Origin of the sequence: Pseudomonas sp. MWU16-30316 (genome assembly GCF_020515645.1) — a bacterium.
Classification (GTDB): Bacteria; Pseudomonadota; Gammaproteobacteria; order Pseudomonadales; family Pseudomonadaceae; genus Aquipseudomonas; species Aquipseudomonas cerasi.
Map to the genome: position 1 here is coordinate 1 of NZ_JAIZAZ010000001.1, position 226,066 is coordinate 226,066.

The following is a 226,066-nucleotide window of genomic DNA, read 5'->3' on the forward strand; positions in this document are numbered from 1 at the left end:
TGCCTGCAAAAACCAGCGTGAAAACACGTTTTCGTTTCTATGCATCATGCCTCAGCGTGGCTATGATGCGTGCCTTATTGCCAGGCGATTCCAAATGCTGACCTTGTTAAAGCTTCTTGCCGATGGTGCGTTTCATTCCGGACAGGTATTGGGCGATGCCCTCGGCATAAGTCGCAGTGCTGTCTGGAAGCAGCTCCAGCAGCTTGAAGCGGATCTGGGCATAGATGTCCACAAGGTGCGTGGTCGTGGTTATAGACTCGCGACGCCTATTTCTCTTCTAAGTCCTGGCGGTATCGAACAGTCAGGCTTTCCTGCCAACTGGTCTGTTCGCACTTACGATTCCATCGACTCGACCAACGCTGAGGCCGCACGCCTGATCGCTCAAGGCGTTCCTCTGCCTGTACTGGTGGTGGCCGAGCAGCAGACTTCCGGAAGAGGGCGACGTGGTCGAAAGTGGGTAAGTCCCTTTGCTGAAAACCTGTATTACAGCCTGGTCCTGCGCATCGATGGCGGGATGCGTCAGCTGGAAGGCCTCAGCTTGTTGGTGGGGCTCGCGGTGATGAATGTCCTGCGTGATATGGGCGTCCAGGGCGCAGGCCTCAAGTGGCCAAACGACGTGCTTGTTGGCAGGCAGAAGATCGCCGGTATTTTGCTCGAGCTGATTGGCGATCCGGCGGACGTTTGTCATGTGATCATCGGGATAGGGGTGAACGTAAACATGCGTTCCTCCAGCGAGGTGGATCAGCTATGGACGTCGATGAGGCTTGAGACAGGCGGCCTGGTTGATCGCAATCAGGTCGCCGCTCGTATAAGCACCCAGCTTGAGGCTCTTATGGCGGTTCATCGCACGGAGGGCTTTGCAGCATTTCATAAGGAGTGGGAGCGTGGGCACTTGTGGCAGGGGGCTGCGGTCAAGCTGCTCTCGGGGGTGGAGGTCGTGGAGGGAGTAGTGTTGGGGGTCGACTCACTTGGAGCGCTGCGGTTGGAGGTCAATGGTGTGGAAAAAAGCTTTAGTGGTGGTGAGCTGAGCCTGAGGTTGCGAGATGATTCTTGAGCTCGATTGCGGCAACAGCTTCATCAAGTGGCGCATTACCGCTAAAAGCGATGCAGCAGTGGTCAGCGGCGGTGTTGTGGACTCTGACGCAGCCTTGTTGGAGCACCTGCGTAATCTACCTGACACAACGTTCAGCGACTGCCGTCTGGTAAGTGTCCGCAGCGCCGAAGAAACGGCGCGTCTGGTTGCTGTCCTGGCTGATGCGTTCTCGGTTGCCCCCGTCTGCGCAGTGCCTGCCCGCGAGCTGGGAGGGGTGATCAATGGCTATGACGATTTCGAACGTCTCGGCCTGGATCGCTGGCTGGCTTTTGTAGGTGCGTACCATCTTGTCAAACGTGCATGCCTGGTGATTGATCTGGGCACTGCCGTGACATCTGATTTCGTCGACGCCGGCGGCGCGCATCTTGGTGGCTTCATCTGTCCTGGGATGCCCTTGATGCGCAATCAGTTGCGCACCCATACTCGTCGCATCAGGTATGACGACACAGAGGCGGAAAGGGCGTTGGTTCGTCTAGTTCCCGGGCGGGCGACCGCAGAAGCGGTAGAGCGCGGCTGCTCGCTGATGCTTCGGGGGTTTGCAGTGACTCAGGTCGAGATAGCTCGTGGGTATTGGGGGGACGACTTTGCTATTTTTGTGACGGGCGGTGACGCTGCTCTGGTTGCGGATGTGCTGCCAGGAGCCCGAATTGTTCCTGATCTGGTCTTCGTGGGGCTGGCTCTCGCCTGCCCTTTGCGTTGAGGTCTTTATGCGTTGGTTATTTCTTCTGCTGTTGATGCTTAATGCCTTTTATTACATCTGGCATCAGCAGGAGGCTCCGCTCAGGGCCAAGGAGGTCATGCCCTTGTCGTTGCACCGTGCTTCTCAGCAGGATATCCGTCTGCTCAGCGAATCGGATGCTGGCCGGGCGTCCCACGATCCTGACACTAAATGCCTGTACGTTGGTGGCTTTGCCAGGCAAGAGGACGCGCGCCTGGTAGAGCAGCGATTGAACAGCCTGGATATCCAGTCTCAATATCAGTCAGTGCAAACGAGCGGGTCGACCGCCTACTGGCTGAAAATTGCGCCGGAAAGTCGACGCCTTGTCGAAGCAGGCTTGATCAGCCAGCTGAGTCAGGATTTCCCGCAATTAAAAAATCAAATAATGTCGTGCGAGGGCATTGCAACTGCTGATTAGTTTACATAGAATGGCGCCCGCTTCGCAGTGAGGTGAAAGTCTCACGAACGAAGTGGTAGTAGTCAACGCATGTAACCTCAGGTTTTTACTGAGAAAAAGGTTGACAGAAGGGTAGCATGAGTTGAGAATGCTGCCTCGCTTAGGAGGGGTTCCCGAGCGGCCAAAGGGATCAGACTGTAAATCTGACGTCTACGACTTCGAAGGTTCGAATCCTTCCCCCTCCACCAGATTTAGCGCGAGCTGCAAGTTGTGCGGGTATAGTTTAGTGGTAGAACCTCAGCCTTCCAAGCTGATGATGCGGGTTCGATTCCCGCTACCCGCTCCAGGCTTGTGGTTCATGCATAGTGTTTTGCTCTTGTAGCTCAGTTGGTAGAGCACACCCTTGGTAAGGGTGAGGTCAGCGGTTCAAATCCGCTCAAGAGCTCCATTGATAAAGGCAGATATGAAAATATCTGCCTTTGTTTTAGGCGGTTCCGCGCTGCGTGCGCCGTCTAAAGCTTATTCGGAGGGCGTCGCCTGTTTGGTGCTCTCCGAATAAGGTGTTGAAAAACTCTTGTCAGGTCCGCATAATGGTCGGCCTGATTTTGCTTTTAGGTCAGTAGCTCAATTGGCAGAGCGACGGTCTCCAAAACCGTAGGTTGGGGGTTCGATTCCCTCCTGACCTGCCAGATTCCCTAGATGTAATCTGGCTTTCTTTTCACAGGATCTCCGTAGATGAATCCCAAGGCTGAAGCATCAGACTCTCGCTTTGATATGCTGAAGTGGCTCCTGGTAGTCGTTTTGGTTGTCGTGGGTGTTGTCGGTAATCAGTATTATTCTGCTGAGCCGATCCTGTATCGCGTTCTCGCTCTCCTTGTGATTGCCGCAGCCGCTGCATTTGTAGCGCTGCAGACAGGCAAGGGTAAGGCTTTCTTCGTTTTGGCGAAAGAGGCCCGTGCCGAGATCCGTAAAGTCGTATGGCCTACTCGCCAAGAAACCACTCAAACCACGTTGATCGTTGTGGCTGTTGTGCTGGTTATGGCGTTGCTGTTGTGGGGGCTCGATTCCCTGCTCGGCTGGCTTGTTTCCTTGATAGTTGGCTAAGGGTGTCCCGTGGCTAAGCGTTGGTACGTAGTGCATGCTTACTCGGGTTACGAGAAGCATGTCATGCGCTCGTTGATCGAGCGTGTGAAGCTGGCAGGCATGGAAGATGGCTTCGGCGAAATTCTGGTTCCCACTGAAGAAGTGGTCGAAATGCGTAATGGCCAGAAGCGCAAAAGCGAACGCAAGTTCTTCCCAGGTTATGTGCTTGTTCAGATGGACATGAATGAGGGTACTTGGCACTTGGTCAAGGACACCCCGCGTGTCATGGGCTTCATCGGCGGTACCGCTGACAAGCCTGCTCCCATCACTGATAAAGAGGCAGAAGCGATTCTGCGTCGTGTCGCTGATGGTAGCGACAAGCCGAAGCCGAAGACGCTGTTCGAGCCAGGTGAAGTCGTTCGTGTCACCGACGGTCCGTTCGCTGATTTCAATGGCACGGTCGAAGAAGTTAACTACGAAAAGAGCCGGATTCAAGTGGCGGTGCTCATTTTCGGACGCTCTACTCCGGTAGAGCTGGAGTTCAGTCAGGTCGAAAAGGCATAACTGAGCTGGAATCCCATACCCCGCAGCCCAAGGCTGTGGGGTTTTTTCGTCACTGGGATATACGCGTAAGTAACCGGGGAGCCTTTGTTGGCGCTTGAACCCGTAATTGGAGTGCCTCATGGCCAAGAAGATAACCGCATACATCAAGCTGCAAGTGAAAGCCGCTCAGGCTAACCCAAGCCCGCCAGTTGGTCCTGCTCTGGGTCAGCACGGTGTGAACATCATGGAATTCTGCAAAGCGTTCAACGCCCGTACTCAGGGTATTGAGCCAGGCTTGCCGACACCAGTGATCATCACTGTATACAGCGACCGTAGCTTCACTTTCGAAACAAAAAGTACCCCTGCATCGGTTCTGCTGAAGAAAGCTGCAGGCTTGACCAGCGGCTCGGCTCGCCCGAACACCGTTAAAGTTGGCACCGTGACTCGTGCTCAGCTGGAAGATATCGCTAAAGCAAAAAATGCGGATCTGACTGCAGCTGACATGGAAGCGGCCGTGCGTACCATCGCCGGTTCCGCTCGTAGCATGGGCCTTAACGTGGAGGGTGTGTAATGGCTAAGCTGACCAAGCGTCAAAAGGCAATCGCCAGCAAGATCGAAGCTGGTAAATCCTACAACTTCGTAGACGCTGCTGCTCTGCTGACCGAGCTGTCGACTGTCAAGTTCAGTGAGTCTGTAGACGTTGCTGTTAACCTGGGTGTTGATCCTCGTAAATCCGACCAGGTTGTACGTAGCGCTACTGTACTGCCACACGGTACCGGTAAGACTGTACGCGTTGCAGTTTTCACCCAGGGTCCTGCTGCTGAAGCTGCTCTGGCTGCCGGTGCTGACCGCGTTGGTATGGACGATCTGGCCGCTGAAATGAAAGCTGGCGATCTGAACTATGACGTCGTTATCGCTTCCCCTGACGCAATGCGCGTTGTGGGTCAGCTGGGTCAGGTTCTCGGTCCTCGCGGTCTGATGCCAAACCCGAAAGTCGGCACTGTTACTCCTGACGTTGCTAACGCCGTCAAGAACGCCAAGGCTGGTCAGGTTCGTTATCGTACCGACAAAAACGGCATCATCCACACTTCCGTTGGCAAGGTCGGTTTCGACGCTGTCAAGCTGAAGGAAAACGTTGAAGCCCTGATCGCTGATCTGAAGCGTATCAAGCCTGCTTCTTCGAAAGGTATTTACGTCAAGCGCATCACCCTGAGCACCACTATGGGCCCAGGCCTGGTCATCGACCAGGGTTCGTTGGAAGCGTAAGACAAAATGGTACGGTGATTGATGCCGTACCATTTGAAAGATTGGGGTCCCTGCCTGGCGGGGGCTATCCAAGACCGTAGGCGACGCAAGTCTTAAACCACAAGCCTACGCAGATGGTGCTCCCGGTTCCTTACCGAATCAGACACCAAAACGACATCTGGCTTCGGTCGGATGAAACGGTAACAAGCAGGAGTTAAACCCGTGGCAATTAAACTCGAAGACAAGAAGGCCATCGTCGCTGAAGTCAACGAGGCTGCCAAAGCTGGTCTGTCCGCTGTCGTGGCTGATGCCCGTGGCGTGACGGTTGGCGCAATGACCGGACTCCGTAAAGAGGCTCGTGAAGCTGGCGTTTACGTACGTGTTGTACGTAACACCCTGCTCAAGCGCGCTGTTGCTGACACTGAATTCAGTGTCCTCAACGACGTGTTCACTGGCCCGACCTTGATCGCGTTCTCCAATGAACATCCTGGCGCTGCTGCCCGTTTGTTCAAGGAATTCGCTAAAGGTCAGGACAAGTTCGAGATCAAGGCAGCTGCGTTCGAGGGCAAGTTCCTCGCAGCTAATCAGATCGATGTACTGGCAAGCCTGCCGACCCGTGACGAAGCAATTTCTCAGCTGATGAGCGTGATTCAAGGCGCTACCAGCAAGTTGGCTCGTACTCTGGCGGCTGTTCGCGACCAAAAAGAAGCAGCTGCAGCCTAAGGCTGAGTCAGATCTTTTCGCGTATTTTTGTTTATTTTGATGGTCGCGTAGGCCGTCCCCCAATTCAGGAAATTGAGTCATGTCCATCTCTCAAGACGATATCCTTAACGCCGTAGCTGAAATGTCCGTTCTGCAGGTTGTAGAGCTGATCAAGGCTTTCGAAGAGAAGTTCGGCGTTACTGCTGCTGCTGGCTCTGCTGGTCCTGCTGCTGCAGCTGCTGTTGTTGAAGAACAAACTGAATTCAACGTCATGCTGCTGGAAGCTGGCGAGAAGAAAGTAAACGTGATCAAGGCAGTTCGTGAACTGACCGGTCTGGGCCTGAAAGAAGCCAAGGCTGTAGTTGACGGCGCTCCTGCCCAGGTTCTGGAAGCAGTGTCGAAAGACGCAGCTGACAAAGCAAAAGCTACCCTGGAAGAAGCAGGCGCTAAAGTCGAGCTGAAATAAGCATCGATTTTGAGTGTCCAGCCCACGCGTTTAGCGAAAGGCTGATGGCTGGTGGCTTTTGCCACCGGCCTTTTTCCGTTATAGACGATTGGCGCTGTCAACGTCTGTAACGAGTGGCATCCACCGATGGCGGTGGCGCAAACCAAGGGGTTTGCAAGATTTTCTGGCTGCTTCCGTCGGGAGGGAGCCAAACAAGCAGGTGACCAAGCTGGGGAACGCTGATGGCTTACTCATATACTGAGAAAAAACGTATCCGCAAGGACTTTAGCAAGTTGCCGGACGTAATGGATGTGCCGTATCTCTTGGCCATCCAGCTGGATTCGTATCGCGAATTCCTGCAGGCGGGAGCGACCAAAGATCAGTTCCGCGACGTCGGTCTGCATGCAGCCTTCAAATCCGTTTTCCCGATCATCAGCTACTCCGGCAATGCTGCGCTGGAGTATGTAGGTTATCGCTTGGGCGAACCGGCATTTGATGTCAAGGAATGCGTGCTGCGCGGTGTGACTTACGCAGTACCTCTGCGAGTCAAGGTCCGTCTGATCATTTTCGACAAAGAATCGTCGAACAAAGCGATCAAGGACATCAAAGAGCAAGAAGTCTACATGGGTGAAATCCCCCTGATGACTGAGAACGGTACCTTTGTAATCAATGGCACCGAGCGCGTTATCGTGTCTCAGCTTCACCGTTCGCCTGGCGTATTCTTCGACCACGACCGTGGCAAGACGCACAGCTCCGGCAAGCTGCTGTACTCCGCTCGTATCATTCCTTACCGCGGTTCGTGGCTGGACTTCGAGTTCGATCCGAAAGACTGCGTATTCGTCCGTATCGACCGTCGTCGCAAGCTGCCTGCGTCCGTACTTCTGCGCGCTCTGGGTTACACCACCGAGCAAGTGCTTGATGCTTTCTACACCACCAACGTATTCCATGTGCGCGGCGAAAACCTGAGCCTGGAACTGGTGCCTCAGCGCCTGCGTGGTGAAATTGCCGTTCTGGATATCCTGGACGACAAGGGCAAGGTCATTGTCGAGCAGGGTCGTCGTATCACTGCCCGTCACATCAACCAGCTGGAAAAGGCCGGGATCAAAGAGCTGGAAGTGCCTCTGGACTACGTCCTGGGTCGCACTACAGCCAAGGTCATCGTGCATCCGGCAACCGGTGAGATCATTGCCGAGTGCAACACCGAACTGAACACTGAAATCCTGGCCAAGATCGCCAAGGCTCAGGTTGTTCGCATCGAAACGTTGTACACCAACGACATCGACTGCGGTCCGTTCGTCTCCGACACACTGAAGATCGACTCCACCAGCAACCAACTGGAAGCGCTGGTCGAGATCTATCGAATGATGCGTCCTGGCGAGCCGCCAACCAAGGATGCCGCTGAGACACTGTTCAACAACCTGTTCTTCAGTCCTGAGCGTTACGACCTGTCTGCTGTAGGCCGGATGAAGTTCAACCGTCGTATCGGTCGTACTGAAATCGAAGGCTCGGGCGTGCTGTGCAAGGAAGACATCGTAGCGGTCCTCAAGACCCTCGTTGATATCCGTAACGGCAAAGGCATCGTCGATGACATCGACCACCTCGGTAACCGTCGCGTTCGTTGCGTTGGCGAGATGGCCGAGAACCAGTTCCGTGTAGGTCTGGTCCGTGTCGAGCGCGCTGTCAAAGAACGTCTGTCCATGGCAGAAAGCGAAGGCCTGATGCCTCAGGACCTGATCAACGCCAAACCTGTTGCGGCGGCGGTCAAAGAGTTCTTCGGTTCCAGCCAGCTGTCCCAGTTCATGGACCAGAACAACCCGCTGTCCGAGATCACGCACAAGCGTCGTGTTTCCGCGCTCGGCCCTGGCGGTCTGACGCGTGAGCGCGCCGGCTTTGAAGTTCGAGACGTTCACCCGACTCACTACGGCCGTGTGTGCCCGATCGAGACGCCTGAAGGTCCGAACATCGGTCTGATCAACTCCCTGGCGGCCTATGCCCGCACCAACCAGTACGGCTTCCTCGAGAGTCCGTACCGTGTGGTCAAGGAAGGTCTGGTCACCGAAGAGATCGTCTTCCTTTCGGCGATCGAAGAAGCGGACCACGTCATTGCTCAGGCTTCGGCCGCAATGAACGACAAGCAAGAGCTGATCGACGAGCTGGTTGCTGTGCGTCACTTGAACGAATTCACCGTCAAGGCGCCAGCCGATGTCACCCTCATGGACGTTTCGCCCAAGCAGGTTGTCTCGGTAGCTGCATCGCTGATTCCGTTCCTCGAGCACGATGACGCCAACCGTGCGTTGATGGGTTCGAACATGCAGCGTCAGGCTGTTCCTACTCTGCGTGCCGACAAGCCGCTGGTAGGTACTGGCATGGAGCGCAACGTTGCTCGCGACTCCGGCGTTTGCGTCGTGGCTCGTCGTGGTGGTGTGATCGACTCGGTTGACGCCAGCCGTATCGTTGTCCGCGTTGCTGATGATGAAGTTGAAACAGGTGAGGCGGGTGTAGACATCTACAACCTGACCAAATACACCCGTTCGAACCAGAACACCTGCATCAACCAGCGTCCGCTGGTCAGCAAGGGTGACCGTGTTCAGCGTAGCGACATCATGGCCGACGGCCCGTCCACCGATATGGGTGAACTGGCGCTGGGTCAGAACATGCGCATCGCGTTCATGGCCTGGAACGGTTTCAACTTCGAAGACTCCATCTGTCTTTCTGAGCGTGTTGTTCAGGAAGACCGCTTCACCACGATCCACATTCAGGAACTGACCTGTGTGGCACGTGACACCAAGCTTGGGCCAGAGGAAATCACAGCTGACATCCCTAACGTGGGTGAAGCTGCTCTGAACAAGCTGGACGAAGCGGGTATCGTTTATGTAGGTGCCGAAGTCGGCGCCGGCGACATCCTGGTCGGTAAGGTCACTCCGAAAGGCGAGACTCAGCTGACTCCGGAAGAAAAACTGTTGCGCGCGATCTTCGGTGAGAAAGCCAGCGACGTTAAAGACACCTCCCTGCGTGTACCAACCGGTACCAAAGGTACTGTCATTGACGTTCAGGTCTTCACCCGTGATGGTGTCGAGCGTGATGCGCGTGCCCTGTCCATCGAGAAGTCGCAACTCGACGAGATCCGCAAGGATCTTAACGAAGAGTTCCGTATTGTCGAAGGCGCTACTTTCGAACGTCTGCGCTCTGCGCTGGTGGGTCGTGTAGCAGAAGGCGGCGCTGGCCTCAAAAAGGGCCAGGAGATCACTAACGAAGTGCTCGACGGTCTTGAGCATGGTCAGTGGTTCAAGCTGCGCATGGCTGAAGATGCTCTCAACGAGCAGCTCGAAAAGGCTCAGGCTTACATCGTTGATCGTCGTCGTCTTCTGGATGACAAGTTCGAAGACAAGAAACGCAAACTGCAGCAGGGCGATGACCTGGCTCCAGGCGTTCTGAAAATCGTCAAGGTCTACCTGGCAATCCGTCGCCGCATCCAGCCGGGCGACAAGATGGCCGGTCGTCACGGTAACAAGGGTGTGGTCTCTGTGATCATGCCGGTTGAAGACATGCCGCACGATGCCAATGGCACGCCGGTCGATATCGTCCTCAACCCGCTGGGCGTACCTTCGCGTATGAACGTTGGTCAGATTCTCGAAACCCACCTGGGCCTCGCGGCCAAAGGTCTGGGCGAGAAGATCAACCGCATGCTCGAAGAGCAGCGTAAGGTTGCTGAGCTGCGCAAGTTCCTCAACGAGATCTATAACGAAATCGGCGGTCGTCAGGAGTCTCTGGAAGACCTCTCCGACAACGAGATTCTGGACCTCGCGAAGAACCTGCGTAACGGCGTACCGATGGCTACCCCGGTTTTCGACGGTGCCAAGGAAAGCGAAATCAAGGCAATGCTCAAGCTGGCAGATATGCCGGAAAGCGGCCAGATGCAGCTGTTCGACGGTCGTACCGGCAACAAGTTTGAACGTGCTGTAACGGTTGGCTACATGTACATGCTGAAGCTGAACCACTTGGTGGACGACAAGATGCACGCGCGTTCCACTGGTTCGTACAGCCTGGTTACCCAGCAGCCGCTGGGTGGTAAGGCACAGTTCGGTGGTCAGCGTTTCGGGGAGATGGAAGTGTGGGCGCTGGAAGCATACGGCGCGGCGTACACTCTGCAGGAAATGCTCACAGTGAAGTCGGACGATGTGAACGGTCGTACCAAGATGTACAAAAACATCGTGGACGGCGATCACCGTATGGAGCCGGGCATGCCCGAGTCTTTCAACGTGTTGATCAAAGAAATCCGTTCGCTCGGTATCGATATCGATCTGGAAACCGAATAACACGTGACGCGAATCGGGGGCAGGGCGGTATTGCCTGCTCCCTGCTCCGCCAGGAGGAAAAGCCTTGAAAGACCTACTGAATTTGCTGAAAAACCAGGGTCAAGTCGAAGAGTTCGACGCAATCCGTATCGGACTTGCATCGCCTGAGATGATCCGCTCTTGGTCGTTCGGTGAAGTTAAAAAGCCGGAAACCATCAACTACCGTACGTTCAAGCCTGAGCGTGACGGTCTGTTCTGCGCCAAGATCTTTGGCCCGGTAAAAGATTACGAGTGCCTGTGCGGTAAGTACAAGCGCCTGAAGCACCGTGGTGTCATCTGCGAAAAATGCGGTGTTGAAGTAGCACTGGCCAAGGTTCGTCGCGAGCGCATGGCTCACATCGAGCTGGCTTCGCCGGTTGCTCACATCTGGTTCCTGAAATCGCTGCCGTCCCGTATCGGTTTGCTGATGGACATGACCCTGCGTGATATCGAACGTGTTCTCTACTTCGAGAGCTATGTCGTTATCGATCCAGGCATGACTACCCTTGAAAAAGGTCAGCTGCTGAACGACGAGCAGTACTTCGAAGCGCTTGAAGAGTTCGGTGACGACTTCGATGCCCGCATGGGTGCCGAGGCTGTCCGCGAGCTGCTGCACGCTATTGACCTGGAGCACGAAATTGGCCGCCTGCGCGAAGAAATTCCGCAAACCAATTCCGAAACCAAAATCAAGAAGCTGTCCAAGCGTCTGAAATTGATGGAAGCCTTCCAGGGTTCCGGCAACCTCCCTGAGTGGATGGTGCTGACCGTTCTGCCGGTTCTGCCGCCAGATCTGCGTCCTCTGGTTCCGCTTGACGGTGGCCGTTTCGCGACGTCCGACCTCAACGACCTGTATCGTCGAGTGATCAACCGTAACAACCGTCTGAAGCGCCTGCTGGATCTGTCCGCTCCCGATATCATCGTGCGCAACGAAAAGCGCATGCTGCAGGAAGCGGTCGATGCACTGCTCGACAACGGCCGTCGCGGTCGTGCGATCACAGGTTCCAACAAGCGTCCTCTGAAATCCCTGGCTGACATGATCAAGGGTAAACAGGGTCGTTTCCGTCAGAACTTGCTCGGTAAGCGTGTTGACTACTCGGGTCGTTCGGTAATTACCGTAGGTCCGACCCTGCGTCTGCATCAGTGCGGTCTGCCGAAGAAGATGGCTCTCGAGCTGTTCAAGCCGTTCATTTTCGGCAAGCTGGAAATGCGTGGCCTGGCCACGACCATCAAAGCTGCCAAGAAGATGGTCGAGCGCGAGCTGCCAGAGGTCTGGGACGTTCTCGCTGAAGTGATTCGCGAACACCCGGTGCTTCTGAACCGTGCGCCAACGCTTCACCGTCTGGGCATCCAGGCGTTTGAACCGGTACTGATCGAAGGTAAGGCTATTCAGCTGCACCCGCTGGTCTGTGCTGCGTACAACGCCGACTTCGACGGTGACCAGATGGCCGTTCACGTGCCTCTGACGCTGGAAGCTCAGCTCGAAGCCCGTGCACTGATGATGTCGACCAACAACATTCTGTCGCCAGCCAACGGTGAGCCAATCATCGTTCCTTCGCAGGACGTTGTACTGGGTCTGTACTACATGACCCGCGAAGCGATTAACGCCAAGGGCGAAGGTCGTGTATTTGCGGATCTGCAGGAAGTCGACCGCGTATTCCGCGCCGGCGAAGCGGCTCTGCACGCCAAGGTCAAGGTTCGTATCCACGAAACGGTCAACGACCGTGATGGTGGCAGCGTCAAGAACACCCGTATCGTCGACACCACTGTCGGCCGTGCGCTGCTGTTCCAGGTGGTTCCGGCCGGCCTGTCCTACGACGTTGTCAACCAGCCGATGAAGAAGAAGGCGATCTCCAAGCTGATCAACCAGTGCTATCGCGTGGTTGGCCTGAAAGAGACCGTTATCTTCGCTGACCAGTTGATGTACACCGGTTTTGCCTACTCGACCATTTCGGGTGTTTCCATCGGCGTTAACGACTTCGTTATCCCTGATGAAAAAGCTCGCATCATCGACGCGGCTACCGAAGAAGTTAAAGAGATCGAAAGTCAGTACGCCTCCGGCCTGGTAACCCAGGGCGAGAAGTACAACAAGGTAATCGACCTTTGGTCCAAGGCGAACGACGAAGTCTCGAAAGCGATGATGTCGAACCTGTCCAAAGAGCGTGTTATCGACCGTCACGGCGTCGAAGTTGATCAGGAATCCTTCAACTCGATGTACATGATGGCTGACTCCGGGGCGCGTGGTTCTGCTGCCCAGATCCGTCAGCTGGCCGGTATGCGTGGTCTGATGGCCAAGCCTGACGGCTCCATCATTGAAACGCCGATCACTGCGAACTTCCGTGAAGGTTTGAGCGTACTTCAGTACTTCATCTCTACTCACGGTGCTCGTAAGGGTCTTGCGGATACCGCACTGAAAACCGCTAACTCCGGTTATCTGACACGCCGTCTGGTAGACGTCGCTCAGGATCTGGTGGTTACCGAGGTTGACTGCGGTACCGAGCACGGTCTGCTGATGACACCGCACATTGAAGGCGGTGACGTTGTGGAGCCGCTGGGTGAGCGCGTACTGGGTCGAGTCATCGCCCGTGACGTATTCAAGCCGGGCACAGAAGATGTCATCGTGCCTGCTGGCACGCTGGTAGACGAGAAGTGGGTCGAGTTCATCGAGCTGAACAGCATCGACGAAGTCATCGTTCGTTCGCCAATCAGCTGCGAAACCCGCTACGGCATCTGCGCCAAGTGCTACGGTCGCGACCTGGCACGCGGTCATCAGGTCAACATCGGTGAAGCTGTCGGCGTAATCGCTGCACAGTCGATCGGTGAGCCGGGTACCCAGCTGACAATGCGTACGTTCCACATCGGTGGTGCGGCAAGCCGGACCTCGGCAGCCGACAGCGTTCAGGTGAAGAATGGCGGTACTGTCCGTCTGCACAACCTGAAGCACGTCGAGCGTGTTGACGGTCACCTGGTTGCGGTATCCCGCTCCGGTGAGCTGGCAATCGCAGATGACTTCGGTCGCGAGCGTGAGCGTTACAAGCTGCCATACGGTGCAGTGATTTCGGTGAAGGAAGGCGACAAGGTCGACGCTGGCTCTATCGTGGCCAAGTGGGATCCGCACACTCACCCAATCGTCACCGAGATGAAAGGTACTGTTACCTACGTAGGCATGGAAGAAGGCATCACGATCAAGCGTCAGACAGACGAATTGACCGGTATGACCAACATTGAAGTGCTCGACGCCAAAGACCGCCCGGCTGCCGGCAAGGACATCCGTCCTGCTGTGAAGATGGTCGGTCTGGATGGCAAGGATCTGTTGCTGCCTGGTACTGACGTACCGGCCCAGTACTTCCTGCCGGCCAACGCCCTTGTTGGTGTTGCTGACGGTGCGCAGATCGCGATCGGTGATGTTATCGCTCGTATTCCGCAGGAAACTTCGAAGACTCGTGACATCACCGGTGGTCTGCCGCGTGTTGCCGACCTGTTCGAAGCGCGTCGTCCGAAAGAGGCGTCGATCCTTGCAGAAGTCAGCGGTACCATCGCATTCGGTAAAGAGACCAAGGGCAAGCGCCGTCTGGTCATTACCCCGAACGACGGTAGCGATCCGTACGAGGAACTGATTCCGAAGTGGCGTCACCTGAACGTCTTCGAAGGCGAGCAAGTGAACCGCGGCGAAGTTATCTCCGACGGCCCGAGCGATCCACACGACATCCTGCGTCTGCTGGGTGTGAGTGCGCTGGCCAAGTACATCGTCAACGAGATTCAGGACGTATACCGTCTGCAAGGCGTGAAGATCAACGACAAGCACATCGAGACGATTCTGCGTCAGATGCTGCGCAAGGTTGAAATTGCCGAGTCTGGCGATTCCAGTTTCATCAAGGGCGACCAGATGGAATTGACTCACGTACTGGTAGAAAACGAGCGTTTGAGCACGGAAGACAAGTTTGTTTCCAAGTTCACTCGCGTGTTGCTGGGTATCACCAAGGCATCGCTGTCCACCGAGTCGTTCATCTCCGCGGCCTCCTTCCAGGAGACAACCCGCGTACTGACCGAAGCGGCTGTGACCGGCAAGCGCGATTACCTGCGCGGCCTGAAGGAAAACGTGGTCGTGGGTCGTCTGATCCCGGCCGGTACTGGTCTGGCTTATCACAGCGAGCGCAAGCGTCGTCGTGAAATGGACAAACCGACCCGTGTCAGCGCGAGCGAAGTAGAAGCAGCTCTGACGGAAGCGTTGAACTCCAGCGGTAATTGAGACCAGAGCCTCGGCATTTTTCACCTGGCAGACAGCACCTTTCGTGCTGCCTCGCCCGGTGAGGACGTCGGGGCTTTGTCTTGACTGGGGGCGGGATCCTCTTTAGACTCTTGTACCCCTAAATTTGGCGGGGCCTGTGCCCTGTCATTTGCTTTTCTTGTAAGACAATAGCGTCGCAAGACAACAGTGGAGCTAGTAGATGGCAACTATCAACCAGCTGGTACGTCAGCCGCGTAAGCGTATCGTCGAGAAATCCGACGTACCTGCGCTGCAGAACTGCCCGCAACGTCGCGGTGTGTGCACTCGTGTGTATACCACCACGCCGAAAAAACCTAACTCGGCATTGCGTAAAGTCTGCCGTGTGCGCCTGACCAACGGTTTCGAGGTTTCCTCGTACATCGGTGGTGAAGGTCACAACCTGCAAGAGCACAGCGTGGTACTGATCCGTGGCGGTCGTGTAAAAGACTTGCCAGGTGTTCGTTATCACACCGTTCGTGGTTCTTTGGATACTTCCGGCGTTAAAGGTCGTAACCAGGGTCGCTCGAAATACGGTACCAAGAAGCCTAAGTAGTTTTTGGCTTCTGTTTGAAATTGCAGATTTCTATTTTTCTGAGTCGATAAGAGTAAGGTCGGGCGCATCCCTCGCAGGATGGTGGTCCCGAGCTAACCTGAAGACCGTTTGAGGGCTTATCCATGCCAAGAAGACGCGTAGCAGCCAAGCGCGAAGTGCTTGACGATCCAAAATACGGCAGCCAGATTCTGGCCAAGTTCATGAACCACGTAATGGAAAGCGGCAAGAAAGCCGTTGCCGAGCGTATCGTTTATGGCGCGCTGGAAAAGGTTAAAGAACGTAAGAACAGCGACCCCCTGGAAATCTTCGAGAAAGCTCTCGACGCCATCGCTCCGCTGGTCGAAGTAAAGTCGCGCCGTGTAGGCGGTGCTACTTACCAGGTTCCTGTCGAAGTTCGTCCGTCCCGTCGTAATGCTCTGGCAATGCGTTGGCTGGTAGACTTCGCGCGCAAGCGCGGTGAGAAGTCAATGGCGCTGCGTTTGGCTGGCGAACTGCTGGACGCCGCCGAAGGTAAAGGTGCTGCGGTCAAGAAGCGTGAAGACGTGCACCGTATGGCTGAGGCCAACAAGGCTTTCTCGCACTACCGCTTCTAATTTCAGCGTCACTAATTTTGCGAGGGCTTTATGGCTCGTACTACTCCGATTGGCCGCTACCGTAACATTGGTATCGTTGCTCACGTGGATGCTGGTAAAACCACCACCACCGAGCGCGTCCTTTTTTACACCGGCAAAAGCCACAAAATGGGCGAGGTGCATGACGGCGCCGCGACCACGGACTGGATGGTTCAGGAGCAGGAGCGTGGTATTACCATTACTTCTGCTGCTATTACTGCCTTCTGGCAGGGTTCCGAGAAGCAACACAAAGATCAATACCGTTTCAACGTCATTGACACCCCGGGCCACGTTGACTTCACCATTGAAGTTGAGCGTTCCCTGCGTGTACTCGACGGCGCGGTCGTTGTGTTCTGTGGTACTTCCGGCGTAGAGCCGCAGTCCGAAACCGTATGGCGTCAAGCCAACAAGTACGGTGTTCCACGTATCGTTTACGTGAACAAGATGGACCGTGCAGGTGCGAACTTTCTGCGCGTAATCGCTCAGATCAAGCAGCGCCTGGGTCACACCCCGGTGCCGATCCAGCTGGCCATTGGCGCCGAAGACAACTTCCAGGGTCAGATCGATCTGATGTCCATGGAAGCTGTTTACTGGAACGATGCCGACAAGGGTATGGTTCCGCGTCGTGAGCCTATCCCTGCTGAACTGCAGGAACTGGCTGACGAATGGCGCAGCAACATGGTCGAGGCTGCGGCCGAAGCCAGCGAAGAGCTGATGAACAAGTACCTCGAAGGTGAAGAACTCTCCAACGAGGAAATCAAGGCCGCTCTGCGTCAGCGTACTATCGCTGGCGAGATCGTTCTTGCTGTTTGCGGTTCTTCCTTCAAGAACAAGGGCGTTCCCCTGGTTCTCGACGCCGTGATCGACTACCTGCCGGCTCCGACCGACATTCCAGCTATCAAGGGTTCCGATCCTGATAACGAAGAAGTCCTGATGGAGCGTCATGCAGACGACAACGAGCCGTTCTCGGCTCTGGCGTTCAAGATCGCTACCGACCCATTCGTGGGTACCTTGACTTTCGTCCGCGTTTACTCGGGCGTGTTGGCATCCGGCGACGGCGTGATCAACTCGGTCAAGGGCAAGAAAGAGCGTGTGGGTCGTATGGTGCAGATGCACGCAAACGCCCGCGAAGAGATCAAGGAAGTACGCGCTGGTGACATCGCGGCCTTGATCGGCATGAAGGACGTCACCACTGGTGAGACCTTGTGCAACGCTGACAAGCCAATCATCCTGGTTCGCATGGACTTCCCGGAGCCGGTTATTTCGGTTGCCGTTGAGCCTAAAACCAAGGATGACCAGGAAAAAATGGGTATCGCACTGGGCAAACTTGCTCAGGAAGACCCGTCTTTCCGCGTCAAGACTGATGAAGAGACTGGTCAAACGATCATCTCTGGCATGGGCGAGCTGCACCTGGACATCCTGGTTGACCGGATGCGCCGTGAGTTCAACGTCGAAGCCAACATCGGCAAGCCTCAGGTTTCCTATCGTGAGCGCATCACGAAGAATTGTGAAATCGAAGGCAAGTTCGTTCGTCAATCCGGCGGTCGTGGCCAGTTCGGTCACTGCTGGATCCGTTTTGCACCTGCTGACGAAGGTCAGGAAGGTCTGCAATTCGTAAACGAAGTGGTAGGTGGTGTTGTTCCCAAGGAATACATCCCGGCTATCCAGAAGGGTATCGAAGAGCAGATGAAGAACGGCGTTGTTGCCGGCTATCCGCTGATCGGCCTGAAGGCTACCGTGTTTGATGGTTCCTACCATGACGTCGACTCGAACGAGATGGCGTTTAAGGTGGCTGCCTCCATGGCGACCAAGCAACTGGCCCAGAAGGGCGGTGGTGAGTTGCTTGAGCCGATCATGGCGGTAGAGGTTGTTACGCCTGAAGACTATATGGGTGACGTGATGGGCGACCTTAACCGCCGTCGCGGCATGATTCTGGGTATGGAAGATACGGTTTCCGGCAAGGTAATTCGTGCCGAGGTTCCGTTGGGTGAGATGTTCGGTTATGCGACCGACGTTCGCTCCATGTCTCAGGGTCGCGCAAGCTACTCTATGGAATTCAAAAAATACAATACAGCTCCGTCGCACATCGTCGAAACTGTAACCAAAAAACAAGGCTGATTCAGCGCCTTTAGGCTAGGAGTTATTTGTCGTGGCTAAAGAAAAATTTGATCGTTCCCTCCCGCACGTCAACGTTGGCACCATTGGTCACGTTGACCACGGTAAAACCACGCTGACCGCTGCTCTGACTCGCGTCTGCTCCGAAGTTTTCGGTTCGGCTGCTGTTGAATTCGACAAGATCGACAGCGCACCGGAAGAGAAAGCTCGTGGTATTACCATTAATACCGCGCACGTTGAATACAAATCGTTGATCCGTCACTACGCTCACGTTGACTGCCCAGGTCACGCTGACTACGTGAAGAACATGATCACCGGTGCTGCCCAGATGGACGGCGCGATTCTGGTTTGTTCGGCCGCTGATGGTCCGATGCCACAAACCCGTGAGCACATCCTGCTGTCCCGTCAGGTTGGCGTTCCGTACATCGTGGTTTTCCTGAACAAGGCTGACCTGGTAGACGACGCTGAGCTGCTGGAACTGGTTGAGATGGAAGTGCGCGATCTGCTGAGCACTTACGACTTCCCAGGCGACGACACTCCGATCATCATCGGTTCTGCTCGTATGGCTCTGGAAGGTAAAGACGACAACGAAATGGGCACCACTGCCGTTCGTAAACTGGTTGAAACACTGGACTCCTACATTCCAGAACCAGTTCGTCTGACCGACAAGCCGTTCCTGATGCCAATCGAAGACGTGTTCTCGATCTCCGGTCGCGGTACTGTTGTGACTGGTCGTATTGAGCGCGGTATCGTCAAGGTTCAGGATCCACTGGAAATCGTTGGTCTGCGTGACACTACCGTCACCACCTGCACCGGTGTTGAAATGTTCCGTAAGCTGCTCGACGAAGGTCGTGCTGGCGAGAACTGCGGCGTTCTGCTGCGTGGTACCAAGCGTGACGACGTTGAGCGTGGCCAGGTTCTGGTCAAGCCAGGCACCGTCAAGCCGCACACTCAGTTCGAAGCTGAAATCTACGTTCTGAGCAAAGAAGAAGGCGGTCGTCACACTCCGTTCTTCAAAGGCTACCGTCCACAGTTCTACTTCCGTACTACCGACGTAACTGGTAGCTGCGAACTGCCGGAAGGCGTAGAAATGGTTATGCCAGGTGATAACGTTAAAGTTTCCGTTACTCTGATCAAGCCAATCGCAATGGAAGATGGTCTGCGTTTCGCAATCCGTGAAGGCGGTCGTACCGTCGGCGCTGGCGTCGTGGCCAAAATCATCGCGTAAGCGTTGATTCCCAAAAAGAGCCCCCGCAACGCGGGGGCTTTTTTATTGGGTTGACACCTAGTGAGGTCGTCTATAGAATTGCGCCTCCTTTTAACGGGCGTATTGCGCTCGGTGGGAACAGCAATCTGGAGTCTGAATCCAATGCAAAACCAGCAAATCCGTATCAGGTTGAAGGCTTTTGACCATCGCCTGATCGACCAATCAACCCAGGAAATCGTGGAAACCGCGAAACGTACTGGTGCACAGGTGCGTGGTCCGATTCCACTGCCGACTCGTAAAGAGCGGTTCACCGTTCTGGTTTCTCCGCACGTCAACAAAGACGCGCGCGACCAGTATGAGATCCGTACTCACAAGCGTGTTCTGGACATTGTTCAGCCAACGGAAAAAACCGTTGATGCGCTTATGAAGCTTGATCTTGCGGCCGGTGTGGAAGTTCAGATCAGCCTCGGCTAAGACTTGGGTCTTAGTCGTGTAACGCTCTGAAATGGGCGGCCATAGCGGGTGAAAGCCCCGTACACTCATGAGGTTTACAACATGACTATTGGTGTAGTCGGTCGTAAATGCGGTATGACCCGTATTTTCACCGAAGAAGGTGTCTCCATTCCGGTCACGGTCATTGAGATCGAGCCGAATCGCGTCACTCAGTTCAAAACCGAAGAAACCGATGGCTATCGTGCAGTGCAAGTCACTGTCGGCGAGCGTCGCGCTTCGCGTGTTACAGCCGCTCAGGCTGGCCACTTCGCTAAGGCGAACGTTGCCGCCGGTCGTACCGTCATGGAATTCCGTCTTGAAGAAGGCGACTACCAGGCTGGCGATCAGATCAACGCTGAAATCTTCGCCGCTGGTCAACTGGTTGATGTAACCGGTCAGTCCAAGGGTAAAGGCTTCCAGGGTACGATCAAGCGTTGGAATTTCCGTGGTCAAGACAATACCCACGGTAACTCCGTCTCCCACCGCGTCCCAGGCTCTATCGGCCAGTGCCAGACTCCTGGTCGTGTATTCAAGGGCAAAAAAATGTCCGGTCATATGGGCGCTGAGCGCGTGACCGTGCAGTCCCTGGAAGTAGTGCGCGTGGACGCTGAACGCAATCTGTTGTTGGTCAAGGGTGCTGTTCCTGGCGCTACTGGCGGCAACCTGGTTGTACGTCCGGCAGCCAAGGCTCGCGGTTAAGGGGAAGCTGACATGCAATTAAATGTAAATGACGCTCAGGCAATCGAAGTTTCCGAACTGACATTTGGCGGCGAATTCAACGAGACGCTGGTTCACCAGGCAGTCGTGGCCTACATGGCTGGCGGTCGTCAGGGTAGCAAGCAGCAAAAGACCCGTTCCGACGTTCGTGGTGGCGGTAAGCGCCCTTGGCGTCAGAAAGGTACTGGCCGTGCTCGTGCCGGTACTATCCGTAGCCCAATCTGGCGTGGCGGCGGTACCACTTTCGCGGCTCGTCCTCAGGATCACACTCAGAAGCTCAACAAGAAGATGTATCGCGCTGCTCTGCGCTCCATCCTTGCTGAACTGGTTCGTACTGATCGTTTGGTCGTGGTTCAGGACTTCGCTGTTGAAGCACCGAAAACCAAAGATTTGCTGAACAAGCTGACTGGCATGGGCCTGACTGACGTCCTGATCGTGTCTGACGCTGTTGACCAGAATCTGTACCTGGCTGCTCGTAACCTGCCGCACGTTGATGTACGTGACGTTCAAGGTTCCGATCCAGTTAGTCTGATCGCATACGACAAAGTGTTGATCACTGTGTCGGCCGTGAAGAAATTCGAGGAGCTGCTGGGATGAACCAGGAACGCGTATTTAAAGTTCTGCTTGGCCCGCACGTTTCCGAGAAGGCTACGGTTCTTGCAGACAAAAAAGGTCAGTTCGTTTTCAAGGTTGCTACTGACGCAACCAAGCTGGAAATCAAGAAGGCCGTCGAAAGCCTGTTCAGCGTGAAAGTAGAGCGTGTTACTACCCTGAATGTTCTGGGTAAGAGCAAGCGCACTGCTCGCGGTCTGGGCAAGCGTAATGACTGGAAGAAGGCAGTTATCTCCCTTCAGCCAGGCCAAGATCTCGATTTCAGCAGCAGTGCTGAGTAAGGAAGGGGTGCATCATGGCAATCGTTAAATGCAAACCGACTTCCCCTGGCCGCCGTTTTGTGGTCAAGGTGGTCAACCAGGAGCTGCATAAAGGCGCTCCTCACGCACCGCTGCTCGAGAAAAAATCGAAGTCTGGTGGTCGTAACAACAATGGTCGTATTACTACCCGTCATATCGGTGGTGGCCATAAGCAGCATTATCGTCTGGTCGACTTCCGTCGCAACGACAAGGATGGCATCGCTGCCACCGTCGAGCGTATCGAATACGATCCAAACCGTACTGCTCACATTGCTCTGCTGCTTTACGCAGACGGCGAGCGCCGCTACATCATCGCCCCTAAAGGCGTAAGTGCTGGCGACCAGCTGATTGCAGGTGCTCTGGCACCAATCAAGCCGGGCAACGCTCTTCAACTGCGCAACATTCCAGTTGGTAGCACCGTACACGGCATCGAACTGAAGCCAGGTAAAGGCGCACAGATCGCTCGTTCCGCTGGTGCCTCGGCACAGCTGATCGCTCGTGAAGGTGTGTACGTTACCCTGCGTCTTCGCTCCGGTGAAATGCGTAAAGTACTGTCTGAGTGCCGTGCAACGCTGGGTGAAGTCTCGAACTCCGAGCACAGCCTTCGTTCGCTGGGTAAAGCGGGTGCCAAACGCTGGCGTGGCGTTCGCCCAACCGTTCGTGGTGTTGCCATGAACCCGGTTGACCACCCACATGGTGGTGGTGAAGGTCGTACCTCTGGTGGTCGTCATCCGGTATCGCCGTGGGGCTTCCCGACTAAGGGCGCGAAGACTCGTGGTAATAAGCGTACCGACAAAATGATCGTCCGTCGTCGCAAGTAAATAGAGGGATACGACAGTGCCACGTTCTCTGAAAAAAGGTCCTTTTATTGATCTTCACCTACTGAAGAAGATCGAAGTGGCGGCGGAAAAGAACGATCGCAAACCAGTTAAGACCTGGTCGCGTCGTTCGATGATCCTGCCACAAATGGTCGGTTTGACCATTGCAGTGCATAACGGTCGCCAGCATGTTCCAGTTCTCGTGAACGAAGACATGGTCGGCCATAAACTAGGCGAGTTTGCCGGTACCCGCACATATCGTGGGCACGTGGCAGACAAGAAAGCCAAGCGTTAAGGGGTAAGGAACGATGGAAGTAGCCGCTAAGTTGTCGGGCGCTCGAATCTCCGCCCAGAAAGCCCGCTTGGTCGCCGACCAGATCCGCGGGAAGAAGGTGGGCGAAGCGCTCAACCTGTTGGCTTTCAGCAGTAAGAAAGCCGCCGAGATCCTGAAGAAAGTGCTGGAGTCGGCTGTAGCCAACGCCGAGCATAACGAAGGCGCAGACGTTGATGACCTCAAGGTCTCCACCGTTTTCGTCAACGAAGGGCGTTCGCTGAAGCGCATCATGCCACGTGCTAAAGGCCGTGCTGATCGCATCGTCAAGCGGTCTTGCCATATCACTGTCAAGGTTGCTGACAAGTAACGGAGTCGAAGAGATGGGTCAGAAAGTACATCCCATTGGCATTCGCCTGGGAATCGTCAAGGAGCACACCTCCGTCTGGTACGCAGACGGTCGGACTTATGCGGACTATTTGTTCGCTGATCTGAAAGTGCGTGAGTACCTCCAAGACAAATTAAAAAGCGCGTCCGTCAGCCGTATCGATATCCATCGTCCGGCTCAGACAGCACGTATCACCATCCACACCGCTCGTCCAGGTATCGTTATCGGGAAGAAAGGTGAAGATGTTGAGAAACTGCGTCAGGACCTGACCAAGCAAATGGGTGTGCCTGTGCACATCAATATCGAAGAGATCCGTAAGCCGGAGCTCGACGGTATGCTGGTTGCGCAGAGCGTAGCTCAGCAGCTGGAGCGTCGCGTAATGTTCCGTCGCGCTATGAAGCGCGCTGTTCAGAACGCCATGCGCATTGGTGCCAAAGGCATCAAAATCCAAGTGAGCGGTCGTCTCGGCGGTGCTGAAATCGCACGTACTGAATGGTATCGCGAAGGTCGTGTGCCACTGCACACCCTGCGTGCCGACATCGACTATGCCAACTACGAAGCTCACACCACTTACGGTGTGATCGGTGTAAAGGTTTGGATCTTCAAAGGCGAAGTAATTGGTGGTCGCCAAGAAGAACTGAAACCACAAGCACCAGCGCCTCGTAAAAAAGCTGCTAAGTAAGGGGTACGCCAAATGTTGCAACCAAAGCGTACGAAGTTCCGCAAGCAGATGACCGGCCACAACCGTGGTCTGGCACTGCGCGGTAGCAAAGTCAGCTTCGGCGAGTTCGCGCTGAAGTCTGTTGCTCGTGGTCGTCTCACCGCTCGTCAGATCGAGTCAGCGCGTCGTGCTCTGACCCGTCACGTTAAACGTGGCGGCAAGATCTGGATCCGTGTGTTCCCGGACAAGCCTGTAACCAAAAAGCCACTCGAAGTTCGGATGGGTAAAGGTAAGGGTAACGTGGAGTACTGGGTTGCCCAGATTCAGCCAGGCAAAGTCCTGTATGAAATCGAGGGTGTTACTGAAGAGCTGGCGCGTGAGGCTTTCGCCCTGGCTGCTGCAAAGCTGCCGCTCGCCACCTCCTTTGTTAAGCGGACGGTGATGTGATGAAAGCGAATGAACTTCGTGAAAAATCAGCACAGCAGCTGAACGAGCAACTGCTCGGCCTGCTGCGCGACCAGTTCAATCTGCGTATGCAGAAAGCAACTGGCCAGTTGGGGCAGTCTCATCTGCTCTCGCAAGTTAAGCGTGACATCGCTCGCGTGAAAACTGTGCTCAACCAGCAGGCAGGTAAGTAATCATGGCTGAAGCCGAAAAAACTGTCCGTACGCTGACTGGCCGTGTTGTCAGCGACAAGATGGACAAGACCATCACCGTTCTGATCGAGCGTCGCGTAAAGCACCCGATCTACGGTAAATACGTTAAGCGTTCGACTAAGCTGCACGCGCACGACGAAACCAATCAATGCCATATCGGCGACAAGGTCACTATTCGTGAAACTCGTCCGGTAGCCAAGACCAAGTCTTGGGCATTGGTTGATATCCTCGAACGCGCTGTGGAAGTCTAAGGGCTAGGGGTCGGAGAAATTATATGATTCAGACTCAATCCATGCTCGATGTGGCCGATAACAGCGGCGCACGCCGCGTTATGTGCATCAAGGTGCTGGGTGGCTCCCATCGTCGTTACGCTGGTATCGGTGACATCATCAAAGTAACCGTCAAGGAAGCAATTCCTCGCGGCAAGGTGAAAAAAGGCCAAGTGATGACTGCAGTTGTAGTCCGCACTCGCCACGGTGTTCGTCGTGCAGACGGCTCCATCATCCGCTTCGATGGCAACGCTGCTGTTCTGTTGAACAACAAGCAAGAGCCGATCGGTACCCGTATCTTTGGGCCAGTGACCCGTGAACTTCGTACTGAGAAGTTCATGAAGATCGTCTCGCTCGCCCCAGAAGTGCTCTAAGGAGATCCGACATGCAAAAGATTCGTCGTGACGACGAGATCATCGTGATCGCCGGCAAAGACAAAGGTAAGCGCGGTAAGGTGCTCAAGGTTCTCGCTGACGACCGTTTGGTCGTTGGTGGGATCAACCTGGTGAAGCGTCATACCAAGCCAAACCCGATGTCGGGCGTACAGGGCGGTATCGTCGAGAAAGAAGCGCCAATGCACGCTTCCAACGTCGCCATTTTCAACGGCGCAACCAACAAGGCTGACCGCGTTGGTTTCAAAGTTGAAGACGGCAAGAAAATTCGTGTCTTCAAGTCGACCCAAAAAGCGGTTGATGCTTGAACACTGCTAGGTAGAAGACCATGGCACGACTAAAAGAGATTTACCGGAAGGAAATCGCTCCGAAACTTAAGGAAGAACTTAAGCTTTCGAACGTGATGGAAGTTCCGCGCGTTACCAAAATCACCCTGAACATGGGTCTGGGCGAAGCGATCGGCGACAAAAAAGTCATCGAGCACGCTGTTGCTGACCTGGAAAAGATCACCGGTCAAAAAGTCGTTGTGACTTACGCTCGGAAATCCATCGCTGGCTTTAAAGTCCGTGAAGGTTGGCCGATCGGTGTCAAAGTGACTCTGCGCCGCGATCGTATGTACGAATTCCTGGATCGTCTGCTGTCGATCTCCCTGCCTCGGGTTCGCGACTTCCGCGGCCTGAATGCCAAGTCCTTCGATGGTCGTGGTAACTACAGCATGGGCGTAAAAGAGCAGATCATCTTCCCGGAAATCGACTACGACAAGATCGATGCTCTCCGCGGTCTGGACATTACCCTGACCACCACTGCCAAGAACGATGATGAAGGTCGCGCATTGCTGCGTGCTTTCAAATTCCCGTTCCGCAACTGATTGGAGTAGGAAAATGGCCAAGAAGAGCATGAAAAACCGTGAGCTGAAGCGTCAGCTCACCGTTGCAAAGTACGCCAAGAAGCGTGCAGAGCTGAAAGCAATCATCGTTGATCTGAACGCAAGTCCAGAAGCGCGTTGGGAAGCTACCGTAGCCCTGCAGAAGCAACCACGTGACGCAAGCGCTGCGCGCATGCGTAACCGTTGCCGCATCACTGGTCGTCCACACGGCGTTTACCGCAAGTTCGGCCTCGGCCGTAACAAACTGCGTGAAGCAGCCATGCGTGGCGACGTACCAGGTCTGGTCAAAGCCAGCTGGTAAGGCGCACCTCTCGCTTCGTGCCAGCCGGTTGCGCAAGTCACCGGTCGGCATGAAGCCTGAATTTGAATCAAGCCCCTATTGGGGCTTGATTCATTTCCGGCGTAGGACTAGAATTGCCGGCTCGCCTGAGCCCGTGTTTTTACTTGCCCGGAAGTTCTCGGCGATCAAGCTGTAGCCGCAAGGCTAATTATTTTGTTTTAGGAGCGTCTAGCCCATGAGTATGCAGGACCCGTTAGCGGACATGCTAACTCGTATCCGTAATGCCCAGATGGCTGAAAAGCCCGTCGTAAGCATGCCATCTTCCACGTTGAAGGTTGCTGTAGCAAAAGTCCTGAAGGACGAAGGCTACATTGCGGGTTATCAGATCAGCAGCGAAGTTAAATCCTCGCTGTCCATCGAGCTTAAGTACTTCGAAGGCCGTCCGGTCATTGAAGAGGTTAAGCGCGTCAGCCGCCCAGGCTTGCGTCAGTACAAGTCCTCCGATGATCTGCCGAAAGTTCGTGGCGGTCTTGGTGTGTCTATCGTCTCCACCAGTAAAGGTGTGATGACGGATCGTGCTGCGCGCGCTGCCGGTGTCGGTGGCGAAGTGCTTTGCACTGTGTTCTAAGGGGGGATAAGCATGTCACGCGTAGCTAAGAACCCCGTTAAGTTGCCATCCGGCGTCGAAGTCAAACTCGTCGGCCAGCAGCTTTCGGTGAAGGGTGCCAAGGGCACTCTGGAACTGAACATCCATTCGTCCGTTGAGATTGTTGAAGAAGCTGGTGAGCTGCGTTTCGCTGCTCGCAATGGCGATCAACAAACCCGCGCAATGGCAGGCACCACTCGTGCACTGGTTAACAACATGGTCCAGGGCGTAAGCCAAGGCTTCGAGCGTAAGCTCCAGCTGGTCGGTGTTGGTTACAAGGCGCAAGCAAAAGGCACGGTCCTGAACCTTGCACTTGGCTTCTCGCACCCGGTGGACTATGAATTGCCGAATGGCATCACCGCTGAGACCCCCAGCCAGACCGATATCCTGATTCGTGGTATCGATAAGCAGTTGGTTGGTCAAGTGGCCGCTGAGATCCGCGACTTCCGCCGTCCTGAGCCTTACAAAGGCAAAGGTGTGCGTTACGCGGACGAAGTCGTCCGCCGTAAAGAAGCCAAGAAGAAGTAGGGCATAGCAAATGACCGTCAAAAAAGTTACCCGACTGCGTCGCGCTCGCAAAGCACGCCTGAAAATGCACGAGCTGGAAGTCGTGCGTCTCTGCGTGCACCGCTCTTCGCAGCACATTTATGCCCAGGTCATCTCGGCCGACGGCAGCAAAGTCCTGGCAAGCGCCTCGACTTTGGACAAAGAACTGCGTGATGGCGCCACTGGCAACATCGACGCGGCCACTAAGGTTGGCAAGCTGGTCGCCGAGCGCGCGAAAGCCGCGGGTGTATCGCAAGTCGCTTTCGACCGTTCTGGCTTCAAGTACCACGGCCGTGTCAAAGCGCTGGCTGATGCTGCTCGTGAAGGCGGGCTGGAGTTCTAAGTTATGTCAAATCACGACCAAAAACGCGACGAAGGCTACATCGAGAAGCTGGTTCAAGTTAACCGCGTGGCCAAAACCGTAAAAGGCGGCCGTATCTTCACTTTCACTGCGTTGACCGTAGTGGGTGATGGTAAAGGGCGCGTTGGCTTCGGCCGTGGCAAGTCACGTGAAGTGCCTGCTGCAATCCAGAAAGCGATGGAAGCTGCTCGTCGCAACATGATTCAGGTTGATCTGAACGGCACTACCCTGCAGTACGCGATGAAGTCTGCTCATGGCGCCTCCAAGGTGTACATGCAGCCTGCTTCTGAAGGTACCGGTATCATCGCTGGCGGCGCAATGCGCGCAGTGCTGGAAGTTGCTGGTGTCCAGAACGTATTGGCCAAGTGCTACGGTTCGACTAACCCGGTAAACGTGGTTCACGCTACGTTCAAGGGTTTGAAGGGCATGCAGTCTCCTGAGTCGATCGCTGCCAAGCGTGGCAAGCGTGTTGAGGAGATCATCTGATCATGGCTACCGTTAAAGTAACGCTGATCAAAAGCATGACCGGCCGCATCCCTAATCACAGATTGTGCATTAAGGGTTTGGGTCTGCGTCGCATCGGTCACACTGTAGAAGTCCTGGATACTCCCGAAAATCGCGGGATGATCAACAAGGCTTACTACATGCTGCGAGTCGAGGGTTAATCGATGAAACTCAATGATCTGAGTCCAGCGCCGGGTTCCCGTCGCGAAAAGCATCGTCCGGGCCGTGGTATCGGTAGTGGTTTGGGCAAGACCGGTGGCCGTGGCCACAAAGGTCAAAGCTCCCGCTCCGGTGGCACTATTGCTCCGGGCTTTGAGGGCGGCCAACAGCCGCTGCATCGTCGCCTGCCAAAATTCGGTTTCGTTTCCCTGAAGGCCATGGACCGCGCAGAAGTGCGTCTGTCCGAGCTGGCTAAAGTGGAAGGCGACATCGTAACTGTGCAGTCCCTGAAAGATGCCAACGTGATTAACCAGAACGTTCAGCGTGTGAAAATCATGCTGTCGGGCGAAGTTACTCGCGCTGTCACTATCAAGGGTATCGCCGCCACCAAAGGTGCGCGTGCGGCTATCGAAGCAGCTGGCGGCAAGTTCGAGGAATAAATGGCTAAGCAAGGTGCTCTCTCAGCGCTCGGCAAAGGCGGTATGTCTGAACTCTGGGCTCGTCTGCGTTTTCTGTTCCTGGCGATTATCGTCTACCGAATAGGCGCACACATCCCGGTTCCAGGTATCAACCCGGACCGACTCGCAGAACTGTTTCGACAGAATGAGGGGACCATTCTTAGCTTGTTCAACATGTTTTCCGGCGGCGCGCTGGAACGGATGAGCATCTTTGCACTGGGGATCATGCCGTACATTTCGGCATCGATCATCATGCAGTTGATGACCGCCGTCAGCCCGCAGCTGGAGCAGTTGAAGAAGGAAGGTGAAGCTGGCCGTCGCAAGATAAGCCAGTACACCCGCTATGGCACCGTTGTCCTGGCTCTGGTCCAAGCTATCGGCATGTCCGTTGGTCTGGCGAGTCAGGGGGTCGCGTTTTCTGGGGACCTGGGTTTCCACTTTGTGGCCGTAACTACCTTCGTGGCAGGTGCGATGTTCATGATGTGGCTGGGCGAGCAGATCACCGAGCGCGGTGTCGGCAACGGTATCTCGATGTTGATTTTCGCAGGTATCGTCGCCGGTCTTCCGAGAGCAATAGGGCAGTCTTTCGAGTCTGCACGTCAGGGTGATATCAATATCTTCGCTCTGGTTGCAATCGGTTTGCTGGCGGTAGCGATCATCGGTTTTGTGGTGTTCATTGAGCGTGGTCAGCGTCGTATCGCTGTTCACTACGCCAAGCGTCAGCAGGGCCGCAAGGTCTTCGCTGCGCAGACCAGCCACTTGCCGCTGAAAGTGAACATGGCTGGTGTAATACCGGCCATTTTCGCGAGCAGCATTTTGCTGTTCCCGGCTTCGTTGGGGTCCTGGTTCGGTCAGTCTGAAGGTCTGGGCTGGTTGCAGGACATCTCGCAGTCGATCGCTCCTGGTCAGCCGTTGAATATTCTGCTGTTTAGTGCAGGGATTATTTTCTTCTGCTTCTTCTATACGGCGTTGATGTTCAATCCGAAAGATGTAGCGGAAAACCTGAAGAAGTCCGGTGCCTTTATTCCGGGTATTCGTCCAGGTGAGCAGTCGGCACGCTATATTGATGGCGTTTTGACTCGCTTGACCATGTTCGGTGCTCTATATATGACGGCCGTGTGTCTGCTTCCCCAGTTCCTGGTGGTCGCGGCAAACGTACCGTTCTACCTTGGCGGGACCTCGTTGCTGATCGTGGTCGTGGTTGTGATGGACTTTATGTCGCAAGTGCAATCTCACCTCGTTTCGCACCAGTATGAATCCCTGATGAAGAAAGCCAACCTGAAGGGCTACGGTGGCAGCGGCGGTATGCTGCGCTGAAGCACCCCTAAGGTTCGAGGAGTTGGTGATGAAAGTTCGTGCATCGGTGAAAAAGCTGTGCCGTAACTGCAAGATTATCCGCCGCGAAGGTGTGGTTCGAGTAATTTGCAGCGCGGAACCACGTCATAAGCAGCGCCAAGGCTGATTGTGATTTGTGCTTAAGCCCAGCAGCTAGTGCGCTGCTGGGTTGATTATTTGTTACTACAGCGATATTATCTCGCGCCCTATTTCTTGGCTTCCGGGGCGTAGGTAGCTGTCAATTGGAGTCCCACTGAATGGCCCGTATTGCAGGCGTTAACATTCCAGATAACAAGCATACTGTTATCTCGTTGACCTACATCTATGGTGTTGGTCGCACCACCGCACAGAAAATTTGTGCAACCACCGGCGTAAATCCGGCGGTGAAAATCAAAGATCTGAGCGACGAGCAGATTGAACAGCTGCGTGGCGAAGTGGCGAAGTTCACCACTGAAGGTGACCTGCGTCGCGAAATCAACATGAAAATCAAGCGCTTGATGGACCTGGGCTGCTACCGCGGTCTGCGTCATCGTCGTGGTCTTCCAGTGCGCGGTCAGCGTACCAAGACCAACGCGCGTACTCGCAAAGGTCCGCGTAAGCCGATCCGCAAGTAATCGCACCAGCGCAACGACAGGAATTTAGTCATGGCAAAACCTGCTGCTCGTCCTCGTAAAAAAGTTAAAAAGACAGTGGTTGATGGCATCGCCCACATCCACGCGTCGTTTAACAACACAATCGTCACCATTACCGATCGTCAAGGTAACGCTCTTTCGTGGGCTACCTCCGGCGGTTCGGGTTTCCGTGGTTCGCGCAAGTCCACCCCGTTCGCTGCTCAAGTAGCTGCTGAACGTGCTGGTCAAGCTGCGCTGGAGTACGGTCTGAAGAACCTCGACGTCAATGTCAAGGGTCCAGGCCCAGGTCGTGAATCCGCTGTCCGTGCATTGAACGGCTGTGGCTATAAGATCGCCAGCATCACCGACGTGACGCCAATCCCGCACAACGGGTGCCGTCCGCCGAAGAAGCGCCGCGTGTAATCCAGGAGACTGTAAGAAATGGCTCGTTACATTGGTCCAAAATGCAAACTTGCTCGTCGTGAAGGCACCGATCTCTTTCTGAAGAGCGGCGTTCGCGCTATCGAATCCAAGTGCAACATCGAAGCAGCTCCAGGTATCCACGGCCAACGTCGTGGTCGCCAGTCCGATTACGGTACTCAGCTGCGTGAAAAGCAAAAAGTCCGTCGTATCTACGGCGTTCTCGAGCGTCAGTTCAGCGGCTACTACAAAGAAGCCGCCGGCAAGAAAGGTGCAACAGGCGAGAACCTGCTGCAACTGCTCGAATGCCGTCTGGACAACGTTGTATACCGCATGGGCTTCGGCTCGACGCGTGCCGAATCCCGTCAATTGGTTTCGCACAAGTCGGTCAGCGTAAACGGCAAAACCGTTAACGTTCCTTCTTATCAGGTTCGTGCTGGCGACGTTGTTGCTATCCGCGAAAAAGCTAAGAATCAGCTGCGTATTGTCCAGGCTCTCGATCTGTGTGCCCAACGTGGCCGCGTAGAATGGGTAGAAGTAGACACTGAGAAGAAATCGGGCGTTTTCAAGAACGTTCCAGCTCGCAGTGATCTATCCGCCGACATCAACGAAAGCCTGATTGTCGAGCTCTACTCCAAGTAAGGGCTAGAAAATAGGTGCATCCATGCAGATTTCGGTAAATGAGTTCCTGACACCCCGCCACATTGATGTGCAGGTTGTCAGTCCAACCCGCGCCAAAATCACTCTCGAGCCTCTCGAGCGTGGTTTCGGCCATACCCTGGGCAACGCGCTTCGCCGCATTTTGTTGTCCTCCATGCCCGGCTGTGCAGTAGTCGAGGCCGAGATTGACGGTGTACTCCATGAGTACAGCGCCATCGAAGGTGTACAGGAAGACGTCATTGAAATCCTGTTGAACCTTAAAGGTCTGGCTATCAAGCTGCACGGTCGAGACGAAGTTACGCTGACCTTGTCGAAGAAGGGTTCGGGGGTGGTTACCGCTGCCGATATTCAGCTGGATCATGATGTCGAGATCGTTAACCCCGATCACGTAATCGCTAACCTGGCGTCTAACGGCGTCTTGAACATGAAGCTCACCGTAGCTCGTGGTCGTGGTTATGAGCCGGCAGACTCGCGTCAAAGCGATGAAGACGAAAGCCGCAGCATTGGTCGCTTGCAGCTTGACTCTTCGTTCAGCCCGGTTCGCCGTATCGCATACGTGGTGGAAAACGCCCGTGTCGAGCAGCGTACTAACCTGGACAAGCTGGTTATTGATCTGGAAACCAACGGTACTCTGGACCCTGAAGAGGCTATCCGTCGCGCTGCAACCATCCTGCAACAGCAGTTGGCTGCGTTCGTGGACCTCAAAGGCGACAGCGAACCAGTGGTAATCGAACAGGAAGACGAGATCGATCCGATCCTGCTTCGTCCGGTTGACGATTTGGAACTGACCGTGCGTTCGGCCAACTGCCTTAAGGCGGAGAACATCTACTACATCGGTGATCTGATTCAGCGCACCGAAGTAGAGCTGTTGAAGACTCCGAACCTGGGCAAGAAATCCTTGACCGAGATCAAGGACGTTCTGGCTTCTCGTGGTCTCTCCCTCGGCATGCGCCTCGACAACTGGCCGCCGGCAAGTCTTAAGAAGGACGACAAGGCTACGGCCTGATCGTCGTAATCACCGAACGCGAGTTTGGTAAGGAATGAACCATGCGTCATCGTAAAAGTGGACGTCACCTGAGCCGTACCAGCTCTCACCGCAAAGCCATGTTCCAAAACATGGCGGTGTCGCTGTTCGAGCACGAGCTGATCAAAACTACCCTGCCGAAAGCCAAGGAACTGCGCCGCGTTGCCGAGCCGCTGATCACCCTGGCCAAGGAAGACAGCGTTGCCAACCGTCGTCTGGCTTTCGACCGTACTCGTTCGAAAGAAATCGTCGGCAAACTGTTCAACGATCTGGGCAAGCGCTATGCAACCCGTCAGGGCGGCTACCTGCGCATCCTCAAGTGCGGTTTCCGCGCTGGCGACAACGCGCCAATGGCGTACGTCGAGCTGGTTGATCGTCCTGTCGGTGGCTCTGTAGAAGCTGCTGAATAAGACATCAGTTTGAACATGAAACCGGGCCTAGTGTCCGGTTTTTTGTTTTCCGGAATTAAGAATTGCTATCGATAGTCATGATTTAATGAATTCGACGCTTCAATAGCTTTCGGCAATACTTCCTCCCAAGCCGATCAGCCGGCTATACACACCAGAGGAAGATGTAGATGAGCCAGAAGACCCTTACGACCGCCAGCGGTGCCCCAGTCGCAGACAATCAGAACTCCCGTTCGGCAGGCCCACGTGGTCCTCTACTGCTTGATGATTTCCATCTGATCGAAAAGCTTGCCCACTTCAACCGTGAGAACATCCCGGAGCGTCGCGTGCATGCCAAGGGATCGGGTGCTCATGGCACGTTCACCGTGACCCGCGACATCAGCCAGTACACCAGCGCCAGGCTGTTCGACACGGTGGGCAAGCAGACACCGATTTTCCTGCGCTTCTCCACCGTAGGCGGAGAGCGTGGTTCGGCTGACACCGAGCGTGACCCGCGCGGCTTTGCGATCAAGTTTTACACCGAGGAAGGTAACTGGGACATCGTGGGCAACAACACGCCGGTGTTCTTTATCCGTGACCCTCTGAAATTCCCTGACTTCATTCACACTCAGAAGCGCCTGCCGCAGACCAATCTGAAAAGTCCTCAGATGATGTGGGATTTCTGGTCGCACTCGCCTGAGGCGCTGCACCAAGTCACCATTCTGTTCTCTGATCGTGGCATTCCGGACGGCTACCGTCACATGCACGGCTTCGGCAGCCACACCTATAGCCTCATTAGTGCTGCAGGCGAGCGTCATTGGGTGAAGTGGCATTACAAGACCCGCCAAGGGATCAAGAACCTGGCGCCCGCAGACGCTGCGCGGATTGCCGGTACTGATCCCGATTACGCTCAGCGCGATCTGTTCACTGCCATCGAGAAGGGCGACTTCCCCAAGTGGCAGGTGTGCATTCAGTTGATGACCGAGGCTCAGGCTGCGAATCATCATGAGAACCCGTTCGACGTGACCAAGACCTGGTCGCAGAAAGAATACCCGCTGATCGAGGTCGGCGAGCTGGAGTTGAACCGTAACCCTTTCAACTACTTTGCCGAAGTCGAGCAGGCCGCGTTCGGCCCGAGCAACATGGTGCCAGGCGTTGGCCTTTCGCCAGACCGTATGCTGCAAGGGCGCGTATTTGCCTACGCCGATGCGCATCGCTACCGCGTGGGTACCAATCACCAGCAGTTGCCGATCAATGCCCCCAAGAGTCCTGTACACAGCTATCAACGTGACGGGGCGATGGCCTTCGGCACCAATGGTGGTGCGGCGCCAAACTATGAACCGAACAGCTATTCGGATGCGCCGAAAGAAGATCCGCGCTACGCAGAGCCTGCGCTGTCTCTGAGCGGTGCCGCAGATCGTCATGATCATCGGGTAGACGGTGATTACTACAGTCAGGCAGGCAAGTTGTTCAACCTGATGAGCGCTGATCAGAAAGCGCTGTTGATCGGCAACATTGCCGGGGCAATGGCAGGCGTTTCCAGTGACGTGGTTCAGCGTCAGTTGCAGCATTTCCACAAAGCCGACCCTGCTTACGGAGAAGGCATCGCAAACGCATTGAGCATAAAACTGGGCTGAGTCGAAGTGAGAAACAGAACCGCCCTCATTTGGGCGGTTTTTCGCTTCTTAACGGCGTAATTTCGCCACTTTTCGTCGGTTTATTGCGTTTTTCTAAGTGACCTCGCGCGACGCTTGGTTCAAACTAGCGCCTTTGAAGCAGGAGTCTGGTGCGATGCAAGGCCACCCGGAAGTAATCGATTATCTCAACACGTTGCTCACGGGCGAACTGGCAGCTCGTGACCAATATTTCGTTCACTCACGTATGTACGAAGACTGGGGCTTTTCGAAGCTCTACGAGCGTATCAATCATGAGATGGAAGAAGAGGCGCAACACGCTGATGCGCTGATGCGTCGTATCCTCATGCTCGAAGGCACGCCGCGCATGCGCCCTGACGACCTCGACGTCGGCACCACAGTGCCTGAGATGCTCGCCAGCGATCTGCGTCTCGAATACAAGGTACGTGCTGCCCTGTGCAAGGGTATCGAGCTCTGTGAGCTGCACAGCGACTACGTGACCCGCGAAATCCTGCGCGTACAGTTGGCTGATACGGAAGAAGACCATACCTACTGGCTCGAACAGCAGATGGGGCTGATCAAGTCCATCGGCCTGCAGAACTACCTGCAATCGCAGTTCTGATTCAGCCGCTCATGAAAAAGCTCCTGCACTTGCGTGACAGGAGCTTTTTTGTATCCGGGTTCGACTGACGCCGACCCCGTTTTTCATCACTAGCGTCAGGCCTTGTCTCTGATCAACAGAGGTTTCAGGTAGTGACCAGTGTAGGACTGTTCCATCTCGGCGACCTGTTCAGGTGTGCCCGTTGCAATGATCTGCCCACCTCTCGAACCGCCTTCCGGACCCAGATCCACCAGCCAGTCGGCCGTCTTGATCACGTCCAGGTTGTGTTCGATCACCACCACGGTATTGCCGTGGTCGCGCAAGCGATGCAATACATCCAGCAACTGCTGAATATCCGCGAAGTGCAGGCCTGTGGTCGGCTCGTCGAGGATGTACAGCGTCTTGCCGGTGTCGCGCTTGGACAGCTCACGTGACAGCTTGACCCGTTGCGCCTCACCGCCTGACAAGGTCGTCGCCGATTGCCCCAGCTTGATATAGGAAAGTCCGACATCCATCAGGGTTTGCAGCTTGCGCGCCAGTGCAGGAACGGCATCGAAGAACTCACGCGCTTCCTCGATGGTCATCTCCAGCACTTCATGGACGTTCTTGCCCTTGTACTTGATCTCAAGCGTTTCACGGTTGTAACGCTTGCTCTTGCACACATCGCAGGGCACGTAGATGTCCGGCAAAAAGTGCATCTCGACCTTGATCAGTCCGTCGCCCTGGCACGCCTCGCAGCGGCCGCCCTTGACGTTGAACGAGAACCGCCCCGGACCGTAGCCCCGCGAGCGTGATTCCGGAACCCCGGCGAACAGTTCGCGAATCGGCGTGAACAGCCCGGTGTAGGTCGCCGGGTTGGAACGCGGCGTACGACCGATAGGGCTCTGGTCGATGTCCACCACTTTGTCCAGATGCTGCAGACCATTGATGCTGTCGTGCGTAGCCGCTTCCAGCGTGGTGGCGCCGTTCAGTGCTGTAGCACTAAGCGGGAATAGCGTGTTGTTGATCAGCGTCGACTTGCCCGATCCGGAAACCCCCGTCACGCAGGTCAACAGACCGATAGGGATTTCGAGATTGACGTTTTGCAGGTTGTTGCCACGCGCGCCCTTGAGGGTTAGCGAGAGCTTTTTGTTACGCGGGGTGCGCTTGGCAGGAACGGCAATCTTCACGCGGCCCGAGAGGTATTTGCCGGTCAGCGAGTCGGGATGCGACATCACTTCGTCCGGCGTACCTTCGGCAACGATATGACCACCATGCACGCCGGCCCCCGGGCCGATGTCGACCACGTAGTCGGCCAGGCGAATCGCATCTTCATCGTGCTCGACCACAATCACCGTATTACCGATGTCGCGCAGATGCTTGAGCGTGCCCAGCAAACGATCGTTGTCGCGCTGGTGCAGACCGATGGACGGCTCATCGAGGATGTACATCACCCCGACCAGGCCCGCGCCGATCTGGCTGGCCAAACGAATACGCTGTGCTTCGCCGCCGGACAGGGTGTCCGCGCTACGATCCAGGGTCAGATAGTCCAGGCCCACGTTGACCAGAAACTGCAGACGCTCACGAATTTCCTTGAGAATCTTGTCGGCGATCTCGCCACGCCGTCCGGTCAGCTTGAGGGTTTCGAAGTAATGCGTCGCGTCGCCAATCGGCAGATTGGTGACTGCAGGCAGAGTCTTTTCACCCACCCACACGTGGCGCGCTTCACGACGCAGACGAGTGCCTCGGCAGTCAGGGCAGGGCTGCGTGCCCAAGAACTTGGCGAGCTCTTCGCGGACTGTGGCCGATTCGGTTTCCCGATAGCGACGTTCCAGATTCGGCACGATGCCTTCGAACGGGTGCGCACGCTTGACGATATCGCCACGGTCATTCAGGTAGCGGAAATCGACACTCTGCGAGCCGCTGCCGTTGAGCAGAATCTTCTGCATGTCGGCCGGGATCTGCTTGAAGGGCATTTCCAGGCTGAAGCCATAGTGTTTGGAGAGCGAGCCGAGCATCTGGAAGTAATAGACGTTACGCCTGTCCCAGCCTCGTATCGCGCCTTCGGCAAGTGTCAGTTCGGCATTCACCAGCCGCTTGATATCGAAGAACTGCTTCACGCCCAGGCCGTCACAGGTCGGGCAGGCGCCAGCCGGGTTGTTGAAAGAGAACAGCTTCGGTTCCAGTTCGCTGATCGCATGGCCACAGATAGGGCAGGCGAAGCGGGCGGAGAAGATCACTTCCTCGCCCGGCTCGTCGTCCATTGGCGCAACCAGGGCGATACCGTCGGCCAGCTTCAGGGCTGTTTCAAAGGACTCGGCCAGACGCTGCTGCAGGTCGGCGCGGACCTTGAAACGGTCAACGACCACGTCGATCGAGTGCTTCTTTTGCTTGTCCAGCTTCGGCAGCTCATCCAGCTCGCACAGCTTGCCGTTGACTCGCGCCCGGACAAAGCCCTGCGCGCGCAGCTCTTCAAAAACCGAAAGATGCTCACCCTTGCGTTCGCGGATAACCGGCGCAAGCAGCATCAATTTGCTGCCTTCCGGCTGGGTCAGCACCAGGTCGACCATCTGGCTGACCGTCTGGGCTTCGAGCGGGATATCGTGGTCGGGGCAGCGAGGCTGGCCGACGCGCGCATACAAAAGACGCAGGTAGTCGTAGATTTCGGTGATCGTACCCACGGTCGAGCGCGGGTTGTGCGATGTAGACTTCTGCTCGATGGAAATCGCCGGCGACAGACCTTCGATCGTGTCGACGTCCGGTTTTTCCATCATCGACAGAAACTGGCGGGCATAGGCCGACAGCGATTCGACATAGCGGCGTTGCCCTTCGGCGTACAGCGTATCGAAAGCCAGCGAAGACTTGCCTGAGCCGGAGAGCCCGGTGATAACGATCAGTTTGTCGCGGGGAAGTGTCAGGTCAATATTTTTCAGGTTGTGGGTTCGTGCCCCACGTATCAGGATCTTGTCCACTGCGGCCTCGCTTGGCGGGCATAAACGACGGAGTATAAGGCTCCGAGCCATTACGCGGCAAAGCGTCGCGTATGTGCTGTACAACGATGGGACTGGTAGAATCGCCGCCGGTTCACACGAGGTTATTCCATGCACGATACCCACAGCGAGCGTATGAGTAGCGGCGAGACCCGCGCAGCAGGCGGTCTGGCCCTGGTGTTCGCGTTCCGCATGCTTGGCATGTTCATGGTTTTGCCGGTTCTGGCAACCTACGGCATGGACCTGGCAGGCGCGAGCCCTGCACTGATCGGTCTGGCGATTGGCGCCTACGGCCTGACCCAGGCGGTGTTGCAGATACCGTTCGGGATCATTTCCGACCGTATCGGCCGGCGACCGGTCATTTATTTCGGCCTGATCATCTTTGCGATCGGCAGCGTGGTGGCGGCGAACGCGGATTCGATCTGGGGAATCATTGCCGGACGTATCCTGCAGGGGGCGGGCGCTATTTCCGCGGCGGTCATGGCGCTGCTCTCCGACCTGACCCGCGAACAGCACCGCACCAAGGCCATGGCCATGATCGGCATGACCATCGGCCTGTCGTTCGCCATCGCCATGGTCGTCGGCCCGGTCATCACCGGCATGTTCGGTCTTTCCGGGTTGTTCCTGGCCACTGGCGGCATGGCCTTGATAGGTGTTCTCATCGTCGCCTACGTGGTGCCCAAGGCCAGCGGGCCATTAATGCACCGCGAGTCCGGCGTCGCCAAACAGGCGCTGGGGGCGACGTTGCGTCATCCGGACCTGCTGCGCCTGGATTTGGGTATCTTCGTGTTGCATGCGATGCTCATGTCCAGCTTCGTGGCCTTGCCGCTGGCGCTGGTCGAAAAAGCCGGTTTGCCCAAGGAACAACACTGGTGGGTCTACCTGACCGCTTTGTTGGTTTCCTTCTTCGCGATGATCCCGTTCATCATCTATGGCGAGAAGAAACGTCAAATGAAGCGCGTTCTGCTGGGCGCCGTCACAGTTTTGATGCTGGCTGAGCTATTCTTCTGGGCCTACGGGGACACGTTGCGGGCACTGGTCATCGGGACAGTGGTATTCTTCACTGCGTTCAACCTGCTGGAAGCGTCATTGCCGTCGTTGATCAGCAAGGTTTCACCGGCCGGCGGAAAAGGCACGGCAATGGGAGTTTATTCCACCAGCCAGTTTCTTGGATCGGCCGCAGGTGGGATACTGGGCGGCTGGTTGTTCCAGCACGGTGGTCTCGATGCGGTGTTCCTGGGTGGTGCAGCCATGGCCGCCGTCTGGCTCGCCTTCGCAGTGACCATGCGAGAACCGCCTTACGTGACCAGCCTACGTCTGCCGTTGTCGCCGCAGGCGCAGCGTGAAGCAGGCCTGGCAGAGCGCTTGATGTCCGTAGCAGGCGTGACAGATGCAGTGGTGGTTGCGGAAGAGGCAGCCATCTACATAAAACTCGACACAAAATTATTGGATCGTACCTCTCTCGAAAAGCTGGTCAATCCAGCGTCAGAAGCGTGCGAAGCCTAGGAGAACGTTATGGCCCGTGGGGTTAACAAAGTCATATTGGTCGGTACATGCGGCCAGGATCCCGAAGTTCGCTACTTGCCTAACGGTAACGCCGTGACCAACCTGAGTCTGGCAACCAGCGAACAGTGGACTGACAAGCAGTCCGGTCAGAAAGTCGAAAAGACCGAATGGCACCGTGTATCGATGTTCGGCAAAGTCGCCGAAATCGCTGGCGAATACCTGCGCAAGGGTTCGCAGGTGTACATCGAAGGCAAGCTGCAGACCCGCGAGTGGGAAAAAGACGGCATCAAGCGCTACACCACTGAAATCGTCGTCGACATGCAGGGCACCATGCAACTGCTGGGCGGCCGTCCTCAGGGCGACTCCCAACAAGGTCAGGGCGGCGGCAACTACAACCAGTCCGCACCTCGTCCACAGCAGTCGCGCCCACAACAATCGGCGCCGCAGCAGTCCGCACCTCAGCAGAACTACAACCAGCAGCCGCCACAACGCGACTCGCGCCCAGCGCCGCAACAACAAGCGCCGCAGCCAGCTGCTGACTTCGACAGCTTCGATGATGATATTCCGTTCTAGCCCGGATAAAAGCCATTTATGTAAAGAGCTTTTGCATAACTGACTGAACTATCTAGTATTTTTGTGATGGGAAGACCTCCAAGATTTGTAAAGATCTTGGAGGTTTTTTTTGGCATGTGTAAAGCAAAGCGAGATAAACCGGACAAACGGTTTTGACAAGAAAAGGAAACGCGCTAAACCGAAATGTAAACATGGGGGGACGGTCATGCGAGTGGAACAGGTAATTTTTCCGTCCGGCGAGCGTTTGCCTATGTTGCTGGATGACGATGAACTTCCCGTTCCGGAAGCATGTGAGTGGTTCCTTCGTCGTCGTCACCTTGCGCTACAAACTCTAATGCGCAATAGCGGCGAAGTGCTGATCATTCACCGGTGGGCGCGCAAGCGTCGTATGAATATTTACGACCGTATTCGCTCTGGAAAACAATTTACTGAGGCTGATTTGACCACTTTGATTGAAGAACTGAGTCGGCCACAGCCCACCAGCAATAAAGTCGCCAAACTTGCCGTTAGTCCTGATACCCGTAATAAACGTCTTAGTACCACATCACAACATCTTCTTTGGTACATCGACGAGCTGATCGCTACTCCTTCTTCAGGTGAAGCGTTGCGGATTGAGTTGACCGCGATGCGGGAGAAGATGGCCAAAGCATTCTTAGATGCCTACCAGTCCCCCGAGGGAGATCGGAAGTTCCATAAGCATTTGACTCTTGCCCAAGCTCGATTAATTCAGGACGCGTTGGATCCTGAAGGCGAGATTTTGCACGGTAGGGACGCTCGTGGACGGGTTCGAAATTTCATCATTGTTTGCCTCTTGTTGTTCTTAGGTTTGCGCATAGGAGAGCTTTTGAGCCTCAGAACGCATGACGTCAAGTTTGGAGCAATTACCTACGTTCTCGTCCGGAAGCGGAACATGAGTCCCTTAGATACGAGGAGAAGGCCGCCCCGTGTAAAGAGACTGGGCCGATTGCTGCCGATTGATAACTCGCGGCTGGCAATTCTGCTGGATGATTACATTACGGAAGACCGGGAGTGGTCTCTTAAGCATGGTGGCGTCAATGACAGTGGTTTTCTCTTCCTTAGTGACGACGGGACGCCGTTGTCCGCTGACCGAGTGCGGCAACTGTTCAAAGAACTTCGTAATCGTTTTCCGAAGGAGCTACCCGAGGATCTTACGCCGCATTCGATGCGTTATACGTTCACTGATTCAGTGACCAAAGAGATGCGTAGCCACGGTGCTGATGAGGATCACATCGTCAAGTGTCTGATGTGGCTACGGGGGGATAGCTCACCAAAGTCCCAAGATGTTTACATCGACTATGCGGCTCTGACGAAAGAGCCCGTAACTCGCTTCCAGGCACAGTTTGCCAGCGGGAGGAATTCTCACGATGTCCCTTTTTAGTGAAAACCTCTCATTAGAGCAGCTGGTTTCGGATAACGGCTGGGCAGAGATTCCCAAAGAGTTTGTCACTAGGGAAGGGAGGTTGGCTGTTCTGAGGGATGGACGGTGGTTCTTACCATGCGAGACAAGGGCGGGCTGGGTGAATATCCAACGCTTTGGATCGCCTATTCTGCAGTGGCTGATGGCCAAATATATGATCCATACCGCACAAGTGACGTCGTCGATTCACGCAGTGGGCTGCGTGGATGCTGTCCACTTGCAACTCAAAGAGCGGGATTTTTTCAACAAGGCGGTCGTCTGTGCCGACCCACTTCTTCTCAAGCCTGCCCTGATTGAGCAGATGGAGCGCATGCTTACCCGACTGAAGCTCAAACGCCAGTTGTGGAATGCCTACCGTCCGATACGGTGGTATCTCTGGTGTGCTGAACACTATCCCGAGCTTGGCTTCTGTGAAATCTACGCTTCCGAACTAGACTCGCTCAGAATTCCAGGCGGGCCAAAAGGGGAGGCAGTGCGTTCGCTCGATCCAGAGCAGGGGCCATTGCATCCGCACCTGGAAGTTTCTTTGATCATTAACGCCCTCCGCACGGATACAGGCACTGAGTACGAGCATTACCAGCAGCGTGCTGCGGTGGCGCTGGCTAACACATATGGGCGGAATGCTGGCAACTTCATTGCGCTAAGGGAAGAGGATGTCTATGACGAGTTGGATAGTCCGGAGGATCCTGTTTGGGTTATCAAACTTCCGCGTATCAAAAAAGGTTTCAGGTCAGCTCGGGCAGACTTCATTGTTGAGGCCTTGGACAGGGAGACTCTCCAGTATGTCCAAGAGCTGATCCAGGCCAACCAAGCATATGAAAGCCTGGTAGAGGTCAATGATGTCGATGTCCCCTGTGCTCGCCCCTTGTTTCGGCTACACACGGCGAACCATATGCGGCTTCAAACGGGTGACTACGAGTCAGCGTTCCATATGTACTCTGCAGGTTTCGGGAAATTACTGCGAGATTTCGTAGAGCGGATGGACTTGATTTCGCCCTTAACAAAACAGCCAATGATCCTCTCAGCCCGGAGATTTCGCTATACGGTAGGAACAACCTACGCAGCAATGGGAGTTTCTCGGCGAGAGCTGGCATACAGGCTCGACCATTCGGATGAGCAGCATGTACAAGTCTATTACGACATCATGGATGTGCTGACCTATGCCTTGGACAAAGCTGCCGTTTTGGAATATTCGCGCTTCGTCCATTTGTACTGTGGCAGCGCAACCATCCCTTCAGATTCGATCATCGCCACTGACGCGCTTATCATTACAGATGAGCACTCGCAGCCTGGGGATGTAGACGCAATAGGTGCATGTGGTCTGAATGATCTTTGCCATAAGTTTCCGCCATTTTCCTGTTATCTCTGTCCCAAATTCCGGCCTTACAAATCGACGATTCATGAGTACCTGCTCGAGTCTTTGGTGCGGATGCACAACGAACGCCCCGAATCTCAAACGCTTGGCGTGCACCGGGTAGATGTCATTCTCGCTATCGGGCAAGTGGTGAAAATGTGCCAGGGAGCTGCAGCATGAGGCGGCGTCAGCGTTATAGGCTCCGTCGCCGTGGCTCCTTGCCGACCGTGGATCGGTCAAATCCTACCGCCAATCTGCGTGGGCTTGTTGCGCGAGCCGCTGAGTGCTTGGTGAGCCTGGGCGTGACCCATGATTGGAGTGAAAGGTGCTGGACTCTATGCCCTGAAATTTTCAGTTTAACGGGCAAACATACCCAATCCGTCTCGCTGAATTTTTCTACCCGCCCTTCGCTGGGTTCGATACCGTTGGCTAACTCATGGGGTGACGCTGCGCGGGCTCTTTTTATCGAACGAGAACGCGAACAGCACAAATCAATCTCCTCGCATCGTACCTTCGTCAAGGTGTTTGGCTACATCATGGCCGCAGCACAAGGGCGCGATTTGGAACAGGTGACCCCGGCGATTTTGGACGAGGCATGCCGCGCTATCGCGCGCGATTGCACTGAAAAAGAAGCTTACAAGCAGCAGAACCTTGCCAGCGAAATCGCTCGACGGTGCAGCCAGCATGGCTTATGCAGGGCCGATCTTTCTGGCTATTTTTTTCATGGGCGGTCTAGGCCAGAGACGTGGGGAGGGCTGTCCGGGCGGATGCTCGATGACCCCAAAATTGTTGAAGAGCGGTCATCTAGACTCTTGGCAGAGTCCACCTTCAAGGTGTTAGGGGAGTTGTTTGCAAATGTTCCTCATAATCATAACTATCGTGTGTATCTCTTAATCATCACAGTTCTAGTCTGCCTGGGGCGCAGGTTGAGCGAAGTCATGCTGCTGCCGAAGCAAAAGCTCATAAAAAAGCCTTCTGGTTATTATTTCAAGTACCTGAAGCTCAAGGGGGCGCTTGGCAGTCAGCAGTATGTCCTTGAAGTGATGCCTGTCATGGCTGAGGTTGTCCCACTTCTAAACGCCGCATTGCTTGAGCTTGAAGAGACGAGTGCGGATCAGTATGCGTGTGCCGAGGAAATGTGCCTGACCAATGGACCTGATCTGAGGTTTCTTTCTGAGATCGAGCAGGATCGTCTTTTGTTTTTTCCTGAGCTGCTCGCGATGGGGATGCCGGAATCTATGTTTGGTACCAGCTGGTTTACTAAGCATAACCGGATCAAACGAGGAAGTGTATTTGGCCCGGACAACAGAATCGCCTACTTGCTTCGAAGTGATGTAGAGGCTTATTGCAGAACTCATTATAAGGCGCGGATGACTCGACCTTTGTACATCGCAGATGGTCGACCTTATTACATCAAAGATATGCTCATCCTCAAATGGCTGGGAACATCCTCGGGGCACTACGTGCGCTGGATTGTTGATACCTGCAGTGCGGCATCGTTTGATAAGTTCTTGCAGCAACTAGAAAGGCTTTGCCTAAAATTTGCGTCTTCGCAGCTCGACCAGTCGTTCACTTCGCATGATTTTCGGCACACCATGAACGATGCTTTGGATCGTGGTGGGCTACCTGAAATCATGCAGAGCGCGTTTTTCGGTCGGAAAAATCCTGTAGATACCAAGGCCTACCAGCACACATCTCCTGAGAAAAGGGCCTTGGAGATCCGTGAACAGATCTTACTCGGCCAGGTAGGGGGTAAGCTGGCGGAACGCACCATGCGTCTCCCGCAAGACCGGCGCGAGAGTTTTGTAGCCTCCCAGGTCAGAGCTGTTCATGATTTGGGCCCAACTGGTATGTGTTTTCACAATTGGGGGGCGGGCCCTTGTGACCGCCATCAAGAGTGTCATGGGGGCGAGGGGTGTGACCAGTTGGGCTGGCTTGTTCAGCCTGCTGAACCGACTGAAATTTTTGAGGAGTTGATTCAGCAAGCTGCTCATAACCTAATTCAACTCGAAGTTGGTTTTAGTATTTATCCTACGCTTGAAACAATCCCTAATTGGGAGAAGCACCTTTGTTTGAAGATATCGAATCTGTTGGATCGAGCTAACAAACTCGTACCCGGCACTGGTCTTACACAGCTTTACGAGTTTGTAAATACTGGTGGGTTTGATGAGCACGTTCTTCCTAGATTGAGGAATGGTATCGGTAAAGGTTATGAGTTATATAAACAGTGTCGCGAAAGATTTTATGAGCAATGTGTGACGGTTGAGCGGGAGCAATGGCAGGATCCCGAGCGGACACCGCTGTATATCCCAGTAGAAAATCTTTGAGCTAGTTGGAGTGCTAATGTGAAATCCTACCGAAGAGTAACAGAGGGTGACATAAAGCGAATTGTTGACTACCTCGCTTCATATAGCTCTCCGGAACAGGTTCTCAGTTGGAAGCATGTTGAGCAATACTCTAAATTTACCCGGCAGGCTCTTCAGGCGCACCCTGTGATCAAGGAGGAGTTTCAATCGGCCAAGTCAAGATTGGCTATTGAGCGGGAATCTAGAAAAAATCCCAAGTCGTCATTAGATACTCAAGCCTCTTCTGATTTGATAGAAAAACTTTATGAAAGAATAACGTTATTGGAGCATCAGCAGGAGTTGTGGAGAAGAAGATGGTTTTGTATAGCCTACAACATCCGCCGTGAAGGGGTTCAGATGTTCGATATTGATAAGCCAGTCCCGATTGGTGCTAAGCAGCTCACGGATAGAGAAATACGCGCTGAATTGGGTCGTTTTGATGGCGATATACCACCTGTTTCGGATCGAGGCGAGTGATACCTAAGGGGCTGTTTTTTTGGATATTTTTGGCGCTTCTCGTTACCGCAAAGCTTCTAGCGGGCGAATCCACAGGTAGCTCATTGATCCTCTGAGGATAGCGTGACCGCTGGCTTAAACGCGCTGGTATTCTGGTATTCGAAAAAGCCTCCCTTCAAGCAAACCAGCGATCTTGAGGTGTAGCGGATTGAGCTTAATGCGCGTTCCTTGCTCTGGAAATGATGAGAGAATAGCCATTAGCCAGCAAGAATAGCTAGCGCCCCCGGCCAAGTTTTCCCTGAAAAAAGGAACAAGATATGAGTCTGCGCACCAACGTGCTGGATGCTGTAATCGACGGTCACCTTGGCAAAGGTCTCATTGTCACGAGGCAAGCTGTTATCCAACTTTTCAACGAGGTTGCTGAAACCTACACGGGCGTCTTCCTATCCAATTCCGAGATGACCACAGGCGTTAGCAGCCCAACCTATGACCACTTCACGCAGCGGGTTGGTGTAGGCACTTACCGCATTCATCCTCAAGCGCTTCTGGATCGTATGGCTGAAAGAGAGTTGGCCTAGAATTCCTTGGCTTTTGGCCGACTCAGCTGCCACCAATCCAATGCCCATAGAGTCGGCACCTCAACAGTATCCAGCTCAAGGAATGCTCATGAGCACCAGTACCCTGACTCAGCAAGTGCGCGAGGCGAAGCATGTTGTTGTCTTCACAGGCGCTGGTGCATCAGCTGAGAGCGGCATCCCTACTTTCAGAGATTCCCTGACGGGACTCTGGAAGCGCTTCGATCCTGCGCAGTTGGCCACAAGCGAAGCATTCAGAGCCGACCCAGCACTTTGCTGGGGATGGTACGAATGGCGTCGTCTGAAGGTTCTACAGGCGCAGCCAAATGCTGCTCATCTCGCTATCGCTGAGCTTGCCAAGCATGTGCCCAGGCTCACCGTAGTGACCCAAAATGTGGATGACCTGCATGAGCGCGCCGGCAGCCGGGACGTGATCCATCTGCATGGCAGCCTGCACTCACCCCGCTGCATTGATTGTGGCCTAGCGTATCCCTTGCCTCTTACGTCTGACGCCCTCCCTGAAGATGGATGTCGGATTGAGCCGCCGCGATGCACCGCATGTAACGGGTATGTTCGGCCTGGTGTGGTCTGGTTCGGGGAAATGCTTCCCGAGGATGCATGGAGCGCTGGTCTCGCAGCGGCTGAAGAGTGCGATGTGTTTCTGTCGATTGGTACGTCAGGGATTGTCTATCCGGCAGCCGAGCTTCCTTTGCGTGCTCTGGGTCAGGGGGCAGTTGTTGTTCACGTCAATCCAGTCCTGTTCGATGTCAGCAACCAGGAGCACTTTCTGCAAGGCTCCGCTTCGGTGATGATGGAAAGTCTGCTCAGGGAGTCCTTCGGCGATCTTCCTGCATCTTAAGACGAGGTCGATTAATCGAGCATTCGGTTTGTGGTTGACCCCTGTCGGGGCACGGCTGTCGTGAACCAAACCCTGGCTGCGCCACGTTTTGGCCCTATGGGCGTCCATCCTCAAACCTCTGGCCCGTCGCGGGCCGACGCGCTCCGCTTGCGCTTTTGACCACAAGTTGCAGGGCGGGGTCGGAAGCAAACTCGCCTACGCCCACTACGCCAGATGACAGCCTTTTATGTCCTTGATGAACGGATATCCCTTCACCTACAGCGCATCGCCATCTATGCGTTTACATTGGGGTGTGCGATAAATATGGTATGGCGCCTTGCCACTGCATCGATATCTACGGCAGCAGCGCATCTTGCCTTCCAATGATAAGCGGCTAGCGAAAACAAGCTTGCCAGTAGGGTAAATGGATGCAGGCATGCACGGTGTTCGCCACAGTAATTGGTGCACCTATGCCTATTTTTTATACCTGAGTAGACCTGTCTCGCATGAAAGCTACGTTGGAATATCAAATCACCCCACCGCAGGAGCTCAGAATCCTCCTCTGCTTGATCCGTTACGCAGACGCCAAAGGCAGCGTCGACTTCGACAATCCCGACGTCACGGCAAACCTTAGTAGCCTAGTATGGAACGAAAACGCACTGGACTACCTGCTTTACAAACTTGATGAGGCCGGGGTAATCGACTACTCCGAGATAGGCGAGGATGGCTTCAAGCCGATTATCCTGTGCATCATCAACGATGATACCCATCGATATGTAGCCGGGTTAGCTGAGAGGCTTGAGGCAGAGTACGTTGCTTTGGACAAGCGCATAACCGAAATCCTGACCTTCAATTCTGGGGCGTTGACCAACCGAATCGCAGACACGAAACGTCAGATTGATGAGGTAAAAAAACACGTCGAATCAAATGACGTGCTCAAGTCTTTGGCAGGCCCTTTACGAGAGATTTAGAGTCACTTCGACAGCATAAGAGTGGTATCGGAGGGATACGAGCATATATACAAAAATATTATTCGACCTGTTCAGGAAGAAGGCAGGTCAGGCGTGAAGGCTACAGTAAGGTGGGCAATTCTCAGTATCGTGATTTCAACTCTAATCTCGCTCGCCATCAGTAACTGGCCCTCCCTGAAAAGCTTGTTCCAAGCTATCGTTGCCAGCTGATGAATCGTCTGCTTTCACAACGCCTAGATTACATACGCGCTCTGGGAGACTCTAAGTTGCTTGGCTTGCTAGTCTTCTCGCATCCGCCCCCAATCTCGCCAGCTCCACACGACTGGATCCTTTGGAGGGCGCTCGTTATAGTATCCGAGCGTTCTAGTAATTTCCGAAGCAGAACCGCCTACCGCGAAGATGTTTTCCCAGAAGTGGTAGCGTCCCTCTCCTTCGAGTTCTAGGGAGATTACGGGGAACACTATTGAGAAACGCTCAATGAAAGTCCTTGTGACACTCGACAGTCCCTTATGGCCAATCACCAAATACATCGCATTTTTTGTCCGACTGGCCACGAGGTGATCTCCGTGTGTGTAATCCTTGATATCTAAGCAGATCGGGTTGGTGATACCGGCTTCACTCAATACCGACTGCCAGGCAACCCCTAGCTCCGGGTAAGCCCCCTCAGTGAGGATGAATAGCTGCTTCTGCTGCCATCCCTCAACAGAGCAGATCTGCTCTGCAATTCTGGCTGAAGCCTGCTCTGCCCTATCCCAAGCACTGCAGAGCTGCCTGAAGTCCACCTTCATCTCTTCGGGGTAATCCAAGGCGTCACACACGAGCCTATTGGAAATCCCTGCAAGGGTGAGAATCGACTTGAAGTTGACGAACCGCTTATCACGATCAGGTAGTTGCGCAGACGCAACACCGGTCATTACATATTTGCTTGTTTGTGGCCTGTTGAGCATGACATTCCCGGCAGGCCCAAAAGGTGTGCAGCTCATGATAATCGACCTTTCGACCTCACGGTCGACTATGGATTGCGCCACCTCAATCGCATCCGAATGCTCTCCACGAAGCGTGGTCAAGACCGGCAAGCATTTGATTCTCTGGTTCTGCACGTACTCAAGAGGCGAGATGAAACGACTGGGTGCCCCCGCGATCTTTTGCATCAAGGATGCGCCGTACACGGAAGATATTTTCGCCAACCCCGAAGCAACCCATACTGACGAAGAAGACTTTCGAAGGTACATACTGGCGCTGCCTGGCTGCTTTTCCAGCAATCGATTAACCACAAGCTCTAGATCTGACTCTTCCAGCATTTTCAATCCTTAACGAACTTCATGAGTTCTTTCCAGTTTGCCACCGCAAGGCCGAAATTCCGGTCTTGTGGCTCGCCCTTGTGTTCCCGCACAGCGTCCACCAGGTACATTGAGGAAAGCTGGTAATAAACAAGGCACTCTCTGGTGCGAATGACGTACTGGCCACCCTCCATCCGGTAGTCACGCTCAACCACCTGACGCTGCTCTTGGCTCAGGCTTTGGGAAGGAACGAGAACGATGTCGGCCATTGTATTCCAGGCGGTGTCAGTTTCTGCTCCAACCCATGGCGCATTGCTCGCATCGCTCACATCGAGAATCCGACCAGGAAGGAGGTCAGCAAACACACCCTTCTCAACCATGAAGGCCCGGATGTGCCAGCGAATTTCGGTCTCAACAATGGTGTGAGGGCAAATCACCCTCCACTCAGGCTTGTCCGACTTCATTGACTGATAGAGGACAGAGATTGGTAGCCGCAAGCGGAATGAGCGAGCTATTGCCTTCAGTGCTTGATCGGCCATCCCTCGCTTTACCGGCTTCACAGCCTCAAGCTGGATAGAGCGAAGGTCGGCATCCTCTTGCTGGTTTTCTGCAAGCCACTGCTCTAGGCTCTTTTGAAACCGCGCCTCAAAGCCCTCGCCCTCCACGTAAAGCTTACGCTTCGTGTCATACCGCAAATTCTTGGGTGCCAGTTCTTGGTAGAGCTTGATATCAGCAGATGCCTGCTGCGGGGAAATCTCGAACCGGGCTACTAGGTCTGAACGATTCAGCTCGCCCACCCAAAAGATGCGGTTTTCAAGCCATTCCAAGCGAGCTTGGATGGCCTGACCGTTGCGCAGGCTTTTGAAAAAATCGGGTGGACAGTTTGACATCATTCTAGTCACGCTTATAACATCCTCCTAGTGAGTAGATGGATCATACAGGATGGCTAGCACCATGGTCGATATCGCTGTTGTAGATTTTTGTGCCCAAACGCACACAAACCGTGGTCTTCAGGAAGATACTCCGCTGCAGGTTCTGCTGCCTATTGCGGCACTCGAAACCGAGGGTTCCATCGCAGATATTTCTGTTGAAGACCTGGGTATCCGGGTTGATCTTGCCAGGGAGCTTCGTAAGCTACCCGCAGATGCGCTGTCCAACATCCGTCACTTTCAGACTCAGGTTGGCTGCCTGAACCGTTGTGGTTTCTGCAGCCAGGGCGCCGGCAAAACGCTCTGGAACATGCCGCGCCAGGCGCTGGCCAACCTCATATCGGCTTTGAAAACCGTATGCCTGGAGCATGCCATTAACAGAGGTCTGGTCGCGGGAAACCCGCTTGACGGCAACCACGTTTTCTCCGCCGACTTCGTTATGCCGGCGCTCGGCCTACTGGGTGATCAACGCAAAGATCGACCTGGTGTGATCTATTGCTATCTAGACAATGACCCGGCTGCCTACCCACACCTGGACGACATGATCCAATGGCTGCACGAGGATCTAGGGGTCAAGGTTCGCATCGCGACGGTTGGTTACAGTCGCCGTAACGTCATGATCCAGCAGATGCACGAGCGCATCAGTGAGAGCCTGCTAGATGGGATCGCCGGCCTGCGCCTGTCGTTCTCTCCATACACCTATGGCTGGACTTTAACGGCTGAGGGTCGCGGTGAAGCCAGTCGAGATGAATTCGAACAGGACACTGCTGCACTTCTCACTACCTACAGAAGCCTGTTCATCAATCGAAAAGGCCGAAAGGGAGCATGTACAGAGCTCCGCTTCAGGCCTCTGATCGATACGACACCTGTACATGTTTACGAGGTTGATGGACGCCTGACTATCCACTGCAAGTCCTACCTCATCATCCAGGCTGAGCCAGGAGCATTGTCGGTGGCCAACATCACTGATGCCAAAAGCCATAGCAACGATCTGGATGTCATTGGCAGCCGGTGCTTCGTCATTCGGGCCGAGCCTGAATATCTCGAACGTCATGTTCGCGACCTGGCTAAGGCGGTCTCCAGTGGTTTGCCCTTGCCGATTCAGGTTCAGGATTTCTACCAAGGCCTTTTGCATCGCCTGCGCAATGATGACGGCGAATATTTCGCAGTTGATGCCGAGCGTACGCTGAAAGGAGTTTTCTCCAAGTTTTTCTACCCTCATGTCGGTACTCGTCCGAATGCAGGGATGATCGATGGCGAGCGCTATCATCTGAATGCCATGATGGAAGCCAAGCTAAATGGCAAATGCTCCTCTTGGGATGACGTTGAAGTTTTGCTCAATGGTTTGCTTGCAAAAGCCACAAACCTTGAGGGAATCGATGCCGGCGCAGCCAAGTACATCCGCACCGAAGTTGTCGATCTACTGAAGAGCTACGTCCGCGTCCTCATGATTGCCGACTATCCAAGCACGGCATATTTCGATAAAGAGCAGTCCGTCGACACAGGACATATCTGCAACCTTGGGCGCGCATACAGCGAATACAAGACGATTGCCTCTCGGCCTGACTTGCCCCTCACCCCGAAGCACGAACGCGCCTTTGGGCCCACAGGTGAGCTTGCAGAGGAAGGCATCGCATGGCGCCTGGCGGTCACGCCCCAAGAAATCGCCAAAAATGCTCGTGGCGAACGCAATGCCTACCAGGAACACCCTTCCATCTTGATTGAAAAGCTCGACTTGGCCATGACAGCTACCAGCTCTGGACAATCCCAAGCGCGCTATTTCATCCGGACTCAACCTTCTCAGAGGATCACCCTCAAGGACTCGATGCAGTTCCCGGTGATCCCTGGTCACCTACCAAGGAAGCAAGCATGACCGGCAAACTGATTGTTATCACAGGTCTCGACGGATCCGGCACCACTTCGCTGGCAGAAGCCCTGTCTGCTCGAGACCCAGGTTCATCAGTGTTCAAGACACCGAATTCGCCCTATGACGCGATGCGAAAGGTGATTGATGCGGAGGTTCGCGAGGTGTCTCAGGCAGCGCATTACCTCTTCTATCTAAGCAGCGTGGTGTTCGCCTCAACCCAAATCGAGAAGCTTCTCGAAAAGGGTAACGTCTACTGCGTGCGTTACCTCATCGACACGGTTGTCTCCCATCGCGCTGCTGGGCTGGATGTTGAACTGGAGTATTCGAACAAGCTGTATTCGATAAGGAAGCCAGACCTGACACTCATGCTCAAGGTTGATGAAAGCTTGCGCCAAGACCGTATCACCGAGCGTGGTAAAGGTCTCCTCGATAAGCTTCTGGATGACGATACACTGCGCGGCAAATTCAACGCAGAGTTTAGGCGCTTTGGTGACGATCTTCGGGTAGTCATGAATGAAGGCAATAACATCGACATGGCGGTTGAGGCCGCCATCCAGCACATGAACTGGGATCAGTGAGCCATGTCCACCCGTTTTTACCTTTCCCGTAAGGGGCTTGAGCGTCTGTCCGCCCAGCGTGATCAGTTGCGTGAAGATCTGCAACGGTCGACCAAAGAGATGGGCGAATCGGTCAAGCGCGACAACGACCTACGTGAAAACCCAGAGTACATGCAGCTCCAGACCAAGGTCAGCTACGAGCTGCCGAACAAGATCGCTGAGATCACCAAGATTCTGGATACACACCTTCTGATCGAGGATACCGAGGCAATCAAAAACGGTCTCCTCGATGAAGTCCAGGTCGGCATGCAGGTAACCCTGGTTGATGAGGAGGGTGCTGAGCGCCTTATCTCCATCCTTGGATACGAGGAAAGCAACCCAGAAGAGGGAGTTGTCTCCTACCTCACCCCGGTAGCAAAAATCCTGATCCACAAAGGAGTCGGCGACGAAGTTGAGCTTCCGGTAGCCGGCAAACCGGTGTCTTACGAGATCACAGCGATCAGCAGAAGCCCAAGTCTCATCTGAGGCTGATGGCTGGCCTAGGAGGCATAATGGAACTACCACCGCTACCGACGCTGACCAATGAGCAGCAGGAAGATCGCGTAATTGTGCATGACCTTGCTCAGCGCCTCATGGCAATGGAGCTGGGGTTTGGAACTGGGCAGATATCTGTGGGCATGAGCTTCGGGCTACCCTCAAGCCTTTCAAAAAACCGCTCAAAAGCTTCAGGAAAGCTCAATTCCGCTACCGACGTCGCTGCTCACCTTAGGAAACGGATCATGGTGCTAAGCGCGGGCGTAATCGGTGAAGTTCACTGGTTCCATAAATTACTTGGATTCGATATGGAGAATGGTCATGTCGAATCAATTTACCAGAATGGAGTCATTGATGGTGCCACGCTTACAGACAAGGACAAGATCCAAGAACTCCTGATCATTCTCTGCGGGATAGAACGAGAACCTAGCGGGAATTACCAGCTCCTTGAAGAGCAAAAACTAGAAATCTTTGGCGAGATCTATCAGCAGTCGACACGCATTTTCGACTCATTCTCGGAAAAGCTCTTCATCCTGGCTAATTTGACCATTAGTGAGCGCTGGAGCAATAGGGGGCTCTCCGTAAGCGGCGAGCGCCTCGCAGAGCTTGAGACTAAAGCAGAAACTTTGTTGATAAAAAGCCTATCTACTTGTGAATAGTTGGCGACCAAGTCATCAATCTGAGAAGAAATATCAGCCACCATCGTAGATGTAGCTGGAGATAGTTATGGCGTTGCCAGTGACAAAACACGCAGTAGACGATAGCCGGGTGATCCATCATGAACTTGGTCACTGGCTGATGGCCAGGGAAATGGGATTCAGCGTCGGACAGATCTTCATCCAGCGTATGAACGGCCAAGCGTCGGGGCATGCAACCGTCTACCCGAGAGCGTCGAGCCGGCTGTGCAAAGCTGAAGCGGTTGATGATTACATTTCAAGAAGGATCAGGGTGTTGCTCGCTGGGTCGATTGTGGAGATAGAGTGGTATAAAAAGACGTTTGGGGCGGCCCTTGGCAAACAACTCGACCGCTTCTACGAAAACCCTGTCATTGATCATTCGGGTATCGGCGATAAAGCTAAGGCAGAAGAACTGCTCGTTATCCTGGCAGGAATAAGGAAAGAGCTAAAAGCCAAACACAACTTTCTTCCTGATCAAATAAGGATACTTTTCGTAGAAATATACAGGGACACGAAGTTGATTGTCGAAACTTTTCTTGAAAAACTCTTTATCCTGGCTGATTTGGTTGAGAGCGAGCCATGGCAAAACTACAAGACGCTGACTGTTGAAAATGAACGCTTAACCGAGCTTTCTGACATTGCGGCGGGAATTGTCGCATCGACATCATAATCCGAAAGATTATCCTGCGCCGCGTATAGCTAGAGGTTTAGAAGGGGGAGTACAAGCAGGCTGACGATATTAAAAAAACAGCCAGCCCACTACACTTTTCCGCACGCAACGGATAGTGATTAGGCAAAACTATACCTCTTCCCAATCAAATTGGTGCGACATCTACATCGACTTGACCGAGACTACCTCCACATACCTGTACTTCTTCCGAGCAGACTTCACAGCTTCTTGCTCAGCAAGTAGTGAGCTCAGCGTGTCGGCCTCATGAATCAGCTCGTACATTTTTCCTCCAAACTCGTTTCCGACCCGAAGAGTGACCTTGAGCCTAGGCGTGAATGCTTTGGCCATTTTTTTCTTGGCTGCGGGAGCTGCTACCGGCTTCGTAAACACAACATCTGGCACCGGCTCCTGCACCGGAGCGGCGGACAACAGCTGTTCGGGCTGAGCCGTACCGAAAAGGGCACGACGCATTTCTTCTTCAGTCAAATCAGCACTCACAAATATCTCAATGGGGCAGTAAGCTAAATGGTTTGCCGGGACGGCTACCGCAAGTGGCCGCCTGGAGCGTAGGTGAAGTCAAATGCCCAAGTCGATCTCGAGACAGGAGCCTCTTCATTCTCGCGAAAGCAGCTTCTTCGGCAGCCGCGTAATGAGCCCGTCCGCGAAGTCACTGGCGTGACGAGCGTACAACGTCACGATGCCTGAAACAGGGGGGCGGCCTGGCACAAAAGCTCCGACTCGCTCTTGGGCAATTTTCAGTATATTCAGGACTTCTAGGCTTACCTTGTCGCCTGTCAGGTGCTCAATGACAGGCCTCGGCGGTGGCGCGGCATGGCTCCATATATCTACAACAACCCGGAGCAGTCCGTCTGAGCCGAAATGCTCAAGGGCCATCTCCCATAGTTGCCCCTCATGCGCCATAGTCAGGCGGGCCCTAGTCATCACGGAGTTTTCGTAACATGAGGCTCTATCTTGATTGCGAATTTACACGGCTTTCGGCGGCAGCGAAGCTGATATCGCTCGCATTGGTAGCCGAGGACGGGCGCGAATTCTACGTGGAATTGCAGGATACGTGGCAGGCCGAGGATTGCAGTGATTTCGTAAAGGAAATCGTGCTTCCGCAGCTGTGGGGTGGGAGTTACTCGCTACCCACCGTTGAAGCCAGGTTGTCACTCCTCAGGTTTCTGTCGTCGTTCAAAAATGAGGTCGAGATCGTCACTGATGCTCCTCAGTACGATTGGGAGCTTTTTTGCGATCTGGCCTATGAGGACGGACGATGGCCCAGAATCGTTCGTAATTTCCCTACCGACGCAAATACATTAGAAGCCATCCGGCTTGGGGCTCCACTTCCGCATCATGCGCTTATGGATGCACGAATCATCGCAAAGATGTTCACGTCGTTGCCATGAGATTTCATCAGTGCTAAGGCTTCAGCATGTCATTGCGCGCTACTCGGCCCTTTGATATCAATATCCCCCGTCCCTAGGATCCATCTTGCGTCGTGGGATTTCGATTTATCGTTGCGTGGAGAATCATATGGCATGCCCTCGCGGTGCAGCTGCCCCGAACGCTCATACCCAAAAGCGACTGTTCGCGGCGTCAGCGGGCTTCTGCCAAAATCCCGCTTGTCCAAACCTGTTGTTTTCAGATGAGGCCGGCAAATCCATACACATAGCAGAAATGGCCCATGTCTATGCCGCTAATGATGACGGCCCACGGGCTAATCCTGCTTTAACCAAGCATGCTAGGGGGCTTTTCGACAACCTGATTGTGCTCTGCTCAAATTGTCACACCAAGGTTGATAAAGCTCCGGACGCTTATCCTGATTCGATGATCTTGGGTTGGAAAAGGGAACATGCGCGCAAATTGGCCGCTCTTTTTGGGGCTGTTAAGCTTGATAGCCGCAGGGACGTTCATGACCTGATTGAGCCATTGTTGACTGAAAATCACGCGATATTTCGACACTACGGCCCTCACATTGAGGCGGCGCTGAACCCAGAAAGTGGCGCAGCGGAGCAATGGAAAAGGAAGATGCTTACTCGGATCATCCCGAACAGCTACCGAGTGCTTGCGATCCTGGATGCCAACCGACATTTAGCTACCGCGTCTGAGAGGGACGATCTCGAGCTTTTCCGGCAACACGTGGATGATCTACAGGCATTCCACATCGAAGGAGTTCTGGAAGATGGAGCCCGCTTTCCGGAAGGCTTTGCCAAAATAATGGAGGATTAACTTTTGGGAAATGCAGCAGATTGGGTAGCGAATAAAATTGTGGAAGGGGACGATCTGGAGCTCATCGGTCGACCTGCCGCTGATCGACTGTTAGTCCGAGCACCAGGCAAGGATGCGCTTCAGGTTGCAGTGATAGGCGTAAAAGATGTCATCACTTTTGATCATCTGGCGCCAATCCTTCAAGGTGCTGACCTTCCAGGTTTCGTTTTGAACATACCATCCAGCGCACTTTGGCGGGGGGATGCCATGACAGCAATCCACGACGCCCCAGCTGCTTTCGGCTCGCTAGGTGACCTAGGAAAAGCAGCACGACTAGAGTATCCCTACTTATACCGCGAAAAACAGTGGGTTTTTTTCCACGATGGAATAAGTCAGCACTCCAACGTCAAGGATGTGAAGTATCTGTACGATAGGGTGTTCGAAGCTCACAGGTATAACGGAGATCCACTGATTATCGCTATGGTAGATGCCTACAATATGAGCGCTGAAGATGTTCGCGGAGCGCTCACGCGCTATAAAAAATTTGACGTAGCGGTCAAGACGACAAGCTATGGCTCCATCACAAGTGCTGCATCTCAGGCAGCGGCGTCCTTCGGCGCCCAAGCACTTATGTACGGAGACCTTTTGCGTCGGCTCGGCAAATGAAGCCGGAGGCGGTCGTCACTGCTGTGTGTGAAATCGCTGAAACACTTGGCTCCATTTGCAACGGGAGTGAGTGGTATTTGTTCGGGTCTGTTGCTAGATGCTCCCCATCCCCCTCCGACATCGACCTCATGATCTTGTGCATCAGCGACCAACAGGCTGACACCCTTCGGAGGGCCATCGATCCAGATGTTCTAGCAGTCCCGATTCACCTTTGCCTTTTTACGTTTGACGAAGCCCAGGAGATCGATGCGGTTCAGGTACAGGGTGCTGAAAAGATCTTCCCACGATCTCGGTAGGCGAGTAGCAGGTAGAAACTCAGCGTGCTGACTCACAGTGTCAAGGTTCAGCCGGGTTTAAAGCCACTACCCAAGCTGAGCGGCTAAGATGGCAGGCGTAGCGCACAGCCGAAGGCTTGAGGATGAATGCCGCCAAAGCCAAAGCCTCGCGTTTCCTGAGCTTAGGACACGGCAGCCGTCCCTGAGAAGCGGGGCAGGCCCAGGACAACGATTGGCAACTACTGGAGGCGGTCAGGGGTTGGAAGATAGCCACCGCTTTGTAGATGCATGAACTCACGCAGGCTATGCCGCCCGACTTCCCGCCTGAACGTGGCAATGACGTACTTCGAATTGACGGTGGTGATCACCCAAAACCTACCTTCCTTCGTAACAGACTGAATATCCGATGTCCGAATCAGCCGGCCATCCGCAAGCCGCTGATCTGTCAATGCGAGGAGGTGGCCAAATACAACGCCAACGGCGCTGCACGCATGGATATGCACACTCACTAGGTAAGCAGTGATCAACCCTTCGTAATCCTGATTGACAGCCTTGGCGATACGAAGGAGGTCAAAGTCCGAATAGCGCTTCACGTGCAAGTCGACTGCAACAGTGTTGATCTCGGCCATGGCTACATAGCCTCCGCTGTTGAAGCCAAATCAGTGGTCGCAGCACTGCGCCGGTAGAACTCCTTCACCTCGGTCAGGGAGTTAACATCGAGGTCACGCTGATGCGTGTTGAAGTACACCTCACCGCTTTCAACTTCCAAGACGCAGATCGGCACGTCTACTCGGTTGAAGCCCATGGATAGGGTGCTCAACTTCTCCATCCTCCAGCTCGAGCTTTTGTTCATCCACCCAGGAGTTACGACCTGGACTTCCTGAACAACCAAGTTCTCATCCTGAGCAATGAGCAGCTCTACAAGACGAGGCTCATCGCTGATCATCTCCTCAAAGGCCACAAATCGCTCTTCATGCCGGCGCTTGAGACTGACGTGATACCAGTGCGTTGCGAGAGATCGTGACACAGCGTGAAAGTGAGCCAGGCCGTCGCCAAACATTCCGGCTGGCCCGGCCTGGTCTTGCATGCAAATCCTGAACATCTTGTTTCTCGTATGAAGCAGGCCCACCAGGCGCACCTGCGATTAACATAAGCCGAATATTGTCTTCAGCGAGGCGTTCATCTCGCGTCCCTGGCCCACCAGTACGTAAACGGTGTTCCGCGTCTCGAATAGGCAAACTCCATCAAAGGACTTGCACAGAGTCGACCGTACCCACCCACCAGGAGGAAACCGCCCTTGGCTGTCGTAGGTGACGCAATGGGAATAAAGGAACATTGTCTGCAGGCCCATGGCTCGCACCCTGGCAAGCGACTCAGGAGGCTCGTCCACGTGAAAAATGAGCCAATCCTCGACCAAGCAATAAGGCTTGCGACCGAAGCGCTCAGCCACCAATGCCTCTACCTCAGATTTAGACAGCGTCGTGCCTGCGGACGAAATCTGACCTTCCTGCAGCAGCTCGGGCTCAGGAGAATTAGTCATAAATTGATGATCCTCATGGCGATAGGAGGAATTCACTGCGAGTCACCGGGGCTTGAACACCCCAAGGCAAACCCATAATTCCCACGGGCATGACTATATACATTTGAGTGGGAACGATCAAACCCGGCATACCGTCTCCTTTTTGGAGAGGATCGCCTGGATGTCTTTGCGCAAGGCATACGCAGCAACGTTGCAGTGGCTGAGAGTTAGACGCGGCTTATCACAAGCGGAGCTACAGACCCAGACAGATCAAGCCCACATCAGCCGCTTAGAGGCGTCGACGACGTCAGCAAGCGTTGACCTCAGCGCCGACTTAGCTCAGGCATTGGGCTTAACACCCCTGTCGTTTCTCACGCTGGTGGCTGCCGCCCATGATGGCAAGACAGCACGTACAGCTTTGAATGAGTCGCTTACAGAATTGGAACAGCTCGGTGTTTTAGACGATGTGCTACCTGAGGAACCTCAAAAGCTCACCCCACCCAGGAAGCTTGCGGCGGAAGAAAAACTCAAGGCGATTCGCGAGCTAAGAGCAGCGGGACTGACCCAAATGGAGGTTTCCCGGAAGCTGGGACTGCCAACAAGCACGGTTGGGCGACTATGGCGTGCAGATGATTAACCACATGTTTACCGCCTGCGACACGGCTCCGGTTGAGGATATGTGCGCTCGGCTTGGTCACATTGGGAAAAGGTCAATAGCTGAGATGCTGGTCGAAGCTCGGTGTGGATGGTACTGATCTCTCCGGGCCAGCTTCTTTGGGGTATGAGCCTGAAGATGGGATTCAACGACACCGTAGACTGAAAGGAAAAACAACTCTAAGGCGCTGATCGCACTTCCTTGCTGATCCGAATAGAAATACGACAAGTACCCCATACCGTCACTGTCGCTGATGACAGAGCTCTTCCTCAACTGATACGAGGAGTCAAGACCAATGATTTCATCCGGCAATACTTGGTAAGTGTCATGGTCGAATTCTTTGTAAAGCCCAGGATGCGGATAGGAGTGGAACCACGCGTTGATCCTGCCCAATGTAGGCGCGTTGAACATGAAAAGGTAGGTGCGAATTTTCCAGCTGACAGCCTCGAATGATTGGAAATATCTGATCACATCGTTGAACCCTTTCTTGTTGATTGAGGTTTTCACCTCGATCACTGCAAGCACGGCCTCATTGGGGACGACGACCAACTGGCCCGCTCGGTAAAAAGGCGCGAATCGGTGCGAATCGTAAATGATGATGTCGCACTGCTTTGACAGCCAACCATCGGGGCTGATGATGAAGCCCTCCTCAACGCTTACGCCGCTAGGTAGGTGCTCCTGGAGGAACTCCCGCAGCACCGCTTCAGCCAAGGCGCCGGTCGTGGGGTTGTGTTTGGTGATGTAGACCTTTGCTTGCTGAATCTTGCTGTGAAGCTGCTGGGTTACATGATCAAAGTATGTGCTCATGCCGGAAAACATCCTGTGGTCGCGCTAAGGGCGTTTAAAGTTTCAATCATGAGCCCAACGACCAGCGCCGCCCATCGGTATACATTCAACGAGGCGGCCTCATATGAACGTAAGACTGTAAACGGAAAAGCCAGTGGATGCTGTCACGACGTACTCAGCTCCCAAATTCAAGAATGTCGGCAGCCTGCCTTGAGACCAGCACCACGTTTCGATCAATGAGATCTGATCCCTGGTCGGGGCGCTCCAAATAAGGCGACTCAGGAATTTCCTGTCGATAGTGCTTGAGGACATACATCGCCCGCTTTCGCTTGCCACGAAGGGAAATGAAACCTTGATCCTTGGAGACCGTCTCCGCGACCTTTTTCATCTCACTATTCAGGCTTGCCTGGTTTAGAGACGACGCCATTTCCTCAGCCTCATCCGCAACCTGCTCGAACCTGTCGAGTGCCTCTGTGAAGTCTTGGTAGGCACCTACCTCACAGGCCGTAGCGACTAACAACGCCCCACTGGTAAAGAAACACTGAAGGTGAGAGTAATCAGGACAGGATTTTCGAGCCCTAGCCATGACCTCCGCTTCCCTGAACAAGAACTCCTGTCGGAGCTTATCCGCTTCAGCCTGGACTTCGGTGATTTCGGAAACCAGATCGGCGAGTTGTTCCTCCAAAAGGCTATGCTCGCGATGAATGAACACCACAGCAGGTTTGAGGCTTTCACAGGCTTTGACGAAGGCTTCGCGATCCAGCATGGCGACGGCTGAAGCTCCTGTAGAAATGGACGCACACTCAATAATCTGCGCTGGTATAGCGGCCAGTGCAGTCGTAAGTACCTCAAGGCAAATGCCTACTGACTCTTCGATTCGCAAGTAACCCGTCACGTCCATTTGAGCGCCCATCTACAGCCCTGCCACCGGCACAGACTTACCCAAAGTTTTGATTTCCCTAAGATCGGAGTCGTCGAGCTCGAACCACTCACCCTCAAGACGCTTCGCTTGATAAGTGATGTGGAAGCTTCGCTCTGCATGACTGTAATCATCAAACCAGGCGTAATGTTCAAGGCTTATTGGAAAGGGGAGCTTGACCTCGAATAGCCGGGTACGAGCTTTCAGGTGAATTGTTTTGCCGATCTTGAAACCCAGCTTAGATCGAATGACATAGACGTACCCACCTGTCGGCGAATTGGAGGGGCGACTCACGCCTCTCACGGGCGGTGGTGGCGCTGGGATGTCGAATCCAGCGATGTCTGGAAAATATTCGGCGTGTAGATCAGGAAGACCGTATCGCTTAACCACGTCAGGAGCAAAAGCAAACCAGTGTTTGGCTTGCACCCAATAACGTCTTCCATTCGAGCTGGGCCGAAGCGTGACATCAGCCTCGCGCCACAGGATTTTTGCACGACCTGACTCTTGATCAACCGTCATGACGATTCCAAATGCGCTCACATTACCAACCTGGGCTCTCGCGTCCCAACCGGCCAGCACGATGCAGTCCTTGGGACGCACCTGGAGAATTAGGCCGGCCAAATCGGAATCGACTTGCACGTCGTGCTTCACGGGCATAACAAGCTTCTGGGGATCAAATCGATAAAATTTCATACAAGCTTCCTTGCAATGACGACTGGGCTACCGCGATGACGTACCCTCTGAGGCTCAATTTGACACCGAACCGTGCCCAGCATAGATCAGAGCCATTTTTCGATGTCAGTATCCCGCAAAAAGGGCACCGTGACCTCAACTTGGGATCACGCTTTCTCGCACCTTAGCCCAAAGCCAGAAACCCCCTTACTGGTTGCCGGTAGTCCACCCAGACTCGTAAAGTTCTACACCATGGACTGGCCAACGTGAGGAGACGATATGGATGAGGAATCGCTACCGATGCTCGACCCGGAGCTTGAGGCCATCCAGTGGCCGGCAGACTTCTCCGGCCAGCAGCTGTTTATCCAGGGTGAGGATTGGCAGTACAACGCGATGCTGAACCGGTCTCACTTTCGTGCCGACCTCTATGCTTTTGCATACAAAGATGCCGCCGACGGTCTTGTGGAGGCGATGGCGAATCGTCAGGTGCCATTGGACAGCGGCATTTATCCTTTGCTTTTTCTGTACCGCCATTCCTTGGAGCTGCAGTTCAAGCTGATGCTAAAGAGTGCTCGCGCTCTGACAGGCAAAGAGCCCAAGAACTACGATAAGCATCCGTTGATGCCTCTGTGGTCGGAGTTGCGGCATCTGCTCAAGGACTTGGGGCTAGAGCGCTCTGACGTCAACGCTACTGCTGTTCACGAATTCATTCGCCAGTTGGACAACGTCGACCCAGACTCGATGGCGTTTCGGTATGCGACGACCAACAATGGTAAAGACCATCTCCCAGACGTTACGCATATCAACATCCGCCACTTGCGCGAGGTGCTCAACAGCGTCTTCGTTTGGCTAAACGGCACATACAGCTGGATTGGGGAGATGGAGCAGGGCCAGTCTTTCGACTGATCACGCTAGGTGTCATGCCCAGCGGCTCCCCTTCATACTGAGAATACTTTCTGGACAAGGTCTTACGCCAGACATCACCACCCATGGCTACGACCTAGTCCGTTTTAAAGGGTTTGAAAAGTTTTTCGGGCGCTAGGTACAGCCTTCCGCGAGTCCGTGAGAACGCAACATAAAGCTTGTTTTTTGTCTGTGGGGGGAGCGCGGCGAGCGAGGACGTCTGATAGATCTTCCAGTGAGTAGTACCCAGCACAACGCACACATCGTTGTAGTGATCCAAACCCTTACTGGCGCCCCAGTTGTTAGACAGGCACCCGTACTTGTAATGCTCCTGATAGAACAGCTTCACCACGTTGCCATCGGCGTGTACGGCGTTAGCATCCACTTGATTGGCCAGAGGAATGATTTCGGTTTCGTAGGTATGCTGTGACTGCATATCAATCTGCAGATGTGTTCGAATAAAATCACATACCGTGACACCACACCTCCAGCTTCGGCTCAGTGTTTCCTTGTCGACAGTCACACCCGCCTTTTGAAAAATCTTTTCGTATTTCCCAATGTCGGCGTGTAGCGAGCTGTTCACGTTTCCATCACGACTGGTGTCGAACGTATGCTGGTAGAAGTCACCTACAAATAGCATTTCAACCTTGGCTTTCGCTAATGCCATTAGCAGGTTGAAATCATGACCTGCTAGGTCTTGAACTTCGTCGACATAAAACTCATCGTAAAAGCGCTCCATTCGCGCCATCACGTCAGGAATTGCATCAACGGTCTCTAGGAGCTTTGCGAGGCGGTTGTGGTAAACGCTGCCGTTTGTCGTGGCGTAATACGCCATATTGTCCCGCTTGAGCTTTAGCGTACGGGCGTGCGGGGCTCGAAAGCTGATTCCCCGCGTCTGCATATGCACCTGCAGCAGAGGGCGATAGCAGAAGCTATAAAGGAACGTGAAATAACTCAGCAGGTTGATGTTTTTTGGGACATGCCCAAACCGTTTGATGATGCTATCGCGCAAATGGCGATAGTTGTTTTCCGTGTAGGTGATTATCAGTGCGCGCTTTTCTAGGCTCAGACGCTTCACGAGTAAGGTGGTCTTCCCTGACCCTGCCACAGCGAACATCACTCGTTTATCCATTGGATTGCCTCCGCGATGTAGGCCGGAACGGTCAGCTCACCGGGCTTTCCCTTCAGCAGCTCAAACGCGGCTTCTGCCTTGTTTGCCAGCATGTATTCCAAGGGGGAGAGGGTTTTTCGTCCTGGGCCGAAGACAGTCTTGCAGGTTTCCTCGTTGTCGTTGTGCAACCCTATTTCGAAGGTTGAACGGGCATTGTCTTTGTCGGCAAAAACTTTGGCGTTATCCGAAGCGAAGTCGACGTAGTTTTCTACGCAGTTTTTCTGATAATCCTTGTCATTGTCTCGTATGGCTGCGACTCGAATTCCGAGCAGGTTGGCGAGCTCCATGTACCTTTTGAAGCTGGTGCCGCCAATAGAGATTATGTGAACGTCATCGACATGCGGTAGATGTCCATTTGTACATTGCTTATAGAACTCTTCCACCAGGATGAATTCAGCATCACCTTCAACCAATATCACCTTTTTCGAAAGCGCGAACTCCAGGACATTGTTGTCCGGGGCTTTCATGAAGAATTCTGCGGTGTCGGGTGATAGGGCTTTAAGTGAGCCAGCAGCTGCATTCGGGCCGATCAAAAGGGCATGCCGGAGATCAAGCCTTGAGCAGATATGGCTGCTGTGAGTTGCGATGAAAAGCTGTGTGCTCTTGTTCTCCGCTAGCTTGGCGACGAGTGCTTTCATGGAGGAATGGCTGAGGTGGTTTTCAGGCTCCTCCAAAAGCATTACATCCAAGCCGCCTTGCTTGTGCTTGCTCAGCGCAAATTCAGTCTTGATGAAGCACTGCCTTCCTTTGCCGTGGTTCTCAAGCGGAATATTGTCTTCCGTGATTATTAGGTCAGTTTCTAGGTTCGACCGGACGCTACTCCGCACGTCAAACTGATAAGCGGGTAGGTCAGCGTTGAGCGCGGCGAGATGTTTTCCTGTAAACGCCTGCTTGCCTTGGCGATACAGGTTTTCAAGCTTGTACCGGTCTTCTACGGGTGCGTTGAAAGCGTACACGGCTCGGGTGTATTCACGAGATGCGTGGTCGCCATCAATGCGTGAACCGTCTAGCATCATGTGCTTAATGGGGCGGTTGAATGCTGCGTACGGCCTGCCGGCGAACGTCTCAAACCGCACTGCGTAATATTCGAATGGGAAGTTCGGTTGATCATCAGCCAAGATGGCTTGCACCGCTTCGCCATACTCGGTCATCACCGCAAGGATCATGCGCACACCGTCAGTCTGGCGCTGGTGGGCGTTGTTGGTTCCATAGAGGCTTTCATCGTCACCTTCCTCTAGGAAAACGTCGACGATCAGCTCAGGTAGTTTCTCCAGGCTCTTCTCCCCCGCAAGGAAGGCGTTCACCGAATCCTTGTTAAGCAGTGCTTCCGCACCCAGAGCTTCGATACGATTGCGACTCCCGCCGAGCGCGAGGTCGAGAGCGAGCAAAATACTGCTTTTCCCTGCCTCATTGTTGCCAATCAACACATTCTTCCCAGCTTCGAAATCGAGCGTGAGAGATTTGAATTTTTTAAAATTCTGAATTACCACTTTCCTTATGGTGTGCATGTCTATCCCTAAGCTGAAAACGTCAAAAATGAGGGTGAACAACCTGAGTTATGGTGTCAGGGTGGTTACGGATTCATAGCCAACACTTGGCTATCTGCAGCCAAACCTAACGTCACGAGATGGACTCGTCTACCGGTTTTCACGTCTTCAAAGCGCCCGCGAAATTGCAATCCTCCGCAAGATGTCATCAGCTACTCGCTCAAACACCGTAGCGCTTGTTACCTCCTGATGTGATGCAGTACCGACCACCGCGAGGCCCGATGCACACGTTGCCCGATGAGCAAGGACAGGAAGAGCCGTACGCAGGAATCTGTTGACGAACAGGCTGTGCTGGCTGAGTGACTGGTTTGGGCTTCGAAACAACGTAGCAGCCAGACCCACTGCATAGACTTTTGGACGAAAGCCATTTCGAAGATTGACCATCAATGCTGATGCGCGCCCATTCATTCCGGGTCTCGAAGATCTGAACCTTTTCACCTCGCTTTAGCTTTGAGATGACCTTACCGCCTGGTTGATCCCGAACATTCAGATTATCAGCGCTCACGAACTGGTCAGTTGCGGAGGCAGGGGCCGGTGCTGACGATGAGGCCGGAGAAATCGAGGCTAACGTACTCGGCGTGATCAGAGCGGCCGGCTGTGCCGGGGCTGGAGACATGTCTTTCTTCCCCACTGCCCATAGGACGGCAAAAAGAATGAGGAGTGGGACAAGCCATGACTGGGATTTTTTGCGCATATCCATTGCTCTTATCAAGCCCGTATTGCAACGGCTGTCTTCCTGACCAACCGGACGTCACAACCTGTTTTGGGAGCTTAGCCAAGCTTTTACTTTTTGTAGCCCATGCAGCTCCGAAAGCTTCGGCTTGCCAAGACCCAGTACCCAAAAATGCCGCTGCTTGCCTCAGAGCAGCGAAACCATTCGGCGGCTTCTGTGTTGCAGTGTTTTGAATGGCTTACTCGCTGAACGTGGCAATGGATCATGCCGGGATTTCTCTGACAATGTCGCCCTTGATCACGTATTGGTTTTTCACGTACTCACCTTCATCACCAGGTGCTTTATCGACAACGATCATGCCGTGCGTAGCGAGGATCGATAAGCCGTCTCTTAGGGAAGTCCACTGCACAGCAGCCCTGTTTCTCAAGTTCTCGACATTGATGCTCGAGATCCTTGCTTGATTCGGTCGGACGATCAGTAGGACGGCGTAGATCTTAAGCGCCGCAAGCGCCTTTTCCCCTCGGCGAGAGATTTTCGGAAGGTTCTTAACAACCTCGTTGTTTGGGATTTTGTAGTAGTAGCCGTCCTTTTCTGCCTCGAAATGTGGGCATACCAGCGTGTACTCGGACTTGAGCTTGCCTCCGCCAGGCTTATGTCGAATCCATCCCCTCGCTTCAACGTCAACCAAGGCCTGGCGAACCATTGGGCGACTTAATCCTGTGCGCTCCATCAGCTCGCTGACAGAGGAGACGACCGTGTATGTCTTTGCCGTGGGGGTCATCGTCGCCAGCGCGAAGACGACACGAAGCATCGCCTGAGACCGACCTGCATGAGCCCCTCCTCGAAGGAGCGCAATCTCATCAGACCACCATGCCGGCACCTTCGACCAGGGTCTCATTCCTCGTCCTTCTTTTTCACTGATTCCAGCACTGATAAAGCTTTCCAAGCTACGCCGAATGCTGCAAATGCCAGCAACGCGATAACTCCCGAAGGCCCGCTACTCACAATCTCTTTAGCTAATTCCAACATGGTTGCTAACCCTGCTTCTCTACGTTGGCTCCTTTGTACTTTAAGGCGCAGGGTCGCTTCTAGAGAGGCCTATAGTTGAGATGAAAGAAAAACCCTTTTAATATCAATATGTAGACAGATTATTTGGAGGTTTTCAGGGGGCAATGAGAGGTATACGAATTCCCCCTAATTTACTCCTCATTACCCCCTCGAGCGACCCGTGAATGGCAAAACTGGTCTCACAGTGTCACTTCAAATCACCCTCGATCATCGCGCCGGCCTTGCTCAAAACTTTTAGCAACGGCGTTGAGTCCCTCCTGCAGCGTGACTGGAGTGGCTGTCTCGTACAGAGCCAAAAACGCTTCTTGGGCATCCAAGACTCGTTCGATTTTGCGCTGCTGTTCGGCCTCGCGTCTTTTTTTCAGAAAATCAAACATCCTCAGTACCTCGTCATGTGGGAGGTAAGCATATGCCCTAGAAAAATGGTCGTTTTGGGCGGGTTTCCCAAAAAAGCAGATCTTGGGTATCAAGGCATCAATGCGATAATTCGAGCCTCAAGCAGGCTTTGGGTCTGTGGGATCGCTTTCGCTGGCATCGAATTGATCGCGAATCCATGCGATCAATGCCTCTCGTCCGCTAGGGTAAGCGGAGCGCGCAGCGTGCGGGAGGGAAGCCCGGAGGGTCGAGACGCAGTCTCGGTGCACGACAGCCCATCCCCGAAGGGGCACGCCCCAACGTCCAGGCGGCGTAAGCCAGAAGCAGAGAGCACGCTACGAGGATCTTTCGATGGGAATGACGGACGACGACACTGTCTACTGTGACATTCAGATGCCACTGGCCCAAGGCCGAGAGCTGCTGCAGCTGCTGACCACACTGAGAGATTCCAAAGCACATCCAACGCTCGACAGGGTTTTCGAACGCATGCAGCGCGAGCTCAGCATCTCAATCGACATCGTTGAAAACCCACCGACTTGGGGCCCGTGGTGCCAGTAACACCGTTACTACCATCAGAGCTCTGCATCCCAGGCATCCATGGCCTCACTCACAGTCGCGAACCAATGAAGCTCACCACCCTGGAGGGCATACGCGACTCGCCTGGGTGTATCGCTTTCGATCAAGCGCGGAAGACTCTCCGCATCCTTGGAGAACAGGCTGACTGCCGCTACCGCGAATCGACCTGTACTCAAGCGCTGGAGGCACGTGTAGCGGACTGCAGCGCCGCTGGTAAGCCCGCGCCAAGCCACGACCTCGATACAGTCCAGGGATCTTTCTAAAGTCTCTACGATATGACTCGCTCCCTGATCTGCCACGGAAGTGAATTCCAGGCCAGGCGCTCTTGACTTGTGGACAAGATGCTTCAACTGCTCACGTGCGGTGATTATCTGGTCGCGGAGCTCTTCGGGTTCGATAGACACGCCACCCCGGTCAGTCACTGAGAGGGTCTTCAAGGAGTTCGCCGCCAGGATGAACTCGCGCTCACGCGCCTTTTCACGCTCGGAGCGGCGGTCGGGGAACAGCCAAGCTATGAGGCGCTGGATGGTGATCATGTTGTTCTCTGGTGGTGCTGGTTGAAGCCGAGGCGCTCCAACAGGCTATCACTGGCAACGCTCTCTAGCACGGACAGTAGGGGGGATTCCGACGCCTATGACCCAGACGCTAAGGAGTCGAGCCTTCATCACACACCTCTATCAGGCTCCCAACAATGAGCCTCATCGGCTAAAATCCTGCGTTTGCATCCGTTTGGAGCTCTGAGTGCTCAGAGATAAAGAAATTCGAAACGCTTTGGTTGACCACTTGATGAGGCGGACGCCTAAGCCTGCTCGGGTGCTTGAAGAACTTACCATCGACAATGGGAATGCCATTGCTGATGTGGTTGCGTGCTATCGAGAAATGCATTGCTACGAGATTAAAGGGCAGACTGACAACGTCAGGCGATTACTAGCCCAATCTGAATTCTATTCTCAGTCGTTTCCTAAACTTACTTTGGTTACAACTGAGAACCATTTGAAATGGGCTGCTGCACATGCTCCCGAGCACTGGGGCCTAGTGCTAGCTAAAGTGCAAAGGGATCGTGTCGTGCTCAGCTATATCCGGAAGGCAGGCACAAACCCTAGCTTTTGCAAGGAAAAGGCTTTGTTGATGCTTTGGAAGGCAGAGCTGACTGCGATTGCTAACGCACACCCTCAAGTCTTATTAAAAAAATCCTTCACACGGGCAGACATTGCCACGGCAATTAGTGCGCGGATTACTAAAGAGGACGCCCTAAGTGGGATTCAGAGCGCTGTTGTTAGCCGGCCATTAAATGGTATTAACAATGAACGTAATGTGAGCGGCAGTAAGTGATTTTATCCATGTGCTTGGGCTCCCACCCTTAGGCGGCCTACGTGCAGAAAGATAGCTTCGTTCATGAATATAGCTATCGCCGTATGAATATGCAGCTCCCCGATAAAAAGCCTGCCCAACAATGTCATCGGAAATGGCGAAATACTGCTGATAACCATGGGTTTTGAATCGTCTGCCACGCGATATATAGAACTGGTCGCTATGTGTGTAAAAGACTTTTGGCGTTGATATACCACTCATAAGTTCCGGGTTTAGATCAAGATCCGAATACTCAGGGCTTACCACGCCGTAATCTCCATATAGGACATGCTGGTAATCAGGCGAGTTCGTTAACGTACGCCACAGCCGGTATTCCTCTCGCACCACATGTTTTTGGACGTCCGTGCCTATCAAGGTTGCGATATTTCCTGGGATTACAGACCCCGATACCGATGTTGCATCAACGTGAAAATCCTGCTTGAACCTGGACAGAAAGCGTTCAACTTTTTTCTTAGATTCAGCATGATCATTCACGATTCGGAGATCTATAAGAAGAACAACACCTGCAGGCTGAGCAGCCCGAATCTCATTCCATAGCAGGTCAAGTCTTGGCTTGGTAATACCGTAGCTCTCGATATCCGTTTCTTGTAAGCGCACTCCAAGCGACCCCGGCTTCATTCTAATGAAATCCAAGGCTGCTGCGTTGTGATCAGCACTTCTATCTAGTGCAACTACCGGCATCAGCCTGTAGTCTCTAAGGGCATTAATAATGTACCGATACTGGAAAGTGCCTGAAAGATTGATGCTTTCGTCAATGTCAAGATTGTCTACGAAAAACCAATACTCAGAGTTAGCATCTTTGGATTTTTTTAGCTCGGTGGCAGCTAGTCTAATTCGCTTTAGTATCTCGATCTCGGTCATTACGTTTTGAGAGCGAGGCACATCATACAGAGGCGTTATCTGATTTCTAATGCCTGAATCGAGTTGAGCAACACCCTGAATTTCATTTTGCTTGAATTTTAAAAACGGAATGTACTTAATCATCTGCAAATCCGAAAGCCTCACGCAAATTTATGACTTGGACAAGTTCAGGATAGAGCTTGTAGTTTTTGGCTTGATGGCGAAGCATTCCGGCGGCAATAGCAGGGTGCACACTTGCTCGCTCACAGTACATAAGAAGCTGACGCTTGTCGGTTCGGGCATTCCAAATCAATCGCCAATTCTCTCGCGAGACCAGACTATCTTTAGCGATTATATTAGCTTCGATCTCTATTTCAGATTCATTATTTTCTTCAAAGTCATCTAAGATAGGCTGGTCAAGATGTTGGTAGTGCAAGGAAATATGTGCTAGTTCATGCATTAGCGTGAACCAAAAGCTATCGTACCGTTTGTACCGAAGTGCTATGCCTACGACGGGAGTGCCCTGTGAGAGTTTGAAGGTGCATCCGTCCATCTTCATGGACTTGAACCCTGGCTCCACCACCAAGAGCACACCATAGGTTCTAGCGAGAAACTCAATGAGTGACGTCGTGCGGCTTGGCTCTAAGCTTAGGAGTGCAATCTCCCTCAACTGCTCACGGCTCAACCCCTGGAATTTAGGAAACTCTTGGCTCAAGACAGCATATTTGGATTTCTCACTGACCAACGATAACCATGCTTGAATCTTGGTCTCTTCAGCCGAGTGATTCTTCCGATAGAGCACTGCGCTGTTGTTTGTTGCATTGAGCGCAAGCCTGATGAGGAAGTCGTTATAGGCTTCTCCTGGTCGGGCGTGCGTTTTTGCATCCGCTGGCTTCAACGCTTTTCTCAAGCTTACGAGAGCGGCTGTGAAGTCGACTGCGGCACCCCGCGAGGAAGGGAAGACCTCAAAATCCTCTGGGAAACTCTCTGGAGTGTCAGACATGATGAGCCTCCCCTGCAAGCTTCCCAGCTATGTCAGGAGGGGCTTCGAAATACCGAAGATTTTCTTTTTCAGCATCAGCCCCATACTCAATCATGCCAAGGTAACGATAATACCCCTCCGCAGTCGGCAGCGAATGCAGGCAGAAGCCTGGGCGGTAGCCCAAGGTGTTGATAGCGTAATGTGAGGCATGAGCAATCAGAATACGACTGACGCTTCCAAACTGTTTTTCATAGTTCGGTCGATCTCTATTCCAATACGCCGAGGCAACGTAATCAATGTAGAAAATGCGTTCGCCATCCAGACGGCTTTTCTTGGGGTGATAGATCACGCATGTCGCTTGAATCCGTCCCAGAGCACTCAGGAAAAACCAGTGGTAATCATCGCTCCGGAACGCGAAAGCCTTGTCCAGCCAACTCCAATGGAAATCAGAAAGTCCATAAGTGGGCAATTGATCGAAGAGTACGTTGGCGTCGGCGGCGGCATCAGGAAAGTCGGCCATAAGCTGGCCCATAATCCGATGCTTTTCGGTGTCCCATTGCTCACTCAGTTGAAACACGTACCGGGGCGCTAGGCCCTGGTGGATTTGGTAGGGGACTTGCTGCCCTGTATGACGGCACTCAAGTGTAGGCTCACTCATGAAGGCGCCCACCTTCCTTGGCTAGGTAGACGGCTAATCCGAACGGCGTCATGTGGAAATCCCTATCCCTATTGATGGCCAGATGATGACACCGTTTGGATTTGCCCTCAATGCCCGTTATTCGGCGCCAACCGGTTGCGATGCTAGCTTTACGAAAAGCTTTACAGATAAATTTGTCCGTCACTTTTTTGGTCGTTTTTTTGGCTTGGCGCCTCAAATTTCTATCTTTACGGAACCTGAGACCGCTAGCTTTACGCGGGCTTCAGCTTGCCTACAGCGCTGAATTTCAAGCGATTTGCTTTACAAAATTCAGTCTAAAACCCAGCTAATCCTAATAAAATTCATATTTTTCAATAAATTACAGTCTTTTATCAGCACCCCCTTTCTAGGATGTAGCCGGAACCTGCTGTTCAGGTCCAGAACCGGAGCCCCCTTTTATCGGGGGCTTCGTCGTTTTCAGGCGTCAGAAAGCGCTGAACCGCTCTGGCGATACTGCTGCCATGAAGGCTGCTATGCGCCTAAAACCGCGCATCCTTCTGTGTTTGCGCGTTTTCGAAACAATGCGCGATCACCCAGCTCGCCGGCTTCACCTCACCTCGTGGGCCAAACGCCAATGCCCGCTGTGCCACCGGCCCGTTGCTGGCCGTGGCACCGGCAATATGCGGGCTGTCCCAAACACCCCACGTAACAACGGTAGATACCGAGCGCGTGGCAAGCACCACGTCGAGATAACGCTTATAAGTCGCTGCAACTGATCCATCACGATCTGCGATGGACCCCGTCAAGTGGCTGTCGTCGACGTCGAGTTCCGTGATGTGGATCGACAACCCCATATCACGCACTGCCAGAATAAAGCGAGACAGGCCCGGACCAAATGTGTCGCCTGTACGCAGGTGGGACTGAATGCCAAGGCCGTGTATGGGAATGCCCCGCTGCTTGAGCTCGCGCAGCAGGGCGAGCACGGCAGTGCGTTTGCTTTCGCCGTAATGGGTATCCTTTTCCAGGCCGTAATCGTTGTAGCAGAGCAGGGCGTCCGGGTCAGCCTTGTGCGCAGCCTTGAAGGCTATGTCCAGATAGCGAGGCCCGAGCATCTGATACCAGAATGAATTGCGCAGCCCGTCAGGCTGGCCGTCCTCCAGCTGGATGGCTTCGTTGACGACGTCCCATGCGCTGATAAGGCCACGATAATGGCTGGCGACGGTACTGATGTGCGCCGTCAGCACTGCTTCGGCGTTCATCGGGGTGACGGTGTGGTGAACCCAGTCGGGTAAAGAGCGATGCCAGCAGAAAGTGTGGCCGCGCATACGCTGGTCATGCGCTTTCGCAAACGCCGCGATTGCGTCGGCGGGCGAGAAGTTGTAACGCTCTGGTTCGGGGTGGACGGTCTGCCACTTCAAAGCATTTTCTGGCACAACGATGCTGGCCTGACGGGCGACCAGCTGCCGATAGGCCGCATCGTCATTCAGCTTTGCCGGATCAACCGCAAAGCCGAACCGGATACCTTTCTCGGCTGCAGGCTGGCGCAATGCGGGAAAGGGTTCTGCCGCCAGCAGCCTGCTGTTGACGAAGGGCAGGCATGCCAGCAGGCGGACAAACGCAGTCAGAAAACTGCGTCGACTAGCCCGGCGCATTACGCACCAAAAATCTCCATCAACTCCTCACGGCCTACCATTACCGTCATCGAGCCTTGTTTCTGCTCGCCCTCAATCGTGCACAACAACCCGGCTTCCCGGCAGATCACTGCGCCTGCTGCGATGTCCCACAGGCTGGTGAATTTCTCCATGTAGCCGTCTGTCTGCCCCAAAGCGGCGAACGCCAGGCCGATGGTGGCGCAGCGATAACCGGCGAGGCCCCAGCCCTGTCGGCGCAGGCTCAGGTGCAGTTTGCCCATCTCTTCGGCGTCCCAGCGGGTGTTTTCACCGACGCCGGCGATGCGCAGGTGCTCGGGTGGTTGAGGGCGGACAAAAGGGACGCCGTTGCGCAGCAAGCCATCACCCGTGCGGGCTGCCAGGGTGTAGCCCAGTGCCGGGTAGGCGACGACGCCGATTTCGGGCTCGCCTGCCGACATGTACGCCACCGCGATTCCCCACAATGGGGTGCCGCGCAGGTAATTGCCGGTGCCGTCAATGGGGTCGATGACCCAGCCGTCGGTGATGAATTCGCCGCCCATTTCTTCGCCCAGGATTGTATCGTCGGGGAAGTGTTTGCTCAGTTCTGCACGCAGCAGTTGTTCCACTTCAAAGTCGGCGCGGGAGACGAGGTCTTGCGCACTTTTGGTGGTGATGTCGAGGGTGTGGCGGTCGTTAAAATACGCCATGGCCAGGCCAGTGGCCTTTTCTACAGCTTGCATGGCGACGCTGAGTCGGTTGTTCATTGCAGACAGCCTCCGTTCGGCAGGTTCAACAGGTCCGGGTAATCACTGAGAATCGACTGTGCGCCATGTTCCAGCAGGTAGTGCGCACGTTTCGGGCTGTTGATGGTAGCCACGGCGAATTCGACGCCGCTGCTTTTCAGGCGAACAAGGTGATGGTCATCGAGCATATCGTCAAGTACGTGAAGTATTCGGCAGTCATATTCGGCCAACAGCGCGACCGGGTCGGCAGGCGCCACCACGGAGGCGATAGCCAGCGGTACATCGTTCCACAAGCGTCGCGCGGCCGTTAGTGAGCGCACCGAAAAGCTGGAGACGAACAACCGATCGTTGTCGGCGGGCCACAGATTTTTGAGGATCGGCATCACCACTTCCGCCGTCTCGACATCGTCGCCAATGGTCGGCTTGAGTTCGACCTGCAAGCCCAGGTTGAGGCGCAGCGCACAGGCCACGATCTCTTCGAAGGTCGGCACCTGCAGGCCGGCGAATTCAGGCGCGAACCAACTGCCCGCGTCCAGCATGCGGATAGCTTGCAGCTCATGCAGCACGACGGCGCCACGGCCGTTGGTGGTGCGGTCCAGCAAGTCGTCATGAATCACGACCGGCTGGCCATCACGGGTCAGCTTCACGTCGATCTCGACCCACTCGGCGCCGCATTCGGCAGCTTTTTCCAGGGCCAGCAGAGTGTTTTCCGGCACGTAAGCCTTGGCACCGCGATGGGCAATCAGGGACGAGCGGACGAGGGGAGCAGGTTTGAGCATGGCGGGTCACTTGGTGGTGTGGGAGAAGGTCACGAGCTGGCGCTGGCCGGTCTCGATATCGAACAGCAAGGGCGTGGAATTGATCGCGAGTCGAACCTGGGTGCCGGGTATCTGATGTTGCCGTCCGGCGAGGCTGACAACGCAGCGCGTTCCAGCCAGTTGGCAATACAGCAGCGTGTGGCTACCCAGATTCTCCGATGACTCGACTGTGGCAGTGACGCCTTCCTGGTCGAGCATGAAGGTCTCGGGGCGCAGGCCCATCAGCCATTTGCCGGTCCGGTTGCTGGCAATACCGAGCCTGATGGGCAAACGCTGCCCATCGGCGAGGAGCAAAATCCTGTCGTCGAGGCAATGCACCGGCAGCAGGTTCATGGGCGGCGTGCCGATGAAGCTGGCAACGAATGTGCTGGCGGGTTGATCGTAGATCTCGGCGGGCGTGCCGATCTGCTCGACACGGCCCTTGTCGAGAATCACCACGCGCTCGGCGAGGGTCATGGCTTCGGTCTGATCGTGGGTGACATACAGGATCGTCGCGCCGGTCTGCCGGTGCAGGCTGCGAATCAACAGACGCATTTCATGACGCAGCGCGCTGTCCAGATTGCACAGCGGCTCATCGAACAGCAGCACCGGCGGTTTGCGGATCAACGCCCGACCGATGGCGACGCGCTGGCGCTGGCCGCCGGAAAGTTCTCCAGGCTTGCGTTGCAGCAGTTCCTCCAGGCCCAGTGAGGCGGCGCACTCGCGGATGCGCTGCTCGCGTTCCTTGCGTGTAACCCGCGCCAGCTTGAGCGCGTAGCCGATGTTGTCGGCCACGCTCATGTGCGGGTAGAGCGCGTAGTTCTGAAACACCATGGCGCAGCCGCGTTCCTTGGGCGGCAGGCGCGTAACATCGCGGCCGCCCATGAGAATCTGCCCTTGGCTGACCTCTTCCAGCCCTGCCACCATGCGCAGCAGCGTGGACTTGCCACACCCGGACGGGCCAAGGATCACGTTGAGCTCGCCCGCCTTGAAAACCAGGTCGAGCCCGTGAAGGATGTGGTCTGTGCCATAGGTTTTGTGCAGGCCTTTGAGGACAATATCCGGCGCGCAGGTAATAGGGGTGAGCGCGTTCATTTACCGACTCCAATCAGGCCTTTGACAAACCATCGCTGCATGAGCGCAATGACGAGGATGGGCGGCAGCATGCTGACCACAGCAGCGGCCATCAGCAGGTTCCACTCGGGGACCTGAGTTGCATCGGTCGGCAGGAAACTGGCGACGCCCAGCACCAGCGTGCGCATGTCCTCGCGATTGGTTGCGACCAGCGGCCACAGGTAATCCTTCCAGGCGCCGATGAACACCAGCGTGCCGAGCGCTGCAAAGTTGGTCTTCGACAATGGCAGCAGGATGTCGATGAAGAAGCGCCAGGGCCCGGCACCGTCCATCCGTGCGGCTTCGACCAGCTCAGCAGGCAGCGCCTGGTAGAACTGTCGGAACAGGAAGGTGCCGGTCGCCGAGGCAATCAGCGGCAGGGCGAGGCCGGGGTAGCTGTCGAGCAAATTGATGGTCGGCAGCGGCAGCCACTGAATGCCCAGCCAGTGCAACAGGCTGCGCACGGGGCCGAACAGATCGCTGGCCACTGCATACGTGGGGATGATCCGTACTTCCAGCGGCAGCAATAGCGCCCCCAGCACGGCGAAGAAAATCACCGAACTGTAGCGGCTGCGGAAGTACACCACGGCAAAGGCTGTCAGCGCCGAGAGCGTCAGCTTGCCGATCACCACCAGTGTGGCGACCAGCAGGCTGTTGCCCAGCAGGCGCAGCAGATTGAGACGCCGGGTGACCTGCTGGAGATTCTCCAGCAGTTGGTCGCCGGGAATCACCGCCAGACCGTGGGCGAACAGTTGTGGATTGCTGACGGTCGCCGAGCAGACCGCCATGTACAGCGGGCCCAGCGCGAACACCAGCCCCAGGGTCAGCAGCAGGTAAGCACCTGCGTTGAACAGCCGGTTATGCTCGATCATGCTTTCACCCCGCGACGCTGGAAGCGCGACAGGAGTTTGAATTGAGCGATGCTCAGCGCCACCACCGCGAGCAGCATGAGCACTGACAGGGTCGATGAGCCTGCCAGGTCCAACCCCATGAACCCGTCGGTGTAAATCTTGTAGGCCAGCACATTGGTGGTGTCGCCAGGTCCGCCTTGGGTGAGGGTGTCGACCAGGCCGAAACTGTTCGACAGGCTTTCCAGCAGGTCGATGACAAACACGAACAACAGATAGGGCGCGATCAGGGGCAGTTGTATGTCGAGCATGCGCCGCAATGGACCTGCGCCATCCAGTGCTGCAGCGGCGAGGTAGTCGTCGGGCACCGATTTCAGGCTGGCGACCAGCATCACGAAGTTGAACGGCACCAGGCACCAGGCATACGCCACGATCAGCAACAGCATGCTCTGTATCGGGCTGGAGTAGGGCGCCCAGGTGCCGGGTGCAATCGCGTTGAGCCAGGCGAAAATACCCATCACCGGATTGGCCAGCACATGAAAGACGATACCGATGGTTGCGCCCGATACCGCGTAGGGCCAGATCAGCAGGTTGCGAAACACGGCGTTGCCGCGCAGTTTCAGTTCCAGGCACAGGGCAAGCACCAGCGCGATGAGGATCGAAAGCACGACGCTCGATAAGCTGAACACCAGCGTCGAGCCCAGCGACGTCAGCACGCCGGGGTCTTTCAGCACACGCCAGTAGTTGCTCAGGCCAACGAAGATTTCATTACCGCCGAAAGGTGGCACCAGATGAAACGACCACCAGATGGCCTGGATCGCAGGCCAATAGAAGAACAGGCCGAGCGCCAGCAGTTGCGGCAGGGCGAACAGTAACGCCAGACGTGGCTGTGGGAAATGCGCACGCGGTTTCATGGCGTTGCCTCGTTTGAGTCGTTGCTGGCCTGGGCCTGATGCATCTGTTGAAACAGCCCCAGCAGCTGGTTGGCCCGCAGCGTCGTCTGGCGCAGGGCCAGATCGATGCTCTGGCGACCCGCGAGCGCGTTCTCCATTTCCTGCGACCAGATCAGGCGCATCAGCGTGATAAAACCGCAGCGCAAAGGCGCGGAGGGCTGACCGTCGATATCGGTCAGCGCTGCCAGTCCGACCGTCATTGCCGATGGCTCGCTGGCTGCGGATTGCAAGCGTGCGGCGGCAGCCTGAGTAACAGGCAGGTAGCCCGTCCGTGCGCTGAACATCAACTGATTGTCCGGTTGCAGCACGAATGCCAGAAATTCCGACACCAGTCGGTAATCCCTCACGGAATGCCTGCGCATCACCCACAGCGAGGAGCCTCCGGGGACATTGGCGCGTCGCTGGGTACCCGCGTAAATCGGCAGTGCCGTGACCTGAATATCGGATTCGGGCGTGCTGTGCACAACATTCCACGCCCCGGTGGAGTCGATCAGCATGGCGCAGTCGTCGGTGGCAAACGCCAGTGCCTGCTGTCCGCTGCGGGTTGCATCCTCATGGACCACCAGACCTTCACGGGCCCATTGCGCGAGGTCTTTCATGAGACGCAGATGGGAGCCTTCGTCGAATTGATAACGGTCACTGCCTGCGGAGCGAACGGCAACGGCGGTGCCTTGCGCTGCGCTGGTCTGCTCCAGCCAGATCCAGGGCGCAAACGCGCTGACGACCGGGCATTTCTGGCCGCTTTTCTTAAGGGCTCGCAAGGCATCCGCAAAAGCTTCCCATGTGGCGGGTGGCGCACTGATCCCGGCAGCGGCCAGCGCATTTCTATGCGTGTAGAGCACGGCTGTGGACGCCGCAAAAGGCTGCGCCGCGAGCGTGCCGTGATCGTCGGCGTAATAGCGCCGCAACGCTGGCAGAAAGGTGTCGTCGGGATAGGCCCTGTGATGATCGGCCATGATCGCCTCGACAGGTCGGGTGGCACCGCCCAAGAGCATGTCAGGCGTGGCGACGTCGTAAATCTCCACCAGTGCCGGGCCTATGCCCGCCCGGTAAGCGGCGACGGTTTTCTGCAGCGTCTGCTCATAGCTGCCCTGGCGAATGCAGTGCAGACGATCTTCTTCCTCGCGTTGCGCATTGAAGCTTCTGCACAAGTCCGCGATGGCACTCCCGGCCGCGCCACTGTGGCTGTACCAGAACTCGGCCGGTGCGGCGAAAGTGTGTGCAGCGAGCGACAGCAGGGCCAGCGTGGAAAATAGCTTACGGATGGAAGGCATGAGAACACTCACAAGAACTCAATGCCATTTAATACAGGTTGTGTGTAGTATTTGTGACCTGCGCGACTTTTATTAAATTTTCATGATTGAAGTGTGCAATGGATGGTGGGCGATACACTGCTTCACGCGCCGACTGTTTTAATCCTCCTATGATTTGAAGATTCCATGCCTCTCGACCTCGACACGCCACTTGATTCGCATCAACCGTTGAGCCTCAATGAACGCAAGCTGCTGGACATCCTTCGTCGTCGAGGCGCGATCACCCGTGCCACGGTTTCGACCGAGATGGACCTGGCTCAACAGTCGGTGCACCGGCTTATCGAAGAACTGATCAGCCGTGGTCTGCTGCGCAGCGGTGAGCGCGTCAAAAACGGTCGCGGCCAACCCAGCCCGCGGATCGAACTGATCAACGAAGCGGTGTATGCCATCGGTGTATCGATCAACACCGACTCGGCAGTGGTCTGCGTCGCCGATTTGGGCTGCAATGTGCTGGAACAGGTCACCCTACGCACGCCGCCGTTAAGCCGCAACAGCACCCTGGATTCGCTGGAAAAGACCATCGAACGCATGCTTCAGCGCAACGGCATCGAAGTGCAACGGGTCGTCGGCATGGGCTTCGCGATTGCCGGCTTTTTTCTCGAGAACCGCCAGATCAATGCGCCTGAACCGCTGCGCGACTGGTCATTGATGGACCTGCAACCGGTGCTGGAAGAACGATTCGGCATGCCGGTCTGGCTGGAAAACAACGCCACCACCGCAGCCATCGGCGAAAGCCTGGTCGGTGTGGGCGCCTGGGCCAGCAACTTCATCTACCTGTCATTCAACTTCGGCTTCGGCGCGGGCGTCGTGATTAACGGCAAGCCGTACTTCGGCAGCCACGGCAACGCAGGCGAGATCACCCTCTACAACGACGAAGAATCGATAAACCGTCCGGCTCTGCGTTACTTGCTCGAAGACCTGCATCAGAGCGGCGTGCAGGTCGACTCGATCGAAGACCTGCGCTCGCGCTTCGACCTCGACTGGCCCGGTGTGGATACCTGGCTGACACGCGTCAAGCCCACCCTGGATCGTCTGGTCAACGCACTGGCCGGGTTGTTCGATCCGCAGGCCGTGGTGTTTGGCGGGCAATTACCGCCCGAATTGGGAAAACGCCTGATCGCCGCGACGACTTTCTGGGGCACCCATCGCTACAACTCTCCACCGCCTCGGCCGCAGTTATTGCTGAGCGAGACGAATGGCGATGCGGCGGCTCTGGGGGCGGCGTTGGTGCCGTTGAAAGAGCGGTTTTTTGTTTGATCTGTCGTCAGTATCGAGTCGAAGCGGGCATTCAACGCATGATGACATCTACGCCAAAAGCATTTTGACGCCCTCAGCCCTTCTGTCTTAGAGCTTGCATCAGTTGCTCAACGACGATGGCTTCAACGGCACCTTCAGTGGCGTCCGCCTCAAAAGCAGCGCAGCAAGCCGATGCGTCGCCATCGCCGATGCGATAGACAGCAATGACGCTGCCTGGCCCGCAGCCTGTGTGCCCAGCTAGAGAATGCCCGCCGTCAATCGAACCTTGCATCAAGCCGAGGCCATAGCCCGGCGTGATCCATGGGCGCCCTGAAATCGGGCCGCCTAGTGTTCGTGCTGTCTGCATTTCCTGAAGCAAGCCTGCGCAGAGGAGCTCTGCACTGAGAAGTCGGTCCAGAAATAGCGCTGCTTGAGAAATCGGACCTATCAACAAGCCGTGGTAAACCCAGGCGGGGTCATCATTCGAGGTACTTCCCAGAGGGATCGTTTGTAGGTCGGCTCGCGCTTTAGCAAAGCGAACGTTCGAGATACCCAGAGGGGCAAGAGCACGTTGAATCACTGCATCATCAAGCGTCAGATCGGTCAGCCGTTCAATGAGCCTGCCGATGAATAAGTAGCCGACATTCGAGTAACGCCAGCCGTTTCCAGGGCTGTATCGAAGTCGAGTACCGTCAAGACGTCGCATCATTTCATCTGCCGGCCAAGCGGGCTCACCGTTAGCAACGGCGGTGTGATACTCCGCAAGTTCTCCGTAATCAGCCAGGCCTGCTTCATGCCGCAGTAGCTGGCGCAAAGTGAAAGGTTGATCAGGGATAGGGTCGTCCAACCCGGTCAGTCCATCCTGTACCAACGAGAGGGCTGTCGTAGCCAGGACCGTTTTCGTAAAGCTCCACCATGGGGCTATCAGTTCCAATCGGTCTGGCGTTTGTGGCCGACCATTGGACAAGAGTGAAATGAGCATTGGCTTCCCTGGAGTGGTGAGCGGATCGACAGCCCGACAAGATATCCCAATTACTCTTCTTTGCCGTGTGGGGGGACGTCAGCCGTTTGTGCTGTGATGCACGACTGCTTTTGGCCATTAGCCGCATTTGGCGGGGCAGGCAGGTGCGTTGGCTGGCCATTAACATTTATTCATGCAATCGGTGCTTAAGATTCAAGAAACTCGGCCGATTATACGATATTGCTGAAATTAAGTTGGCTCTAATCATCGTTGAATAAGCCGTATTGTACAGTCGGAGTTGACAAGTGAAGTTACGCCTGAGCTGCAAAGCTATAATGATCGCCCTGTCGTTTGCCTTGTCGAATGTGGCGATTTCTGAAGAGCTTAAAGTGTACAACTTTTCGCCCGTCAATCAGTACAATCTTAATCTTTCAGCCAGCTTTTGGAATCCAATCATAAAGTATGTGTCCGAAAAAAGCGGCGTGAATCTTACGCTGAAGTTAGGGAGAACGTCCTCTGATACAACGAGTTATGTGCTCGCCCAAGAAGTTGATTTCGCTTTTACCAATCATCTGTTTAGCCCGGAACGCGACAAGATGGGCTGGAAGGTGTTTGGTCGCCGTGACGCGCCTGCGCTTGAGGGGCAAATCGTGGTGCCTGACGACTCGCCAATTCATAGCCTTTCGGAGCTGGAGGGCAAGGAAGTCGTGTACCCGGGACCGGAAGCGTTCATTGCTTATAAAGTCACAAGCTCGGAATTGGTCAAGAAAGGGATCAACACGTCTACTGTGTTTGCAGGGAACATGGACGGTGCTTTCAGCCAACTCCTCAGTGGTAAGGCTCAAGCGATGGGAGCCAATTCACAGCTGGTAAGCGGCTACACGGAGAGAGAAGGGAAGTCGTTCCGCGTACTGTGGAGTTCAGCCTCGTTCAATGATTTGGCCCTCATGGCATCCCCTCGGGTTTCTAAAAAAGAACGTGATGCGGTCGCCAACGCATTTTTTAATATGCAAAACGATCCCGACGGTAGCAGGGTTCTTCGTGAGGCGACCGAGCTGGTCCATGCACCGGCACCGATTACCTTCATTCCTGCGACGGAAGCGGATTATGCGTCCTATCGTGATTTTTATAACAGTTTGCCAGCAAACCTTAAGTAAATAATTTCAACGTTAGCTGGAGAGGCTGTTAATGAATTTCTTTAAAAGCCTGCTGCCCAAATCACTGACGTCGCGAATACTGGCGATGTTATCCATTCTGATACTGACTTTTTTGACGACAGGGCTGGGACTGTTTTATAAAAACCAGCTGCTTCAGCATATTGAAGAGATACAAGACACCGCTAACATGCTCATTGAGGTTGCGGCGCAAGCGGTTGAGGAAAGTGTCGTCATCGGCGATTACGACACCATCAAAAGAACCCTCGAAAAAACCCTGGCTCGCTCGCCGTTCAAGTCGGCCATGTTTATTGACCTGTCGGGTGGCGTGATTCGCCTTGAGGCAGCCAGTGCGCCGGTTGGAAGAGCGCCTGCGTGGATAGAGTCTGAAGTCGCTGCAAGATTATTCGATGTCAATCGCCCGATCACTATTGGCGGAAAAGATTATGGCGTGATGCGTTTGTCTTTTAATGCCGAGAGAATTGCTGCCGAACTCTATAGTCTTGTGATCCAGGCTACATTGTTTGCGGTATTTTTTCTGCTGATAAGTTTGATGTTGATGGGGTTCATGATCAAGCGTTCGCTTGCTCACCTGGGCAAACTTCACTCTTATGAGGCGGAAATTGCTTCAGGTGCAGTGGCAGCAGAAGCGATGTTGGTCGCTGATGCTCCCATGGAAATACAGGAGGCTATAAAAGCGGTAAACCGCACTGCCGCAAGTATGCGCAATCACTTTGGTCTGCGTATCGAATCGTTGATGAATACCTTGGTGCAGCATAAAAATGCCCTGGATGAGGTGTCCATCGTTTGCGAAGTGTCGGCCTCCGGACGTATCACCTACGTTAACGAACGATTCGTAACAAGCTCACAGCACTCGCGAGCCGAGCTTTTAGAGTTGACGATCGATGAGGTCTGGACCGGCATGTCTTCAACCACTGAACCGTGGCAATGGGCACCGGAAAATGAGGTGTGGAACGGTGAGGTCAGGCTCTCAGGTCGCAGCGGCAAGGTTGCATGGCATCGACGCACTATCATACCTATTCTCGATGACCTGGGCGGCGTTGAAAAATATATCTGCATCGATATCGATATCACCGATCGAAAAGAGTTTGAGGTGGCGATTCTGGATAACTCCAGAAGGCAAAACCTTATCGCCTTGTTTGGCCAGCAGGCGTTGACCGAGGAAAACGTCAGTGTTCTGGGTGAACGGGCAACACTGACTGCGGCGCAAGGATTGAACTTGAGCAAGGCCGCTTTACGGGTCATTGATCGAGTGAATCATGAGGTCATCCTCAGCGCGGAGGTTGGCTTCACCGACGTTGAGATCCGCAGTGGTTATCACAATGATTTTTCGAGCGGGACTGCTGCTTCTGTCGGGTTTTTCATTAATGCTGATGCGCCAGATAGCAGGTACGCGCTGCTTCCTGGTGAAACAGTGGACGTTTGCAATATTAGAAGTGGCCTGGAGGTTGATATCTCTTGCAGGGAGGTCTTCAAGGGCGTTCTTGGTGTGTATGCCAGCAGGGATTACACCTTTACGCGTGAAGATGTCAGCTACCTTCAAACACTTGCCAACCTTTTGGCAGCCGCGCTTGAAAGGTATGACGCAAAGAGAAAGCTCACCTACCTGGCCGAAAATGATTCGCTTACCCATCTGCCTAATCGCTGGTTTCTCAGCAATTATCTGCGCGAGATAATTAGTCGGACAACGTCAGCGCCAGATGCAGTAAGCGTCATATTCATAGATTTGGACAGGTTCAAGGCCGTCAATGACACCATGGGGCATTCAGTAGGCGATCAATTGCTTATCCAGGCGGGTCGACGCTTGAAAGGCTGCATGGATGAGAACAGTGTGGTTGCGCGGCTGGGAGGCGATGAATTTTCGATTGTCGTCACACACAACGTCTATTCCGAGAGCCTCATAAAATCGCTGGCGACCCACGTTGTTGATGCGCTGGGCAAACCGTTCAACCTTGGCGGTCAGGATATATTCGTTTCAGCGAGTGTAGGCATCGCTAATTATCCGTTTGACGGGCGTGACACTGGCGTTATCTTGAAGAATGCGGACACCGCCATGTACCATGCGAAAAAAAGTGGCCGTAACAATTTCAAGTTTTACAACGCCAGAATGAACGAAAGTTTAACCAGACGCTTGCAAACGGAAACGCTATTGCGGGGTGCGCTTGATCGCGATGAGTTTATTCTGCATTTTCAGCCAAAGGTCAGCCTCGCCGATGGCAGGATAAGTGGTCTAGAGGCTTTATTGCGCTGGAATCACCCGGAGCAAGGTATGATTTCTCCGGCCGATTTTATCCCTATTCTTGAGGACACTGGCCTGATCATTCCTGTCGGCGTTTGGGTTATACGGAAAGTCTGTGAAACCCTAAAAAGCTGGGAAGAGAACAACATAAGGCTGGTACCGATCGCCATCAATCTGTCCGTCAGGCAGCTTCAAGTCAAAGGCCTGGCTGAGACCGTCAAGCACGTCGTTGAAGCATACGGTATCAACCCCGCTCTTTTAGAGTTCGAACTGACCGAGTCGATGCTGATGATCGATCCCGAGTCGGCGGTTGAGATACTTCGAGATATAAAATCGTATGGTATAAGCCTCTCCGTCGATGATTTCGGAACAGGCTATTCCAGTTTGGCCTACCTGAAGCGGTTTCCTCTTGATGCCCTCAAAATCGACAGGGCGTTCATAAAGGATATCACCAGCAATCATGAGGACGCCGCGATCACCAGGGCAGTAATCGTACTGGCGCACGAATTGGGTCTTAAGGTCATTGCAGAAGGCGTTGAAACAGTCGACCAGCTAGAGCTGCTCGTGGCGTATGGCTGCGATCAAATGCAGGGTTATCTTTTCAGTAAGCCTGTCATCAGTGATGAGTGTGCAGCGATGATCAAATCGTCACGCAGTCTGGATATAGGGTTTTCTGAAAGCGGTGTGGCGTAGCGTAGTAGTGATAGCCTCTGCGAGAGCGGTCATGGCGCGCCGCTGTACGCAGCGCCCACTTTTAGCTGTTAGCCGACAGCTTCAGGGGGGATTTGCACGATGTGGGTCGCGTGAGAATCCTCTATTCGAATGAAGCCTCCGTCGTAAAGCGTGTCCAACAGCATGCTGAGTGTTGGGTCAACCCGCTTCCAATTTCAATCATTGGCGAACGGTGGTAACGAAGTATCGTGAGACGACCCAGAGCATGAAATCCTTTGCGGCTGTGGCCAAGGGTTTCTCAGATCATTCGCCTGGAGGTCTGCGCCAGCCTTAAGATTATTGACGAAGTTTTAGTTGATGGCACAATAGTGGCCTCTATCGCTGTCGTATGAGGCAGTGGTAAGGCCGCAATTCTTGAATGGATTCGGACAGACGTTCTGTTATTGACTAAGGAAAATCGTAAATGAAACGCTTGAAGACACTGGGCCTTGCGGCAATGCTGGTATTGAGCGGCTGCGCCAGTTTTACCAAGGACGAAGTAGCGCCAGTCACCATGCCTTCCATGGCCAGCTACACGAATAAACCCAACGTGTTCGTTGCGTTCGATTTCTACCAGGGCACACCCGGAACCACCGGCGCAGTAGAAGTACCGCAAGCCCGGGATGCACTCAAGCCCCAACTGCAAAAAGCGCTGACTGACTCTGGGTTGTTTGGCCGAGTGACCCTTGATGAGTTCAAGAAACAGCCAGGCGACTACAGCCTGCACCTCAAGGTGTATAACCATCCGCCAAGCGGTGGCCAATTGGTGATGGCGTTTATCAGTGGTCTGACTCTGACTATTATTCCGTCGATGGCCACCGATCAGTACAGCATGAGCCTGGATGCGCAGGATTCCCAGGGCAAGGTGCTGAGAACAGTCGGTAACCATGATGCAATCAACACCTGGATAGGTATCTGGTTTGTGCCGATGATGGCCAATACACCGCAGAAGGCTGTTAACGATACGTTTACGCGCCAGGTCAATTCACTGCTCAAGCAGTTGGTGGAGAGCCAGAGTCTGAAGTACTCAATGCTGAAGGTTACTGTTCCGCAGGCGTAATGAACTGACCGCCCGAAAAAAAGAGCCCATTTGGGCTCTTTTTTTATTTGTGATTCAGCGCTTGGGTAAACAGTGGGTCGCTGTATAAAGCCTTGAGCAAATCACGCACCAACGGGTTGTAGGCGTTTGCCGCATTGGGGATAGCGACGGCCCCCAAAAAACTGCTGTTCCATTGGCTGCTGACCTGCTTGGTAGCGTCATATTCAACTTTCGCGCCGTTGATCAGGGTGAAGTGCGCGGCGATTGTGCCGGTGCCTGTACCCATTCCAGCGGTCAGTTCATTCTGCGTAACCAGCACATTTAGCTGGCGTGGCGATTGCGGGTCGATGAGACCTGCGCGGTCCAGTTCACCCGTCAGGGCATCCTGGATGTGTTGCGTGATGCTGCCGCTAGGGGATGTGACAGGATTGCCGCGCACTTGCAGTGAATCCTGACCTGCCGCAGCGCTGACCTGAGTCTGACGGATCGGTAAAAGGGGAGGCGTTTGCTTGAGCTTCTGGACGTTATCGAAGCTGGGCTCGTAACGCGTCATGGTCACGCCACAGCCTTGTATCAACAGTGCAAGCACCGCAACCAACAGTAGATTTCCTTTCACTGCATTTCCTTGTCTGAGTTATTTGGGGGCGTGATTATCAGGAACCTCAGATTCAAGGGCAATGCTTGATAGCCTGCTGGCCTACATCCTCAGCGCTATAGCCTCTGCCACAAGGCACTCCAGCGCAAACTGCTCGGTATAGGTCATCTGAATCGGCGTGGTCTCGCCCTTGACGGTCCGTTCCCCATCGAGGATGTAGCGAATGCGTTTGTCGGTCACCCCGATGCGCTTGGCAATCCACGAAGGGGTTTGACCGATGCGCGAGATCAGTTTGTCGGCATATTCGGTGGAGGGGTTATAGAGTTCTGCGTTGGGTGTCATGGTGTGTCCAGATGGAAGTCAGGCGCTATAGATGCGGGGGAGTATGCAGCACCGTGCGCTGTTCGTCGCCGTGGGGCTGGCAACCGACACGTATTATGCAGCGACTGGCAGATTGCCTTCGCTAGCAAGCTCGCTCCCACAGATGCCTGTCTTCAGGAGCAGGCCCGTTCCCGCAGGATCCTGTCTCCAGGAGCACACCGCGCAGCGTCACTCAATGCAAGTGGCGGATGGGGCGATCCTTCGCCCGTCCTCAGTCAGCAACGATCAGAGCTTCACGCCCAGTGTTACAAACGCGCTGCGCGGTGTGCCCACTTGAAGGATCTGCAGGTTGCCCGCCGGGTCGGTGGCTGCGCTGGCGTCGGTGTTGAGGGTGGAGATGTAGCGTTTGTCGAACAGGTTGACCATGTTCAGCGACAGCGTGGTGTCCTTGAGGGCGCCGAGTTTGCCGAAGTCATAGCCGAGGTTGGCGTTTGCCAGCCAGTAGCCGCTGACACTGGAGTCATTGGTGTAGGTGTAATAGCGCTTGCTGATGTAACTGCCTTGCAAGCCGGCGTTCCAGTGTTCCCAAGTCCAGTCCAGGTTGCTCGAATACATCAGTTTCGGTGTATCGACTACGGTTTTGCCTTTGACATGAACGGTGTTGCCGCCGCTGGCGTAGTCATCGTCGTAAGTGCTGTGGTTGTAGGACATGGAGTTGGACCAGCGCCAGTTTTCATTGGGCGTCAGGCCGAACGACAGTTCCAGTCCTCGACTGGTGACCGAGCCGACGTTGGCGACGCCGTTCTGGCAGATGACGATGCCGGTGCAGTTGGTGATGGCGACCAGGCGGTTATCGAATTTGGTGTTGTAGATCGCCGCCGAGGCCGAATACAGTTTGGTGCTGCGGCGCACGCCCAATTCGACGGTTTTCGAGGTTTCCGGCTTCAGGTCCTTGAAGCCGTTCTGCGCATCGACGGCGCTCTGCGTCGTGAAGAACGGGCTGTACCCGCCACTCGGGAACGCAGCCATGTTTTCCGAGTAAGAAGTGAAGACTTCGTCGTCCTCGTCGAGTTTGTAGGTTGCGCCTATTTGCGGCAGAAACCTGTCCCTCGCTTGCAGCGAGCCACTGGCGTAACCGCCGCCTTTGCCTTCGGCTGTTGAGGTCGTCACAGTATTTTTCGCGCCGAACTCAAGTTTGAGGCGGTCATCGAGCAGGGTGTAGGTGTCGCGCAGGTAGAACTGCCGGGTCAGGTCGTTGTAACTCTGATCCAGAACGGTGGCCGCCAGGGGCAGGCCATCGGTTTTGACGATGTGGTTCTGCGGCGTCGCATTGGTGGTATCGAACAGGTAGCGCGAAATGTCGTTCTTGTTGGACTGAATCCAGAACCCGCCCTGAATTTCATGCTGGCCTAGATAGTAGGTCAGCGAGCTCTGGAAGCCGGTTCGATCGATGCCGTATTTTGTGCTGCGAATCGAATTGCTCGGCACTGTCGTCGAGCCGCTGGTGTAGACGAACGGGTAATACGAGTTGCCCCGACCCGAGTCATGGTGGTGATAGACGGTCGCGTCCAGGACCAGATCATCGGTCAGCGAGAAATTGCCGTTGAGGATGTCCAGTTCGTCGTCGCGCAGGCTGCTGGCGTTGTAGGTCGCATCGTTTGCGCTGGTTACCCCGCCGGTATAAATGCCGTTGGCCGCATTGACCGCGCGGGTCCAGTCCGGCGTGTAGTAGCTCCAGTTGTAGCCCAGACGCTGGATGATGCTCTTCGACAGGTTCGGCAGGTTGGCTTCGTCATGTGACGAGGTGCTGTGGAAGAAACTGACCCGGTTGTCGCCGAAGTTGTAGTTGACCTTGGCGTTCACTGCGTCGGACTTTTGCGGGTTGCTGTGGCCTTTCCAGGCGTCGGCATCGTACTTTTCGCCTGACACGTACGCTGAAAGTCCGTTGTATTCGCCAGTATCGACCCGCATGAAAGTGCGCGAGGTGTCGTAGCTGCCCAGGGTTTGCGACAGGCGCGCGCCGAACTCTTTATCGGGATTGGAACTGGTGAACTGGATGGTGCCGCCCAGATCGCTGTTCGATGCCGTGCCCAGTGAGCCGATGCCGGGTGCCACTTCGCTGGAGGCGATGTTTTCAGCGATGATCGCCCGGGTGATGCTCAGGCCGTTGAAGTTGCCGAAGCTCATGTTGCCGAGGGTGACGCCGTCCAGCGTGTAGCCCAGGTGGTGCATATCGAAGCCACGCAGGCTGATGCGCTGGCTGCCTTCCTCACGGCCCAGCGGGTCACCAGACTGAAAGTTGACCCCAGGCAGGCGTTGCAGAACCTTCATCGGGCTGGTGCCTGCCGAGTAAGCCTTCACATCCTTTTGCGTCACGCGCTGCACCTGGCGAGTCTCGCCCTGACCGATCACTGACACCGTGCCCAGCGTCATGGCGGCGGTGTCGTCGCTGGCGGGCGCCGTTACCGAGGTGGGCACCTCGTCATCGGCCTGAATGAACGGGCTGATCAGGCACAGTGAGTTCAATGAAACCAGCAGCGCTAGGCGCGTTACCGGGAATCGAGGGGCACGCGGTATCGATCGATTGTTCATGGAAAGATTTTCCTGGGGGCGTCAGGGTGCCGCGCTTGCGGCGGGTCATATGGTTAACGACAGGTTTTTGTTTCAGGGGCTTTCGGTAATCACCGACAGGCGACTGATGCCGGCCTTCTGCACATCGGCCAGTACCTGCGCCACGCGGCCGTAACCCGTCGCCTGATCGGCGCGCAGGCTGACGGCGACGTCCGGGTTTTTGCTGTGCAGGGCTTGCAGCGCCTCCGGAAGTTGCTCCAGCGCTACAGCTTCGCTGTCGATGAACACGCCGCCAGTGGCGTCGACACTCAGCACCACCGGGTCGGCCTGATCCAGTGAGGTGGTGGTGACGGTCTGCGGCAGGTCCAGCGGTATTGCGTTATTGAGCAGCGGTGCGGTGACGATGAAGGTCACCAGCAGCACCAGCATCACATCCACCAACGGCGTGATGTTGATGTCGCTGATTGCATCGTCATCATTGGACGTGGAGAAGGACATGTCAGCTCACTCCTTTCAGGCTCGGGGCCGTCTTGTCGCGATGGTCGGGTTGCAGCCGGAAGGCGTTGCGTTGCGAGAGGTTGAGGAAATCCACGGCGAACTCCTCAAGGTCCGCGATCACCAGCTTCAGACGCCGCCCGAAGAAGTTGTAGGCCAGCACCGCAGGCACCGCGACGGCGATGCCGACGCCGGTCGCTACCAGCGCTTCGCCAATGGGCCCGGCGACCACCGCAATGCTCGCCGACCTGGCCTGGCTGATCGCAGTGAGTGCATGAATGATCCCGAACACCGTACCAAACAGGCCGATGAAGGGCGCGGTGCTGCCGATCGATGCCAGCAGGATCATGCCGCTCTCCAAGCGACGACGTTCCTTGTGGATCTGTTGGCGCAGGCTGCGCTCGAGCAAGTCCTGGCGGTTCCAGCTGTGGCCCAGGTCCGGCGAGTCGTGGGGCGCGGCGAGGGCCTGCGCGCCGGCATCGGTCAGGCGCGCCAGGCTGCCTTCACTGTTTGGCAGGTGCAGCGCATTTTTGAGGTCGCGGGCGGCCCAGAACTGCGTGGCGTAGCGTCGGTTCTGCCGGGTCAGTCGCCAGTGCTGAAAGGTCTTGCCGAGCAGCAGCGCCCAGGTCACCAGCGAGAAAATCACCAGCAGGGCCATTGAGGATTGGGTAATGAGTACGGAGTAAGCAGTGTTCATGACGTGAGCCTCAGGGTGCGAGTTTGAAAGCCATGGGGACGTTGACCCAGCCTTCTACCGGGGTGTCGCCGCGTTTGGCGGGAATAAAGGTCCATTGCCGGACCGCTGCCTGCGCGGCGTCGTCCAGCGCCGGGACGCCGCTGCTTTGCAGCACCTGCACCTGGTCGGTACGTCCGTTGGGCAGCACATGCACACGCAGCATCGTCGTGCCTTCCTGATGGCGGCGTGCGGCGGCGGGCGGGTAGACCGGTGGCGGATTGTTCAGGTAACCGGCGCGGCCTATGGGCGCGGTGGTGGTCTGTGGTGCCGCTGGCGCAGGTCTTGGCGCTGGCGCTGCAGCAGGCGTCGGTGTGGGTGCCGCGATGGAAGGCGCCGGCGCAGCAGGTTTGGCGACAGGTTTGCTTGGTGCGGTTCTGGGCTGCGCCTTGGGCTTGGGTAGCTCGGCAGGTTTGGGCTCAGGAGGCGCTGGCGTGGGGGCTGGCTCAGGCCTGGGAGCTGGCGCAGGCGCAGGCGGCTCCGGTGCTGGCTGAGGGGTGGGCTCAGGCGGCGTCGGCTGGGCTACCGGCAGCGCAACGGGCGGCGGTACCCACTGCACGGTGATCGGCATCGGCGGGGTCGGCTCGGGCGCTTGCGGGTGATCGGCCATCAGCCACGCTGCCAGCGCGGCATGCAACCCGATCGCCAGTGCAATCGCCAATGCGGCGTGCGGCCATGTACGTGGTGCGTTGTGGCTGTGCTGCTGGACGACAAGCGACGAAGGGGCAACGTTGCAGTTACCCACAGGCTGATGGGGCCAGTGGCGTAGCTGACGCGGCGGTAAGCGGCGGGACAGTATCAGCGTTGACATGAATTCAGCTCACCCGTGAAAGAATACAAGCCCGTCGTGTTGGCGAGAGGCTCGTTTCAACTGGAGCTGATATTAATACTCGTTGTGTGTATTAATTATGACCGCCGCCGTGTGATCGTGGTTTTCTGCTGTTGAAAGTGAACCCGGCCTGTCGCGCAATTGTTCGTAAATTTCATTAGGCAAGGCATTTGCTGCAATGCTATCTGTCCAGACTTGCCAGGTTCGTACTGACACGAAAACGTATTGCCGCGCAGGCTGGGCAACAGGGCGTCACCCTCTTGATCCGCGGTTCACACCTTGGACAGAAACGGGAGAACTCGATGAAATTGCTACGTTACGGTGAAAAAGGCTTGGAGAAACCCGGGCTGCTGGATGCCAACAACCAGATCCGCGACCTGTCTGCGCACATCAGGGATATCGCGGGCGAGGCACTGAGCCCGGCCAGTCTGGCGAGCCTGGCGGCAATCGATCCTGCCAGCCTGCCGCTGGTTTCGGGCCAACCACGCATCGGGGCGTGTGTCGGGCAGGTCGGCAAATTCATCTGCATAGGCTTGAACTACGCTGACCACGCGGCAGAGTCGCAGATGGACGTGCCGAAGGAACCGATAATCTTCAACAAGTGGACCAGTGCTATTTGCGGTCCCAACGATGATGTCCAGATCCCCCGTGGTTCGCTCAAGACCGACTGGGAGGTCGAGCTGGGCGTGATCATCGGCAAGGGCGGACGTTACATCGACGAAGCCGATGCCATGGAGCATGTAGCCGGGTATTGCGTGATCAATGATGTGTCCGAGCGCGAATGGCAGCTTGAGCGCGGCGGGACCTGGGACAAGGGCAAAGGCTTCGATACCTTCGGCCCTTTAGGTCCGTGGCTGGTGACTCGCGACGAGATTGCCGATCCTCACTCGCTCGACCTGTGGCTGGAAGTGGATGGCCATCGTTATCAGAATGGCAATACGCGCACGTTGATTTTCAGTGTGCCGCAGCTGATCGCCTACCTGAGCCGTTGCATGAGCCTGCAACCAGGTGATGTCATCTCGACGGGGACACCGCCGGGTGTGGGACTGGGCGTGAAGCCACAACCTGTCTTCCTGCGTGCAGGGCAACGCATGCGTCTGGGGATCACGGGGCTGGGCGAGCAGAATCAGTTGACCGTTCCGGCCGACTGACCCGCTGCCAGCAGGGAGCTGGCAATCGGCTCCCTGTCACGCAAACTGTCAGCCCTGCAAAAACGTCAGCAGGTCTTTGTTAAGCGTCTCTGCATGGGTCACTGCAAACCCGTGCGGTGCTCCTGAATACACCTTAAGTTCGGCACCCTTGATCATCGCAGCAGCCCGTTTGCCCGAGGCTTCGAACGGCACCACCTGATCATCGTCACCATGAATCACCAGGGTCGGCACATCGATTTTTGCCATGTCCGGGCGGAAGTCGGTTGCGGAGAACGCTGTCACGCAATCCAGCGTGCCCTTGAGGGAGGCGAGCAGGGCGATGTTCAGCGTTTGCGTCTGTACGCCTTCGGAGACTTTCTGGCCGTGGTTTATGCCATAGAACGTGCTGGCGAAGTCGCTGATGAACTGGGCGCGGTCCTTGAGCAGGCCTGCCATGATGCTATCGAATACGGACTGGTCGACGCCTTCCGGGTTGTCAGCGGTCTTGAGGAAGAACGGTGTGACCGAGCCCAGCAACGCCAGTTTGGCCACCCGCTTACTGCCATGTTTGGCGATATAGCGCGTGACGTCACCGCCGCCCATGGAGAAACCCACCAGTGTCACGTCGCGCAGATCGAGGTGTTCGATCAGCTCGGCGATGTCGTCAGCGAAGGTGTCATAGTCATAGCCGGTCCACGGCTGACTGGAACGACCGAACCCGCGGCGGTCGAAGGCGATGGTGCGATAGCCCCGGCTGCTCAGGTATTCCATCTGGTATTCCCACATGTCCGCATCCAGCGGCCAGCCGTGGCTGAACAGGACCGGTTTGCCCGTGCCCCAATCCTTGTAATAGATCTCGGTGCCATCTTTGGTCTTGAACGTGCTCATGCAGATTCCTCTCGATGTCAGGTTCTCGATGTCGGGGTTATCGGGCGAGCGCTTTGGTGCGCAGGCGGGTGCACGCTTTCGGCAGCTCCCGATAATTCCGGCAGTGAGGGTTTTGCATAGTTCAGTCGAGAAGACTGAGCGTACTGCCCAACCGCGGTTTTCTGAAACATTGCCTCATCGTATTTCCCTGCCGAAACCGAACTTGCCGCGCATACGGGAATCAGTTCATTGGGGTCGAGGCTTGCCTTGCCCTGTCCATGGTTTGACTTGCCCATTGAAGGAGAGAACTGCGTGGCGTCTCAGCTGAAAATCTTGATCCTTTCGGGTCTGCTGTTATTCGCAGGCAGTTTCAATCTCCAGGCGGCCGATGTACCTGCATTACCAATGGGCGCGGCGGTGCCGGCAGATGACAAGGCTGCTGAAAAGGCTGATCCCAAAGCCGACCCCAAGGCTGCTGACAAACCCGCCCCGAAAGCGGATGACAAGGCGGCGGACAAGGACAAGGCCGATGCGAAACCGGCCGATGGTGCAGAGCCTGCGGCCGAGGCCCCAGAGTTGTTGGTGCAGGGCGGGTTGCTCGGTGCCATCAGTACCAGCATCGATGACGTCCAGGAAAAGCTCAATCTGGATGACAATCTGTTCGACGCTTGGCAACTGCGTGCCGATCGTGCCGCCGACGAGCTGGAAAAGCTGGTCAACAAACGCACTACTCGTTCCCCATGGAGCGTCGCCGGGGACTTCCTCGCCCTGTCTTTTGTATGGATCGCATCGTTTGCGGTTCTGACCACGCTGGGTCGTTTTCTCGCCGTACGCTTGTGCCGCACACCGTTCATGCGGGTGCGCGCACGCAGTCAGGCGCTGCTCAAGTACGTGTTGCCATTTACCCTGCCAGCCATCGTCTGCCTGCCGTTAACCCTTTACGTCAGCCATTTCATGCCGTCTTCGGTAGGCCGTGCGCTGGCACTGTGTTTCGCGTATGCAACCAGCAGCGGCATCGTCTCGACTTCGGTGCTGCTCTGCGTGATCGTGATGTTCAATTTCGGCCACAAGCGTGCCGCCGTGCGCATGATTCGCCGCTACGCGCCAAGGCCACTGTTCGTGGTCGGCTTCCTTGCGGCGCTGAGTGACGCGCTGACCAGTCCGCAGATCGCCCGCCAGTTGGGCAGTAACGTCACCACCAGTGTTGCGGTGTTTACCGGGCTGTTCGCCTCGGTGGTGTTCTGCATGCTGATCATCAAGGTGCGTCGCCCGGTGGCCCACCTGATCCGTAACCGCTCATTGAGCAGTCGCCTGCAACGGCCCGCGCTGCAACAGTCGTTGAAGATATTCTCCAAGCTGTGGCACCTGCCGATCCTGCTGATGATTCTGGTCTCGGCGATCAACCTCATCGGTGCCGGTGAGGACAGTCAGCAAGCGCTGCGTTGTGCGTTGTTCACCACCATTCTGCTGATTGCCACGGTGTTCCTCAGCACCGTGTTCCAGCACCTGTTCAAACCGACCGAGACCCTGGGTCGCGGCGGGCATGTGTACAAGGCGCGTCTGTTGAGCCTGGTGTATGCGGTGCTGCGTATCGCGCTGGCCATCGGGTTCATCGAGATCCTGGGCCGTATCTGGGGCTTCTCGATGTTCGAGTTTGCCCAGCGCAACACCCTTGGCCGGGTGATCAGTGATTCACTGAGCAGCATCGGTCTGATCTTCGTCGTCACTTGGCTATTGTGGGTGGTGCTCGACACCGCCATTCAGGAAGCCCTGAAACCGCCGGTCAATCATCGCAGCGGTCGCCAGCCAAGCACTCGGGTCAAAACCATTCTGCCGCTGCTGCGTAATGCGGTAAAAATCATTCTGGTAGTGATCTGTGCGATCACCACCATGGCCAACCTGGGCATCAACGTGGCACCACTGCTGGCGGGTGCCGGGGTCGTCGGTCTGGCCATCGGTTTCGGTTCGCAGCAACTGGTGCAGGACGTGATCACCGGCCTGTTCATCATCATCGAGGACACCTTTTCGGTGGGCGACTGGGTGGTGCTGAGTACCGGCCATTCCGGGTCGGTGGAAAGCCTGACCATTCGCACCGTGCGCCTGCGTGACGGCAAGGGGTTCGTGCACTCGGTGCCGTTCGGGCAGATCAAGGCCGTTACCAACCAGTCGCGGCAATTCGCTTATGCGTTCTTCTCGGTGCAGTTCACCTATGACTCGGACATCGATGACGCACTGGCGCTGATCCGCGAGACCGGCCAGTCGATCAGCGAAGACATCCTGCTCAAGCACAACCTGCAGGGACCGCTGGAGGTCTTCGGCGTCGACCGCATGGACCTCAATGGCGTGGTGCTGACCGCGCAATTTCGTACCTCTTCGGGCGGTCAGTACGCGGTGGGACGTGCGTTCAACGAGCGTCTCAAGCGGCTTGTGGACAAGAATCCGAGCGTACGCTTTGCGCAGACTTATCCACAGATGGTCATGGGGCCGGGCTTCAATAATCCGCAGGCTGGTGTCGAAGCCGAAGGGCCACCCGCGCCCTCGGACCCTGCCATGGCGACACCTTCTGCGCCTGCGCCCGCGCCGCTCAGTCTGTCCAAGGGCAACAGCACGCCGGGGCCGGCAGCTCAGTAACTCAACCGACATGCGCGGACGCTGCAACGCTTTGTCGCGGCGTCATTAACCCGCCAGGCTGCGCAACTGTTGGGGGTTGGCAGGCAACGTGTTATGTTTGCAGGCGTTTTTCAATTGTTCGTTTGATTATCTGATACCGAGCCTGCTGACTCTATGCGAATGCGCCTTATGCTGTTGGGCGGCGGGAATGCCCTCGGGCAGGCGCTGATTCGTCTGGGTGCCGAGGAAGACATTGGTTTCCTCGCACCACGTCCACCGCAAGACGGCTGGGACGTGGCGAGCCTTACGCAACTGCTTGATGACACCCGTCCCGATGCCCTGATCAACCTTGCTTACTACTTCGACTGGTTTCAGGCGGAGACCGTCAGTGAAGCGCGCCTGACTCATCAGGAGCGCTCTGTCGAGCGTCTTGCCGAACTCTGTCAGCACCACAACATCACGCTGGTTCAGCCGTCCAGCTATCGTGTGTTCGATGGTTCCCGCGCGACGGCCTACAGCGAAAAAGACGAGCCTGTACCTCTGGGCCTGCGCGGTCAGGCCCTGTGGCGTATCGAGCAAAGTGTTCGTGCGACCTGCCCGCAACATGTGCTGGTGCGTTTCGGCTGGCTGCTGGATGACAGCACCGATGGGGTGCTGGGCCGCTTTCTCTCGCGTGCGAAAGAACCCGGAGAGCTGCTGCTCGCCGACGATCGTCGCGGCAACCCGACGCCGGTCGACGATGCGGCGCGGGTGATCATTTCGGTCATCAAGCAACTCGATTGCGAAGCGCCGCTGTGGGGCACCTACCACTACGCCGGACACGAGGCGACCACGCCGCTGGCGCTGGGGCAGGCAGTGCTCACCGAAGCGCGTCTGCTGCACGCGCTGGCTATCGAATCGCCCACTGCGCAGGCCCACGCCGCGCGCCCCGATGCAGGCGAAGAACCGCAGCACGCGGTCTTGGCCTGCAAGAAAATTCTCCACACTTTCGGCATCAAGCCCCGCGCCTGGCGGGCCGGTCTGCCAAGCCTGCTGGATCGGTATTATCGACATGTCTGACGCTCCTGTTCTGATCACTGGAGGTGCGGGTTTTATTGGCTCGCACCTGACCGACGCATTGCTTGCCAGTGGGCAGGCCGTGCGTATCCTCGACAACCTCTCGGCAGGCAAGCGCAGCAATTTGCCGCTCGATAACCCGCAGGTCGAACTGATCGAAGGGGACGTGGCCGATGCCGACCTGGTCAAGCGCGCGGCGCAGGGTTGCAAGGCCGTCGTGCACCTGGCGGCAGTGGCCTCGGTGCAGGCGTCGGTAGACGACCCGGTGCGCACCCACCAGAGCAACTTCATCGGCACGTTGAATGTCTGCGAAGCCATGCGCGAAGCGGGCATCAAACGGGTGATCTTTGCTTCCAGCGCGGCGGTGTACGGCAATAACGGTGAGGGCGAAGCGATCACCGAGGACACCACCAAGGCACCGCTGACCCCTTACGCCTCGGACAAGCTGGCCAGCGAGCACTACCTGGATTTCTACCGTCGCCAGCATGGCCTGGAACCGGTGATCTTCCGCTTCTTCAACATTTTCGGGCCACGCCAGGACCCATCGTCGCCGTACTCCGGCGTGATCAGCATCTTTGCCGAGCGTATCCGCAAAGGCCTGCCGATCAGTGTGTTTGGCGATGGTGAGCAGACGCGGGATTTCTACTACGTGGGCGATCTGCTCAAGCTGCTGCTGCAGGCTCTGTCACGAGACAGCGCCATCGAAGGCGCGATCAACGTCGGTCTGAACAAGACCACGTCGCTCAATGAGTTGCTGTCGGCACTCTCGCAAGTGGTCGGCAAACAGCCGGAAGTCAGCTATCAGGCACCGCGCTCGGGCGACATCAAGCATTCCCGCGCGAGCAACCAGCGCTTGCTGGAGCACTTCACCATCGACGAGCCAACGCCACTGGTGCGTGGGCTTGAGTTGTTGATGGGACAGTGAGTCCCGCGCTAAGTGCTTGTCGTTATCCGTGCCTCAATCAGCCCTGAAGAAGGTGCTTATGCACCAGAGCATGGAAGGCTATGACGACTGCGATGGACTGAGGCTTTGGAATATGCGGCCTCGGTTACACCGATGCACCGTCTGCACGGGTTTTACTGCCTGTTTCGGCAAATGGTGTCAGCTACCAATTGCCTGCGGCCCAACGCTGGTGTGAGATCTATTGGCTGGTTGCGCAGGATTTAGCTTCCGAATATGTAGGAGCATTCTGCATTTTTTGTAATTGATGATTTTAAGGTGTTCAGCAATTTCAATGGCTTCTAGTATCCATCGTCATTCTTATGAAGGACGCATGGCATGCAAGACGAAGATGAACTAGAGGTAGAAAATCTCGGCGAGGTCAACGTGCACCAAGTGCCGGGAGAGATCGCAGTACCGGGCTTTATTGAAGCATATTTGGCTTATCTTTCTACTGAAAAGGAAACCGATAGCGCACCGGTCATTTTGACGTCACTCCTCTTGAGTCTTATTGGGTTGCTGCTGTTTGTAGTTGGGGGCGCTTTTATCATATTTGGCCCTGACACTGTTCGTATCGACTATCTGACCGGGCTAACGTTTCTTCAGTTTCTTCAACTTTACCCAGGTCCTATCGCTTCCGTAGGTGTGCTGGTGTACGGCATCAGCACCTTTCTTCGTTCCTCGGGCATAGTTGAGCCGATGATTCCGGAGCAGTTCCTGACGGCTAATTACGACCTGAAATTGCCAGAGGGAATTGACGATGATAAGCCGCTGGCGATCACCTATGTCGGTGATGGCGTATTCAGAATTGAGGATGCTGTCGAGCAGGCATAATAAGCTTCGGCCCGAAAAGACGTTCAAGAGTCTGGCCATTTTACCTCCTCAAGGCAGTTTTTCGAGGTGCAAAGAGGCAACTTGAACAGGGCTTGAGTTTCTTTGATACAGCTTCACCACTTGGGGAAGAGCGGATCGAAAGATGCTCTGCTCATCCGCGAACTGTTGAGAACCGACAAGCGTGGTGCACTGGCACGAGCGTCAGCAGCTCCCGCAAAAAACAAAGGCACCCAATAAGGGTGCCTTTGTGCTTGTGGCGCTTAAGACGTTCAGGTCAGAACTTGTAACCCACACCCACCATATACACCCACGGGTCGATGTCCACATCGACCTTGGTCTTGCCGACGGCCAGGGCTGACGGGCCGTCCACGGTTGCTTTGGTATCGATGTCGACGTACCAGACCGAGGCGTTGAGCAGTACGTTGTCGGTGATCATGTAATCCATGCCCAGCTGTGCGGCCAGGCCGACCGAGTCCTTGAGCTTGAGGTTGCTGAAGCCCTGATCCTTGCGGTTGCCGGTCAGGTCGGTATCGAAGAACGTGGTGTAGTTGATGCCCACGCCAGCGTACGGCTGGAATTTCGACGACGGTTCCATCGGGTAGTACTGCAACGACAGCGTCGGCGGCAGTTGTTTGATATCGGCCAGCTTGCCATCCAGGCCAGGCCCGAGGCCTTTGACCGACACGGTGTGGCTGAACGGTGTGGCGGCCAGCAGCTCGATGCCGACGTGCTGGGTCAGCATGTAGGCGAAGGTCAGGCCCAGCTGGTTTTCGCCGTCGACAGTCGCTTTGGTGCCGGAAACCTTGGTGCCGTCGAGGCGCACTTCGCCGCTGTCTTCATTGGGCTGAACGTGCGCGACACCGGCGCGAACGATGAAGTCGCCAGGCTCGTAGGCGTGTGCCGCGACCGGGGCGGTGAGGGCAAGCGCGACAAGGGACGCGCGTAGCAGATGCTTGTGCATGGAGGCTCCAGAGATCAGTCAAAATTTATGGGCGTAATGTTAAAGCGCTGTCGAGCGGCGACTTTGACTCAGCTCAATGAAATCGCTGGGAACCTCGTGATCCTTATGAATCCGGCAACTCGTAGACAAGAATCTTGTCTGCCTGCATCTGATAACCCGCTTCTGCCAGTTCGCTGGAAGACGACTTGGCCTGCATCGGTCCTTCGATCCAGTACGGCTGATACAGCTCATCGACCTTCACACCCAGCTCGCTCGTGACATGCACGATCTGGTTCGCCGGTGGCGGCGGCACATGGATGCAGGCGCCGAAATACGGCACCAGCAAAAACTCCGTCACCCGGCCTTCCTCACTGACCTCGAGCGGCACGATGTAGCCCGGTAAACGCACCAGTTTGCCGTCCAGTGCCTTGACCACCGGCGCATGCGGCGCCAGTTGGTGAGCCGCAGGCGCTGCCTCCATGGCCAGTGCATCGGACAGCTTGGACATATCGTGAAGCGGAGTCGTTACCGGCTTCACCACAGGTGCATCGGGTGGAATCATGTCATTCCAGGTCAGCTCACGCGGCTCGGCGGCCCACACTTGAGTGGTAACCGAGAACAGCAGAGTGAGTAGCATGCGCCGCATCATGAAGGTCCTCATAAACGAATCGACAGTCCATCGGCCAGTGACTGCCTGTAGGCTCGCCAGGCTGGCACGGTTCCCATCAACAGCGCGCAGCCGAGAATGGCACCGAGCAATGTCCATTCATATTGGCCAGGTGGCATAGACGACAGGTACAGACCGTAGTTGTCGAGCACGTAGTCGCGGGCCACGAAGATGCCGATATAGAGCAGCGCAAGGCCGCTGATGACACCCGCCAGCGCCAGGGCGAAGGCTTCGAGTATAAGCAGACTTGCGATATGCCAGGGACGCGCGCCGACCGAGCGCAGGATGGCCATTTCCCGGCGCCGTTCATTGAGGCTGGTAAGAATTGCGGTCAGCATGCCGATCAGCCCGGTCAGTACCACGAACAGCGAAATCACGAACAGCGCCTTTTCCGCCGTGCCCATCAGGCTCCACAGCTCCTGCAGGGCCACGCCGGGCAGAATCGCCAGCATCGGCTCACCACGGTATTCGTTGATCTCGCGTTGCAGGCTGAAGGTGGAAATCTTGCTGTTCAAGCCCAGCATGAAGGCAGTGATCGCAGTCGGCGTCAGGTCCATATTGCGCGCCTGATCGGCTGAGATGCGCTCGTTGCCGCGTGCCGGGGCGCCGTTGTGCCAGTCGATATGAATGGCCTCCATGCCGCCCAGACTGATATGCAGCGTGCGGTCCACCGGCGTACCGGTCGGCTTGAGGATGCCGACCACGGTGAACGGTTTGTCGTCATGCTTGACCAGACTGATCGCGGCGACACCGTGCGCCAGGACCAGCTTGTCGCCCAGCTTGTAATGCAGCGCCTTGGCGACCTCCGAACCCAGCACCACTTCAAAGGGATCGGTCTTGAACTCGCGTCCTTCGGCCATCTCCAGGTGCTGTTGGCGACCGAACTGATAATGCTCGAAATACGCTTCACTGGTGCCCATCACCCGGTAGCCACGATGGGAGTCGCCCAGCGAAACCGGGATCGCCCACTTGACCTGCTTGCTGTTGGCGAAGTGCTCGAAGCTGTCCCAGCGAATGTTGTTGGTGGCATTACCGATGCGGAACACCGAGTACAGCAACAGGTTGATCGAGCCGGAGCGCGCACCGACGATCAGGTCGGTGCCGCTGATGGTGCTGGCGAAGCTGGAGCGCGCTTCGGTGCGTACCCGCTCGACGGCCAGTAACAGGCAAACCGACAGTGCAATGGCGAAGGCAGTGAGGAACGCGGTGAAACGGCGATTGGCCAGGCTGGCCATGGCCAGACGAAACAGATACATCTCAAATCTCCACGGCGACGGCGGCGCGATTCAGGTCGCTCAGCGACAGATTGCGATCAAACAGCGGTGCCAGGCTCTGGTCATGACTGACGAACAGCAGGCTGGCCCCGGCCTCGCGGCACTCGGCGAACAACAGGCGAATGAACGCCTCGCGCGAGTCTGCGTCCAGCGCAGACGTAGGTTCGTCGGCAATCACCAGCTCCGGTTGACCGATCAGCGCTCGGGCGGCAGCAACACGCTGCTGTTGGCCGATGGACAGCGAGTCGGCGCGGCGTGCCAGCATCGCAGGGTCTTTCAGGCCCAGGTGGGCGAGCAGGGTGGTGGTGGCTTTCTCGACGCTGCCGTGGCGTTGTCTGGCACGTTCGGCACGCACGCTGGAAAAGTGGCAGGGCAGTTCGATGTTTTCCCGCACCGATAAAAACGGCAGCAGATTGAACTGCTGGAAGATGTAGCCAGTGTGATCGACGCGAAAGCGATCACGCGCGGCCGAAGAGAGGGCCGACAGTTCCTGGTTCAACAGGCGAATGCTGCCGCTGACCGGTTTTTGCACACCGCCCAGCAGGCCCAACAATGTGGTTTTGCCGCTACCGCTGGGGCCTTTGAGGAACAGGGTTTCGCCGCTTTGCAGACGGAATTCGGGGATGTCCAGCAGTTGCGGATGGCCGGGCCAGTTGAAGCGCAGGTCCGACAGTTCGATCAGTGCTTGGGTCATGGGCTGACTCACGCTCGGTTGGAAATTAAAAGACCGGGCCAGGCCCGGTCGTTGTACCGCAGGGTGCGATCAGAATTTCAGCGTCGGGTTGGCTGCGATCACTTCTGCGCCTGACTGGCCACCTGGCGAAATCAGTTGTACCTGAAGCTTCTTGGTGTCGGGAAAGGTTATGAAGATTTGCGACAGGTCGAGCTTCTTCAGAATGGCCGGTGCGTCACAGACGAACTTGTAGTGACCGTGAATTTCGCTGTGCTCATGATGATCGGCTTCGCCGTCCTTGGCGTGTTCATCGTGATCGTCATCCTTGTCGCCAAACAGCGGGCTTTCCAGCTTCACCGAAGTGGCCGAGCAATTGGCGGCATCGGCAATGCTGAACAAGGCGTTGGGCTTGAGCAGCAACTCGCGGGCCTTGGCGACTTTGGCCTTGTCTTCATCCGAGGTCGCAACGTGCTCGAAACCGACGATGTTCATGGCCGGGCTGTCAAATTCGAACTCCAGCGTCTTGCCTTCCAGCACCACATCCAGGCGTCCTACGCCGTGCTCGTGCGCACCCAGGCTGCCATGTTCATCGCCATGATCGTGGTCGTGTTCTTCGGCAGCGTGCGCAGCAACGAGTGGTAACAGGGCGAAAGGCAGGGCGAGTAGCAGACGGCGCATAGCGGGCTCCAGAACAATAATCGGAAAAACTGTTATGTGATCTTATAACAAGTGGCGACCTGCGTGGACGTGTTTTTATCCAGGCGCCGGAAGACCGGGCTTCAGCAAAGCGCTATTGACGGTCTTATCGGGAATACCCGGTCAGGTGCTTATGCCTAAGTAGTCTCACACTTAGCGTCATCAAGTCCTACTCTGGAAGATGAAAATCGCTACACCTGCGCCGGATGCGCAGGAAGGTTTTCATCCCAGCCAGGGCCTGCGCTCGACCTGGGCCGAGTGCGACATCAGGGAAGATACTCATGAACAAGCTCCATTCGAACAGGGAAGTCCTGCGTGCTGTGTACAAGGATATGGAACGTATCACCGAATTCGCCGACGCTGACATCGTGCTGCACAAGGCGGATCAAGGCGCTGGCGGTGGGTTGTCCATAGCCATCGGCCGGGAGGCAGTACTTTCCCACCAGATCAATCTGATCAGACGGACGCATCAGACCCTGTACATGGATGTCCACGACATCGTCGCCAACGATCACTTCGGCTCGGTGCTGGGCGAGATGCGCGCCAGCTGCGGGGGCCGGAAAATCATCATGCCGTTTTGCGGCCTGTGGCGGTTTCGCGATGGCCGAATTATCGAGTACTGGGAAAACGTCTACGACGTGCGGGCGCTTGGCAATTTCATGAACGGCAAGGAACCGGTCCTCAACCCGTGGCGTTACGGTTGATCATGGGAATGCGCGTCAGCCTGTGGGAGCATGTACGCCTGACTGTCAGCAGGTGCACATCATGTTGCGTATTCGTGGAACCGTAGGCCAATGGCCGGTGGATTTGACCCTTGAACTGGACGACGGGGACTGGGCGCAACTGGGCGCGCAGCTCAAGACAACCGCCCCGGAGGTACCCGCCGCCGTGGCCGAAAACAAGCCGCTCAATCAGGACGACAGGCTCTGGCAAGTCGCTCAGGAATTGCTGTACAAGGCCGGGCAGATGAGTGGGCCGGATCTGTTGGGGCAACTGGAAGGGTTGGCGGGCAGCACCGCAGCGGGCAAGCATCTACTGGTGCGCTTGCGCCACTCGGCGAACGTGAAAGTCGAGAGCGGCGGAGATGCGCCGCTGTACAGTTGGGTCGAAGCGACATGACCTGACTGTGCTCGGCAACAACAGGCACCCGAGCGGTGCCTGTTGCTTTGTACATTAGTACAGCGCGGCAAACAGCTTGCGACGGTACGCCGTGACCAGCGGATGGTCGTTGCCCAGCAGGTCGAATACTTGCAGCAGCGTCTTGTGCGGCAGGCCCTCGGCGTAATTGCGATTGCGGATGAACAGCTTGAGCAGGCCCTCGAGCGCAGCTTCGTACTGTTGACGCGACAACTGCTGAATCGCCAGTTGCAGTGCCGCTTCATCGTCTTGAGGGTTTTGTGCAAGACGGCTTTTCAGTTCGGCGGCGTCCGGCAGGGTCGCGGCTTGCGCGAGGAACGTCAGCTGGGCCTTGGCACCTGCCAGTTCTGCCTTGTGTGCATCACCGGTGACCGCATCCAGCACGGCCTTGGCTTCGCTCAGTTCGCCCCGTTCGGCCAGGCAGCGCGCATACAGAATCAGCGCGGCGCCATTGGTGTTGTCTTCGCCCAACAGCACCTTGAGCTGTGCTTCGGCTTCGGCGAAACGACTTTCCGCAAACAGCGTCTGTGCCTGCTTGAGCGGGTCGGCGGCTGGCGGTGGCGGCATGACTACGTGTTGTTCGAGGATCTTGCGGATTTCCGACTCGGGCTGTGCACCGGCAAAGCCATCCACCGGCTGGCCGTCCTTGAACAGCACCACGGTAGGCAGGCTGCGAATACCGAAGCGCGCGACGATGTCCTGCTCGATGTCGCAATTGACCTTGGCCAGCAGCAACTCGCCCTGATAACTCTCGGTGATTTGCTGCAGCAGGGGCATCAAGACCTTGCAGGGCGCACACCACTCGGCCCAGAAATCGACGAGCACGGGCTGGTCGAAGGACTTGTCGATCACCAGTTGATCGAAGTTCGCGGCGGTTGCGTCGAAAATGTAAGCAGTTTCCTGGCTCATTGCACGTCTCGAAGAATCTGAATGCTGCCAACTATAAAGCCCGCAGGACAATGCTGAAAGCGGCGTCGTCTATTGGACATGATCGTTCCCGCACTCATTGCTCCTGATGCTGGCCGAAGGCCGCGGGAGCGAGCCGGGCGACGCCTCGCTTGTTCGTGAAAGGGGTGGAGAGCTCCAAGGGATTTATCGTTTGAACGACCGTCTTCGCGAACAAGTTCGCTCCTGCAGAGACCGTCTGGCTGAGCGCTCACCGCGCCGCGTGATAGAGGCTCACGTCGCGAAACTCGTGCGGTTCGGCCAGGTCCGGCAGGGTGTGCGCATGCAGCATTGTCAGACGCTGGTAGGCAGTGTGCCTGAAGTCGCGCACGCGGGAATCGGCCACCAGTGCCTCGCGGCCTCGGGAGAGGAAATGATCCAGCAGCGGCAGGTTGGCGCGGTCGTAGAGCACGTCGGCGACCAGAATCAGATCGAAGCGGTCCGCCTCGGCAAAGAAATCCGTCGAGTAGCTCAATGGCACCTGATTGAGTTCGGCATTGGCCCGGCAGGCAGCGAGCGCCAGTGGGTCGAGATCACAGGCCACTACCTCAAGCGCCCCTGCCTTGAGCGCGGCAATGCCCGCCACACCCGAGCCCGCACCGAAATCCAGTACCCGCTTGCCGGCCACCCAGTGCGGGTTTTCAGCCAGAAAGCGTGCCAGAGCCAGGCCGCTGGCCCAGCAAAAGCACCAGTACGGTGGATCTTCCAGAATGCGCCGCGTTTCATCCGGGCTGAAGGCGCGGTCCATGTTGGCATCGTCGATCAGCCACAGCTTCAGATCTGTGCCCGGCAGCGAAGTAATTGCCAGCCGGGCGTCGCCAAGCAGTTCGCTCAGCGCGTGTTGCAGATGTTGCGGAGCGATCATGGCGCCTTGACGAACTGCAACTGCCCCAGGGCCTGAGTCACCGGCTGATCAATGCGCATCGACGGCAGATGCAGAATCAACTGCCCGGACTGGCTGGCACGGCCACGCAACTCGACGCGTCCGCCGACCGGAAAGGCTTCCGGGTTGAAGCGCAGCTGGAACGGCAATGATTGACCGTTACCCTTGAGCAGGGTGTTGGTCAGCAGCTTCTGCGGACGTCCGCGTTCGTCGATGACCAGCATCGCCAGCTCGACCTCGGCGCCGGCCGGTACGCCCAGCAACTGCCCGCTGATTTCTCGCTGGTACGGCTGTAACGGCCCTGGACCGGCGGGCAGCTTGATCGACGGTGCGACCGGTGGCGGCGCAACGGGTTTCGGCGCGTCATTGCTGCTGCACGCGGCCAGCAAGCCGATGAAGCAGAGTAGAAAAGCGGGGCGTAACGTCATCAAGAGCTCCACAAGGCAAAATTCGAAAGGCTGGGTGACGCCAAGCGTGCAGTATTACCGAGCCCGGACAATTTCACACCGCTTTAATGCGCGTCTATATACCGTAAACCCTCAGCCTTGTCTTGCCGGCAGGATGCGCTAACATGGCGCTCCCCATTCTTTCGTTGCCAGCCACCATGCACTGTCCCTTCTGCGGTGCCAATGACACCAAAGTCATCGACTCCCGCCTCGTCGCCGAAGGCGAGCAAGTACGCCGCCGACGCGAGTGCCTGGCCTGCGGCGAGCGCTTCACTACGTTCGAAACTGCCGAACTGGTCTTGCCGCGTCTGATCAAGCAGGACGGCAGCCGCCAGCCTTTCGATGAAGAAAAACTGCGCGCCGGTATGCAGCGCGCGCTCGAAAAGCGTCCGGTGAGTGTCGAACGCCTTGAAGCGGCCCTGGTTCACATCAAACACAAGCTGCGCGCGACCGGCGAACGCGAAGTCAAATCGCTGGTGGTGGGTGAGCTGGTCATGACCGAGCTGCAGAAGCTCGACGAAGTGGCCTACATCCGCTTCGCTTCCGTGTACCGCCGCTTTCAGGACCTCAACGAATTCCGTGAAGAAATCGATCGTCTGGCCCGCGAGCCGGGCAAGGAATAAATGCATTGCTGACTGAACAGGCGGCTCTCGACGTTCATTACATGGCGCGAGCACTCGAGCTGGCGCGCAAGGGGCTGTACTCCACACATCCCAACCCGCGAGTCGGCTGCGTGATCGTGCGTGAAGGCCGGATCGTTGGCGAAGGCTGGCATGTACGGGCCGGTGAGCCGCATGCCGAAGTGCATGCCTTGCGCCAGGCTGGCGAGCTGGCCAGAGGCGCGACCGCTTACGTCACCCTCGAACCGTGCAGTCACCAGGGGCGCACACCGCCCTGTGCCGATGCACTGATCGAAGCCGGAGTGGCGCGGGTTGTCGCTGCGATGCAGGACCCCAATCCCGAAGTCTCCGGCCGTGGCCTGTTGCGCCTCATGAATGCCGGTATCGGCGTTCAATGTGGTGTGCTGGAAAGCGAAGCGCGAGCGCTGAACAAAGGCTTTCTCAAGCGCATGGAAACCGGCCTGCCGTACGTGCGGGTCAAGATGGCCATGAGCCTGGATGGCCGCACGGCGATGGCCAGCGGTGAAAGCCAGTGGATCACCGGTCCCGAGGCGCGCTCTGCCGTGCAGCGTCTGCGTGCGCAGTCGAGTGTGGTGCTGAGCGGCGCCGATACGGTGCTGGCCGACAAGGCTCGTCTCACCGTACGCCCTGATGAATTGGGGCTCGATGCCGAACTGACCTCACTGGCCGCTGCACGCCCGCCGTTGCGCGTGTTGATCGACGGCCGTTTGCGTGTGCCGCTCGATGCACCGTTCTTCCAGGCAGGCAGTGCGCTGGTCGTGACGTGTGCTGCTGCGTCGGCGCGAGGTCGCTATCAGGAAGAGGGCCACGAAATGCTCGCTCTGGCCGACAGCGCCGGTCATGTGGACCTGCGCAGGTTGATGGGCGAACTCGCCGCGCGTGGCGTCAATGAAGTATTGGTCGAGGCCGGTCCGCGACTGGCGGGGGCTTTTGCGCGTCTCGGGCTGGTCGACGAATTTCAGCTCTTCATCGCCGGCAAGTTTCTCGGCTCATCGGCCCGCCCGCTGCTCGATCTGCCCCTGGCGCAGATGAGCGAGGCACTTGAACTGAACATTGTGGAAATGCGTGCTGTCGGTAATGACTGGCGAGTCATCGCTCTCCCTGTGCGCACACCCGGCGTATAATTCCCGGCTTTCGCCTAGCGCGCAGCCCTTGTTCTCCCGGAGGACCCATGTTTACCGGCATTATCGAATCCATTGGCAGCATCCGCGCCCTGACTCCGAAAGGCGGCGACGTCCGCGTTTATGTGGAAACCGGCAAGCTTGACCTGACCGACGTCAAACTCGGCGACAGCATTGCCGTGAATGGCGTATGCCTGACCGCCGTCGAATTGCCCGGTGATGGCTTCTGGGCTGATGTCAGCCGGGAAACCCTGACCGTCACCGCCTTTGTCGACCTCAAGAGCGGCAGCCGGGTCAACCTGGAAAAGGCCCTGACCCCGACTACGCGTCTGGGCGGCCATCTGGTCAGCGGTCATGTCGACGGCGTGGGCGAAATCGTCGCCCGTGCGGACAACGCCCGCGCCATTCAGTTTACGGTGCGTGCGCCACGCGAACTGGCCAAATACATCGCCCACAAAGGCTCGATTACGGTCGACGGCACCAGCCTGACCGTCAATTCGGTCAACGGCGCCGAGTTCGAACTGACCATCGTGCCTCATACCTGGAGCGAAACGATCATGGCCGACTACCAGCCCGGCCGTAAGGTCAACCTGGAGGTCGACCTGCTGGCGCGTTATCTGGAGCGCCTGCTGCTGGGTGACAAGGCCGCCGAGCCGGGCCACGGCACGATCACCGAAAGCTTCCTGGCCGAGAACGGCTACCTCAAATCCTGAATTGATTGAAGGGGGTGCCGCGTGGCGCTCAACAGTATCGAAGAACTGGTCGAAGACATTCGCCAGGGCAAGATGGTCATCCTCATGGATGACGAAGACCGCGAAAACGAAGGCGACCTGATCATGGCCGCCGAATGCGTGAAGCCCGAGCACATCAACTTCATGGCGCGTTTCGCCCGTGGTCTGATCTGCATGCCGATGACTCGCGAGCGCTGCGAAACCCTCAAGCTGCCGCTGATGGCAGCGCGCAACGGTTCGGGTTTCGGCACCAAGTTCACCGTTTCCATCGAAGCTGCCGAAGGCGTGACCACCGGCATCTCGGCAGCCGACCGCGCACGTACTGTGCAGGCTGCCGCTGCCAAGGACGCGAAAGCTGAAGACATCGTCAGCCCTGGGCATATTTTCCCGCTCATGGCCCAGGCTGGCGGCACCCTGGCGCGTGCCGGTCATACCGAGGCGGCCTGCGACCTGGCGCGCATGGCCGGTTTCGAGCCGACGGGCCTGATCTGCGAAGTCATGAACGATGACGGCACCATGTCGCGACGTGCCGAACTCGAAGCATTTGCCCTGCAACATGACATCAAGATCGGCACCATCGCCGACCTTATTCACTACCGGATGATCCACGAACGTACCGTTCAGCGGATTGCTGAGCAGCCGATGGACAGCGAACTGGGCAGTTTCAACCTGGTGACCTACCGCGATTCGGTCGAGGGCGACGTGCATCTGGCGCTGACCCTGGGCACCATCTGCGCCGAAGAGCCCACGCTGGTTCGCGTGCACAACATGGACCCGCTGCGTGACCTGCTGATGGTCAGCCAGCCCGGCCGCTGGAGCCTGCGCGCCGCCATGCGCGCGGTTAACGAGGCGGGCAGCGGTGTGGTGCTGCTGCTCGGTCACCCGCTGGATGGCGATGTCTTGCTGGCTCATATTCGCGAAACCGCCGGTCAGCAACCCATCAAGACACCGACCACTTACAGCACGGTCGGCGCTGGTTCGCAGATCCTTCGTGACCTCGGCGTGCGCAAAATGCGCCTGATGAGTTCGCCGATGAAGTTCAATGCGATATCCGGTTTCGATCTGGAAGTTGTAGAATACGTGCCCTCCGAATAAATACCGGCAGGTCGGGGCGTGTGAAAGATGGTTTTTTCGCAGGTCTTGGCCTGACAGGCATGATTCGTGGCCTAATATCCCTCAAAGTCCGCCCCAAGGCGGGCTTGCTCTTTAATACGAGACTCACCGAATGACCTTGAAGACCATCGAAGGTACCTTCATCGCCCCCCAGGGCCGCTATGCCTTGGTAGTTGGCCGTTTCAACAGCTTCGTCGTGGAAAGCCTGGTTAGCGGTGCCGTTGATGCGCTGGTACGCCATGGCGTGAGCGAAAGCGACATCACCATCATCCGTGCGCCGGGTGCGTTCGAGATTCCACTGGTTGTGCAGAAAGTTGCCCAACGCAGCGAGTTCGCGGCCATCGTCGCACTGGGTGCAGTGATCCGTGGCGGTACTCCACACTTCGAATACGTGGCAGGCGAGTGCGTCAAGGGCTTGTCCCAGGTGTCCATGGAATTCGGCGTGCCGGTCGCTTTCGGCGTATTGACCGTCGACTCCATCGAACAGGCCATCGAGCGTTCCGGCACCAAGGCCGGCAACAAGGGCGCTGAAGCCGCTCTGTCCGCCATCGAAATGGTCAGTCTGCTGTCGCAGCTGGAGGCCAAGTGATTTCCGACGATACAGACCAGTTCAACCCGCGCGACGCCAAATCGCCGGAAGCCGCCAAGGGTAAAAGCGCCAAGCGTCGCGAAGCGCGTCAGATGGCGACTCAGGCCCTGTACCAACGGCACATGGCCGGCCACGCGCTGAACGAAATCGAAGCACAGTTTCGGGTCGATAACGACTTCAGCAACGTTGACGGCCCCTACTTCCGTGAGCTGCTGCACGGCGTAGCGACCAACCAGACCGAGATCGATGCTGCTCTTTCGCCTTGTCTTGATCTGACCATCGAAGAGCTGGACCCGATTGAACTGGCGGTATTGCGTCTGTCGACGTTCGAACTGCTCAAACGTATCGACGTGCCTTATCGCGTAGTGATCAACGAGGGCATCGAGCTGGCGAAAGTCTACGGCTCCACTGACGGCCACAAGTTCGTCAATGGCGTGCTGGACAAGCTGGCGCCGCGCCTGCGTGAAGTCGAAGTGAAGGCCCACAAGCGCTGATTCGCGCCTGACCTTCATGGGAGAGTTCGAGCTGATCCGCAATTACTTCGCCGCCGCGCCCTGTGCGCAGGCGGGCGAGGAAGTTGCCTTGGGGATCGGCGACGACTGCGCGCTGCTGGCGTTGGCGCCCGGCGAGCAGTTGGCGATCTCGACCGATACCCTGGTTGCCGGGGTACATTTTCCTGATGTCTGCGACCCCTTTGTGCTCGGTCAGCGTGCGCTGGCGGTGTCTGCCAGTGACTTGGCGGCCATGGGTGCCCGGCCTGTCGCGTTCACCCTTGCCCTGACCCTGCCGCAGGTCGATGCCGACTGGCTGCAGACCTTCGCTCGCGGCTTGAACCAGATGGCGCAAGGCTGTTCGCTGCGTCTGATCGGTGGTGATACCACGCGCGGTCCCTTGAGCCTGACGCTGACGGTGTTCGGTGCCGTGCCGGCCGGATCAGCCCTGACCCGCGCGGGTGCCCAGGCGGGTGACCTGCTGTGTGTCGGCGGCACGTTGGGTGATGGTGCAGGTGCATTGCCGCTGGTCTTGAAGCAGCGCAGCGCCGAGCCCTCGATCGCCGAAGCATTGCTGGCCCGCTACTGGTCGCCTCAACCGCAACTGGCGCTGGGGCAGGCCTTGCGGGGCAGGGCGACGTCCGCGCTGGACATCTCCGACGGGCTGCTGGCCGACTGCGGACACATCGCCCGCGCTTCGGCTGTGCGTCTGGTGATCGAGCGTGACCGGCTGCCGATGTCCGACCAGTTGCTGACCTTGTTCGATCTGCCCTCTGCCCGACAGGCCGCGCTCAGCGGTGGCGACGATTACATCCTGGCCTTCACGCTGCCTTCCGAACACCTGTCGGCGTTGCTGAAAGAAGGCTGGCCGGTGCATGTCATTGGCCGGGTAGAGCAGGGTCAAGGCGTCGTGCTTGTCGACGACACAGGGCAAGACGTCACGCCCGACACGCACGGCTACCAGCATTTTGGCGCTGAGCAGTGAGCGGATGAGCGCTTCTATCTATCGAACTTTATGATCTAAATGCCCGAGAATTCACCCTGAGCGTCCGCAGGAACCTGCTGTTACAATGCAAATCTTGCGAATTTCCAGTCTTCACACTGATCAGGAGCACACGGTGCCCGTCGTCTTTGTCGCCGCTTCCAAACTGCCCACTCCCTTTGCAGAGTTTGCCATGCACGGCTTTATCGAGTCGGCAACCGGCCGTGAACATGTCGTCCTGAGTCTGGGCGATGTGGCGGACGGTGAGCCGGTTCTGGGTCGCGTACATTCCGAATGCCTGACGGGCGATGCCCTGTTCAGTCAGCGTTGCGATTGCGGTTCTCAACTGGAGGCTGCCCTGCGCGCCATCGCCACCGAAGGGCGTGGTGTACTGCTGTACCTGCGTCAAGAAGGGCGCGGTATCGGTCTGATGAACAAGATCCGCGCCTACGAGCTGCAGGATGGCGGCGCCGATACGGTTGAGGCCAACGAGCGCCTGGGCTTTGCTGCCGATCAGCGTGACTACGCGATCTGCCTGCCGATGCTTCAGCATCTGGGCGTGCAATCGTTGCGGCTGATGACCAACAACCCGCGCAAGGTCAAAGCCTTGACCGACATGGGCATCAGGGTCGCCGAGCGCGTGCCTCTGCACACCGGACAAAACCCGCATAACCGTCTTTATCTGGCGACCAAGGCGGGCAAGCTGGGGCACATGATGGGCAACGAACATCAAAGCGAGGTCGGCCCCGCGTGACACGCAGCGAGGTTCGTCAAAAGCTGGAGATGCAATGGTGGCGTCAACTGGGTCTGACCCTGGCGCCATTGCTGGTGGTCTGTGTATTTTTTGGTGCCAGCGAACCGCTCATTCCGGTGTTGGCGATCCCGCTGTTCATCGCCGGGATAGGCTCGATGTTCGTCAGCCTGAAACCCTTCGGCGCCTACAAGCGCGCGTTGGCGGTCACCCAGGCTGCACTCGATACACCCGAGGAGCCGGCAGCATGGCTCAAACTCGCTGCCATCCGCCGCCTGGCGTTCCTGGCCGCCGGTTTGCCCGCCTGGATCGCGGCCATCGCGGTGCTGTTCGGTCTGCATCCCTTGCCGGTCTGCCTGCTGGCGTTTGCCAGCGCAGTGCTGCTTTACCTGTACCGAATTCCCGCGCTTTCGCGCTGATCGTCCCCCCCCCGGCTGAAGCGGACACGATCAGCGCGAAACGCCATCAGGCTGCGAGTAACCAGACACCCGCTGCCGCAGAGGCTGCACCGGCGATACGCACCAGGGGGGCCGCCGCCTGAGGCAACACGCGAACCACCGCATAACCCAGCGCATGCAAGGCCGCAGTTGCAGCAACGAAACCTGCTGCGTACGCCCATGGGCTGGACATTTCCGGCAGTTCAAGGCCATGCGCTACGCCGTGGAACAAGGCGAACAGGGCTGTTGCGGCTACCGCTAGCGCCAGCGGCGGACGCACTGCCAATGCCACGGCCAGGCCCAGAGCCAGTACCGAGGCGGCAATGCCGCTTTCCAGCGCCGGCAGGTTCAAACCTTCAAAGCCCAGCATGCCGCCAATCAGCATGGTGCCAACGAAGGTGCACGGCAGCGCCCAGCGTGCCGAACCTTGTTGCTGCGCAGCCCACAAGCCGACGGCCAGCATGGCCAGCAAATGATCCAGCCCGCCAATCGGGTGGCTGATACCTGCGATCAGGCCATTATCGCCATGACCGGGGTGAGCCAGCGCCAGAGTCGGGACCAGCAACAGCGCCAGGGCGCCAAGGGCTTTTTTGTAGTTCATCGACGGGTTCCTTTTGGTTGTGAATTCAGGCGGCGGCAGTCAGCAGGCCCTGGCGCTCAATGAAGGCAATGATCTGTTCCAGACCTTGGCCGGTTTTCTGATTGCTGAACACGAACGGCTTTTCGCCACGCATCCTGCGCGTGTCGCTGTCCATCATTTCAAGTGACGCGCCTACCAAAGGGGCGAGGTCGATCTTGTTGATCACCAGCAGGTCGGACTTGCAGATGCCCGGACCGCCCTTGCGCGGCAGCTTGTCGCCGGCCGACACGTCGATCACGTAGATGGTCAGGTCGGAAAGCTCCGGGCTGAAGGTCGCGGAAAGGTTATCGCCACCGGATTCGACGATGATCAGGTCCAGGCCTTCGAAGCGGCGATTGAGCTGGTCGACTGCTTCCAGGTTGATCGAAGCGTCCTCGCGAATCGCGGTGTGTGGGCAGCCGCCTGTTTCAACGCCGATGATGCGCTCAGGGGCCAGTGCCTCGTTGCGCACCAGAAAGTCAGCGTCTTCGCGGGTATAGATATCGTTGGTCACCACGGCCAGGTTATAGCGGTCGCGCAATGCCAGGCACAGCGCCAGGGTCAGCGCCGTCTTGCCGGATCCGACCGGGCCACCGATTCCGACGCGCAGAGGTTGGCTGTTCATTGAGTTCTCCATAAGGAATGATCAGGACCGGAATAACCGGCTGTATTGACGTTCGTGCGCCATGCTCGCCAGGGACAGGCCAAAGGCTGCGCTGCCGGCATGGCAGGGATCTTGTGTGCTGGCACTGACCTGCGCCTGCTGCAATAACGGCAACAGCTCGCTGGTCAGGCGCTGGGCGGCTTGCTGGCCCAGCGGCAGGGTTTTCATCAGCACGGCCAGCTGGTTTTCAAGCCAGCTCCATAGCCAGGCGGCCAGCGCATCCTGCGGGCTGATCTGCCAGGCGCGTGCGGCCAGCGCCCAGCCAAGGGCCAGGTGCGGCTCGGCAGTCTGCTGCAGAAACTGGCGTGCTTCACGATCCAGTTCAGGCAGGCCATTGAGCAACTGTTGCAGGGAGTAGCCCATCTGCCGGCTTTCCAGATGCAGCTCGCGGGTCTCGCGGCTGGCGCGATGCTGCTCGCTGACTTGCAGCAACTGGCCCCAGTCACCGGCTGCCGCCGCCTCGCAATGAGCCAGCAGCAGCGGGGCCTCGAAGCGCGCGAGATTGAGCAGCAGTTGATCGCCGATCCAGCGGCCCGCGGTCGGCGGGTCCACCACAATGGATTGCTCCACGGCCATTTCCAGCCCTTGCGAATAGCTGTAGCCACCGATAGGCAGCTGCGGACTGGCCAGGCGCAATAGCGCCCAGGCGCTGTTCACTTGCGCACGCCGAACTGGTGCATGCGCGGCGGATAGTTGAAATCCTCCTCGCCCGCGCGCGAATGATGATGCCCACCGCCGTAGGCGCCATGTTCCGGCTGGAACGGCGCTTCGATGGTTTCGACAGTGGCGCCCAGTTGGTCGAGCATCGCCTTGAGCACGTAATCGTCGAGCAGGCGCAGCCAGCCGTCGCCGACTTGCAGGGCCACGTGGCGATTGCCAAGGTGATAGGCCGCGCGGGTCAGTTCGAAAGTACTGCTGCACGTGACGTGCATGAGTTTTTCGGGACGTGCGCAGACACGCACCACGCGGCCGTCCTGGGCCTGAAGAAACTCGCCATCGCGCAGCGGCGACTGACCGCGTTGCAGAAAGAGGCCAACGTCTTCGTTTTCCGCACTGAAGCAGCGCAGTCGACTTTTGCTGCGTGCCTCGAAATTCAAATGCAGCTCGGCGGCCCATTCGGCCTGAGGTTCGATTCGGTCGTGAATCACCAGCATCAGATAGCTTCCAGCCAATTGCGATGCTTCAAATCAGAGCAAGGGGCTTGCCAACAGTGCAGCTTGCGGGGAAATGGCTGACAGAGGCAGGTGATCCAAGCATCGGCAAGATCACTAAAGATCTATTTTGGTGCGTAATCATGATAGCGCTTTAATTTGGTGCACCTTGGATTGCTGGAAGTGAAGTTAATAGTGAGACGGTTCACATCTCAGCCCCAGGCAGAGCGTGTCGCCGCTCAATCGTGACTGCCCAGACCACGCCAGTGCCGTGCGCCAATGAAGATGAAGCGCAGTTGCTGAGTGATCTTCGCCTGAGGTGTCAGGTGCGGGGCGAGCGAGGCGGGCGGCGGGTCGATCAGCTCCGGCAGCATCGCGAACACGCTTTTGACCACCAGGTCGGCGATAATCGACAGGGCATCGGCATTCAGGTGCTGCCATTTGGGCATCTTTGCCAGGTCGGCTGTGAGGTCGGCGCTGATGCCTTCGCGCAATGCGCCAAGCGCCTGACGCACCTTCAAGGAGCCGCCGTATTGTTCGCGCGCCAGAAACAGGAACTGCGACCGGTTGGCCGCCACACGTTCGAGGAATATCTTCACCGAGGCACGAATCAGCCCCCCCATGGCGAATTCGTTGTGGCGCACCAGCCTGATGGTCTCGCGAAAGGTCTGGCCGACCTCGCTGACCAGCGCCAGCCCCAACTGGTCCATGTCTTCAAAGTGCCGGTAGAACCCGGTTGGTACGATGCCTGCCGTGCGCGCCACTTCCCGCAGGCTCAGGCTGCCGAAGCCGCGCCCGCTCTCCATCAATTGGTGGGCAGCATCGAGCAGGGCTCTTCGGGTCTGTTGTTTCTGTTCGGCGCGGGGCAGCATGGCTCAAACGATTCTTGGATTAGGCTGGGTTGCACTTTAGCAAATGCGCTTTACCTGCGTCGAAAGGGTTTTCAGTCAGGCTCCTTGACCAATAATAGTGCATGAGTGCTGGCCTTCGATGCATTTTCGTATTCAAATCAAACCCTCGGCGCGTTTGTCAGTCGAACATTCATGTCGTATTCAGCGCGCCAGGGTCGGGGCGCTGTTTTCTGGAGAGTGACGCATGACGCGCAGCCGCAAGATTTTCGCCTGGACAGGTGCCACGTTGTTGGTGGTGCTGGCTATATTGGTCATTGTGATCGTCACTTTCGACTGGAATCGCATCAAACCCACCCTCAATGCGAAAGTCAGCGAAGCGCTGCATCGTCCGTTCGCCATCAATGGTGATCTGGATGTGCGCTGGACGCGTGAGCCCGAACTCGGTGGCTGGCGTGCCTGGGTGCCGTCGCCGCACTTTGTTGCTGACGACCTGAGTCTGGGTAACCCTGAGTGGTCGAAGACCCCGCAGATGGTGACCCTCAAGCACGTCGAATTTCGTCTCTCGCTGCTGCCGCTGCTGGCGCAGCAAGTGGTTATCCCGCGTATCGATCTGACCGGACCCGAGGCTAAACTCGAGCGTCTGGCCGATGGTCGTGCCAACTGGGTGTTCGATCTGCCCAAATCCGACCCGAACGCCGAGCCCTCCAAGTGGGTGATGGACATCGGCGCGATCAAGTTCGACAAGGGACTGGTGAGCTTCAACGACCAGAAGCTCAACGCCAACCTGGACGTGGTGATCGACCTGCTCGGCAAGCCGATCCCGTTCAGTGAAATCGTCGGCAGCAAGGAAGCGAAAAAGGCCCAGGACAAGGGCGCAGTACCGCAGGATTACGCATTCGGTCTGGCGGTCACCGGCCAGTACCACGGTCAGAAGCTGAGCGGCACCGGCAAGGTCGGCGGCCTGCTCGCGCTCAAGGATGCCAATCAACCGTTTCCGGTACAGGCTGACGTGAAGGTCGGTGACACCCATGCGGTGATCGCCGGGACCCTGACCGATCCACAGAACCTGGGCGCGCTGGACCTGCGCCTCAAGCTTTCCGGCGCGAGCCTGAGCAATCTGTACCCGCTGACGGGGGTGACCCTGCCGGATTCTCCGGCGTACTCCACCGATGGCCGCCTGATCGCCAAACTGCACGACCCGGCCGGCGCCAACTTCCGTTACGAAGGCTTCAACGGCAAGATCGGCAACAGCGATATCCACGGCGACCTGGGCTTCGTCGCCAGTCAGCCCCGGCCCAAGCTGAGTGGCGTGCTGGTCTCCAATCAATTGCTGTTCAGTGACCTCGCGCCACTGATCGGTGCGGACTCCAATGCCGCGCAGAAAAAGCGCGGTGGCGAGAGCAAGCAGCCTTCGGGCAAGGTACTGCCCGTCGAGGAGTTTCAGACTGATCGCTGGCGGGCAATGGATGCCGACGTGGAGTTCACCGGCAAGCGCATCGTGCAGAGCCCGGACCTGCCATTCACTGACCTCTATACCCATCTGGTTCTCAACGATGGTCAGTTGAGCCTCGAGCCGCTGCGTTTTGGGGTGGCAGGTGGCAAGCTGGACGCGGACATTCGCCTCAACGGGCAAAACAAACCGATGCAGGGCAGGGCCAGGCTGTCGGCGCGCAATTTCAAGCTCAAGCAACTGTTCCCGACCTTCGAACCGATGAAAACCAGCTTCGGTGAGCTGAACGGCGATGCCGATATCAGTGGCCGTGGCAACTCGGTTGCAGCCTTGCTGGGGACTGCCAACGGCGAAATGAAGATGCTGGTGAACGACGGTGCGATCAGTCGTGGCCTGATGGAAATTGCCGGGCTTAACGTGGGCAACTACGTCGTTGGCAAGCTGTTCGGCGACAAGGACGTAAAAATCAATTGCGCGGCCTCGGACTTCGGCATCAAGGACGGGCTGGCGACCAGTCGGCTGTTTGTTTTCGATACCGAGAACGCCATCATCTACATCAACGGCACTGCGAACCTGAAGACCGAGCAACTGGACCTGCAGATCAACCCTGAGTCCAAGGGCTTCCGCGTGTTCTCGCTGCGCTCGCCGTTGTATGTCAACGGCCCGTTCGCCAAGCCCAACGCAGGCGTGCAGTCCGGCCCGCTGTTGCTGCGCGGAGCCGGCATGGTCCTGCTCGGCGCAACCGTAGGCCCTGCTGCAGGTCTGCTGGCGCTGGTCGCCACTGGCGACAGCGAGCCCAATCAGTGTGGCCCGCTGCTGGAGCAGATGCGCACCGGCAAGGCGCCTAAGACGGTGAAGTAACGCTCCACCTCTCGTGCCAGCGCTCCGCGTTGGCGCGCACTTGGCCGGACCCAGAGCGTCCAGAAATGCATTCCCACGCTGGAGCGTAAGGAACGATGTTTACGTCGCTGGCCTGAGAAAATACTTCCCCACAAAAAAGCCAGGACACAGGTCCTGGCTTTTCATTTGCTGTCGCGAGTTACAGGTCTTCGAGAATATCCGCCATGTCATCAGCGTGCTCTTCTTCCTGAGCAAGGATCTCTTCGAAGATGCGGCGGGTAGTCGGATCGCTGTCGCCGAGGTATTGAATGATTTCGCGATAGCTGTCGACGGCGATGCGCTCGGCAACCAGATCTTCGTAAACCATTTCCTTCAATGTGTTACCCGCCACGTACTGCGCGTGGGAGTTCTTCGACAGGGTGTCCGGGTTGAACTCCGGCTCGCCGCCCAGTTGCACAATACGCTCGGCCAGTTTGTCGGCGTGCTGCGCTTCCTGCTCTGCGTGTTCCAGAAACTCGGCTGCCGCGACGCTCGCTTTCAGGCCTGACGCCATGTAGTAGTGGCGCTTGTAGCGCAGCACACAGACCAGCTCGGTAGCCAGCGATTCATTGAGCAGGCGCAGGACCGTTTCGCGGTCAGCGCTGTAGCCTTGAGTCACAGCACCATCCTCAACGTTCTGGCGTGCGCGCTGGCGCAGAGTATTTACATCGGAAAGCTGTGATTGCGGTGCAGAATTCATCATTTATCTCCAGGACTCATCAGGTTTTGCTGTCTCGCTCTGTGGGTGGCCCGGCAGGATCAGCAAAGATTGTGAGTAGCGAAGGGGGCAAAAAGTTTTATCGGATTTTCACTGATACGGACGGCGGTGTCTGAATGTAAAAATATAAGAAACGAGTGCCGAGCCCCGCGGTCCCAACCTTGAGACCCAAATAAATCGTGGAGATACACAATGCTCAAGTTCCTGGGAAGCACCGTTGGCATCATCTTTCTGATCGGCCTGGTCGTGGTTATCGCCCTGTTCAAGCTGGTTTTCTAAAAACGCATTCAACAAAAAGCCCGAGGCATCCATGCCTCGGGCTTTTTGTTTGTGCCTGCGTTTTGATTACATCGCTTTTTCGTTCTTCTCGCGTTGTTCGCACGTCATGAAACCTTTGTTGGTCACACGGCCGTCGCTGTTGAAGCTGACGTGGTAGACCTGTTTGTGGCCGTCCTTGTTCATGACGTAGTTGTTGCAAGTGCCTGGGTTGACCTTACGCTCGATAGTGCTCGACGGCTCACCGCCGATAGTCAGGACCTGCTGGCGCGTCATGCCGTTCTCGACCTGCTTGACCAGCGGCTCGTTGCGATAAGTGACGTAGTCCACCGGGTTCTGCACGGTTGTGTTGCTGCAGCCAGCCATCGTCGCCAATACAAAGGTCGCCGCGAAGAGTTTTTTGTACATCGTTATTGCTCCACATGTCAGAGCCGGTTTTGGCCCGGTATGCCTTGGAGCAGAAGAGGGGCTCAAGAGTTCGAAAAAAAGATGGCGATGAGGCAGTACCTCGCATCCACCCTGAGGCCGTTGCTGACCCCCCTGAACGCCATGACAATCGGGCATGAAAAGCGCTTTGAATATTCCTCGCACGTTCCCGAAAGGCCGAGGTCAATCTGATGGCATGGTTGAGCGTTTTGCTCGGCCTTGGGCTCGGTCATCGGTTGTCGGACCGTAGTTCGTTAATCAGCCGCTCCTCAGTGACGGCCAGGAAGATGCGATGAGCGATAAAGAACTGTATGAGATCGAGTACACCCTGCTCGGCGAGCACCACGTAGACATTATCGAGAATCTGGATGTGCCCATCATCGAAGTGGTGCACGAACTGGCGCTCAAGCATCACGTAGAACTGGACGAGCTGCCAATGGGTGAAGCCGGGCTGCCGCTTGCCGCCGGCATCACCGATGTGTCGATTCACAGCCTGGAGGGCAGCGAAGGCAGCGCGACTGCCTAGTCCGCCCTGGATCGCAGCGGCGTCGTCCAGCGTTCCGCGAGGATGACGCCGCAGAGGGTCAGCGCTCCGCCGAACAGGTGATAGAGCGCCAGCTGCTCGCCCAGTGTCGCCGCGGCAATCAAGGCCGTGGCGATGGGCATCAGGTTGAAGAACAGTGTTGTGCGGCTGGGGCCCAGGCGCATGATCGAGGTCATCCACAACCAGGGTGCGAGCATCGAGGTTGGAATCGCTGCGTACAGCACCATCGGTATGTTGTTCGCATTCAGACCGGTTTTCGCCGACAGCATGAACGGCGGCAGCAAAACGATAATCGCCAGCAGGATCTGTACGTAAAGCAACTGCAGGGGCGGCAAACGCAACTGCCACTTCTTCAGCAGCGTGCTGTAGACCGCATACGATGCGGCGGCCACCAGCACCATCGCATCGCCCCGATTGACCCCCTGCTCAATCAGACCGGCCGGATTGCCCGCCGAGACCACGACCACCACTCCCGCGAATGACAGCACCGCCCCCAGCAGCGCACCCGAGGTCAGACGAGTGCCGAGGCAGGCTATCGACAGCCCCAGCGCCATCATCGGCACCATCGACTGAATGATCCCCATGTTGGTGGCGGTTGTCAGGCTGGCCGCGAAATACGCCAGGCTTTGATACAGCGCTGTGCCGAGCACGGCCAGAATGAAAATCTTGCCGAGTACCGGTTTGATCGCCGCGCGGTTCGCCCACACAGGCCCGAGCATGAACGGTGTGAACAGCAAGCCAGCCAGCGCCCAGCGATAAAAGCCAATTTCAGCCGGAAAGATCACCCCGGCAGACGCCTTGGTGACGGCTGTGTTGATCGCCCAGATAAGGATGGTAATCAGCGGAAAAGCGTATTGCATGAGTGGATCATCGTTAGAGCGAGGCGTAATTATCCGCCTGTTTGTCGAGAATGCCAGCGGCGATGTTGGGTGCTCCGTCACAGAGCGCAGACGCTGACTACACTGAATCTCAGTCTGTGCCGCCCGGTGCAGTGGATCTGGAGAGTGGATCGATGAACAAGCTCGGTATTCCTGTATTGCTCGTTGGCTTGATGTTATCTGCCCAGGGTTTCGCTGCGACCGCGCAGCAGAACAAAATGACCACCTGCAATGCCGACGCCAGCGCGAAGTCGCTGAAGGGCGATGAGCGCAAGACGTTCATGAGCACTTGCCTTAAAGCGGCACCGCCGCCAGCGGCGACCCAGCAGGAGAAGATGAAAACCTGCAACGCGACTGCCAGCACTCAGGCGCTCAAGGGAGACGCGCGCAAGAGTTTCATGAGCGATTGTCTCAAGAAGAAATAATTTTTCAGTCGGCATCTTTGCGGCAGGCAAGAGGCGCGGGTGCAGTAAACACTGCACTTTCGCGCCGTTCTCGAGCCGATCATCGGGTAGATGATTGCGGCGTGTTTTTTCCGGCTTTCTGATCACTGGTTCTGGACTGAGAAGGCTGGCAGACTGCCCACCTTCCTTGTGTTGCCCGTTGAGGGTCTATGCCAACGTTTTCTGCGCGTCAGGTGTTAATAGCCAGCTGGATTCTTGTATTTGGCGGTCTGTTATTGGTGTTGCCATTCAAGTTGTTGCCCAGTCTGTTGGCCGGACTGTTGGTTTTCGAGCTGGTCAACATGTTGACCCCCAAACTGCAGCGGCTGATCTCCGGCGAACGTGCTCGCTGGCTGGCCGTAGCGTTGCTCGGCACGCTGGTGGTCAGCCTGCTGACGCTGATTTTTGCCGGCGCCATCAGTTTTGTGCTGCACGAAGCCGAAAATCCGGGCGCCTCGCTCGACAAGTTCATGACCCTGGTCGACCGCGCTCGTGGTCAGCTGCCTCCGTTCATCGACGCCTACCTGCCTGCCAGCGCAGCGGAGTTTCAGGTTTCGCTCGGGCAATGGCTGCAGAAGCACGTGGGCGAATTGCAGTTGATCGGCAAGGGGGCGGCGCACATGTTCGTCACCATGCTGATCGGCATGGTACTGGGCGCGATCATTGCCTTGCAGCGTATCTCCGACGTGCATGCGCGCAAGCCGCTGGCGGCTGCTCTGTTCGATCGCCTGTACCTGGTCAGCCGGGCGTTTCGCAACATTGTTTTTGCCCAGATCAAGATTTCCCTGCTCAACACGGCGTTCACGTCGGTGTTCCTGGCCATCGTATTGCCGCTGTGCGGAATTCACCTGCCGCTGACCAAGACCCTGATCATCATGACCTTCCTGCTCGGCCTGTTGCCGGTGGTGGGTAACCTGATGTCCAACACGTTGATCTTCATCGTCGGCATGTCCATCTCGATCTGGGTCGCGCTGGCTGCGCTGGGCTATCTGATCGTGATCCACAAGGTCGAGTATTTCCTCAATGCGCGCATCGTGGGCGGACAGATCAACGCCAAGTCGTGGGAGTTGCTGCTGGCGATGCTGCTGTTCGAAGCCGCATTCGGCCTGCCGGGCGTGGTTGCAGGGCCGATTTACTATGCGTATCTGAAGAGCGAGTTGCAGAAGGAAGGGTTGGTCTAGGGCGCTTGCGCATGTAGCCGTCCGAAACAACGCCTGTCACTTCACCGCGTTGGCATGCAGTTCTGGACGCTCTGCGTCTGCAGTGCCGCAGAACATCCACATGGCTCGAAACACGCCCGCCCGTGGGAGTGATTCACATGGCTTGAAAACACCCCGGCCCTACAGGAGTGAGCTTGCTCACGAAGAGGCCGGTGCAGCCGCTGGAAGCCCATTGGTCAGGTAATCCGCCTTCGCGAGCAAGTTCGCTCCCACAAGATCAGCGATCTGTGACGCGGAGCATCACGAAGGGCATTCCCACGATAGGCGCATGACTAGCCGTAACGCTTCTTCGCTTCGATGGCCAGGCCGCTACCGATGCTGCCGAAGATGTTGCCTTCAACGTGGCGCGCGTTGGGCAGCATGTCCGAGACGCTGTTGCGCAGGGCAGGGATGCCGCTTGAACCGCCGGTGAAGAACACCGTGCTGACCTGTTCGACACTCACGCCCGCATCGTTCAGCAAGTTCGTCACGCTGTTGCGCACCCGCTCGAGCTGGGCGTCGATCGCTGCTTCGAACATCACCCGGCTCAGGTCCACGCTCAGTCCGGCTTCCACGCGATCCATAGGCAGATGGCGGCTGTCGGCGTGGGTCAGCTGGATCTTGGTTTCTTCCACTTCCATGGCCAGCCAGTGCCCGGCGCGTTGTTCGATCAGCTTGAACAGGCGATCGATGCCACCGGTGTCTTCGATGTCGTAGCGCATGCTGCCCAGGGCCAGTTGCGATTTTTGCGAGTACACCGCGTTGATGGTGTGCCAGGTCGCCAGGTTCATGTGGTGGCTGGTGGGCATGTACGCACCGCTTTTCATGCGGCTGCCATAACCGAACAGCGGCATCACGCCTTGCAGGCTCAACTGCTTGTCGAAGTCGGTCCCGCCGATGTGTATGCCACCGGTGGCAAGGATGTCCTGCTGGCGATCATCGTGCCGGCGTCGCTCGGGCGACAGACGTACCAGCGAAAAGTCTGACGTACCGCCGCCGATGTCAACAATCAGCACCAGCTCTTCGTCCTGGATGGTGGACTCATAATCGAAGGCCGCAGCGATGGGCTCGAACTGGAAAGATACGTCCTTGAAGCCGATCTTGCGCGCCACTTCAGCCAGCGTGTCTTCGGCTTCCTGATCGGCCTGAGCGTCGTCATCGACAAAATGCACCGGACGGCCCAGCACGACCTGCTCGAATTCGCGGCCAGCTGTTTGCTCCGCGCGCTTTTTCAGCTCGCCGATAAACAGTGCCAGCAAATCCTTGAACGGCATCGCCGTGCCCAGCACGCTGGTGTCATGCTTGATCAGCTTCGAGCCCAGCAGGCTCTTGAGCGAGCGCATCAGGCGGCCTTCGTAGCCCTCCAGATACTCGTGAAGCGCCAGGCGGCCATACACCGGGCGGCGTTCTTCCATATTGAAGAACACCACCGAAGGCAGGGTAATCTTGTCGTCCTCCAGCGCGATCAACGATTCCATGCCGGGTCGTTGCCAGCCGACAGTGGAGTTGGACGTGCCGAAATCGATACCGCAGGCACGGGCCGGGGATTGGTCATTCATGTCTTTTACGTTCCAGTCAAAAAACGGCCGCGCAGTTTATGCCAGCGCGGGCAAATTGCGTAGCGCGACACGTCGCTTATATTTACCTGGCTGTATTTGCGACCAAGGCTTGAACTGAGGCCCGTTACCCCCAATCTTGAAGGGATTCTCGGTAGACCCTGTTGTCGGACATTATGTTGTCGAGCTATCGACCTGCCGACAAAGGCAGCTGGTCTATCTGTATATTTTTCGACGTTAGGTAATCCAGATGCCTCGTGACAGAGGGAGCTGGGCACGTGACGCCAGCGTATCTGGCTTTGCCGGATAATTCGGATGGGTGATCGTTACATGGATTTCAAAGACTACTACAAGATACTTGCCGTGGAGCCGACTGCGGACGACAAGGCGATCAAGACCGCCTATCGCAAACTCGCGCGCAAGTATCACCCGGACGTCAGCAAGGAGGCAGGCGCCGAAGACAAGTTCAAGGAAGCCTCCGAAGCGTATGAGGTACTCAGCAGCCCGGAAAAGCGCGCCGAGTATGACGAGCTGCGCAAATACGGTCGTCAGGGCCGCCCGTTCCAGACCCCGCCGGGCTGGCAAAGCCGTGCCGGCGCCGGGGCAGGCGGGTTCGAGGAAACGGCAGACTTCTCGGAGTTTTTCAGCTCCATTTTCGGTGGCCGGCCACAGCAGGGCGGGCGTACCCGCAACCCTGGGCGTACCGGGCAGGACGTGGAGATGGAACTGGCGGTATTCCTCGAAGAGACCCTGTCGGGGGAATCCAAGCAGGTCAGCTTCAAGGTGCCGCAGCACAGCCCCAACGGGCAGCGCATGAGCGATATCACCAAGACCCTGAACGTGAAGATTCCCGCGGGCGTGGTCGATGGCGAGCGTATTCGCCTGAAGGGGCAGGGCGCGCCGGGCGTGGGCGGTGGTGCCAATGGCGACCTGTACCTGATCATTCGCCTGGCCCCGCACCCGCTGTTCGAGGTCGAGGGGCATGATCTGGTCATCACCGTCCCACTGGCCCCCTGGGAAGCCGTGCTGGGTACCAAGGTCGCTGTGCCGACGCTGACCAGCAGGATCAACCTGACCATCCGCCCGGACAGTCAGAACGGTCAGCGTCTGCGGATCAAGGGTAATGGCTTGATGAACAAGAGTGGCGAACGCGGTGATCTTTACGCGCAGTTGAAAGTCGTCGTGCCCAAGCACACCGACGAGGCTACCCGGGCGCTCTGGCAGAAACTGGCAGACAGTTCGTCGTTCGATCCTCGCGCGCAGTGGAAGGGTTGAGCGTAGCGGTCTTGCGATTCTGTCTTTTCTGAATGGGCTGATGCGCCACCCGCATCAGCAGGCAATCAGCCTCGCTCAGTTTTTCGGCAGCACCACATTGAAGGTCGTGCCCTCACCAATGGTCGAGGTCACAGTGATGCTGCCACCGTGGGCGTTGACCACTTCCTTGACGATGAACAGGCCAAGACCCAGGCTGGTCGATGTACCGCGTGTTTCGCTGTTTTCCTCGGTGCTGCGCACCAGCGGATCGAAGATCGTCCCGATAGCGTCTTCGGCAATCGGCTTGCCTTCGTTGTGTACCACCAATACCACCGCTTTCTCGGCACCCGTAACACTGACCGTTATCTCGTGACTGGCCGCACCGTGCTGCAGGGCGTTGCCGATCAGATTCTGTAACATCTGGCTGATCCGTCCGGCGTCCCAGTGACCCTTGGTGTTGCCTTCGATGTTCAGTACCGGAACAGAGTCCGGTCGCCCGGCGCAGGCTTCCTCGATGGCTTCACGGCAAGCACTGGCCAAATCCATGTATTTGCGTTCAACCGGTAGCCCGGCGCCCAGGCGACTGCGCACGAATTCCAGCAGATCGCTGACCATCGAGCCCATATGGCGGGTGCTGGTCTGGATACGCGAAACATAGGATTGGGTCTTTTCGTCCAGCGCTATCTTGCGTGCCAGCAATTCCGTCGACATGCTGACGGCCTGCAGCGGCGCGCGCAGATCGTGACCCAGAATGGCAAGAAATATATCCCGTGAGCGGCCGACCCGTTCCGCATAGGCAGCGGTGGATTCGGCAAGCGCCTCGTCGATGGCTTCGTTGAAACGAATCACGTCCTGAAAATCGGCCAGTTGCGGCGCTGCCAGGCTTTCTACCCAAAGGCGGATGACGCTGGCGCGCAGATGGCGAAATTCCGACGTCATCTGCACCAGATCAAAGCCGACCTCATGACGCAACTCGCCATGGCTGCTGGCTGCTTCGTCCAGGCTTGGCGTCTTGTTCAACTCTTCGCCTCTGGCCTTGGCAATCTCCTCGCTTTTGCTCTGCGCGGTATTCATGTCCCGCGCAGCGGCGAGCAGGATCGACCTGGCATGATCCCGCAGCTCGGCTTTGCTCATCGTTTCTGCCGCCGGTTTCAGGGTTCTGGCGAAGTCTTCCCATTCATCGACGATGCGATCCACATGAATAACGATGAATTCGGAAAGGCGCATGGCCGGTTACCTTTGGAGATGCGTGACGAAAGAATGGGCGCATATTACCTCCTTTGCATGACACGACAAACAGGGCGTTTGCTGTCATTTCTGTCAGTAGACGTCCTATTCGCTTCGTCCTATGTTCCCTCCGGGGACTATACGAACGGAGGGCCATGACATGAGCGTCATTACGGTTACAGATGCGATCTTTCAACAGGAAGCTCTTGAAGCCAGCAAGGCGAAGCCGGTCCTGGTCGAAATTTCTACCCGAGGTAACCGAATACCAGGCCAAGTCGGTAACATCAAAGGGCCGTCCGAAGGGGAGGCCCTTTTTTGGGTTCAAAACAGAAAGTACCGCTGCGCCATCGGCAGCACATCCGCGGGCTCGCACCACAGCAACACCCCGTCGGCCTTGACCTGATAGGTCTGCGGGTCGACTTCGATGTCCGGCAGGTAATCGTTGTGGATCAGGTCTTTCTTCTGCACGGTGCGGCAGCCTTTGACGACACCGATCTGCTTCTTCAGGCCCAGTGACTCCGGTACACCGGCATCGAACGCTGCCTGGCTGATGAATGTCAGGCTGGTGGCGTGCAATGAGCTGCCGTAGCTGGCGAACATCGGGCGGTAATGAACCGGTTGCGGGGTCGGGATCGAAGCGTTGGCGTCGCCCATCAAGCTGGCGGCGATGGCACCACCCTTGAGGATCAGGGTCGGTTTGACGCCGAAGAATGCCGGACGCCACAGCACCAGGTCGGCCCACTTGCCAACTTCGATAGAGCCTACTTCATGACTGATGCCATGAGTGATCGCCGGGTTGATGGTGTATTTGGCGATGTAACGCTTGGCGCGGAAGTTGTCGTTGCCCGGACCATCCTGCGGCAGTGGGCCACGCTGTTTCTTCATCTTGTCGGCGGTTTGCCAGGTGCGCATGATCACTTCGCCAACCCGACCCATGGCTTGGCTGTCGGAACTGAGCATCGAAAAGGCGCCCAGGTCGTGAAGGATATCTTCGGCAGCGATGGTCTCGCGGCGGATGCGGCTTTCCGCGAAAGCCACGTCTTCGGCGATGCTCGGGTCCAGGTGATGGCAGACCATGAGCATGTCCAGGTGCTCGTCGATGGTGTTGCGGGTGAACGGACGCGTCGGGTTGGTCGAGCTCGGCAGCACGTTCGGCGAACCACAGGCCTTGATGATGTCCGGCGCGTGACCGCCACCGGCACCTTCGGTGTGATAGGTGTGAATCGTGCGGTTCTTGAACGCGGCCAGGGTGGTCTCGACAAAACCTGACTCGTTGAGGGTGTCGGTGTGGATCGCGACCTGCACGTCGTATTCGTCGGCCACGCTTAGGCAGTTGTCGATGGCCGCAGGTGTGGTGCCCCAGTCCTCGTGCAACTTCAGACCGATGGCCCCCGCCTTGACCTGCTCGATCAGCGGGCCGGGCAGGCTGACGTTGCCCTTGCCGGTGAAGCCGATGTTCATCGGGAACGAGTCCGAGGCCTGGAGCATGCGCGCCATGTGCCACGGGCCGGGCGTGACAGTGGTGGCATTGGTGCCCGTGGCCGGGCCGGTGCCGCCGCCGATCATGGTCGTCACGCCGCTCATCAGCGCCTCTTCGATCTGCTGCGGGCAGATGAAGTGGATGTGCGTGTCGACGCCACCCGCGGTAAGGATCATGCCTTCGCCGGCAATGACTTCGGTGGCGGCGCCGACCGCGATGGTCACGTCCGGCTGGATGTCCGGGTTGCCCGCCTTGCCAATGGCCGCGATACGCCCGTTCTTGATGCCGACGTCGGCCTTGACGATGCCCCAGTGATCGATGATCAGGGCATTGGTGATCAGTGTGTCGACTACGTCAGCGGCCAGCAACTGGCCTTGGCCCATGCCGTCACGAATGACCTTGCCACCGCCGAACTTCACTTCTTCGCCGTAGGTGGTGAAGTCCTTCTCGACCTCGATCCACAGCTCGGTGTCGGCCAGGCGAACCTTGTCGCCGACGGTGGGGCCGAACATGTCTGCGTAGGCTTGTCGGCTTATCTTCATCTTTCGTACCTCGGATTCAGAGCGGCAAGCTGCAGGCCGCAAACTGTAAGTTTTTCAAAGCGACCAGCGGCGAGCTGCAAGTCGTTAGTCGTCAAAGCTTTTGATCCTCGTGCCCAGTGCCCATCGTCATACACACGTCCCGATTGGATGCCTGTGTGACCGGTGCGGCGATCCGCATTGCTCACGAAGACGTTAGTCCGAACGCCCTGTTTCTGGAGGCTGTACCGGCCTCTTCGCGAACAAGTTCGCTCCTACGGCCTTCGGCCAGAATCAAAAGCAGACTTGTGTATAACGATGAACGCGGAGCGTAGGAAGGGTATTCCAAAAGCCTTCAATCCAGATCGCCCATCACCCGACCGGCAAACCCGTAAACCTTGCGCAAGCCGGCCAGGTCCACCAGCTCGACTTCGCGGGACTGGCCCGGCTCGAAGCGCACCGCGGTGCCGGCCGGAATGTTCAGGCGCATGCCCCGGCTGGCGGCGCGGTCGAAGGTCAGTGCGTCGTTGGTTTCGAAAAAGTGGAAATGCGAGCCCACCTGAATCGGCCGGTCGCCGCTGTTGGCGACGGTCAGGCTGAGGGTGCGGCGTCCGGCGTTGAGTTCGATATCGCCGGGCTGGATCTGGTATTGACCAGGGATCATGTCGGTTGCCCCAAGGTTTTGAAATAAATGGCGGTGGGATGCAGGCGCCCGTCCGGTGTGGCGCAATAATCCGGCAGCTCACCGACACGGTGGTAGGCCAGCGCGCTGTAGAAGGCTTCAGCCGCCGAGCCTGCTTCGGTGTCCAGGTGCAACAGCCCACGTTTGTGTTTCACGGCCGCCTGTTCAACGGCCTCCATCAATTGCCTGCCCAGGCCACGCCCGCGCGCCGCAGGCAGCACCATCAGTTTCTGTACTTCGGCGCGGTTCAGGCCGTTGGGCTTCTGGCACAGCGACAGTTGCGCACTGGCCAGGACGTTCTCGTTCTCGACCACCACCCACAGCAGCAGAGAGCCAGCGGCGACATCGGCTCTGAGCCCGTCGCACCAGCCGTAGGCCTGCGCCATGTCGAGGTCGGCCATGAAACCGACCGACGCGCCATCATGAACCGTATCGAACAACAATTGCGCCAGACCCTGGCGGTAATGCGCGAAGCTTTCGGCGGTGACGCGGCGCAGCTGTGCTGGATTCATGGCGTGCTCTCTAAAGGGCGGAGGGGGCTTGCGAAGCCGGTGGCTGAGCACCGGGCGACAGGTCGAGCTGCATGAAGGTCAGGTCCAGCCAGCGGCCGAATTTGGTGCCGACCTGCGGCATTTGTCCGGTGGTCTTGAAACCCAGGCGATCATGCAGGGCGATGGACGCAGCGTTACCACTTTCGATCGCCGCGACCATCATGTGCTTGTCACAGGCACGGGCGCGCTCGATCAAGGCGGCCATCAGACGCGGGCCCAAGCGTTTGCCACGCTGGTCAGCGCGCACGTAAACCGAATGCTCGACCGTATGGCGAAAGCCTTCGAACGGCCGCCAGTCGCCAAACGACGAATAGCCGAGCACTTCGCCTGCGGTGTCGGTGGTCACCAGAATCGGATAACCCTGACTCTGGCGAGCGGCGTACCAGGCCTGGCGGTTGGCCAGATCAACCGGCTGCTCGTTCCAGATAGCCGTGGTATTGAGCACTGCGTCGTTGTAGATCTCCAGAATGCCCGGCAGATCGTCCGGCAGGGCATCGCGAATCACGTCCTGCATGATCACTCCTTCAGGCAATCGGCTGATGCACGGTGACGAGTTTGGTGCCGTCCGGAAAGGTGGCTTCCACCTGAATCTCCGGGATCATTTCCGCGATACCTTCCATGACCTGATCGCGGCTCAGCAGGGTCGTGCCGTAGTGCATGAGCTCAGCGACGGTCTGTCCGTCACGCGCACCTTCGAGCAGTGCCGCAGAGATGTAGGCCATGGCTTCCGGGTAATTGAGCTTCACACCGCGTGCCAGGCGCCGTTCGGCGACCAGTCCGGCGGTGAAGATCAGCAGCTTGTCTTTTTCGCGTGGTGTCAGGTCCATGGGGCTTCCGTTTGTTCAAATTCGGTGGTTGATCGTTCCCAGGCTTGAGCCCTCATTGTTATGTATAAGTCTGTTTTGGGTTCTGGCCGAAGGCCGTGGGAGCGAACTTGTTCGCGAAGGGGCCGGTGTAGTCGCCGAAAATGCAGCGCCTAAAACATGGTCTTCGCGAACAAGTTCGCTTCTACGCCCTGCGGGCAGAAGCGCTAAAAGCCCCGATTTTCGGGCTTTTCAGGACTTATGTACCACGCTGAGTGCATCAGCGCCGAGGGTGTAGCCTGGAATGCAGAGCGTCCAGTCATCAATCAGGTGTTCCAGATTCTTGGCGTTACCGCCTCGCGTCCCAGCAGGGCAGGGCGCAGGTATTTCCAGATTTGTATCAGCCAGGCCCGCGCGTGCAATGCTTCGTCTGCCAGACAGCGAGCGACCAGCAGACCGGGCAATTGAGTCAGGTCGCCGCGTACCGGGTTGGGCATCGACAGCGAACGGCAGGCCTCGAGCAGCTCGCTGCTTACTTCGCCGGTCATCAGCAGGGTGGCGAACACCGTTCTGCCGTCCAGGCCGATGGGCGAGTCCAGCAGCCCGTCGCCACCGATAATGCGTTGTCGCTCATGCCAGAGCAATGTGCCGTCGCGACGTATATCCAGATGCGACTGAAAATGCCCGTGCTCGAACCGCTCGCCACTGGCCGGGCGGCCCAGCGCCACTACATCCCAGTAACACAGCTTCGCATCACCGTGCAGCTCTATCCGAGTGCTCAGCTCTGCCTGGGCATTGCTGAAGACGATGGTTTCCTGCGGCAGCCATTCCAGCGTCGCTCCAGGCTGGACGTGCAGTTCCAGTTGCTGAAAGGCCGGGCTGGCGGCGCGATACCATTTGGCCGCGCCGGGGCTGGTCAACTGTGCCCAGGCATTGGCCCCCACGGTGGCCGAGATATCCAGCCGGTCACCCCCGGCGATACCGCCTGGTGGATGAACGATGATGTGCTGGCACACCTCCGGGCCTTCGGCGTACAGATGCTTTTGCACCCGCAGCGGTCCTTTGTGGCGCCGCTGCGTCGGGCGTGTGCTGTCATCGAAACGGCCGTAACCCAATTCCAGCTCGGCGTGCCAGCTGGGGGTGAAGAGGGCGGTGTTGGCAGGCAGGTTCATGGTGTCTTCATTGGCTTGTCGAATGCTGCACGATAACGGATTGGCGCATCAAATAGTGACCAGACCACGAACGCCGTCGGTCTCCATGTTCTCGCCACGGCCCTGCTGGACGATCTCGCCCCGCGACATCACCAGGTACTGATCGGCCAGCTCCGCGGCGAAGTCGTAGAACTGCTCGACCAGCAGAATCGCCATGTCGCCACGCTCGGCGAGCTTTTTGATGACGGCACCGATTTCCTTGATCACCGAGGGCTGAATACCTTCGGTGGGCTCGTCGAGAATCAGCAGGCGTGGACGGCTCGCCAATGCCCGGCCTATGGCCAGTTGCTGCTGCTGACCACCGGACAGATCGCCGCCGCGGCGGTGCTTCATTTGCAGCAGCACCGGGAACAGCTCGTAGATGAAGGCCGGCACTTCCTTGGCCTCGGAGCCCGGAAAACGGGACAGGCCCATGAGCAGATTTTCCTCCACCGTCAGCCGACCGAATATTTCCCGGCCCTGCGGTACGTAAGCGATCCCGGCATGTACCCGTTGATGCGTCTTGAACTGGGTGATGGTCTTGCCTTCCCATTGCACCGAACCTTCCTTGGATGGCAGCAGGCCCATCAGCACGCGCAAGAGCGTGGTCTTGCCCACGCCGTTGCGGCCCAGCAGGCAGGTGACTTCACCGACCTTCACATCGAACGACAGACCGCGAAGAATGTGGCTGCCGCCGTAATACTGATGAAGCTTTTCGACCTGGAGCATGGTGGGTGTTCTCGTCTATTGCAGCGTAATCGCAGTGTTGCGACGCGGGGCGTCTGGACAGGTATTCCCGCGCAGCGCGCCGGAACGATCGGTTCGTTGCGTCAGCGTCCCAAATACACTTCGATCACGCGTTCATCGGCCTGTACGTCGTTCAGCGAGCCTTCAGCCAGTACGCTGCCCTGGTGCAGCACGGTGACATGGTCGGCAATCGAGCCGACGAAACCCATGTCGTGCTCAACCACCATCAGCGAGTGCTTGCCGGCGAGGCTCTTGAACAGCTCGGCGGTAAATTCGGTTTCGGCATCGGTCATGCCCGCCACCGGCTCGTCGAGCAGGAGTAATTGCGGGTCCTGCACCAGCAGCATGCCAATCTCCAGAAACTGCTTCTGGCCGTGGGACAGCAAGCCTGCAGGGCGCTGCATCGAGCTGGTCAGGCGGATCGTTTCCAGCACCTCACCGATCCGGTCCTGTTGTTCGCCGCTCAACCGCGCACGCAAACTGGCCCACACCGATTTGTCGGTCTTCTGCGCCAGCTCAAGGTTTTCGAACACGCTCAAGGCCTCGAATACTGTGGGTTTCTGGAACTTGCGGCCGATGCCGGCCTGGGCAATCTGCACTTCGGTCATCTGCGTCAGGTCCAGCGTTTCACCGAACCATGCCTTGCCGTGGCTGGGCCGGGTCTTGCCGGTGATGACGTCCATCAGCGTGGTCTTGCCCGCGCCGTTGGGGCCGATGATGCAGCGCAGTTCGCCTACGCCGATGTACAGATTCAGATCGTTCAGGGCCTTGAAGCCGTCGAAGCTGACGCTGATGTCTTCCAGCGTCAGGATCGTACCGTGGCGAGTGTTGAGGCCTTTGCCGGCGCTTTTGCCGAGCCCCACTGCGTCTCGGCTGGTGCCGGCATCGGAGTTTGGCGCGAGGATCGGTTCAAGCATGAAAGACGGGGTCGGAGTGGTTTTCATTGCTCGCTCCTTTTCTTCAGCATGCCGATCACGCCCTTGGGCAGATACAGCGTGACGATGATGAACAGCGCGCCAAGAAAGAACAGCCAGTATTCCGGGAAGGCCATGGTGAACCAGCTCTTCATGCCGTTCACCAGACCTGCGCCCAGCAGCGGGCCGATCAGCGTGCCGCGGCCACCCAGGGCAACCCAGACAGCGGCTTCAATGGAGTTGGTCGGCGACATTTCGCTGGGGTTGATAATGCCGACCTGCGGCACATACAAGGCGCCAGCCAGACCGCACAGCACAGCGCTCAGGACCCAGACGAACAGTTTGAATCCGCGCGGATCGTAACCGCAGAACATCAGGCGGTTTTCCGCATCGCGCAGTGCCGTCAGCACGCGGCCGAACTTGCTCTGCGCCAAGCGCCAGCCGATGTACAGACTGGCCACCAGCAATGCGACCGTGGCCAGAAACAGCGCGGCTCTGGTCCCTTGTGAACTGATGCTGAAGCCCAGAATGCTGCGGAAGTTGGTGAAGCCGTTGTTGCCGCCAAAGCCGGTCTCGTTGCGAAAGAACAGCAGCATGCCGGCGAAGGTCAGCGCCTGGGTCATGATCGAAAAGTACACGCCCTTGATCCGCGAGCGGAAGGCGAAGAAGCCGAATACCAGCGCCAGCAGTCCCGGTGCCAATACCACCAGGCACATCGCCCAGAGGAAATGGTCGGTGCCCGCCCAGTACCACGGCAGCTCGGTCCACGACAGGAAGGTCATGAACGCAGGCAAACCGTCGCCTGCGGCCTCGCGCATCAGATACATGCCCATGGCATAACCGCCCAGGGCGAAGAACAGGCCGTGACCCAGCGACAGTAGCCCGGCGTAGCCCCAGACCAGATCCAGCGCCAGCGCGACAATGGCGTAGCAGAGGATCTTGCCCACCAGGGTCAGGGTGTAGGCCGAGACCTGAAAGCCGTTATCGGCAGGCAGCAACGACAGCAGCGGCAGTGCCAGCAGCACCACCAGTATTACGCAGCCTGCAGTCAGCGTGCCTCTTGGCCCGACTTTTTGCGCGGCAGTTACTATCAATGGCTGGCTCATCAGTCGATCACCCGTCCTTTCAGTGCGAAAAGGCCTTGCGGACGTTTCTGGATAAACAGAATGATCAGCGCCAGAATCAGGATCTTGCCCAATACAGCGCCGATTTGCGGTTCTAGAATCTTGTTGGCGATGCCCAGCCCGAAGGCCGCCATCACGCTGCCGGCCAGTTGCCCGACGCCACCGAGCACGACCACCAGGAACGAATCGATGATGTAGCTTTGCCCAAGATCAGGGCCCACGTTGCCGATCTGGCTCAGGGCAACACCCCCCAGACCAGCGATACCTGAGCCCAGACCGAAGGCCATCATGTCGATGCGCCCGGTCGGTACGCCACAGCAGGCGGCCATGTTGCGGTTCTGGGTGACGGCGCGCACGTTCAGGCCCAGACGGGTCTTGTTCAGCAGCAGCCAGGTCAGTACCACCACGAACAGCGCGAAGGCGATGATCACGATGCGGTTGTAAGGCAGCACCAGATTAGGCAGCACCTGGATGCCACCCGACAGCCATTGCGGGTTGGCGACTTCAACGTTCTGCGCGCCGAAGGCAAGACGCACGGCCTGAATCAGCATCAGACTGATGCCCCAAGTTGCAAGCAGCGTTTCCAGCGGGCGGCCATACAGGTGACGAATGACCGTACGTTCCAGAGCCATGCCGATCGCGGCGGTGACAAAGAACGCCACTGGCAGCGCGATCAGCGGGTAGTACTCGATGGCCCCCGGTGCATAGCGCTGCAGCATCAGTTGCACAACGTAGGTGGAGTAGGCTCCCAGCATCAGCATCTCGCCATGGGCCATGTTGATCACACCCAGCAGGCCGAAGGTGATCGCCAGACCCAGCGCCGCCAGCAACAGGATCGAGCCCAGCGACATGCCGCTGAACGCCTGACCGAGGATTTCACCGATCATCAGCTTGCGCTTGACCTGCGCCAGGCTGGTTTCAGCCGCCACGCGTACCGAAGCGTCGGTTTCCACGCCGGGTGCCAGCAATGATTCAAGACGGGTACGCGCCAGCGGATCACCGGTTTCGCCCAGCAGCCGCACGGCAGCCAGACGTACTGTCGGGCTGGAATCGACCATTTGCAGGTTGGCCAGCGCCAGGGTCAGCGCGCTTTTGACGCTTGAGTCGGATTCGCTGGCCACGCGTTCGGTCAGCAACTCGAGTTGTGCAGGGCGCGCGCTTTTTTGCAATTGCAGGGCCGCGGCCATGCGCAGTTGTGTGTCGGCTGCCAGCAACTGATGGCTGGCCAGCGCCGTTTCAACCAGGCCACGCAGCCGGTTGTTCAAGCGCAATTTACGCGGTTCGTCAGGCGTTGGAGCATCGGCGGCGGCAGGAGCCTGTGCATCGACGGCCACGTATTGATCGTTGTTTTCGATCCAGGCGCGCTTGCTGCTGTCAGCACCTACACGGCCATCGCGCAAGGCTTCAAGCAGCTCGACGCGTTCCGGCACAGGCTTGGCGGCCCAGGCCTCCAGCAGCTCTGCCTGTTGCGAAGAACTGGCTGCGACAAAGTCACTGGCATCACCGGCCTGGGCAGCCAAAGGCAGCAGCAGGCTGATGGTGAGGATCAAACGGTAGAAATAAGAAGGCATATCAATATGGCCTTGGTCTGTTATGGCGTTCCACTAGACATTCGTGGCTGTTCGCCCTGACGCTGCTCGTTCCTCACGCTCTGCGTGGGAATGCCTTTCGTGACGCTCTGCGTCAACCATGCACCGAGCCGCGCGCTCAGGATCGGACGCGGAGCGTCCAGAACTGCGTTCCCACGCTGGAGCGTGGGAACGATCAGGCTGTGTTGATAGGGGGTCAGTTGCTCTTCGCCGGGGCGTCCGGCTTCTTGTCGTTGCCAGGGATGTACGGGCTCCAAGGCTGGGCGCGGATCGGCTCTTTGGTCTGCCATACAACGTTGAACTGACCGTCGTCCTGGATTTCGCCGATCATCACTGGCTTGTGCAAGTGATGGTTGGTCTTGTCCATGGTCAGAGTAAAGCCCGACGGCGCGGCGAACGTCTGTCCGGCCATGGCTTCACGGACCTTGTCCACGTCGGTGGATTTGGCTTTCTCGACCGCCTGCGCCCACATGTGAATGCCGACATACGTGGCTTCCATCGGGTCGTTGGTCACGGCCTTGTCAGCGCCTGGCAGGTTTTTCTTTTTGGCGTAGGCCTTCCAGTCAGCCACGAACTTCTTGTTGACCGGGTTTTCCACCGACTGGAAGTAGTTCCAGGCGGCCAGATGGCCTACCAGTGGCTTGGTGTCGATGCCGCGCAGTTCTTCTTCGCCCACCGAGAAGGCCACAACCGGCACGTCGGTAGCGCTCAGGCCCTGGTTGGCCAGTTCCTTGTAAAACGGCACGTTGGAGTCGCCGTTGACGGTGGAGATAACGGCCGTCTTGCCACCGGCGGAGAACTTCTTGATGTTGGCCACGATGGTTTGATAATCGGAGTGACCGAACGGGGTGTAGACCTCTTCGATATCGGTATCTTTCACGCCTTTGGAATGCAGGAAGGCGCGCAGAATCTTGTTGGTGGTGCGCGGGTAGACGTAGTCGGTGCCGAGCAGGAAGAAGCGCTTGGCCGAGCCGCCATCTTCACTCATGACATATTCGACGGCAGGGATGGCCTGCTGGTTAGGCGCAGCACCGGTGTAGAAAACATTGGGCGACATCTCTTCGCCTTCGTACTGCACCGGGTAGAACAGCAGCCCGTTGAGTTCTTCGAAGACCGGCAGCACCGATTTGCGCGACACCGATGTCCAGCAGCCGAATACCACGGCTACTTTATCCTGGGTCAGCAACTGACGGCCTTTTTCCGCGAACAGCGGCCAGTTGGACGCCGGGTCGACGACGACCGGCTCCAGCATCTTGCCGTTGACGCCGCCTTTGGCGTTGATCTCGTCGATGGTCATCAAGGCCATGTCCTTGAGCGATGTCTCGGAGATGGCCATGGTGCCGGACAACGAATGCAGAATGCCGACCTTGATGGTCTCGGCTGCCTGAACGGTCCAGGTCAGCCCCATGGCGGCGATGGATGCGGACAGGGTAAAGGCTTTGATCAGGCTGCGACGCTTCATTGACTGGCTCCCTTAGTACATTGTTTTGAGGTTTGGCGGCGGTGCATTTTTTGCTCTTTCAGGCTTTAGCAAGGTCTGGGCCAATGCAGAAACGTCGCAAAATGGAACGAATGTGTCGCGGTTCGGGGAAGATGTGCACCAAGGTGGAACCCGGCCTTGTCCCGCGTGCGCTCCGGGCTCTGCAATGGTGCAAGGCTGCTTGCAGGAGCGCCGGCCAGTAACGACCGGCTTCCCGGATCAGCCGCGTGCGGGTTTCAGACCCAGAGTTCCTGTTCTCCGGTATAGAGATCGTAGGTCTGATCAACCAGTTGTTCGGGCGCATCGAACCAGGCAAACAGCTGTCCGTTGACCCGCTTGGTCGCACCCAGTTGCACATATGTCCCCGGCGCAATGGCCACGTGATCACCAAGAAAGCCGGTGAACATGTTCTTCTTGGGCACAGCCGGTGCAAAGATGAAGAACACCGGGTGGTTTTCGGCATTGGCGTTGCGACTCACGAACCCGTCCTGGCTCCATCTGGAGGCGTTGGCTCGCGACATCGATGCAGACTGCACGCCATTGTCGGTAAACACTGCACCCACTTCGCGCTCAAGGCATGCCACCCCGTCGCTGGACACATAGGTGGCGCGAAATGCAGTGCCGTCCCACGCCTTGAGCTTATGGAACTGACGCAGAAACCTGCGCGTGGTGGCATTGCGTACGCCGCTTCGCAGCAGCGGGTTGATCTCCGTTGAACCGCCTTCCACGTAGGTGGTTATTTCGGAAAATTTTTCTGCGTTGGATGTATGGGCCAGCGTCAGGTAGTCGGTCTCGAACTTCAGGCGTTCGATGCTACTTGCTTCCTCCAGAGACGCCGGCCAGAGAGTTGTCAGGCTGGTCAGCCGCGCCTCGGCACTGCGGATTGCCGATTGACTCATGCGCGGGATCTGTTTGCCCACGATTTTCCAGACGCCGGTCGTGCTGCGAAGAGCAAACTCCTGCCCGTGCACCAGTTGTGTGGCATCCATCGGGTTTACCCGATAAAGGCGCGAGTGGCCGAACACGTTAGCCCGCCGGCTTATGAAGCAGGTCTGGCCCTCTACCTCAATGGCGACGAAGCTTTTGGGGTCCATGGCAGTGATCAATTTCGAGCCTGCGAAACGCGGCGCCTTTGAGTGCGAAAGGAGGTAGCCGATCTGCGCCTGACCATCACGACCGACTCTGCGTACGAGGTGCGGACGTCTCACCATTTTTGCGGCGCTTCCTGCCGGCTTCAAGGCCAGCGCCAAGTGGCCGACCAAGGCAATGGCAAGATAGCTGAGGGCGCTCAGAAACTCCTCGGCGGCGCCTTCCAGGTCGTTTTCATCGATTTTCGAAAAAGCGCTCCAGGTTTTGTAAAGGCCAGCGCCCAGCGCGACAGGCATCATGATCGCGCCAGGCAGAAACAGAATCGCAATGCTCGCGATCAGATCGAAGCCCAGACCCGATTGCCCTGTACCGGTGGTCAGACTCATCTGCCGTTTGGCTTCGTTGATCAGAAGGTTGATCTTGGTCTCGTGATTTTCCTCGTAAATGTCTTTGCTCTGGCTGACAAACACGACGGGGCGCAGCAGCCTTGACGGGATCGGTAGCAGCGTCAGTTGGGTAAATACTTCGGGTGGACGCCAATGCTTCGCTTCCTTTTCGTACTGCATGGCATGCAGCGTCTCAAGACGCCTGGAAACCGGTATTTGCTGAATCAGATACTGCTGGAAGGGTGCCTCTTCCAGAAAGCTGGTGGTCAGGTGATACATGCTGTTGAACCAGCGGAAAACGACACCGTCGGCAGCATCCAGCGTGCACAGCACCAGTGGCCCCTTCTCGAATTTTCCGGCTGGAGCAATCAGCATCACGTTGGTCATCTTGAGTTGGTTGACGCTGAAAAAACGGACTTCAATGGCTTGCTTGTTGATGGTTCGACGTCCTTGGAGTCCTGGCGAATCCAGCACAGCCTTGATCCACTCGCGGCCGGTGGGTGCAAAAGCCTGTTGTTCGATCTCCAGCAGCGCCATCTTCATCTGAGCTCGCAACATGGCTTTTTCTGACCGCTTGAGCTGCTGTGCATACGCCGAGGTTTTCAGGTGCAGGTCAAGGTAATTACTGAGGTATTGGGGATCTTCCAGCGTGGTAATCAGCTCTGTTACGGCCTGCTTGTCCAAGTGCGCAAGGTAGACGCCTTCGGCGTCGACAGCGCGTAGAAGCACGGCATCCTTGGCCTTGGTGTGCAGGGCTTGGGTATGTGCCAGTTGCCTGAGTGAAACGTTCTCGGTGTTGATTTCTGGCAATACAGGCGCGCCGGGAATATCGAGCACTTCGATGCCCGTCCTGTAGGTCAGTGAAATATTGATCTGTTGCGCTGTTGCCGTGATGGATAGCCGGTTCAGCAGTTGAGCCAGTTGCTTGTCGATATAGCGCGTCGGGTAGGTGCGGCTGTCATTTTCTGCCTGGCCGAAGTGCTCCTTGCTGGCTTTGCGCATGTTCACCACCAATTCGCCAAACCGCTTTGCCTGGCGATGCCATGCCTGACGCTGCGTCAGCGTCATGGTTTTCCACCAATCGGGCATTCGGCTTTGCACCAGATCGCTGTCGAATCCGTCGAGTCGCCAGTGGTTGTCGAAGTAAATCCTGGGTTTCAGCAAACTCGCTATCGTTTGCTCGAAACAGACCGCGTCCATCTTCTGAGCGCGGGCCAGCTGTACAGCCTGAGCGAAGACCGACTGCTGCGCGACAACCTGCCGGGCAAGCAGCAGGCTGAGAAAGTTGCCGTCCATCAGGGTGTATTGCCATTGCAGGACAGGGGTGGGTTTGGTGGGGCTTGCCTCCCCGGCGGTGACGCTGTCGCCCAAGCGTCCTCGGTACTCGGGTTCAGTCACTCGCTGAACAAGCGCGTGGTTCAACTGTTGCAATGAGGCAAATGCTTCCAGCCCGTCATGGGGCGTAAACAGAAGTACATCTTCCAGCTCTTCCTGCTCTTCCAGGTCTGGCTGGACCGGCGCATCACGAAGACGCCGGGCAATGGCAAACGCACCGTAAAGCGACAGCGAGGGGCCGTCGCCGTCTTGTGCCGACAGGCTGTAAACACTGTGCGGCTGCAAGTCTGCGAGACCCGCGGTCGCATCTGTGGCACAGGGCCCAAGGGTGGCCGAAAGCAGGCTGTAGTGCCCGGTCGTCATCTTTCCCAGGGCGATCAGCACCGCACATTCGGATGTCAGGCACTCGATCTGCTCTGCGACAAACTGGCTGCTCCGGGTTTCGCCATCAAGCGTCGCAGTGCTCCAGTAGTCTGCAAGATTTCGTGTGTAGCACTGCTCAAGTTGCTCGCTGACCTGGGTGAAGAACGTTACAGTCGCTGCCCGCCCCAGCGGCTGAATGGCAGGTGGCTTGACGTCAGGCTGCTGTGTGTCAGGCGTTGGAGAAGGCGTGTCGAGAGGCGGGTGGAGAGCGACTACATCATTGTCGATCCATTGCAAATAGCCGGTGAAGTATTCGATCAGGCCAGGGATCAGTGGAACCCTGTGTATGTTGCTCCCGTGGTCGAATCCGACCTCGTTGTCACGGTAAGTCAGCCAGGTCGTCTCGACATCCAGCTCGGGTTTGAGGGGATGCAGCAGGGTACGGGCCAGTTCTTGGGTCGTCTTGCTGAAGTCGGGTGGATAGGTATCGCTGGCAAGCGAGGCGTTTAGAGCCTGGGTTGATGCGGTGAGCGGTAAGGTCATGGTGCCGATTCGTCTGCGTGATGGATGATCCGCTCGAGGTGTTGGCCGGGCGGTTCATTTCATATAGTCAGGGTTAAAGGCACGCGGGTATCGGCCAGCGCAGTGAGAGGACTGCAGCATCGGCTCTCTGATAGGTAGGAAGTCTCGGAAACGCGCGAGATTGAGGTAAGGACGGGGCCTGAAACCGGGTATGAGGAGGAATTCATCACAACGCCACTCAATGGTTTCAGGCCCCGCAGAGAGCAATCTAAGCTGTTGTCGCTGTTTTGGCAAAGCGCGAAAGCACTATTCGATCAAGCGCCCGGACAACCAGCATCGGTCCTGGGTGTCAGGGATACCACCGCGATAGGATCGATGAAGGCATTCAGCTCCCGGCCCTGCTCGTTGGGAGTTACTCAGTGCTGGTGTTCCGAAGCCTGTTTTTGTACCACGACCTGCACCTCGACATCCCCCGCCTTTTCAAAATGCAGGGTCATCGGGAAGCGTTGGCCGACCACCAGCTTCGAGCGGTCCTTGATGTCCAGCAGCATCACGTGCCAGGCCATGGGGGCGAAAGCCACCTTCGCGCCAGCCGGTATGTCGACCGCCTGAACGTGCTGCATCTTCATCAGCCCGTCGACATGTACATGCTCATGCAACTGCGCCTGCCCGGCGATGGGTGTGTCGACGCTAATCAAACGGTCGGCGCTGTCACCCTTGTTCTCGATAGTGAAATACGCTGCCACCGTCGGTGCGTTGGGCGGTAGCTCCATTGACCACGGATGGCCAATCAGCAACGGCCCTGCCTTGTACTCATGGGCGTGGACGAGGCTGGCTGGCAGCAGCAGTGCGGCCAGCAGCAGTGCTTTTTTGAGCATGGGGGGCTCCGCAGGATTCGATGAAGGGGTGAAAGGTAGCTTAAATGGAAATCCGAAACACCTGGGTAAACCTTTGAGCGCCGCTGAGTGAGCCTGTTTCGTAAAGTCGTTCCCCGGCATGCAGTCATAAGGGGATCGGGATGTATGAAAGGGCACAGTCACATCGTTTGCGTTTGGGGCGATGCTCCAGTGCAGGCCAAATGTATTTGGTCACCGCAAAAACATTCCAGAGAAATCCTGTCTTTTCCGATTGGCGCATGGGCCGTCTGCTGGTTGATGAACTTCGACACGTTCAGGAGCAGCAACTGGCTGATTCATTAGCCTGGGTGGTAATGCCCGACCATATTCACTGGCTGCTGCAGTTGAATAGTCATTCATTATCCAGAGTTGTGCAGCGCGTGAAATCGAAAAGCGCGATCGCCATAAACAGAGCCAGAGGCTGCAGTGGACCTTTTTGGCAAAGCGGATTCCACGACGTCAGCATCCGCACTGAAGAAAGCCTTTTGGGTTTTGCCCGTTATATTGTGGCCAATCCGGTTCGAGCCAACCTGGTCAAAAGCGTGCGCGATTATCCCCTATGGGACGCAATCTGGTTGTGAAAAACCGGCCTCTTCGTGAGCAAGCTCACTCCCACAGGTCCGAGGTGTGTTCTGCAGCATCACTCATCCTGTGGGAGCGAGCTTGCTCGCGAAGGCGTAGTAACGGATCACAGATTTCCAGCGGCTGCCCCGACCTCTTCGTGAGCAAGCTCACTCCCACGGGGCCGAGGTGTGTTCTGCAGCATCGCTGATCCTGTGGGAGCAAGCTTGCTCGCGAAGGCGTAGTAACGGATCACAGATTTCCAGCGGCTCCCCCGACCTCTTCGTGAGCAAGCTCACTCCCACGGGTCCGAGGTGTGTTCTGCAGCATCACTGATCCTGTGGGAGCGAGCTTGCTCGCGAAGGCGTAGTAACGGATCACAGATTTCCAGCGGCTCCCCCGACCTCTTCGTGAGCAAGCTCACTCCCACGGGTCCGAGGTGTGTTCTGCAGCATCGCTGATCCTGTGGGGGCGAGCTTGCTCGCGAAGGCGTATTAACGGATCACAGATTTCCAGCGGCTCCCCCGACCTCTTCGTGAGCAAGCTCACTCCCACGGGTCCGAGGTGTGTTCTGCAGCATCGCTGATCCTGTGGGAGCGAGCTTGCTCGCGAAGGCGTGTTAACAGATCAACAGATTTTCAGCGGCTGCACCGGCCTCTTCGTGAGCAAGCTCACTCCCACGGGTCCGAGGTGTGTTCTGCAGCATCGCTGATCTAGTGGGAGCGAGCTTGCTCGCGAAGGCGTATTAACAGATCAACAGATTTTCAGCGGCTGCACCGGCCTCTTCGTGAGCAAGCTCACTCCCACGGGTCCGAGGTGTGTTCTGCAGCATCGCTGATCTAGTGGGAGCGAGCTTGCTCGCGAAGGCGTATTAACAGATCAACAGATTTCCAGCGGCTGCCCCGACCTCTTCGTGAGCAAGCTCACTCCCACGGGTCCGAGGTGTGTTCTGCAGCATCGCTGATCTAGTGGGAGCGAGCTTGCTCGCGAAGGCGTATTAACGGATCACAGATTTCCAGCGGCTGCCCCGACCTCTTCGTGAGCAAGCTCACTCCCACGGGACCGAGGTGTGTTCTGCAGCATCGCTGATCCTGTGGGAGCGAGCTTGCTCGCGAAGGCGTATTAACGGATCACAGATTTCCAGCGGCTCCCCCGACCTCTTCGTGAGCAAGCTCCCCACAGGTCCATTCAGTGAGGACTAAAGACGGCTGATCAATCCAGGCCCAACGCCTCCAGCACTGCATCCACACCCCAGAACAGCCTATCAGCGTCAGGCAACTGCGGGCGTTTGAGGATCAGGACGGGCAGGCCGCGTTCGCGGGCGATGTCGAGCTTGGGTTCGGTGGAGCTGCTGCCGCTGTTTTTGCTGATCAGTACGTCGATGCGGCGTTGTTCGAACAACTGGCGCTCGTCTTCCAGCATGAACGGGCCGCGTGCGCCGATCACTTCGCAGTGTTGGTTGCCGGGGTAGTCGTCCAGTGCCCGGAGTGTCCAGAACTGGTGCGGCGGGATTTCGTTCAGGTGCTGCAAGGGCTCGCGACCCAGCGTGAACAACGGGCGCTTGAACGGGAGCAGGGCATTGGCCAGTTCTGACCAGTCAGCCACTTCGCGCCAGTCGTCCTCTGGACCTGCCTGCCACGCGGTGCGGCGCAAGGCCCAGCAGGGAATGCCGGCCAGCCTGGCCGCTCGCGCTGCGTTGTGGCTGATCTGTGCGGCGTACGGGTGGGTGGCGTCCAGCAGCAAGTCGACGCCCTGTTCGCCCATGTACTGCGCCATCCCCTCGGCGCCGCCATAACCGCCGACCTTCAATTGGCAGGCCAGGTCAGACGGCACCCGGCCCACGCCCGCGAGGCTGTAGATGTGCTCAGGCCCGAGCTTCCGCGCAATCGCCAAGGCCTCGGTAATGCCGCCCAGCAGCAGGATGCGTTTCATGTCGCTTCTCTCTGTAAATCAACGCCAGCCTGACCCACCAGTCCGCCCTGACGGTCAATGGCGAAAACCTCCACCTGAACGCTCGCAGGCACGATGCTGCGCGCGAAACTCAGCGCGTGGCGACACACTTCGTCACCCAGTGGCACACCTGCCGCAGCGCTCATCGCCAGCGCTTGCTGACTGGTGTTGGCTTCAAGGATCCGTTGTTGCAGGCCTGCATCCGCGCCGACCTGCGCAGCCCAGTGCGCCAGTTGCGGCAGGTCGATGCTGGAATGGCGGCTGTGCAGGTCCATATGGCCGGCGGCCAGCTTGCTGATCTTGCCGAAGCCTCCGCACACGCTCAACTTATCCACAGGCACCTTGCGCAAGTGCTTGAGCACCGCACCGACAAAGTCGCCCATCTCGATCAGGGCGATATCGGGGATTTTATAGACGCGGCGCATGGTGTCTTCGCTGGCATTGCCGGTGCAGGCGGCGATATGCCGATAGCCGTTGGTGGTGGCGACGTCGATGCCCTGATGGATCGAGGCGATATAGGCCGCGCAGGAGAACGGCCGGACAATCCCGCTGGTGCCGAGAATCGACAGTCCGCCGAGAATGCCCAGGCGCGGGTTCATGGTCTTGAGCGCCAGCGCCTCGCCGCCCTCGACGCCGATCGTGACTTCGAATCCGCCGCTGTAGCCTTGTTCTTCGGCCAGCCGAAGCAGATGCTCGGTCATCATGCGCCGGGGCACCGGGTTGATGGCCGGCTCACCGACTGCCAGCACCAGCCCGGGGCGGGTCACGGTGCCGACGCCTGCACCCGCCATGAAGCGCACGCCTGCTGCCGCCTGTAACCTGACGCGGGCAAATACCAGGGCGCCGTGGGTGACATCCGGATCGTCGCCTGCATCCTTGAGCGTTGCAGCTTCCGCGAATTCATCCACAAGCCGGCAGAATTCCAGGCGCATCTGTACCTGTTTACCCTTGGGCAGAACGATGTCCACCGCATCGCTGATCTGCCCGCAGAGCAACAGCCGCGCCGCTGCGAGGCTGGTTGCGGTCGCACAGCTGCCAGTGGTCAGGCCACTGCGCAGTGGCGCAGGCTGTTCGGCGGTTTCTTCGCGCATCAGGGTTTGACTACGTCCAGCAGGGTGATCGGCAACGCCTGACGCCACGTGTCGAATTCGCCAAGGGGTTGTGCATGGGCGACGTGAATACGGGTCAGCTCGCCGCCATGCCTTTCGCGCCAGGCCATCAAGGCCGTTTCGCTTTGCAGGGTGACCGCATTGGCGACCAGTCGGCCGCCCGGACGCAGTTGTTCCCAGCAGGTTTCCAGCACGCCGACACGCGTCACGCCACCGCCGATGAAGATCGCATCCGGGCGTTCCAGACTGCTCAGGGCCTGAGGCGCGCTGCCCCGCACCAATTGCAGGCCGGGCACGCCGAGTGCGTCGCGGTTGAATTCGATCAGTTGCTGGCGGCCTTCATCGGCTTCGATAGCCATCGCCCTGCAGGTCGGGTGCGCGCGCATCCATTCGATGCCGATGGAGCCGCAACCCGCGCCGACATCCCACAACAGTTCGCCCGGCAGCGGTGCAAGGCGGGCGAGGGTGATGGCGCGCACGTCGCGCTTGGTAAGCTGGCCGTCATGTTCGAACGCGCTGTCCGGCAAACCTGAAATGGGGCTCAGACGGATGGCGCTGGCGTCGGCACGACAGTCGATGGCAACCAGGTTCAGCGCGGCGATCTCGGGGTTGCCCCACTCGCTGGCCAGTCCTTCGACGCGCCGCTCGGCTTCGCCACCCAGATGTTCCAGGACGGTCATGCGGCTTGGACCAAAGCCGCGTTCGCGCAACAAACCGGCAATCAGGGCGGGGCTGCTGCCGTCGTTACTCAACACCAGCAGACGCATGCCATGGTGGACGTGTGCGTTCAGCGCGGCCACCGGCCGGGCAACCACCGACAGGGTGACGACGTCCTGCAGCGGCCAGCCGAGGCGGGCGGCGGCCAGAGAGTAAGAGGAGGGCGCGGGCAGAATGCGCATTTCGTCAATGCTGACCACGCGTGCAAGACTGGCGCCGACGCCGAACATCATCGGGTCGCCACTGGCCAGCACGCAGATCTCGGCACCCCGCTGCTCGAGCACCGGGTTCAACGAGAAAGGACTCGGCCACGCACGTCGCTCGGCGCGAATGCACGGCGGCAGCAACGCCAGCTGACGCGGGCCGCCGAACACCTGATCAGCGTGCAGCAGAGCGTGTCTGGCGTTCTTGCCGAGCCCTTTGTAACCGTCTTCTCCGATTCCCACGACTGTCAGCCACGGTGACATGTACCTACCTCAATCCGAACTTCCGACAGAGCGCCTTTTCATGCCTGCGGACAAAGCAGGCATAATACCGCGCCCGACGGGGTACAAGTGCTCTAATCAACGTCCGTTTCCAGCCAGTTCACATCGGGTGACCCATTGAACGAGCAGCAGTCCGCTCGCACATCCTCTGCAACGCTACGCCCCTCGGCCTGCCCGGGGTTGCTGCGTATCGTCCCGGCACTGGACGGCGGGATCTGCCGGATCAAGCTGGCGGGCGGGGTGATCACCCGTGCGCAGGCCATGGCCGTTGCCGAGGCCGCGAGCACGTATGCACAGGGTGTTATCGAAGCCACCAACCGCGCCAATTTGCAGATTCGCGGCATTGGTGCCAATCACGATGGGTTGATCGGCGCCTTGATGGCGGCAGGGCTCGGCCCCGCCAACCCGGCCAGCGACGATGTGCGCAACCTGATGCTCAGCCCGACGGCCGGCCTGGACCCGCAGATGCTCTTCGATGCCCGGCCGCTGGCAGCGCAGATTCTCGACGCGCTGGAACATCATCCGCGTTTTCATGAGCTGTCCCCCAAGTTTGCCTTGTCGCTGGACGCTGGTGAAGCGCTGGTCATGCTTGAACACCCGCATGACGTGTGGCTGTCGGCGCTGAAAGTCGATGGCGAAGTGTTGCTGGCGTTCGGGCTGGCCGGCTGCCCGGCCCATGACCGACCGCTGGCCGCTGTCCCTGTGGCCGAGGGGAAGACGCTGGTTATCGCACTGCTGGAGCTGTTTCTCGACCTTGCCCGTCCCGAGCACACCCGGATGCGACACCTGCTGGCCGAGGTTTCGACCGACGATATGCTGCGCGAGCTGTCGACCCGGTCCGGCTGCACAGTGCGGACCGATAAGGCGATCACCGATTGGCAGCGTCCGGCCATTCAAGGCATTCGCCACATTGGTGTTTATCCACAGGCCCAGCCGAATCAGGTGGCGGTGGGCGCTGCAGTACCGTTGGGGCGTCTCGATGCGGCGATGCTTTCCAGCGTGGCGCAACTGGCGGCGGATCAGGGCGACGGCACGCTGCGCCTGACGCCCTGGCAAAGCCTGTTGTTGCCGAACGTGCCGGTCGAGCGCGCCGCGGCGGTGCTGGACGCGTTGCAGGCATCGGGATTCGTCGGGGCGGCCGAGCAACCACTGGCGCAGATGCTCGCCTGTACCGGTTCTGCCGGGTGCGCCAAGGGGCTGGCCGATACCAAGTCCGACGCCCTGCAACTGGCTGCCGGGCTGGCTACCGGCCAGGCTGTGCACGTGAGCGGCTGCACGCGTTCCTGCGCCGCCGCTCACGTAGCGCCAGTAACCTTGCTGGCTGTCGCGCCGGGCCGTTACGATCTTTATTTTCGCGATGCAGCGCATGCCGGTTTCGGCGTGCTGCGCGCGCGCAACCTTACTATTGAAGCAGTCGGCGCGCAGTTGAACGCCGGCTCACGGAGCAATATGCATGATTGATTACATCCGCGATGGTCAGGAGATATATCGCAACTCTTTCTCGATCATTCGCGCCGAAGCGCGTCTTGACACGATCCCTGCCGACTTGGAAAAACTCGCCGTGCGCGTGATCCATGCCTGTGGGATGGTCGAAGTCATCGAAGACCTGCGCTTCTCGCCGGGTGCCGGTACTGCCGGGCGCAACGCTCTGGCCGCCGGAGCGCCGATCCTGTGCGATGCGCGCATGGTCTCCGAAGGCATCACTCGCACCCGTCTGCCCGCCAATAATCCGATTATCTGCACCTTGCATGATGAAGGCGTGCGGGAAATGGCCCTGGAGCTGGGCAATACGCGTTCTGCGGTGGCGCTTGAGCTGTGGCGTCCGCACCTGGAAGGCAGCGTGGTGGTCATCGGCAACGCGCCGACCGCGCTGTTCTATCTGTTGGAAATGCTCGATGCCGGTGCGCCGAAGCCTGCACTGATTCTCGGCTTTCCGGTCGGCTTTGTCGGCGCCGCCGAGTCCAAGGCGATGCTTGCCGCCGATAGCCGCGGCGTGCCGTTCGTGATCATGCAGGGCCGCCGTGGCGGCAGCGCCATGGCCGTGGCCGCAGTCAACGCACTGGCCACGGAGATCGAATGATGCAGGCACGCGGTCGATTGATTGGCCTGGGCGTAGGTCCCGGCGACCCGGAGCTGATCACTGTCAAAGCCCTGCGTCTGCTGCGCGAGTCGCCGGTGGTGGCGTATTTCGTGGCCAAGGGCAAAAAGGGCAACGCATTCGGCATCATCGAAGCGCATCTGCAGGACGTTCAGACCCTGATGCCGCTGGTCTACCCGGTGACCACTGAGGCATTGCCGCCGACACTGTCCTACGAAAAGCTCATCAGCGACTTCTACGACGAATCCAGCCGGCACATTGCCGCGCACCTGGACGCCGGACGTGACGTGGCGGTGATCTGCGAAGGCGATCCGTTTTTCTATGGCTCCTACATGTACCTGCACGATCGTCTGGCCGAGCGCTACGAGGCCGAAGTGATCCCGGGTGTGTGCTCGATGCTCGGTGGCGCTTCGGTGCTGGGCGCGCCGCTGGTGTATCGCAACCAGAGCCTGTCAGTGCTGTCCGGTGTGCTGTCCCACGACGACCTGAAACGCAAGCTGGCCGACGCCGACGCGGCGGTGATCATGAAACTGGGGCGCAATTTCCACAAGGTTCGCGAGGTGCTGACCGAGCTGGGGATGGCCGGGCGTGCGCTGTATGTCGAGCGCGCCACGATGATCAACCAGAAAATCGTCCCGCTGGACCAGGTCGACCCGATGTCTTCGCCGTATTTTTCGCTGATTATCGTTCCTGGCGACAGGTGGCAAGGCTGATGACCTCCATGACCCCGGCCATCGTCATTCTAGGCAATGGCAGCCTTGCCACCGCGCGGCGCATTCAACAGCTGTTTCCCGATGCGCTGATTCATGGCCTGGCCGAGCGCGTGCAGGGGGCCGACCGCACTTACAGCGAGTTCGGCGCGACGCTGCGCCAGCTGTATCAACAGAACACACCGATCATCGCCCTTTGCGCAGCTGGTATCGTTATTCGCACCCTGGCCGCCGTGCTGCTGGAGAAGGGCGCCGAACCGCCAGTGCTCGCCGTGGCCGAAGACGGCAGCGCCGTAGTGCCGCTGCTTGGCGGCCTTGGCGGGGTGAATGTCCTGGCGCGCAGCATCGCCAGCGGGCTTGGCGTTGCGCCAGCGATCACCACCAGCGGCGAGCTGCGTTTCGGCACCTGTCTGCTCAACCCGCCAAGCGGCTATGCGCTGGGCGATCTGGAGCTGGGCAAGCGTTTCGTTTCCGACCTGCTGTCCGGCGAACCTGTACGCATCGAGGGCGAAGCCCCTTGGCTGGCCCAGGCGCAACTGCCCGAAGACCCACAGGCCGCGCTGGCCATTCATGTTGGCAGTACCCTGCGCGAGCCGTCACCCCATGAATTGCTGATCTACCCACGTAACGTGCTGGTGGCGGTGACTGACCTCAGTGACGAACTGGCTGAGCACGTGCGCTCGGCCCTGCGCGAGGTACGTATTGCCGGGCAGTCCTTGGCGTGCCTGTTGGCTGCCGAGGAGCAGATGGCCAATCCGCACCTGCACAAGGCTGCCGCCGAGCTGGACGTTGCGGTGCGATTCGTCAGCGCCGCTGCGGCCAGCGAGATGGCCATGAAGGCTGTGCCGCAGCTGTTGCCACCGCTCTGCGTCGACGCCCACACCGCGATTGCTGTCGCGGCGCAACCGCTGGAGGTGCAGAGCATCGGCCGCGGGCGTGGCCGCGTTGCAGTCATTGGTCTGGGCCCTGGCGCAGCAGACCTGATGGTGCCTGCGGTCAAGGCCGAACTGGCACGTGCCAATGATGTGCTGGGCTATGAAACCTACGTGCGCATGGCAGGGCCGTTTCGTGCCGATCAGGTACTGCACTGCACTGACAATCGCGAAGAAATGCAGCGTGCCCGGCATGCCTTCGAGCTGGCTGCTCAAGGCCGTTCGGTGGTTGTGGTGTCGTCCGGTGATCCGGGAGTGTTCGCCATGGCTTCAGCGGTGCTTGAGGCGTTGCATGAGTCGGATAATCCTCACTGGCATGCGGTCGAGCTGGAGATTCTGCCGGGTGTCTCGGCTTCTCTGGCAACCGCCGCTCAGGCTGGTGCGCCGCTGGGACATGATTTCTGCGTGCTGTCGCTGTCCGACAACCTCAAGCCTTGGGACATCATCGAAAAGCGTCTGGACCTCGCCTGTCAGGCCGATCTGGCGCTGGCATTCTACAACCCGATATCTCGCTCCCGACCCTGGCAACTGGGGCGTGCGCTGGAGATTGTCCGCCAGCATCGCATCCCTGCAACCCCCGTGACGCTGGGCCGCGACATCGGCCGTCCCGGGCAGACATTGAGGGTTATCACGCTGGGCGAATTGACACCGGAGCAGGTGGACATGCGCACTATGGTGTTGATCGGCTCTTCCCTGACGTGCACCTTTACGCGCCACGCAGGCGGCAACTGGGTCTATACGCCGCGTTGGTACGGCAACAAGCCTACAGGTTGAGCGCACACGCGTGTCATACCTGCTGCCATTTATCGTGGGAAAGCGCTGAAGTGGCGATGTCACTTCAAGCCTGTGAGCCGTTGTTTCGGCCCACAGGCTTGAGCGAATCGGCTCTCTTCAACCGTCGTCGTCGGTAGTCCGATTCCAGAAGCCTCCCCGGAATATTCGCTCACCTGCGGTACGCCGGGAGGCAGATGGCGGGTTGAATCTGGCTCTGCGTATCGAGTTCGGCAGCCAAGTGCCCGAAAGCCACCAGAGGGCAACGGAAAGCTCCGAAAAAACCGCCTGATTTATTTCGTTAGTCTCGATTCAGTCCATAAGGACGCATGAGTTAAAGGACTAATGAAATGACACAGGACAAAACCATGAACAGCACTGACAACCTCGATTACATTGCCGCCTGCGAGCTGGCTGAATGCCCAGCTTCGTTGGGCGCATTCGCGGCCCCCGCAATCCCCGGATTGCCTCAGGCAGGTGACGTCACTGACGCACAGTCCGGCCATGAAGGTGCGGTGGTTGCAGGCAGTGTGCTGGCATTTCCCAACGGTATGTCGGCGCAGAGCAAGCAGGACGTGATGAATTCCTTTCTGTTCGCCACCCTTGTGGCCAACAAGGCGTTCAGCTCTGAAACCCAGGGCGATCAGTGGTATGACAAATTCAACGAAGTGCTTTCCAAGGTGGGCTGGCTCTCCACCCATTGGAACTATGCGCGCTACCGTGCCACCCAGCAGCGTTTCACCATGGACGAAGTCGGTCTGGAGATCCTCGGTTCGGCCATTGCAGCTGCCGCGTTACCCGGGCCTGCATCGCTGCTGATGCTCAAAGTGGCTGCAGATGCCGTCGCCGCGCTGCAGGCCAGGAAAGAACCCCTGCGCCTGTTCGAGAGCCAGACCAAGGCACACCGTGGCGGTAGCTTCCGTATCGCCTCCTGTATCGAATCCGGGGACAGCATCGTCAGTCTGGCCATGGCGGCAGTCAGCTTTCAGGCCGACAGTGACGTCACCAATGTGCTGTTCTGGGAATGGCAGGGCACCAGTGTCCAGACCTGGAAGGGCGAGCACAACCTGTTGCTCAACACGGACCTGTATGCGCGCTATCGCAAGCTGATCGAGCAACGGCTTGGCGACAATGTCAGTAATGCGATTGCAGAGTACGAAATCTGATCGGAGTGTTGGCGGAGGCGCGGACTGCCTCCGCTTTCGGGATAAAAGGAATTCTCCCATGAAGCAGGAATTGGATGCCGTAGTCGTCAATGCGGGCTGTTTGATGTTTTTCCCCGAGCCGCAGCGGGTCGCCCTGAAAAATGATGTGCTGGACTCGATGCTGTACGTGCAGCTGGCCGCATCGAAACAACACTCGAAGTTTGCCGAACCCGAAAAATGGAATGAAACCCGTCTCACCGCTGCGCAGCGTTTCGGCTGGCTGCCGAGCGCCAGCGAACATATCAGCCAGCCTTTGCCTGAAGACTCCGCTGAAACAGTGTGGAGTTGCATGGTGCGTGCGCTTGTACCGTGGGTGTCAGCCGAGACGCTCCTGCGTGCGGAGGCGTTCATGCGCAGGGCAGGCAGCCAGTCCGTCGCGAGCGAAGCGCTTCATCTGTTGCGCAGTCAGACGGTACAGAGCGGTTTGAATCACTCGGGAAAATTGCAGGTCAGCGTAGTTCTGCAACTGGCTTTCGTCGACACCCGACAGAAGCTCAAGCTGGTGCAGCTTCAATTCACCACACGTCAGCCGTTGTCATCCGGGTTTCTTTTCGAGGTCATCGAGTCGAAGAGTGTCTACGGCAACATCGCTGTGACTGTCCATGCAATGCAACTGTTTGAACAGGTCTATTCGCAGTTTCGCGATGGCATCGACACCGCGCTGTCGAGCAAGCGTGCGTGCCTGATCATGCCGCTCGGGGGCAGTCCCGATGTCTGATCCGGATGAAACTCTACTGACGGGTGCCAGCGTGCTGTCCTTCGCCCGCAATGTCGAACCTGATTTGCGCCAGGACATAATGGATTGTCTGCACCATGCCCGACTGGTCGCAGATGATCGCCATTCTTCCAGAGTGAACTGGCGTGCATGGCTGGATGCTTACCAGCGCTCGATTGCCGCCACAGGCGGTTCGCGGAGCGCCGGGATCAACGATGCCCGATTGAAAATCCACAGTTTCAGTGACATTGGAAAACTGCAGCTATCCGTGGTCGATAACGCTGGCGAGCTTCGCCAACTCTACCGCAGTTCGCTCGACAGGCTATTGAGCAGTGATCATGCGACGAGTTTTTTCAGCAGCTGGTTTACGTCCGGGCGCTCAGAAAGCTTTCAGCTCATGCCCTGTGCAATGCGCAATAAGGACGAGGTGTCGATCCTTCTGTGCAGCCTGCAGATGACCACCCTGGCGCTGCGGCCCGCGCGTTATTTCTGGCAGATATTGGGCGGCGAGATGCAGGTGCATGCCGTCAGTACTGCGTTCCGCTTCAGTCGCCAGAGTTTCGAGCCTTTTCGCCAGACGGTGCAGGACGCCCTGGCTGATCGTGCTGCAGCCGAAATCATCAGTCTTTAGCAACCTGGATAAGCCCATGGAAGGGAGTAACGCAAATGAATGCAGACACAGGTAACGCGGCCTATCTGGGCACTATCGCCAGTATGGTCGCGTTTTTGCCCGGGCTTTCGAACGAAGAGCGCACGGATGTTCAGAACGTTCTTCTGGACGCCCAGTTGTTCGCGGGCAGGCAGTTTGATTTCAAAACCCAGTGGGGGACCTGGATGTATTACTACCGCAGCCGCCTCAAGGCGCGCGGCATACAGCAAAAGGGCGTGGTCCTTGGGGACTCGCTGGTGGTGAGCAGTGTCGACGATTTATTGCAGGCCACGTTCAAGGTCAGTCATCCTGCGGATCGTAAGCGTCTTGGCGACATGGTGCAGCGTGCGGTTGCTGCAATGGGGGTAGGCCAGGCAGCAGAGTCGTACTTTCAGCGCGGCTTCGACCAGGGACGTCTGGGCAGTTTTCAGATCGTACCCTGCGAAAAGTATGAACCTGGCCGGATGCTCCTGTTGCTTTGCAGTCTGCACCTGAGTGTGGACGACCATGCGCCAGGAAGGCGAAGACTGCTGTTTCACTTCAAGGGCGGCAGTTACATCTTTGACAGCAAGGTGTATGCCGCTCATCGTGACGCGGTGATGCGTTATCTGGACGGCAGGGCGCAAGGCATGGTGCGGGCTGCAAGTATCTGAGTCCTGTCAGGGCAGCAGGTAGCCCCTGATGCCGGTGAAAATGATTTGCGCGGCCAGTGCACAGACGAACAGTCCCATCAAACGGCTGACAATCTGCAAACCCTGATCGCCGAGGATGCGTTCGATACGGTTGGAGAGGTAAAGCACGACGCCAACGGTCAGACTGGCCAGCGCAATACTCAGAATGGCGGTGAGTTTGTCGTCCCAGTGGGGCTGACTGACGCCCATGACCAGCAGCGCACCGATCGTACCGGGGCCTACGGTCAGCGGGATGGTCAGCGGAACGATGGTGACGTCCTGTTGGATATTGTCGGTCTGCACCGCCGACTTGCCCTGGGCCATGCCCAGTGCCGAGATGAACAGCACGCTGCCAGCCCCAATCCTGAATGCATCGACCGTGATGCCGAATACATCGAAAATCACGCGCCCGAACAGATACAGCAAGACGCTGGAAACCAGTGTCGCCAGTGCCACCTTCCAGGCCAGGCGCCGCTGTTCCTTGCGCGAGTGACCACGCGTCAGGCTGATGAAGCAGGAAAGAACGAAAAACGGGCTGTAAAGCACCAGCATTTTCAGATAGACGCTGAACAACACGTGAAGCATGGCTTCGACTCACAGCAGCAGGTGGATGGCATCGGCAGTCTATCAGGCCACAGGCCTTTCCCGTCGCCGTCAGTTTTGCCGATAGTGCTCGCCGTCCGACGTCAGCCCACGGGCCTTGTCACGGTGCGCCACCCAGTGCTCGACCAGTTCGCGCAACTGCGACAGTTCGATGGGCTTGGCCATGTGGCCGTCCATGCCAGCCTGGCGTGCGCGGTCTTTATGCTCGGTGAGAATATGCGCGGTCAGTGCAACGACCGGGGTGCGTACACGCTGATTGCCGACTTCCCAGGCGCGCAATTGCTCGGTGGCCGAGAAGCCGTCGAGTATCGGCATCTCGCAGTCCATCAGCACCAGATCATAACGCTGCGCTTTCATGGCTCGCAGCGCTTCTTCGCCATTGCTCGCGGTATCGGGGTTGAGGTTGAGCTTGCCGAGCATGCCGCGGATGACCTTGGTCGAAATGCTGTTGTCTTCGGCCACCAGAATACGGAAGTCGCCGGGGACGCTGACCGGCGGCGTCACGACCGGGCCGGGCTTGTTCGACACGACACCCTTGTTCAACTGGGTCAGTTCATCTGCCAGCGTGGTCTTGAGCGTATAGCCCGCCACCGGTTTGGCCAGAATGCGCTTGATGCCGCAGTTGCGCGCGATGATCTTGCTGGGTGCATTGCTGATGCCGGTCAGCATGATCAACAGTATGTCGTGATTCAGGCTCGGGTCTTCCTTGATCTTGGCGGCCAGTTGCATACCGGTCATGCCCGGCATGTTCTGATCGAGCAGGACCACATCGAAATAGTCGCGCAGGTGCGCCTTGGTCCTGAGCAAGGCCAGTGCCTCCTTGCCGGATGCCACTGCACTGACATTCAGGCCCCAGGCACTGCATTGCTGAACCAGCACTTTGCGGCATGTGTCGTTGTCATCGACCACCAGCACCCTGGCATCTTTGAGCGGGCTGTCCAGATCAATGGTCGGCTGTTCGAGCAGCTTGGCGTCCAGAGGCAGGTTCAGCCACAGCGTATTGCCTTGCGCGCCATTGTTCTGAATGCCGAATTCGCCATCCATCAGTACGATCAACTGACGAGCGATCACCAGTCCCAGATGACCGCCGAGCCGGCTGCTGGCCAGGAAGTTCCGGCTGTGCAGTTCGGCGTGCAGCAGTTCTTCACGTTCTTCGTCGGAAAGCGTTTCGCCGCTGTCCTGAACCGAAATGCGCAGCCGCGTATTCCCGCTTTTCGAGGACTCAAGGGCGACTGCCAGCAGAATCTCACCTTCGTCGGTCTTCTTCAGGGCATTTTCCAGCAGGCTCAGCAGTGTCTGGCGCAGGCGGGTCGGGTCACCATTGATGACACGTGGCACCTGAGGCTGGATCTGGCTGATCAGCTCGACCTGTTGCTGTTCGGCCTTGGCGCGGAAGATATTCAGGCAGTCCTCGACCAGCGCGCCGATGTCGAACTGCACGTCGTCCAGTTCGATCTGTCCTGACTCGAGCTTGGTGATGTCGAGAATCTCGTTGATCAGCGTCAGCAGTTCGTTACCGGCACTGTGAATGGTCTGCACATAGTCGCGCTGTTTGACCGACAGCGGGGTGCCGAGCAGCAGCTCGGTCATGCCCAGCACGCCGTTCATCGGGGTGCGAATCTCGTGGCTGATCTTGGCCAGAAACTCGGCTTTGGCGTTGATTTCGGCGGTGCTGGCCGCCTGATCGCGGCTGATGCTGAAGCGGTCTTCGGTGATACTGCGATGGCGTTCGCTGAGGGCCAGGCTCATCAGCAGGCCGCTGATGCAGAACACGCTGAGCAGCGCCAGCAGCAGCCATTGCGGTGGCACCAGGCTCAGCCACAGCAGGCCGGGCAGGACCACCATGTAGCCGATATTGAAGGTGATCATTCCGAGGACAAACAGGCGCGCCGAGCGATAGCCCTTCTGCCAGTGCCACATCGACACCGCCAGAATGCTCAGTGTCGTCAGCGAGACCAGGCCGAACGTCAGGAAGTTGATCGGCAGCTTTTCGTCGAACAGCACCAGCAAGGCGCCGATCCCCATGAGCACCGCGTTGCCCAGCAACAGACGATCGAGTTTGCGGGCATTGCGATGGACGAAGAAACAGTAGGTGTAGATCAGGCCTGCGACAGCGGCCAGCAGCAGCGCCAGGTGTGCGCTCGGGGTTTGCGCGATATTCCACGGGTCGATCGGGCGGAGCAGGTTGAGGAGCAACAGCGCACTGAGCCCGAGTAACGATTCGCAGGCGGCCAGCCACAGATTGCTGCGCGACCGGGTGTGTCCGTAACGCGTCAGATTCTGCACGATCAGCATGGACAGCGCGCCAAACAGCAGTCCGAACAGCAATGGCTGGGTTTCGTTGGCGGCGCTTTCGATGGCCGGTTCAAGGGTGATGCTGGGGCGCATTTTCTGCGCAGAGACCAGTCTCAGGTAGATATCCAGCGAGGCCGAGCTTTGCGGAACCGGCAGCAGGAAATCGTTGGATGGCAGTCGCTGATCTTCAATCGGCACGTCGTTGCCCGTGCGTAGATGATCAATCTGTCGATCGCCGTCCATGACATACATGTCGGCGCTGGAAAGGTCCGGGGCGAAGATACGCAGCAATTGCTCGTGCTGGGTCGGTTGCAGGCGGTAATGCAGCCATACCGCGCTGCCGCGATCCGCTGCCGCGACCCGTTCCAGCTCGGTGGGGCTGAATTGATTCTGATAGCGCGCCGAGCGGATTTCATCCAGCGTCAGATGGGCCTTTTCGTCGAGCAGCGTCGACCAGCCTGCACCATGCTCGGCCTGCGCCGAAAGCATGAACAGCAGGGTCAGCAGTCCAACGGTTGAGGCTATGGCAATCCTGAGCCAGCGCACAATGAAATCCCTTCGTGAGTGAATGCCTGGTAAAACCGCGAATACCGGAGCAACCGGCCAGCCTCTGCTTGAAGAGGCTGGTCCGATCGATTATTCCTGGTCTTCGCCACGCTCGCGGGCAATGGCACGGTAGCCAATGTCCTTGCGGTAGAAACACCCTTGCCAGTCGACTTTTGCGGCCAGCGCATAGGCATTTTCCTGCGCGTTGCCGACGCTGTCACCCAGCGCTGTGGCACACAGTACACGACCACCGCTGGTCACGACACGCTCATCCTGCAAGGCCGTGCCTGCATGGAATATCTTGCCTTCGAGCTGTGCCGCTGCGTCCAGACCCTCGATGACCGCGCCTTTGGCGTAGTCGCCAGGATAACCGCCTGCGGCCAGCACGATACCCAGGCTGGGGCGTGGGTCCCACTGTGCTTCGATCTTGTCCAGCGCTTGCGCCAGCGCAGCCTCGACCAGCAGTACCAGGCTCGATTGCAGACGCAGCATGACCGGCTGGGTCTCCGGGTCGCCGAAGCGGCAGTTGAACTCGATGACTTTCGGGTTGCCTGCTTTATCGATCATCAAACCAGCATAGAGGAAGCCGGTGTAAACGTTACCTTCATCGGCCATACCCCTGACGGTCGGCCAGATAACCAGGTCCATGACACGTTGATGAACCTCGGCGGTGACCACCGGGGCAGGGGAGTAGGCACCCATCCCGCCGGTGTTCGGCCCGCTGTCGCCGTCGCCGACGCGCTTGTGGTCCTGGCTGGTGGCCATGGGCAGTACATTCTTGCCGTCGACCATGACAATGAAGCTGGCCTCTTCGCCATCGAGAAACTCTTCGATGACAACGCGCGAACCGGCGTCGCCAAAGGCGTTGCCAGCCAGCATGTCCCGTACGGCGTCTTCGGCTTCTGCCAGGGTCATGGCGACGATCACGCCCTTGCCCGCGGCCAGGCCGTCGGCCTTGATGACAATCGGCGCGCCTTTTTCACGCAGATAGGCCAGGGCAGGCTCGATCTCGGTAAAGTTCTGGTAGTCGGCAGTAGGAATCTTGTGACGCGCCAGGAAGTCCTTGGTGAACGCCTTGGAGCCTTCAAGCTGGGCAGCGCCAGCGGTCGGGCCGAAGCAGTCCAGGCCTCGGCTGCGGAACAGGTCGACGACGCCTGCAACCAACGGTACTTCCGGGCCGACGATGGTCAGCGCAACGTTCTTTTCAGCGAAATCCGCCAGTTGCTCCAGTGCCAGAACGTCGATGGCCACGTTTTCGCATTTGGCCTCGATCGCCGTGCCCGCATTGCCCGGTGCGACAAACACCTTCTGCACGCGTGGGTCCTGAGCGACTTTCCATGCCAGGGCGTGTTCACGACCGCCGCTGCCAATGATCAAAACATTCATTTCAAAAACCTCGATGACGCTGATTCTGGAGTACGCGGTGTGCCTGAGGCGACCCAACCCGCCGTACGAGGCCGCAATGACGCAGCAGACGCCTGCGCCAGTGCGGCCGTTTTTCTGATTAGTGCCGGAAGTGACGCATACCGGTGAACACCATCGCGATGCCGGCTTCGTCTGCTGCAGCGATCACTTCGTTGTCACGCATCGAGCCGCCCGGCTGGATGACAGCGGTGATGCCGACCTTGGCCGCGTTATCGATGCCGTCACGGAACGGGAAGAAGGCATCGGAGGCCATCACGGCGCCCTGAACCTGCAGCCCGGCATGCTCAGCCTTGATGGCCGCGATACGCGCCGAGTTCACACGGCTCATCTGGCCAGCGCCGACGCCGACGGTCTGGCGGTTGCGGGCGTAGACGATGGCGTTGGACTTGACGTACTTGGCGACTTTCCAGGCGAAGATCAGGTCATGCATTTCCTGTTCTGTAGGCGCACGCTGGGTGACGACCTTGAGGTCGGCCTCGGTGATCATGCCGATGTCACGGCTCTGTACCAGCAGGCCGCCATTGACGCGTTTGTAGTCCCAGGCAGGCAGGCGCTCGCTCCACTGGCCGCTGGTCAGCAGGCGCACGTTGGCTTTGCTCGCGACGATGGCGCGGGCTTCGGCGCTGACGCTCGGGGCGATGATCACTTCGACGAACTGGCGCTCGACGATGGCCTTGGCGGTTGCAGCGTCCAGCTCGCGGTTGAAGGCGATGATGCCGCCAAATGCCGACTCGGAGTCAGTGGCATAGGCCAGTTCGTAAGCCTGGCGAATGCCGCCTTCATCGTCCGGGCAGACCGCGACACCGCACGGGTTGGCGTGCTTGACGATCACGCAGGCCGGTTTGACGAAGCTCTTGACGCATTCCAGTGCGGCATCGGTATCGGCCACGTTGTTGAACGACAGCTCCTTGCCTTGCAGCTGGGTGGCGGTGGCGATGCCGACCTCGGCAGGTTTGGCTTCGACGTAGAACGCCGCACTCTGGTGCGGGTTCTCGCCGTAGCGCATTTCCTGAGCCTTGACGAACTGGGTATTGAAGGTGCGCGGGAACTGGCTGCGGCCTTCGGTGCTCAGGGTTTCGGCAGTCTGGTCGACGCCGCCCAGGTAGTTGGCGATCATGCCGTCGTAGGCGGCGGTGTGCTCGAACGCCTTGAGCATCAGGTCGAAGCGCTGGGCGTAGGTCAGGCCACCGGCCTTGAGGCTTTCCAGAACCTGGCCGTAATCGCTGGCATTGACCACGATGGCGACGTCCTTGTGGTTCTTCGCTGCGGAACGGACCATGGTCGGGCCGCCAATGTCGATGTTTTCGATGGCGGTCGGCAGGTCGCAGCCTGGCTTGGAGACAGTGGCTTCAAACGGGTACAGATTGACCGCAACCAGATCGATCGGCTTGATGCCGTGCTCGGTCATGATGGCGTCGTCTATGCCGCGACGACCCAGAATCCCGCCATGGATCATGGGGTGCAGGGTCTTGACCCGGCCATCCATCATTTCAGCGAAGCCGGTGTAGTCGGCCACTTCGACTGCCGCGACGCCGTTGTCCTTGAGCAGCTTGAACGTACCGCCAGTGGAAAGAATCTCGACGCCCAGCGCTTCAAGCTCGCGGGCAAACTCAAGGATTCCTGTCTTGTCGGATACGCTGATCAGGGCGCGGCGGATCGGCAGGCGGGTAGTCTGGTCGGTCATCTCGATTTCCATCAAAAGCAAAAGAAGTCAGCAAAAAAAAGCGACCGCGGTGCAAGGTCGCCTTTTCTGTTTTGAATGCTTTAAAGCAGATCGTACTGTTTGAGTTTCTTGCGCAGCGTGCCGCGATTCAGTCCCAGCAGCTCGGAGGCCTTCGTCTGGTTGCCCTTGACGTAGTTCATCACGCTTTCCAGAAGCGGAGCCTCGACTTCCGACAACACCAGGTTGTAGACGTCAGTGACGGATGCGCCTTCGAGGTGGGCGAAATAATTGTGCAGCGCCTTCTCGACACTTCCGCGCAGGGTCTGACCCTCTTCGCTCGGCGTGTTGAGGTGCTGTTTCAAATTGACGTTGTCGCTCACGGGTGTTGTTCCACTCACTAAAGTCTCGGTCATCATCGTCATGCGGCCACCTCTTTATCATTCTCGTTATCCGGGCCCTTGCAGCCTTGGCTGAAGAACTCCCGGACGTTGGCGCACTGTGCTTCCGTATCTTCCAAACGATTGAAGTGGGCGCGAAACTCTCTGGCGCCCGGCAGGGTTGCGAGATACCAGCTGACGTGTTTGCGTGCAATGCGCACGCCCATCACGTCTCCATAGAAAACGTGGAGCGCTGCCAGATGCTCAAGCAGAATGCGTTCCACTTCACTCGACTGCGGCGCCGGGAGTGTCTCTCCGGTCCGCAGGAAGTGTTCTATCTCGCGAAAAATCCAGGGACGCCCCTGTGCGGCCCTGCCAATCAGTAATCCGTCTGCTCCGGTGGCCTTCAGCACGTGCCGGGCCTTTTTCGGTGAATCGATGTCGCCATTGGCAAAGACCGGTATCGACACGGCCTGTTTGATCTGGGCAATGGTGTCGTACTCGGCCTCGCCGGTGTACAGGTCGGCACGGGTTCGCCCGTGCACTGCCAGTGCCTGAATGCCTGCCTGCTCGGCGATTTTCGCCACTGTCAGGCCATTTCGGTTGTCGCGATCCCATCCGGTGCGGATCTTCAGCGTGACCGGTACATCGACTGCAGCCACGACGGCCTGCAGGATGTCGTTGACCAGTTGCTCATCCTTCAACAGCGCCGAGCCAGCCGCCTTGTTACAGACTTTCTTGGCCGGGCAACCCATGTTGATGTCGATGATCTGGGCGCCCAGTTCGACATTGGCACGTGCTGCGTCCGCCAGCATCTGCGGATCACCACCGGCGATCTGTACCGAGCGCGGCTCGGGATCACCTTCGTGGATCATGCGCAGACGCGATTTGCGGCTGTTCCACAGGCTCATGTCACTGGTGACCATCTCCGACACCACCAGGCCGGCACCGAGTCTTCGGCACAGCTGACGGAAAGGCTGGTCGGTGACGCCCGCCATCGGGGCGAGGATCAAGCCGTTTTGCACTGTATATGGGCCGATGCGTACTGCCGACATAGCCTTACCTGTTGTGGAGGCCAAATCATCCGCAGGCCGTGTAAAAAACCGTTTCACCCGGTCTGCAACGGCTCATCCCGCCAGCCGCATGCGCCACCGTCAGATCGAACCGAGAGTTTGAAAAAGGGTTGGCATGATACCCGCTCTCGATGACTGGATAAAGGCTGAATTGGATAAAATCTGAACAGCTCTTGCCTGAGTTCGATGAGTCCGGTCAGAGGGTATTTTGTTGCTGAATTTCTGCGATCATGCAGCGTTCTTTGGTGAAAGTAGCGTGTAAAAAAGGAGTCTCGGCCGACGCTGTCGCGCCGGACGAGTCATTCCGGCGAGCGGAAGTTCAGGCTGTAGTTCACGGCCTTGGCACCTGGATCAAGGATATCCAGCGCGATATGGATCGGCGTCTGGGGTGGCATCTCTTCCTTGCCGGCCATTTCGCCGCTCAGGTATTCACTGGGCTTGAACCGACGACTGGCAATCAACTGACCGCCGGTATCGGAAAAACGCAGTTCCAGCAGGGGAAACGGCTGGGAAAACGAGGCGCGGTTGTAGATGATCGCGTCCACCACCAGAGCCCCCTGAAACTCCGGGTGGCTGCGCACTACCAGGTTGCTGCTCTTGAGCTGGGAAATGTCGACCTTGCTCGGCACCTTGCAGCCGACCTGCGGGCAAATCTGTTGAAACCACGGGCGATACTGGTCCTGGCGTGCCAGCTGATCGAAGTGGTACCAGACGTATTGTCCTGCCAGGCCCGCCAGCGCCAGTACGATCAACAGACCCCAGGCCAGGCGTCGCCCCCAGCGTGGTTTGGGCCGTTGCCAGTCCAGTTGCAAAGGGTCGTCAGTCAGGTCAAGAAGTGTCTGGTCGCGCACTGCCGGTTCGTTGCGACTGCGCTTGCCCCGCGGTTCTGGCTCCGGCTCATGGTCGTCGTCTTCATCATCGTCATCCACCGCAGACCAGCGCTCGACTTTTTCGGCAGGCGGAGCTTTGCGCTGGATGATGACGGGCATCGGGGGCTCGTCATCGTCCAGATGCTTGTCCAGTGACAGCGACGGCTCGGTACGCGAGTCATCCTCCAGCGGCTCCGGAGCGTCTACAGAGTCGGTGTCCGGGATGACTTCTGCATGCAGCTCGGGCAGTTGCTCGACATCGTCGTTATGCAGCGTATCGACCCATGCCGCCTCGTCGCTCTGCCGACTGTCACGCTTCGCCGTCAGGCTCACATCGTCGTTGCCGATATCGCTTACAGGGCGGGCGAAGGTGTCAGGCCTGCGGGTCTCGCGTTGTTCGAGGCGGGCCAGTTCTTCGTCCAGATTGAGATTGTCCAGATCCAGCTCGCTGACCTGCCAGGGATCGTCCTCTTCGGGCGTCTTTTCCGGCTCCGGCTCCGGCGTCGGCAGGGCCTCCGGTTCGGGCAGGGCCGCGATCACCGGCGAGGCGGGCAGGGTCTCTTTTTCGGCGTCATCGCTGGCGCGCTGCTCGAGCAACTGCCGCGCTGCGTTGAACACCTGCAGGCAGGCTCCGCACCGCACCACGCCACGGGCCACGCTCAGTTGAGCGTGACTGACTCTGAAACTGGTCTGGCAGTGCGGGCACTGGGTGACGAAACTGTCGGTCATGCGGCTGTCCGGTTGAAGCGGCGATTAACGGCGGCGACCCGTGATGCGTACCCAGCCATCTCGGTTTGCGATCGGGTCCAGATCAAAACTTTCAGCATAGGCTGCCGCGACTTCCTCACCCTGTTCGGCAAGAATGCCTGACAGTGCCAGGCGTCCGCCGGTCCTGATCAGGGTTGCCAGTTGCGGCGCCAGGGAAACCAGCGGGCCAGCCAGAATGTTGGCGACCAGCACGTCGGCCTGCTGGGGCGGCAGATCCTCGGGCAGGTACAGCGGGAAGCGTTCGGCCGCGATATTGTTGCGTCCGGCATTGTCTCGAGAGGCTTCCAGTGCCTGCACGTCGATATCGGTACCAACGGCCTGTTCGGCACCCAGCAGCAGTGCGGCGATGGCCAGAATGCCCGAGCCGCAGCCGAAATCCAGCACGTTGCAGCCTTCGAGGTCCTGGCCGTCCAGCCACTCGAGGCACAGCGCGGTGGTCGGGTGGGTCCCGGTGCCGAACGCCAGGCCCGGATCGAGCAACAGGTTCACGGCGTCCGGCTGTGGTGCGGCATGCCAGCTCGGCACGATCCACAGGCGCTTGCCGAAACACATCGGCTGGAAGTTATCCATCCAGCTGCGTTCCCAGTCCTGATCTTCGATGACTTCGGCGCTGTGCTCGGGTAACTCTTCGCCGGTCAGCAGGCTCAGGTGTGCCAGGGCCATTTCAGCATTGGTGTCGGCTTCGAACAGTGCGAGCAGGTGGGTGTGCGCCCACAGCGGCGTGGTATTGAGTTCGGGTTCGAAAATCGGCTGGTCTTCGGCGTCCATGAAGGTCACGGACACGGCGCCGACTTCAAGAAGGGCGTCTTCGTAGGTTTCGGCTTGTTCTGGGCTGATGGCGAGACGGACTTGCAGCCAAGGCATGGCGGATTACCTTCGATTTGGAAATAAGTGCGGCTTTTACAGCCGGTGCGGCCGCAGGAAGCGGGCAAGTTTACTGCTATGCGCTGCAAACAACAAAGCCGCATCACTGCGGCTTTGTCGTGGTGAAGCAGACTGGCTTATTGATTGGCCAGTTTGTGCTCCAGGTAGTGGATGTTGATTCCGCCTTCGCAGAAGCCTTCATCGCGGGTCAGGTCGCGGTGCAGCGGGATGTTGGTCTTGATCCCGTCGACCACGATTTCGTCCAGGGCATTGCGCATGCGTGCCATGGCTTCTTCGCGGGTCGCGCCCCAAGTGATCACTTTACCGATCAGCGAGTCATAGTTGGACGGTACCTTGTAGCCGCTGTACAGGTGCGAATCGACCCGTACACCGTTGCCGCCCGGTGCGTGGAAGTGCTTGACCAGACCAGGGCTTGGCACGAAGGTCTTAGGGTCTTCGGCGTTGATCCGGCATTCCAGCGCATGACCCTTGATGACCACGTCATCCTGGGTGTACGACAGTTTGTTGCCGGCGGCGATGCTGAGCATCTCCTTGACGATGTCGATGCCGGTGACCATTTCCGAAACCGGGTGCTCCACCTGAACACGGGTGTTCATTTCGATGAAGTAGAAACGACCGTTTTCGTACAGGAACTCGAAAGTACCCGCACCACGATAGCCGATATCGATACACGCCTTGACGCAGGCGGCCAGGACATCCTCGCGCGCCTTTTCGTCGATGAACGGTGCCGGCGCTTCTTCCAGAACCTTCTGGTGACGGCGCTGCAGCGAGCAGTCGCGATCGCCCAGGTGAATGGCCTGGCCCTGGCCGTCGGAAATCACCTGGACTTCCACGTGACGTGGGTTGGTCAGGTATTTTTCCAGGTAGACCATCGGGTTGCTGAACCAGGCCGCTGCTTCGGCGCGGGTCTGGGAAGCGGCTTCGATCAGGTCTTCTTCGCGATGAACCACACGCATGCCGCGACCACCGCCACCACCGGCGGCCTTGATGATCACCGGGTAACCGACTTCACGACCGATGCGCAGAGCGGTGGCCTCGTCTTCCGGCAGCGGGCCGTCGGAACCGGGAACGGTCGGCACGTTGGCCAGCTTCATGGCGTCCTTGGCGGAAACCTTGTCGCCCATCAGGCGAATGGTGTCTGCTTTGGGACCAATAAAAGCGAAGCCCGATTTTTCGACCTGTTCGGCGAAGTCGGCGTTCTCGGCGAGAAACCCGTAACCCGGGTGGATCGCCGTGGCGCCGGTCACTTCGGCAGCCGAAATGATCGCCGGAATGTTCAGGTAGGACAGATTGGCCGGTGCCGGACCGATGCAGACGGTTTCGTCTGCCAGGCCCAGGTGCATCAGCTCGCGATCTGCGGTGGAGTGTACAGCGACGGTCTTGATGCCCAGTTCTTTACAGGCACGCAAGATGCGCAAGGCAATTTCGCCGCGGTTGGCGATCAGAACTTTTTCCAACATCGCAGGCTCTCCCCGGGTCAAACGATTGTGAACAGCGGCTGGTCAAACTCAACCGGCTGACCGTTTTCTACCAGGATGGATTCGATCACACCGCTGGCTTCTGCCTGGATGTGGTTCATCATTTTCATCGCTTCGACGATGCAGATGGTGTCGCCTTTCTTGACGGTCTGGCCGACTTCAACGAATGCAGGCGAAGTAGGCGCCGGGGTACGGTAGAACGTACCGACCATTGGCGACTTGACTACAAAGCCGTTCAGTTTCGGAGCCGATGGCGCTTCTGCAGCGGCCGCAACCGGTGCTGCTGCCGGAGCCGGAGCGGCTGCAGGTGCAGCAACCGGAGCCGGTGCGTAGTAAGGCTGTGCCGGAGTCTTGCTGTGGCGGCTGATCCGTACGGATTCCTCGCCTTCACGGATTTCCAGCTCGTCGATGCCGGACTCTTCCAGCAATTCGATCAGTTTCTTGACTTTGCGAATATCCATTAATCAACTCCCAAGGTTCTGTAAGGGCAATGTGTCGGCCGGCTCAAGCCATATGGTCAGCTTCAGGCTGGACTCATCATGGCTTGGCACTGGCGGCCAGTTGTTCCAGGGCGGCTTCCAGGGCCAGTCGGTAACCGCTGGCGCCAAGGCCGCAGATCACTCCTACAGCGACATCTGAAAAGTAGGAGTGATGGCGGAAAGGTTCGCGTTTGTGCACGTTCGATAAATGCACTTCGATGAATGGGATGCTCACTCCCATCAGCGCGTCACGTATTGCAACGCTGGTGTGCGTAAAAGCAGCCGGATTGATCAAAATAAAATCCACACCCTCACCGCGAGCGGCGTGAATGCGGTCGATCAGTTCGTACTCGGCGTTGCTTTGCAGATACATCAGATGGTGACCGGCATCGCGAGCGCGCTGCTCCAGGTCCTGATTGATCTGAGGCAGGGTGATAGTGCCGTAGACCCCGGGTTCCCGAGTGCCCAGCAGGTTCAGGTTGGGCCCGTGTAGGACCAGGATAGTCGCCATTGCGTGTTCCTTTTATTGTCTGCGAGCGGTTTACGCCCGGCGACTATGCCGGAAGGGCAGTGGACTGTCCAGTTAACAACAGTAGCCAGCACAATGAGCGATATTCGCGCAAAGTTTATGACTCAGGGATCAGTTTTGGTCATTGGCGCTGTTCAGACGCTCGATAAGGCCTGCCGCGTCGATTTCGCCGACGACCCGTACAGTTTGCTGTTCTTCGCCGTTTTTATCGAAGAAAAGCAGCGCTGGCGGGCCAAACAGCTTGTACCGGTCAAGCAGGGCGCGTTGCTCTGCGTTGCTGTCGGTCATGTCGAAACGCACCTGCTTGTAACCCGACAAGCGGGCGACCACACCCGGGTCAGGCAGGACTTCGTGTTCGATGACCTTGCAACTGATGCACCAGTCGGCATACCAGTCGAGCACCAGCGGTTTGCCCTCGCGCCGGGCTTCGTGCATCACACGGTCCAGTTCGGCGGAGGTGGTGATCGTCTGCCACTGTGAGGCGGCCGGAGCTACCGCTCCGTTATTCGCCGTGGCGTACTCGCGGCCCAGCGGGCGCATGGGGTCGGTGTGCCCGGACAGCGCGCCGTACCAGCACGCCAGCGCATAGACCAGCAGCGCCAGCCCCAGCAGTTGGGCGAGTTTCTGCCGTGTGGTTTTGACATTGAATTCCAGGGTGCCGAGAAACAGTGCGACACCGGCCGACAACAGACCCACCAGCAACAGCGTGACTTGCCCTGGCAGTACGCGGCTCAGCAGACCGATGGCCAGCCCCAGCAGCAGCACACCGATGGCGTTTTTAACCGTCACCAGCCAAGGGCCGCTTTTCGGCAGCCATGTGGCACCACCGGTTGCGATCAGCAACAGCGGCGCGCCCATGCCCAGGCCCAGCGCGAACAGTTTCAGAGCGCCGCCGAGTGCATCGCCGCTGGCGCTGATATACAACAGCGCACCGGCCAGAGGCGCCGATACGCAAGGTGACACCAACAGGCTGGAGACCACGCCCAGCACCGCTGCACCCCACAATGAACCGCCCTGGGTCTTGCCGGCGATACGGTCCAGACGAGAGCTGATGGACTGCGGCAGGCGCAGTTCGAAAGCGCCGAACATGGCAATGGCGAAGATCACGAAGAATGCCGAGAACGGCACCAGTACCCAGGCCGATTGCAAGCGCGCCTGCAGGTTAAGGCCTGCACCGAACACACCCATCAGCGCGCCCAGCAGGGCAAAGCACGCCGCCATCGGCAGTACGTAAGCCAGAGACAGGCTCAGCCCGCGCAACCCGCCAACCTGGCCGCGCAGCACCACGCCGGACAGAATCGGCAACATCGGCAGTACACACGGTGTGAAGGTCAGGCCTACGCCTGCGAGAAAAAACAGCGCCAGTTCTTTCCAGCTCCAGGCGGCCGCTGTGGCTGCGCTGGCAGACGCCTGGTCGCTCGGGCTGGCGGCTACGTCGCCAATGCTCAAACGCTCGGTTTCAGGTGGATAGCACAAGCCCTTGTCGGCGCAGCCCTGGTACGTGACGGCGAGGGTGAAGGGGCGCTGTTCGCCGGGTTTGCGTGGCAGGTCGATATCGAGAATGCCGTGATAGACCTCGACATCGCCAAAATACTCGTCGTGTTTCTGCTCGCCCTTGGGCAGTTGCGCTTCGCCAAGGCCGATGTCGGCAGGCTCGGTGCGGAACTGAAAGCGGTGGCGATACAGGTAGTAGCCATCGGTGGCGACCAGCCTCAGCTTGATCGACTCCTGCGTCGTTTCGATCAGGCTCAACTGAAAGGCCTGACGCACTGGCAGGAAGTCCTTGCTGTTATCCAGCGAGCCGCCGCCCAGCGTGGATGAAGGTCGGCTGTCCAGCAGACCGGCGCCGGAGGCGGGTAGGGCCAGGATCAATAACAGCAGGCATAACAAACGGCGCATGGCAGTCTCGAATCTCGAAAGTCTGCGCATGATAACGGAGTGCCCGGCGGCGTGCCGAGGGCAGGTTGTAAGTGTGGGTGTCAGCAGGCCCACGACGTGCCGGAATTATTTCTTGCCCGAGGAAAAGCTGCCACCCGCTTCCTGGTCGTAAAAATCCGGGATCTTGTACTTATACGTGTCCAGCCAGCGTTGCAGGCTGAGGTCACGTTCTGCCGCGGTATTGACCTGCGGCGTCGGCGAAGCGGCCTTGCCGCTGGCTTGAAGCTGCAGCCAGGTCTCGGTCTGTCTGGTTTCAGAGGCCGCAGTTTCATTGTTGTCTGCCCAGGCATCACCTGCGCTCAACAGCAGTACACACCCGGTGAATAGGATGCGCTTCATGGTCGTACCTCCTGGGACTGACGATCATTTTGCCCTGTCAGGCTCGCAATGGGCCGTGCAGATGCTAGAGGAGCGGCAGGGGGCTTCCGCAATTGCTCGGCACGCGCCTGGGCATCGGTCACCTGCTCAGGCGTCAGCCCGGCCCGCGACGCCAGTTCGGCGGCTTGCGTCCAGTTATTCTGATAGATCAGCAGCGTGGCCAGGTTCACCGCCGCCAGCGAGTCCGATTGTTTGAGCTCCATGGCCGTCAGGAACTGAAAGCGTGCCTGTTCCAGTTTCAACTGATTGAGGTAGACGACGCCCAGGTCATTACGGATCTTTTCATCGGTCGGTTGCAGTTTGCTGGCCATCAGCAGGTGTTGCTGTGCCAGCGTGTTGTCACCACGCGCTGCGGCCAGTTGCCCTAGGCCATGCTCACCCTCGGCTGCCCGGCAGGTGCCCAGCAGGCTGCGGTACAGAGGCTCGGCCTCGTTGCTGCCCAAAAGCCGCAACACCCGGGCCTTGCGCAGGCGAACCTCGCCCAGGCTGTCGGGCAGGCTTTCCAGATTGGCAAGGCTGGCATGCAGGCGGCCTTCATCGGCCATGTTCTGAGCCAGATTCAGGGAAAACTCCTGATCCGAGGTCAGCTTGGGGCACTGCCCCGGCTGAGCCGTGGTCTGCGTCCAGAGGGGGCGACCATCACTGGCGCATCCGCCCAGCAACAACAGCCCGAGTAGTACGATCACTGGTTTCATTGCAATGCGTCCTTTCGTCCACGGGTAACACCGGGTCAACTGCCCAGTGCGCGGCTTATTGCCATGAAGCCTGGCCCGGCCAGAACAATCAGCAGGGCGGGGAACAGAAACACCATCATGACCACCGACATCTTTGCCGAGAGTTTGGAAATGTATTCCTGCAGACGGGTCAGGCGTCGGTCGTCGATCAGTTGCTTGAGCATGAGCAGAGACTTCAATGCGCCGCCGCCCTGATGAATCAGTTGATTGAGGATCACGCAGGTGTCGCTCAACTCGTCGACAGCCAGCAGGGCAGCGGTTTTTCTCAGTTCCTCGCCCAGCTCCAGGCCGGAGTCGACGCGCACCAGCACTACGCGGATTTCCTCGGACAGCACTGGCAACAGGTCCTTGCCTTCGTTGCTGAGCACCCGAAGGGCCTGCTCGACCGCCATACCGGACTCGAACAGGATGCGCAGCAGCGGGATAAAGGTAGAGATTTCCACCACAACTTGTTTCTGACGGCGCCGAGCCGCGGCCGCCAGAATCCGCTTGGGCAGCAGATAACCGACTCCCAAGGCAAAGATCGGCGCGATGAGCGGTTGCTGGACGCCTTTGAAAAACAGCAGTTGGCCGAGGATGACCATGACCATCAGGCCGACCGGAACGCCGACCTGGCAGGCCGCGAACAACGAACGTTTGCTGGCGCGCCGCCAGCCGATGCGGTTGAGCAGTATCTGGGTTTCCGAATCCAGGCTGATGCTGCGTTGGCCTATGCGGGTATCGCCGAGCAAGCGCAACAGGCTGCCGATGCGGCTTTCGCGGATCACCTGGCCCCTCAAGCGCCTGGCCACCAGACGTTCATTGCGGCGTTGACGGGCTACGCCGGACAATAGCAAAAATGCTGCAGCGGCAAGCATCATGGCAGCGAATACCAGTTCCATCTCAAATGCTCCTCAACATGCGCCACAGCACCACGCACCCCGTGACCTGCAGCGCGAAGGCCATGCTCAGCATGATCTTGCCGCTGTCGTCGTCCCACATATGCAGCAGATAACTGGGGTTCACCGCCAGAAAGTAACCGGCCATGGTGATCGGCAGCAGGGCCAGCACCAACGCAGTCATGCGGGTTTCGCCGGTCATGGCGCGCAATTGACGACCGGCCTGTTCCCGATCGCGAATCAGCTTGATCAGGTTTTCCATCAGTTCGCTGGCATTGCCGCCATAACGGTGATTGACCCGCAAGCCGATGGCGAACAGGTGAAACTCGTCGCGCTCATACAGTTCGGCAAAATCCCTCGCCGCATCCGGCAGGCTGACGCCCAGCTGTACGTTACGCTCGATCCGGCTCATGCCGTCCTTGAGCGGCTGGTCCGTGGCATCGATGCCGTGCAGTACCGCGTCGGCCAGGGTTCTGCCGGACTTGAGGCTGCGCACGGTATGGTCGAGCAATTGCGGCAGTTGCTGGATCATGCGGCGCACGCGCACCTCATAGCGCCACGAAACGAACAGGCGCAGTGTCAAAGGCACCGCCAGCATGACGCTGATCGCGCCGACGCCTCCCGCCGTTGCGTAGCCGATCAGTATCAGCAGCGCATACAGCGACAAGGCCAGGCCCATGCGTTTGGTCGGCTGTCCCAGCCCGGCGCGCAAAAAGGCCCGATCCAGGTAGCTCCAGCCGGTCTTTTCGGCCACGGGTTGCACTTGCCCGGCCATCAGCCGCTGCCTGACCCGCTCACTGGCACCCTGGTTGAGCGCCAGATAGAACATGCGGATGGACGCCATCAGCAGCATCACGGAGATCAGGCCCAGTACCAGTGACGCACTCATGCCGACTCCCTGGTCATGTCAGTAGCCAGGCCGCAGCTTGTCGCCCGCAGCGTGGGCCGCTTCGCGCATGAAGCCGACCCCGGTGCGACGATCAACGCGGAACAGGGTATTGGTGACATAGATGTCATCGCGTATGCCGACCACTTCCACCACTTCACTGACACAGCGGCGCCCGTCAGGCAGACGCGTCAGTTGGATAATCACATCCAATGCCGCGCAGACCATCTGGCGCAGGGTCTTTTCCGGGATCAGCCGCCCGGTCAGGCCCACCAGCGTTTCCAGGCGCAGCAGGGCATCCTGTGCATTGTTGGCGTGCACGGTACTCATCGAACCGTCGTGGCCGGTGTTCATCGCCGTCAACACGTCCAGCACTTCGACACCGCGGATCTCGCCGAGGATGATGCGGTCCGGGCGCATCCGCAGCGAGTTGCGGATCAGGTCGCTGGCGCGCACCTCGCCATGCCCTTCGGCGTTGGGCGGGCGGGTTTCCAGGCGCACCACATGCGGGTGACTGAGCTGCAACTCGGCGACGTCCTCTATGGTGACCAAGCGCTGATTGCTGTCGATCAACTGGCTCAGCACATTGAGCATGGTGGTCTTGCCCGTGCCGGTGCCGCCGCTGACCAGAATGTTGCAGCGTTTGCCGACGGCCTCCTGGAAGAATTCGAAAATCGACTGATCGATGGTCTGCATGGCCACCAGGTCAGCGCTCTTGAGCATGTCCTTGCGAAACTTCCGGATCGACAGACACGGGCCGTCCAGCGCGATGGGCGGAATGATCGCGTTGACCCGGCTGCCATCGGGCAGACGCGCATCGACCATCGGTGAGGATTCGTCCAGGCGGCGCCCGAGTGGTGCCAGGATGCGCTGCATCACGCGCTCGACATGGTGCGAATCGATAAAGCGCAGGTCGGTGTGGTGCAGCACGCCATCGCGCTCGACAAATACCTTGCCTGGCCCGTTGACCAGAATTTCCGTCACCGAAGTGTCGCGCAGCAGCACTTCCAGTGGGCCGAAGCCGGTCAGTTCATCGACCAGCTCTTCAGCCAGGCGCTCCATTTCGTAACGCGAGATGGCCAGCCGCAGCCGTGCGACGTATTCGGCCACCTTGTCGATGACGAATTGCGCCAGGGCTGGCCTTGAGCCTTCGAGCAGACTTTTGCCGCTTTCCTCCATGCCATCGATGATGTAACGGTGCAGCACCAGTTTCAGGCCTTGCCCGTCGTCAGGCTTGCCTTGCGTGCGCGATGAGACGCCAAACAGTTTCTCCGCCATTACCGGTTCCCCCACAGTCGAGCGAGCCAGCCCTGATCGGGTTTCTCGCGTGCCTCGGCATGCCGTGCCAAATGCTCGCCAAGCCGCCGCAGCCCGGAGCACAGAGCGTCGCGTGAGGCCAGTTCGAACAGCGTCACGCCCTGATTCTTGGCGTTGAGGCGCAGCTCCGGGGCAAGCGGCAGTACCGCCAGCACCGGCAGGCCGAAGGTTTTGCTCACGGTTTCGGAATTGGGTGCAACCGAGCGCTGATAGCGATCGACCAGCAGGCTGGCGTGCTGCATTTTCATGCCTTTTTCGCGCCAGTTGTTGAGCACCGTCAGGTTGCGTCGACAGCCCAGCACGCTCTGGTCGGTGTACCACAGCAACTGATCGCAATGGCTGACCAGCGAGCGCAAGGCCTCGCTGTCCGGCTGCCCCACCAGGTTCACGACCACATGCTGAAAATGCTGGCGCAGTGCGCTGAGCAGCATATAAAGCTCGGCGGCGCTGGACTGTTCCAGATGATCGTCGGCTTCGCTGTAGGCCAGAATGCGCAGGCCGCTTTCGCTGGTGGTGAAGGCGCTGTCGATCAGCGTTGCATCGAGCCTGCGCAAGTGGCGCAGGGCGTCACCGAAGCTGAAGGTCGATTCAAGACCGAGCATCAACAGGCTGTCGCCGCGTGGCAGGCCGAGGTCCAGCAGCAGTGTGCGCTGGCCGGTCTTGTGCACGACCATCGCCAGGTGCGTCGCGATCAAGGCCCCGTCGTCGTCGCTTTGTACGCCATACAGCACCGACAGGCCGCTCATGTTCGGGTTGGGCGTCACGGCGGGCAGGCGCTTGCTCAGACGTCTGACCAGGCCGGCGACCTCACTGGAGCGGGACCCGTAGGCAACGAAGTCCCTGGCCCCGGCGCGCATGGCGTTAAGCACCAACTGGTTGTCCATGCCATCGCCGAGCGCAACGATGGCCAGCATCGGCTTGGCTTCCAGCGCACTTTCGATCAGGGCGCTCTGAGTCATCAAATGCTCACGGTCGAGCCCGACGAACACCACGCTGGCAAACGTCACGTCCACCAGCGCCAGGAGGTCGTCGAGGCTGCCCGTACCGGCACTGACCACCTGACCCAGCGAACCCAGAGCACTTTGCAGCCACTCCAGGTCGGTATTATTACGGGTGATTGCCAGGAAGGTCTGGCTCAGGCTCTGGCTCATTTGGATAATCCGTCGCGGCGGTCGAAATCGCCGTTTTCCAGAAAATACAGACGCGGGAAGCTCGGGTCATAGGTGCGCAGCCCCTCGCCTGGCAGTGACGGCAGGCGGGCGTTGGCGGCCAGTGGCTGGACCAGATGCGGAGTGACGATCATCAGCAGTTCGCGCTCGTCGCGCTGGATCTGCGAGCTGCGGAAAAATGCACCGAGAATCGGGATGTCGCCGAGGCCGGGAAACTTGTCCACCGAGCCGCTGTTGCTGGAACTGATCAGGCCGCTGACCACGAAGCTCTCGCCGTCGGCAAGCGCAATGCTGGTGTCGGTACGGCGGATGTTGAGTGCCGGCACAGTGGTCCCGGCGATGGTGATACCGGCCGAGAAGTCCAGCTCGCTGACTTCCGGTGCGACCTTCAGCAGAATCCGGTCCCGGCCCACGACTGTCGGGGTCAGGGTCAGGCGCACGCCGAACTCCTTGTACTCGATGGAGATACCGTTGCCTTCACCATTGGGCACCGGCACCGGGAATTCGCCGCCGGCCAGAAAGCTCGCGCTTTGCCCGTTGAGGGCGACCAGGCTGGGGCGTGCCAGGGTGTAGGCGTAGCCGCTGTTTTCCATGGCATTGATCATGCCCAGCACCTTGCTGCTGCCACCGCCCCAGACGATATTGAAATTGCTGTTGTTCAGCGGAATGCTCGGCGTTATGCCGCCCACAGCGCCAGGTGTGACGTTGACGCCCGGCACCGTGCCGGGCGCGCCGAACAGAAAGTTGCTCGAGCCTTTGCCGAAGATCGAGGTGCTGGCCTCCTTGAGCTTGGTGCGGCTGACTTCGATAAAGCGGATGTCAGTCTGCACCTGGCTGGGTAACTGCGCATCGGCAGACGGCGCGGTGACACTCTCGACCATGGCGGTCGTCGCCCGGCCACGGACGAAGACCATGCTCTGGCGCGGCGCACTTGCGCAGGCAGTCCAGACCATCAGGCTGGTCGTACCCTGCGCGACGCCGGTCAACAGAAAACCGTCGGTGCCGTTGACGTGCACATCGGCGATTTTCGGATCACCCACGGCGATGCGGGTGATGGGTACCGCAGAGCGGACCTCCTGTTGAATGCCCTGGTCGATTTCCACGGCCGCCGGCATGGCGGCAAGGCCGGCACAATTGCCCGAAGCGGCCCACGCGCCTGGCGCGGACAGTGCTGCAAGGACTAACGCCAGCAGCCGGGGTTTTATAACTGGCACGGAACAACAGCTCATCAAATGCAATCCTTGCTCAATCAGGGAGTTTGTTGCGTGATCTGGTTACCGCGTATGACCTCGACAGCGCGAGACGTACGCGGGATTGCGCCTGCTGCTGGCGCGCTGGCCGGCCCCAGGCTCAGTTGTCTGAAGCTGACCAGTTGGCGGTTGGCTGAATCGAGTCGCTCGGCAGCGTCAGGGCCGCCGGCTTCGTTGGCCCAGTAGTCCTGCAGGTTGCCCTCGTCGGCGCTGCGCACGGCCAGACGCAGAACACCGGTTTGCGACGCCAGCATCAGGCGCGCCACCAGGGCCTGCGGCACCGCGACCGTGACGGTTCGCGCGTTGATTCGCTGCTGCTCCTGTTTGAGGCGTTCGTCAGCGTTGAGGTCCTGCACCGGCTTGCCGTTGCGGTCCGGACCGAGCAGCGCGCCAACGCCGAGAATCCGCAGGGCAGGCACCACGACCTGGCTCGACCGATTCGGATTGCTCACGTCCTCAGGCAGGTAAAGCAGTACATCCACGTAGTCGCCGGGGCTGAGTTGTCCGGAGGCGCCCGTCACTTCATCGACTTGCAACGCCAGGGCCCGCTCGTGTGGCCGAATCATCCGCGCCAGGGTGCCGCCCGTCTCGAAGCTGCTTTCGGTCAGCCAGGTTCCGGCGGTCAGCGTACGCCAACTGCTGCGGCCGACGATTTTATCGATGGCTTCAAAGCTACCGGGTGGGGCGACCTTGAGGCGCTCGATGGTCAGGTCATCGGCCGTGATTGCGGTGTAGGCAGGAACATCCCGCGCCAGCACCACAACGTTGTGACGCACAGCATCCTCGACGGGCGGAGTCGGAGGCGTCTGGATCGTTGTTACGGTGGTGACAGGCCCGTTGGGCGGAATGACAACAGCAGGTGCCTCAGCCTGTTTGCTGACGGCGATCCCCAGATACCCGGCAATCAACGCCCCCAATAAAAACAGGACAGCAAGCACCAGGGTAATGCGACTGCTCATGGCAACTTTTCCCTTTGTCATCGCAGGACAACTTCAACACACGCGGTGCGGCACTTCATCATCAGGCAATAGAGGACGAGGTTAAACGTCCGTTATGTGAAGGTAGCTCATGGCAACCAAAGCGCCATTCTGCTTTGGTATAAAAATGCTTTTACGTGAATGACATAGCCGTTTGGGCGCGCTGTGCAAGGTGATGGTCGACCCTATAACTTTCCGGTTAATGCTTTGTTGAGATTGTGGGTTTTTTGATTGAAGGCAATGCTGATATTGCGAGGGGATACACGCGCACGAAGGTTTATTGGCGCCACGAAGGCGCAAGGAGAAATGAGATGTTCCTTACACAGTTATATGTCAGCGTCTACGCTCGTATTCAGTCTTTTTTGAAGGACAAGGAGGGGGCATCGGCGATCGAGTACGCAGTGATTGTAGCCATGGTGGCGCTGGTGCTGTTTGCTATGGTGACGCCGATGGGCGACGCTGTTAAAGCTCAATTCAACAAAATTATCCTCGCCTTGGGTGGAACGGTGGCGAGTTAGTTTACTATTGTGACCTGAGTTCATTCTTGTCGAGATAACCACATGGCTGTCCACCCCATCCGCCAACAGCTGCTTCTGGTTGATGACGAAGAGGACGCAAACGAGGAATTGGCAGAACTGCTCGAAGGTGAGGGGTTCTGCTGTTTCACGGCGTCTTCCGTCAAGATGGCCCTGCACCAGTTGACCATTCATCCGGATATCGCGCTGGTAATCACTGACCTGCGTATGCCCGAGGAAAGCGGCATCCAGTTGATTCGCCATCTGCGCGACCACACCTCACGCCAGCATTTGCCCGTTATTGTCACCTCCGGCCATGCCGACATGGATGACGTCAGCGATTTGCTGCGCCTGCATGTGCTCGACCTGTTCCGCAAACCGATCTATCACGTCCGTTTGCTGGAAACCCTCAACAACCTGTTTCCCGAGCCGAAGGTTTTCCAGGTTCAGTGACGACAGGCATCGCGCCCTGCAGCATGATCACGCTGAAGCATGGGCACGATAGTTAAAGGGCTAGCGTTCCTCACGCTCCAGCGTGGGAACGCCTTTCGTGACGCTCTGCGTCACACCCGTCTGCGTTCACTCCACCACGCTGAATTCAACCCGCGCCGTAGGACTGTTGGCAGGCAGGCGCAGGTTGTCGCCTTAGCGTACATTCCAGCGCTTCGTTCACGCTTGCCTGCGGCCACACCTGAAACTCGTCCAGACGTCTCGACACCCTGTCGCGGGCCTGTTGCGCTCGCCAGCCAAATGAATGTTCGCGGCGGGGGCAGAAGAAATTCAGGTTTCAACGCAAAGAGCCTTTATGATCCACGGAACCTGACACGCATTGCGACAGCCAAAGCGGACAGATTATTTTCTTCATGACCCAATCAGGACGTACATATGCAGGTAGAAGGCTTTTTTGAATGGCTCGGGCAGGCCATCGGCGCGATCATTCGCTTCTTTGTCGACGGTCTGGCGTGGTTATTCAACGGGTTTACCCATGCTGGGGGAAATTTTGTCGATGGCTTGTCGCGCACGCTGGGCATGGACACCTCGCTGATCAGCATCGTCGCACTGATCATCGGCCTGATGCTGCTGTACTCGGCGGTCCGCGCCTTCATGCGCGCCTCGATCATCCTCGGCATCATCTGGCTGGCGCTGGGCCTCTGGTTGCTGAGCTGGATCATTCATTGACGCGTTGAAAGGCTAACCGGTCGCCATCGTGGGTGAACCGGGCGACGCTTTCGCGAGCAAGCTCGCTCCCACTGGAGCTGCGCTGTGTCGGGCCATGTGTGTATGGTGCTTCGATCGTTGGTGCGACGCACATCTGAGGCACTTGTCGCTTTTTGTAGGAGCGAACTTGTTCGCGAAGACGGTCGCTCAAGCCATAAGTTTCCAGAGGGATCTCCGGCCCTTTCGCGAATAAGCCAAGCATCGCCCGGTTCGCACCTAAGGCTTTTGGCCGGAATCAAAGGCCGACCTGTGTATCACGCTGAGCCTGGAGCATAGGCAGGAGCGTCGTTCTCCGGTACACCCTGCGTTTGATCTGGCTACAATGCCGGCCTTGCCGGGAGCTCTCATGTCTACGTTGTTCACTGACTGGCGTCATCGCTCAACCCATCGTCGTGTCTGGGCGCTTGCGACGCCGATGATTCTGTCGAATATTTCCGTGCCGCTGGTGGCGCTGGTCGACAGCGCGGTGATAGGTCATTTGCCGCACGCCCATCAGCTGGGCGCTGTGGCGGTGGGCTCTACGCTGTATACCTTTCTCGCCTGGGCGATGGGCTTTCTGCGCATGGGCACCACCGGTTTTGCCGCACAGGCGGCAGGGCGCAGTGATAGCGCAGCGTTGCGCCGCATTCTGTTGCAGGGGTTGCTGCTGGCCGTCGGGCTGGCGGTATTGCTGGGTGTGATCGCCTTGCCTTTCAGCCATCTGGCGCTGACGATGATGCAGCCGTCTGCCGATTTGCAGCAAATGACACTGGATTTCTTCCACACCCGACTGTTCGGCCTGCCTGCGGCGCTGGCCAGTTATGCGCTGGTCGGCTGGTTTCTTGGCGCGCAGAACGCGCGGGCGCCACTGGCCATTCTGTTGCTGACCAATGCGGTCAACATCGTTCTCAATCTGTGGTTCGTCATCGGGCTGGACTGGGGCGTGATCGGTTCGGCGCGTGCGTCGGTACTCGCGGAGTGGACTGGCGTGGTGCTCGGTCTGCTGCTGGCACGTAACACCTTGCGCGCCTGGCCGGGCCGGATCGTCTGGTCGGCCTTGCGGCTATGGAGTAACTGGCGGCCCCTGCTGGCGGTCAACCGGGACATCTTTTTGCGCACACTCGCGCTGCAATCGGTGATGTTCCTGATCACCGTGCAGGGCGCTCGTTTGGGGGATGCGACGGTTGCTGCCAATGCCTTGTTGCTCAACGGCCTGCTGTTGACTGCCCATGCCCTGGATGGGCTGGCGCATGCGGTAGAAGCGCTGTGTGGCCATGCCATCGGCGCGCGGGACCGGGATACGTTGCGACGCTCCCTGGTGGTTGCGGGAGGCTGGTCATTGATTTCCAGCATGGTGTTTGCGTTGTTCTTTCTGGTGGCTGGGCATGGCTTCGTCAGCCTGCAGACCGATATCCCGGAAGTACGCGCCACCGCGATGACGTATCTGCCGTATCTGGCACTGATGCCGTTGCTGGCCGTCTGGAGCTACCTGCTGGACGGCCTGTTCATCGGTGCTACCCGTGCGCGGGAAATGCGCAACGCGATGCTGTTCAGCGCAGCGGGCATCGCGCCGTTGGCTTATCTGGCTGCCAGCCACGGCAACCACGCCCTATGGCTGACGTTCCTGGCCTTTACCCTGCTGCGCGGCCTGAGCCTTGGGTTCATTGCCTGGCGGCTGACGCGCAGCGACGGCTGGTTCGTTCACTGAGCCTTCTGCCCGGTTCCGTTCTTGTCCGACGCCATTTGCGGGGTGTGGCTGACGAACATGTCCACCTCATCGATCACAGGGGCCAGACCGCTCAGCAATCTGGCAAATGCGCCGACCAGCGTGCCGTGATTGGTGCGCGAGAAATACAAGTCTCGCACCGGCACGCCGGCTTCACGCAGCGACCTGGCCAGGCCGCCGGTGTTGCGCTTTGGGTTGACCAGCGAGTCGGTGTTCGAGGCCATCAGCAATGCCGGTGGCGCGCTGGACGTGACGTGGTTGATGGGTTGCGAGTCTGGCGGTGAATTCGGGAAGAAGAACACCGGCTTCACGTCCGGGTTCTCGATGGGCAGGAAGTCGTAAGGCCCGGCCAGTCCGATCCAGCCGCTGAGGATGGAGGGGGACAAGCCTTCACGAGCCAGCCAGCGCGGGTCAAGCGCGAGCATTGCGGCGTTGTAGGCACCCGCGCTGTGGCCCATCACGTACAGGCGGCTCGGGTCGCCACCGTAGGTGTTCGCATGTTTGTGCGCCCAGGCCAGCGCCTTGGCCGAGTCTTCCAGAAAGCTGGGGTAACGTACCTGTGGATACAGCCTGTAGTCGGCGATAACCACCACCATGCCTCGCGCAGCCAGCGCTTCGCCGACGAACGCATAATCGGCCTTCGAGCCGCTGTTCCAGCTGCCACCATAGAAAAACACCACGACCGGTGCCTTGGCCGGTTTCGCCTTGGGCGTGTAGATATCCAGCGTATTGCGTGGATCCGGCCCGTACGCCAGGTTGTAGACATGATCGACAGGCCCGCTGGGGTTCAACGTATTGAGCAGCTTCAAAGGCGAGCAACCGGACAAGGCTGCCAGTACGGCACCGGTCATCAGTGTCAGGAAAATCACTCGGATCATGGCGGAGGGGCTCTGGAAGGTGAGTCGGATATGCCTGAGACCATCACGCTTCATCCCAGTGCCGCACAGTTGCTGCTACGTCATTCAATGGCGTGTGGATCACTCGATTTGCCATCCGCTTTGTTGGCGAAGCTGATGCGCGGGCTGCTCAGCGTGAGACCGCTGTCGTCGATCTGTACCTTGCTCGGCCCGGCGTCGACGATCAGTGTGCTGCCTTCAGCCAGTTCTATGCGGGTCCCGTTCGCCAGTTGCAGTCGTCGGTCTGGCCCGGTGATCGCCTGCCAGTCAAGGTGCATCTCAACGTTATCGGCGGGTGCTTGATCACGCCTGTGGCAGCCGTCATCTGCCAGCGCTGACAGGCAGCCACTGATCTGCGGCGGGCGTTTATCGTCTGCGCAAAAGCTCACTATCACCGACATCCCACCCCGACATTCGACATCCAGCCCCGCAGCCAGATGCAGCCAGCAGCCAGCATCGGGTCCTTCCGGGTGTTGCCAGTCCCATTCGAGGCGCACGTGCAACCGGCCTGACGCATCGGTCCTTGCCGGTTCGCCGTCGCGACCGATGATCCAGCCACGCTGCAGAGGCGCAATGCCGGGACGCGGTGCCGGGGCAGGTGCTGTGAACCCGGCTTCCCAAGGGATGGTGCCAAATACCAACTGGTGGCGGCGACGTGAGTGGACGAAATGGTAGTGAATGCCTTCTTCTGCACACAGCCGCTGGACCAGTTGCAGGTCGGATTCCTGGTACTGCACGCAGCTTTCGCGCTCGATGCATTCTGTCTGCAGGTCAAAGCGGAAGGTGTTCCTCAAACCATGTTCTTCCAGCACCTGGGCAATGATCCGCGTGGCAGTCATGTGTTGAAAGATACGCGAGTGGTGGCGCAGCCCGAGGCAGGCCAGTCGAGGCCCCATCAGCAGCGTGTAGCAGGCCGGGCCGGGGTGGTAATGCTTGCGTGTCGCGCCGTGGATCTGACCGTGAAAGCCCTGCCCTTGAAAACTCTGCCCCGGAAAACCCTGCTCGCCACCGCAGCTCAGCCAGGCAGGCTGGTACATCAGCCTGGTGAGGTCCAGATCGAAACCGTCGCCGAGGATTTCCAGCTCAATGGTATACGGCTGGCTGATCGCTTCGGTTGCGCTGAACGATACGACGGTGAAACGGCGCTGCAGGCTTGCAATCTCCAGATGAAAGAACGGCGCGCTGGCGGGGTCGGGCATGGAGGGTTTCTCTACCGGGAATGCGACCGCGGATTCTCGCGCAGAAGCCGGGCAGGGTAGAGGTCTGCAGGTAGAACAGGACGTTGCCTACAGCAGGTGTCGGTGGGGGATTACGTCGAGTGGGTGGGCTGTATGAGCGCGGAGCATGGGCGGCGATGGTTACGCACGCCTCTGCATGCCAATGCGGAGCATTGGCATGATAAGCAGTCAGATCTGGCTCCGCGCAAGGATCAGGACGACAGGTAGGACGAGCGGGTCAGCCCCAGGCGCAAGGCATCGAGGAAGTAGGTGCGCTCGCGTGGGGTGATCTTGGCGCTGGCGACCTTGTCCCGGTAATGGGTCATCAGTTCTTCCGGCGACAGGTGCACGTAGCGCAGCATGTCTTCGATGGTGTCGTGGGTTTCGATGCCGGCGTGGTAAACGCTGCCGTCCGGGTTCTGGTAGATGTTCACCGAGTCGGTATCACCGAACAGGTTGTGCATGTCGCCGAGAATTTCCTGGTAGGCACCCACCAGGAAGATACCCAGCAGATAGTCTTCGCCTTCATTCAGCGAATGCACCGGCATGCTGGTCTCGATGCTCTGCTCATCGACGTACTGCTTGATCTTGCCGTCCGAATCGCAGGTCAGGTCCTGAAGCACGGCGCGGCGCACCGGCTCTTCGTTCAGGCGGTGCAGGGGCAGAATCGGCAGTACCTGGCCAATGGCCCAGGTGTCCGGCAGGCTCTGGAACACCGAGAAGTTGCAGATGTACTTGTCGGCCAGCTTGTCGTTGAGCTCGTCCAGCACCTGACGATGGGAGCGTTGACGGGCTTTCAGCGAGTTGTACAGACGGCGGCAGACGGCGAAGTAGCATTGCTCGCCCAGTGCCTTTTCCGACAGGCTGATCTTGCCGTCGGCATACTGGGCCGCGATGTCGCTCATGTAGTGCGTGGCGCGCCAGTAGGTTTCGGTGACCATCTCGATGTCGGTCGGACCCAGCAGGTCGACCAGCCATTGCACGGTTTCCGGCAGGCTGGCCTTGTCGGCGATTTCCGGGACTTCGTCGTTGTGTTTTTCGACGTCGGTCACCTGAACCACCAGCATGGCGTGGTGGGCGGTCAGCGAGCGGCCGCTTTCCGAGAAAATATGCGGGTGCGGCAGGCTTTGCGCGTCGCAGAATTCCTTGAGCATGCCGACCACGACGCCTGCGTAGTCGTCCATGTCATAGTTGATCGAGCTGGCGTTGCGCGAGTGCGTACCGTCGTAATCGACACCCAGACCACCACCGACATCGATGTAGTCCACCGGCAGGCCGAGCTTGCGCAGTTCGCCGTAGTAACGGATCGCTTCCTTGAAACCGTGCTGATAGTCGGCCAGGTTGGCGATCTGCGAGCCCATGTGGAAGTGCAGCAGGCGGATGCCCTGATCCAGGCCGGCCATGCGGAAACGCTCGACCACCGACAGCAATTGCGCTGCCGACAGGCCGAACTTGGATTTTTCGCCACCGGTATCCGCCCATTTGCTCGATGCCAGGGAAGACAGACGCACACGCAGGCCGACCTGGGGGGCGACCTTCAGCTCGGCGGCTTCTTCGATCACCAGTTCGACTTCGGATTCTTTCTCGATGACGATGAACACGTTGTGGCCCAGCTTCTGGCCCATCAGCGCCAGACGGATGAACTCACGGTCCTTGTAACCGTTGCAGACGATAGTGCCGCCTTTAGGCGCCAGTGCCAGCACAGCCATCAGTTCAGGCTTGGAGCCCGCTTCCAGGCCGATGGAGACGTTCTGCGTGGCGATGATGTTTTCCACCACCGCTTCCTGCTGGTTGACCTTGATCGGGTACAGCGCGGTGTATTTGCTCTGGTATTCCAGGCGCGCAATGTTGCTGTCGAACGCGCCGGTCAGCTGGCGCACGCGGTCTTGCAGGATGTCCGGGAAACGCACCAGCAAAGGCAGCGAGAGGCCGCTCTTGCGCAGGTTGTCGACCTGTTCGTAAAGGTCGATGGGCGAGCTGTCCGGCCCGTTGGGACGGACTTCAACGCGCCCCGCTTCGTTGATTGCAAAATAACCCGCGCCCCAATGGCGAATGCCATAAACGCTGCGGCTGTCCGCAACGGTCCATTGGCTGCCATCGTCTTTGCGTGTGCGTCGTACGGACATCGAAGTCCCCTATAAAGAAGTCGTAGCGCCAGCCAGTAGCCAGCTGCGCGCATTGTAATGAGTGGAAATGACGATTTGATTCGCGGGTTCAGCCGCCGGACTTTTTAGCCTTGAAGCCTTTTTTGATCAGCTCGGCCAACAGCAGTTCGACGTGATCGCCTTGAATCTCGATCACGCCTTCCTTGAGCGATCCGCCTGTGCCGCAGCGCTGCTTGAGGGCCTTGGCCAGCTCTTTGAGCGGCTCTTCGGCCAGCGGGACGCCGCTGATGGTGGTAACCGTCTTGCCGCCACGGCCCTTGCTTTCACGACGTACACGGGCAATGCCGTCACCTTCCGGGATGGCCGTCTGTTTGCAGGTGCACTCGGCAACGGGTTGACGACAATCGGGGCAGTGGCGCCCTGCGTCGGTTGAAAATACCAGGCCACCGAGGGCAGCGAGAGAAGCGGCTTTTTTAGCCACGCAAAAATCCTCTTGTTGAGGACTGAAGATGGGTCGGGCTCGTATGAGCCATCGACCGCGAAGCCCCACTCTGGCAGGGGCAGCGCTACTGAAACGGCAGGGCCGGTTCAGTTTGAAAAGGTCGCGCAGTGTAACGGCAAACGGGCCGGTTGCTAAGGGGCTGAATGCGCCAATTTCTGAACACTCGCTTACTGCTCGTTCTCTATCTGTTTCAGGTAGCGTTTCAGCGCCGCCAGGGAGTCGGGGCACCAGGGATTGTGCTCAGCCTGTTGCAGAACTTCGACGACGGGCATGAAGCGCGCTTCCAGCACCTCTTCAGGTTGCAGTTTCAAAGGGCCGTCCCACACGGCTGAAAACACTGCACACCAGAGCCGGTTGCCCGGCTGATCAAAGAAAAACTGTTCGTGGGCCTGCAGCGGCACGCCACTGACCCCCAGTTCTTCTTCCAGCTCGCGCGCAGCAGACTCCGCATAGCTTTCATCCGCCTGGACCATTCCGCCTGCGGCTACGTCCCAGTAGCCGGGATAGATCGCCTTGCTCAGCGTGCGTCGGTGCACACACAGCTCACCCAGACTGTTGAACAGCAGGATATAAGTGCCGCGTCCAATCAGCCCGCGTTCACGCAGGTCGGCGCGGACCAGTGAACCGAGCAGCCGATCCTGTTCGTCGACCCAGGCGATCTGCTCGGCATCCGAGGCGGCGCGATGCGCGGCCTCGTTGGCAGGTATGGACATCAGCCTTGATTCAGCAGCTGGCGCAGGTCAATGACTGCGGCGTTGGCACGCGAAATGTAGTTGGCCATGACCAGCGAGTGGTTGGCGAACACGCCGAACGGGCTGCCGTTGAGAATCATCGGGCTCCACATTGGCTCTTGCGAGGCCTCCAGTTCACGAATGATCTGGCGCACGCTGACCGTCGCGTTCTTTTTCGCCAGTACGTCGGCAAAATCAACCTCGATGGCGCGCAGCAGGTGCGATAGCGCCCAGGCCTGACCACGTGCTTCGTAGAACACGTTGTCGATTTCCAGCCATGGCGTTTCGACGATTTCCTCATCGACCTGCGGTACTTCACCGGGCTTGACCGAAACAGCAGCTTCGGTTTTCAGCGTGCTGTTGAGTTTGACCCGGCCAACGCTGGCTGACAGGCGCTGCGACAGCGAGCCCAGACGGGTGCCGACATCGCCGAGCCAGTTGTTCAGGTTGTCGGCGCGGGCATAGAACAGCGCGCCCTTCTGGTTCGGATCGGACAGACGTGCCTGGTAGCGGCTCAGGGAGTTGATCCCCTCGGCGTACTGCGATTCGCTGGAAGGCAGGACCCAGCTGCGATTATTGAAGTTGAACAACGGCTCGGCACGCGCCAGGTCGCCATCTTCAGCCGATTGCGACTGAGAACGCGCAAAGTCCTTGCGCAGCGCACGGCTCAGGTCACGCACCTGAACCAGCACGCCGTATTCCCAGCTCGGGATGTTGTCCAGCCACAGGCCCGGTGGCATGCGGTCGTTGGACAGGTAGCCACCGGGCTTGTTAAGCAACGTGCCCGCCACGGTCTTGAGCGTTTCAACTGTCGTGTAACCGATGACCATCTGTTTGCCTTCACGCTCGGCGGCAGCCTGGGCGTTTTGCTGTACCGGGAACAGCGCAGGTTCCTTGCTCCAGTACCAGCCGACTGCCAGTGCCACCAGCAGGTAGATCAAGATCAGGGCGCCCAGCGCGCGACTATAGAACAGGTTACCCAGGTAACCGCGGCGTTTGGTCGATGAAGTGTCTGCGGTGCGCGCACCCGCGCTGCCTGCGCGGTTCTTCCAATCCAGCATGGTAGGGTCCTTTCGATCTTGAGTTGAATGCTTCACGAGGCGTTCGACCGCAACCTTACCTCAAGGTGCGGCTGGCAGACATTATCTTGAGATTTGAACTGTAACGTTGATAGGCGCAGTCTATGCACCGATTGATTTTGCATAATGGCTATGCGCCATCAAACTGTTGTCAAATAAGTGACTTGCGACACTGTTCTGTTGTAACGGAGGTGCTAGCATAGCGCCATCAGCCGTATCGCTCAGCAAAACCACAGTAGTCTGAATATGACCGACCCCGAAGACCCTAGCCGAGACCGCCTGAAGCACCACTTTGCCCAGAGGGTCATTCACCAGGCGCGCCAGATTCTGGAGACGTGGCAACGTCTGCAGAAGGCCGAGTGGTCGATTGGCGATATGGCCGAGCTCAAGGAGTCCACGCTGCGTCTTTCGCGCTTTGCCGAACGCTTCGAGCAGGCCGAACACAGCGCGCTGGCGAAGGAGATCAGCCAGGCGCTCGATGCGGTGGAAGCCAATCGCGGTCGCCTCAACAGCCGGGTCATCACCGATCTCAATCGTCTGATGCAACGCCTTTCCCGAACCGGGCTGCGACACGGCGACCGTTTTGAGCAAACGACGCTGCCACCGTTGCGCAAGCCCGTCTATGTGGTGCTTCATGATCACGAGCGGGCCGAGCGTCTGGCCAAGCAGCTGGAGTTTTTCGGGCTGGCGGCGCTGTCGCTGCACAATGTCGGCGAGTTTCAGCGGGCGATGGCCCAGCGGCATCCGGCGGCGATTGTCATGGATGTCGATTTCAGCGGGCCCGGCAAGGGGCTCGAACTGGCCTCCCAGGCTCAGGAAGGGCTGGAGCAGAAACTTCCGCTGTTGTTTTTCAGCCTCAATGAAACCGATACGCCCACCCGCCTGGCCGCAGTCAGGGCCGGTGGCGAGGAGTTTCTGACCGGCGCGCTGGAAGCGTCGAGTCTGCTGGAAAAAATTGAAGTCCTGACCTGCGTGGCTCAATACGAGCCCTATAAAGTGCTGATCATCGACGATTCCCGCGCGCAGGCGCTGCACACCGAGCGTGTTCTGAATGCTGCCGGAATCGTTACGCGGGTGTTGCTCGACCCGATTCAGGCAATGTCCGAGCTGGCCGAGTTTCAGCCGGACCTGATCATCCTCGACATGTACATGCCGGGGTGTACCGGCACGGAGCTGGCCAAGGTCATTCGCCATAACGACCGTTACGTCAGTGTGCCGATCATTTATCTGTCGGCTGAAGACGATCAGGACAAGCAGCTCGATGCCATGAGCGAAGGCGGCGACGACTTCCTGACCAAGCCGATCAAACCCCGTCATCTCATCACCACTGTGCGCAACCGTGCCGCGAGGGCTCGCAATCTCAAGGCGCGCATGGTCCGCGACAGCCTGACCGGGCTTTACAATCACACGCACATTTTGCAACTGCTGGAAGATTGCTGCTTTCGTTCGCGACGTGAAGGCAAGCCGCTGTGCTTTGCCATGCTTGATATCGACCACTTCAAGAGGGTCAATGACAGCCACGGTCACCCGATGGGGGATCGTGTCATCAAGAGCCTTGCGCTGTTTCTCAAGCAACGCTTGCGCAAAACCGACTTCATCGGTCGTTACGGCGGTGAGGAATTTGCCATTGTCATGCCGGACACCGACATTCAAAGCGCTCATAGGGTGCTGGATGACATCCGCCAGCGCTTTGCCGAGATCCATTACCCGGCGCAGCCCGTCGACCTGTTCTGCACCTTCAGCGCTGGGGTGGTTTCGCTCGGTGCCAATGACGACAGCCTGAGCCTTGCGTCCCAGGCCGATGCGGCGTTGTACTGCGCCAAGCACGCAGGCCGCAATCAAGTGTATTCGGTGCTGGTCGATGTGCCTTTTCACGTCGTGCTGAGCGAGATCGAAGCCTGAGTTCCATTCAGCCCTGGCTTTCGATCAGTCTTTGCCGCTCCGCCGATTTGCCCGGTGAAAATGCCAATGCCAGCTGCGTGCGGTTATGCATGTGAGTCAGGCGCAGCACTTGCGACACATAGAGTTTCACAGTGTTTTCAGTAATCCCCAGTTCGCAGGCGATCTGATAATTGGTCAGTCCGGTGCTGACCAGGCGCGCTACGTCAAGCTGGCGAGGTGACAGCTTGGCCAGAGCCACCGGCATCTGCACCTCACGCTCCACACCGTCACGCGCTTTTCGTTCGGGCTGAGGCCTGTTCTGGACGCTGTCCAGGTTCTGATAAAGATCATCAATGGACGCGGCCAAAAACTGAAGCTTTTCGTTGAGCAGGCCCAGCTGCTGACGGTTTTTCTGCCGCTCGTTCAGCGCCTGGACCTGCAACTGCACACCTTCGAGCAATTCTTCCAGATCGACCGGCTTCTGGTAGTAATCGGCGATGCCGGCCCGAAGCGCCTTGATGACGTCTTTTTTCTCGGCCTCGCCGGTCAGCATGATGGCCTCGAACAGATGCGTCTTGCCGCCGGTCATCTTCATCGCTTCGACCATCTCGATCCCGTTCATGCCGGGCATTTCCAGATCGCAGAGTACGATGCCGATGGTGCTGTCGGCGCTGAAACGCTCGATGGCTTCCAGGCTTGAATAGCAACGCACACACTCATAGCCGCTGCTCTCCAGAAACTCGCAGAGCTCCTCAACGATAAGGGGCTGGTCATCGACCACCAGAACTTTCGTGAGCGGGTAATTATCCACAGGCGACTCCATGCTATTGGGGGGCCTTCGACGGCGCCCCGATCCATTCCGCAAACCATGATTCGGCGTCATTCAATCGGTGCGGGTATTGCTGACAGTACGCCATAGCCATGACTTAACCGTAGTCGTACTTCCTGACTATGTACATAGCATTAAAATATTCCCGTGCCGTTATTCGACTAATGGAGCAGTGCTGTGCTCAGGAGTAAACCTGCGAATAAAAAAGGTGAAAAAGGATATTTATCTGGCGTGCCGGGGTTCATATACCGGTAGCGTTGCGCAACCCATTGCTGCGTATGAGGCCAGCTACTCTTTCCGACGATAAGCCAGGCTGCCATGGTGAGGCCGGCGCCAATAAACGTACACAGCAGGTAAGCACTGTTTGAGGCCAGCGCCAATGCCGTCATCAGTTTGACGTCTGCGGCGCCCAACTTGCCGAGGGCATAGCCTGGCAATGTCAGCGCCCATGCCAGGGTCACGGCCAGCAAGGCCTCCAGCGCAGGCGAGCCGAGCCAGGTCATACCGGTCAAAGCCAGGTAGATAATAGCCAGCGCTGCTGCGCCGAGTGTCAGCCCGTTGGAAATCTGCTTGCAACGCGCATCCTGTTCGGCGCAAATTGCAAACCATATCAGTAGGAAAAATAATTTCATCACGCCGAAGACATCCTGTTATCGGGAAAGAATCTATGCTGTGTTGATGCAGTACATGTCAGGGTAGACGTCGATATGAAAACAGTTCCGCAACATACCTTGCCCCGCCGTCAACACGGGGCTGCTGCTATTGAATTCTCTGCGGTGTTCGTTATCTTCTTTGCCGTGTTCTACGGCATGGTGAGTTATAGCCTGCCGTTGCTCATGGTCCAGTCATTCAATGCCGCCGCCAGTGAAGCGGTGCGCAGAAGTGTTGCCCTCAGTCCGACAGTTACTGGCTATAACGAGGTGTTGAAGAGTCAGGCCCAGAGTGTGGTCATGAACCAGTTGTCGTGGATACCTCCAGCGCTGGGCTTCAATGTCAGCTACACCAGCGTGACTTACAGCGCAGGCATTCTGACAGTGACCATCCAGTACCCCAAGGCCCGACTGGCTCAGGTTCTGCCCTTGCTGACCCTCCCTGGTATCGGGGAGGTCCCGCGCTTGCCGAGCAACCTGACTGCACAAGCGAGTCTGCAACTTGTCCCTTGAAAAGAATCGTTTGAGCCGTTGGCTGGGCCGTGGTGAAGCAACACAAGTGCCGCAGCCCTTGCCCTTATCGAGCGAGCCCGGTCCGATCGGTGCGGACCTCTATCTGCTGCTGGATGACGAGGGCCGCATCCAAAGCATCAGCCCGCACTTGCTTGCCCGCCTGGACATGGCTGCGCCACTGCCGGCTGCCCAGCGATTGATGAGTCTGCTGTTACCCAATAGCGCGCTGGTCATCGAAGGCGTGCCGCGTGACTGGCTGGGGCACATGCTCGACCTGGACTTCAAGAGTGCCGACGCACACACCTTGCACGCCCGAGGCTGGGTGCAGGCGCATGGCAAGGGCTGGCTCTTGCAATTGCTGGATATCAGCGACCTGATGGAGGAGGCCAGTGCCGCACGCAGCCGTCAGCAGTGCCTGCGGTTCGCCGGGCAAATGGCCGAGCGTGTGCGAGGGTGCAGCGTCGACCGCCTGACTGCGGTGGTGAGCGAGCAACTGGAGGAACTCGCGCAGCTGTGGCGCATCCCCTGTGTAGCACTGGTGTTGCCGGAGGTCGGCGGTGTTGGCTGGCGCGTGTATTGTCAGTACAGCGCCCATACGGCGCCCGAGTTGTGGCAGGTCGGGCAGCGGTTGGGCTCCGCGCTGGATCGATTCAACGCCGACGCTACGCGACAGCTGAGGTTTGACGGCGTTGTGGATCAGGGGGCGCTGCAAAGTGCTTTCGGCAATGCTGACGGTTTTCTGATCCCCCACAGTCGCGATAACGTTGCCAAGGCCTGGCTGATGTTCGGATTTTATAACGCGCAGCAGCAGGCTCCGGACCTTGGCGAGCGAGAGTGGCTGAACCTGTGCTCGGCCTTGGCCGGGCCGGTGCTTTTTCGCCTGTCCGAGCAGACCAACCGTCACCATGTCGAACGCCTGGCAGTGCTTCAGGACCTGCTGGGCACCGGATGGTGGGAGTTGGTGCCTGATCGTGACGAGGTTTTGCTGGCGCCGCAGTTGGCTCGCAGTCTGCGTCTGGGCGACCAGGTCGAGAGCCTGTCGCGTCAGGACTGGCTGGCGCTGATTCATCCCGCCGATCGACAGGAACTGTCCAGTCGCCTCGCGCAGTTACGCGACAAGGGCACACCGCTGTTGCTCTGTGTGCGTCTGGCGCAAAGCGATCCCGCCCAGGAAACCCTCTGGTTTCGTATTCAGGGGCAGGCGTTGATCCGAGGGCAGGTTCAGCGTGTGCTGGGGTTCATGCTGGATGTCAGCGATATCAAGAATCAGGAAACCGAGGCCGCTGCCGCCCATGCCCGGCTGGATAACCTGATTGCCAGTTCGCCAGCGGTGATTTACGTGCAGCGTTACGATCGCGGCAATCTGGAGCCAACCTTTTTCAGTGACAGCCTCACGCCTTTGCTGGGCTGGACGCTGGCCGATTGCGCCGATGGGCAACTGGCGGGATACATCCATCCCGAAGATCACGACATCTGGTTCGAGCGTAACCGCCAACTGCTGCGCGAAGGATTCGTCAGTCGCCGGTTCAGATTGCGCAACCGGAACGGTCAATACCACTGGCTGCTGGACGAGGCGCGATTGCTGCGTGACGACCTTGGCATGCCGGTGGAGGCGGTGGGGCTGTGGCTGGACGTGACCGAGGCCACCCTGGCCGCCGAGCATATACGACGCAGCGAGGAGCGTTACCGCATTCTGGTCGAGGATTCGCCGGCCATGATCTGCCGCTACACGCCGGATCTGGTGTTGAGTTTCGGCAACCGGCCGCTGGCCAATTATATGGAGTGCACACCCGAGCAACTGACCGGGATCAACCTGGGCGACTGGCTGTCGGACGAGCAGCGTGAGGCGTTCATCCGGCGTATCGGTCAATTGACTCCGGAGGCGCCGGTGAGTACCGAAGAAATCTGCATCGAGCTGCCGGGACGCGAGTATGCCTGGTGGATATGGGCCGACCGGGGAGTATTCGATGAGCACGGCAAACTGGTCGAAGTGCAGGCGGTAGGCCGTGACAACACTGATGTACGTCGCTCGCGCATGCAGTTGAATCAGAGCGCGAAGATGGCAACGCTTGGCGAGATGTCCACCGGTCTGGCCCACGAGATCAATCAGCCGCTCAACGTCATGCGCATGGCCGTGGTCAACGTTCTCAAGCGTCTGGGCCGGGGTGATGTGGACATCGAATACCTCACCGAAAAACTCAATCGCATCGACACCCAGGTGCAGCGTGCCGCCCGGGTGGTCGATCATATGCGGGTATTCGGTCGCCGCTCTGAGGTAGAGGAGCAGTTGTTCGATCCGGCCCAGGCGGTGGAAGGCACGATCTCGATGCTGGCTGAAGGCATGAAAGGCAAGGCCGTGCAGTTGCGGGTCGGCGCGATGATCGACGCGGTGCAGGTTCGTGGCCATGTCGATCAACTTGAGCAGGTGTTGATCAACCTGATGGTCAATGCCCGTGATGCCTTGTTGTCGCGTCGGGAAAAGGACCGCGATTTCCAGCCGTGGATCAGCGTCGAGGCAGAACGCGATGAAAACATCATCCGCCTGGCGGTTCAGGACAATGGCGGGGGCATTGACCCGCGGTTGCTGGAGCGCATTTTCGAGCCGTTTTTCACCACCAAACCGGTGGGGGTCGGCACCGGTCTGGGCTTGTCCGTCAGTTATGGCATCGTTGACCAGATGGGCGGCCAGCTCAGCGTCGCCAACGTCGGCGAGGGTGCTCGATTCCAGATCGAGCTGCCGATCTTCAACGCCGATCAGACCGGCAGCTAAATGACCAGTGTCGCCTGACCCAGGTTGCAACTCAGGTTGGTGCCGACGTCGGTAGCCCCCATGCTCACGCCCAGCGATTCGAACAGGGGGTCGACAACCGACGTCAGCAAGCGTGCCAGGGTGTCATCGACAATCGCGTCCAGCGCCAGGGTCAGGCTGCTCAGCGTGGTGGCCGCGCCGGTGATGACGTTGCCCAGCACATTGCTGGTCGCCGGTTTATACACATTCACTTTGACGCTTGACGCCGTGCCGTTGAGCAAGGTGCTCGGCTTGGTGTGCGCAACGCCTGCCAGGTAATACGGGGCGCTGTTGATCTCCGGCAGGTTGGGCGAGCTGAACGTCGTACTGGTCACCGTCGAGCTGCCCAGTGCCGACTGGCTGACATTGTCGAAGGTCAGGCCGATGCCGCCACCCCCGAAAGGCGTGCGGGCGGTGCAATTGCCCAGCAGCCCGGCGATCTTCTGGCAGGTTTTGGTGCCGATATCGATGACAGGCAGAGGCAGTGCGGTGATTGCCGCCGGATCAGTGCTGGCGGGGAAGGCCGATGCACTGTCGATCCAGCCGATCTTGGCATTGAGCAGCGCGGCGTCGGTCTTGACGTTGAGGGTTTTGCTGGCGTTGCTGGTGCAGGTAAAACCGGTGACGTAGCTGTCGGCGCTGGCCATTGACAGGCTCATGTCGATTCTCGGGCCCGAGTTTGACGAGCTGTCTGTCAGAAACTTGAAGTCGGTCACCATGCAACTGTTCAGTCCCAGCGCGCAGGTGGCCGAGGTCCCCAGCCCGGCAATGTTCAGGCCCAATGCGCTGTTGAGGATCGGCGTCAGGCTGCCGATCACCGAACCTGCGGTATTGGCCAGCGAGGTTATCGTGCCGAGCACCGGCAGGTTGATCGACACCAGCGCGCGCATTTGTGCCGTGCGCACGTAAATCCGGTTTGCACCGTTTCGAGGGTTGAGCGGGTCGATTTTGCTCGGGTCGCCGATGGCCGACAACTGAGGCGGCTCGATCACCTGAATGCGTGTGGTGACCTGCGCCAGCCCGGCGACATTGATCTGGGACGCGGTCAGAACACCGGTCTTTTCGTTGGCCAGTTGCGCGAGGCCCTGAACCAGATCCATCAACCGCAGATTGGTATTCAGCGCGGCGAGGTCCGTGCCGCTCTGCACTGACAGTAGATCCCCCAGCAGCACGGTGGTCGTTCCAGCGGCCAGCTTCAAGGCTTGCAGGCCCTGAATGGCGGCGGCACCGCCCAGCGTGGCGTTCGGACTGATGATATTGATTGCGCTCTGCAGCAACTGACTGACCGATACCGAGGTGTTGAGTACATCGTTGTAGCCCACGGCCGTCAGGCTGAGGTCGGTTTTCAGCCTGTTCAGGTAGCTCAGCAGGCTCAGGTTGGTGTCGGCGATGCCTTGCCAGTTGGCAACACTCAGGTTCAACGAGCCCCCCAACAGGCTGCCGACCACCGGGTTGAGGAGGGCGGCACCGGTGCTGTCCACGGTGACTGCCGCACTGCGAATGGTCAGTGCCGCCAGCGGCGCGGCACTGGCGGCAACCGCGGTGGCGCTGATCGTGACGTTGGGTGGGGAGGGCGTTTTTTCGAACAGTGCGCCAATACCGGCTGCAATGCTGCGCGGCACCGGATGAGCCGCGACCACCTGGATAGCCAGCGCCTGCGTCGAATCAGCGACAAATACGCGCGGTCCCGCGACGTCCACCGTGAGTGTTCCGCAACGAGTCGCCAGGGTGCGGCCATCGGTATTGGGGGTGAAACCGTTGCGAGTGGCGCTCTGATTGGCGAAATCGGGCGCCGTGGCCGCTGTGCCGCTGCACGTTCCTCTACGGCCCGCCGCTTCCAGTGCGGCTATGTCCGCAACCCGCTGCAACGAGCGCTTTTCCAGATACAGCCTGCCGCTGTCGATAACGGTCAGCGTGCACAGCAACGCCAGGCCCATGGTCAGCGCGGCCATCAGGCCGATTGCGCCGCGCTGCCGGGAGGGCATCGCCGTATAACCATCCAGTGGAGACATCAACACTCCTTCGATCACGCCGTTGCACACTCATCTGTCACTGGAGAGTGTAGTCAACGCCCCGAAAGAGCACTGGCAAGGTGCCAGATTTGAGAAGTGTCGCACCCGTCATGGGCGGGCGCGATCAGTGCTGTCGATCAATACTGGTAACGCAGCACCCCGTGCGACAGTGCACGAACGGCGAAGATACCCAGCAGTGCGGTCATGGCTGGCACAACGAGCCACCAGACGCGCACCGACATGGCCGGCAAGGGGGCCTTGCGTTGGATGAACGCCAGGCTGGCGGCACAGACGCAGAACGCCAGAAGCATGCCGGCGAGAATGTCGGTGGGCCAATGCACGCCCAGATAAACCCTCGACAGCGCGATTGCCAGGGCCGGAATACCGGCGACCAGCATCCAGGTCAGGCGCAGGCGCACGGGTTGGCCGCGTCCGGCCAGCACTGCCAGAGTCATGAACAGCGCAAAGGCTGCCGAGCTGTGGCCGCTGGGCATGCTGTACGTCGTCAGCGGCTCTAACAGCACCTCCGGGCGAGCGCGGGCGAAAAACGTTTTCAGGACGCCGTTGGCGATCGCGGTGCCCAGTGTGGCGGCCAGGGCAAAGGCTGCGTGGCGCCATTGCCTGGCAACCGCCAGCACGATGATCAGCAGGCTGGCGGCCAGCAACTGCGCCCTGAAATCGCCGATGCTGGTGACGAAGACCACGATGTGTTGCGTGGCTTCGCTGCGGTGTTCCTGGATGAGCGTCATCAGGCCGTTGTCGAAGTCGGCCAGCAAGGGAAAGCCGAAGAACAGCGCCGCGACCAGCACCAGGCTGAGCGCGGAGATCAGTCGGGTTGCGTAGCGTTTCTGGCGAATACTGCTCTGGATGCTCAGCCCGAACAGCACGGCCAGGCTGCCGCCGACCACGGCCGCTTCGGGCCAGAAGCCTTCCGGCAGTGGTAGGCGAATGGCCGCGCCGGCTGCCCAGCCCGGCATCAGGTAGGCAATCGACCAGCCGGCCGCCGCCAGCACGCTGACCGCCACGAAGCGCGGCAGCGGCATGTCGCACATACCGGCGATCATCGGCAGCATCGGGCGCAACGGACCGATGAAACGTCCGACCAGCAAACTGGCGATGCCGTAACGGTGGAAGTATTTTTCCGCACCTTCCATCCACTCCGGGTGCGTGCGCAAGCCGGGCAACTGACGGATATTCTGATGAAAGCGCCGGCCTATGAAGTACGACACCGCGTCACCCAGCAGCCCGCCGAGAAAACCCAGTAATAGCACTTCGCTCAACGGCAGTATGCCGCTGCCCGCCAAGGCGGCGATGGCAAACATGATGACCGTGCCCGGCACGACGATCCCGACGATCGCGACGCATTCAGTGAAGGCCACCAAAAAGATCGCGACAGCCACCCAGGAAGGATTTGCGGTCAGCCAGCCGGTCATTCCATTGAGCAGATCGCCCATCGGTCAGTTTCCTTGATCGAGAAATAGGTAGTCGCGGCCTTCGACCTGACCGCGTCTGAGGGGGTTCCGTGTACAGAAACGGGCGTAACCGGCATCCACGAAGCGATACATCAGGTGCTCATCGCGACCGGCAGGAATGCCCAGTCGGGTGGTCTGGATAACGCGTTCGGGTGTCTGACCGACGTCCTCGACCAGTAAACTCTGCGGGTCGAAGCGCTTGGCGTCCCACACTGGGACTTTCAGGCCGAGCGCCTTGCACAGCAGCGTCTGGCCAGCGCACAGTCGTTGCGCCGGGCGCATCGCACCGCTGGCGTCGGGGTTGTTCAACTGCATCTGCGCCAACGCGTTTTCGTCGCTGGTCGCGTCGGTCCAGGGAAATGCCGACTTGATCAGTACGGCATTGCCCGGCCCTTCGGCGCTGAAATTCAACGAATCTCCGCCGCGCGCGTAGTACATATAGATGTGGCCGCCGTCGAGAAACAGCGCCTTGCGTTTCTCGGTATAGCCCAGCGAGGCATGACTGCCCTTTTCGGCGCAGTAGTAAGCCTCGGTTTCGATGATCCGCGCGGCCAGCCACAGATCGCCTGCCTTGTGACGGATGACCTTGCCCAGCAGATCGCGCGCCAGCAACTGGGCATCGCGGTGAAAGAAGTGGTCGGGTAGGGCTGTGGGCATAATCAGACGGGTACATTGGGAAAGAGCCCGATGATAACAAGCGCAACTTTAATTGCAGCTGAATGTGTCTGGATTAGGCACTTTGTTGTTTCTGAACGTGACCGACGCATGACATGTCGTTAGGCCCGTGCGTGATGCCTGTCTGCGCATTGCCGCCGGCAACACCCGTCACTGTGGCGAAAAATCTGCGCACTGATATTGACCATCCGCCTGTCTGCGCTGTCGTTCGGACGGCACGACAGCTATAATCAGCCGCTTTCCTCTTTGCCAAGACCTCTGAGACCAATGACTGAGTCCGTTCTTGACTACATGACCCGCCTGGGTCGCGCCGCCCGCGAAGCTTCGCGAGTGATCGGTCGTGCCAGCACTGCGCAGAAGAACCGCGCCCTGCAGGCCACTGCCGCCGCTCTGGACGAAGCCCGCGCCGAGCTGTCTGCCGCCAATGCGCTGGACCTGGCCAATGGTCAGGCGAACGGGCTCGAACCGGCCATGCTCGAGCGTCTGGCGCTGACCCCCGCCCGGATCGACAGCATGATCATCGGCTTGCGTCAGGTTGCAGCGCTTGCAGACCCGGTCGGTGCGATCCGCGACATGAGCTATCGGCCTTCGGGTATTCAGGTCGGCAAGATGCGCGTGCCGCTGGGTGTTGTCGGAATCATCTACGAGTCACGTCCGAACGTGACCATCGATGCTGCCAGTCTGTGTCTGAAGTCCGGAAACGCAACCATCCTTCGCGGTGGTTCCGAAGCCATTCATTCCAATCGCGCCATCGCGGCCTGCATCGAACGCGGTCTGGCCGAGGCCGGGCTGCCCGCTGCTGTCGTGCAGGTGGTCGAAACCACCGACCGTGCGGCGGTTGGCGCGCTGATCACCATGCCCGAGTACGTGGACGTCATCGTACCGCGCGGCGGCAAGGGTTTGATCGAACGCGTCAGTCGCGACGCGCGTGTGCCGGTCATCAAGCATCTGGATGGCATCTGCCATGTGTATGTCAGCGCCCACGCCGATCTGGCCAAGGCGCAGAAGATCGCCTTCAACGCCAAGACCTACCGTTACGGGATCTGCGGCGCGATGGAAACCCTGCTGGTCGATCAGACCATTGCCGCCGACCTTCTGCCGTCGATGGCCGCGCAGTTTCGCGAGAAGGGCGTCGAGTTGCGCGGTTGCGAGCGTACCCGTGACTTGATCGACGTGATCCCGGCCACCGAGGACGACTGGCACACCGAGTACCTGGCGGCGATTCTGTCGATTCGCATCGTCTCCGGTCTGGATGAAGCCATCGAGCACATCAACCACTACGGCTCGCATCACAGCGACGCCATCGTCTCGGACCACCAGAGTCAGGTGCGCCGATTCATGGCCGAGGTCGATTCCAGTTCGGTCATGGTCAACGCGCCGACCTGCTTCGCTGACGGGTTCGAATACGGCCTGGGTGCCGAGATCGGCATTTCTACTGATAAGCTGCACGCCCGCGGTCCTGTCGGTCTTGAAGGTCTGACCTGCGAGAAGTACATCGTGATCGGTGACGGCCAATTGCGCGGACAAGCCTGACTTGAATAGCCCCATGACCGCGCTGCCCAGACGTATCGGCATGCTTGGGGGCACGTTCGACCCGGTTCATATCGGTCATTTGCGCGGTGCGCTCGAAGTGGCCGAATTGCTGGAACTCGATGAGTTGCGCCTGACGCCCAGCGCCAGGCCTCCGCATCGTGACATGCCGAGCGTCACCGCAGAGGATCGTCTGGCGATGGTTCAAAGCGCCGTTGCGGGTGTTTCGCCCCTGACGGTGGATGACCGTGAACTGAAGCGTGACAAACCGTCGTACACCCTCGACACACTGGAATCGATGCGCGCCGAACTGGCGCCTCGGGACCAGTTGTTCCTGTTGCTCGGTTGGGATGCCTTTTGCGGGCTGCCGACCTGGCACAGATGGGAAGAACTGCTGGAGCACTGCCATATCGTGGTGCTGCAACGCCCGGATGCGGACAGCGAGTCGCCGGATGCCATGCGCAATCTGCTGGCGGCCCGCGCAGTCAGCGATCCCAAGGCCCTGAAAGGGCCGGGTGGACAGATTACATTCGTCTGGCAGACGCCTTTATCGGTGTCTGCCACCCAGATCCGTCAACTGCTGGCCAGCGGTAAGTCGGTACGTTTTCTGGTGCCAGACGCGGTACTGGCCTATATCGATGCACGCGGACTTTACCGCGCGCCGAACACTGATGGGTCGTCCTGAAACTGCTTTGATCGACAAGCGTCTGGACGGTCCCACACATACGAGCTGAATGAGTTTTATATGACAAAGCAAAAAATGAGCAGTGAAGAAGTCATCAATGTTGCGATTGCAGCCCTTGAAGAGGTCAAGGGTGCCGACATCCTGACCATCGACGTGCGCGACAAGACCAGCATCGCCGACTACATGCTGATCTGCACCGGTACGTCCAACCGTCAGTTGAACGCACTGGTCGATAACGTCCGTGACAAGGTCAAGGCTGCCGGCCTGAAGTCCCTGAGCGAAGAAGGCAAGGGTGACAGCGACTGGGTCCTGCTGGACCTTGGTGATGTGATCGTCCACGTGATGACCGCTGCCGCACGCCAGTTCTACGACCTTGAGCGCTTGTGGCAGGGTGCAGAGCAAAGCCGTGCTGCCAGCGCTGCGCACCACACACCAGGCAACGAATAAGGCTTTGATGTGCGTCTGCGTCTGATCGCTGTGGGTTCGCGCATGCCCAAGTGGGTGGAAGAAGGTTGGCACGAGTATGCCAAGCGGATGCCCTCCGAGCTTGCGCTGGAACTGGTGGAAATTCCGCTCAATACCCGAGGCAAAAACGCCGACGTCGCACGCTTTATCCGTCAGGAAGGCGAGGCGATGCTGGCAAAAGTGCAGCCGGGCGAGCGGATTGTCACGCTGGAAGTGCATGGCAAACCGTGGAGCACCGAACAGTTGGCGGTCGAACTCGATCGCTGGCGTCTCGATGCACGCACGGTCAACCTGATGGTCGGCGGCCCCGAGGGGCTGGCACCTGAAGTCTGTGCCCGCAGTGAACAACGCTGGTCTCTGTCGCCGCTGACCCTGCCGCACCCGTTGGTGCGCATCCTGATCGGCGAGCAGATGTATCGCGCCTGGACGGTCCTGTCCGGGCACCCTTATCACAAGTAGCATCGTCTTTACTGTGAATACGGCCTAAATGTCTCAACCGATCCGCCTCAAAGACCACGAAAAGGACGCACGCCTGGTGCGCGGCAGGGTCGTGTTCGGTGCCGTGGCGGTGGTGTTGCTGGTGTGCGTGCTGATTGCCCGGTTGTATTACCTGCAGGTCATCCAGTACGAGTATCACTCCACGCTTTCGGAAAACAACCGCGTTCACGTTCAGCCGATTCCGCCCAGCCGTGGGCTGATCTACGATCGCAATGGCGTTGTGGTCGCCGATAACCGGCCCAGTTTCAGTCTCAGCATGACCCGTGAACGCGCAGGCGAGTGGTCCAGCGTGCTCGACACCATTGTCGAGATCCTGCAGCTCACCCCTGACGATCGCATCATCTTCGAAAAGCGCATGAAGCAGGGGCGTAGGCCGTTCGAGCCGGTGCCCATCCTGTTCGAGCTGAGCGAAGAGCAGATCGCCCTGATCGCCGTCAACCAGTTCCGCCTGCCGGGCGTCGAAGTGGTTGCGCAACTGGTCAGGCATTATCCGCAAGGGCCGCACTTTGCCCACTCGGTCGGCTACATGGGACGGATCAACGAGAAAGAGCTCAAGAGCCTCGACCCGATCAATTACAGCGGCACGCACCACATCGGCAAGACCGGTATCGAGCGCTTTTATGAGCCCGAGCTGCATGGTCAGGTCGGCTACGAAGAGGTCGAGACCAACGCCCGTGGTCGCGTACTGCGTGTGCTCAAGCGCACCGACCCGATCCCCGGCAAGGACATCGTCCTGAGCCTGGACATCAACCTTCAGGAGGCTGCCGAAGCCGCGCTGGGCGGTCGTCGTGGCGCGGTCGTCGCACTGGATCCGGCTACCGGTGAAGTGCTGGCGATGGTCAGTGCGCCGAGCTTCGATCCGAACCTGTTTGTCACCGGCATCAGCTTCAAGGCCTATGCCGAGCTGCGCGATTCCATCGACCGGCCGCTGTTCAACCGCATCCTGCGAGGACTTTACCCGCCGGGGTCGACCATCAAGCCTGCGGTGGCGATTGCCGGGCTGGATACCGGTGCGGTGACGCCTGGCTCGCGGGTATTCGATCCAGGCTATTACCAACTGCCCAATTACGATCACAAGTACCGCAACTGGAACCGCACCGGCGACGGTTGGGTTGATCTGGACACGGCGATCATGCGTTCAAATGACACGTACTTCTACGATCTGGCGCACAAGGTGGGCATTGATCGGCTCGCTGCCTATATGAACAAGTTCGGTATCGGGCAGAAGGTCTCGCTGGACATGTTCGAAGAATCTCCCGGCCTGATGCCTTCCCGTGAATGGAAGCGCGCCACGCGTCGTCAGGCTTGGTTCCCCGGCGAGACGCTGATCCTCGGGATCGGTCAGGGCTACATGCAGGCAACGCCGTTGCAACTGGCCCAGGCGACCGCGCTGGTGGCCAACAAGGGGGTGTGGAACCGTCCGCATCTGGCCAGAACCATTGAAGGCAAGGCGCCTGTGGATGAAAACCCGATGCCGAACATCGTGCTGCGCGATCCGGCCAACTGGGAGCGCGTCAACCACGGCATGCAGGAAGTGATGCACGGCGCGCGCGGTACGGCGCGCAAGGCCGCCATCGGTGCGCAGTACCGGATCGCCGGCAAGAGTGGTACGGCCCAGGTGGTGGCCATCAAGCAGGGCGAGAAATACGACCGCACCAAGGTGCAGGAACGTCATCGCGACCACGCCTTGTTCGTCGGCTTCGCCCCGGCCGACAACCCGAAAATCGTTGTTGCAGTGATGGTCGAGAACGGCGAATCCGGTTCCGGCGTTGCTGCACCCGTCGTGCGTCAGGTCCTGGACGCCTGGTTGCTCGACGAAAACGGCCATCTCAAACCCGAGTACGCCGGTTCCCTGAATCTGGAGGCTGCGGCCCGTGAAGAGTAATTTCGACCGCATCCTGTCCAGTGAAGACGTGATGCGTCGCCGCGCTACCTTTCTGCAGCGCATTCATATCGATGGTCCATTGCTGATCCTGCTGCTGACGCTGGCGGCGGGCAGCCTGTTCGTGCTGTATTCGGCCAGCGGCAAGAACTGGGATCTGCTGATCAAGCAGGCCAGTTCGTTCGGTATCGGTCTGGTGGCGATGGTGGTGATCGCCCAGCTGGAGCCGCGCTTCATGGCGCGCTGGGTGCCGGTACTGTATGTCATCGGTGTCCTGCTGCTGGTAGTGGTGGATGTCATGGGCCACAACGCCATGGGCGCGACGCGCTGGATCAACATTCCCGGGGTGATCCGCTTCCAGCCTTCGGAGTTTCTCAAGATCATCATGCCGGCGACCATCGCCTGGTACCTGTCCAAGCGCACGCTGCCCCCGCATTTGAAGCATGTGGCGGTCAGTCTCGCACTGGTCGGTGTGCCGTTCATTCTGATCGTTCGCCAGCCTGACCTGGGGACGTCGCTGCTGATTCTGGCCTCGGGTGCCTTTGTGCTGTTCATGGCCGGTTTGCGCTGGCGCTGGATCATCAGCGTATTGGCGGCGGCCGTACCGGCGGCGGTGGCCATGTGGTTCTTCTTCATGCATGACTACCAGAAGCAGCGCGTACTGACGTTTCTGGACCCCGAAAGCGATCCGCTGGGGACCGGCTGGAACATCATTCAATCAAAGGCTGCCATCGGTTCGGGCGGCGTGTTCGGCAAAGGCTGGCTGCTTGGCACCCAGTCGCACCTCGACTTTCTGCCGGAAAGCCATACCGACTTCATCATTGCAGTATTGGGTGAAGAATTCGGCCTGGTAGGCATCTGTGCGCTGCTGATCATCTATATGCTGCTGATCGGTCGCGGGCTTGTGATCACTGCACAGGCGCAGACATTATTCGGCAAACTGCTGGCTGGCGCGTTGACCATGACGTTTTTTGTTTACGTTTTCGTCAACATCGGTATGGTCAGTGGCCTGCTGCCAGTGGTGGGGGTGCCGTTGCCCTTCATTAGCTACGGCGGAACTTCGCTCGTGACCCTACTGTCAGCGTTTGGGGTTTTGATGTCGATCCATACACATCGTAAATGGATCGCTCAGGTTTGATTAAGGTGAACTATTCAATGCAAGCAATGCGTAACTGGGCTCGATATGCTCCGGTGGTCGGTCTGGTGGGCATCCTTGGCTCGGTGCAAGAGGCACTGGCGGGCGACTATGAAGGTTCGCCCCAAGTGGCGGAATTCGTCGGTGAACTGACCCGCGATCATGGTTTTGCCGGTGAGCAGTTGATGAGTCTGTTTCGGGAGGTCGAGCGCAAGCAGGCCATTCTCGATGCCATTTCCCGCCCGGCCGAACGGGTCAAGCAGTGGAAAGAGTATCGGCCGATGTTCATCACCGACACGCGCATTGCTCGCGGTGTCGACTTCTGGCGTCAGCATGAGGCGGCCCTGGCGCGTGCCGAGCAGGAATACGGCGTGCCGGCGCAGATCATCGTGTCGATCATTGGTGTAGAAACCTTTTTCGGCCGCAATACCGGTAACTATCGGGTCATCGACGCACTGTCGACGCTTGGCTTCGATTACCCGCCACGCGCCCAGTTTTTCCGCAAGGAGTTGCGCGAGTTTCTGCTGCTGGCTCGCGAGCAGCAGGTCGATCCACTGACCCTCAAGGGCTCGTATGCCGGGGCAATGGGGCTGCCGCAGTTCATGCCGAGCAGTTTCCGCGCCTATGCAGTGGATTTCGACGGCGACGGCCACATCAATATCTGGACCGACCCGGACGATGCAATCGGCAGTGTCGCCAGCTATTTCAAACGTCATGGCTGGGTGGCCGGGCAGCCGGTGGTCAGTCGTGCCACAGCGCGTGGCGACCGGGTTGACGAGGGGTTGAGCCCTGCGCTTGATCCGGTAATGTCGGTCGGGGAGTTGCGACAGCTGGGCTGGGCGAGTCATGATGCGCTGCGCGACGATATGCCGGTGACGGCGTTTCGTCTGGAAGGCGACAATGGTCCTGAATACTGGCTGGGTTTGAACAATTTTTATGCAATTACCCGTTATAACCGCAGTGTGATGTACGCCATGGCCGTATATCAGCTGTCTGAATCGTTGGTTCAAGCTCGAGGCGTCAAGTAATGCGGGCATCGCCAATTCTTCAATCATTCAAGCTTCTGGCGCTGACCGGCCTGGCAGTGCTGGTTGCCAGCTGCTCGTCTCCGTCACGCACAACGTCGTCGCAGTCGCCAAAAGGCGGTGCAGTCGTGCGCTCGATGCCGGGGCTGGATATCAACCGGGCCCACAAGGACGGCGCGCCGTGGTGGGATGTGGATGTCTCGCGTATCCCTGATGCAACGCCGACCCTGCACACCGGGGCCTACAAGGCCAATCCGTACACCGTGCTGGGCAAGACCTACTTCCCGATGAGCGATGCCAAGCGTTACGTCGCTTCGGGCACCGCCTCCTGGTACGGCACCAAGTTCCATGGCCAGAACACCGCCAATGGCGAGGTGTACGACCTGTACGGCATGAGTGCCGCGCACAAGACCCTGCCGCTGCCCAGCTATGTCAAAGTGACTAACCTGGACAACAATCGTACGGTGATCCTGCGCGTCAACGATCGCGGGCCGTTCTATTCCGACCGTATCATCGACCTTTCGTATGCGGCCGCCAAAAAGCTCGGCTACGCCGAAACCGGCACTGCACGCGTCAAGGTAGAAGGGATCGACCCGCAGGAATGGTGGGCGCAACGTGGTCGTCCGGCGCCGCTGATGCTCAATCAGCCGCAGGTCGTTGCCCAGGCGACGCCGCCTGCGCTGTCCACTTCGACCGGCACCGTCGAGCAGTACACGCCACCCCCTCAGCAGCACGCCGCACCTGTCGTGCCGTTGCAGGTTGACGCAAAAAAAAACGCTTCAGGACAAGCCGCTGGGCTGTTTCTCCAGGTGGGAGCCTTCGCCAATCCGGACGCTGCGGAACTCCTGAGGTCGAAATTGAGCGGGATGGTTCGAGCGCCGGTGTTCGTCAGCTCGATAGCGCGCAATCAGCAAACGCTCTATCGAGTGCGGATGGGACCGATCGACACGCAGGGTGAAGCCCAGCAGCTGCAAAACAGCGTCAGGTCGGCCAATCTGGGTCAGCCGAGCGTAGTGACATCGGATCAGTAAGTTTTTTCGACAATCGTTCCCCGGCAACAATGGGGGACGGTATGCAGTCGCAGGCGGCGCAGATTTGCTTTCAGGGCAAGCGTTGCAGGTAACTGCCCACAAGGTCGTGTGTCGAACAGGCGACTTTGTCAGCCAGGGTTACAGCCTGGCGCCACGAGCCGTACCGAGGCGTTTCGCTTCGCCGGTCTGTTCAGTTTTGCCCGCAAGGGCATGTTTGCCCATTAGGATTCTCGAGAGACGGATGAACATCACCACCTTTGCAAAACGTTTGTGCCTGCTTGTTCCACTGATTATCACCCCGACTGTGTGGGCGGCAGAGCAGATGACGCCTGCTGCACCGCAACTGGCGGCCAAGGCCTACGTGCTGATGGATGCGACCAGCGGCAACGTCCTGGTCGAGAACAACGGTGATCAGCGTCTGGCTCCTGCCAGTCTGACCAAGCTGATGACCGCCTACATCGCGACCCTGGAAATCCGTCGCGGCCAGATCGGCGAAAACGATCCGGTGACGATCAGTGAAAACGCCTGGCGCACAGGCGGTTCGCGGATGTTCATCAAGGTCGGCAGCCAGGTCACGGTCAGCGACCTGCTGCACGGCATCATCATTCAGTCGGGCAACGACGCCAGCGTCGCGATCTCCGAGCACATTGCCGGCAGCGAAGATGCCTTTGCCGACATGATGAACAAGACTGCTGCCGATCTTGGCATGACCAACAGCCACTTCATGAACCCGACCGGTCTGCCGAACCCTGAGCACTACTCGTCGGCTCACGACATGGCGATCCTGGCGCGCGCAATCATCCACGAAGACCCGGCTCACTATGCGATCTACTCGCAGAAGGAGTTCTTCTGGAACGGCATCAAGCAGCCTAACCGCAACCTGCTGCTGTGGCGCGACAAGACCGTTGACGGTCTGAAAACCGGCCACACCGATGAAGCCGGCTATTGCATGGTCTCTTCGGCAGTGCGTGACGGCATGCGTCTGATCGCCGTGGTGTTCGGTACCAACAGCGAACAGGCCCGTGCAGCTGAAACCCAGAAGCTGCTGACCTATGGCTTCCGTTTCTTCGAAACCCAGAACTTCTACCAGAAGGGCACTGAGCTGGCTCAGGCCACGGTCTGGAAAGGTACAGAGCGTCAGGTCAAGGCCGGTCTGGCTGAAGATCTGAGCATGACCATGCCAAAAGGCGACATGAAGAAGCTGTCTGCCAGCATGACCATGAACCCGCAACTGGTTGCGCCAATCGCCAAGGGCGACGTGATCGGCAAGGTCGAGGTCAAGAAAGACGATCAGGTGGTTCACACCGCCAATCTGATTGCCCTTGATGCGGTTGAGGAAGGTGGTATTTTCCGCCGCGTGTGGGATAGCATCCGCCTGTTCTTCTACGGCTTGTTCAACTGATCCAGTAACCAATGCCGACCTTCTCGCGGCCTGCTCATGATCTGAGCGGGCCGCGTGTCCGTCGTCACGGCTTGTGAGACCTTTACTGCCATGACCGATACCGACATCAAGTCGCACAAAATCGAATTTCCCTGCAATGACTATCCGATCAAGGTGATCGGTGACACCAGTGTGGGCTTTACGGCGGCCGTGATGGAAGTGCTTAAGAAGCACGCCACGGTCGACCTCAAGACGCTCGCCGAGCGGCAGAGCAGCAACGGCAAATACACCACTGTGCAATTGCACATTGTTGCTACCGGCGAAGACCAGTTGCGCGATATCAATAGTGCCTTGCGCGCTACGGGTTTCGTGCACATGGTGCTCTGATGGCGGGTACGCTGGGTTTTCGTGATCTGGGCCTGATCGATTACGAAACCGCCTGGCACGCCATGAAGCGCTTTACCGACGAGCGTGGCCGCGAGGCTGCCGATGAAGTCTGGCTGGTCCAGCATCCGCCGGTTTTCACCCAGGGACAGTCCGGCAAGCCCGGGCATTTGCTGCTGCCGGGTAATATTCCTGTCGTACAGGTCGATCGTGGCGGCCAAGTGACTTATCATGGCCCGGGCCAACTGGTGGCTTATCTGATGCTGGACGTCAGGCGCCTTGGTTTCGGTGTTCGTGATCTGGTCACCCGGATCGAGAACACCCTCATCGCCTTGCTCGCCGACTACGGCGTCAAGGCAGCAGCCAAGGCTGATGCCCCTGGCGTATACGTTGATGGCGCGAAAGTCGCGTCACTCGGTCTACGCATTCGCAACGGCTGTTCGTTTCATGGCCTGGCGTTGAACGTCGACATGGACCTTGAGCCGTTCCGCCGCATCAACCCTTGCGGATACGCGGGGCTGGCCATGACCCAACTGAGCGATCAGGCAGGGCAGATAGAATTTTCCGAGGTAAGTGCCCGACTGCGTGCGCAGCTCGTCAAACACCTCGACTACGCTGAGCAGGCGACCCTTACGGGCGGAATAAACCATTATGACTGACACCGTGCAAACCCTGATCCCGACGCTGGATGTTTCCGAGCGAGTGGCCCGTCCGAAAGTCGAAGCGGGCGTCAAGCTTCGCGGAGCGGAAAAGGTTGCGCGCATCCCGGTCAAGATCATCCCGACGGTAGATCTGCCGAAGAAGCCCGACTGGATTCGCGTGCGCATCCCGGTTTCTCCGGAAGTCGACCGCATCAAGCAATTGCTGCGCAAGCACAAGCTGCACAGCGTCTGTGAAGAGGCGTCCTGCCCCAACCTGGGCGAGTGCTTCTCCGGTGGCACTGCAACGTTCATGATCATGGGCGACATCTGCACCCGTCGCTGCCCGTTCTGTGACGTGGGCCACGGCCGTCCGAAGCCGCTCGACGTCAACGAACCGAAGAGCCTCGCCATCGCGATTGCCGACCTGCGCCTGAAGTACGTGGTCATCACCTCGGTGGACCGTGACGACTTGCGTGACGGCGGCGCTCAGCACTTCGCCGACTGCATCCGTGAAATCCGCCTGCTGTCGCCGGGCGTACAGCTCGAAACGCTGGTGCCGGATTACCGTGGCCGGATGGACGTTGCGTTGGAAATCACCGCCGCCGAGCCGCCGGATGTGTTCAACCACAACCTGGAAACCGTGCCGCGTCTGTACAAGGCTGCGCGTCCGGGTTCGGACTACCAGTGGTCGCTGACCCTGCTGCAGCGCTTCAAGCAGATGGTCCCGCACGTACCGACCAAGTCCGGTTTGATGCTGGGGCTGGGCGAGACTGACGAAGAGGTCATCGAGGTCATGCAGCGCATGCGTGAGCACGACATCGACATGCTCACTCTGGGTCAATACCTGCAGCCTTCGCGCAATCACTTGCCCGTGCAGCGCTTTGTCCACCCGGACACCTTTGCCTGGTTCGCCGAAGAAGGCTACAAGATGGGCTTCAAGAACGTCGCGTCCGGGCCACTGGTACGCTCTTCGTACCACGCCGACGAGCAGGCCAAGATCGCCAAGGCAATGCTCTGACAGCACGCCGCAAAAACAGGAAGGGCCAGGTAGCGATACCTGGCCCTTTTTGTTTGCGGTTGATTATCGTGCCAACGCTCCGCGTGGGCATGCCGTTCTGGACGCTCCGCGTCCTCCCGATTACTGCCCGACAGGCTTGCGTAGGTTCTCCAGCAATTCATGTGTCGGATAACCATCGGCTGGCCAGCCGAACGATTGCTGCGCACTGCGGATGGCCTTGCGTGTGTTAGCGCCGATAATGCCGTCTGGCGCGCCTGCGTCGTACTGGCGTGCCGAGAGCAGGGTTTGCAACTCAATGCGCTCTGAGCGGCTCAGCGGCAGGTCTCCGCGTGGCCAGCTGCCCACTACATAACCCGCGCCCTTGAAGCGATCGGAAAGCAGGCTGATCGCCAACGCGTAGGAGGTCGAGTTGTTGTACTTGAGAATCGCGCGGAAGTTGTCCAGCACCAGGAAGGCTGGCCCGCGATAACCGGCTGGCAACAACAAGGTGGCTTGCTGCTGGCTGGCGGCGACCGGAATGGCTGAGCCGTCCGGTTGTTTCAAGCCCAGTTGTTGCCATTCAGCGAGACTCTTGCGGGTCGTCGAGTCGGCCAGCGAGTAATCGAATCCCGAGCCGAGCACCACTTCAAAGCCCCAGGGCTGACCACGCTGCCAGCCGGAGCTTTGCAGGTAGTGTGCGGTGGAGGCCAGGGCATCGGCAGGGGTGTTCCAGATATCGCGGCGGCCATCGCCGTCAAAATCCACGGCATGGGTGTTGTAGGTGGTTGGGATGAACTGGGTCTGGCCCATCGCACCGGCCCACGAACCCAGCATCTTGTCCGGTGTGATGTCGCCATGCTGGATGATTTCCAGCGCGGCCAGCAATTGGCTCTGTGCAAAACCGGGACGACGGCCTTCGTAGGCCAGCGTTGCCAGTGAGCGAATGACGGATTGCGTGCCCTGGAACGAGCCGAAGTTACTTTCCATGCCCCATACCGCGACCAGCGCCTGACGATCCACGCCGTACTGCTGCTCGATCTTCTGCAGGTCGTCGGCATACTGCGAAAGCAGCGCCTGACCCTTGCGCACACGTACGGCAGAGATGGCACCGTCGAGGTATTCCCAGACCGGGCGGCTGAATTCAGGCTGACTGCGGTCGGCCTTGACCACGCTCATGTCGGGGGTGACGCCGGCAAATGCCAGATCGAATACGTCCGCACGGATACCTGCCTTCAACGCCTGGGCACGAAAGCCGGCCTGCCATTCGCTGAAGCTGACGGCGGGCTGAATCGTGAGGTTGTCATCAACGACCAGCGCTGGCGTAGGCGCCACGGCAGGAGCGTTTGTCTGCACCTTGCTGGATTGAAGAGGCGTGGCATCGGCTGCAGTGGGTTTTTCTGCGCAGGCTACCAGGGCAACAAGACTGGAGGCAGCGATGAGTTGGCGCAGCTGCGGGCGATGGGTAAAACGAGAAGGCATGCTTGAGTCCAAGGGTATTACCGTTAGGTGCAGACCATAACACGGCTAAGCGGTTGAAAGCGCCCCGGAAATGTTGCTCGATATCAGGCTGCCATAAAGCAGGAAGCCTCCCAGCTTTTAGACTGGAAGGCTTCGCGGCGGTAGCTGCCTTTGCCCTTGGCGGGTTGTTCCTGACGACTGCGGAACAAGGGCTGGGCGATGATGGATTTGGCCTTGTTCGGCCGCTTTGGCTTGCTCATGGCGGGTGCTCCTGATGGGTGTTGTAAAGCGATGCAAATCATCGGGCAGAACGGCGCGTGTGTCTAATAGTCGTGTGCTATGACGCTGAGCACGTGATTGGCCGAGTGACTGTAGACCTGTGGGAGCGAGCTTGCTCGCGAAGGGGCATGAATAGAACCATCGCTTGATTATCGTGCCGATGCTCTGCGTCGGCATGCAGTTCGTGACGCTCCACGTCACAAGAGGACGCAGAGCGTGGGAGCGAGAGTCGACAACATCTGCCTACTCCGCAGGCAGTGCCAATCGTTGCCCCGCCATCAGCAGCGCCAGTCGGCTGAGGCTGCTCCACGGCGAGCCTGCTGCCTGGCCTTTGATCTGCGCATCGATGCGTTGCGCATCCATGAGCAACTGGCTCCAACGTTTTGCCGAGTGGCGTTGCAGGGCTTTGGTCATCAGTGGCTTGCGCTTGTCCCAGATCGGCGGGCGTGCCGAGCTGAAGACCTTGTCCAGCGGCACGCCCTGACTGAACTGTTGCGACATATTGGCCAGGGCGCGCAGTTCACGGGTCAATGCCCAGAGAATCACCGGCGTCTCGACCCCTTCGCCACGTAGTCCTTCGAGCATGCGCAGGGCATGGGCAGCTTCGCCATTGAGCACGGCATCGGTCAGGCCAAATACGTCGAAGCGTGCACTGTCGGCCACCGCCGCCTGCACAGTCTCGACGGTGATCTGGCCTTCTTCGGCCATCAGCTTGAGCTTTTCGATTTCCTGCGCGGCGGCCAGCAGGTTGCCTTCGACCCGGGCCGCGATCAGTTCGACAGCGTCCTGAGTCGCTGCCAGACCCGCCTGCGACAGGCGCTGGCGAATCCATTGCGGCAGCTGGCCGATGTCCACCGGCCAGATTTGCACGAACTGGGTTTGCGCACCCTCAACCAGAGCCTTGCCCCATTTGGTTTTCTGCGCACTGCCATCGAGCTTGGGCAGGCTGATCAGCAGTAGGGTGTCTTCGGCAGGTCTGGCGCAATATTCCATGAGCGCCGCAGCACCCTTGTCGCCGGGCTTGCCGGAGGGCAGACGCAACTCCAGGAGACGGCGTTCGGCAAACAGCGACATGCTGGCACCCGCCTGGAGCAATGTGCCCCAGTCGAAGCTGGCGTCGGCGCTGAACACCTGGCGCTCATCGAAGCCCTGCTGGCGTGCGGCCGCGCGAATGGCGTCAGCCGCTTCCTGACAGAGCAGCGGATCGTCACCGCTGATCACATAGACGGGCGCAAGTGTGCCTTGCAAGTGCTTGCCGAGTTGGGCGGGGGCGAGTTTCATGAGTCAGAGCATGTCGGGGCCGGAAAGCCGGCCCCGAACACTTATCTGGCTGGAACTTCGACAGGCGACTGCTGAGGCGTCTCGTCGCGGATTCGCTGAGCAGCCTCGAGTGCGTCGGCTTCGGCCTTGGCAACCGCATCGGCCTTGGCCTGCAGCTCGTCCAGACGCGAAGGGGTCAGTTGCTGCAAGCGAGCCATCAGTTTCTGGATCAGGTCGTTGCGCATTTCCTGACGAACCTGAGAGGCTTCCTGGTCGGAACCGGTCAGGTTGTTGCCGTCGTGTACGTAGGAACGGTCTGCGGTGACTTTATCGCCAAGCAGGAAGCGATCCTTGTCGCCATGCACTTCATAGGTCAGGGTGGTGGTCAGCTGGTATTCAGCCGAGCGACCCGAGCCCGAGTAGCTGATGACCCGTTGAGTCTCGGCTTCGTTGGTCAGCATCAGCTTGTAAGGCGCGCCCGTGTAGACCTTGACGCCAGAGCTGGTCAGCAGGCGAGTGAGTTGCGTCACGGTGTCGCCATAGGCGTTGCGGGCGCTGACATCCAGCTCCTTGATCGCCAGCTCGGTGGTGCCGGTGCCACGCAGATGGAAGCCACAGGCACTCAACAGAACAGCCAGGCCCATCACCAGCAAATTGCGTTTGATCATCTTGATGCTCCCCTTGAATCCGTTTGGGCCGCCAGTGCGTGCCCTGGAAATATGTTCGGCGCCCTGCGTTTGCCGGGCGCCCGATCCAATCAGCTTGCGACGATGTTGACCAGCTTGCCAGGCACGACGATCACCTTGCGAATGGTCAGGCCATCAGTGAAGCGCAATACGTTCTCGTTGACGCGTGCGGCCGCTTCGACTTCTTCGCGACTGGCGCTGGCAGGCATCTCGATGTGACCGCGCAGCTTGCCGTTGACCTGAATCACCAGTTGCAGACTGTCCTGCACCAGCGCGTTTGCATCGAATGCAGGCCAGCCCGCGTCGATCACCGGCTCATTGTGGCCCAGTTGCTTCCACAGTTCGTGGCTGATGTGCGGCGTGATAGGCGCCAGCAGCAGGGCGACGGTTTCCACGCCTTCCTGCATCAGTGCGCGATCCTGCGGTGTGTCCTGCGGGGCTTTTTCCAGCACGTTCATCAGCGTCATCACTTGCGCGACAGCAGTGTTGAATTTCTGGTTCTGGCCAATATCCTGGCTCGCCTGTTTGATCGCCTGATGAATCGCGCGGCGGATGGCTTTCTGCTCATCGGACAATGCCGCAACGTCCAGGCCGGTCGACGGGCCTTGAGCCACGTGCGCCTGGGCCAGACGCCATACGCGACGCAGGAAACGATGCGAACCTTCGACGCCCGAGTCGGACCATTCCAGGCTCATGTCGGGCGGGGAGGCGAACATCATGAACAGGCGGCAGGTGTCGGCGCCGTACTGGTCGATCATGGTCTGCGGGTCGATGCCGTTTTTCTTCGACTTCGACATCTTTTCAGTGCCGCCGATTTCCACCGGCAGGCCATCGCTGGTCAATGTGGCGCTGATCACCTTGGCCTTGGCGTCTCTTTCGAGGGTCACATCGGCCGGGTTGATCCAGGTCTTCTTGCCGCTGGTTTCCATGCGGAAGTAGGTTTCGGCGTTGACCATGCCCTGAGTGAGCAGGTTCTTGAACGGTTCGTTCGAGGTCACCAGGCCTTCGTCGCGCATCAGCTTGTGGAAGAAGCGCGCATAGAGCAGGTGCAGGATCGCGTGTTCGATACCACCGATGTACTGATCCACCGGCAGCCAGTGGTTGGCAGCGTTCGGCTCGACCAGACCACCCTCGTAATGCGGTGAGGCATAGCGCGCGTAGTACCACGAGGACTCGACGAAGGTGTCCATGGTGTCGGTTTCACGCTTGGCCGGTGCGCCGCATTTCGGGCAGCTGCACTCGTAGAACTCGGGCATGCGTGCCAGTGGCGAGCCAGCGCCGTCGGGCACGACGTCTTCCGGCAGGACAACCGGCAACTGGTCTTCCGGGACCGGCACGTCGCCGCAGGTGTCGCAATGCACGATAGGAATCGGGCAGCCCCAGTAACGCTGGCGGCTGATACCCCAGTCGCGCAGGCGGAACTGGGTACGGGACTGGCCCAGGGATTTCTTGACCAGTGCGGCTTCAATGGCGTCGAACGCGTCCTGGAAGGTCAGGCCGGTGAATTCGCCGGAATTGATCAGCTCGCCATGCTCGCCGTAGGCCGGCTGCCATGGGGCAGGTGTTTCGTCGCCGGCGCTGGTGCGGACCACGGGCTTGATCGGCAGACCGTACTGGGTGGCAAACTCGAAATCACGCTCGTCGTGCGCCGGTACAGCCATGACCGCGCCATCGCCGTAGTGCATCAGCACGTAGTTGGCGACCCACACCGGCAGTTTCTCGCCAGTCAGTGGATGCTCGACGAACAACGAAGTCGCCTGGCCTTTCTTTTCCTGCGTGGCAACGTCGGCTTCGGCAACGCTGCCGCCCTTGCATTCATCGATGAACGCCTGCAGGGCTGGGTTGCCTTGCGCGGCCAGGGTTGCCAGCGGGTGTTCGGCCGCCACCGCGACGTAGGTCGCACCCATCAGGGTGTCAGGGCGGGTGGTGAAGACTTTCAGGGCACCGGCTTCGCCGATCGAGGCCTGGTCGTACGGAAACTGCACTTCCATGCCGCGCGAACGGCCGATCCAGTTGCGCTGCATGGTCTTGACCTGTTCAGGCCAGCCCGGCAGTTCGTCGAGGCTTTCCAGCAGCTCATCGGCGTACGCGGTGATCTTGAAGTAGTACATCGGGATTTCGCGCTTTTCGATCAGCGCGCCGGAACGCCAGCCGCGGCCGTCGATGACCTGCTCGTTGGCCAGTACGGTCTGGTCGATCGGATCCCAGTTCACGGTGCCGTTCTTGCGGTAGATCACACCCTTTTCGAACAGGCGAGTGAACAGCCATTGTTCCCAGCGGTAGTAATCAGGCTTGCAGGTGGTGACTTCGCGCGACCAGTCAACCGCCAGACCCAGGCTCTTGAGCTGGGTCTTCATGTAATCGATGTTTTCGTAGGTCCACTTGGCCGGCGCGACGTTGTGGTCGATGGCGGCGTTTTCAGCCGGCATGCCGAAAGCGTCCCAGCCCAGTGGTTGCAGAACATTCTTGCCCAGCATGCGCTGGTAGCGGGAGATCACGTCACCAATGGTGTAGTTGCGCACATGACCCATGTGCAGCTTGCCGCTCGGGTAAGGAAACATCGACAGGCAGTAGAAGGTGTCCTTGCCTGGCTGTTCACTGACTTCAAAAGACTTTTGCTCATCCCAGAACGTTTGGGCGGCGGCTTCGATTTCACGGGGCTGATAGAGTTCGTGCATGGCTACTTTTTACTAAGGATTAGTGACCCTTGACCTCTTCATTGCTTCGCCGAGTCAGGTCGGCACCGCGTGGCGGACATTTGCAACTGTCTGTGCGGTGCGTTCAGGCTCAAGAGCGCGGAAGTGGAATTACAGGAAGCGCAGTAGCATACATGAGGGCCGTCTATCGAGGGAAACCCTGATTGCGTCCCTTGCGGGCTCAACGCCCGGCCGGCAACCTCATCTGGCCGTTGGTCGTAGTCCCCTACCGGTTCTTGCAGCAGCGCTAAGCTCAAACGCGAGGGTGATGATTATCTTCGATGAGGTGAGTGGATGACAGAGTTGCAGCATGTTGCAAGCTTGACCAGGCTGTATGAGCGTCTGATCGATCGTCTCGGACTGGCACTCGAGACGGCGAGTACCTCGGTCCGGCTCCGAAACGAGTCGCCTGCCGAGCTTGAGCTCAAGGGGTTGAGCCATGCCGAGTTCCGGTTGATCGAAGCCTATCTCGAAAAGGGCAACGGGGACGCAGGCGCAGTTGTCGTCGACCTGCCTGCGGGCAGCGCTCTGGCGGCTGCGGAGCATGGCAGGTCGCCCCGTGTGTCAGCCACCATCGTGTGGCTGAAAGATCGGCGACGAGCCAAGGCGTCAGTGCGGCTGGGCCGTAACACTTAGGCATTGCCTGCCTGCACGCGGGCCAAGGGCCTGGCCATTTCGGGCTTCCTGCTTCAGGCATTGTCGCGTGTCTGTAAACATTCTAGGCTGCGGGCACTCATGGAGATGTCCCGATGCCCTTGCGCTACCTGCTCAAAACCCTTCTTTTGCCGCCCGGTATTCTGTTTGTCCTGCTGATTCTTGGCTGGTGGCTGCGTCGCTCCCGGCCACGACTGGCGACGGTATCCTTTGCGGTCGGCCTCGGCGGATTGTGGCTGATGAGCCTGCCGGTCGCCGTAGAGTTCGCAGCGCGTAAACTTGAGCAGATTCCGCCCTTGCCGCAACAGCAATGGGCGACGCTGGCGCAGCAGGCCGACGCCATTGTGGTGCTGGGCAATGGGCGCGAGCGCAATTCGCCGACCTGGGGTGCAGACACGCCCACCGGTCTTGGACTGGAGCGCCTGCGTCTGGCGGCTCGATTGGCGAAAGAATCCGGACTGCCGATATTGACCTCCGGCGGCCTGCATTTTGACCAGCCGCCCAGCGAGGCGGCGATCATGGCGCAGTCACTGCAGGACGATTTTGCTGTGACGGTGCGCTGGCAGGAGGGGCTGAGTCGCACCACGTGGGAAAACGCGACCATGAGCGCCGCAGTTCTGCAGCCGCAAGGCATCAAGCGCGTGGTGCTGGTGACTCAGGCCTGGCACATGCCGCGGGCACGCTGGAGCTTCGAGCAGGCGGGCTTTACTGTGGTGAGTGCGCCGGTCGGCTATCTGGGTGTCGACAACGCTCGGCCTTTTGGCGGCTGGCTGCCTGAAAGTCGCGTGTTCACGCAGAGCGGGATGCTGCTCAATGAAGCCGCAGGCTTGCTGGTTTATCCGTGGATCTATCGGAAGGGGCAATGATCATTTGAAGCAATGGCCATCTGAAGCCGATTCCACCTGCAGGCAGATGAAACCGGCTTGGTGCAGTCAGACGGTCTTGGAAATCCGTGCCGCCATCAACGCCCAGCCAAACAGCAGCAGGCAGACAATCGCCAGCGGCCACGAGCGCCAGTGCAGATAAGGCGTGAGTTCATGCATGGGCACCACTTCGCCGTACAGCACGCCGCGTTCGAACTGCGGAATCTGCTCGGTGATCTTGCCAAACGGGTCGATCAGCGCGGTCACGCCATTGTTGGTTGCCCGGATCATCCAGCGGCCTGCTTCAAGGGCGCGCATCTGGGCCATCTGCAAGTGTTGCAGAGGGCCGATCGAGGTGCCGAACCAGGTGTCGTTGCTGACCGTCAGCAGCAGGTCGCTTTGCGCCGACAGGCCTGCGGCGAACTCTGGATAGACCACTTCGTAGCAGATGAACGGCGCGATGTGATAACCCTTGGCCTGCAATAACGCCTGATCGTTCGGCCCGCGCGCGAAGTCCGACATTGGCAGGTCGAAGAAGGAAATCAGCCCGCGCAGCAGGTCCTGCAGCGGCACGTACTCACCGAACGGCACCAGCTTCTGCTTGTAGTAGGTGCCGTCACCCTGGCCCGTGACCGTGATGCCGTTGTAATAACGATACTCACCGCGCCCGGTCGGTTCACGCACCGGTACGCCGGTGATCAGCGCAGCGCCGCGGTCCGAAGCGAACTTGCCCATCATCGACAGATAGCCTTCTGCGCTTTCCTTGAGCACCGGCACGGCGGTTTCCGGCCAGACGATCAGGTCTGCCTGCTGCGAGCGGAAGGTCATGTCGCGGTACAGCGCCAGCTGATCGTTGAGCTTTTGCGGGTCCCACTTCATGCTTTGTTCGACGTTGCCCTGCATCGCCGCAACTTTCAGTGGCGCGCCGGACGGCGATGTCCAGGCGTGACCCTTGAGGGCCAGGCCTGTCACCCACGGGGCCAGCAACAGCACCACGCCCATGGCCAGAAACGATTTGCGTGCACGCAGGCGGTGCAGGTTGCACAACAGTGCAGCAGTCAGCGCCAGCGAGAACGAAATCAGCCATACGCCGCCGACGGGGGCAAGCCCGGCCAGTGGGCCGTCGAGCTGACTGTAGCCGGAGTAGAGCCACGGGAAGCCAGTGAGAAACCAGCCGCGAAACGCTTCCTGCCACAGCCATAGCGCTGCGAAGGCCAGCGCATCGGCCAGCGGTGCTTCATTGCGACGCAGCCAGCGCGCCCAGACCCAGGCGGGAAGGGCGAAGAACAGGGCAATGGCGGCGATGAACAACAGCATCAACAACCCAGCCAATAGCACGGAAGCGCCGCCGTAGGTGTGAATGCTGACGTAGATCCAGCTGGTGCCGGCGCCGTACAGACCGAAGCCATAGCACCAGCCACGGGCCAGTGCCTGGCGCGGGTTCAGGTCGCGCAGGCCCAGATAGAACATCGCCACTGCGACCAGTACCAGAGGCCAGAGGTCAAAGGGCGCCAGGGCCAGGGTCGTGAGCCCGCCAGCCGCCAGGGCCAGCAGGTTACCGGGCCAGCCGGGGCGGGTTATCCAGCGCATGTAGATTCCTTAAAGCAGCATCAAGTGTTTACGGACGTGAAATGGGCGTCACGCGCAGCAAATGAATGCGACGGCTGTCAGCGCTCAGGATGCGGAAACGATAGGCACCGATTTCAGTGATTTCGTTGCGCTTGGGCAGATGGCCAAAGGCATTCATCACCAGACCGCCCACAGTATCGAACTCGTCGTCCGAGAACGTGCTGTCGAAGAATTCGTTGAAATTCTCGACCGGCGTAAGGGCCTTGACCAGGAAGTCGCCGCTGGGCAGCGGTTTGATGTAGCTGTCTTCCTCGACGTCATGCTCGTCTTCGATATCGCCGACGATCTGTTCCAGTACGTCTTCGATGGTTACCAGACCCGCCACGCCGCCGTATTCGTCAATGACGATGGCCATGTGGTTGTGATTGGCGCGAAATTCGCGCAACAGCACGTTGAGACGCTTGGATTCGGGCACGAAAGTGGCCGGACGCAGCAGCTTCTTGACGTCATCGCTGTCACCGTCGGCCTTGAGGATCAGCGGCAGCAGATCCTTGGCCAGCAGCACACCGAGCACATCATCGTGGCTTTCGCCGATCACCGGATAGCGCGAGTGCGCAGCATCGATGACCGCAGGCAGAAATTCCCGGGGTGTCTGGGTCGCCTTGATGCTGATCATCTGCGAGCGCGGCACCATGATGTCGCGCACTTGCAGGTCAGCCACTTGAATGGCGCCCTCGACGATGGCCAGCGCTTCGCTGTCCAGCAGTTTGTTCTGGTGGGCTTCGCGCAGCAGCTCAAGCAGCTCCTGGCGGTTTTTCGGCTCATGGACAAAGGCCTGGGTCAGTTTACCCAACCATGACTTTTGCCCGTTGCTCGATCGGTCTTCGCTCATAGCCCTTACTCGTGGTCCTTGCTTGGTGTGTCTGAATGTGGATGGTCGGCACTTTCGTCGTCGGCGTAGGGATCGGGATAGCCCAGCTCCTCAAGCAACGTTCGTTCCAGTGCTTCCATTTCTTCGGCTTCTTCATCATCGATGTGGTCGTAACCCAGCAGATGAAGGCAGCCATGAATGACCATGTGCGCCCAGTGCGCGTCGACGGACTTGCCCTGTTCAACGGCTTCACGGTTGACGACCGGAACGCAGATAACCAGATCACCCAGCAACGGGATGTCCAGCATGTCGTCTGGAACGTCTGCCGGGAATGAAAGCACGTTTGTTGCGTAATTTTTGTGTCGCCAGGTGTGATTGAGCTCACGCCCTTCGGTTTCGTCAACCAGGCGGATGGTCAGCTCTGAGTCGGCACTGCGCTGACGCAGGCCCATTTCACACCAGAGGCGGAATCGGGCTTCGTCAGGGGCGCTTGTCTCGCTTGCAATCTGCAGGTCCAGCTCAAGCATCGCGGTGGTTGTCCCGTGGGTAACTGTTGTTGCCCGACGGACCATCGCTGAGGCGGTCGTCGAAACGCTCGTAGGCTTCGACGATGCGCTGAACCAGCGGGTGGCGAACCACATCCTTGGGTTTGAAATGCGTGAAGCTGATGCCCGGCACGTCCTTGAGCACATCGATGACGTGCGTCAGCCCGGAGCGAGTGCCCTTCGGCAGGTCGACCTGGGTGATGTCGCCGGTGATCACGGCCGTGGAGCCGAAGCCGATACGGGTCAGGAACATCTTCATCTGCTCGACGGTGGTGTTCTGACTTTCGTCGAGAATGATGAAGCTGTTATTAAGGGTGCGTCCGCGCATGTAAGCCAGCGGTGCCACTTCAATGACCTGCTTCTCGATCAGCTTGGCGACGTATTCGAAACCGAGCATCTCGTACAGCGCGTCGTACAGCGGGCGCAGGTACGGGTCGATCTTCTGTGCCAGATCGCCGGGCAGGAAGCCCAGCTTCTCGCCAGCCTCGACCGCCGGGCGCACCAGCAGGATGCGTCGGATCTGCTCGCGCTCCAGTGCATCCACCGCGCAGGCCACCGCCAGGTAGGTCTTGCCGGTACCCGCCGGGCCGATGCCGAAGTTGATGTCGTTGCTGAGGACTTCCTTGACGTAACGCTGCTGGTTCAGGCCGCGCGGGCGAATCATGCCCTTTTTGGTGCGCAGCGAGACGCCGACTTCGGCGGCAGGGTGATTGTCGAGGCCGTCCACACCCGATTCCTGAAGGAACAGGTGGACCATGTCCGGCGTCAGTTCGGTACCTTTGGTTTCCCGGTACAGACGGCGCAGAAGGTTCTCGGCGGAATGATTTTGTTTGGCGTCGCCAATCAGCTCGAATTGATTGCCGCGATTGCGGATCTCGATGTCCAGGCGTTGCTCGATCAGGCGCAAGTGCTCGTCGAGTTGCCCGCACAAGTTGGCGAAACGATGGGCCTCGAAAGGCTCGAGGGTGAAGCGATGAGGTTCTATGGGTGCGTTCAAGGTCGTTTAATGGCCGTCCGGCGGCAATTGAGATGTATTGAAGAATACCCCTAGCGCTGATTGTGCGAAAGCGTTGCCTTGTTAAAGGCCGCGCCAGGGATTCACCGTGCTCAATGGTAGGGACCGCGCAGAAACGAATTCATTCGGCGATTCGTTTCTGCAGCGACACTCAAGCTTTACTGTAGCAGCGAGCCGCGCAACGAGTGAGGCTGCGCATCATCGATGTGTACATCGGCAAACTGCCCGATCAATTTGGGGTTGTCGCAGCGAAAATTGACGATCCGGTTGTTCTCGGTGCGGCCCTGCAGTTCGCCTGGGTCTTTCTTCGAATAGTCGGTCACCAGAATGCGCTGGATGCTGCCCACCATCTGCCGGCTGATCTCGAAACCCTGCTGGTTCAGACGATGTTGCAGCGCTGCCAGGCGCTCTTTCTTCAGGGCTTCGGGCGTATCGTCCTTGAGGTCCGCGGCGGGCGTGCCCGGGCGCGGGCTGTAGACGAACGAGAACGAGAAGTCGAAACCCACGTCCTCGATCAGCTTCATGGTGTTGTCGAAATCCTTTTCGGTCTCGCCGGGGAAGCCGACGATGAAGTCGGAACTGATACTGATGCCCGGCACTGCGGCCCTGAGCTTGCGCAAACGCGACTTGTATTCCAGCGTGGTGTGGTTGCGCTTCATCGCCGCCAGAATGCGGTCGGAGCCCGACTGCACAGGCAAATGCAGGTGTTTGACCAGTTCCGGCACTTCCGCGTGGGCCTGGATCAGGCTGTCGGAAAACTCCAGCGGGTGCGAGGTGGTGTAGCGAATTCGGTCGATGCCATCGACGGCGGCGACCACGCGGATCAGGTCCGCCAGGTCTGCGACGCGGCCGTCGTGGGTGGTGCCGCGATAACCGTTGACGTTCTGCCCCAGCAGGGTGACTTCACGCACGCCGTTTTCGGCCAGGTGGATCACTTCGCTCAGCACATCGTCGAACGGGCGACTGACTTCCTCGCCACGGGTGTAGGGCACCACGCAGAACGTGCAGTATTTGCTGCAGCCTTCCATCACCGACACATAAGCACTCGGGCCATCGACGCGCGGCTCGGGCAAGTGGTCGAATTTTTCGATTTCCGGGAACGAGACATCGACCTGCGGCAAGCGGGTGACGCGTGCGGCGTCGATCATTTCCGGCAGGCGGTGCAGGGTCTGCGGGCCGAACACCACGTCCACATAGGGCGCGCGATCACGAATGGCTGCGCCTTCCTGGCTGGCCACGCAGCCGCCGACAGCGATAACCATTTCCGGATTGGCCAGCTTCAGCTCACGCCAGCGGCCGAGCTGGGAATACACCCGGTCCTGGGCGCGTTCACGAATCGAGCAGGTATTGAGCAGGATCACGTCGGCGTCTTCCGCGCGAGCGGTGACTTCCAGGGCCTGATGTTCGCCCAGCAGGTCGACCATGCGCGAGCTGTCGTACTCGTTCATCTGGCAACCGTGGGTTTCGATATAAAGCTTTTTGGCCATGCGTGATGATCAACCGTGTCAGTGAACCGCGCATTATAAGGATGAAGGGCTCGGGTTCCTAGCGTCGGCTGTCCGACGAGGCGGGCGGACATGCTATAGTCCGTGCCCCTTTTTCATCTCCGATCGTTACCCGCCCGTTATGACCAAACGCGAAGCTCCAATCTACAAGGTGATTTTCCTCAACCAGGGACAGGTGTTCGAGATGTACGCCAAGCAGATCTACCAAAGTGATCTGTGGGGCTTTCTGGAAGTTGAAGAATTCGTCTTCGGCGAGCGCACGACCGTTGTGGTTGACCCGAGCGAAGAGAA

The 226,066-nt window shown here is 58.2% G+C and carries 233 protein-coding genes and 4 tRNA genes (1 of these 237 cut by a window edge); 126 read left to right on the forward strand and 111 right to left on the reverse strand.

All coding sequences use genetic code 11. The annotated features are described in order from the left end of the window. The first annotated feature begins 94 nt into the window (after positions 1-94). From birA to bfr, 49 genes are all read left to right on the forward strand, one after another. Positions 95-1,054: a bifunctional biotin--[acetyl-CoA-carboxylase] ligase/biotin operon repressor BirA gene (gene birA / locus LCH65_RS00005; protein WP_175550586.1), complete on the forward strand. Its 960-nt coding sequence runs from the start codon at positions 95-97 to the stop codon at positions 1,052-1,054. Then, on the forward strand, positions 1,044-1,793 hold the full coding sequence (locus LCH65_RS00010) for a pantothenate kinase (protein WP_058397043.1): 750 nt from the start codon (positions 1,044-1,046) through the stop codon (positions 1,791-1,793). The genes birA and LCH65_RS00010 overlap by 11 nt, the downstream gene beginning before the upstream one ends. 7 nt (positions 1,794-1,800) lie before the next feature. After that, positions 1,801-2,229 (forward strand): hypothetical protein, encoded by a 429-nt coding sequence (locus LCH65_RS00015; RefSeq protein WP_003369046.1) that lies wholly within the window; start codon positions 1,801-1,803, stop codon positions 2,227-2,229. 142 nt (positions 2,230-2,371) lie between these two features. After that, positions 2,372-2,456, forward strand: a tRNA-Tyr gene (locus tag LCH65_RS00020). Between the two features lie 24 nt (positions 2,457-2,480). Then, positions 2,481-2,554: transfer RNA gene (locus LCH65_RS00025), tRNA-Gly, on the forward strand. Positions 2,555-2,580: 26 nt separating this feature from the next. Further along, a tRNA-Thr gene (locus LCH65_RS00030) sits at positions 2,581-2,656 on the forward strand. Between the two features lie 165 nt (positions 2,657-2,821). Further along, positions 2,822-2,897, forward strand: a tRNA-Trp gene (locus tag LCH65_RS00035). Positions 2,898-2,943: 46 nt separating this feature from the next. Beyond that, complete coding sequence (gene secE, locus LCH65_RS00040; protein WP_002555502.1) at positions 2,944-3,312, forward strand: preprotein translocase subunit SecE; 369 nt, start codon at positions 2,944-2,946, stop codon at positions 3,310-3,312. Between the two features lie 9 nt (positions 3,313-3,321). Next, positions 3,322-3,855, forward strand: a complete 534-nt coding sequence (nusG, locus tag LCH65_RS00045) for a transcription termination/antitermination protein NusG (protein ID WP_002555501.1) — start codon at positions 3,322-3,324, stop codon at positions 3,853-3,855. 118 nt (positions 3,856-3,973) lie between these two features. After that, positions 3,974-4,405, forward strand: a complete 432-nt coding sequence (rplK, locus tag LCH65_RS00050; RefSeq protein ID WP_002555500.1) for a 50S ribosomal protein L11 — start codon at positions 3,974-3,976, stop codon at positions 4,403-4,405. Next, complete coding sequence (gene rplA, locus LCH65_RS00055; protein ID WP_002555499.1) at positions 4,405-5,100, forward strand: 50S ribosomal protein L1; 696 nt, start codon at positions 4,405-4,407, stop codon at positions 5,098-5,100. The genes rplK and rplA overlap by 1 nt, the downstream gene beginning before the upstream one ends. Before the next feature lie 201 nt (positions 5,101-5,301). Next, positions 5,302-5,802 carry a 50S ribosomal protein L10 gene (gene rplJ, locus LCH65_RS00060; RefSeq protein ID WP_003431816.1) on the forward strand — a complete coding sequence of 167 codons (501 nt, stop codon included), beginning with the start codon at positions 5,302-5,304 and terminating at the stop codon, positions 5,800-5,802. Positions 5,803-5,881: 79 nt separating this feature from the next. Then, positions 5,882-6,247, forward strand: a complete 366-nt coding sequence (gene rplL / locus LCH65_RS00065) for a 50S ribosomal protein L7/L12 (protein ID WP_003317111.1) — start codon at positions 5,882-5,884, stop codon at positions 6,245-6,247. A gap of 221 nt (positions 6,248-6,468) precedes the next feature. After that, positions 6,469-10,542 carry a DNA-directed RNA polymerase subunit beta gene (gene rpoB, locus LCH65_RS00070; protein ID WP_003431815.1) on the forward strand — a complete coding sequence of 1,358 codons (4,074 nt, stop codon included), beginning with the start codon at positions 6,469-6,471 and terminating at the stop codon, positions 10,540-10,542. A 64-nt stretch (positions 10,543-10,606) separates the two neighbouring features. Further along, the gene (gene rpoC, locus LCH65_RS00075) at positions 10,607-14,806 is read left to right on the forward strand and encodes a DNA-directed RNA polymerase subunit beta' (protein ID WP_003431814.1); all 4,200 of its coding nucleotides are present in this window, start codon (positions 10,607-10,609) and stop codon (positions 14,804-14,806) included. Positions 14,807-15,005: 199 nt separating this feature from the next. Further along, positions 15,006-15,377 carry a 30S ribosomal protein S12 gene (gene rpsL / locus LCH65_RS00080; protein WP_002555494.1) on the forward strand — a complete coding sequence of 124 codons (372 nt, stop codon included), beginning with the start codon at positions 15,006-15,008 and terminating at the stop codon, positions 15,375-15,377. A 122-nt stretch (positions 15,378-15,499) separates the two neighbouring features. Beyond that, a complete protein-coding gene (gene rpsG / locus LCH65_RS00085) occupies positions 15,500-15,970 on the forward strand; it encodes a 30S ribosomal protein S7 (RefSeq protein WP_002555493.1) in 471 nt (156 codons plus the stop codon). A gap of 30 nt (positions 15,971-16,000) precedes the next feature. Next, positions 16,001-18,106 carry an elongation factor G gene (gene fusA, locus LCH65_RS00090; RefSeq protein WP_003369029.1) on the forward strand — a complete coding sequence of 702 codons (2,106 nt, stop codon included), beginning with the start codon at positions 16,001-16,003 and terminating at the stop codon, positions 18,104-18,106. A 31-nt stretch (positions 18,107-18,137) separates the two neighbouring features. Continuing rightward, the gene (gene tuf, locus LCH65_RS00095) at positions 18,138-19,331 is read left to right on the forward strand and encodes an elongation factor Tu (RefSeq protein WP_003369027.1); all 1,194 of its coding nucleotides are present in this window, start codon (positions 18,138-18,140) and stop codon (positions 19,329-19,331) included. A 141-nt stretch (positions 19,332-19,472) separates the two neighbouring features. After that, positions 19,473-19,784 carry a 30S ribosomal protein S10 gene (gene rpsJ / locus LCH65_RS00100; protein ID WP_002555491.1) on the forward strand — a complete coding sequence of 104 codons (312 nt, stop codon included), beginning with the start codon at positions 19,473-19,475 and terminating at the stop codon, positions 19,782-19,784. Between the two features lie 81 nt (positions 19,785-19,865). Continuing rightward, positions 19,866-20,501, forward strand: coding sequence for a 50S ribosomal protein L3 (gene rplC / locus LCH65_RS00105; RefSeq protein WP_002555490.1), 636 nt, complete (start codon positions 19,866-19,868; stop codon positions 20,499-20,501). Between the two features lie 12 nt (positions 20,502-20,513). Beyond that, entirely contained in the window at positions 20,514-21,116 is a 603-nt protein-coding gene (rplD, locus tag LCH65_RS00110; RefSeq protein ID WP_002555489.1) for a 50S ribosomal protein L4, read from the forward strand. Beyond that, positions 21,113-21,412, forward strand: a complete 300-nt coding sequence (rplW, locus tag LCH65_RS00115) for a 50S ribosomal protein L23 (protein WP_002555488.1) — start codon at positions 21,113-21,115, stop codon at positions 21,410-21,412. Before rplD ends, rplW begins: the two co-directional genes overlap by 4 nt. Positions 21,413-21,426: 14 nt before the next feature. Continuing rightward, complete coding sequence (gene rplB / locus LCH65_RS00120; protein WP_003317104.1) at positions 21,427-22,251, forward strand: 50S ribosomal protein L2; 825 nt, start codon at positions 21,427-21,429, stop codon at positions 22,249-22,251. Between the two features lie 16 nt (positions 22,252-22,267). Then, on the forward strand, positions 22,268-22,543 hold the full coding sequence (gene rpsS, locus LCH65_RS00125; RefSeq protein ID WP_002555486.1) for a 30S ribosomal protein S19: 276 nt from the start codon (positions 22,268-22,270) through the stop codon (positions 22,541-22,543). A gap of 13 nt (positions 22,544-22,556) precedes the next feature. Then, complete coding sequence (gene rplV / locus LCH65_RS00130) at positions 22,557-22,889, forward strand: 50S ribosomal protein L22 (RefSeq protein WP_002555485.1); 333 nt, start codon at positions 22,557-22,559, stop codon at positions 22,887-22,889. A 13-nt stretch (positions 22,890-22,902) separates the two neighbouring features. Continuing rightward, positions 22,903-23,589, forward strand: coding sequence for a 30S ribosomal protein S3 (gene rpsC / locus LCH65_RS00135; protein ID WP_003176422.1), 687 nt, complete (start codon positions 22,903-22,905; stop codon positions 23,587-23,589). A 12-nt stretch (positions 23,590-23,601) separates the two neighbouring features. After that, on the forward strand, positions 23,602-24,015 hold the full coding sequence (gene rplP, locus LCH65_RS00140) for a 50S ribosomal protein L16 (protein WP_002555482.1): 414 nt from the start codon (positions 23,602-23,604) through the stop codon (positions 24,013-24,015). After that, the gene (gene rpmC, locus LCH65_RS00145) at positions 24,015-24,206 is read left to right on the forward strand and encodes a 50S ribosomal protein L29 (protein ID WP_002555481.1); all 192 of its coding nucleotides are present in this window, start codon (positions 24,015-24,017) and stop codon (positions 24,204-24,206) included. The genes rplP and rpmC overlap by 1 nt, the downstream gene beginning before the upstream one ends. Before the next feature lie 2 nt (positions 24,207-24,208). Beyond that, complete coding sequence (gene rpsQ, locus LCH65_RS00150) at positions 24,209-24,475, forward strand: 30S ribosomal protein S17 (protein WP_002555480.1); 267 nt, start codon at positions 24,209-24,211, stop codon at positions 24,473-24,475. Positions 24,476-24,498: 23 nt separating this feature from the next. Continuing rightward, a complete protein-coding gene (rplN, locus tag LCH65_RS00155; protein ID WP_002555479.1) occupies positions 24,499-24,867 on the forward strand; it encodes a 50S ribosomal protein L14 in 369 nt (122 codons plus the stop codon). Between the two features lie 11 nt (positions 24,868-24,878). Beyond that, the gene (rplX, locus tag LCH65_RS00160; protein WP_003317102.1) at positions 24,879-25,193 is read left to right on the forward strand and encodes a 50S ribosomal protein L24; all 315 of its coding nucleotides are present in this window, start codon (positions 24,879-24,881) and stop codon (positions 25,191-25,193) included. Between the two features lie 20 nt (positions 25,194-25,213). Further along, positions 25,214-25,753 (forward strand): 50S ribosomal protein L5, encoded by a 540-nt coding sequence (gene rplE / locus LCH65_RS00165; RefSeq protein ID WP_002555477.1) that lies wholly within the window; start codon positions 25,214-25,216, stop codon positions 25,751-25,753. 13 nt (positions 25,754-25,766) lie between these two features. Next, positions 25,767-26,072 (forward strand): 30S ribosomal protein S14, encoded by a 306-nt coding sequence (gene rpsN / locus LCH65_RS00170; RefSeq protein WP_002555476.1) that lies wholly within the window; start codon positions 25,767-25,769, stop codon positions 26,070-26,072. Between the two features lie 214 nt (positions 26,073-26,286). Beyond that, a complete protein-coding gene (rpsH, locus tag LCH65_RS00175) occupies positions 26,287-26,679 on the forward strand; it encodes a 30S ribosomal protein S8 (RefSeq protein ID WP_002555475.1) in 393 nt (130 codons plus the stop codon). A 12-nt stretch (positions 26,680-26,691) separates the two neighbouring features. Continuing rightward, entirely contained in the window at positions 26,692-27,225 is a 534-nt protein-coding gene (rplF, locus tag LCH65_RS00180; protein ID WP_003369019.1) for a 50S ribosomal protein L6, read from the forward strand. 10 nt (positions 27,226-27,235) lie between these two features. Next, positions 27,236-27,586 (forward strand): 50S ribosomal protein L18, encoded by a 351-nt coding sequence (gene rplR, locus LCH65_RS00185; protein ID WP_002555473.1) that lies wholly within the window; start codon positions 27,236-27,238, stop codon positions 27,584-27,586. 3 nt (positions 27,587-27,589) lie between these two features. Further along, the gene (gene rpsE, locus LCH65_RS00190; RefSeq protein ID WP_003317099.1) at positions 27,590-28,090 is read left to right on the forward strand and encodes a 30S ribosomal protein S5; all 501 of its coding nucleotides are present in this window, start codon (positions 27,590-27,592) and stop codon (positions 28,088-28,090) included. Positions 28,091-28,092: 2 nt separating this feature from the next. Next, positions 28,093-28,269, forward strand: a complete 177-nt coding sequence (rpmD, locus tag LCH65_RS00195; RefSeq protein ID WP_002555471.1) for a 50S ribosomal protein L30 — start codon at positions 28,093-28,095, stop codon at positions 28,267-28,269. Between the two features lie 3 nt (positions 28,270-28,272). Further along, a complete protein-coding gene (rplO, locus tag LCH65_RS00200) occupies positions 28,273-28,707 on the forward strand; it encodes a 50S ribosomal protein L15 (RefSeq protein ID WP_002555470.1) in 435 nt (144 codons plus the stop codon). Further along, positions 28,708-30,042 (forward strand): preprotein translocase subunit SecY, encoded by a 1,335-nt coding sequence (secY, locus tag LCH65_RS00205; protein WP_002555469.1) that lies wholly within the window; start codon positions 28,708-28,710, stop codon positions 30,040-30,042. A gap of 28 nt (positions 30,043-30,070) precedes the next feature. Beyond that, entirely contained in the window at positions 30,071-30,187 is a 117-nt protein-coding gene (rpmJ, locus tag LCH65_RS00210) for a 50S ribosomal protein L36 (RefSeq protein WP_002555468.1), read from the forward strand. Positions 30,188-30,317: 130 nt separating this feature from the next. Further along, positions 30,318-30,674, forward strand: a complete 357-nt coding sequence (gene rpsM, locus LCH65_RS00215; RefSeq protein ID WP_002555467.1) for a 30S ribosomal protein S13 — start codon at positions 30,318-30,320, stop codon at positions 30,672-30,674. A 30-nt stretch (positions 30,675-30,704) separates the two neighbouring features. Then, a complete protein-coding gene (rpsK, locus tag LCH65_RS00220; protein ID WP_002555466.1) occupies positions 30,705-31,094 on the forward strand; it encodes a 30S ribosomal protein S11 in 390 nt (129 codons plus the stop codon). Between the two features lie 18 nt (positions 31,095-31,112). Then, entirely contained in the window at positions 31,113-31,733 is a 621-nt protein-coding gene (gene rpsD / locus LCH65_RS00225) for a 30S ribosomal protein S4 (RefSeq protein WP_002555465.1), read from the forward strand. A 22-nt stretch (positions 31,734-31,755) separates the two neighbouring features. Beyond that, positions 31,756-32,757: a DNA-directed RNA polymerase subunit alpha gene (gene rpoA / locus LCH65_RS00230; RefSeq protein WP_002555464.1), complete on the forward strand. Its 1,002-nt coding sequence runs from the start codon at positions 31,756-31,758 to the stop codon at positions 32,755-32,757. Between the two features lie 41 nt (positions 32,758-32,798). Then, entirely contained in the window at positions 32,799-33,185 is a 387-nt protein-coding gene (gene rplQ, locus LCH65_RS00235; RefSeq protein WP_002555463.1) for a 50S ribosomal protein L17, read from the forward strand. Positions 33,186-33,352: 167 nt separating this feature from the next. Beyond that, a complete protein-coding gene (locus LCH65_RS00240; protein WP_096108082.1) occupies positions 33,353-34,798 on the forward strand; it encodes a catalase in 1,446 nt (481 codons plus the stop codon). A 154-nt stretch (positions 34,799-34,952) separates the two neighbouring features. Then, complete coding sequence (bfr, locus tag LCH65_RS00245) at positions 34,953-35,417, forward strand: bacterioferritin (RefSeq protein ID WP_003317095.1); 465 nt, start codon at positions 34,953-34,955, stop codon at positions 35,415-35,417. 95 nt (positions 35,418-35,512) lie between these two features. Here the strand turns inward: bfr and uvrA are convergent, their stop codons facing one another. Then, a complete protein-coding gene (gene uvrA / locus LCH65_RS00250) occupies positions 35,513-38,347 on the reverse strand; it encodes an excinuclease ABC subunit UvrA (RefSeq protein ID WP_003431812.1) in 2,835 nt (944 codons plus the stop codon). Positions 38,348-38,476: 129 nt separating this feature from the next. Here uvrA and LCH65_RS00255 point away from each other — a divergent pair, with 129 nt between their 5' ends. From LCH65_RS00255 to LCH65_RS00295, 9 genes are all read left to right on the forward strand, one after another. Then, positions 38,477-39,871, forward strand: coding sequence for an MFS transporter (locus LCH65_RS00255; protein ID WP_003431811.1), 1,395 nt, complete (start codon positions 38,477-38,479; stop codon positions 39,869-39,871). A gap of 9 nt (positions 39,872-39,880) precedes the next feature. Beyond that, positions 39,881-40,444, forward strand: coding sequence for a single-stranded DNA-binding protein (locus LCH65_RS00260; protein ID WP_002555458.1), 564 nt, complete (start codon positions 39,881-39,883; stop codon positions 40,442-40,444). Positions 40,445-40,649: 205 nt separating this feature from the next. Continuing rightward, a complete protein-coding gene (locus LCH65_RS00265; protein ID WP_226439019.1) occupies positions 40,650-41,843 on the forward strand; it encodes a site-specific integrase in 1,194 nt (397 codons plus the stop codon). Continuing rightward, complete coding sequence (locus LCH65_RS00270; RefSeq protein ID WP_128775123.1) at positions 41,830-43,416, forward strand: hypothetical protein; 1,587 nt, start codon at positions 41,830-41,832, stop codon at positions 43,414-43,416. The genes LCH65_RS00265 and LCH65_RS00270 overlap by 14 nt, the downstream gene beginning before the upstream one ends. A gap of 110 nt (positions 43,417-43,526) precedes the next feature. Next, a complete protein-coding gene (locus tag LCH65_RS00275; protein WP_226439020.1) occupies positions 43,527-45,563 on the forward strand; it encodes a hypothetical protein in 2,037 nt (678 codons plus the stop codon). 18 nt (positions 45,564-45,581) lie between these two features. Then, a complete protein-coding gene (locus LCH65_RS00280; RefSeq protein WP_226439021.1) occupies positions 45,582-46,058 on the forward strand; it encodes a hypothetical protein in 477 nt (158 codons plus the stop codon). Positions 46,059-46,354: 296 nt separating this feature from the next. Further along, positions 46,355-46,615: a hypothetical protein gene (locus LCH65_RS00285; protein ID WP_226439022.1), complete on the forward strand. Its 261-nt coding sequence runs from the start codon at positions 46,355-46,357 to the stop codon at positions 46,613-46,615. A gap of 88 nt (positions 46,616-46,703) precedes the next feature. After that, positions 46,704-47,471, forward strand: coding sequence for an NAD-dependent deacylase (locus LCH65_RS00290; RefSeq protein WP_226439023.1), 768 nt, complete (start codon positions 46,704-46,706; stop codon positions 47,469-47,471). A gap of 485 nt (positions 47,472-47,956) precedes the next feature. Beyond that, positions 47,957-48,421: a hypothetical protein gene (locus LCH65_RS00295; protein WP_226439024.1), complete on the forward strand. Its 465-nt coding sequence runs from the start codon at positions 47,957-47,959 to the stop codon at positions 48,419-48,421. Positions 48,422-48,699: 278 nt separating this feature from the next. On the opposite strand, the gene LCH65_RS00300 is transcribed toward LCH65_RS00295, so the two are convergent. Then, positions 48,700-49,722 carry a hypothetical protein gene (locus LCH65_RS00300; RefSeq protein ID WP_226439025.1) on the reverse strand — a complete coding sequence of 341 codons (1,023 nt, stop codon included), beginning with the start codon at positions 49,720-49,722 and terminating at the stop codon, positions 48,700-48,702. 2 nt (positions 49,723-49,724) lie between these two features. Beyond that, on the reverse strand, positions 49,725-50,603 hold the full coding sequence (locus LCH65_RS00305; protein WP_226439026.1) for a hypothetical protein: 879 nt from the start codon (positions 50,601-50,603) through the stop codon (positions 49,725-49,727). A gap of 52 nt (positions 50,604-50,655) precedes the next feature. Between LCH65_RS00305 and LCH65_RS00310 the strand changes: the two genes are divergently transcribed. From LCH65_RS00310 to LCH65_RS00330, 5 genes are all read left to right on the forward strand, one after another. After that, entirely contained in the window at positions 50,656-52,503 is a 1,848-nt protein-coding gene (locus tag LCH65_RS00310) for a hypothetical protein (RefSeq protein ID WP_226439027.1), read from the forward strand. Next, a complete protein-coding gene (locus LCH65_RS00315; protein ID WP_226439028.1) occupies positions 52,500-53,075 on the forward strand; it encodes a hypothetical protein in 576 nt (191 codons plus the stop codon). The genes LCH65_RS00310 and LCH65_RS00315 overlap by 4 nt, the downstream gene beginning before the upstream one ends. Positions 53,076-53,078: 3 nt before the next feature. After that, positions 53,079-53,579: a GreA/GreB family elongation factor gene (locus tag LCH65_RS00320; protein ID WP_226439029.1), complete on the forward strand. Its 501-nt coding sequence runs from the start codon at positions 53,079-53,081 to the stop codon at positions 53,577-53,579. A 26-nt stretch (positions 53,580-53,605) separates the two neighbouring features. Further along, positions 53,606-54,247: a hypothetical protein gene (locus tag LCH65_RS00325; protein WP_226439030.1), complete on the forward strand. Its 642-nt coding sequence runs from the start codon at positions 53,606-53,608 to the stop codon at positions 54,245-54,247. Positions 54,248-54,314: 67 nt separating this feature from the next. Further along, positions 54,315-54,935, forward strand: a complete 621-nt coding sequence (locus LCH65_RS00330; RefSeq protein ID WP_226439031.1) for a hypothetical protein — start codon at positions 54,315-54,317, stop codon at positions 54,933-54,935. A gap of 162 nt (positions 54,936-55,097) precedes the next feature. On the opposite strand, the gene LCH65_RS00335 is transcribed toward LCH65_RS00330, so the two are convergent. Continuing rightward, complete coding sequence (locus LCH65_RS00335; protein WP_226439032.1) at positions 55,098-55,433, reverse strand: hypothetical protein; 336 nt, start codon at positions 55,431-55,433, stop codon at positions 55,098-55,100. A 461-nt stretch (positions 55,434-55,894) separates the two neighbouring features. On the opposite strand from LCH65_RS00335, the gene LCH65_RS00340 reads away from it, so the two are divergent. The 3 genes from LCH65_RS00340 to LCH65_RS00350 all read left to right on the forward strand — a co-directional run bounded on the left by LCH65_RS00340 (position 55,895) and on the right by LCH65_RS00350 (position 57,812). Continuing rightward, the gene (locus tag LCH65_RS00340) at positions 55,895-56,344 is read left to right on the forward strand and encodes a 3'-5' exoribonuclease (protein WP_226439033.1); all 450 of its coding nucleotides are present in this window, start codon (positions 55,895-55,897) and stop codon (positions 56,342-56,344) included. A gap of 127 nt (positions 56,345-56,471) precedes the next feature. Next, entirely contained in the window at positions 56,472-57,167 is a 696-nt protein-coding gene (locus LCH65_RS00345; protein ID WP_226439034.1) for a hypothetical protein, read from the forward strand. Between the two features lie 3 nt (positions 57,168-57,170). Continuing rightward, positions 57,171-57,812, forward strand: a complete 642-nt coding sequence (locus LCH65_RS00350; RefSeq protein ID WP_226439035.1) for a hypothetical protein — start codon at positions 57,171-57,173, stop codon at positions 57,810-57,812. 514 nt (positions 57,813-58,326) lie between these two features. Here LCH65_RS00350 and LCH65_RS00355 read toward each other — a convergent pair. The 3 genes from LCH65_RS00355 to LCH65_RS00365 are packed head-to-tail and all read right to left on the reverse strand — an operon-like array spanning position 58,327 to position 59,627. Beyond that, a complete protein-coding gene (locus LCH65_RS00355; protein WP_226439036.1) occupies positions 58,327-58,716 on the reverse strand; it encodes a hypothetical protein in 390 nt (129 codons plus the stop codon). Positions 58,717-58,718: 2 nt separating this feature from the next. Further along, positions 58,719-59,189, reverse strand: a complete 471-nt coding sequence (locus LCH65_RS00360) for a hypothetical protein (protein ID WP_226439244.1) — start codon at positions 59,187-59,189, stop codon at positions 58,719-58,721. Positions 59,190-59,231: 42 nt separating this feature from the next. Further along, the gene (locus tag LCH65_RS00365; RefSeq protein ID WP_226439037.1) at positions 59,232-59,627 is read right to left on the reverse strand and encodes a hypothetical protein; all 396 of its coding nucleotides are present in this window, start codon (positions 59,625-59,627) and stop codon (positions 59,232-59,234) included. A gap of 160 nt (positions 59,628-59,787) precedes the next feature. On the opposite strand from LCH65_RS00365, the gene LCH65_RS00370 reads away from it, so the two are divergent. Further along, positions 59,788-60,243 carry a helix-turn-helix transcriptional regulator gene (locus LCH65_RS00370; protein WP_226439038.1) on the forward strand — a complete coding sequence of 152 codons (456 nt, stop codon included), beginning with the start codon at positions 59,788-59,790 and terminating at the stop codon, positions 60,241-60,243. Between the two features lie 57 nt (positions 60,244-60,300). Here the strand turns inward: LCH65_RS00370 and LCH65_RS00375 are convergent, their stop codons facing one another. From LCH65_RS00375 to LCH65_RS00385, 3 genes are all read right to left on the reverse strand, one after another. Further along, positions 60,301-61,068 (reverse strand): DUF6602 domain-containing protein, encoded by a 768-nt coding sequence (locus LCH65_RS00375; RefSeq protein ID WP_226439039.1) that lies wholly within the window; start codon positions 61,066-61,068, stop codon positions 60,301-60,303. Positions 61,069-61,222: 154 nt separating this feature from the next. After that, positions 61,223-61,813 (reverse strand): hypothetical protein, encoded by a 591-nt coding sequence (locus LCH65_RS00380; RefSeq protein ID WP_226439040.1) that lies wholly within the window; start codon positions 61,811-61,813, stop codon positions 61,223-61,225. Between the two features lie 147 nt (positions 61,814-61,960). Next, a complete protein-coding gene (locus tag LCH65_RS00385; protein WP_226439041.1) occupies positions 61,961-62,659 on the reverse strand; it encodes a GIY-YIG nuclease family protein in 699 nt (232 codons plus the stop codon). A gap of 258 nt (positions 62,660-62,917) precedes the next feature. Between LCH65_RS00385 and LCH65_RS00390 the strand changes: the two genes are divergently transcribed. Then, a complete protein-coding gene (locus tag LCH65_RS00390; protein ID WP_226439042.1) occupies positions 62,918-63,544 on the forward strand; it encodes a hypothetical protein in 627 nt (208 codons plus the stop codon). 94 nt (positions 63,545-63,638) lie between these two features. Here the strand turns inward: LCH65_RS00390 and LCH65_RS00395 are convergent, their stop codons facing one another. The 6 genes from LCH65_RS00395 to LCH65_RS00415 form a co-directional block, all read right to left on the reverse strand. Continuing rightward, positions 63,639-64,673 carry an AAA family ATPase gene (locus LCH65_RS00395; RefSeq protein ID WP_226439043.1) on the reverse strand — a complete coding sequence of 345 codons (1,035 nt, stop codon included), beginning with the start codon at positions 64,671-64,673 and terminating at the stop codon, positions 63,639-63,641. Continuing rightward, positions 64,658-66,220: an AAA family ATPase gene (locus LCH65_RS00400; protein WP_226439044.1), complete on the reverse strand. Its 1,563-nt coding sequence runs from the start codon at positions 66,218-66,220 to the stop codon at positions 64,658-64,660. The genes LCH65_RS00395 and LCH65_RS00400 overlap by 16 nt, the downstream gene beginning before the upstream one ends. 199 nt (positions 66,221-66,419) lie before the next feature. Beyond that, on the reverse strand, positions 66,420-66,959 hold the full coding sequence (locus LCH65_RS00405) for an SH3 domain-containing protein (protein ID WP_345945901.1): 540 nt from the start codon (positions 66,957-66,959) through the stop codon (positions 66,420-66,422). Between the two features lie 235 nt (positions 66,960-67,194). Next, a complete protein-coding gene (locus LCH65_RS00410; RefSeq protein WP_161461501.1) occupies positions 67,195-67,830 on the reverse strand; it encodes a GntR family transcriptional regulator in 636 nt (211 codons plus the stop codon). Further along, entirely contained in the window at positions 67,827-67,961 is a 135-nt protein-coding gene (locus tag LCH65_RS26165; protein WP_259645136.1) for a hypothetical protein, read from the reverse strand. The genes LCH65_RS00410 and LCH65_RS26165 overlap by 4 nt, the downstream gene beginning before the upstream one ends. A 236-nt stretch (positions 67,962-68,197) precedes the next feature. Then, positions 68,198-68,377, reverse strand: a complete 180-nt coding sequence (locus LCH65_RS00415) for a hypothetical protein (RefSeq protein ID WP_226439045.1) — start codon at positions 68,375-68,377, stop codon at positions 68,198-68,200. 349 nt (positions 68,378-68,726) lie between these two features. On the opposite strand from LCH65_RS00415, the gene LCH65_RS00420 reads away from it, so the two are divergent. Beyond that, the gene (locus tag LCH65_RS00420) at positions 68,727-68,933 is read left to right on the forward strand and encodes a hypothetical protein (protein WP_226439046.1); all 207 of its coding nucleotides are present in this window, start codon (positions 68,727-68,729) and stop codon (positions 68,931-68,933) included. Positions 68,934-68,947: 14 nt separating this feature from the next. Here the strand turns inward: LCH65_RS00420 and LCH65_RS00425 are convergent, their stop codons facing one another. Then, positions 68,948-69,487: a hypothetical protein gene (locus tag LCH65_RS00425; protein ID WP_226439047.1), complete on the reverse strand. Its 540-nt coding sequence runs from the start codon at positions 69,485-69,487 to the stop codon at positions 68,948-68,950. A gap of 205 nt (positions 69,488-69,692) precedes the next feature. On the opposite strand from LCH65_RS00425, the gene LCH65_RS00430 reads away from it, so the two are divergent. Then, complete coding sequence (locus LCH65_RS00430; RefSeq protein WP_226439048.1) at positions 69,693-70,283, forward strand: sce7726 family protein; 591 nt, start codon at positions 69,693-69,695, stop codon at positions 70,281-70,283. On the opposite strand, the gene LCH65_RS00435 is transcribed toward LCH65_RS00430, so the two are convergent. From LCH65_RS00435 to LCH65_RS00480, 10 genes are all read right to left on the reverse strand, one after another. After that, the gene (locus tag LCH65_RS00435) at positions 70,239-71,306 is read right to left on the reverse strand and encodes a beta family protein (RefSeq protein ID WP_226439049.1); all 1,068 of its coding nucleotides are present in this window, start codon (positions 71,304-71,306) and stop codon (positions 70,239-70,241) included. The two genes, LCH65_RS00430 and LCH65_RS00435, sit on opposite strands and share 45 nt — an antisense overlap. Next, a complete protein-coding gene (locus LCH65_RS00440) occupies positions 71,299-72,165 on the reverse strand; it encodes an ImmA/IrrE family metallo-endopeptidase (RefSeq protein ID WP_226439050.1) in 867 nt (288 codons plus the stop codon). The genes LCH65_RS00435 and LCH65_RS00440 overlap by 8 nt, the downstream gene beginning before the upstream one ends. After that, positions 72,158-72,802: a hypothetical protein gene (locus LCH65_RS00445; RefSeq protein WP_226439051.1), complete on the reverse strand. Its 645-nt coding sequence runs from the start codon at positions 72,800-72,802 to the stop codon at positions 72,158-72,160. Before LCH65_RS00445 ends, LCH65_RS00440 begins: the two co-directional genes overlap by 8 nt. A 518-nt stretch (positions 72,803-73,320) precedes the next feature. Further along, positions 73,321-74,433: an endo-1,4-beta-xylanase gene (locus LCH65_RS00450; RefSeq protein WP_226439052.1), complete on the reverse strand. Its 1,113-nt coding sequence runs from the start codon at positions 74,431-74,433 to the stop codon at positions 73,321-73,323. Then, positions 74,433-75,176, reverse strand: coding sequence for an inositol monophosphatase family protein (locus LCH65_RS00455; RefSeq protein WP_003431801.1), 744 nt, complete (start codon positions 75,174-75,176; stop codon positions 74,433-74,435). The genes LCH65_RS00450 and LCH65_RS00455 overlap by 1 nt, the downstream gene beginning before the upstream one ends. After that, positions 75,173-75,934 carry a glycerophosphoryl diester phosphodiesterase gene (locus LCH65_RS00460; RefSeq protein ID WP_003368990.1) on the reverse strand — a complete coding sequence of 254 codons (762 nt, stop codon included), beginning with the start codon at positions 75,932-75,934 and terminating at the stop codon, positions 75,173-75,175. Before LCH65_RS00460 ends, LCH65_RS00455 begins: the two co-directional genes overlap by 4 nt. Positions 75,935-75,940: 6 nt before the next feature. Beyond that, on the reverse strand, positions 75,941-77,047 hold the full coding sequence (gene ugpC, locus LCH65_RS00465; protein ID WP_072366264.1) for a sn-glycerol-3-phosphate ABC transporter ATP-binding protein UgpC: 1,107 nt from the start codon (positions 77,045-77,047) through the stop codon (positions 75,941-75,943). Continuing rightward, positions 77,044-77,937: an ABC transporter permease subunit gene (locus tag LCH65_RS00470; RefSeq protein ID WP_072366268.1), complete on the reverse strand. Its 894-nt coding sequence runs from the start codon at positions 77,935-77,937 to the stop codon at positions 77,044-77,046. Before LCH65_RS00470 ends, ugpC begins: the two co-directional genes overlap by 4 nt. Continuing rightward, entirely contained in the window at positions 77,934-78,827 is an 894-nt protein-coding gene (locus LCH65_RS00475) for a sugar ABC transporter permease (RefSeq protein ID WP_065350681.1), read from the reverse strand. The genes LCH65_RS00470 and LCH65_RS00475 overlap by 4 nt, the downstream gene beginning before the upstream one ends. Continuing rightward, positions 78,824-80,140 (reverse strand): extracellular solute-binding protein, encoded by a 1,317-nt coding sequence (locus LCH65_RS00480; protein WP_054081923.1) that lies wholly within the window; start codon positions 80,138-80,140, stop codon positions 78,824-78,826. Before LCH65_RS00480 ends, LCH65_RS00475 begins: the two co-directional genes overlap by 4 nt. Before the next feature lie 165 nt (positions 80,141-80,305). On the opposite strand from LCH65_RS00480, the gene LCH65_RS00485 reads away from it, so the two are divergent. After that, positions 80,306-81,436, forward strand: a complete 1,131-nt coding sequence (locus tag LCH65_RS00485) for an ROK family transcriptional regulator (RefSeq protein ID WP_003431794.1) — start codon at positions 80,306-80,308, stop codon at positions 81,434-81,436. A gap of 73 nt (positions 81,437-81,509) precedes the next feature. Here LCH65_RS00485 and LCH65_RS00490 read toward each other — a convergent pair whose 3' ends face one another. After that, positions 81,510-82,397: a serine hydrolase domain-containing protein gene (locus tag LCH65_RS00490; RefSeq protein WP_003368979.1), complete on the reverse strand. Its 888-nt coding sequence runs from the start codon at positions 82,395-82,397 to the stop codon at positions 81,510-81,512. 314 nt (positions 82,398-82,711) lie between these two features. Between LCH65_RS00490 and LCH65_RS00495 the strand changes: the two genes are divergently transcribed. From LCH65_RS00495 to LCH65_RS00505, 3 genes are all read left to right on the forward strand, one after another. Beyond that, a complete protein-coding gene (locus tag LCH65_RS00495) occupies positions 82,712-83,533 on the forward strand; it encodes a phosphate/phosphite/phosphonate ABC transporter substrate-binding protein (protein ID WP_161437890.1) in 822 nt (273 codons plus the stop codon). A gap of 31 nt (positions 83,534-83,564) precedes the next feature. Next, on the forward strand, positions 83,565-86,483 hold the full coding sequence (locus tag LCH65_RS00500; RefSeq protein WP_003431789.1) for an EAL domain-containing protein: 2,919 nt from the start codon (positions 83,565-83,567) through the stop codon (positions 86,481-86,483). Positions 86,484-86,925: 442 nt separating this feature from the next. Next, complete coding sequence (locus LCH65_RS00505; protein WP_003368973.1) at positions 86,926-87,561, forward strand: hypothetical protein; 636 nt, start codon at positions 86,926-86,928, stop codon at positions 87,559-87,561. Between the two features lie 43 nt (positions 87,562-87,604). Here LCH65_RS00505 and LCH65_RS00510 read toward each other — a convergent pair whose 3' ends face one another. The 6 genes from LCH65_RS00510 to LCH65_RS00535 form a co-directional block, all read right to left on the reverse strand. Continuing rightward, positions 87,605-88,156: a hypothetical protein gene (locus tag LCH65_RS00510; protein WP_032609190.1), complete on the reverse strand. Its 552-nt coding sequence runs from the start codon at positions 88,154-88,156 to the stop codon at positions 87,605-87,607. An 81-nt stretch (positions 88,157-88,237) separates the two neighbouring features. After that, on the reverse strand, positions 88,238-88,477 hold the full coding sequence (locus LCH65_RS00515) for a hypothetical protein (RefSeq protein WP_003317071.1): 240 nt from the start codon (positions 88,475-88,477) through the stop codon (positions 88,238-88,240). Positions 88,478-88,741: 264 nt separating this feature from the next. Continuing rightward, positions 88,742-91,048 (reverse strand): TonB-dependent receptor, encoded by a 2,307-nt coding sequence (locus tag LCH65_RS00520; protein ID WP_054081926.1) that lies wholly within the window; start codon positions 91,046-91,048, stop codon positions 88,742-88,744. Between the two features lie 72 nt (positions 91,049-91,120). Further along, positions 91,121-91,525, reverse strand: coding sequence for a biopolymer transporter ExbD (locus LCH65_RS00525; protein WP_054081927.1), 405 nt, complete (start codon positions 91,523-91,525; stop codon positions 91,121-91,123). 1 nt (position 91,526) lies between these two features. Then, entirely contained in the window at positions 91,527-92,219 is a 693-nt protein-coding gene (locus tag LCH65_RS00530; RefSeq protein ID WP_003431782.1) for a MotA/TolQ/ExbB proton channel family protein, read from the reverse strand. A gap of 10 nt (positions 92,220-92,229) precedes the next feature. Further along, positions 92,230-93,066 (reverse strand): energy transducer TonB, encoded by an 837-nt coding sequence (locus LCH65_RS00535; protein ID WP_226439053.1) that lies wholly within the window; start codon positions 93,064-93,066, stop codon positions 92,230-92,232. 320 nt (positions 93,067-93,386) lie between these two features. Here LCH65_RS00535 and LCH65_RS00540 point away from each other — a divergent pair, with 320 nt between their 5' ends. Further along, a complete protein-coding gene (locus LCH65_RS00540; protein WP_044310225.1) occupies positions 93,387-94,235 on the forward strand; it encodes an ureidoglycolate lyase in 849 nt (282 codons plus the stop codon). A gap of 48 nt (positions 94,236-94,283) precedes the next feature. On the opposite strand, the gene LCH65_RS00545 is transcribed toward LCH65_RS00540, so the two are convergent. Further along, entirely contained in the window at positions 94,284-95,102 is an 819-nt protein-coding gene (locus LCH65_RS00545) for an alpha/beta hydrolase (protein ID WP_226439054.1), read from the reverse strand. A gap of 291 nt (positions 95,103-95,393) precedes the next feature. On the opposite strand from LCH65_RS00545, the gene LCH65_RS00550 reads away from it, so the two are divergent. The 4 genes from LCH65_RS00550 (at position 95,394) to LCH65_RS00565 (ending at position 100,521) form a co-directional block, all read left to right on the forward strand. Further along, positions 95,394-97,712 (forward strand): mechanosensitive ion channel domain-containing protein, encoded by a 2,319-nt coding sequence (locus LCH65_RS00550; RefSeq protein WP_003431779.1) that lies wholly within the window; start codon positions 95,394-95,396, stop codon positions 97,710-97,712. A gap of 153 nt (positions 97,713-97,865) precedes the next feature. Further along, positions 97,866-98,750: a sugar nucleotide-binding protein gene (locus LCH65_RS00555; RefSeq protein ID WP_003431778.1), complete on the forward strand. Its 885-nt coding sequence runs from the start codon at positions 97,866-97,868 to the stop codon at positions 98,748-98,750. Further along, entirely contained in the window at positions 98,743-99,672 is a 930-nt protein-coding gene (locus LCH65_RS00560) for an NAD-dependent epimerase/dehydratase family protein (RefSeq protein ID WP_003368953.1), read from the forward strand. Before LCH65_RS00555 ends, LCH65_RS00560 begins: the two co-directional genes overlap by 8 nt. Before the next feature lie 354 nt (positions 99,673-100,026). Further along, positions 100,027-100,521, forward strand: a complete 495-nt coding sequence (locus tag LCH65_RS00565) for a hypothetical protein (protein ID WP_060708317.1) — start codon at positions 100,027-100,029, stop codon at positions 100,519-100,521. Positions 100,522-100,795: 274 nt separating this feature from the next. Here LCH65_RS00565 and LCH65_RS00570 read toward each other — a convergent pair whose 3' ends face one another. The 5 genes from LCH65_RS00570 to LCH65_RS00590 form a co-directional block, all read right to left on the reverse strand. Beyond that, positions 100,796-101,482 carry an OmpW family outer membrane protein gene (locus LCH65_RS00570; RefSeq protein WP_003368950.1) on the reverse strand — a complete coding sequence of 229 codons (687 nt, stop codon included), beginning with the start codon at positions 101,480-101,482 and terminating at the stop codon, positions 100,796-100,798. Positions 101,483-101,585: 103 nt separating this feature from the next. Beyond that, positions 101,586-102,110, reverse strand: a complete 525-nt coding sequence (locus LCH65_RS00575) for a DUF3299 domain-containing protein (RefSeq protein ID WP_003431776.1) — start codon at positions 102,108-102,110, stop codon at positions 101,586-101,588. 8 nt (positions 102,111-102,118) lie between these two features. Further along, positions 102,119-103,384 (reverse strand): ABC transporter permease, encoded by a 1,266-nt coding sequence (locus LCH65_RS00580; protein ID WP_003368946.1) that lies wholly within the window; start codon positions 103,382-103,384, stop codon positions 102,119-102,121. A 1-nt stretch (position 103,385) separates the two neighbouring features. Further along, on the reverse strand, positions 103,386-104,096 hold the full coding sequence (locus tag LCH65_RS00585) for an ABC transporter ATP-binding protein (RefSeq protein WP_003368944.1): 711 nt from the start codon (positions 104,094-104,096) through the stop codon (positions 103,386-103,388). A gap of 69 nt (positions 104,097-104,165) precedes the next feature. After that, a complete protein-coding gene (locus LCH65_RS00590; RefSeq protein WP_003368941.1) occupies positions 104,166-104,753 on the reverse strand; it encodes a DUF2796 domain-containing protein in 588 nt (195 codons plus the stop codon). Positions 104,754-105,052: 299 nt separating this feature from the next. On the opposite strand from LCH65_RS00590, the gene LCH65_RS00595 reads away from it, so the two are divergent. Together LCH65_RS00595 and LCH65_RS00600 are read left to right on the forward strand one after the other, a co-directional pair. Continuing rightward, positions 105,053-105,475, forward strand: a complete 423-nt coding sequence (locus tag LCH65_RS00595; protein ID WP_003431775.1) for a nuclear transport factor 2 family protein — start codon at positions 105,053-105,055, stop codon at positions 105,473-105,475. 61 nt (positions 105,476-105,536) lie between these two features. Continuing rightward, entirely contained in the window at positions 105,537-105,890 is a 354-nt protein-coding gene (locus LCH65_RS00600) for a hypothetical protein (RefSeq protein WP_003431772.1), read from the forward strand. A 54-nt stretch (positions 105,891-105,944) separates the two neighbouring features. Here LCH65_RS00600 and trxA read toward each other — a convergent pair whose 3' ends face one another. From trxA to LCH65_RS00615, 3 genes are all read right to left on the reverse strand, one after another. Next, complete coding sequence (gene trxA, locus LCH65_RS00605; protein WP_003431771.1) at positions 105,945-106,817, reverse strand: thioredoxin; 873 nt, start codon at positions 106,815-106,817, stop codon at positions 105,945-105,947. A gap of 247 nt (positions 106,818-107,064) precedes the next feature. After that, entirely contained in the window at positions 107,065-107,718 is a 654-nt protein-coding gene (locus LCH65_RS00610; RefSeq protein ID WP_003368932.1) for a 50S ribosomal protein L11 methyltransferase, read from the reverse strand. Continuing rightward, positions 107,715-108,164: a hypothetical protein gene (locus tag LCH65_RS00615; RefSeq protein WP_003368930.1), complete on the reverse strand. Its 450-nt coding sequence runs from the start codon at positions 108,162-108,164 to the stop codon at positions 107,715-107,717. Before LCH65_RS00615 ends, LCH65_RS00610 begins: the two co-directional genes overlap by 4 nt. Before the next feature lie 176 nt (positions 108,165-108,340). On the opposite strand from LCH65_RS00615, the gene nrdR reads away from it, so the two are divergent. From nrdR to LCH65_RS00660, 9 genes are all read left to right on the forward strand, one after another. After that, the gene (nrdR, locus tag LCH65_RS00620) at positions 108,341-108,805 is read left to right on the forward strand and encodes a transcriptional regulator NrdR (RefSeq protein WP_003317051.1); all 465 of its coding nucleotides are present in this window, start codon (positions 108,341-108,343) and stop codon (positions 108,803-108,805) included. 41 nt (positions 108,806-108,846) lie between these two features. Continuing rightward, positions 108,847-109,947 carry a bifunctional diaminohydroxyphosphoribosylaminopyrimidine deaminase/5-amino-6-(5-phosphoribosylamino)uracil reductase RibD gene (gene ribD, locus LCH65_RS00625; protein WP_162492616.1) on the forward strand — a complete coding sequence of 367 codons (1,101 nt, stop codon included), beginning with the start codon at positions 108,847-108,849 and terminating at the stop codon, positions 109,945-109,947. 47 nt (positions 109,948-109,994) lie between these two features. Continuing rightward, positions 109,995-110,657 (forward strand): riboflavin synthase, encoded by a 663-nt coding sequence (locus tag LCH65_RS00630; RefSeq protein ID WP_003317049.1) that lies wholly within the window; start codon positions 109,995-109,997, stop codon positions 110,655-110,657. 21 nt (positions 110,658-110,678) lie between these two features. Further along, positions 110,679-111,770 carry a bifunctional 3,4-dihydroxy-2-butanone-4-phosphate synthase/GTP cyclohydrolase II gene (gene ribBA / locus LCH65_RS00635; protein ID WP_003368927.1) on the forward strand — a complete coding sequence of 364 codons (1,092 nt, stop codon included), beginning with the start codon at positions 110,679-110,681 and terminating at the stop codon, positions 111,768-111,770. A gap of 130 nt (positions 111,771-111,900) precedes the next feature. Then, positions 111,901-112,377 (forward strand): 6,7-dimethyl-8-ribityllumazine synthase, encoded by a 477-nt coding sequence (ribE, locus tag LCH65_RS00640; RefSeq protein ID WP_002555427.1) that lies wholly within the window; start codon positions 111,901-111,903, stop codon positions 112,375-112,377. After that, positions 112,374-112,871 carry a transcription antitermination factor NusB gene (gene nusB / locus LCH65_RS00645; RefSeq protein WP_003368925.1) on the forward strand — a complete coding sequence of 166 codons (498 nt, stop codon included), beginning with the start codon at positions 112,374-112,376 and terminating at the stop codon, positions 112,869-112,871. The genes ribE and nusB overlap by 4 nt, the downstream gene beginning before the upstream one ends. Positions 112,872-112,887: 16 nt before the next feature. Then, positions 112,888-113,853 (forward strand): thiamine-phosphate kinase, encoded by a 966-nt coding sequence (gene thiL / locus LCH65_RS00650; protein ID WP_024663238.1) that lies wholly within the window; start codon positions 112,888-112,890, stop codon positions 113,851-113,853. Positions 113,854-113,986: 133 nt separating this feature from the next. Further along, complete coding sequence (ribA, locus tag LCH65_RS00655) at positions 113,987-114,604, forward strand: GTP cyclohydrolase II (RefSeq protein WP_003368920.1); 618 nt, start codon at positions 113,987-113,989, stop codon at positions 114,602-114,604. Continuing rightward, complete coding sequence (locus LCH65_RS00660; protein ID WP_003368918.1) at positions 114,601-115,020, forward strand: hypothetical protein; 420 nt, start codon at positions 114,601-114,603, stop codon at positions 115,018-115,020. Before ribA ends, LCH65_RS00660 begins: the two co-directional genes overlap by 4 nt. A gap of 46 nt (positions 115,021-115,066) precedes the next feature. On the opposite strand, the gene LCH65_RS00665 is transcribed toward LCH65_RS00660, so the two are convergent. From LCH65_RS00665 to LCH65_RS00685, 5 genes are all read right to left on the reverse strand, one after another. After that, the gene (locus LCH65_RS00665) at positions 115,067-115,639 is read right to left on the reverse strand and encodes a HupE/UreJ family protein (protein ID WP_003368916.1); all 573 of its coding nucleotides are present in this window, start codon (positions 115,637-115,639) and stop codon (positions 115,067-115,069) included. Positions 115,640-115,664: 25 nt separating this feature from the next. Continuing rightward, positions 115,665-116,282 carry an urease accessory protein UreG gene (gene ureG / locus LCH65_RS00670; protein ID WP_003368915.1) on the reverse strand — a complete coding sequence of 206 codons (618 nt, stop codon included), beginning with the start codon at positions 116,280-116,282 and terminating at the stop codon, positions 115,665-115,667. A gap of 21 nt (positions 116,283-116,303) precedes the next feature. After that, positions 116,304-116,978: an urease accessory protein UreF gene (locus tag LCH65_RS00675; RefSeq protein ID WP_003431765.1), complete on the reverse strand. Its 675-nt coding sequence runs from the start codon at positions 116,976-116,978 to the stop codon at positions 116,304-116,306. After that, the gene (gene ureE, locus LCH65_RS00680; RefSeq protein ID WP_003431764.1) at positions 116,975-117,475 is read right to left on the reverse strand and encodes an urease accessory protein UreE; all 501 of its coding nucleotides are present in this window, start codon (positions 117,473-117,475) and stop codon (positions 116,975-116,977) included. Before ureE ends, LCH65_RS00675 begins: the two co-directional genes overlap by 4 nt. Before the next feature lie 236 nt (positions 117,476-117,711). Continuing rightward, positions 117,712-118,344 carry a TetR family transcriptional regulator gene (locus LCH65_RS00685; protein WP_002555418.1) on the reverse strand — a complete coding sequence of 211 codons (633 nt, stop codon included), beginning with the start codon at positions 118,342-118,344 and terminating at the stop codon, positions 117,712-117,714. Between the two features lie 223 nt (positions 118,345-118,567). Between LCH65_RS00685 and LCH65_RS00690 the strand changes: the two genes are divergently transcribed. Next, entirely contained in the window at positions 118,568-120,634 is a 2,067-nt protein-coding gene (locus tag LCH65_RS00690; RefSeq protein WP_003368911.1) for an AsmA family protein, read from the forward strand. A gap of 178 nt (positions 120,635-120,812) precedes the next feature. Here the strand turns inward: LCH65_RS00690 and LCH65_RS00695 are convergent, their stop codons facing one another. The 3 genes from LCH65_RS00695 to osmE form a co-directional block, all read right to left on the reverse strand. Next, the gene (locus tag LCH65_RS00695) at positions 120,813-121,352 is read right to left on the reverse strand and encodes a ferritin-like domain-containing protein (protein WP_003431762.1); all 540 of its coding nucleotides are present in this window, start codon (positions 121,350-121,352) and stop codon (positions 120,813-120,815) included. A 108-nt stretch (positions 121,353-121,460) separates the two neighbouring features. Continuing rightward, the gene (locus LCH65_RS00700) at positions 121,461-121,682 is read right to left on the reverse strand and encodes a hypothetical protein (protein WP_181013255.1); all 222 of its coding nucleotides are present in this window, start codon (positions 121,680-121,682) and stop codon (positions 121,461-121,463) included. A 33-nt stretch (positions 121,683-121,715) separates the two neighbouring features. Then, positions 121,716-122,054: an osmotically-inducible lipoprotein OsmE gene (osmE, locus tag LCH65_RS00705; RefSeq protein WP_003431761.1), complete on the reverse strand. Its 339-nt coding sequence runs from the start codon at positions 122,052-122,054 to the stop codon at positions 121,716-121,718. 310 nt (positions 122,055-122,364) lie between these two features. Here osmE and LCH65_RS00710 point away from each other — a divergent pair, with 310 nt between their 5' ends. After that, a complete protein-coding gene (locus tag LCH65_RS00710; RefSeq protein WP_003368905.1) occupies positions 122,365-122,598 on the forward strand; it encodes a hypothetical protein in 234 nt (77 codons plus the stop codon). On the opposite strand, the gene LCH65_RS00715 is transcribed toward LCH65_RS00710, so the two are convergent. After that, a complete protein-coding gene (locus LCH65_RS00715; RefSeq protein WP_003431760.1) occupies positions 122,595-123,476 on the reverse strand; it encodes a DMT family transporter in 882 nt (293 codons plus the stop codon). The two genes, LCH65_RS00710 and LCH65_RS00715, sit on opposite strands and share 4 nt — an antisense overlap. A gap of 152 nt (positions 123,477-123,628) precedes the next feature. Between LCH65_RS00715 and LCH65_RS00720 the strand changes: the two genes are divergently transcribed. Beyond that, the gene (locus tag LCH65_RS00720) at positions 123,629-123,919 is read left to right on the forward strand and encodes a PsiF family protein (protein ID WP_003368898.1); all 291 of its coding nucleotides are present in this window, start codon (positions 123,629-123,631) and stop codon (positions 123,917-123,919) included. A 188-nt stretch (positions 123,920-124,107) separates the two neighbouring features. Then, positions 124,108-125,118 (forward strand): AI-2E family transporter, encoded by a 1,011-nt coding sequence (locus LCH65_RS00725; protein WP_003368896.1) that lies wholly within the window; start codon positions 124,108-124,110, stop codon positions 125,116-125,118. 311 nt (positions 125,119-125,429) lie between these two features. Here the strand turns inward: LCH65_RS00725 and LCH65_RS00730 are convergent, their stop codons facing one another. Then, the gene (locus LCH65_RS00730) at positions 125,430-126,695 is read right to left on the reverse strand and encodes an Hsp70 family protein (RefSeq protein WP_054081937.1); all 1,266 of its coding nucleotides are present in this window, start codon (positions 126,693-126,695) and stop codon (positions 125,430-125,432) included. A gap of 327 nt (positions 126,696-127,022) precedes the next feature. Between LCH65_RS00730 and cbpA the strand changes: the two genes are divergently transcribed. Next, complete coding sequence (gene cbpA / locus LCH65_RS00735) at positions 127,023-127,967, forward strand: curved DNA-binding protein (RefSeq protein ID WP_003368891.1); 945 nt, start codon at positions 127,023-127,025, stop codon at positions 127,965-127,967. Positions 127,968-128,042: 75 nt separating this feature from the next. Here the strand turns inward: cbpA and LCH65_RS00740 are convergent, their stop codons facing one another. The 14 genes from LCH65_RS00740 to LCH65_RS00805 all read right to left on the reverse strand — a co-directional run bounded on the left by LCH65_RS00740 (position 128,043) and on the right by LCH65_RS00805 (position 144,824). Continuing rightward, on the reverse strand, positions 128,043-129,173 hold the full coding sequence (locus tag LCH65_RS00740) for a HAMP domain-containing sensor histidine kinase (RefSeq protein ID WP_003368890.1): 1,131 nt from the start codon (positions 129,171-129,173) through the stop codon (positions 128,043-128,045). Positions 129,174-129,494: 321 nt separating this feature from the next. Beyond that, complete coding sequence (gene ureC, locus LCH65_RS00745; RefSeq protein WP_003368889.1) at positions 129,495-131,195, reverse strand: urease subunit alpha; 1,701 nt, start codon at positions 131,193-131,195, stop codon at positions 129,495-129,497. 331 nt (positions 131,196-131,526) lie between these two features. Continuing rightward, positions 131,527-131,835, reverse strand: coding sequence for an urease subunit beta (locus LCH65_RS00750; protein ID WP_002555403.1), 309 nt, complete (start codon positions 131,833-131,835; stop codon positions 131,527-131,529). Next, the gene (locus LCH65_RS00755; protein ID WP_003431756.1) at positions 131,832-132,365 is read right to left on the reverse strand and encodes a GNAT family N-acetyltransferase; all 534 of its coding nucleotides are present in this window, start codon (positions 132,363-132,365) and stop codon (positions 131,832-131,834) included. The genes LCH65_RS00750 and LCH65_RS00755 overlap by 4 nt, the downstream gene beginning before the upstream one ends. Positions 132,366-132,375: 10 nt before the next feature. Then, positions 132,376-132,918, reverse strand: coding sequence for a GNAT family N-acetyltransferase (locus LCH65_RS00760; RefSeq protein ID WP_046718943.1), 543 nt, complete (start codon positions 132,916-132,918; stop codon positions 132,376-132,378). Positions 132,919-132,928: 10 nt separating this feature from the next. Further along, entirely contained in the window at positions 132,929-133,231 is a 303-nt protein-coding gene (ureA, locus tag LCH65_RS00765) for an urease subunit gamma (RefSeq protein WP_003317023.1), read from the reverse strand. A gap of 302 nt (positions 133,232-133,533) precedes the next feature. Beyond that, complete coding sequence (locus LCH65_RS00770; RefSeq protein ID WP_003431754.1) at positions 133,534-134,379, reverse strand: urease accessory protein UreD; 846 nt, start codon at positions 134,377-134,379, stop codon at positions 133,534-133,536. A 48-nt stretch (positions 134,380-134,427) separates the two neighbouring features. Further along, positions 134,428-135,126, reverse strand: coding sequence for an urea ABC transporter ATP-binding subunit UrtE (gene urtE / locus LCH65_RS00775; RefSeq protein WP_003368879.1), 699 nt, complete (start codon positions 135,124-135,126; stop codon positions 134,428-134,430). 101 nt (positions 135,127-135,227) lie between these two features. Next, the gene (gene urtD / locus LCH65_RS00780) at positions 135,228-136,088 is read right to left on the reverse strand and encodes an urea ABC transporter ATP-binding protein UrtD (RefSeq protein WP_003368877.1); all 861 of its coding nucleotides are present in this window, start codon (positions 136,086-136,088) and stop codon (positions 135,228-135,230) included. Continuing rightward, positions 136,085-137,164, reverse strand: a complete 1,080-nt coding sequence (urtC, locus tag LCH65_RS00785) for an urea ABC transporter permease subunit UrtC (RefSeq protein WP_058397066.1) — start codon at positions 137,162-137,164, stop codon at positions 136,085-136,087. The genes urtD and urtC overlap by 4 nt, the downstream gene beginning before the upstream one ends. After that, positions 137,164-138,753 carry an urea ABC transporter permease subunit UrtB gene (urtB, locus tag LCH65_RS00790; RefSeq protein ID WP_003368874.1) on the reverse strand — a complete coding sequence of 530 codons (1,590 nt, stop codon included), beginning with the start codon at positions 138,751-138,753 and terminating at the stop codon, positions 137,164-137,166. The genes urtC and urtB overlap by 1 nt, the downstream gene beginning before the upstream one ends. 214 nt (positions 138,754-138,967) lie before the next feature. Next, positions 138,968-140,233 (reverse strand): urea ABC transporter substrate-binding protein, encoded by a 1,266-nt coding sequence (gene urtA, locus LCH65_RS00795; protein ID WP_096128150.1) that lies wholly within the window; start codon positions 140,231-140,233, stop codon positions 138,968-138,970. A 254-nt stretch (positions 140,234-140,487) separates the two neighbouring features. Beyond that, positions 140,488-143,967: a DUF6543 domain-containing protein gene (locus LCH65_RS00800; RefSeq protein WP_226439055.1), complete on the reverse strand. Its 3,480-nt coding sequence runs from the start codon at positions 143,965-143,967 to the stop codon at positions 140,488-140,490. A 395-nt stretch (positions 143,968-144,362) separates the two neighbouring features. Beyond that, complete coding sequence (locus LCH65_RS00805) at positions 144,363-144,824, reverse strand: copper chaperone PCu(A)C (protein ID WP_003368869.1); 462 nt, start codon at positions 144,822-144,824, stop codon at positions 144,363-144,365. A gap of 140 nt (positions 144,825-144,964) precedes the next feature. Between LCH65_RS00805 and LCH65_RS00810 the strand changes: the two genes are divergently transcribed. After that, positions 144,965-145,423 (forward strand): transposase, encoded by a 459-nt coding sequence (locus LCH65_RS00810; protein ID WP_003431749.1) that lies wholly within the window; start codon positions 144,965-144,967, stop codon positions 145,421-145,423. 1,192 nt (positions 145,424-146,615) lie between these two features. Here LCH65_RS00810 and LCH65_RS00815 read toward each other — a convergent pair. The 3 genes from LCH65_RS00815 to cbiE are packed head-to-tail and all read right to left on the reverse strand — an operon-like array spanning position 146,616 to position 149,646. Then, positions 146,616-147,335 (reverse strand): cobalt-precorrin-6A reductase, encoded by a 720-nt coding sequence (locus tag LCH65_RS00815; RefSeq protein WP_003368866.1) that lies wholly within the window; start codon positions 147,333-147,335, stop codon positions 146,616-146,618. Beyond that, the gene (locus LCH65_RS00820) at positions 147,332-148,444 is read right to left on the reverse strand and encodes a cobalt-precorrin-5B (C(1))-methyltransferase (protein ID WP_003431747.1); all 1,113 of its coding nucleotides are present in this window, start codon (positions 148,442-148,444) and stop codon (positions 147,332-147,334) included. Before LCH65_RS00820 ends, LCH65_RS00815 begins: the two co-directional genes overlap by 4 nt. Beyond that, on the reverse strand, positions 148,444-149,646 hold the full coding sequence (gene cbiE / locus LCH65_RS00825) for a precorrin-6y C5,15-methyltransferase (decarboxylating) subunit CbiE (RefSeq protein WP_096127876.1): 1,203 nt from the start codon (positions 149,644-149,646) through the stop codon (positions 148,444-148,446). Before cbiE ends, LCH65_RS00820 begins: the two co-directional genes overlap by 1 nt. A gap of 135 nt (positions 149,647-149,781) precedes the next feature. Here cbiE and cobG point away from each other — a divergent pair, with 135 nt between their 5' ends. The 8 genes from cobG to LCH65_RS00865 all read left to right on the forward strand — a co-directional run bounded on the left by cobG (position 149,782) and on the right by LCH65_RS00865 (position 157,397). Continuing rightward, positions 149,782-151,125 (forward strand): precorrin-3B synthase, encoded by a 1,344-nt coding sequence (cobG, locus tag LCH65_RS00830; RefSeq protein ID WP_226439056.1) that lies wholly within the window; start codon positions 149,782-149,784, stop codon positions 151,123-151,125. Further along, positions 151,118-151,744 (forward strand): precorrin-8X methylmutase, encoded by a 627-nt coding sequence (locus LCH65_RS00835; RefSeq protein WP_003368856.1) that lies wholly within the window; start codon positions 151,118-151,120, stop codon positions 151,742-151,744. Before cobG ends, LCH65_RS00835 begins: the two co-directional genes overlap by 8 nt. Beyond that, on the forward strand, positions 151,744-152,475 hold the full coding sequence (locus tag LCH65_RS00840) for a precorrin-2 C(20)-methyltransferase (RefSeq protein WP_054082175.1): 732 nt from the start codon (positions 151,744-151,746) through the stop codon (positions 152,473-152,475). The genes LCH65_RS00835 and LCH65_RS00840 overlap by 1 nt, the downstream gene beginning before the upstream one ends. Then, positions 152,475-154,178 carry a precorrin-3B C(17)-methyltransferase gene (cobJ, locus tag LCH65_RS00845; protein WP_054081941.1) on the forward strand — a complete coding sequence of 568 codons (1,704 nt, stop codon included), beginning with the start codon at positions 152,475-152,477 and terminating at the stop codon, positions 154,176-154,178. Before LCH65_RS00840 ends, cobJ begins: the two co-directional genes overlap by 1 nt. Positions 154,179-154,525: 347 nt before the next feature. Then, positions 154,526-155,341 carry a hypothetical protein gene (locus LCH65_RS00850; RefSeq protein WP_024662969.1) on the forward strand — a complete coding sequence of 272 codons (816 nt, stop codon included), beginning with the start codon at positions 154,526-154,528 and terminating at the stop codon, positions 155,339-155,341. A 58-nt stretch (positions 155,342-155,399) separates the two neighbouring features. Next, on the forward strand, positions 155,400-156,098 hold the full coding sequence (locus LCH65_RS00855) for a hypothetical protein (RefSeq protein WP_024662968.1): 699 nt from the start codon (positions 155,400-155,402) through the stop codon (positions 156,096-156,098). Continuing rightward, positions 156,091-156,726 (forward strand): hypothetical protein, encoded by a 636-nt coding sequence (locus tag LCH65_RS00860; protein WP_072366308.1) that lies wholly within the window; start codon positions 156,091-156,093, stop codon positions 156,724-156,726. The genes LCH65_RS00855 and LCH65_RS00860 overlap by 8 nt, the downstream gene beginning before the upstream one ends. Positions 156,727-156,761: 35 nt before the next feature. Continuing rightward, entirely contained in the window at positions 156,762-157,397 is a 636-nt protein-coding gene (locus tag LCH65_RS00865) for a hypothetical protein (RefSeq protein WP_046718949.1), read from the forward strand. Positions 157,398-157,403: 6 nt separating this feature from the next. Here LCH65_RS00865 and LCH65_RS00870 read toward each other — a convergent pair whose 3' ends face one another. From LCH65_RS00870 to cpaB, 20 genes are all read right to left on the reverse strand, one after another. Continuing rightward, positions 157,404-158,000, reverse strand: coding sequence for a MarC family protein (locus LCH65_RS00870; protein WP_003313945.1), 597 nt, complete (start codon positions 157,998-158,000; stop codon positions 157,404-157,406). Positions 158,001-158,069: 69 nt separating this feature from the next. Beyond that, complete coding sequence (retS, locus tag LCH65_RS00875) at positions 158,070-160,859, reverse strand: hybrid sensor histidine kinase/response regulator RetS (protein WP_003431733.1); 2,790 nt, start codon at positions 160,857-160,859, stop codon at positions 158,070-158,072. Between the two features lie 90 nt (positions 160,860-160,949). Then, positions 160,950-162,245 (reverse strand): phosphoribosylamine--glycine ligase, encoded by a 1,296-nt coding sequence (gene purD / locus LCH65_RS00880; protein WP_003431732.1) that lies wholly within the window; start codon positions 162,243-162,245, stop codon positions 160,950-160,952. Positions 162,246-162,363: 118 nt separating this feature from the next. Further along, positions 162,364-163,968 carry a bifunctional phosphoribosylaminoimidazolecarboxamide formyltransferase/IMP cyclohydrolase gene (gene purH, locus LCH65_RS00885; protein WP_003368841.1) on the reverse strand — a complete coding sequence of 535 codons (1,605 nt, stop codon included), beginning with the start codon at positions 163,966-163,968 and terminating at the stop codon, positions 162,364-162,366. An 80-nt stretch (positions 163,969-164,048) separates the two neighbouring features. Then, the gene (fis, locus tag LCH65_RS00890) at positions 164,049-164,369 is read right to left on the reverse strand and encodes a DNA-binding transcriptional regulator Fis (RefSeq protein WP_002555375.1); all 321 of its coding nucleotides are present in this window, start codon (positions 164,367-164,369) and stop codon (positions 164,049-164,051) included. Then, on the reverse strand, positions 164,366-165,379 hold the full coding sequence (dusB, locus tag LCH65_RS00895; RefSeq protein WP_054081944.1) for a tRNA dihydrouridine synthase DusB: 1,014 nt from the start codon (positions 165,377-165,379) through the stop codon (positions 164,366-164,368). Before dusB ends, fis begins: the two co-directional genes overlap by 4 nt. 317 nt (positions 165,380-165,696) lie before the next feature. Next, positions 165,697-166,995 (reverse strand): DUF3426 domain-containing protein, encoded by a 1,299-nt coding sequence (locus LCH65_RS00900; RefSeq protein ID WP_096127873.1) that lies wholly within the window; start codon positions 166,993-166,995, stop codon positions 165,697-165,699. 24 nt (positions 166,996-167,019) lie between these two features. Continuing rightward, positions 167,020-167,898 (reverse strand): 50S ribosomal protein L11 methyltransferase, encoded by an 879-nt coding sequence (prmA, locus tag LCH65_RS00905; RefSeq protein WP_003431729.1) that lies wholly within the window; start codon positions 167,896-167,898, stop codon positions 167,020-167,022. 137 nt (positions 167,899-168,035) lie between these two features. Beyond that, positions 168,036-169,379 carry an acetyl-CoA carboxylase biotin carboxylase subunit gene (accC, locus tag LCH65_RS00910; protein ID WP_003368837.1) on the reverse strand — a complete coding sequence of 448 codons (1,344 nt, stop codon included), beginning with the start codon at positions 169,377-169,379 and terminating at the stop codon, positions 168,036-168,038. 17 nt (positions 169,380-169,396) lie between these two features. After that, positions 169,397-169,858, reverse strand: coding sequence for an acetyl-CoA carboxylase biotin carboxyl carrier protein (gene accB / locus LCH65_RS00915; RefSeq protein WP_003368836.1), 462 nt, complete (start codon positions 169,856-169,858; stop codon positions 169,397-169,399). Between the two features lie 76 nt (positions 169,859-169,934). Further along, positions 169,935-170,387 carry a type II 3-dehydroquinate dehydratase gene (gene aroQ / locus LCH65_RS00920; RefSeq protein WP_002555369.1) on the reverse strand — a complete coding sequence of 151 codons (453 nt, stop codon included), beginning with the start codon at positions 170,385-170,387 and terminating at the stop codon, positions 169,935-169,937. Between the two features lie 129 nt (positions 170,388-170,516). After that, positions 170,517-172,304: a protein-disulfide reductase DsbD gene (locus LCH65_RS00925; protein WP_256332946.1), complete on the reverse strand. Its 1,788-nt coding sequence runs from the start codon at positions 172,302-172,304 to the stop codon at positions 170,517-170,519. A 105-nt stretch (positions 172,305-172,409) separates the two neighbouring features. Next, on the reverse strand, positions 172,410-172,682 hold the full coding sequence (locus LCH65_RS00930) for a DUF3613 domain-containing protein (RefSeq protein ID WP_003431725.1): 273 nt from the start codon (positions 172,680-172,682) through the stop codon (positions 172,410-172,412). Beyond that, entirely contained in the window at positions 172,679-173,416 is a 738-nt protein-coding gene (locus LCH65_RS00935; protein WP_065350630.1) for a hypothetical protein, read from the reverse strand. Before LCH65_RS00935 ends, LCH65_RS00930 begins: the two co-directional genes overlap by 4 nt. 35 nt (positions 173,417-173,451) lie before the next feature. Further along, positions 173,452-174,336 (reverse strand): type II secretion system F family protein, encoded by an 885-nt coding sequence (locus tag LCH65_RS00940; RefSeq protein ID WP_003431722.1) that lies wholly within the window; start codon positions 174,334-174,336, stop codon positions 173,452-173,454. A gap of 1 nt (position 174,337) precedes the next feature. After that, on the reverse strand, positions 174,338-175,222 hold the full coding sequence (locus LCH65_RS00945; RefSeq protein WP_226439057.1) for a type II secretion system F family protein: 885 nt from the start codon (positions 175,220-175,222) through the stop codon (positions 174,338-174,340). Between the two features lie 18 nt (positions 175,223-175,240). Next, a complete protein-coding gene (locus LCH65_RS00950) occupies positions 175,241-176,497 on the reverse strand; it encodes a CpaF family protein (protein ID WP_003313926.1) in 1,257 nt (418 codons plus the stop codon). Further along, on the reverse strand, positions 176,497-177,687 hold the full coding sequence (locus tag LCH65_RS00955; RefSeq protein WP_003368829.1) for a pilus assembly protein CpaE: 1,191 nt from the start codon (positions 177,685-177,687) through the stop codon (positions 176,497-176,499). Before LCH65_RS00955 ends, LCH65_RS00950 begins: the two co-directional genes overlap by 1 nt. Further along, positions 177,684-178,934: a type II and III secretion system protein family protein gene (locus LCH65_RS00960; RefSeq protein WP_003431720.1), complete on the reverse strand. Its 1,251-nt coding sequence runs from the start codon at positions 178,932-178,934 to the stop codon at positions 177,684-177,686. Before LCH65_RS00960 ends, LCH65_RS00955 begins: the two co-directional genes overlap by 4 nt. Before the next feature lie 20 nt (positions 178,935-178,954). Further along, the gene (cpaB, locus tag LCH65_RS00965) at positions 178,955-179,914 is read right to left on the reverse strand and encodes a Flp pilus assembly protein CpaB (protein WP_058398071.1); all 960 of its coding nucleotides are present in this window, start codon (positions 179,912-179,914) and stop codon (positions 178,955-178,957) included. A gap of 329 nt (positions 179,915-180,243) precedes the next feature. On the opposite strand from cpaB, the gene LCH65_RS00970 reads away from it, so the two are divergent. From LCH65_RS00970 to LCH65_RS00985, 4 genes are all read left to right on the forward strand, one after another. Next, positions 180,244-180,450, forward strand: coding sequence for a Flp family type IVb pilin (locus LCH65_RS00970; protein WP_003368826.1), 207 nt, complete (start codon positions 180,244-180,246; stop codon positions 180,448-180,450). A gap of 42 nt (positions 180,451-180,492) precedes the next feature. Beyond that, entirely contained in the window at positions 180,493-180,900 is a 408-nt protein-coding gene (locus LCH65_RS00975; RefSeq protein ID WP_003368825.1) for a response regulator, read from the forward strand. A 432-nt stretch (positions 180,901-181,332) separates the two neighbouring features. Then, positions 181,333-181,626: a hypothetical protein gene (locus LCH65_RS00980; RefSeq protein ID WP_161428936.1), complete on the forward strand. Its 294-nt coding sequence runs from the start codon at positions 181,333-181,335 to the stop codon at positions 181,624-181,626. 385 nt (positions 181,627-182,011) lie between these two features. Then, on the forward strand, positions 182,012-183,352 hold the full coding sequence (locus LCH65_RS00985) for an MATE family efflux transporter (RefSeq protein ID WP_054081954.1): 1,341 nt from the start codon (positions 182,012-182,014) through the stop codon (positions 183,350-183,352). Here the strand turns inward: LCH65_RS00985 and LCH65_RS00990 are convergent. The 6 genes from LCH65_RS00990 to LCH65_RS01015 all read right to left on the reverse strand — a co-directional run bounded on the left by LCH65_RS00990 (position 183,346) and on the right by LCH65_RS01015 (position 189,882). Beyond that, positions 183,346-184,248, reverse strand: coding sequence for an alpha/beta hydrolase (locus LCH65_RS00990; protein WP_054081955.1), 903 nt, complete (start codon positions 184,246-184,248; stop codon positions 183,346-183,348). The two genes, LCH65_RS00985 and LCH65_RS00990, sit on opposite strands and share 7 nt — an antisense overlap. Before the next feature lie 80 nt (positions 184,249-184,328). Next, positions 184,329-185,465 (reverse strand): contractile injection system protein, VgrG/Pvc8 family, encoded by a 1,137-nt coding sequence (locus tag LCH65_RS00995; protein WP_003431714.1) that lies wholly within the window; start codon positions 185,463-185,465, stop codon positions 184,329-184,331. A 230-nt stretch (positions 185,466-185,695) separates the two neighbouring features. Next, complete coding sequence (gene speA, locus LCH65_RS01000) at positions 185,696-187,609, reverse strand: arginine decarboxylase (protein ID WP_003431712.1); 1,914 nt, start codon at positions 187,607-187,609, stop codon at positions 185,696-185,698. A gap of 88 nt (positions 187,610-187,697) precedes the next feature. Then, positions 187,698-188,069: a translation initiation factor Sui1 gene (locus tag LCH65_RS01005; protein ID WP_003313912.1), complete on the reverse strand. Its 372-nt coding sequence runs from the start codon at positions 188,067-188,069 to the stop codon at positions 187,698-187,700. Between the two features lie 188 nt (positions 188,070-188,257). Then, on the reverse strand, positions 188,258-188,803 hold the full coding sequence (locus tag LCH65_RS01010) for an NUDIX hydrolase (protein WP_003368817.1): 546 nt from the start codon (positions 188,801-188,803) through the stop codon (positions 188,258-188,260). Further along, entirely contained in the window at positions 188,803-189,882 is a 1,080-nt protein-coding gene (locus tag LCH65_RS01015) for a DUF2333 family protein (RefSeq protein ID WP_003431710.1), read from the reverse strand. Before LCH65_RS01015 ends, LCH65_RS01010 begins: the two co-directional genes overlap by 1 nt. A 264-nt stretch (positions 189,883-190,146) precedes the next feature. Between LCH65_RS01015 and LCH65_RS01020 the strand changes: the two genes are divergently transcribed. Further along, a complete protein-coding gene (locus LCH65_RS01020; protein ID WP_003431709.1) occupies positions 190,147-191,802 on the forward strand; it encodes a PleD family two-component system response regulator in 1,656 nt (551 codons plus the stop codon). Between the two features lie 7 nt (positions 191,803-191,809). Here LCH65_RS01020 and LCH65_RS01025 read toward each other — a convergent pair whose 3' ends face one another. Both LCH65_RS01025 and LCH65_RS01030 read right to left on the reverse strand, forming a co-directional pair. Further along, a complete protein-coding gene (locus tag LCH65_RS01025; protein WP_161806720.1) occupies positions 191,810-192,604 on the reverse strand; it encodes a response regulator transcription factor in 795 nt (264 codons plus the stop codon). Between the two features lie 167 nt (positions 192,605-192,771). Then, on the reverse strand, positions 192,772-193,242 hold the full coding sequence (locus tag LCH65_RS01030; protein ID WP_003368812.1) for an A24 family peptidase: 471 nt from the start codon (positions 193,240-193,242) through the stop codon (positions 192,772-192,774). A gap of 75 nt (positions 193,243-193,317) precedes the next feature. On the opposite strand from LCH65_RS01030, the gene LCH65_RS01035 reads away from it, so the two are divergent. Then, a complete protein-coding gene (locus tag LCH65_RS01035) occupies positions 193,318-193,773 on the forward strand; it encodes a TadE/TadG family type IV pilus assembly protein (protein ID WP_003431704.1) in 456 nt (151 codons plus the stop codon). Beyond that, entirely contained in the window at positions 193,763-196,543 is a 2,781-nt protein-coding gene (locus LCH65_RS01040) for a PAS domain-containing sensor histidine kinase (protein WP_226439058.1), read from the forward strand. Before LCH65_RS01035 ends, LCH65_RS01040 begins: the two co-directional genes overlap by 11 nt. Here the strand turns inward: LCH65_RS01040 and LCH65_RS01045 are convergent. The 3 genes from LCH65_RS01045 to LCH65_RS01055 all read right to left on the reverse strand — a co-directional run bounded on the left by LCH65_RS01045 (position 196,540) and on the right by LCH65_RS01055 (position 200,702). Continuing rightward, positions 196,540-198,573 carry a TadG family pilus assembly protein gene (locus LCH65_RS01045; RefSeq protein ID WP_226439059.1) on the reverse strand — a complete coding sequence of 678 codons (2,034 nt, stop codon included), beginning with the start codon at positions 198,571-198,573 and terminating at the stop codon, positions 196,540-196,542. The two genes, LCH65_RS01040 and LCH65_RS01045, sit on opposite strands and share 4 nt — an antisense overlap. A gap of 137 nt (positions 198,574-198,710) precedes the next feature. Then, positions 198,711-200,027 (reverse strand): bifunctional DedA family/phosphatase PAP2 family protein, encoded by a 1,317-nt coding sequence (locus tag LCH65_RS01050; RefSeq protein ID WP_096104743.1) that lies wholly within the window; start codon positions 200,025-200,027, stop codon positions 198,711-198,713. Between the two features lie 3 nt (positions 200,028-200,030). Continuing rightward, a complete protein-coding gene (locus LCH65_RS01055; RefSeq protein WP_096104744.1) occupies positions 200,031-200,702 on the reverse strand; it encodes a DNA-3-methyladenine glycosylase in 672 nt (223 codons plus the stop codon). Between the two features lie 285 nt (positions 200,703-200,987). Between LCH65_RS01055 and LCH65_RS01060 the strand changes: the two genes are divergently transcribed. The 12 genes from LCH65_RS01060 to lipA all read left to right on the forward strand — a co-directional run bounded on the left by LCH65_RS01060 (position 200,988) and on the right by lipA (position 212,395). Then, positions 200,988-202,253: a glutamate-5-semialdehyde dehydrogenase gene (locus tag LCH65_RS01060; protein ID WP_226439060.1), complete on the forward strand. Its 1,266-nt coding sequence runs from the start codon at positions 200,988-200,990 to the stop codon at positions 202,251-202,253. Between the two features lie 22 nt (positions 202,254-202,275). After that, positions 202,276-202,935: a nicotinate-nucleotide adenylyltransferase gene (gene nadD, locus LCH65_RS01065; protein ID WP_161420682.1), complete on the forward strand. Its 660-nt coding sequence runs from the start codon at positions 202,276-202,278 to the stop codon at positions 202,933-202,935. A gap of 60 nt (positions 202,936-202,995) precedes the next feature. Beyond that, a complete protein-coding gene (rsfS, locus tag LCH65_RS01070; protein ID WP_002555337.1) occupies positions 202,996-203,382 on the forward strand; it encodes a ribosome silencing factor in 387 nt (128 codons plus the stop codon). A 9-nt stretch (positions 203,383-203,391) separates the two neighbouring features. Continuing rightward, complete coding sequence (gene rlmH, locus LCH65_RS01075) at positions 203,392-203,859, forward strand: 23S rRNA (pseudouridine(1915)-N(3))-methyltransferase RlmH (protein ID WP_002555336.1); 468 nt, start codon at positions 203,392-203,394, stop codon at positions 203,857-203,859. Between the two features lie 28 nt (positions 203,860-203,887). Beyond that, the gene (gene mrdA / locus LCH65_RS01080; RefSeq protein WP_003431692.1) at positions 203,888-205,783 is read left to right on the forward strand and encodes a penicillin-binding protein 2; all 1,896 of its coding nucleotides are present in this window, start codon (positions 203,888-203,890) and stop codon (positions 205,781-205,783) included. 31 nt (positions 205,784-205,814) lie between these two features. Next, entirely contained in the window at positions 205,815-206,918 is a 1,104-nt protein-coding gene (gene rodA / locus LCH65_RS01085; protein WP_003368803.1) for a rod shape-determining protein RodA, read from the forward strand. Between the two features lie 17 nt (positions 206,919-206,935). Further along, on the forward strand, positions 206,936-207,943 hold the full coding sequence (gene mltB / locus LCH65_RS01090; protein ID WP_002555333.1) for a lytic murein transglycosylase B: 1,008 nt from the start codon (positions 206,936-206,938) through the stop codon (positions 207,941-207,943). Further along, on the forward strand, positions 207,943-208,971 hold the full coding sequence (locus LCH65_RS01095) for a septal ring lytic transglycosylase RlpA family protein (RefSeq protein ID WP_003431690.1): 1,029 nt from the start codon (positions 207,943-207,945) through the stop codon (positions 208,969-208,971). The genes mltB and LCH65_RS01095 overlap by 1 nt, the downstream gene beginning before the upstream one ends. Before the next feature lie 241 nt (positions 208,972-209,212). After that, positions 209,213-210,373, forward strand: coding sequence for a D-alanyl-D-alanine carboxypeptidase family protein (locus LCH65_RS01100; protein WP_003431689.1), 1,161 nt, complete (start codon positions 209,213-209,215; stop codon positions 210,371-210,373). Between the two features lie 90 nt (positions 210,374-210,463). Then, positions 210,464-210,739 carry a DUF493 domain-containing protein gene (locus LCH65_RS01105; protein WP_003368799.1) on the forward strand — a complete coding sequence of 92 codons (276 nt, stop codon included), beginning with the start codon at positions 210,464-210,466 and terminating at the stop codon, positions 210,737-210,739. Next, a complete protein-coding gene (lipB, locus tag LCH65_RS01110) occupies positions 210,739-211,395 on the forward strand; it encodes a lipoyl(octanoyl) transferase LipB (RefSeq protein WP_226439061.1) in 657 nt (218 codons plus the stop codon). Before LCH65_RS01105 ends, lipB begins: the two co-directional genes overlap by 1 nt. Beyond that, a complete protein-coding gene (lipA, locus tag LCH65_RS01115; protein ID WP_002555327.1) occupies positions 211,388-212,395 on the forward strand; it encodes a lipoyl synthase in 1,008 nt (335 codons plus the stop codon). The genes lipB and lipA overlap by 8 nt, the downstream gene beginning before the upstream one ends. 120 nt (positions 212,396-212,515) lie before the next feature. Here the strand turns inward: lipA and LCH65_RS01120 are convergent, their stop codons facing one another. From LCH65_RS01120 to leuS, 5 genes are all read right to left on the reverse strand, one after another. Continuing rightward, entirely contained in the window at positions 212,516-213,853 is a 1,338-nt protein-coding gene (locus LCH65_RS01120; protein WP_003368797.1) for a lytic murein transglycosylase, read from the reverse strand. A gap of 83 nt (positions 213,854-213,936) precedes the next feature. Continuing rightward, the gene (gene arfA, locus LCH65_RS01125) at positions 213,937-214,092 is read right to left on the reverse strand and encodes an alternative ribosome rescue factor ArfA (RefSeq protein ID WP_002555325.1); all 156 of its coding nucleotides are present in this window, start codon (positions 214,090-214,092) and stop codon (positions 213,937-213,939) included. Positions 214,093-214,354: 262 nt separating this feature from the next. After that, complete coding sequence (gene holA / locus LCH65_RS01130) at positions 214,355-215,392, reverse strand: DNA polymerase III subunit delta (RefSeq protein WP_122267102.1); 1,038 nt, start codon at positions 215,390-215,392, stop codon at positions 214,355-214,357. 41 nt (positions 215,393-215,433) lie between these two features. After that, entirely contained in the window at positions 215,434-216,039 is a 606-nt protein-coding gene (gene lptE, locus LCH65_RS01135; RefSeq protein ID WP_003368795.1) for an LPS assembly lipoprotein LptE, read from the reverse strand. 89 nt (positions 216,040-216,128) lie between these two features. Further along, positions 216,129-218,735: a leucine--tRNA ligase gene (gene leuS / locus LCH65_RS01140; RefSeq protein WP_046718965.1), complete on the reverse strand. Its 2,607-nt coding sequence runs from the start codon at positions 218,733-218,735 to the stop codon at positions 216,129-216,131. 312 nt (positions 218,736-219,047) lie between these two features. On the opposite strand from leuS, the gene LCH65_RS01145 reads away from it, so the two are divergent. Beyond that, positions 219,048-219,389, forward strand: coding sequence for a hypothetical protein (locus LCH65_RS01145; protein ID WP_046718966.1), 342 nt, complete (start codon positions 219,048-219,050; stop codon positions 219,387-219,389). A gap of 113 nt (positions 219,390-219,502) precedes the next feature. Next, complete coding sequence (locus tag LCH65_RS01150) at positions 219,503-220,273, forward strand: YdcF family protein (RefSeq protein WP_003368792.1); 771 nt, start codon at positions 219,503-219,505, stop codon at positions 220,271-220,273. Positions 220,274-220,339: 66 nt separating this feature from the next. Here LCH65_RS01150 and lnt read toward each other — a convergent pair whose 3' ends face one another. The 5 genes from lnt to miaB form a co-directional block, all read right to left on the reverse strand. After that, a complete protein-coding gene (gene lnt, locus LCH65_RS01155; RefSeq protein ID WP_003368791.1) occupies positions 220,340-221,860 on the reverse strand; it encodes an apolipoprotein N-acyltransferase in 1,521 nt (506 codons plus the stop codon). Positions 221,861-221,888: 28 nt separating this feature from the next. Beyond that, positions 221,889-222,731 (reverse strand): HlyC/CorC family transporter, encoded by an 843-nt coding sequence (locus tag LCH65_RS01160; protein WP_003368790.1) that lies wholly within the window; start codon positions 222,729-222,731, stop codon positions 221,889-221,891. A 5-nt stretch (positions 222,732-222,736) separates the two neighbouring features. Further along, positions 222,737-223,237 carry an rRNA maturation RNase YbeY gene (gene ybeY, locus LCH65_RS01165; protein WP_003368789.1) on the reverse strand — a complete coding sequence of 167 codons (501 nt, stop codon included), beginning with the start codon at positions 223,235-223,237 and terminating at the stop codon, positions 222,737-222,739. Continuing rightward, entirely contained in the window at positions 223,230-224,252 is a 1,023-nt protein-coding gene (locus LCH65_RS01170; protein WP_003431685.1) for a PhoH family protein, read from the reverse strand. The genes ybeY and LCH65_RS01170 overlap by 8 nt, the downstream gene beginning before the upstream one ends. Positions 224,253-224,428: 176 nt before the next feature. Further along, positions 224,429-225,757 (reverse strand): tRNA (N6-isopentenyl adenosine(37)-C2)-methylthiotransferase MiaB, encoded by a 1,329-nt coding sequence (miaB, locus tag LCH65_RS01175; protein WP_003368786.1) that lies wholly within the window; start codon positions 225,755-225,757, stop codon positions 224,429-224,431. A gap of 139 nt (positions 225,758-225,896) precedes the next feature. On the opposite strand from miaB, the gene LCH65_RS01180 reads away from it, so the two are divergent. Then, positions 225,897-226,066 carry the 5' portion of a DUF1820 family protein gene (locus LCH65_RS01180; protein WP_003368785.1) on the forward strand. 157 nt of this gene lie beyond the right edge of the window, so 170 of the gene's 327 nt are visible here — the first part of the coding sequence; it begins with the start codon at positions 225,897-225,899; the stop codon falls past the right edge of the window.

Coding starts and splice junctions, on each gene's coding strand:
- birA (WP_175550586.1), top strand. CDS start 95: ATGCTGACCTTGTTAAAGCTTCTTGCCGATGGTGCGTTTCATTCCGGA.
- LCH65_RS00010 (WP_058397043.1), top strand. CDS start 1,044: ATGATTCTTGAGCTCGATTGCGGCAACAGCTTCATCAAGTGGCGCATT.
- LCH65_RS00015 (WP_003369046.1), top strand. CDS start 1,801: ATGCGTTGGTTATTTCTTCTGCTGTTGATGCTTAATGCCTTTTATTAC.
- secE (WP_002555502.1), top strand. CDS start 2,944: ATGAATCCCAAGGCTGAAGCATCAGACTCTCGCTTTGATATGCTGAAG.
- rplK (WP_002555500.1), top strand. CDS start 3,974: ATGGCCAAGAAGATAACCGCATACATCAAGCTGCAAGTGAAAGCCGCT.
- rplA (WP_002555499.1), top strand. CDS start 4,405: ATGGCTAAGCTGACCAAGCGTCAAAAGGCAATCGCCAGCAAGATCGAA.
- rplL (WP_003317111.1), top strand. CDS start 5,882: ATGTCCATCTCTCAAGACGATATCCTTAACGCCGTAGCTGAAATGTCC.
- rpoB (WP_003431815.1), top strand. CDS start 6,469: ATGGCTTACTCATATACTGAGAAAAAACGTATCCGCAAGGACTTTAGC.
- rpsL (WP_002555494.1), top strand. CDS start 15,006: ATGGCAACTATCAACCAGCTGGTACGTCAGCCGCGTAAGCGTATCGTC.
- rpsG (WP_002555493.1), top strand. CDS start 15,500: ATGCCAAGAAGACGCGTAGCAGCCAAGCGCGAAGTGCTTGACGATCCA.
- fusA (WP_003369029.1), top strand. CDS start 16,001: ATGGCTCGTACTACTCCGATTGGCCGCTACCGTAACATTGGTATCGTT.
- rpsJ (WP_002555491.1), top strand. CDS start 19,473: ATGCAAAACCAGCAAATCCGTATCAGGTTGAAGGCTTTTGACCATCGC.
- rplC (WP_002555490.1), top strand. CDS start 19,866: ATGACTATTGGTGTAGTCGGTCGTAAATGCGGTATGACCCGTATTTTC.
- rplD (WP_002555489.1), top strand. CDS start 20,514: ATGCAATTAAATGTAAATGACGCTCAGGCAATCGAAGTTTCCGAACTG.
- rplW (WP_002555488.1), top strand. CDS start 21,113: ATGAACCAGGAACGCGTATTTAAAGTTCTGCTTGGCCCGCACGTTTCC.
- rplB (WP_003317104.1), top strand. CDS start 21,427: ATGGCAATCGTTAAATGCAAACCGACTTCCCCTGGCCGCCGTTTTGTG.
- rplV (WP_002555485.1), top strand. CDS start 22,557: ATGGAAGTAGCCGCTAAGTTGTCGGGCGCTCGAATCTCCGCCCAGAAA.
- rpsC (WP_003176422.1), top strand. CDS start 22,903: ATGGGTCAGAAAGTACATCCCATTGGCATTCGCCTGGGAATCGTCAAG.
- rplP (WP_002555482.1), top strand. CDS start 23,602: ATGTTGCAACCAAAGCGTACGAAGTTCCGCAAGCAGATGACCGGCCAC.
- rpmC (WP_002555481.1), top strand. CDS start 24,015: ATGAAAGCGAATGAACTTCGTGAAAAATCAGCACAGCAGCTGAACGAG.
- rpsQ (WP_002555480.1), top strand. CDS start 24,209: ATGGCTGAAGCCGAAAAAACTGTCCGTACGCTGACTGGCCGTGTTGTC.
- rplN (WP_002555479.1), top strand. CDS start 24,499: ATGATTCAGACTCAATCCATGCTCGATGTGGCCGATAACAGCGGCGCA.
- rplX (WP_003317102.1), top strand. CDS start 24,879: ATGCAAAAGATTCGTCGTGACGACGAGATCATCGTGATCGCCGGCAAA.
- rplE (WP_002555477.1), top strand. CDS start 25,214: ATGGCACGACTAAAAGAGATTTACCGGAAGGAAATCGCTCCGAAACTT.
- rpsN (WP_002555476.1), top strand. CDS start 25,767: ATGGCCAAGAAGAGCATGAAAAACCGTGAGCTGAAGCGTCAGCTCACC.
- rpsH (WP_002555475.1), top strand. CDS start 26,287: ATGAGTATGCAGGACCCGTTAGCGGACATGCTAACTCGTATCCGTAAT.
- rplF (WP_003369019.1), top strand. CDS start 26,692: ATGTCACGCGTAGCTAAGAACCCCGTTAAGTTGCCATCCGGCGTCGAA.
- rplR (WP_002555473.1), top strand. CDS start 27,236: ATGACCGTCAAAAAAGTTACCCGACTGCGTCGCGCTCGCAAAGCACGC.
- rpsE (WP_003317099.1), top strand. CDS start 27,590: ATGTCAAATCACGACCAAAAACGCGACGAAGGCTACATCGAGAAGCTG.
- rpmD (WP_002555471.1), top strand. CDS start 28,093: ATGGCTACCGTTAAAGTAACGCTGATCAAAAGCATGACCGGCCGCATC.
- rplO (WP_002555470.1), top strand. CDS start 28,273: ATGAAACTCAATGATCTGAGTCCAGCGCCGGGTTCCCGTCGCGAAAAG.
- secY (WP_002555469.1), top strand. CDS start 28,708: ATGGCTAAGCAAGGTGCTCTCTCAGCGCTCGGCAAAGGCGGTATGTCT.
- rpmJ (WP_002555468.1), top strand. CDS start 30,071: ATGAAAGTTCGTGCATCGGTGAAAAAGCTGTGCCGTAACTGCAAGATT.
- rpsM (WP_002555467.1), top strand. CDS start 30,318: ATGGCCCGTATTGCAGGCGTTAACATTCCAGATAACAAGCATACTGTT.
- rpsK (WP_002555466.1), top strand. CDS start 30,705: ATGGCAAAACCTGCTGCTCGTCCTCGTAAAAAAGTTAAAAAGACAGTG.
- rpsD (WP_002555465.1), top strand. CDS start 31,113: ATGGCTCGTTACATTGGTCCAAAATGCAAACTTGCTCGTCGTGAAGGC.
- rpoA (WP_002555464.1), top strand. CDS start 31,756: ATGCAGATTTCGGTAAATGAGTTCCTGACACCCCGCCACATTGATGTG.
- rplQ (WP_002555463.1), top strand. CDS start 32,799: ATGCGTCATCGTAAAAGTGGACGTCACCTGAGCCGTACCAGCTCTCAC.
- LCH65_RS00240 (WP_096108082.1), top strand. CDS start 33,353: ATGAGCCAGAAGACCCTTACGACCGCCAGCGGTGCCCCAGTCGCAGAC.
- bfr (WP_003317095.1), top strand. CDS start 34,953: ATGCAAGGCCACCCGGAAGTAATCGATTATCTCAACACGTTGCTCACG.
- LCH65_RS00255 (WP_003431811.1), top strand. CDS start 38,477: ATGCACGATACCCACAGCGAGCGTATGAGTAGCGGCGAGACCCGCGCA.
- LCH65_RS00260 (WP_002555458.1), top strand. CDS start 39,881: ATGGCCCGTGGGGTTAACAAAGTCATATTGGTCGGTACATGCGGCCAG.
- LCH65_RS00265 (WP_226439019.1), top strand. CDS start 40,650: ATGCGAGTGGAACAGGTAATTTTTCCGTCCGGCGAGCGTTTGCCTATG.
- LCH65_RS00270 (WP_128775123.1), top strand. CDS start 41,830: ATGTCCCTTTTTAGTGAAAACCTCTCATTAGAGCAGCTGGTTTCGGAT.
- LCH65_RS00285 (WP_226439022.1), top strand. CDS start 46,355: ATGAGTCTGCGCACCAACGTGCTGGATGCTGTAATCGACGGTCACCTT.
- LCH65_RS00290 (WP_226439023.1), top strand. CDS start 46,704: ATGAGCACCAGTACCCTGACTCAGCAAGTGCGCGAGGCGAAGCATGTT.
- LCH65_RS00295 (WP_226439024.1), top strand. CDS start 47,957: ATGAAAGCTACGTTGGAATATCAAATCACCCCACCGCAGGAGCTCAGA.
- LCH65_RS00300 (WP_226439025.1), bottom strand. CDS start 49,722: ATGCTGGAAGAGTCAGATCTAGAGCTTGTGGTTAATCGATTGCTGGAA.
- LCH65_RS00310 (WP_226439027.1), top strand. CDS start 50,656: ATGGTCGATATCGCTGTTGTAGATTTTTGTGCCCAAACGCACACAAAC.
- LCH65_RS00315 (WP_226439028.1), top strand. CDS start 52,500: ATGACCGGCAAACTGATTGTTATCACAGGTCTCGACGGATCCGGCACC.
- LCH65_RS00320 (WP_226439029.1), top strand. CDS start 53,079: ATGTCCACCCGTTTTTACCTTTCCCGTAAGGGGCTTGAGCGTCTGTCC.
- LCH65_RS00325 (WP_226439030.1), top strand. CDS start 53,606: ATGGAACTACCACCGCTACCGACGCTGACCAATGAGCAGCAGGAAGAT.
- LCH65_RS00330 (WP_226439031.1), top strand. CDS start 54,315: ATGGCGTTGCCAGTGACAAAACACGCAGTAGACGATAGCCGGGTGATC.
- LCH65_RS00340 (WP_226439033.1), top strand. CDS start 55,895: ATGAGGCTCTATCTTGATTGCGAATTTACACGGCTTTCGGCGGCAGCG.
- LCH65_RS00345 (WP_226439034.1), top strand. CDS start 56,472: ATGGCATGCCCTCGCGGTGCAGCTGCCCCGAACGCTCATACCCAAAAG.
- LCH65_RS00355 (WP_226439036.1), bottom strand. CDS start 58,716: ATGGCCGAGATCAACACTGTTGCAGTCGACTTGCACGTGAAGCGCTAT.
- LCH65_RS00360 (WP_226439244.1), bottom strand. CDS start 59,189: ATGTTCAGGATTTGCATGCAAGACCAGGCCGGGCCAGCCGGAATGTTT.
- LCH65_RS00365 (WP_226439037.1), bottom strand. CDS start 59,627: ATGACTAATTCTCCTGAGCCCGAGCTGCTGCAGGAAGGTCAGATTTCG.
- LCH65_RS00370 (WP_226439038.1), top strand. CDS start 59,788: ATGTCTTTGCGCAAGGCATACGCAGCAACGTTGCAGTGGCTGAGAGTT.
- LCH65_RS00375 (WP_226439039.1), bottom strand. CDS start 61,068: ATGAGCACATACTTTGATCATGTAACCCAGCAGCTTCACAGCAAGATT.
- LCH65_RS00380 (WP_226439040.1), bottom strand. CDS start 61,813: ATGCTGGATCGCGAAGCCTTCGTCAAAGCCTGTGAAAGCCTCAAACCT.
- LCH65_RS00385 (WP_226439041.1), bottom strand. CDS start 62,659: ATGAAATTTTATCGATTTGATCCCCAGAAGCTTGTTATGCCCGTGAAG.
- LCH65_RS00390 (WP_226439042.1), top strand. CDS start 62,918: ATGGATGAGGAATCGCTACCGATGCTCGACCCGGAGCTTGAGGCCATC.
- LCH65_RS00395 (WP_226439043.1), bottom strand. CDS start 64,673: ATGGATAAACGAGTGATGTTCGCTGTGGCAGGGTCAGGGAAGACCACC.
- LCH65_RS00400 (WP_226439044.1), bottom strand. CDS start 66,220: ATGCACACCATAAGGAAAGTGGTAATTCAGAATTTTAAAAAATTCAAA.
- LCH65_RS00405 (WP_345945901.1), bottom strand. CDS start 66,959: ATGGATATGCGCAAAAAATCCCAGTCATGGCTTGTCCCACTCCTCATT.
- LCH65_RS00410 (WP_161461501.1), bottom strand. CDS start 67,830: ATGAGACCCTGGTCGAAGGTGCCGGCATGGTGGTCTGATGAGATTGCG.
- LCH65_RS26165 (WP_259645136.1), bottom strand. CDS start 67,961: ATGTTGGAATTAGCTAAAGAGATTGTGAGTAGCGGGCCTTCGGGAGTT.
- LCH65_RS00415 (WP_226439045.1), bottom strand. CDS start 68,377: ATGTTTGATTTTCTGAAAAAAAGACGCGAGGCCGAACAGCAGCGCAAA.
- LCH65_RS00420 (WP_226439046.1), top strand. CDS start 68,727: ATGGGAATGACGGACGACGACACTGTCTACTGTGACATTCAGATGCCA.
- LCH65_RS00425 (WP_226439047.1), bottom strand. CDS start 69,487: ATGATCACCATCCAGCGCCTCATAGCTTGGCTGTTCCCCGACCGCCGC.
- LCH65_RS00435 (WP_226439049.1), bottom strand. CDS start 71,306: ATGATTAAGTACATTCCGTTTTTAAAATTCAAGCAAAATGAAATTCAG.
- LCH65_RS00440 (WP_226439050.1), bottom strand. CDS start 72,165: ATGTCTGACACTCCAGAGAGTTTCCCAGAGGATTTTGAGGTCTTCCCT.
- LCH65_RS00445 (WP_226439051.1), bottom strand. CDS start 72,802: ATGAGTGAGCCTACACTTGAGTGCCGTCATACAGGGCAGCAAGTCCCC.
- LCH65_RS00450 (WP_226439052.1), bottom strand. CDS start 74,433: ATGCGCCGGGCTAGTCGACGCAGTTTTCTGACTGCGTTTGTCCGCCTG.
- LCH65_RS00455 (WP_003431801.1), bottom strand. CDS start 75,176: ATGAACAACCGACTCAGCGTCGCCATGCAAGCTGTAGAAAAGGCCACT.
- LCH65_RS00460 (WP_003368990.1), bottom strand. CDS start 75,934: ATGCTCAAACCTGCTCCCCTCGTCCGCTCGTCCCTGATTGCCCATCGC.
- ugpC (WP_072366264.1), bottom strand. CDS start 77,047: ATGAACGCGCTCACCCCTATTACCTGCGCGCCGGATATTGTCCTCAAA.
- LCH65_RS00470 (WP_072366268.1), bottom strand. CDS start 77,937: ATGATCGAGCATAACCGGCTGTTCAACGCAGGTGCTTACCTGCTGCTG.
- LCH65_RS00475 (WP_065350681.1), bottom strand. CDS start 78,827: ATGAAACCGCGTGCGCATTTCCCACAGCCACGTCTGGCGTTACTGTTC.
- LCH65_RS00480 (WP_054081923.1), bottom strand. CDS start 80,140: ATGCCTTCCATCCGTAAGCTATTTTCCACGCTGGCCCTGCTGTCGCTC.
- LCH65_RS00485 (WP_003431794.1), top strand. CDS start 80,306: ATGCCTCTCGACCTCGACACGCCACTTGATTCGCATCAACCGTTGAGC.
- LCH65_RS00490 (WP_003368979.1), bottom strand. CDS start 82,397: ATGCTCATTTCACTCTTGTCCAATGGTCGGCCACAAACGCCAGACCGA.
- LCH65_RS00495 (WP_161437890.1), top strand. CDS start 82,712: ATGATCGCCCTGTCGTTTGCCTTGTCGAATGTGGCGATTTCTGAAGAG.
- LCH65_RS00500 (WP_003431789.1), top strand. CDS start 83,565: ATGAATTTCTTTAAAAGCCTGCTGCCCAAATCACTGACGTCGCGAATA.
- LCH65_RS00505 (WP_003368973.1), top strand. CDS start 86,926: ATGAAACGCTTGAAGACACTGGGCCTTGCGGCAATGCTGGTATTGAGC.
- LCH65_RS00515 (WP_003317071.1), bottom strand. CDS start 88,477: ATGACACCCAACGCAGAACTCTATAACCCCTCCACCGAATATGCCGAC.
- LCH65_RS00520 (WP_054081926.1), bottom strand. CDS start 91,048: ATGAACAATCGATCGATACCGCGTGCCCCTCGATTCCCGGTAACGCGC.
- LCH65_RS00525 (WP_054081927.1), bottom strand. CDS start 91,525: ATGTCCTTCTCCACGTCCAATGATGACGATGCAATCAGCGACATCAAC.
- LCH65_RS00530 (WP_003431782.1), bottom strand. CDS start 92,219: ATGAACACTGCTTACTCCGTACTCATTACCCAATCCTCAATGGCCCTG.
- LCH65_RS00535 (WP_226439053.1), bottom strand. CDS start 93,066: ATGTCAACGCTGATACTGTCCCGCCGCTTACCGCCGCGTCAGCTACGC.
- LCH65_RS00540 (WP_044310225.1), top strand. CDS start 93,387: ATGAAATTGCTACGTTACGGTGAAAAAGGCTTGGAGAAACCCGGGCTG.
- LCH65_RS00545 (WP_226439054.1), bottom strand. CDS start 95,102: ATGAGCACGTTCAAGACCAAAGATGGCACCGAGATCTATTACAAGGAT.
- LCH65_RS00555 (WP_003431778.1), top strand. CDS start 97,866: ATGCGAATGCGCCTTATGCTGTTGGGCGGCGGGAATGCCCTCGGGCAG.
- LCH65_RS00560 (WP_003368953.1), top strand. CDS start 98,743: ATGTCTGACGCTCCTGTTCTGATCACTGGAGGTGCGGGTTTTATTGGC.
- LCH65_RS00565 (WP_060708317.1), top strand. CDS start 100,027: ATGCAAGACGAAGATGAACTAGAGGTAGAAAATCTCGGCGAGGTCAAC.
- LCH65_RS00570 (WP_003368950.1), bottom strand. CDS start 101,482: ATGCACAAGCATCTGCTACGCGCGTCCCTTGTCGCGCTTGCCCTCACC.
- LCH65_RS00575 (WP_003431776.1), bottom strand. CDS start 102,110: ATGATGCGGCGCATGCTACTCACTCTGCTGTTCTCGGTTACCACTCAA.
- LCH65_RS00580 (WP_003368946.1), bottom strand. CDS start 103,384: ATGTATCTGTTTCGTCTGGCCATGGCCAGCCTGGCCAATCGCCGTTTC.
- LCH65_RS00585 (WP_003368944.1), bottom strand. CDS start 104,096: ATGACCCAAGCACTGATCGAACTGTCGGACCTGCGCTTCAACTGGCCC.
- LCH65_RS00590 (WP_003368941.1), bottom strand. CDS start 104,753: ATGCGCCGTCTGCTACTCGCCCTGCCTTTCGCCCTGTTACCACTCGTT.
- LCH65_RS00595 (WP_003431775.1), top strand. CDS start 105,053: ATGAACAAGCTCCATTCGAACAGGGAAGTCCTGCGTGCTGTGTACAAG.
- LCH65_RS00600 (WP_003431772.1), top strand. CDS start 105,537: ATGTTGCGTATTCGTGGAACCGTAGGCCAATGGCCGGTGGATTTGACC.
- trxA (WP_003431771.1), bottom strand. CDS start 106,817: ATGAGCCAGGAAACTGCTTACATTTTCGACGCAACCGCCGCGAACTTC.
- LCH65_RS00610 (WP_003368932.1), bottom strand. CDS start 107,718: ATGATCGCTCCGCAACATCTGCAACACGCGCTGAGCGAACTGCTTGGC.
- LCH65_RS00615 (WP_003368930.1), bottom strand. CDS start 108,164: ATGACGTTACGCCCCGCTTTTCTACTCTGCTTCATCGGCTTGCTGGCC.
- nrdR (WP_003317051.1), top strand. CDS start 108,341: ATGCACTGTCCCTTCTGCGGTGCCAATGACACCAAAGTCATCGACTCC.
- ribD (WP_162492616.1), top strand. CDS start 108,847: ATGGCGCGAGCACTCGAGCTGGCGCGCAAGGGGCTGTACTCCACACAT.
- LCH65_RS00630 (WP_003317049.1), top strand. CDS start 109,995: ATGTTTACCGGCATTATCGAATCCATTGGCAGCATCCGCGCCCTGACT.
- ribE (WP_002555427.1), top strand. CDS start 111,901: ATGACCTTGAAGACCATCGAAGGTACCTTCATCGCCCCCCAGGGCCGC.
- thiL (WP_024663238.1), top strand. CDS start 112,888: ATGGGAGAGTTCGAGCTGATCCGCAATTACTTCGCCGCCGCGCCCTGT.
- LCH65_RS00665 (WP_003368916.1), bottom strand. CDS start 115,639: ATGAACTACAAAAAAGCCCTTGGCGCCCTGGCGCTGTTGCTGGTCCCG.
- ureG (WP_003368915.1), bottom strand. CDS start 116,282: ATGAACAGCCAACCTCTGCGCGTCGGAATCGGTGGCCCGGTCGGATCC.
- ureE (WP_003431764.1), bottom strand. CDS start 117,475: ATGCTGGTGATTCACGACCGAATCGAACCTCAGGCCGAATGGGCCGCC.
- LCH65_RS00685 (WP_002555418.1), bottom strand. CDS start 118,344: ATGCTGCCCCGCGCCGAACAGAAACAACAGACCCGAAGAGCCCTGCTC.
- LCH65_RS00690 (WP_003368911.1), top strand. CDS start 118,568: ATGACGCGCAGCCGCAAGATTTTCGCCTGGACAGGTGCCACGTTGTTG.
- LCH65_RS00695 (WP_003431762.1), bottom strand. CDS start 121,352: ATGAATTCTGCACCGCAATCACAGCTTTCCGATGTAAATACTCTGCGC.
- LCH65_RS00700 (WP_181013255.1), bottom strand. CDS start 121,682: ATGGATGCCTCGGGCTTTTTGTTGAATGCGTTTTTAGAAAACCAGCTT.
- osmE (WP_003431761.1), bottom strand. CDS start 122,054: ATGTACAAAAAACTCTTCGCGGCGACCTTTGTATTGGCGACGATGGCT.
- LCH65_RS00710 (WP_003368905.1), top strand. CDS start 122,365: ATGAGCGATAAAGAACTGTATGAGATCGAGTACACCCTGCTCGGCGAG.
- LCH65_RS00715 (WP_003431760.1), bottom strand. CDS start 123,476: ATGCAATACGCTTTTCCGCTGATTACCATCCTTATCTGGGCGATCAAC.
- LCH65_RS00720 (WP_003368898.1), top strand. CDS start 123,629: ATGAACAAGCTCGGTATTCCTGTATTGCTCGTTGGCTTGATGTTATCT.
- LCH65_RS00725 (WP_003368896.1), top strand. CDS start 124,108: ATGCCAACGTTTTCTGCGCGTCAGGTGTTAATAGCCAGCTGGATTCTT.
- LCH65_RS00730 (WP_054081937.1), bottom strand. CDS start 126,695: ATGAATGACCAATCCCCGGCCCGTGCCTGCGGTATCGATTTCGGCACG.
- cbpA (WP_003368891.1), top strand. CDS start 127,023: ATGGATTTCAAAGACTACTACAAGATACTTGCCGTGGAGCCGACTGCG.
- LCH65_RS00740 (WP_003368890.1), bottom strand. CDS start 129,173: ATGCGCCTTTCCGAATTCATCGTTATTCATGTGGATCGCATCGTCGAT.
- ureC (WP_003368889.1), bottom strand. CDS start 131,195: ATGAAGATAAGCCGACAAGCCTACGCAGACATGTTCGGCCCCACCGTC.
- LCH65_RS00750 (WP_002555403.1), bottom strand. CDS start 131,835: ATGATCCCTGGTCAATACCAGATCCAGCCCGGCGATATCGAACTCAAC.
- LCH65_RS00755 (WP_003431756.1), bottom strand. CDS start 132,365: ATGAATCCAGCACAGCTGCGCCGCGTCACCGCCGAAAGCTTCGCGCAT.
- LCH65_RS00760 (WP_046718943.1), bottom strand. CDS start 132,918: ATGCAGGACGTGATTCGCGATGCCCTGCCGGACGATCTGCCGGGCATT.
- ureA (WP_003317023.1), bottom strand. CDS start 133,231: ATGGACCTGACACCACGCGAAAAAGACAAGCTGCTGATCTTCACCGCC.
- LCH65_RS00770 (WP_003431754.1), bottom strand. CDS start 134,379: ATGAACCTGCCTGCCAACACCGCCCTCTTCACCCCCAGCTGGCACGCC.
- urtE (WP_003368879.1), bottom strand. CDS start 135,126: ATGCTCCAGGTCGAAAAGCTTCATCAGTATTACGGCGGCAGCCACATT.
- urtD (WP_003368877.1), bottom strand. CDS start 136,088: ATGAAAACCACTCCGACCCCGTCTTTCATGCTTGAACCGATCCTCGCG.
- urtC (WP_058397066.1), bottom strand. CDS start 137,164: ATGAGCCAGCCATTGATAGTAACTGCCGCGCAAAAAGTCGGGCCAAGA.
- urtB (WP_003368874.1), bottom strand. CDS start 138,753: ATGCCTTCTTATTTCTACCGTTTGATCCTCACCATCAGCCTGCTGCTG.
- urtA (WP_096128150.1), bottom strand. CDS start 140,233: ATGAAGCGTCGCAGCCTGATCAAAGCCTTTACCCTGTCCGCATCCATC.
- LCH65_RS00800 (WP_226439055.1), bottom strand. CDS start 143,967: ATGACCTTACCGCTCACCGCATCAACCCAGGCTCTAAACGCCTCGCTT.
- LCH65_RS00805 (WP_003368869.1), bottom strand. CDS start 144,824: ATGCTCAAAAAAGCACTGCTGCTGGCCGCACTGCTGCTGCCAGCCAGC.
- LCH65_RS00810 (WP_003431749.1), top strand. CDS start 144,965: ATGTATGAAAGGGCACAGTCACATCGTTTGCGTTTGGGGCGATGCTCC.
- LCH65_RS00815 (WP_003368866.1), bottom strand. CDS start 147,335: ATGAAACGCATCCTGCTGCTGGGCGGCATTACCGAGGCCTTGGCGATT.
- LCH65_RS00820 (WP_003431747.1), bottom strand. CDS start 148,444: ATGCGCGAAGAAACCGCCGAACAGCCTGCGCCACTGCGCAGTGGCCTG.
- cbiE (WP_096127876.1), bottom strand. CDS start 149,646: ATGTCACCGTGGCTGACAGTCGTGGGAATCGGAGAAGACGGTTACAAA.
- LCH65_RS00835 (WP_003368856.1), top strand. CDS start 151,118: ATGATTGATTACATCCGCGATGGTCAGGAGATATATCGCAACTCTTTC.
- LCH65_RS00840 (WP_054082175.1), top strand. CDS start 151,744: ATGCAGGCACGCGGTCGATTGATTGGCCTGGGCGTAGGTCCCGGCGAC.
- cobJ (WP_054081941.1), top strand. CDS start 152,475: ATGACCTCCATGACCCCGGCCATCGTCATTCTAGGCAATGGCAGCCTT.
- LCH65_RS00850 (WP_024662969.1), top strand. CDS start 154,526: ATGACACAGGACAAAACCATGAACAGCACTGACAACCTCGATTACATT.
- LCH65_RS00855 (WP_024662968.1), top strand. CDS start 155,400: ATGAAGCAGGAATTGGATGCCGTAGTCGTCAATGCGGGCTGTTTGATG.
- LCH65_RS00860 (WP_072366308.1), top strand. CDS start 156,091: ATGTCTGATCCGGATGAAACTCTACTGACGGGTGCCAGCGTGCTGTCC.
- LCH65_RS00865 (WP_046718949.1), top strand. CDS start 156,762: ATGAATGCAGACACAGGTAACGCGGCCTATCTGGGCACTATCGCCAGT.
- LCH65_RS00870 (WP_003313945.1), bottom strand. CDS start 158,000: ATGCTTCACGTGTTGTTCAGCGTCTATCTGAAAATGCTGGTGCTTTAC.
- purD (WP_003431732.1), bottom strand. CDS start 162,245: ATGAATGTTTTGATCATTGGCAGCGGCGGTCGTGAACACGCCCTGGCA.
- purH (WP_003368841.1), bottom strand. CDS start 163,968: ATGACCGACCAGACTACCCGCCTGCCGATCCGCCGCGCCCTGATCAGC.
- fis (WP_002555375.1), bottom strand. CDS start 164,369: ATGACGATGATGACCGAGACTTTAGTGAGTGGAACAACACCCGTGAGC.
- dusB (WP_054081944.1), bottom strand. CDS start 165,379: ATGTCGGCAGTACGCATCGGCCCATATACAGTGCAAAACGGCTTGATC.
- LCH65_RS00900 (WP_096127873.1), bottom strand. CDS start 166,995: ATGACCGACAGTTTCGTCACCCAGTGCCCGCACTGCCAGACCAGTTTC.
- prmA (WP_003431729.1), bottom strand. CDS start 167,898: ATGCCTTGGCTGCAAGTCCGTCTCGCCATCAGCCCAGAACAAGCCGAA.
- accC (WP_003368837.1), bottom strand. CDS start 169,379: ATGTTGGAAAAAGTTCTGATCGCCAACCGCGGCGAAATTGCCTTGCGC.
- accB (WP_003368836.1), bottom strand. CDS start 169,858: ATGGATATTCGCAAAGTCAAGAAACTGATCGAATTGCTGGAAGAGTCC.
- aroQ (WP_002555369.1), bottom strand. CDS start 170,387: ATGGCGACTATCCTGGTCCTACACGGGCCCAACCTGAACCTGCTGGGC.
- LCH65_RS00925 (WP_256332946.1), bottom strand. CDS start 172,304: ATGCGCCGTTTGTTATGCCTGCTGTTATTGATCCTGGCCCTACCCGCC.
- LCH65_RS00930 (WP_003431725.1), bottom strand. CDS start 172,682: ATGAAGCGCATCCTATTCACCGGGTGTGTACTGCTGTTGAGCGCAGGT.
- LCH65_RS00935 (WP_065350630.1), bottom strand. CDS start 173,416: ATGAAACCAGTGATCGTACTACTCGGGCTGTTGTTGCTGGGCGGATGC.
- LCH65_RS00940 (WP_003431722.1), bottom strand. CDS start 174,336: ATGGAACTGGTATTCGCTGCCATGATGCTTGCCGCTGCAGCATTTTTG.
- LCH65_RS00945 (WP_226439057.1), bottom strand. CDS start 175,222: ATGAGTGCGTCACTGGTACTGGGCCTGATCTCCGTGATGCTGCTGATG.
- LCH65_RS00950 (WP_003313926.1), bottom strand. CDS start 176,497: ATGGCGGAGAAACTGTTTGGCGTCTCATCGCGCACGCAAGGCAAGCCT.
- LCH65_RS00955 (WP_003368829.1), bottom strand. CDS start 177,687: ATGAGCCAGAGCCTGAGCCAGACCTTCCTGGCAATCACCCGTAATAAT.
- LCH65_RS00960 (WP_003431720.1), bottom strand. CDS start 178,934: ATGAGCTGTTGTTCCGTGCCAGTTATAAAACCCCGGCTGCTGGCGTTA.
- cpaB (WP_058398071.1), bottom strand. CDS start 179,914: ATGAGCAGTCGCATTACCCTGGTGCTTGCTGTCCTGTTTTTATTGGGG.
- LCH65_RS00970 (WP_003368826.1), top strand. CDS start 180,244: ATGTTCCTTACACAGTTATATGTCAGCGTCTACGCTCGTATTCAGTCT.
- LCH65_RS00975 (WP_003368825.1), top strand. CDS start 180,493: ATGGCTGTCCACCCCATCCGCCAACAGCTGCTTCTGGTTGATGACGAA.
- LCH65_RS00980 (WP_161428936.1), top strand. CDS start 181,333: ATGCAGGTAGAAGGCTTTTTTGAATGGCTCGGGCAGGCCATCGGCGCG.
- LCH65_RS00985 (WP_054081954.1), top strand. CDS start 182,012: ATGTCTACGTTGTTCACTGACTGGCGTCATCGCTCAACCCATCGTCGT.
- LCH65_RS00990 (WP_054081955.1), bottom strand. CDS start 184,248: ATGATCCGAGTGATTTTCCTGACACTGATGACCGGTGCCGTACTGGCA.
- LCH65_RS00995 (WP_003431714.1), bottom strand. CDS start 185,465: ATGCCCGACCCCGCCAGCGCGCCGTTCTTTCATCTGGAGATTGCAAGC.
- speA (WP_003431712.1), bottom strand. CDS start 187,609: ATGTCCGTACGACGCACACGCAAAGACGATGGCAGCCAATGGACCGTT.
- LCH65_RS01010 (WP_003368817.1), bottom strand. CDS start 188,803: ATGTCCATACCTGCCAACGAGGCCGCGCATCGCGCCGCCTCGGATGCC.
- LCH65_RS01015 (WP_003431710.1), bottom strand. CDS start 189,882: ATGCTGGATTGGAAGAACCGCGCAGGCAGCGCGGGTGCGCGCACCGCA.
- LCH65_RS01020 (WP_003431709.1), top strand. CDS start 190,147: ATGACCGACCCCGAAGACCCTAGCCGAGACCGCCTGAAGCACCACTTT.
- LCH65_RS01025 (WP_161806720.1), bottom strand. CDS start 192,604: ATGGAGTCGCCTGTGGATAATTACCCGCTCACGAAAGTTCTGGTGGTC.
- LCH65_RS01030 (WP_003368812.1), bottom strand. CDS start 193,242: ATGAAATTATTTTTCCTACTGATATGGTTTGCAATTTGCGCCGAACAG.
- LCH65_RS01035 (WP_003431704.1), top strand. CDS start 193,318: ATGAAAACAGTTCCGCAACATACCTTGCCCCGCCGTCAACACGGGGCT.
- LCH65_RS01045 (WP_226439059.1), bottom strand. CDS start 198,573: ATGTCTCCACTGGATGGTTATACGGCGATGCCCTCCCGGCAGCGCGGC.
- LCH65_RS01050 (WP_096104743.1), bottom strand. CDS start 200,027: ATGGGCGATCTGCTCAATGGAATGACCGGCTGGCTGACCGCAAATCCT.
- LCH65_RS01055 (WP_096104744.1), bottom strand. CDS start 200,702: ATGCCCACAGCCCTACCCGACCACTTCTTTCACCGCGATGCCCAGTTG.
- LCH65_RS01060 (WP_226439060.1), top strand. CDS start 200,988: ATGACTGAGTCCGTTCTTGACTACATGACCCGCCTGGGTCGCGCCGCC.
- rsfS (WP_002555337.1), top strand. CDS start 202,996: ATGACAAAGCAAAAAATGAGCAGTGAAGAAGTCATCAATGTTGCGATT.
- mrdA (WP_003431692.1), top strand. CDS start 203,888: ATGTCTCAACCGATCCGCCTCAAAGACCACGAAAAGGACGCACGCCTG.
- rodA (WP_003368803.1), top strand. CDS start 205,815: ATGCGTCGCCGCGCTACCTTTCTGCAGCGCATTCATATCGATGGTCCA.
- mltB (WP_002555333.1), top strand. CDS start 206,936: ATGCAAGCAATGCGTAACTGGGCTCGATATGCTCCGGTGGTCGGTCTG.
- LCH65_RS01095 (WP_003431690.1), top strand. CDS start 207,943: ATGCGGGCATCGCCAATTCTTCAATCATTCAAGCTTCTGGCGCTGACC.
- LCH65_RS01100 (WP_003431689.1), top strand. CDS start 209,213: ATGAACATCACCACCTTTGCAAAACGTTTGTGCCTGCTTGTTCCACTG.
- LCH65_RS01105 (WP_003368799.1), top strand. CDS start 210,464: ATGACCGATACCGACATCAAGTCGCACAAAATCGAATTTCCCTGCAAT.
- lipB (WP_226439061.1), top strand. CDS start 210,739: ATGGCGGGTACGCTGGGTTTTCGTGATCTGGGCCTGATCGATTACGAA.
- lipA (WP_002555327.1), top strand. CDS start 211,388: ATGACTGACACCGTGCAAACCCTGATCCCGACGCTGGATGTTTCCGAG.
- LCH65_RS01120 (WP_003368797.1), bottom strand. CDS start 213,853: ATGCCTTCTCGTTTTACCCATCGCCCGCAGCTGCGCCAACTCATCGCT.
- arfA (WP_002555325.1), bottom strand. CDS start 214,092: ATGAGCAAGCCAAAGCGGCCGAACAAGGCCAAATCCATCATCGCCCAG.
- holA (WP_122267102.1), bottom strand. CDS start 215,392: ATGAAACTCGCCCCCGCCCAACTCGGCAAGCACTTGCAAGGCACACTT.
- lptE (WP_003368795.1), bottom strand. CDS start 216,039: ATGATCAAACGCAATTTGCTGGTGATGGGCCTGGCTGTTCTGTTGAGT.
- leuS (WP_046718965.1), bottom strand. CDS start 218,735: ATGCACGAACTCTATCAGCCCCGTGAAATCGAAGCCGCCGCCCAAACG.
- LCH65_RS01145 (WP_046718966.1), top strand. CDS start 219,048: ATGACAGAGTTGCAGCATGTTGCAAGCTTGACCAGGCTGTATGAGCGT.
- LCH65_RS01150 (WP_003368792.1), top strand. CDS start 219,503: ATGCCCTTGCGCTACCTGCTCAAAACCCTTCTTTTGCCGCCCGGTATT.
- lnt (WP_003368791.1), bottom strand. CDS start 221,860: ATGCGCTGGATAACCCGCCCCGGCTGGCCCGGTAACCTGCTGGCCCTG.
- LCH65_RS01160 (WP_003368790.1), bottom strand. CDS start 222,731: ATGAGCGAAGACCGATCGAGCAACGGGCAAAAGTCATGGTTGGGTAAA.
- ybeY (WP_003368789.1), bottom strand. CDS start 223,237: ATGCTTGAGCTGGACCTGCAGATTGCAAGCGAGACAAGCGCCCCTGAC.
- miaB (WP_003368786.1), bottom strand. CDS start 225,757: ATGGCCAAAAAGCTTTATATCGAAACCCACGGTTGCCAGATGAACGAG.